This is a genomic window from Leclercia sp. GLN_9, from assembly GCF_043105735.1.
In the GTDB taxonomy this organism is placed as follows: Bacteria; Pseudomonadota; Gammaproteobacteria; order Enterobacterales; family Enterobacteriaceae; genus Enterobacter; species Enterobacter adecarboxylatus.
Genome location: NZ_JBICLV010000004.1, coordinates 1 through 228,986, shown reverse-complemented (window position 1 = coordinate 228,986; position 228,986 = coordinate 1). Strand labels below are relative to the sequence as shown.

Sequence of the window (228,986 nt, the reverse complement as noted above, 5' to 3'; positions counted from 1 at the left end):
TCACCGACGAGGCTGCGGCGCGAGGCCAGGCGCTGCTGACCGAGAAGAACGAGCGCGTCGCGGATATCAGTAACGTCAATCAGACGATCCAGACCACTACCGAGTCACTGGCGCAGCAGATTGGGCAGATTTCTGCTGGCACCGGCTCGCAGTTCGACCCGGCAAAAATCTGGTACTTCGATTCGACAGTGGAGGGCTGGACCGGGAACGGGACCCCGACCATCGTTGACGGCTGGATACGCCCGGCGAACCATGCCACCGATCCGTGGGTGCAGTCTCCCGGTTCACTGGGTGTTAACTCTTCGTCCTATCGCTTCGTTAAATTGCGTATCAGGAAGTTCGGGGCGCCGGGCTGGGCGGGGCAGCTGCGGTGGCGTGGTACCGGTGGCTTCAACGACACCAACATGCTCAATGTCGCCGAGCCTGCATACGACGCGAACGGGATCGCCACGCTGGAGTTCGACAATATCCCCTGGCTGACTGAAACCACGATGAATCAGTTCAGGCTGGATCTGTCCACTAAGCAGGATGCGACGAATTACTTTCTGATTGACTGGGTGGCGCTCGGACGGCCTACTCCCGGCGCGGGTATGGCTGCGCTGCAGCAGGAAACGACAGCACGTGTTGCTGGCGACCAGGCGGAAGCCACAGCGCGCGAGACGCTGGCGGCGCAGATCCGGGGCGGTTATACCGGTGATGACCCGTCGAAGCTGGCCTCGGGCTTGCTCTACACGGAACGCCAGGCGCGCATCACGGCGCAGGAAGCGGAGGTGACAGCCAGGACGGCGCTGGAAGCGACCGTTAACGCCAACAAAGCCAGCGTGACGCAGGAGCTGGCAACGCTGACGACTGAGCAGGAGGCGCAGGCCACCACGCTGTCGGGCCTGCAGACCACCGTCGGGAAAAATACCGGCGATATCACGCGCATCGATAAAGCCGTCGCTGATAACAACAAAGCGCAGACTACCGCGCTGGCTGCGGTCAAGGCTACCACCGACCAGAACACGGCTGACATCAGCACGGAAACCACGGCCCGCACGGATGCAGACAGTGCGCTGGGGCGTCGTATCGACAGCCTGAAAGTGGATGTGGACGGTAACACTGCCAGCCGCGACGCCGGCATTGTCGGTAGTGTCAGTAACGCGCTCGCCAACTTCATGGCGTTCTCTGATCAGCGCGTCACGTTTGCCGTTGGCGAAACGAAAACGATGGCCGAGATCACCGAGACCCGTAAGACCGCCGCGGATGCCACAAGCGCTGTAGCCGAACAGGTCACAAACCTTAAGGCCACGGTTGAGCAAAACGGCCAGACCAACGCCGCCGCCATCACGCGCATTGATAAAGCCGTTACGGATCTGGGGAGCGCTACCGCGACCAGCATTGAGCAGGTCACAGCGTCTATTGGGCAAACAAATGCCAATGTCCAGACGACCAGCCAGGCTGTTGCTGACATCAACGGCAAGCTCTCCGCGCAATGGGGCGTTAAAGTCCAGGTGGAAGCGAACGGTGTCAAACGCATCGCGGGTATTCAGCTGGGCATTGACGGTACAGGGGCCTCAAATTTCCTGATTTCTGCCGATACGTTCGCGGTTTATAACCCGACGACGAACGGGCAGGAGCTGGTGTTTGCTTCGACCGGCGGCCAGATGTTCATGCGTTCGGTGTTCATCCAGGACGGTTCTATCGACAACGGCAAGATCGGGAATTACATCCAGTCCAGCAACTGGGACGGGACCGGCAATGTCGGCTGGCATATCAATAAATCCGGGTATGCCACGTTTAACGGCGTGACCGTTCGCGGGACGATTTATGCCACCGACGGGAGTTTTAGAGGCAGAGTTGAGGCGACCAGCGGGAGCTTCAAGGGCACGGTTGAAGCGACATCTTTCATTGGAGATGTCGCCAACACAGGGGTGTACCCCGACTCCAGCAACCGGTCGAACAATGCTGTTTCTACCAGTGTAGCCATGACGTATACCGACTCCAGCAATAGCGTGCTGAATAAAAACGCCGTCGTAGAGTCATTGATATATGTGCGGGGGATTACAGGTGCGGTTACGTCCACCGTTCAGGTAACTATCGCGGGTAACGTCCGTACGTTCACTTATGACGTTCCTGTAGGTGGGCTATGGTTCACCGCACGGCACGCGGCGACCGGGATGGGCGGGCAACGTATTGACGCCAGCATTGTCGTTTCTTCCAGTAATGCAACCGTGGCAATTTATGCACCAACTATCACTGTGACCCGCGGTACCGGCTCCTTCTCCTGATCCCCATAACCTCAGACCATCCAACCCAGCTCCGGCTGGGTTTTTCATTTTAAGGACAACACGATGGCCACACTTGATGACGATTTGGCGAAAGCCGTATCTGAAGGATTTCGCCTGGCGCAAACCAGTATCATCAACCAGGATCTCATTTTATCGGGCACCGGTGATGTCACCGTAACTCTGGCAGACGAATCCAAAAAGACGGGGCCCAGCTGGACAAAGCTGATCGCCCAGGCGGGTGCGGCAGGTGCCAGCGCCGCTGCTGCCAAAACCTCAGAGACGAATGCAAAAACCTCTGAGACCAACGCGAACTCGTCTAAGACCGCTGCGGCAAGCAGCGCTTCAGCAGCCAAGACCAGCGAAACGAATGCCAAAACCTCTGAGACGAACGCAAAAACGTCTGAGACGAATGCCAAAACGTCGGAGACCAACGCAGCCGCCAGCGCCAGCAGTGCCGCAACATCACTTGCGGCCGCACAGCTGCTGACGTCTGTACCCTATGAGGAAGCCCCATTCCCTGACGTCTGGTTGCCGCTGAATGATGACCTCCGGCTGCTGGCTGGATTTGCGCCTTACGACCGGCTGAATATTTCCGGGCAGGTACTGGAGCTGACGACAAAATCAGCGACACTTACCCGCTCTACGACGGCAACGTATATCGACAAATCCGGCGTATTGCAGACCGCTGATATTAACGAGCCGCGTTTTGAACGCGACGGATTGTTAATGGAGGGGCAGAGCACTAACTATTTCCTGAACAGTGACGACCCGACCAAGTGGGCAGGCAAGGCCGCTTCGCTAACCGCCACGGCAATAAAAGACGGCACAACGCAGGCGGCAACCATGAAGGGCGTTTGCAATAATGCAGTAAACAACCTTTTAATTGTTCAGAGTAGCGCCGTGACACTGGCCGATGGGGATAATTTTACCGTATCCGCTCGATTCAAAGGTAATTACGGGCGGTTCAGGTTCCGCATTGTGAAAGACTCCACCTTCTTTGGGGAGGCTCGTTTTATCTTTAGCACAGGGGCGACAGCTGGATCGTCTGGTGGACTGACCGTAACAACGAAGACAGGGAGTGATGGCTACACCCTCGCCACTGCGACGCTCAAAGGCGCGGCAGCAGGAGCCTATATAGCCCAGATTTACGCTATGCCAGAAGATAGCGATGCAAATAATATCCCTGTAGGAACCGAGTTCTATATCCAAACCATTCAGTTTGAAAAAAATGCCGTACCTACAAGCTACATTCCGACCGGCTCGGCGGCTGTAACGAGGGGCGGGGATCAGCTCAATTTGCAGTCGCAAGGGAATTCCGGCTATGGCGTGGTAGGGGATATATTCGCACGTACCGTCGCGGTTGAGTTTACTGTAGATCAGTTCGTAGTACCTACGACCGGGCCAGGTTATGTGGACTTTTTGGCAAATGTGGGCGCGCGTAACGATATTATTATTAGAGGAATTGCGAATCAGTTAATTTCTTATAGGGGATCAGGTGGAATAGCTGTTCCAAATATAACTTACCCATTCAATAAGAAAACATATGTTCAAACAATTGATGTAGCCAATGACAATACAGTCTCCGGTTACTTCGACGGCGAAAGCGCAACGCGAACCGGGCAAGCTCCTACCGGCCCAACATATTCGGGAACATCCATCAGATTTAATAGCAACTCTTTCGCGGTCTACCACATCCGCAACTTCCGTATCTGGCATCGCCTGTTAACTCCCAACCAAATTAATGGACTCCGCTAATGAGAGACTTATATCTGCGTTTTAATGACGCCGACGAAATGCGCACGCAGTTAATCGCGGCGGGGTTTGTGGATGATGAGGGGCAGGGTGATTTATATCACCCCGATATCAACCTGGATATCGTTGGCGTTATCACTGTTCCTGCTGAAATTATCAATCCCGGTGAAGAAAACGAAATAATTAAGTACACCAACGAACCCGGCTATCACGTCAATTTGCGGGTCATGAATGACTCGCTCGATTTATTCGGGCTGAACAACTTTGTGGTTAAACCGAAAACACCGACTCGCGTCTGGGCGTAAGGAATTAAGTTATGGCAAACAGAATAGACACGGCTGAATTAAGCAGGGCCATTGCTGCCTGGACATCCACCATCAATGACGCGTCTCTGCCGGGGGTCGGGAGTACGGTTTATGGCGGATACATAAAGTCACAGTACACCGTAAATGGTGTTGAGAAGATATCCGCCCAACTCCAGATCGTGAAACGCATCGAATGGAACTACTCCATTGCCAGACTGGTGGTGTTGCAAAATGCAGGGGGTACTGACTCCGCGCAGAACAACTACTTCGACTTCATGTCCAACGGCAATGTGCAAATTCCGGGACGTTTGTATATGGGTGGTCCAGCCGTGAGTTCGTGGTGGAACTCAGCACAGGCACACTATGCCTCTTATTACGCGGAGACCGCCACGGATTCTCCGGGGAACGGGGCTATAGCTGGCCTTTCCTGGGGATATCAACATGGCGGTGGGTATAACCTCCGATCGATGTGGGGTAATGTTGGTAACGGGCTGAGTTCCTGGGCTAACACTGCACTAACACAGTTCGGAGATAGTGGGTCCAAGATACGGTACTGGTATTTCACCCCAGCCAACGGGGATTTAGTCACCTCGACAAGTGGCGATGGCGGCTTTGCTGGCAACTTCACCTATCAGAAGTCAGCTACCTCTGATGCCACTCTGAAGCACGATATCACCTATGACGACGGCCAGGCATCTTACGAGAACATCAGGAAGCTGAAACCCTGCACGTTCGTGTATAACGGGGATTACTTTGAACGGGCACGCCGGGGGATCATCGCTCAGGATGCTTTACGTGATATTGACCGTGAGTATGTGAAGTTAGTTCCTGCTGCGCCTGAGTTCGACGAGGACGGAAATCGTTGTGATAAAGATGACACCCTGGCGCTGGATAACAATGTCATCATGATGGATACGGCGCTGGCCCTGCACCATGCTATTGCCAAAATCGAAATGCTGACCACGCAGGTCACCCAGCTGCAGGCTGAGATTAACGCGCTGAAAGTGTAACGGCATCATAATGTTCAGCAGTAATTATCAATAGGCACAGCTGCCCATTTCTTCGCTGGTCGCTCACCTCTTACCTATCAACTAATACAGGTGTTGAAGTAAAAATTTCCTGACGCTGGTAACAGTTGAAAAATATGTTCTAAGATTCCTTAAGAGCAAACCTGAGAACATGGAGTTTCTTATGACGACAGCTATTCTGGCTGTTTTAACAGCGCTTATGATTCCTTCGGGGCTTATCCATATTTTGAGACAGTTAATCAATGCCTGGTGTGACCCGGAACGTCACTAGGGCAGTGCACCCTATCTCTGGAGCAGCTGAACAGCAAAAAAAAGCCCGCACGGGAGCGGGCATAACTCCCTTAGCTTTGTTATCAATCCCGCGTTCATGACGCAGGTAAGTAACATATCGGCAGCATTTGCCATTACTTTAAGAAATCAGCTTTTTAGAATGTCGACCGGCCAAATGGCACAGGCGGAAACGGGGCAGGGTCAAACTGCGTGTGAAGTATTGATACTGAGAAAAGTTGAATTGACGCTCTGTTAGCTATATAAAAAATTTATTAATTTGATACAGCTAACGGCCCGGGGGCGTCGTACCTGTTATGAAGTCTCATGCGGATGCTTTGCTCTTGCCTCGCTAGCAACTAAATTGCTTGCTCCGCAACTATGGTTGCTTATTAGAGTTTTCATCAAAAAACAAATTAAAATAAATAGATTTTATGAGTTCTCTGTCGGAGCCTATATGGTCAGCGCGATTTGCATGCTCTAATGTTTCAATTGCCAGAGTGTGCGCGGCATCAGCAAACATCTCAGGCCAACCCGTACTCAGCATAGATAGCCCTTTGAGCAGTCTTATCTGAATCTCCCTCATACTTGCACCATCGCGTGCGACAGGTGAGAAAAAGTCTTCCAGGAGATCTTTGTTCTGAATTGGCGCAACGTGTACTGAAGGATAGTTCACTTCAAGTTCATGAGACTTATTCTGCGCGTAAGCAGAAAGTATACGAACACCTCTTCCAATGACATCAATTGCGGTTCCAGGATCGTTCACTGCGGGTGAAAGTGCTCTGCAGGCTATTTCGGCCATGACGCTAATACAAAATCGGGGATCCTGAGCAAATGAACGCACATCCGAGACAATGATCGTCTCAAGTAAATCTGTACTGATTGATGCCCCCTGGCCAGTACTCATGTACAAAACTGGCATCGACGGGTGAATGAAACTGCCTGGTTGCGCTAAAAGGTATACATGACGAGGATCATTGGCCAAGAGCTTGCTGAGTTTCTCCATATCAATATATTCAACATAACCAATCTTTTTCGGATAAACTGCAACCGTTCCTTTCGGCTGTTCATTGCTCTCAAGCCATGGATATCCGCCGAGACAGGGATTTCTGGCTCTCGCAATAAATGTTTCGATGGCCGCCTGTTCTACTTTTGCCGTTGTCTCACCGACCCTCCCCAGAGAGGTCAAATGCTGTATCCAACGAAGTAATGTGATGAGGATGAGGGCAATGACAACCAGTGTGACAATGAATAAAATGACCCTCCCCCTTTCTCCGTAGGCTCCCATATTGAGGGCAATAATTCCTACCAGACTGAAGAGAAAGGAACCGATGAAGGTGGCCAGTACATTTTGTGTGGTTACGTCTTCAACAACTAAACGCGTTGCTCTGGGAGTCACATTAGTAGTGGCTGAACCGTAAGCTGTGACCATTATACTCAGTGAAAATGTGGTCACTGCCAGCATACTCGATGCCAGTATGTTCAGAATATTATCGACGGCTTCCGCACCAACCTTCACTGAAACCGATTCAGGGATCATTGATTTAAAAAGAATAGACAAAAGAGCCGTTATTATCGCGATAATTGCGAATAACGTTGCTCTGAACCATAGCTTTTTAAATGTTTGCTTCAGAATCCATTGCCAGCGTGAAATCATTCTGCATTCCCTCGTATTGATGCCGGGATAAATAAATGCCGCCCCCGGGACGGCATGTTGCTATTAACGAACCAGGTGCAGAAAGTGCAGGTGTTTCTCGTACTGGTCCAGTATGTCATTAATCAGCTGTTCCTGATTCCAGCCCATCACATCATAATTTTGCCCGCCTTCTTTGAGATAGACCTCCGCGCGATAATATCGATGTTGTTCAGCATGCTGCTCATCATTATCCATAGCAGCGAGCGCGAAGGTTGGTGAGTTATACCCGCGAAGCCTCACTTCATATATATAATTCAGCTCGTTGCCCAAATCGACTTCAAGGCGAATACGATCGTCGGCGGCGTCACTGATGTGGCATATCGTTCCCTGCTTGTTAAGTTCCTCCTGAACCAGCGTCATGGCAGGCTGGATAATGTCGTCCATAAAGCGTTTCACAAGAGAGCGCTTCGGCAGGTAAGCGATATTGCGTAACCTTCTCTGCCAGGGAATAGGATTACGCGCAGCCGTCGGCGCAATAGTCGCCATGCTCAGGCTTTCACGCTTGGTCAAATCCCGGCGCAAAGCTTTTAACAGTCCGTATATGGATATCAGTAAGATTACAGAGAAGGGTAATGCACTTGCTATTGTCACCGTTTGCAACGCGCTTAGCCCTCCTGCAAGCAGAAGCGCAATAGCTACAATTCCCATTAGCGATGCCCAGAAGATTCGCTGCCAGACGGGTGTGTTTGCCACCCCACCTGATGCCAGCGTATCCACAACCATTGCCCCCGAGTCAGCAGAAGTTACGAAGAAGACGATGACCATCGCCATTGCAATAAATGACAGCACGGAGGAGAACGGGAAATGCTCCAGGAAATTGAACAGGGCCAGCGCGACATCCTGTTGAACGGTATTGGCGAGATCGGTCGCCCCCTGGTTCATAATGAGATAGATTGCGCTGTTACCAAACACCGTCATCCACATGAGCGTAAAGCCGGCCGGAACAAACAGCACGCCGGTGACAAATTCGCGAATGGTTCGGCCGCGTGAAACCCGTGCTATAAACATCCCCACAAATGGTGACCATGAGAGCCACCATCCCCAGTACAGTAATGTCCATCCCCCCAGCCAGTTGCTCGACTTAGGTTCATATGCGTAAAGATTGAACGTTTTACTCACCAGTTCCGAAAGGTAACCGCCGGTATTTTCCACAAATGACTTCAGCAGAAGCACGGTTGGCCCCAGACACAGGACCAGCGCCAGAAGCAACAGCGCGAGGCCCAAATTGAGTTCAGACAGGATGCGTATTCCCTTGTCCAGGCCGGACACCACAGAGATAGTCGCTAACCCCGTGATGACCACGATCAGAATCACCTGAACTGTTTCATTGATAGGCACCCCGAATAGATGGTTCAAACCGGCATTCACCTGCAAAACACCGTAACCCAGCGATGTCGCAACGCCAAAGACCGTACCTATAACGGCAAAAATATCAACCGCATGGCCTATAGGCCCGTATATGCGATCGCCAATAATGGGATAGAGTGCAGAACGCAGCGTTAAAGGCAGACCGTGGCGGTAGCTGAAAAAGGCCAGAATCAGCGCTACAATGGCATAGATTGCCCATGCATGCAGACCCCAGTGGAAGAAGGTCAGCCTCATTGCTTCCTTCGCTGCCGCAACAGTCTCTGGGGTGCCAACGGGAGGGGAGAGATAATGCATCACCGGTTCAGCAACCCCAAAGAACATCAGGCCGATCCCCATCCCTGCCGAAAAAAGCATCGCAAACCAGGAGTGATAGCTGAAATCAGGTTGCGCATGGTCCGGACCCAGCTTGATATCACCGTAGCGTGAGAGTCCCAGAAACGTGACACTCAATAAAATCAGGGCCACAGCAAGGATGTAGAACCAGCTTGCATTCATGAAGATTTGTTGCTGAAGTAGTTTGAAATTTTTGTCGGCAGCATTCGGGAATACAGCGGCAAAAGCGACAAGAAGGAAAATTAACAAAGCAGATGTAAAGAATACAGCTTTGTTAATCTGACTGTGAGACTTCTTTGGGATTGTTTCATTTTCACTCATGATCATTTATTCCATTGATTTAAATCCGTATTGGACAATGCTTGCTACCTCTAACAGAGTAGCAAAATTAAACGGACTATGCGGCGTTAATCGGAACGCGTGGTTTAACGAATTTCAATACCAACCATCCCATATTTTTAAGGTTTTTAGTTAGTTGGCCCACCACTGTTAGTGGCATTTAATCTGCGTCAGATTTGGGATATAGATTAATCAATGTAATATCGTACATAAATTACCAACGTCTGCTCCTGGCACAAAGCGGGCTTTGATCTAAAAACTAGTGCGTAACTTTCAAAGCGACCAAAACGATGGAGGAGAGGTATTTTGCCCAGCAGGTGTTGGTCTGTAAGGCCGGTGGGGTTCTGAAAAGAGCATCGCAAAACCGGGATTCTCTGGGGGCATGCTGGGGGCATACGTATGTTAGGGACACAAATAGGGACAGATAAATGTCAGTTAATGCGAGATAATGCTAATAACATGCGCTGAGCAACCAATTGAAAAGATTGATGAACATTGATTTTCAACGACATTCTGCTCATTAACTGTAATGTGCGGGCTATTATAAAAACAAAACGAGAGAAAAAGCTATTTGCGCAAGGGATTATTCCGTTGCGCAAACGAATTACTTCAAAGTACGGATCCCGGCAATCAGGCGCTCGACACCCTGCTCAAGCTTACTGCGTGGGCAGCCAGCGTTAAGACGGACAAAACCTTTGCCTCCATCCCCGTAGGTATAACCCGGCATGATTGCCACTTTTTGCTGCTCAATCAGCACCTTCTGCAGTGCCTTGTCATCGATCCCGAGCGGACGAAGATCGATCCATGCCAGATAAGTCGCCTGCGGCGGCTGCCAGTTTAACGTCGGGAAAGCGGCATTCAGCGTGTCGGCGACGTACTGCAAATTCGCCTCCAGATAAGCGCGCAGCGCATCCAGCCATGCTTCGCCCTGCTGATACGCCGCAATATGCGCCACCAGCGCCAGCACCGACGGCGAGGACAGCCCATCACGGCCTTTCAGCGTCTGCAGATAGGCCATGCGACTGGCCTCATCGCCAATCAGGCCGTATGCGCCGGTAAGGGCGGGAATGTTGAAGCTCTTGGAGCCAGAGGTTAGCAGCGCCCATTTACCCTGAGCGACTTCGCACCAGGGGGTATGCCGATGCTCGCCCCACACCATATCCATGTGGATTTCATCACTGATCACCGCCACGCCATGTCGCGCGCAGAGGTCAGCCATAGTGGTTAACTCGTCGCGTGTCCAGACCTTGCCGGTCGGATTATGCGGGCTACAGAGCAACAGGATTTTGTTTTGCGGCTGGGCCAGCACCGCTTCCAGTTCGGCCATATCGCACTGCCAGCCCGCCACCGAGTGTTGCAGGCCGACAGAGACAACCTGTCGGTTATTACCCGCAATGGCGTTATAAAACGCGTCGTAAGCGGGGGTATGGATCACCACGCCGTCACCGGCGTCCGACCACTGGCGAATCAACTCTGACACCATATAGATCACCGAGGGGCCATAGACGATGGCACGGGTGTCGATGGTGCTGTGAAAACGCTGGTGGAACCAGTGGGCCACGGCGGCCAGGAATGCGTCGTTTTTCCAGCGGCTGTAACCAAACACCCCGTGGCCGATGCGCGTTTGCAGGGCGTCGATAATGCAAGGGGCAGTGGCAAAATCCATATCCGAGATGGTAAAAGGCAGCAGATCGGCGGCACCAAAACGGTCGGCAATATAGTCCCACTGGGTGCACCATGTACCGTGACGATCCACGACGGTAGTAAAATCAAACATGTCGTTGGTCCTTAAAATAAAACCCCCTCATGGCGAGGGGGTGAGGCATCAGGCTTCTACTGTTCGCATCAGGGTCGCCAGTTCGTCTTTGACTGACTGCACCTGCGGGCCGATAACCACCTGCAAATTATGCTGGTTTAACTGTACCACGCCGATAGCGCGGTTAGCCTTCAGGGCGTTGGTATCTACTTTAGACATATCTGCCACCGACAGACGCAGGCGGGTGATGCAGTTATCCAGCGAGGTAATGTTATCCGCACCGCCCAGCGCCGCCAGAATGGCAGGGGTGTTATAGCCGGATTTGCCAATCGTACCCGCAACCGCCTGTTCAACGCTGGTGGCCGCATCGGTATCACGACCCGGCGTTTTCAGGTTAAAGCGGGTGATGGCGAAGCGGAAGATACCGTAGTACACCGCGAACCAGATCGCTGCTACTACGGGTACCAGATACCATTTGGTCGACAGGCCATGCAGGATGCCGAACACCACAAAGTCGATCACGTTGCCGTCGGTGTTGCCGATAGTCACACCCAGCACCGCCATCACGGTAAAGCCCAGACCGGTCAGCACAGCGTGGATGAGGTACAGCACCGGGGCAACGAACAGGAACAGGAATTCAATCGGTTCGGTGGTTCCGCCCACCACGCAGGCGATCACACCGGAGATCAGCAGGCCTTTAATTTTGTGACGGTTTTCCGGGCGAGCACAGTGGTACATCGCCAGGGCTGCGCCCGGCAGGCCACCGAGGAAGGCTGGCATTTTACCCTGGGACAGGAAGCGAGTGGCGCTCTCCGAGAAACCGTGGGTGGTCGGGCAGCTTAGCTGCGCCTGGAAGATGGTCAGCGCGCCGCTCACATCGTGACCGCACACCTCCATCGTACCGCCCGCTTCCGTGAAACGGATCAGGGCGACAAGAATATGCTGAAGTCCAAACGGCAGCAGCAGACGTTCACCGGTACCGAAGATCATCGGTCCAAAATCACCGGCACCGTTAATGATGCGGCCAATGCCGGTAATGCCCATGGCAAAGACAGGCCAGATCAAGGGGATCACAAGGCCAAACAGACCCATCACCACAAGGGTGATAATGGGCACAAAGCGGGTGCCACCAAAGAATGCCAGCGCGTCCGGCAGGCGGATATTGTGGAAACGCTCGTGCAGCATCCAGATGATCACACCCGCGATCACTGCGCCGAGGATCCCGGTATCAATAGACTGAATACCAATCACGCTCTGTATGTTGTTGGCCTTGAGTACTGCCGCATCGGTGGTCGGCAGGATGCCTTTGGCAGTGAGCCAAAAGTTGACCGCCAGGTTCATCACCGCATAGCCAACGAAACCGGCAAATGCCGCTACACCTTTGTTTTCCCGCGCCAGTCCCAGCGGGATAGCGATACAGAACATCACAGGCAGGAAGCTAAAGGCAAAGGAGCCGACCTTGCTCATCCAGATGAAGACAGCCTGCAGCACAGGATTGCCAAGGAACGGGATCAGCGTAATCACATCGTGACTGCTTAGCGAGCTGCCGATCCCCAGCATGATCCCGCAGAACGAGAGGAGCGCCACGGGCAGCATAAAGGTTTTACCCAGTTGCTGGAAAAACTCCCACAGCGATATTTTTTGTGCTGCTTTCGCCGTCATAAAACGACTCCTGTGTTGTTAAAATCAGTTTATCTGCTTCAATGCTGCGAGAAGATAAAACGTTTTATCAAATTTTAGTGCGCGCTAAATCACATTCTTAGCCTTTAACTGGTAGTATAAAGATAACGTATTGATAAAACGTTTTACCGGTCTCATTGTCAGGGAGTCACGCCATCACATGGCTGTAGCGAAAAAGATCACCATTAATGACGTCGCGCAGGCGGCGGGCGTGTCCGTCAGCACGGTGTCACTGGTGCTGAGCGGAAAAGGGCGGATCTCCTCCGCGACGGGCCAGCGCGTTAACGATGCGGTTGAGCAATTGGGATTTGTTCGTAACCGGCAGGCTTCGGCGCTGCGCGGTGGACAAAGCGGGGTGATTGGCCTGATTGTCCGCGATCTGACCTCGCCGTTTTATGCCGAACTGACGGCAGGGCTGACGGAGGCGCTGGAATCGCAAGGCCGGATGGTCTTTTTACTCCACGGTGGCCGGGAAGCGGATCAGTTGCTCCAGCGCCTCGATATGCTGCTGACCCAGGGGGTCGATGGGGTGATCGTTGCCGGGGCATCCGGGTTAAGCAACGAACTGTGCGAACGGGCAGCCCAGAAGGGTGTTCCGCTGGTGTTTGCTTCCCGCGCCAGCTATCTGGATGAGGCCGATACCCTGCGCCCGGACAACATGCAGGCAGCACAAATGCTGACCGAACATCTTATTCGCCGCGGCCATCAGCGGATTGCCTGGCTGGGCGGAAAAAGCTCGTCGCTGACCCGCGCCGAACGGGTGGGCGGCTACTGTTCAACGCTGATTAAATACGGCCTGCCGTTCCACAGTGAGTGGGTGGTGGAGTGCGAGTCCAGCCAGAAGCAGGCGGCAGAGGCGATCGGGACGTTGCTCCGCGCCAGCCCCACCATCAGCGCCGTGATCTGCTACAACGATGTCATCGCCATGGGCGCCTGGTTTGGCCTGATACGGGCCGGACGCCAGAGCGGGGAAGGCGGGGTTGAAACCTTCTTTGGTCATCAGGTGGCGCTCGGTGCCTTTGCGGATGTGTCAGAAAACGCGCTGGACGATCTACCTATCGTCTGGGCAACCACCCCTGCACGGGAGATGGGCCACACGCTGGCGGACAGGATTATGCAGCGGATTGAAAAATCTGATGTGCAAGCCGGGCATCAGATTGTCTCCGCCCGGTTAGTCCCCGTGAAGTAGTTTCACGGTTAAAGGAAGAACGATAAGGCATTCTGGCTGGCGGCAATAAAAAAACCCCTCGAAGAGGGGTTTTTTAGCATTACTGCTGCGGAACCGTAGGCTGTGCCGGAGCCGGAGCCGGAGCCGGAGCCGGAGCCGGAGCCGCTGGCGCGGCAGGCTCGTCCGGTACCGCCAGGTTCAGCGCCGGAACGCCAAACATGCCGACAAACTCTTCCAGCGTCATCTTCTGACCGTTCAGCGTAACCTGCCCGTTGCTGTACTGCAGGCTGGTGCTGATGACGTTATCTTCCACGGTAGTGATGCGGAACATCTGGCCCATTGCCGCCAGGCCTTTCACCTGCTGGCCAGCCAGCTTACCAGCGTCATCTTCGTTATAGCCTTCCAGCTTCGCAATCTGGGTCATGAACTCGGTCGCCATGTCCATCGGGATAGTCAGCTTGCTCTCCAGCGATTTCACACTGCGATCCACTTCCTGGGCCAGGGTTTGCGCCTCGCCCGTGGCGGTGGCAGGGTCCTTCAGGAACAGCGACAGGTTGAAGTTGGTCTCGCCTTTGCTGTTTTTCCAGCTCAGCGGAGCCAGCGTCACCACCGGCTCGCCTTTAAGCAGGACGGGCAGGTTGCTGAAGAAAACTTCTGCCGCTTTTTGCTGATACAGGGCCGGATTTTCCATCAGCGCTTTATCTGCCAGCAGCGCCTGGCTCTGGGCGCGATATTGCTGGCTGAATTGATGCCACGCCTGGCCGTCAATATTGCCGATTTTCAGCGTCAGCTTGCCGGTACCCAGATCCTGATTCTGCACTTTCAGGCTCTTCAGGCTGTAATCCAGCTGGCTATTAACGCTCTTGCCATCTTTCGACAGCTCGGCTTTACCGCTCAGATCGGTTCCCTCAAGCACGGCCATCTCTTTGCCTTCAATGGCGATAGCCAGCTTATCGAGGGTGAGTTTTTGGTCGCCGATCCGCTCATCAAAGTCGGTCAGACGGCTATTGCCCTCGGTTTTGAGGTTGTTGAAGGTGAGCTGCACTTTCTGGCCGTACTCATTGACGGCATTTACCAGGCCGCTTGCTGCGTCACCTTTCAGCGAGACGTTTTTGCCATCACGATCGGCATCCAGCTGGAAATTGCCGCCGCTGAAGGCCACTTTTTCATCGCCATTTTCGTAATTCAGTGCTTTCAGCGCCAGATCGGTGCTCGTATCACCGGCATAGCTGATGCGGGTATTGGCCTCGAACGGAGACTCATTCTTCGCCAGATCGAACAGCGGTTTTGACGCTTCGTTGTTCACCAGTGTAGATTTTACCGAGGCCATGGAAGGGATAAGGTTGAAGGATTTCAGCTGGGCGAGCGGGAAGGGACCATGATCCACCACTTCGTTCAGCACCAAGCTTTGTCCTGGCTGCAGCCAGGGATTTTGCGTGCCAGCGACCGGTTTAAGCACCAGTTGCAGATGGCTTTTGAACAGGCCGCGCTGGTAATCCTGGTAACTGACCTCCAGCCCGGCTTCTGGCGCGGTGCGCTTAAGCTCACTGTTCGCCTGCGCGACCATTTCTGCCAGATGGCTCTCCAGCTGTTTCCCGGTATACCAGGCCGCACCCGTCCAGACCACACCTAATGCAACAATAACGCCTGCGGCTATAACCGATTTCTTCATCGTGATTATCCCTAAAATGAAACCGAGCGGTTAAAACCGCCCGGTGAGGTCATAAGATTACCAATAGCTTAGCAACAAATGTTAAAAAATTCAGTAGGTCACTATAGCTTGTTGTAAACACGGGCCAGACGACCGACGCCGCTGACGTTGACCGGCGAGTCACTGGCGGCAATAAATGCCGACTCGCCCGGCTTCAGCACCAGCCGCTCGTCACCCTTGCTCACGACGGCTTCGCCCTCAACGCAGAAGAGGATCGCCGCGCTCTGCTGAGCCAGCGCGCTTTCTGCACTGCTCAGTTCGTGAAGCGAAAACGCAAAGTCTTCAACCGGGATCGGGAAGTCCAGTTCTGCACCGTTTTTAACCGGCTGGGTGAGCAATTCTGCCGCCGGTTTGGCGACAAATTTAACATTCGCCACCAGTTCAGGAATATCGATGTATTTTGGCGTCAGGCCCGCGCGAAGCACGTTATCGGAGTTGGCCATCACCTCCAGCGCCACGCCTTTAAGGTAGGCGTGCGGTGTTTCGGCGAACAGGAACATCGCTTCACCCGGTTCGAGTTTGACCACGTTTAACAGCAGCGGCGAGAATAGCCCGCTGTCGTCGGGGTAGAACTCTGAAATCACGCGGATAGTCTGCCACGGCTCACCCTGTTGGCTGTTCAGAGCGGCTTTCAGCACCGCCAGCGCGCGGGATTTTTCTTCGCCCTGCATATTGAGCAGGCTGGCGAAGAGGTGACTCAGGCGCTCTGCATCGGGTTTTTCGAGGAAGTGGGCAATGGCGCTGTGCGCCCCGGCCACCGGCTGAAGCAGGGAGACAATTTCAGAGAATTCGCGGAAAGCATTCATCGCCAGGAACGGCGTTAAAGCGAACACCAGCTCCGGTTTGTGGTTCGGATCTTTATAGTTACGCTCGGCGGCATCCAGCGGAATACCGGCGGCGTTCTCTTTGGCAAAACCTGCTTCTGAGGCCTGCTTGTTCGGGTGAACCTGAATGGAGAGCGGTTGATCCGCGCACAGCACCTTAAAGAGAAACGGCAGTTCGCCAAAACGGTCTGCGACCTGCGTACCCAGCAGCGTGCTTTTATCCGCGTCGATGACCTCACGCAGGGAGCGAACCCCGTGGGCACCCTCAATTTTTGAGCTGCTCTTTGGGTGCGCCCCCATCCACAGCTCTGCCATCGGCAGGTTGTCGGGGTTGGCGATACCGTAGAGATCCGTTAACGCAGTTTTACTTCCCCAGGCGTAGTTCTGCACTGAGTTAATGAGTTTTTGCATTATCAAGCCCTGTTTCAAATGTGGAATTAACTGCCCGTATTAAAGCAATAAACCGGGCGGAAGTAACCTGCGCACGGAAAAAGTCGTACTAGTCTCAGTTTTTGTTAAAAAATTGTGTAGGATAAGCCAACTCGCTTTTAAGCAAGGCAAACGGAACATCTGCCTGAACCATAATCAGCAATGTCGTAAGTGAGAGAACAATGTCGAATAAACCCTTCCATTATCAGGATCCTTTCCCGCTGGCCAAGGATCAGACCGAATATTACCTGTTAACCCGCGATTACGTTTCTGTCTCTGAGTTTGAAGGTCAGGAGATCCTCAAAGTGGACCCGCAGGCGCTGACCTTACTGGCGCAACAGGCCTTCCACGATGCCTCCTTCATGCTGCGCCCGGCGCACCAGCAGCAGGTGGCCGATATCCTCAGCGACCCGCAGGCCAGTGAAAACGACAAATACGTTGCGTTGCAGTTCCTGCGTAACTCCGATATCGCGGCGAAAGGCATTCTGCCGACCTGTCAGGACACCGGCACCGCCATCATCACCGGTAAAAAAGGCCAGCGCGTCTGGACCGGCGGCGGTGACGAAGCGGCCCTGGCGCACGGCGTCTACAACACCTATATCGAAGATAACCTGCGCTATTCGCAAAACGCCGCGCTGGATATGTACAAAGAGGTGAATACCGGCACCAACCTGCCGGCGCAGATCGACCTCTACAGCGTCGATGGCGACGAATACAAATTCCTCTGCATCGCTAAAGGCGGCGGCTCAGCCAACAAAACTTATCTCTACCAGGAGACCAAAGCGCTGCTCTCGCCGGGCAAGCTGAAGAACTACCTGGTCGAGAAGATGCGTACCCTTGGCACCGCGGCCTGCCCGCCGTACCACATCGCCTTTGTCATCGGCGGCACTTCGGCAGAAAGCACCCTGAAAACCGTCAAACTGGCCTCCACCAAATATTATGACGGCCTGCCAACCGAAGGTAACGAGCACGGTCAGGCGTTCCGCGATGTGCAGCTGGAACAGGAGCTGCTGGTGGAAGCCCAGAACCTCGGATTGGGCGCACAGTTTGGCGGCAAATATTTTGCCCACGATATCCGCGTGATCCGCCTGCCGCGTCACGGCGCGTCCTGCCCGGTGGGTATGGGCGTGTCATGCTCCGCTGACCGTAACATCAAGGCCAAAATCAACCGCGACGGTATCTGGATCGAAAAACTGGAAAACAACCCAGGGAAATACATCCCGGAAGAGCTGCGTAAAGCGGGCGAGGGCGAGGCGGTGCGCGTTGACCTGAACCGTCCGATGAGCGAGATCCTGGCCCAGCTTTCGCAGTACCCGGTCTCCACCCGTCTGTCGCTGAACGGCACCATCATCGTGGGCCGTGATATCGCCCACGCGAAGCTGCAGGAGCGTCTGGATAACGGCGAAGGGCTGCCGCAGTACATCAAGGATCACCCGATCTATTACGCGGGTCCGGCCAAGACTCCTGATGGTTATGCTTCCGGTTCCCTGGGGCCAACCACGGCAGGGCGTATGGATTCTTATGTAGATCAGCTCCAGGCCAACGGCGGTAGCATGATCATGCTGGCGAAGGGCAACCGCAGCCAGCAGGTGACCGATGCCTGCCACAAGCACGGTGGTTTCTACCTCGGCAGTATCGGCGGCCCGGCAGCAGTCCTGGCGCAGGGCAGCATCAAGAGCCTCGAGTGCGTGGAATACCCGGAATTGGGGATGGAAGCCATCTGGAAAATTGAAGTGGAAGACTTCCCGGCGTTTATCCTCGTGGATGACAAAGGCAACGACTTCTTCAAACAGATCCAGTCTTCACAGTGTTCGGCCTGTGTGAAGTGATCTAAAACGCCTTATCCGGCCTGCCAGTAAGGTAGGCCGGATAAGCGCAGTGCCGCCGGACAACAAAAAGAGCGCACAAAGCGCCATACCGTTTCCCCGATCTCATCAATACTTATTTCTTTGAGCTGTGAGCAATCCACTTCAGTGTTATCAAGGAGAAAGTAATGACCTCACGCAGTGAGAAAGATTCGATGGGCGCCATCGACGTCCCGCAGGACAAACTCTGGGGCGCACAAACCCAGCGTTCGCTGGAACATTTCCGTATTTCCACTGAAAAAATGCCGGTCTCGCTGATCCAGGCCCTGGCGCTGACTAAACGTGCGGCAGCCAAAGTAAACCAGGATTTAGGCCTGCTGGCGGCAGAAAAAGCCACCGCCATTATCAACGCCGCCGATGAAGTGCTGGCGGGCAAACATCCCGATGAGTTCCCCCTCGCCATCTGGCAGACCGGCTCCGGTACCCAGAGCAACATGAACATGAACGAGGTGCTGGCAAACCGTGGCAGCGAGTTGCTCGGCGGCGTGCGCGGCATGGAGCGCAAAATCCACCCCAACGATGACGTTAACAAAAGCCAGAGTTCCAACGACGTCTTCCCGACGGCGATGCATGTGGCGGCGCTGATTGCCCTGCGGGAGCAGCTGATTCCACAGCTGAACGTGCTCAAGCAGACACTCGATGATAAAGCTCAGGCGTTCGCCGATATCGTCAAAATTGGCCGAACCCATCTGCAGGATGCCACGCCGCTGACTCTCGGCCAGGAGATCTCCGGCTGGGTGGCGATGCTCGACCACAATCTGCGCCATATCGACCACAGCCTGCCGCACCTGGCGGAGCTGGCGCTGGGGGGCACCGCGGTGGGCACCGGGCTTAATACCCATCCTGAATATGCGGTACGCGTGGCTGAGGAGCTGGCGACCATCACCGGGCAGCCGTTTGTCACCGCGCCGAACAAGTTTGAAGCGCTGGCCACCTGCGATGCGCTGGTGCATGCCCACGGGGCGCTGAAAGGGCTGGCGGCATCGCTGATGAAAATCGCCAACGACGTGCGCTGGCTGGCCTCCGGGCCGCGCTGCGGCATTGGTGAGATCAGTATTCCTGAGAACGAGCCGGGCAGCTCCATCATGCCGGGCAAGGTGAACCCAACCCAGTGTGAAGCCATGACCATGCTCTGCTGCCAGGTGATGGGCAACGATGTGGCGGTTAACATGGGTGGGGCGTCCGGCAACTTTGAACTGAACGTCTATCGTCCGATGGTGATCCATAACTTCCTGCAGTCGGTGCGTCTGCTGGCCGATGGCATGGAGAGCTTTAACGAACACTGCGCGGTAGGTATTGAGCCTAATCGCGAGCGTATCAGCCAGCTGCTCAATGAGTCGCTCATGCTGGTGACGGCGCTCAATACCCATATTGGCTACGACAAGGCGGCTGAGATCGCGAAAAAAGCCCATAAAGAGGGGCTGACGCTCAAAGCCGCCGCGCTGGCGCTGGGCTATCTCACTGAGGCCGAGTTCGACAGCTGGGTTCGCCCGGAAGAGATGGTCGGCAGCCTGAAATAGCTACTCTGCAACATACAGGTGCAGCCGCGGAATGATTAAGCGTAGCGGCTGCGCCTGGGGCTTATAACGATGCTGAACGTTGTCAGCATCGTAATTCAGCAACTCGCCGATATCCGGGATCACGGCGCCCTGGTCGGCGTCGTACAAGGCAATCAACGGCGTCGGGCAGGCGTACTGCACCTGCTTTTGCTGTCCGGCATACCAGACGCGGGCGATAGGCTGCACCTTTACTGGCCGTTTGATCTTCAGCCGCGCCTGCGCAGGCAGCGTATGGATGGCGGTATATTCCGCCTCCAGCCGCTCCACCCACTGATCTCTGGACCAGGGCGCCACGGCGCGCGGAGACTTCAGGCTTTTTTCCAGCATCTCCAGCACCTCATCGCGGGTGAAATTCTTGATGATGTGCTTATTGGCCCAGCCGAAGCGCAGCGTGGCGGGGTGATTGATCACCGTTAACGTGCGATAGGCGTTGAGCGTGATCAACCCCGGCAACTGGTGATGCACCCACTCAAAGCGTGCGGCGGGCGCCAGGCCAGACTCCTCGGTGACGATTTTTTCAAAGTCCGCTTTTAAGGCGTTAATGCTCGCGATCTGTTCCGTAAGCTGCATCCGGTGGGCGGCGTCGCTCTGCAGGCAGATCACCCCGGGCAGGCGCACGGCGGCCTTGCTGCTGCGGGTTTCCGACTGCTGCTGAATAAACAGGTGGCGGTAGTGTTGCAGCGCCATGGTCAGGGCTTCCTGGCCGATGTGCTGCTTTACCGCGATGGCGTTAAGCGGATCGTGTTCAGCCCCTTTGGCAACGTCCGGCAGGGAGAAGACGCGGCCCGCCAGCAAGCGGCAGGATTGCAGATCGTGGGTAAGTTGCGCCAGCTCGTGTTCCATCTGGCGAAAGGTTGAGTTTAAGCGTTCGAGCAGATCGTAAGTCGCCATAGCACACCATATTAGTTACAACATACTCATTATATAGCACAGCACGCCCGGTCAGGCCAGCGTGCGGTTTGGTTCAGTCAGGGATGGGAAGGGCGATATGATGCCAGACAGGCCAGTTGAAGCAGAACCTGGCGCCGCCGAGATCGCTCGCTTCGCAGCTGACATCGCCGCCCAGCGCCTGAGCGATCGAGTGGACGATAGCCAGCCCCAGGCCGCAGCCGCCGGTGGCGCGGTCGCGGCTCGGGTCGAGTCGGACAAAGGGTTCAAACACCCGCTGACGCGCCTCTGGCGCAATGCCCGGGCCGTCATCCTCCACCGACAGCGTGGCGCGGCTCCCGCTCAGGTGCAGTGAAATTCGCAGGGTGTTATCGCTGTAGCGCAGGGCGTTATTAACCAGATTATCCAGCACCCGCTCCATCAAACGCATATCCAGCGCGCCATAATCGCCGCCCATGCTGTCAATCAGCAGCCTGCGCTGGGGGTTAACGCTCTGCACGTCTTCAACATAGCTGCGCAACCAGGCGGGCAGATCCGGGGTGGTGAGTTTAAGTTCGTTCTGCGGACGATCGAGCCGGGCATAGGTCAGCAGCTCCTCAATCAGCGCCTCAAGTTGGCCGATATCGCGATTCAGCGCCTGTGATTCCGCCGCGGTCAGGTTCTCACTCATCTCCAGCCGGTAACGCAACCGCACCAGCGGGGTACGCAGCTCGTGGGCGATACCGTCGATCAGCTGCTTTTTGCTGGCGATCAGCGCATTGATGTTGTCGGCCATCTGGTTAAAGGCCACGCCCAGACGCTCAAAGCTGGAGGCGCTGTCGAAATGGATCCGTTCGGTCAGGTGGCCGTCGCCAAAGCGCTGGGCAGCGGCCTCAAGGCGGAGCATGTCCTGCCAGTGGGGACGCATCCAGATAAAGACCGGGAAGGCCAGCGAAATGGCGATAAAGGCCAGCAGGACGAGATCCAGCAGGCGCATCTGGTGCAGGAAATAGAGGTAGGGCACCGGGCCAACCGCCAGCACATAGTGGCTGCGCGGGATACGCTGGATAAAGGTGTATTGATCGTCCAGCGCCACGATGTCACCCCCACGAAGGCGCTGCATGGTCGGGGCATCCAGGTCGTACTTTTTCAACGGTTCGATGCGCAGTTTGAAGGACAAATTCAGATCCAGCTCCTTAATGGTGCGCGCCCAGTCGTGAGGAGGGATCTCACGCAGTTCGCTACGCATCAGATAGAGCGAGCTTTTCATCAGGTCATCCAGCGATTGCCTGCCCGCGCGCTCGGCGGTGAATTTGTAGACCAGCCCGACCAGCATGGCCATCACCAGGAAGCAGACAAACAGCAGGAGGTAAAACTGCACGAACAGCTTTTTCATTACGTATCACCCAAATACCACGCGTTAATGATGCGGCCCGACCAGACGGTTCACACTCTCTGGCGGGACATGGCACACTTTACGCAATGGGCTGCCTCATGGCATAGCGAATATTTAACGTCTCGCCTTGCTTTATCACGTTTGCTTTCACATGCCAGGCATTTTCGATCAGCGCAGGGGTCAGCACGGCATCCGGTGGTCCACTGGCAATCACTGACCCGGATTTCAGCAGCACCAGCCGCTGGCAGTAGTTGGCGGCGAGATTGAGATCATGCAACGCCACCACCACCGTAACCGGCAGTTTGGTGATTAACGTCATCAATTCCAGTTGGTACTCAATATCCAGGTGGTTGGTGGGTTCATCGAGGATCAGTAGGCCCGGCCGTTGGGCGAGGGCGCGGGCGATTTGAGCGCGCTGCCGTTCCCCGCCGGAAAGTTGTCGCCAGAGGCGTTGTCGCAGGCTGGAAAGTTTCATCAGACGGATGGCGTCCTCCACAGCGATGTCGTCGGTACTGTTCCAGCTAAAAAGCCCCCTGCGGTGCGGCGTGCGTCCCAGACGGACGATTTGCTCCACGCAAAGATCGCCGTCGACGTCGGCATGCTGGGGGACAAACGCCAGTTTTTTTGCCCGTTCCCGCAGGGAGATCGCGTTGAGCGGAGTTCCATCAAGGCGGATATGATGCGCCTGGTGCGGGAACAACCCGGCCAGGCAACGCAGCAGTGTTGATTTACCGGAACCATTCGGCCCCAGCAGGCCAATAACTTCCCCGGTAGCCAGCTCCAGATTGATGTCGTGCAGCACTTTTCGCGACTCCAGAGTCAGCTGCAATCCTTTCAAGGAAAGGGTCATTATTTTTTCTCCCGGCTGCGATACAGCAGAACCACAAATGCAGGCGCACCCACCAGTGCGGTGACCACGCCTATGGGAAGAACCTGATGAGTAATCAGGGTACGAGAAACCACATCGGCGAGGATCATAAAGTGACTGCCGATCAGAAAGGTCAGGGGAATGGCGCGGCGATGCCCGGGGCCACATAACAGGCGTGTAATGTGCGGGATCACCAGCCCAACAAACCCCACCGCACCGATGATACTGACCATCACCGCCGTCACCAGCGCACAGGTGAGCAGCAGCATCATACGTACCAGGGTGACCGGCACGCCCAGCGTAGTCGAGACTTCATCACCAAAGGTGAAGGTATCAAGCGAACGTGAAAATGCGAAAACCACCATCAACCCGGTCATTACCACCGCCAGGGCCAGGATGGCATCCGGCCAGCGAACGCCGCTCAAACTTCCCAGCAGCCAGAACATCACGCTGCGCGACTGCTCCGCATTCGCGGATGTGCTGACAATGTACGCCGTCATGGCGTTAAACAGTTGCGTCCCGGCGATGCCCGCTAACAATATGCGCGGCGGGCTGTCGGTCATCCCGTGCGTGATCAGCATGATAAGCCCAAACGCGCAGCATGCGCCCACAAAGGCACCACCGCTGATGCCCAGCGTGCTGCCACCCACCCCCAGCAGCATAACGCAGACCGCACCCAGTGAGGCCCCGGAGGAGATCCCCAGAAGATAGGGTTCAGCCAGCGGATTACGCAGAATGGACTGCATCACCAGGCCGCAAAGCGCCAGTCCCCCTCCGCTGCAGGCCGCCATCAGCGCCCGGCTCATGCGGTATTCCCAGATAATCCCTTCCTCAACCTGTGGGAGGGGCCAGGCACTCAGCCCAAGGCCGTTAAGGATCGCTTTTCCTGCCGTCGTATACGACACCGGCATATCACCGACGGTTGCGGCGAAAACCAGTGTTAACGGCAGGGTCAGCAATCCGAGGACCATCAGGCTTCGCGGTCTCCAGCGTGGCATTCTGAAGGGAACACGCAAAGTCAGTAGGCTCATTGTTCAGTCTGCCAGGTCGCAAGCTGGTCACTTATCATCTCAACGGCATCGACATTACGTAATGAGGGGTTCAGTGACATTGCAGGCACGACAATGATGTGGCCTTTTTTAACAGCAGGCATATTTCGGGTGACGGGGTCGTCGTGCAAAAAGGCTTTTTTAACCGCCACATCATCAGCGGGGTAAAGTCGCCGGGACATCTCTGCAATCACAATAATGTCAGGCTGCGCCTGAGCAATGTGTTCCCAGGTCACGGCCGGCCATTCATCATGGGAATCAATAATATTTTTCAGTCCCAGCGTGTTGCTGATCCAGCCCGGTGCGCCATAATCGCCCGCCACCCAGGGATCGCCTTTCAGACGGCTACTGGAGAACCAGAACACCACTTTCAAAGGGCGCGAGTGCTGCGACGCCGCGCGCGCCTGAGCCTTCTGAATACGTCGGGTCAGCACCTCGTTGAGCTGCTCCCCCTGCGGCTGAACATCGAATATGGCAGCCAGCGCATCGATTTCACGTTTGATTTCCTCAATGGTGAAAGGGGTGCTGCGCGCCCCGTCGCCATTTGAACTGTCGGTTACGCTTTTGCCGATGCAATCGGCGGGAGAGATCCAGGTCGGAATGCCAAGCGTTGCAAACTGCTCGCGGGTGCCGGTTTCTCCCTGCGGCCCGATATGCCAGTGATATTGCGCCAGCACCAGATCGGGATTCTGGGCGGTGACAGCCTCAAAGGAAGGGGCGTTATCTGCCAGTTTTTTTAATCCTTTACCGCGTTCCGCTACCGCATCCGGTAGTGGACCAAACCAGACCGACGTGGCACTGATTTTCTCCTCCAGCCCCAGCGCCAGCAGTAATTCCGTCTCGTGTTGTCCGACAGTCACCACCCGTTGCGGCGCGCGGGTAAATGTCTCTTTAATCCCACAGTTTTCTACCGTCAGCGGATAAACCTGTGCGGCAAAAACCGAATTTGCGAGGGTCGCAAGAACAGACGCCAGCACCAACTTTTTGATTAACACAATCCCATCCTCATAATTGTTATGTTATAACATAATACATATTATGCAGGCAGGCGCAAAAGTTTAATCAACAGGGGGGATTTCAACAGCAGGAAGCAGCCCGCATTGCCGGGAAAGGTATTCTGGCGATGCGGGCTGAGGGGGTCAGATATCCCAGGCGTGTGGCGCGAAGAGATAGCCTTTATTACGCACGGTTTTGATGCGGAAAGGTTCGGTGGCGTTATCCAGCAGTTTTTTGCGCAGGCGGGAGATTGCGACATCCACGCTGCGGTCCATCCCATCGTAGCTGACGCCGCGCAGGTTTTTCAGCAACGCATCCCGGTCCATAATCTGTCCGGCATGGGTCGCCAGCTCCCACAGCAGATCAAAATCTGCCGTGGAAAGCGCCACCTGCTCACCGGACAGCAGCACCTGACGATTCACCGGATCGATGGATAACGTGCCAAAACGCAGGGCTTTATGGGGCGTTAACTGCGGGGAGGAGGCATCGCTGAAGGCCGTGACGTGCTGGCGCAGATGCAGGCGCAGGCGCGCGAGCAGCACCGCCGGTGGGGTGGTTTTCAGGATGTAGTCGTTGGCACCCATTTCTAACGACAAGATGTGGTTCATGTCGCTGTCGAGGGAGGTCAGTAATACAATGGGGCCTTGCCAGCGGGCGCGCAGATCCCGGCACAGGGTCATCCCATCTTTGCCGGGTAACATGATATCCAGCAGCACCAGATCGGGTTTTTCCCGCGCCACTACCTCTTCAGCATGGTCGCCGCGCGGTTCGACGATGACGTCCATATCATGTTTACCCAGATAAGCGGCAATCAGTTGGCCGACTTCAGGTTCATCCTCAACGTATACGATCTTATTCATAACCAGTCTGAGTCTGCGAAAAAAACCAACATACACCGCAAAACCTTAACCTTGCATTAATCATTCGCAAAAAGTTGCCGTTCCGTTATGCTGCCCGTCATTGTTATTTAGTTGTTAAGGGAAAAGGGATGGGGTTGTTTATTAAAGCGGCGATAGGCGCACTGGTGGTTTTAATCATTGGGATACTGGCAAAAACGAAGAATTATTACATCGCCGGGTTACTGCCGTTGTTCCCGACCTTTGCCCTGATCGCCCATTATATCGTTGCCTCTGAGCGCGGCATTGAGGCGCTGCGCACCACCATCATTTTTGGCATGTGGGCGATTATTCCGTACTTCCTCTATCTGCTTTCGCTGTGGTACTTCATCGGCATGATGCGTCTGCCCCTGGCGCTGGGCGGGGCGGTGGTTTGCTGGTGCCTCAGCGCCTGGGTGTTAATCTTCAGCTGGAGCCGTTTTCACTAACGTAACGGCCGCCCGCCGTCAACGCCAAACGACCGGCCAGTGACGTAACAGCTGGTCAGGATGTAGTCGATTAAGTCGATCACCTCTTTTTCACCAGGCGCGATCTTCATGAGCGATTTATTCAGCGCCTGCTGACGATAGTCGGCATCATCATGCTCATTAAACATGATCAGCGACGGGGCGATGGCGTTGACTTTCACTTCCGGCGCCAGCTTGCGGGCAAACGAGCGGGTCATGTTATCCAGCGCGGCTTTGCTGGCGGCATAGGCAATGTGCTTATCGCTGCCACGCTCCACCACGTAATCGGTGAAATGGATAATGTCGCTGGAAGCATGGCCGTGCCCGCGCAGCAGATCCTGCAGAGCATGGTTCAGCAGGTAGGGGGCGTGAACGTGGATTTGCAGCATGCAGGAGAGGGTTTCGCTGAGCGAGGTCTCCGGCGACTCTGGCATCCATGCGCTGGCGTTATGAATGATAGCGCGTAACCCAGGGGTTTCGGCTTTCACACGCTCAGCAAAGGCCAGAATCCCGTCGTCGGTGGCAAAATCGGCCTGAATGCAGGTCGCGCCCGCCTCGCACAGGGTGGCGATAGCGGGATATTTTGTCCGGTAGCTTACAATCACCGGCTGGTGAAGATTCAGAAAGTGGTGCGCAAGCGAGAGGCCGATGCGACGGCCTCCGCCAGTAATCAGGATCGGGAGCGGCTTTGCGTGTCCCATCGTATTCTCCTTATCCAGTCGACGATGGGAAAAGTCGCTTATCCCATCAGCATCCACGTTGCCGGTAATGCGGCAACCAGTATCATTCCAATCAACACCATTTCACGGCGTTTAAGCGCGTGTTGCAGCTGGTGGGTACGACGGGCGTAAATAAACACCAGCAGCCCAGGCGCATAAAGTACCACGGAAAGCAGCAGATGCATCGGACCAGACGCATACAACAGCCATAAGCCATAAATGCAGGCTCCCATCCCCACAACGGTGTGCATCGGGCGGGTAGCTATTTTTAACAAATATGCACCCACCAGGAAATAGGGTACCAGAATCATTTCAGAGGCGATGGTTAACAGCGTGTTATAGTCCGAACCTGTGAGCCAGATCAGCACCAGACAAATCTGCACGCTGATGTTGGTCAACCACAGCGAGGCGGAAGGCGCACTGTTTTTGTTCTGACGGGCAAACAGACGGGGAAACGCTTGATGCGTTGCGGCCAGGAACGGCACCTCTGCCGCCATGATGGTCCAGCTCAGATAAGCTCCGCACACCGACACGATCAGCCCGGCGGCAATCACCACTTCGCCCCAGGAACCCATCATTTTGACCATCAGGCCCGCCATCGACGGGTTACGCATCTCCGCTAGCTCAGGACGGGCGACCACACCCAGTGAGAGCAACGTGACCAGCAGATAAACCCCCAGCGCGGCCAGCACCGCCAGCAGGGTGGCGCGACCAACATCCTGCTTATTACGTGCCCGGGCCGAGACCACAACCGCGCCTTCCACCCCGATGAACACCCACAGGGTGATAAGCATGGTGTTTTTCACCTGCTCCCAGACCGGGACGCCCAGCGCCACGCCGGAAAAATCCATGCTAAACACATCGAGACGAAACGCGATAATCGCCAGCACGACAAACAGCCCAAGCGGCACCAGCTTCGCCAGGGTGGCGACCAGGTTGATGCTCGCCGCAGTCTGCACGCCGCGCAGCACCAGGAAATGGACGAACCACAGCAGCACCGAGGAGCCAACGATCGATTGCCAGGTATTACCATCGCCAAACAGGCGCAGTTCAGGCGTGTCGGTAAAGAAACTCAGCGCAGAAAAGACGATCACCAGATAAGAGACGTTGGCGATCACCGCGCACAACCAGTATCCCCATGCGGAACAGAAACCCACCAGCTCACCAAAGCCTTCACGGGCATAGGTGAAAATGCCGCCGTCGAGGTCGGGACGGATGCGCGTCAGCAGCAGCATGGCGAAGGCCAGTAGCAGGATCCCGGCACCGGTGATCCCCCAGCCGATAAGCAATGCTGACGGGCTGGCTACGGCAGCCATATTCTGCGGCAGACTGAATACACCTGCGCCGAGCATGGAGCTTAAAACAAGCGCAGTTAAAGCGCTCAGGCCAAGTTTCTTTTCCATTGGCTTCCTTTTTAAAAAGGGTCAGATCCAGAATAATTATTTCGTCGAAGCGCATAAAAATGGTGGATCACACTAAGGCGCGGAATTCTACGGAGTGTCAGGGAGGCATGCAATCAGGAAGGGTGGAATTCTGCGTAAAAAGCAAAAAAAAAGGCGGCATTACGCCGCCTCTGGGGATAGGTTTACTTATTTGTACAGGTCGGCGCTGATGGTCATGTTATTACCGCGTTCCTGCCACTGGCGGGTGATGTGGTAATACTTCGCCCCTTTCTTCGCCGCACGCTTCGCCACCTGGTAGGAGACTTCGGTCATGCTGGCGTAGTTGCCGGTGAATTTGATGCTGTCGAAAGGCACCATCTGCGCGGCAGTGGCATTGTTCAGCTCTTCAATTTTGGTCCCGTCGTTCAGCGTTACGCTGTAACGGCCACCTTTGGTGGTCTGGGTTTCAAAGAAACGACCCACGCCGGCAGCGGAAGCGCCAGGTGTAGCGCTGGTTGCCACGCCAGGGATTTCGACTTTCTTCGCTTCTTCGCCGCCTTTGGCGATGGCCGCGCGGCCAGCCTCAGAGTTTGCCGGGATGGCATCCGGGCTTTGCAGAACACGTTTTTTGGCGTCTTTTTTGTAGATATATGCAGTGATGCGCTGGTTGCCGCCCTGGTTAGCATCAATCTGGCGAACGATGTAGAAGGAGTCTGCGTCTTTCGCTTTTGCGGCTTTGGCGATAGCGTCGTTCACTTCTGGCTGGCTGCGGTAGAAGCCCTGAATGGTGACGGTATCATAGGGTTCAAGCAGAACGGCCTGTTCTTTCGGCAACTCCATCACGCCGTTGATCACGCGGTTTTTTGGCTCATCTGCTTTTGGGGCGTTGTCTTTATACAGCGCCACAATCACGCGCTGGTTACCGCTGTCGCCGACATCGGAGTTATCCACGACGTAAAATGCGGCGGCGCCCTCTTTATCGGCGCGTTTAGAGGCGGCAGCCACTGCATCGCCAATTGCGTTAAAACGACCTACGATCATAACGCGATCGTAAGGTTTCGTTGCAGCCGCTTGCTCCGGCGTTAACTCTGTCGCGGCATTGGCAGACAGGGCGGTCGCAGCAAGGAGTGCGGACGCCAGGAGAGTGTTCTTAAGCTTCATAAAAATAATCCTTCGCCTTACGCAAACCAGATACTGGTGTTGTTGTTAATTTGAAAACGTTGACGATTATTGCATTTAACACCCATCGCTGTCTGCGCGATTTTTTACGACCGGTGCGGAGTAAGTCATCAAAAAAGATAACCTTTACTGATATGTTGAAAAAACACCCGTTTGACCAGTAAAACTAATAAAGCATATGACTTTCACAAGTTAATTTAATGTTAATAAGTTGTTTCTGGGTGGGGCTATATCGTGTTTTTGTCGCTTCGCCTGTGCTAAATATCGGCCCTGGCGGGGAAATAGCGGCAGATATGCCTGTCTGAGACGGCGATCGCTTATTTTTGACAGTTAAAGTCATAAATAGTGTTTTCTTGCTGTGGATCACAGGCGGTATTTTCAGTAGGTTATAGAAAGTTTGTTACTGTTTTATTTTCTGCGGGTAAGCGTAAGTGGCAAGTTAAGTCATGCCGCGGTTATCGTCTGCCCGTTATGAACGTTCGACAAACCATCATCAAAAACCGATGGAAGGGATTACTATGCGTATTGGGGTACCAAGAGAACGGTTTGCCAATGAAACCCGCGTAGCGGCGACACCAAAAACGGTGGAGCAGCTGCTCAAATTGGGTTTTACCGTCGCGGTTGAAAGCGGCGCAGGCAAACTGGCAAGTTTCGATGACGAGGCCTTCAATCAGGCTGGCGCGGAAATTGTAGACGGCGAGAACGTCTGGCATTCGGACATTATTCTGAAGGTAAATGCACCGGAAGAGGGTGAAATCGCGCTGCTCAATCCGGGCACGACGCTGGTGAGCTTTGTCTGGCCCGCACAAAACCCGGAGCTGATGGAGACACTGGCGGCGCGTGGCGTCACCGTAATGGCGATGGACTCCGTACCGCGTATCTCGCGTGCGCAGTCGCTGGATGCCCTGAGTTCGATGGCGAATATCGCGGGCTACCGTGCCATTGTCGAAGCCGCGCATGAGTTTGGTCGCTTCTTTACCGGGCAGATCACCGCAGCGGGTAAAGTCCCTCCGGCAAAGGTGATGGTGATTGGGGCAGGCGTCGCCGGTCTGGCTGCCATTGGCGCAGCGAACAGCCTGGGCGCTATCGTCCGTGCCTTTGATACCCGTCCTGAAGTTAAAGAACAGGTGCAGAGTATGGGCGCCGAGTTCCTTGAGCTGGACTTCAAAGAAGAGGCTGGTAGCGGCGACGGCTACGCCAAAGTGATGTCCGAGGCCTTTATCAAAGCCGAAATGGCACTCTTTGCCGCCCAGGCGAAAGAGGTGGACATTATTGTCACCACCGCGTTGATCCCGGGTAAACCGGCGCCGAAGCTGATCACCCGTGAAATGGTCGATTCCATGAAGGCCGGGAGCGTGATTGTCGATCTGGCGTCGCAAAACGGCGGCAACTGCGAATACACCGTTCCGGGCGTGGTGACCACCACCGCTAACGGCGTTAAAGTGATCGGCTATACCGATCTGCCGGGCCGTCTGCCGACCCAGTCCTCTCAGCTGTACGGTACTAACCTGGTCAACCTGCTGAAGCTGCTGTGCAAAGAAAAAGACGGCAATATCACCGTTGATTTTGACGACGTTGTCGTGCGCGGTGTGACCGTGGTGCGCGAAGGTGAAATCACCTGGCCTGCGCCACCGATTCAGGTCTCTGCCCAGCCGCAGGCGGCAGCCAAAGCCGCACCAGCACCAAAAGAGCCTGAAAAACCGGCCTCGCCGTGGCGCAAGTTTGCCTTTATGGCGCTGGCGATCGTGCTGTTTGGCTGGCTGGCAGACGTAGCACCGAAAGAGTTCCTCGGACACTTCACCGTCTTCGCGCTCTCCTGCGTAGTGGGTTACTACGTGGTTTGGAATGTCTCCCATGCGCTACATACGCCGTTGATGTCGGTCACCAACGCCATCTCCGGGATCATCGTGGTCGGCGCGTTATTGCAGATTGGTCACGGCGGCTGGATCAGTTTCTTCAGCTTTATCGCGGTACTGATCGCCAGTATCAATATTTTCGGTGGCTTCACCGTGACTCAGCGCATGCTGAAAATGTTTCGTAAGGGATAAGGGGTAACCTATGTCTGGAGGATTAGTTACAGCTGCATACATTGTTGCCGCGATCCTGTTTATTTTCAGCCTGGCGGGGCTTTCAAAACATGAAACGTCGCAGCAGGGTAACAACTTTGGTATTGCCGGGATGGCGATCGCGCTGATTGCCACGATTTTCGGGCCGGATACCGGCAACGTAGCGTGGATCCTGGTGGCGATGATCATCGGTGGCGCGATTGGTATCCGTCTTGCCAAACGTGTAGAGATGACTGAAATGCCGGAACTGGTAGCGATCCTGCACAGTTTCGTGGGTCTGGCGGCAGTGCTGGTAGGCTTTAACAGCTACCTGTATCACGAGCCGGGGATGGCGCCGATTCTGGTGAACATCCACCTGACCGAAGTGTTCCTCGGGATCTTCATCGGTGCGGTGACCTTTACCGGTTCTATCGTGGCGTTCGGCAAGCTGCGCGGCAAGATCTCCTCAAAACCGCTGATGCTGCCAAACCGTCACAAGATGAACCTGGCGGCGCTGGTTGTATCATTCTTACTGCTGGTGGTCTTCGTGCGCACCGACAGCGTGGGCATGCAGGTGCTGGCGCTGCTGGTGATGACGATCATCGCCCTGGCCTTCGGCTGGCACCTGGTGGCCTCCATCGGTGGCGCAGATATGCCGGTGGTGGTCTCGATGCTGAACTCCTACTCTGGTTGGGCGGCGGCAGCGGCAGGTTTTATGCTGAGCAACGACCTACTGATCGTGACCGGTGCGCTGGTGGGGTCGAGCGGTGCCATCCTCTCGTACATCATGTGTAAGGCGATGAACCGCTCGTTTATCAGCGTGATTGCCGGTGGCTTTGGCTCAGACGGGCAAACGTCCGACGGTGACGAAGAGGTGGGTGAACATCGCGAGATCACCGCTGAAGATACCGCTGAGATGCTGAAAAACTCCCATACGGTGATCATCACCCCGGGCTATGGCATGGCGGTCGCGCAGGCTCAGTATCCGGTTGCGGAAATCACCGAGCGCCTGCGTGCCCGTGGCATCAAGGTGCGCTTTGGTATTCACCCGGTTGCCGGGCGTCTGCCGGGCCACATGAACGTGCTGCTGGCGGAAGCGAAAGTCCCTTATGACATCGTGCTGGAGATGGATGAGATCAACGACGACTTCTCCGATACCGATACCGTGCTGGTAATTGGCGCTAACGATACCGTTAACCCGGCCGCGCAGGACGATCCGAAAAGCCCAATCGCCGGTATGCCAGTGCTGGAAGTGTGGAAGGCGCAGAACGTTATCGTCTTCAAACGCTCCATGAATACCGGTTACGCTGGCGTGCAGAACCCGCTGTTCTTCAAAGAGAACACCCACATGCTGTTTGGCGATGCCAAAGCCAGCGTGGATGCGATTCTGAAAGCGCTGTAATACGGCGTTACGCACGATAAAAAAACCGCCCATCTGGGCGGTTTTCTCATTTATGCAGGCTGCTCGCCCTCACTGTCTATACTTTCTTTTTTTGCGTAAAGGGAGGAGGGAGAATGCAGTACTTGTCACGTTTCGACTTTTTGACGTTAATGATGACCCCCAGATTCTGGATTGGCTTTGCTACTGTGACGGTGGTAACCCTACTAATCTACTGGCTACTGAAACGCCTCATCACCTTTGTCCATAAGGGCATCACTAACTGGGGTGACAAACATCCCGCCACCCACAAGATGCATTTTGTCCTCACGGAAATGCTGAACAGAACCAGCCGGATCCTGCTGTTTGTGGTCGCTTTTCTGTTCAGTCTGCGCTTTGTCGAACTGCCGGATCGGCTCTACGGCGCGCTGAGCCATGCCTGGTTCCTGGTGCTGGCGATTCAGGTGGCGCTGTGGATGGATCAGGGGGTGGTCTCCTGGCTACGGCACGTCATGCTTACGCCGGGAAGCCATAAGAATCCCGTTACCCTGGTGATCACCGGGCTGATCCTGCGGGCGATTGTCTGGTCTGTGATGCTGCTGTCGATTCTCGCCAACGCTGGCGTCAACATCACCGCGCTGGTGGCAAGCCTGGGGGTCGGGGGGATTGCCATCGCGCTGGCGGTACAGACCATTCTCAGCGACGTTTTCGCCTCGCTCTCGATTGGTTTCGACAAGCCCTTTGAAATCGGGGATTTTGTGGTCTTTAACGACGTGGCCGGGACGGTGGAGCATATCGGCCTTAAGACGACACGTATTCGCAGCCTGAGCGGGGAACAGATTGTGTGTGGTAATGCGATCCTGCTCCAGCAAACGCTGCATAACTACAAGCGAATGCAGACCCGTCGTATCGTCTTCACCTTTGGCGTGGCCAGCGATACGCCGCCTGAAAAGTTAAGGGTCATTGGCGACAACGTGAAAAAGATCATCACGGATATTGGTGAAACGCGCTTCGACCGCGCCCATTTGCTGGGTTTCGATAAGGACAGGCTCACCTTCGAAGTGGTGCATATCGTCAACACGGCGGATTACAACAAGTACATGGATATCCAGCAGGAGATCAACATCCGTATTCTGGAGAGCCTGAATGATGAGGGGGTAAAACTGGCCTTGCCGAGCATGGTTCTTCATGCGCCCTGGATGAAGGAGGGCGAGGGCGCGCAACAGTCACCTCAGCCCGTTACCGAGAGCTAAAAAAAAGCCCGCCGTTACGGCGGGCTTTTTTACTGTTAATCGTCTTCGTCGTCATCCAACTCAACCGGGGTTTGATACTGATCCGGCTTAATGACCAGCAGGTCACAGCGCAGGTGGTCGATGACCTGTTCCGCCGTGTTGCCGAGGAACGCAGCAGAGAGGCCGGTCCGGCCGATGGTGCCCAGCACCACAATCCCCGCCTGCAAATGCTCTGATAAATCGGGGATCACCTCTTCAGGCAGCCCTTTCTCGACATGGGTTAACTTCTCATCAATACCGAATTTTTGCCGCAGCGCTTTCATCGCCAGCAGATGCTGACCGCGAATGGCGTCGTTATACACGCTCGGATCAAACTCCGGCAGTTCGATAGCAATGTTGATGGGAGTAATCGGGTAGGCACCGACAAGGTGGACTTCGGTATGGTTGACCTGCTCGGCAAGATGGAGCGTCTCTTTCACCAGCTTTTCGTTCAGGGCGTTGTGGTAGTTCTCTTCGCTGGCGAGATTCACCGCCACTACCGCTTTACCACCTTCCGGCCACGGCTGGTCTTTTACCATCCAGACCGGACACGGACATTTACGCAGCAGGTGCCAGTCGGTCGGGGTGAAGATCACCGCTTCCAGCTTGTCGTGCTGGTGGGCCATCTTCAGCAACAGGTCGTGTTGGCCACTCACCACTTCCTGGATGATGGCTTCGAACGGACGGTTATGCCACACCACTTTGATCTCAATGGGGACACCGGCTTCAAGATAGAATTTTGCCTGTTCGCGGATCCAGGCGGTACGCTGGCTGATCACTCCCTGACGCATAGCGGTGCGTTCGTCAGGCGACAGAAGGGTGGTCATTTCGTAAGAGAAGTCATATATCGGCAGAAACGCTTTAATTCTGCCACCAATCCGTTGATGTAAATAGACAGCTCGTCTTAACGCCGGTTGATCGTCCTGATTAGGATCGATGGCCACCAGCATGTTTTGATACTTTGCCATACAGGTCTCCTTACTACTGTCACCACAGACTGTAATTAAAAGAGTAACCTATATATTTGAAATGAAACAGGGGGGAAGTTTTGCCAGATCAATAAATGCGTAAAATTATCGATCTGGCAGAGAAAGCAGAGGAGGTTATGCCACGTTACGGGAGTGGCCTGCCAGTACCGCCAGCGCTTCACCGTTTTCGATGGTGATATATTTGCCTTTTACCGCCAGCATACCGCTTTTCTGGAAACGACCCAGCAAACGGCTGATGGTTTCCACGGTCAGACCCAGATAGTTACCGATGTCGCCACGGGTCATGGTCAGACGGAACTCACGCGGTGAAAAACCACGCTCGGCGAAACGGCGGGACAGATTATAGATAAAGGCCGCCAGACGCTCTTCAGCATTCTTTTTGGACAGCAGCAGGATCATATCCTGGTCGCCTTTGATCTCACCGCTCATCAGACGCATCATCTGCTGACGCAGGTTAGGCATTTTGCCTGACAGATCGTCCAGGGTTTCGAACGGGATTTCGCAAACCATTGAGGTTTCCAGCGCCTGAGCAAAGCTCGGGTGGTTACCGGTGCCGATCGCATCAAAGCCCACCAGATCGCCCGCCAGGTGGAAGCCGGTAATCTGCTCGTCCCCCTGTTCGGTGATGGTATAGCTCTTGATAGTGCCAGAGCGGATAGCGTACAACGATTTCAGTTCGTCTCCCGCTTTAAACAGCGTCTGCCCTTTCTGAATCGGCTTTTTACGCTCGATAATATTATCAAGCTGATCAAGCTCATGCTCATTCAGGGTAAACGGAATACAGAGCTGGCTGATGCTGCAGTCCTGACAATGGATAGCACAACCGCCAGACTGAATGCGTCGAATAATTCGCTTTTCCGGGATCATAGGTTTGCTCAAGCCTTAATTGATATTGGTCAATTTTAACATCTTTTTGGACCCTGCGTAAGCCTGGTAAACCATCAATCAGGACAAGAAACGTGAAAGCGCCAGCATCTTCTTGAAATTCCACAAATTAGCTGCGGTTTTTATCACTAACTAAAGGAAAATTAAGCACTAAAAGCCTGGAACTACAGCAATAAATACCCTTCGTGACGCAGTAACCACTCCTTGCGCTGAACCCCGCCCGCGTACCCCGTCAGGGTGCCATTACGGCCAATTACGCGGTGGCAGGGCACCACAATACTGACCGGATTTGAGCCATTTGCCGCACCCACGGCGCGCGCTGCGCCTGGGCGACCCAGTTGAGCCGCCAGCTGGCCGTAATGCATCACCTGGCCGCAGGGAATGGAACGCAACGCTGCCCACACTTCACGCTGAAAAGGCGTGCCGGCCGTGGCGGTGGGCAGAGTATCAATAATGCTGAGATCGCCCTCGAACCAGGCGGTCAGCTTATCGCTAAGCCCACCCGGATTACTGGCGCTGATTCGCTCGTAGCCCTGCGCCCGGTAATGGATATTGAGCAGCTCCACCATCCGGTTGCTGTGCTCCTCCCACTCAACGGCACGCAGGTTAAATTGCTCATCGGCAATCACCCATAGCGGCCCCAGAGGGGTGGCAATTTTATCTTCGAGTAATCTCAGCATAGGCTCTTCCTTAGTTCAGTCGCGGGTAGACTCCCGGCCCAATAGGCAGGCCGACAAGATACCATGCCACCAGCATGAGCAACCATACTCCTAAAAAGATAAGCGGATACGGCAGCACCAGCGAATAGTAGGTACCCAGTTTCGCCTCGGGCTTATAGCGCTGGAGGAAGCCTAAGAACAGCGGTACGAACGGCGACACCGGAGCCAAGGGGATCACCGACGAATCCGCCACGCGGAACAGGATCTGCGCAAACGCCGGGTGGAAACCCAGCAGCATGAACATGGGCACAAAGATAGGCGCCAGAATCGACCAGATGGCTGACCCGCTGGCGATAAACATGCACAGCAGCGAGGAGAGCAGCGCCAGACCGACGAAAGCGGGCACGCCGCTTAGCCCGGCGGTTTCCAGCAGATCCGTCAGGCCCACCGCCATAAATTTACCCATGTTGCTCCAGTTGAACATGGCGACAAACTGCGCCAGCGGGAACACCATCACGATAAACCCGGCCATCTCTTTCATCGGTTCGATCATCAGCTGGGGTAGATCCCCCTGACGGCGCACTTTCCCGGTGGCAATGCCGTAGGCCAGCGATACAACGAAGAAGAAGAGAATGATCAGCGGCACGATGCCTTTGATAAACGGCGAGGGCAGTACGGTGTGCTTCACCGGATCGCGCAGGATGCCGTTATCCGGCACCACCATCAGGGCAATGACGGCGATAAAAAGCAACGACACGACCCCGGCCACGCGCAACCCACGGCGCTGCTCCGGCGATAAGGCATCCAGCTTCTCGTCGCTGCTGCCCTGCCACTTGCCCAGACGCGGCTCAACGATTCTGTCGGTGATCAGCCCCCCGACAATCGTCAGCACAATCACTGAGCTGGCCATAAAGTACCAGTTGTCGATCACGCTGACGTGCATCGCAGCATCGAGGGTTTTGGCCGCTTCGGTGCTAATCCCGGAGAGCAGCACGTCGGTGGTAACAATCAGCAGGTTGGCGGTAAAACCACAGCCAACCCCGGCGATAGCTGCCAGCAGCCCTGCTACCGGATGACGTCCAACGGCGAGGAAGATCAGCGCCCCCATCGGCGGCATGATCACCAGGGCGGCATCAGAAGAGATATGGCTGAAAAAGGCGATAAACAGCACCATATAGCTGGCGTAACGCGCGCTGACGTGGGACGCCATTTTCACCATCAGGGCAGGTAGCAGGCCGGAACGTTCGGCCAGACCGGCACCCAGGACCAGGGCCAGGATCGCCCCCAGCGGGGCAAAGCCGCTGAAGTTTTTGATCACATTCGGTAAAAACCAATGCAGACCTTCGATGCTAAGCAGGTTTTTGACCACGACCATGCTGCCATCGGCCGGATTACGTGCGCTGACGTTAAATGCCGACAATATAGCGGTGGCCGCGGCCAGGATCACAATCAAATAGACGAACAGCAGGAAAGGGTGCGGCACTTTATTGCCGATCCTTTCAACCCAACCATAGAGCTTGCCGGATGGGGAATGCGAAGGTATGGATGACATACTCATGGGCGTTCCTCGAGAGTGTTGTTGTGTTATGTTTTATTATTTTAAAGGTGACGGTGTCACGTTTTCTGGGATCGGGCAGACGTACGGTTTTTCATTTATCTGTTGAGTAAACTCCTCGCGGCAGGCGGTCAGCAGGGCCGGGTCCTGCAGCAGCGCCAGCGCAGTTGCACCCATCACCTTGCCAGCCAGCAGCATCCCTTTATGGGCGATGGAGGTGCGTCCTTGCGCCACCAGCTGCCAGGTATGCAGTGGCGTACCCACGGTAAAGCAGGGGCTGAAACACTGGGCGACCGGCATTTTCCAGCTAACGTCACCCACGTCGGTAGAGCCTGCCAGTACGTTGTCGGTGATGGCATACGGCGCCACCTCATCCACCAGCAGAGTATTCTGATGCCGACGGGCAAACTGCTTGCCAGCGTCACCCCCGGAGGCAGCGATATTTTTCAGGCTGTTTTGTAGATCGTTGTCGGTCAGCGTGGCGCGGATCTCCGCCGCAAACGCACGCTCCTCATCGCTCCACGCCGGGGTCCCGTAATGCTGAAGGGCGCTATACATGGCGGCCTCCAGGGTGCGGTTCGGCAGGTAGCTGGAACAGGCTTTTTCAAAGCGATGTTCGACGGTGGTTTCCGTCATCAGCGCTGCGCCCTGGGCAATCTTTTCGATGCGCTCGTAGATCTGCCGGGCATCGGCCATTTCCGGGGCGCGGATCAGATACAGCACTTCTGCCTGAGCCTGCACGACGTTCGGAGAGATGCCGCCGGTATCGGTGATGGCGTAGTGAACGCGGGCTTTTTCAATAATATGTTCATTCAGGAAGTTAGTGCCGGTGGTCATGAGGGTAACCGCGTCCAGCGCGCTGCGTCCCAGATGCGGGGAGTTGGCGGCATGGGCTGCGGTGCCGTGAAAACGCCACGCCGCCTGGATATTGGCTAAGGTGCTGACGTTAAACATCCCGGCGAAGGCTTCGGGGTGCCAGGTGACGGCGGCGTCCACGTCGTCGAACAGCCCTTCGCGGACCATAAAGGTTTTACCCGAGCCGCCCTCTTCACCGGGGCAGCCATAAAAGCGCACCGTGCCGCCGCCGCCGTGCTGCTCCAGCCAGCTCTTCACCGCCACGGCACCCGCCAGGGCGGCGGTGCCGAGCAGGTTATGACCGCAGCCGTGGCCGTTGGCACCCGGAGTATCGGTTTGCGGGGTGGCGCAATGTGCCTGCTGGCTTAAGCCTGCCAGAGCATCGTACTCCCCCAAAAGCGCAATCACCGGTTTCCCTTCGCCGTAGCTGGCAATAAAGGCGTTCGGCACACCACCGGCCTCGCGGGTCAGGGTAAATCCGGCCTCTTCCAGCGCGCCGGCCAGCCGCTCCGCGGACCAGAACTCTTCAAAGCGGGTCTCCGGGTGATCCCAGATCTCGTCGGCAATGGCGGTGAAGTGCTCACATCGGGTCTCGATGGCATCTTCAACAAAACGGTAAATGCGCTGCATTACACACCTCGCGTCCAGGGGAAGTTAAGCGCGGTACGCGCCAGGGTTTCGATAGCGATCAGCATCACCGTCTCGTCGAAATCGAATTTTTCGTTGTGGTGTCCGGCGCTGAGGGTGGTGCCAAACACCATATAGGAGGCGAGGCCGCCGTTCTGCTGGACCCGGGCCATCATCAGGGTGGCATCCTCCGAACCGGCAGGGGCTTTAACCTTGTCGATGGCTTTCTCTACGCCCGCTACCTGCGCCGCTTGCTCCCGCAGATAGTTCACCCACGCCGGTGACGGGACGCTGGAGGTCGCCGCGCCCATCAGACGCAGCTCGGTGCTGACGCCGTACATCGCCGCCGCGCCATCGATCACCGCTTTCGCCCGTTCAAATACGTACTGGTTAATGGCTTCGCTCTCACCGCGGGTCTCTACCTTCAGCAATGCGCTGGCGGGAACAACGTTACGGCCGCTGCCTGCCTGCATCACGCCGACGTTCACCCGCGACGCCCCTTCGCTGTGCGGGGCGATGCTGTGCAGGCCAATGGCGGCCTGAGCGGCGGCCAGCAGAGCGTTACGCCCCTCTTCGGGTTTGCCGCCCGCGTGTGCCGCCACGCCGGTGAAGCGCACGTCAAATTTGGTGGTGGCCATAAAGTTATCGCTGCCGCAGATCACGGTACCCGCAGGCACACCGGTGCCGATGTGGATAGCAGTGAAGTAGTCCACACCGTCGAGCGCGCCCGCGGCAACCATCGCCCTGGCACCGCGAGTGCCTTCTTCAGCAGGCTGGAAGATAAGTTTGATCGTGCCGTTTAGCTCTGCGCGGTGCTGCATCAGCAGGTGCGCCAGCCCGAGGCCGATGGTGGTGTGGCCGTCGTGAGCGCAGGCATGCATCATGCCGCTGTTGCAGGAGGCAAAGCCTTCCCGGGCAGGGAGATGGTCATCCTGAGAGGATTCATCCAGATCGAGCGCGTCCATATCGACCCGAAACGCAAGGGTCGGCCCCGGACGGCCGGTATTCAGCGTGGCGACAATGCCGGTAAACCCGCCCTCAAAGGCGCTGAGCCATTTTTCCGGCGCGCCTTGCTGTCGGGCGCGGGCAAAGGCCTGAGCCAGGGTCGCCTCGTCGGGCAGACCCATCCGGCTGTCAGCATCGACCACATCGCGGCCCATCGCCAGGTCGTAGCCCAACTGCTCCAGTATCTCTGCAACTTTTGCCGCGGTGCGGAACTCCACCCAACCTGATTCCGCATAGTGATGGAAATCGCGTCGCCAGGCGGTGAGTTGCGGGAAGAGGGTTTGCAGGTCCTGCGCCAGTGTATGCATATCGTTTCCTGTCATCATTAGAATATGTGAACTCCTTCACACTGTGATAGTTTTTACTTATCACTAACCGATTTTTCACAGATTTAACCGTTCGTGGCTTACCCTGGCACAATCAATTCCATTACAGTAGATGACAGTTTCTTTACTCTGATAAACAACGGTTATCGGTGCAGACATGACATTCCAGGTAAAAATTCATCAGCTGCGGGCCTTTGTGGAGGTCGCCCAACAGGGGAGCATTCGTGGGGCGGGTCGGGTGTTAAACCTGTCGCAACCGGCGTTAACCAAATCCATTAAAGAGCTGGAAGAGGGCATCGCGGCGCAGCTGTTTATTCGCCGCAGCAAAGGGGTGACCTTAACCGAGTGCGGGGAGAGTTTTTATCAGCATGCCCGGCTGATCCTTGAAGAGTTACGCAGCGCGCAGGACGATATTCGCCAGCGTCAGGGGCAGCTGGCCGGGCAAATTAATATCGGCATGGGGGCCAGCATTGCCCGCCTGTTAATGCCGGCGGTCATTTCCCGTTTCCATCAACAGCACCCGCAGGTCAAGGTGCGTATTATGGAAGGGCAATTAGTATCGATGATTAATGAATTACGCCAGGGGGAACTTGATTTTACGATCAATACCTATTATCAGGGGCCATATGATCATGAATTCACGTTCGAAAAATTGTTTGAGAAGCCTTTTGCGATATTTTGTCGGGCAGGCCATCCGGCAATAGAGGCTGATTCTATTAATGAATTGTTGAAATACAGTTGGACAATGCCTACGCCGCGCGGCAGTTATTATAAGCAGCTGGAAGAGATGTTTTCCCACCGGGATCAGATTCCCCGTATTGGTGTGGTATGTGAAACATTTTCGTCCTGTATTAGCCTGGTTGCGCAGAGCGATTTTCTCAGTATTCTGCCGCAGGAGCTGGGCTGTGACCCGTTGCTGGCTAACAGGCTTGTAATGTTGGCGGTGAAAGAGCCATTACCGAAAGCGACCTATTACCTTATACAAAGAAGGGATTCTCGTCAGACGCCGCTGACCACTTCATTAATCACACAATTCAGACGTCACGCCCGGCAGGTTATTTATTAGACAGTACAAGGATAAAAAAATGGAGCCGGTCGACATCCAACAGACTCCACAGTACACACAGCATTGCTCCACATGCATCTCTGCTTATTATTTCCGTTCTGCAGATAACTTCATATATAACATCTTTTCGGCATAAATAAAGGAACTAACGTAACAGGATCAAAAAAATTTAATGTAAGTCATAATGTTAACGTAAAATAAAATTTAATTTTAGAGCGAATGAATTATCAATTAAATTAACTGAATTGATTATACTTTTTTAAATAATCAACGGGAGTTGCAGCGCCGCATTGAGCCACATGACAGGGGCAGGTATAGTACTCTGTCAGTCAAGCAGGAGGATGTCATGAACCCAGAAGATAAATCGCTTTTTCTCGACGCGATGGAGGATGTTCAGCCGCTCAGACGCTGTGCCGACGTCCACTGGCAGCCCGCCTCAACCCCGCGCACCCGCCAGCCTGTGGACACCAGCCAGCTGGATAACTTTCTCACCACCGGCTTTCTGGATGTGATACCCCTGGCAGAGCCGCTGGCGTTCCGGCGGGAAGGGGTGCAGCTCGGGGTAATTGATAAGCTGCGCTTAGGTAAATATCCCCGCCAGGCGAGCCTGACCTTATTGCGTCAGCCCGTTGAGCAGTGCCGCCAGCAGCTGTATACCTTTATCCGCCAGGCTGAGCGCGACGGCTTACGTAATCTGATCATCATTCACGGCAAGGGACGAGACGATAAGTCCCATGCCAATATTGTGCGCAGCTATCTGGCGCGCTGGCTGACGGAGTTCGAGGCAGTGCAGGCCTTTTGTGTGGCCCAGCCGCACCACGGCGGCAGCGGTGCCTGTTATGTTGCGCTGCGCAAATCCAGCGAAGCGAAGCTCGAAACCCGTGAGCGACTGGCAAAACGCAGCCGCTAAATCATGGATAACACCGCCTTATGCTACCGCCAGTTTGGTGAGCCTGAATCTGTATTGCAGCAGGAGACTGCGGCTAAAGCACCGCTGCAGCCGGGAATGCTCCGGGTGCAGATGCTGCTTTCGCCGGTTAACGCCTCGGATCTGATCCCCATCACCGGGGCCTACCGGCATCGTATTACCTTGCCCGCCATCGCCGGATATGAAGGCGTGGGACGGGTGATTGCCGCCCCGGACGATGCCGCCTCTTTGCTGGGTCAGCGGGTATTGCCCTTGCGCGGCGAAGGTACCTGGCAGCAAATAGTCGATTGCCCGGCGGGGCTGGCGATCCCGGTCCCCGCTACCATTGAGACCCCCCTGGCGGCGCGGGCGTTCATCAACCCGCTGGCGGCCTGGCTGATGCTCAACCTGTATCCTGTGCAGGGTAAACGGGTGCTCCTGACGGCGGCCGGATCGGACTGTGCCATTCTGCTGGGGCAGTGGGCGCAGCGGCGAGGGGCCACGGAGGTGTATGGCATCCACCGTTCAGCGGTCCATGCAGACCGGCTGCGGGCGATGGGGATCGTCCCGATTGCGCAACAGGAGAGCGATACCGTGCGCGCCGTCGCTGCGGCCAGCGATATCGTCTTTGATGCCACGGGTGGAGAACTGGCGCTGACCCTCCTCAGCGCGATGCGCAACAGCGGGCAGTTTATCTGCTACGGTCTGCTTTCAGGCCAGCCCTTCGCGTTACAACGTCACTTTCCGCCGATGCACTGGTTCCATATCCGCAACACTTTCGATAGCTTTAGCCCGCAGGCATGGCAGGCGGCGTTTACCGAAATCTGGCCCCTGTTGGCAGAGAGCCAGTACAGCGACGCCCGGCTACTGCCGTTTAACAACTGGCAGTCGGCACTGGCCGACTACCGACAGGCGGGGCGAACCCATAAGCCGCTGCTGGATTTTACCGGGCTTAACCCTTAGCTTGCCTTGCTCATATCACTGAGCAGCAGCGCAATGGTTTTACCGCCGTGAGTCTGCTCCAGCGCAATTTTCACGATAATGGTCAGGGGCACCGACAGCAGCATCCCCACCGGCCCCAACAGCCAGCCCCAGAAGATCAGCGACAAAAACACCACCAGCGTAGAGAGGCCCAGCCCACGTCCCATCAAGCGAGGCTCCAGAATGTTGCCAAAGATCAGGTTGATGATCAGATACCCCGCCAGCAGTACCAGGGCCGGGTAAAAGCCGCTGAATACCAGCACCTGCGCGATCGGGGGGATAGCGGCCAGCACCGATCCGATGTTAGGGATATAGTTCAGGGCAAAGGCCAGCAGCGCCCAGACAAAGGCGAACCGAACCTCCAGTGCCGCCAGCATCCCCCAGACCACCAGCCCGGTCACCAGACTGATGGCGGTCTTCAGCACCAGATAGTGCGAAACGCTGTCGAGGGCGCGCTGGATCGCCGCCATCCCCTCCACCGGGCGGGACATCAGCGGCTGGAGCTTTGCTGGCAGTTGCGGCACCTCCAGCAGCATAAATACCACGGTAAGCAGCAGTAAAAAGATGGCGGTCATGGCGCTGGAGAGCTGCGCCAGCAGGGCTGTCACCAGCGTCATGGCCGCATTGGGGTCGATATACTTCAGCAGCTCCTCCATCGACACTTCTATCCCGGCCCGCTGTAGCCAGGGTTCAAGATGCAGCAAAGGCACGGCCAGAGAAGAACGGTAATGTGGCAGGGTGCGCGCCAGCTCATTCAGTGAAGTGCCCAGATAGGCCACCAGCAATGCCATGGCGACCCCGATAAGCAGGATCGGCAGGGTGATCGCCAGCACCCGAGGGAGACGCAGGCGCACCAGTCGCCGCACCAGCGGATGCAGCACCACGGCGATAAACAGTGCCAGAATAAAGGGCACAATAATATCCGCCGCAACGCGGATCCCCGTCAGCACAATCACCAGCATGCCGAGCATGATGACTATTTTTAATCCGTTGAGGGTAATAATGGGTTTGGCCATACTGGCTCCTGATCCTGTCCTTTTTATTTATTCTACCGATGCGGCGCGATGAGAAAATTAACCAAACACAAACAGTGAGGGTAAAGAAATGAAAAGGCTTTGAGTAAATTCCTGGCTTATGGTAAAAATCAGCTGTGTTTAACTACCGGAGACAATTTTCATCTGCACTGACGAGAAGCAACACCGCAGATAATTGTAATTTTATGGACAATCTGTTCAGGACGCATTTTTCAAACCTCTCTGCATTACTCTCCTCTTTTTGCCTGCCGTCTGGCGAGCAGCACTGGCGCAACGCGCTGTAGACCCTCTCTCTGCCTGAGCTGGCGCTTTGCGTCCGGCCAAAAATTCATTCGTTTTTACCCGGCTGCCATCTATGGCGAGCCGCGAAGGATTATATTCTCAAGCAGGAGAAAAACATGTTTTACTGGATCCTCTTAGCCCTGGCTATCGTTGCTGAAATAACCGGCACGCTGTCAATGAAATGGGCCAGCCTCAGCGGTGGTCACACCGGCTATATTTTAATGCTGTCAATGATTACGCTGTCCTATATTTTCTTGTCTTTTGCGGTTAAAAAAATCGCATTAGGCGTGGCGTATGCATTATGGGAAGGGGTAGGTATTTTCTTAATTACCCTTTTTAGCGTTTTATTGTTTGATGAGTCGCTGTCGCTGATGAAACTGGCCGGTCTGACGACGCTGGTGGCGGGCATAATATTTATTAAATCCGGCACCCGAAAACCGGTAAAACAGCGTAAGGAGGCGAACCATGCAACAGTTTGAGTGGGTTCATGGTGCCTGGCTGGCGCTGGCGATCGTACTGGAAATTGCCGCTAACGTTTTGCTGAAGTTCTCCGACGGTTTTCGCCGCAAAGTGTACGGCCTGCTGTCGATTGCAGCGGTTCTCGGCGCGTTCAGCGCCCTGTCGCAGGCGGTTAAAGGTATAGATCTGTCGGTGGCCTATGCGCTGTGGGGCGGGTTTGGCATCGCGGCAACCCTGGCGGCGGGATGGATCCTGTTTGGTCAACGGCTGAATAGAAAAGGATGGATTGGCCTGCTTCTGCTTCTCGCCGGGATGATTATGATAAAACTGGCCTGATAATCTTGCTGCCTGTCATTACAGGCAGCGAAATTCAACTCGTGTATTACGCTTAGACTGAGGGCTTTGAAAAGGACGAAGAATGAATGCATACCCCTTTAAGCTGGCGTAAGATCCCTTCTGCAAAAAACCTTTTTGTCATGATTTTTATGGCAGGGCTGGGCTTAATCTTCTCGATAATGACCCTGCTTTACCTCTCCCTGAACCTCATCAGCAGTAAAGCCAATGAAATCGACGAACAGCGCACGGCTCTCTCCGTACAGGGCGCCGTGCAGACCTCGATTAACCGGGTCTGGTCGCTGGTGATTGATAATGCCGTCTGGGATGACGCGGTGCGCGAAGCGTATCGCCCGGCGCTGGATGTGGACTGGCTCTACAACACCTGGGGAGCAGGCTATAAGGTGAATAACCTTTACGACGGCACCTTTGTACTCGACGAACGTTTCCGGGTGCTGTGGGGATCGTTCAGAAGCCAGCCCTTTACGGAAAAGAACCTCGATTTTTTTGGCGAAGGCCTGACGTCGCTGATCCAGATGCACGCCAACGCCCTGAAAACGGATAAAAACATCTTCACCGGCGTCACCCGCACCCGCGCGGGGATTGCCTTTGTGGGCATCGGCCTGATCCGGCCGACGGTTGGAAGCCTTCAGGTGGCGGATAATACCCGCCGCTTTTTGGTTATCACTCGCCACCTCAATCCACAAATTTTGCGTGAACTGGGGGACACTTTTCAGATCGACGATTTGAGTCTCACTTCAGAGCAGGTCAACGACATGAGCGTCCCGCTAAAAAGCGCTTCAGGCGAGGTGCTGGGGTATCTTTCCTGGAAGCCACGGCTACCGGGGGCGGCTGCGGCGAAAGCCGCCTCGCTGGACATCACCCGCATTGTACTGTTCATCCTGGCGCTGATTTTGCTGTTCATTCTTTTCAGCTGCGTGGGGCTGTATAAACTGGCGCGTGGGGAAAATCTTGCGCGAACGGTGGCCCGCACCGACTGGCTGAGTCATTTACCTAACCGCCGGGCGCTGATTGAAGAGCTGGAGCGGGTAGGCCTGCGCGGCGATACCGATCGTAAAAGCGTGGTCTTTATCGACCTCGACGGCTTTAAAGACGTGAATGATATCTACGGGCATGAGGTGGGCGATGAGCTGATCGTCATCATTGCTGGCGCGTTACGCGACAACGTACCGAAGGACGGCATGCTGGCCCGCATGGGCGGCGATGAGTTTGCGATGACCATTGGCGGTGACAACGCCGAAGCGCTGGCCTCGGCGTTTGCGGGCTTTGTTCTCGATTATCTGCATAATGCCATCCGCATCGGGGAGCGCACCATCCATATTGGCGCCAGCATCGGCATTGCCAGCGGCAGCCTTGTGGAGTGCACCAGCTCAGAGCTGTTCCGTCGCGCCGATATCGCCATGTACCACTCCAAAACCACCGGCAAAGGGCGGGTGACGCACTACGATACGGAGCTGAACAGCGCGCGTGAGCGTCAGGTGGCGATTGAGAGCCAGATCCGCAGCGGCCTTGAGCGCGAGGAGTTTGACGTCTGGTATCAACCGATCATCGATGCGCGTAGCCAGAAAATGGTCAGCGTGGAGGCGCTGGTTCGCTGGCCGCGTCGCCCGGAGGGGCCGCTGCCGCCAGATGCATTTATCAACATCGCAGAAACCAGCGGCCTGATTTACGGCCTGGGGCAGTTCGTATTGCGCCGGGCCTGTCAGGATCTGGAGCCTTTCGCGGATTTAAAACTGTCGGTCAATATCTCACCTGCGCAGTTTCGCGACCCGGAATTCGAAGCCAAAGTCGAAGGGGCGCTGGCAATCAGCCGTTTCCCGGCCACGCGCCTGCAGCTGGAAGTCACAGAAACCTACGTTCTGGAAAATCCCGAGCGCGCCCGTTCAGCCATCAGCAACCTTAAAGCCCAGGGGATCGCCGTGGCGCTGGATGATTTTGGCACCGGCTACTCAAGCATCGGCTATCTACGCCGCTTTAACTTCGACACCCTCAAAATCGACAAATCCCTGGCCGGGCTGGTGGATCATGACGAACAGGCTTCGGCCCTGGTCAGCGGCACCGTGCGCATTGCCAGCGCCCTCGGGATGACCGTGGTGGCCGAAGGGGTGGAGAACGAGAAGCAGATGAAAATGCTGCGGCTGGCGGGCTGCGATCAGTTGCAGGGCTTCTGGTACAGCCAGCCGATGCCGATAAAAGAGATTATGGCGTTACGCCAGAAGCGGCAGTGTTAGATCACTGCCGGGCCAGCTCTTCCAGCTTGTCACGAAAGCCGGTAATGGACAGGGCGCGGTTATCGGCCCGCCAGCGATCTTTCGCAGCCGGAGCCGAGCTTTGTACCCCGATAACCTGCCAGCCATCGGCGGTTTTTAACATCAGCGGCGAGCCGCTGTCGCCGGGCAGGGTATCGCACTGATGCGACAGCACGCCAGTTTGCGCCCAGCCGGTAACAATGCAGTCCTGATGGGTATAGAGCACGTCGAGATGATCTTCCGGGTAACCCGCCTGGTTCACCTTACGGTCAGCCGCTTTCAGCGCGGCGGTAAGGGCATCTTTGTCACCGGTAAACAGCGGCAGCGGCGTGATCCCCGATGGCGGATTGCGCAGCACCACCAGACCAAAATCCCACGAGGCAGCAGATGGCGGTACGATCCAGCCGTCGCCATCGGCTTTCAGCCGACGTCCCAGAGATGCGGGGACGCGTCCTTCAATGCCGTGGATCTCATAGCGCCAGCTGCCTTTTAACGAGACAAAGCGCAGGGCAACGGCGGTATCGGGTTTACCATTTGGTGGCACCAACAGACAGTGGCCGGCGGTCAGCGCCAGCTGGGGGGTAATGAGGGTCGCGGTACACAGATTCCCGCTGGCGGTTTCCAGCTGGCCAATGGCATCCCACGGAGAGTGGGTAGGATCGGTGACACGCGTACGGTCGTCATGACCAAAAAACAGCGTTTGTACCTCTTTTTTGAGGTTCGCAGCGTCGTTGCTGCCTTCGTCCGCATGACTCAGCCCAGAAAAGAGAAAAAACGTTCCCAGTACAACCACAACAGATTTACGCATATCACACTCTGAAGGGGGATAATTATGATTATTAAATATGAACCCTGCTTATTAACTATAGACGGGACCGCGCGAAAGTGGGAGTAAAATCAGCGTGCTACACTCAGGAAATATAAAACATACTCGCAATAAGAGCGCATAAAATAAGCGTGGTAAGAATCAACTCAAACCGATAGCGCTGAAACATAACGCCCTCCGCACAGAAAAACGGCGCTGGAACCTTGCCGGTTCAGCGCCGGGACCAACGTGCCCGTCAGGGCACGTTAAGGTAAGCAGGCTTACGCAGCGGGTTGCGCTGCAGGGGTCGCAGCCTGGTGTTTAACGGCTTTTTTGTGGTGTTTTTTGGCTGCCTGAGCTTTCTGGGCAACCGGTGCCGCTTCCGCTTTTTTCACTTCTTTTTTATGAACCTTTTTGGCTGCCTGCGCTTTCTGGGCAACCGGCGCTGCTTCTTCTTTTTTCACTGCTTTTTTATGGTGCTTTTTCGCAGCCTGCGCTTTCTGCACGGCCGCTTTTTTGTGTTTTTTGTGGTGCACAGTCTTCGCAGCCGGCGCTGCGGTGGTGGTAGTCGCGGTGGCTGCCGGTGCAGCGGTGTTGGCGACGGTGTCAGCAGCGAATGCAGCAGAAGAGAGACCCATTGCAGCGGCAACAACCAGAGCTAATACTTTATTCATCATCCTACCCTCGAATTGGTTTTTTCATTTAACCCCACTGCGGGGCCGTTGAAAGAACTATATCCCTGAAATTACGGGGCTTCCGTGAGTGATTGGTGACGACGTGTAACGGATTGTACAGCGCCGGGTACGATACCCGGCGCGGAGGGTTACAGATAACGCGAGGTGAGATGATCGCGGAAGTAACGGCTGTTGAGATCTTCTCCGGTGGCCTGCTCAATCAACTGGGCGGTGGTGAAACGGCTGCCGTGTTGCCAGATGTTCTGGCGCAGCCAGTCGAACAGGGCGCTGAAGTCCCCGACGGCGATGGCGGCATCCAGCCCAGGCAGGGCTTTTTTAGCAGCAGCGAACAGCTGAGCGGCATACATCGCTCCGAGTGTGTAGGACGGGAAGTAACCAAAGCCGCCATCTGTCCAGTGGATGTCCTGCATACAGCCGTTGCGGTAGTTATCTTTGGTGGATAAGCCCAGCCACGCCTGCATCTTTTCGTCCCACAGCGCGGGAATGTCGTCGACTTCAATGTCACCGTTGATCAGCGCCCGCTCAATCTCGTAGCGCAGCACCACGTGCGCCGGATAGCTGACTTCGTCCGCATCCACACGGATATAGCCGGGCTTGACGCGCTGGTTCCAGGCGACAAAGTTCTCCGGCGAGAAGGCCGCCTGGCTGCCGAAGCGCTCATGCACCGCGGGGAGAAGATGGTTGAGAAACGCCGTGCTACGCCCAAGTTGCATCTCAAAGAACAGGCTTTGTGACTCATGGATAGCGGTAGAGCGGGCCAGGGCGATAGGCTGTCCGAGCCAGTTGCGCGGCAGGTTCTGCTCATAGCGGGCGTGTCCGGTTTCATGGATCACCCCAAACAGGGCGCTGAGCAGCTCGTCTTCGTCGTAACGGGTGGTAATGCGCACGTCTTCCGGCACGCCGCCACAGAACGGGTGAGCGCTGACGTCCAGACGACCGGCGTTAAAGTCAAACCCGAGGGTCTTCATCGCCTCCAGTCCCAGCTCGCGCTGAATTGCCGTCGGGAATGGCCCCTGTGGCGGCACAAATGACTGCTGCGCCTGCTTCTCGACAACCTGATTCAGCAGGCCCGGCAGCCAGGATTTGAGATCGCCAAACAGGTCGTCCAGCCGGGCGCTGGTCATATCCGGCTCAAAAATATCCAGCAGCGCATCGTAAGGGGTGCAGCCTTTGGCGTCGGCACGCAGGCGGGCCTCTTCCCGGCTCAGCTTCACCACCTCTTTCAGGTTGACAGCAAAGCCCTGCCAGTCATTCGCTGGACGCTGGGTGCGCCAGGCATGCTCGCATTTACTGCCCGCCAGGGATTTGGCTTCCACCAGCGACTCCGGCAGCAGCGCGGCCTGCTGGTAGTGGCGGGTCATCTCCCGCAGGTTGGCCTGTTCGACGTCATTCAGATCTTCGCTTTCGGCATTACGCAGCCAGTCGGCCACCTTTGTATCGGTCAGGATTTGGTGTTGCAGGACGCTCAACTCTGCCAGCGCTTCGCCTCGCGCGGCACTGCCGCCTGCGGGCATCATGGTAAACATGTCCCAACTGGCAATGGCGGAGAGGTGAGAGAAGCGGGAGAGACGCTGGAAGGTACGGGTGAGTTGCTGATAATTATTCTTTTCCATTAAGACCTCGTGTCTGCATCAACTGATGGTTAAAAGTACCATCCAGTGAAGCGAAACACGAGGCCACGCAACATTAATGTAACCGTTTATGCAGGTTAACACCCACCAGCAGCGCCCCGCACAGCATCAACGCGATAAATCCTCCCACGCCGTTCCAGCCGTACTGATGCCAGAAGACGCCACCCAGCGTCCCGGCGATGCTGGAACCCAGGTAGTAGCTGAACAGATATAACGATGATGCCTGGCCTTTGGCGCGGCGGGCGCGCGGGCCGATCCAGCTGCTGGCGACCGAATGGGCGGCAAAAAAGCCCGCGGAGAAGAGCAGCATCCCGGCGAAAATCACCCCCAGGTTAGCGAACAGGGTCATCAGCACGCCTGCCAGCATGATACCCGTCGAGGCCAGCATCACCGGGCCACGGCCAAAGCGGGTGGTCATCGCCCCGGCTTTTGGCGAACTCCATGTACCGGTGAGATAAGCCACCGACAGCAGGCCAACCAGCGCCTGGCTTAAATGCCAGGGCGAAAGCATTAGCCGGTAGCCGATGTAGTTAAACAGGGTAACAAACGACCCCATCAACAGAAAACCGGTCAGGAACAGCAGGGGCAGGCCGCGATCGCGCCAGTGCAGGCGGAAGTTAATCAGCAGCGTTTTTGGCCGTAAAGCGGTAGGGCGAAAGTGGCGCGATTCCGGCAGAATTTTCCAGAACATCAGTGCTGAGGCCAGCGCAAAACAGCCGATCGCGGCCAGCGCAATCCGCCAGTTGAAAAAGTCGGTGAAGACCCCGCTCAGGAGTCGTCCGCTCATCCCGCCAATGGAGTTACCGCTGATATAAAGCCCCATTGAGAAGGCGACAAAGCTGGGGTGGATCTCCTCGCTGAGGTAGGTCATACCCACTGCCGCCACGCCGCTGAGAGAAAGGCCGATCAGCGCGCGCATGATCAAAATTCCGTGCCAGCTGGTCATCATCGTGGACAGCAACGTACAGACCGAGGCCAGCAGCAGAGCGGTGACCATCACCGGTTTACGCCCGATGGCGTCTGACAGCGGGCCGGTAAAGAGTAGGCCAATCGCCAGCATCCCGGTGGAAATCGAGAGCGAAATACTGCTGCTGGCAGGCGTCACCCCAAACTCCTGGGACAACACCGGCAGGATCGGCTGCACGCAGTAGAGCAGGGCGAAAGTCGCCAGTCCGGCGGAGAAGAGCGCCAGGGTGACGCGCATAAACTGCGGGGTACCGCGCTTGATGAACTGGACCGGCCGCGGTTGGGTGGGTAAGAGATCGATATCATCTGTCGGGGCGATATCAGCCGTTGTTGTACGACTCACGTAAGTTCCTTGCTTCAACATCCCCGTGATTTCTGGTGACGGGTATGACCACAAGGATCAGGGTAGGAAAATGTAAATATTCTGTCTAATATATTAATAATCTCAAATGATACGTTAAAAATATGAATATTGAACTGCGTCATCTGCGCTACTTTGTGGCCGTTGCTGAGGAGCTGCATTTTGGTCGCGCGGCGGCGCGGCTGAATATCTCCCAGCCGCCGCTGAGTCAGCAAATTCAGGCGCTGGAGCAGCAGGTGGGGGCGCGTCTGCTGGCACGTACCAACCGCAGCGTGGGGCTGACGGAGGCAGGACGTCAATTTCTGGCCGACAGCCGTCAGATCCTGGGCCTGGTGGACGAGGCGGCAGCCCGGGCGGAACGGCTGCACCATGGCGAAACCGGAGAGCTACGTCTTGGCTTTACCTCCTCTGCGCCCTTTATTCGCGCCATCTCGCATACGCTCTCGACGTTTCGCCGCCTCTCACCGGATGTCCATATCCAGACCCGGGAGATCAACACTCGGGAGCAGATCGTTCCGCTGAGCGAAGGCTCTCTCGATCTTGGTCTGATGCGTAATACCCAACTGCCGGATACCCTGGCATGGCAGCAGGTGCTGCGGGAGCCGCTGCTGGCGATGATTCATCGGGATCACCCCCTGGCGGCAAAGGCTGTGGTTTCTCTCACGGAGCTGGCCCAGGAGCCGTTTGTCTTTTTTGATCCGCGGGTAGGTACCGGATTGTATGACGACATTCTGGGATTGCTGCGTCGCTACGGGGTCACGCCGGTCATCACTCAGGAGGTGGGCGAGGCGATGACTATTATCGGGCTGGTGGCAGCGGGGCTGGGCGTGTCGATTCTGCCGGCCTCGTTTAAGCGACTCCAGCTGAACGAGATGCGTTGGGTGGCGATAGCCGAACCGGACGCGGTGTCAGAGATGTGGCTGGTGTGGTCGAAGCATCATGAGCTTAGCGCCGCGGCACAACGTTTCAAAAAACTGCTGATCGACGCCTCATCAGGCGGCTGAGCCGCAAAAAAAGCGGGTAAAAATGTGCTGTAAATCACAAGGCTAAGTAAAAATTTGACGATTACTGTAGAAGTGCTTCACCATAGCCCACAGTTTATTTCGAAGCTCGAAAATAAGGGAGTACGTGGTGGTTGCTGATAGTCAGCCTGGGCATATCGATCAGATTAAGCAGACCAATGCGGGTGCGGTATATCGCCTGATTGATCAGCTTGGGCCGGTCTCGCGCATCGATCTTTCCCGCCTTGCGCAACTGGCACCTGCCAGTATCACCAAGATCGTACGAGAAATGCTCGAAGCGCATCTGGTGCAGGAGACGGAAATTCAGGAGCCGGGCAGCCGCGGCCGTCCGGCGGTGGGGCTGGTGGTGGAAACCGAAGCCTGGCACTACCTCTCGTTGCGCATCAGCCGGGGTGAAATCTACCTTGCATTGCGCGATCTCAGCAGCAAGCTGGTGGTGGAAGAGCAACTGCCGCTGGAGCTGAAAGCCGAGCAGCCGCTTGAGGTGCGGATCACTGCGCTTATCGATCGGTTCTTTATTCATCACCAGCAGAAGTTGGAGCGTCTCACCGCCATCGCGATCACCATGCCGGGTATCATTGATACCGAAAATGGTATCGTCCACCGGATGCCGTTCTACGATGACGTGAAAGAGATGCCGCTGGGCGAGGTGCTGAAGAACCATACCGGCGTGCCGGTCTATATTCAGCATGATATTAGCGCATGGACGATGGCCGAGGCCCTGTTCGGCGCGTCGCGTGGTGCGCGGGACGTGATTCAGGTGGTCATCGACCACAACGTCGGTGCCGGAGTGATAACCGATGGTCGTCTGTTGCACGCCGGGAGCAGCAGCCTGGTGGAGATTGGCCACACCCAGGTCGATCCCTACGGCAAACGCTGTTACTGTGGTAACCACGGCTGTCTGGAGACCATTGCCAGCGTGGACAGTGTGCTGGAGCTGGCCCAGCTGCGGCTCGGCCAGTCGATGAGTTCAACCCTGCACGGTCAACCCTTGACGGTGGAGTCGCTTTGCGCGGCCGCCCAGCAGGGCGACCTGCTGGCGAAAGACATCATTACCGGCGTTGGCACGAACGTCGGGCGCATCATTGCCATTATGGTTAACCTCTTCAATCCGCAAAAAATCCTGATCGGTTCGCCATTGAGCCAGGCGGCAGGGGTCCTCTTCCCGGCGATCGCCGACTCAATTCGCCAGCAGTCCCTGCCAGCCTACAGTAAACATATCGTGGTGGAGAGCACCCAGTTTACCAATCAGGGGACGATGGCCGGTGCGGCGCTGGTGAAAGATGCGATGTATAACGGCTCCCTGCTGATCCGCCTGCTGCAGGGTTAACAATCCTTAAAGTCTTACTAAAAATTGCGCTATCTCAAACTGAGCGGATAGCGCATGCCTTAGACTTCCTCCACTGAATTATTTCCTTGATTTATATTTCCAAAGCATAACGGTGGAGTTAGTGATGCTTAAGCGTTTCTTTGTAACGGGTACTGATACTTCTGTCGGCAAGACGGTGGTGTCCCGCGCCTTGCTGCAAGCCTTGATGGCAAGCGGAAAGCGCGTCGCAGGGTACAAACCGGTAGCAAAAGGGAGTAAAGAGACGCCAGAGGGATTGCGCAATAAAGATGCGCTGGTTTTACAAAGCGTCTCCTCTCTCGAACTGCCTTACCATGCGGTAAACCCCATTGCCCTCAGTGAAGATGAGAGCAGCGTGGCGCACAGCGGGCTGGTGAATTACACCCTGTTGTCGAACAGGCTGGCCAGCCTGAGCGATCAGGTCGACCACGTGGTGGTTGAAGGAACTGGCGGCTGGCGCAGCCTGATGAATGATTTGCGTCCGTTATCAGAGTGGGTAGTGCAGGAGCAACTGCCGGTGCTGATGGTGGTGGGCATTCAGGAAGGCTGTATCAACCACGCCCTGCTGACGGCACAGGCTATCGCCAATGACGGCCTGCCGCTGGTGGGCTGGGTGGCAAACCGTATCAATCCGGGCCTGGCCCACTATGCTGAAATTATTGAGGTGTTGAGTAAAAAGCTGCCGGGTCCGCTGGTCGGCGAGTTGCCCTATCTGCCGCGCGCAGAGCAGCGCGATCTAGCGCACTACATCGACCTCTCGACTCTCGGCAGTGTGTTGTCCGTAGATCGAGTCGTGGCGTAACGTTCGCGACAGCACCGACGCCACCACGCAGGCAATCAGCAAGCCGGGCAGCAGCAGATACTGCCCGGTCATTTCACAGACCATCAGCGCCGACATGATCGGCGCGTGCGTCGTGGCGGCAAGCAGCGTTGCCATCCCCGCCAGCCCCAGCAAAATCGCGGTTTCAGAACCGGGCAACCACAGCATAAAGATCTGAGCAAACAGCATCCCGGTCGCCATGCCGACAAACAGCGTTGGCGTAAATACCCCGCCTGGCGCTCCCGAACCACTGCTGGCCAGTACCGCCAGCAGCTTACAGATAAATACCCCCGCAATTACCGACAGCAGCGGCGGCGCGAGCAGAAACGCCTGCACCACGCTGTAGCCATTGCCCCACACTTTAGGCGTTAGCAGTGACAACAGCCCGACGATCAGCCCGCCCAATGCCAGCTGCCACGGCGGGGAAAGCCGAAGGCGCAGGAACAGGGCGTGAGTGAAGGTCATCAGCCACATCAGCGCCGGGCCGCAGACCCCCGCCAGCAGACCCATGCCGACCATCAGGGAATAATCCACCCCGGTCAGCGTTTCGCTGAGATGCACCTCATACAGCGTGCTGGCACCGGGGCTGAGCAGGCGGGTAGTGAGGAGCGCAACCACCGCGGCAATCACCACCGGCCCAAGCGACGCCAGCATCAGGGTGCCGAACAAGATCTCGGCTATAAACAGGCTGCCGGCTAAGGGCGCATGGTACGCGCTCGCCATCCCGGCGGCGGCACCACAGGCGATCCACAGCTTCCACTCGGATTTCGGCGTAAAGCGTTGGGCAAAAAACGAGGCGGCGAGAGCGGCCATCAGGATCATCGCCCCTTCACGGCCAATGGCGCTGCCGCTGGCGACCACCAGTAACGATGCCAGGGATTTCACCAGACTGGCACCATAGTCAAACTGTCCGTCGCCCGTTTCCAGGGCCTCCATATAGTCGGTGGGAGCATGAGGGCGCTGCGCGTTGATCCGCTGCCAGACCCAGAGCAACAGTCCGGCCGCCAGCCCGCCAAGGGCGGGAGTCAGGGCACGTCGCCAGGGGGAGAGGCTGCTGGCGGCATTCACCAGGCTGCCGCTTTCATTACTCAGGAGCAGCCACTCCAGCCAATACATGGCGTGACGAAACAGCGCCACGGCCAGCGCTGCCAGCACGCCGGTAACGGTGGCAATCAGCAGTCGGCGAAACATCGCGCGGATGTCCGGGTAAGCATGGAGTCGATGCATGGGGTACACGTAAACAGGAAAGATACAATATTGTGGGGGGAAATCGTGGGGTTAGCAACGTAAAGAGCCGGGCAGTGCCCGGCTTAGAACATTAACTCTCGCTATGAATATTCAGCGCCCGGCGGGTGCGGCCGGAACTGAGATATTCCGCAATATAGTCCTGCGAAATCTCGCCGTTATAGCGTCCGTCTTCATCGACAATTGGCATCCAGCTGGTGTTGCTCTCGTACAGACGGGAGAGCACCACGCGCAGGTTGTCTTCGGCCTTGCCGGTCATACGGAACGGGTGGATCAGATCGGCGCAGGTGCCGCTGGCATGACGCGCCTCGCGACGTTTCACAAAGCCCAGCGGCTTACCGTTTTCGTCCACCACGGTGACCGCGCGAATGTCGTTATCATCCATCGTGGCGAAGGCCTCCGGCAGCGGGGTGGCCGGGCGAACGGTGATCGTCGGCTGTTGGTCAGTCACATCGCCCGCCGAGACCAGCAGCAGACGCTTAAGGGTGCGGTCCTGGCCGACGAACGAACCGACAAACTCATTCGCCGGTTTCGCCAGCAGTTCGTCCGGGCTGGCGCACTGGACGATTTTCCCCTGGCGGAAGACGGCGATGCGGTCGCCGAGCTTCAGCGCCTCGTCGATATCATGGCTCACCAGCATCACGGTCTTTTTCAGCTTGCGCTGCATCTCGAGGAACTGGTTCTGGATCACCTCGCGGTTAATTGGGTCGACTGCACCGAAGGGCTCATCCATCAGCAGTACCGGAGGATCCGCCGCCAGGGCGCGGATCACGCCGATACGCTGCTGCTGACCGCCGGACATTTCACGTGGGTAGCGGTTGAGGAACTTATGCGGGTCCATCGCCACCATATCCATCAGCTCTTCAGCGCGGGTTTTACAGCGCGCTTTGTCCCAGCCCAGCATCCGCGGCACCACGGTGATGTTCTCTTCGATAGTCATGTTCGGGAACAGACCAATCTGCTGGATCACGTAGCCGATGTTACGACGCAGGGTGACGGTATCCATGTCGCTGGTGTCCTGACCGTTAATCAGGATCTTCCCGCTGCTCGGAGTAATCAGACGGTTAATCATCTTCAGGGTAGTCGTCTTGCCGCAGCCGGACGGTCCGAGCAGGACGCACATTTCCCCTTCGGGTACGTTCAGGTTAACGTTGTCTACGGCCTTAAATGTCTGGCCCTGCTTCTGTGAAAATTGTTTGGTGAGGTTTTCCAGTTTTATCATTATCGAATCCCCTTTGGAGTCAGTACGATCTGCAGACGGTGCAGTAACCAGTCGAGCACAATCGCTAAAAGACAAATCATCAGCGCACCGGCAATCAACATACGAATATCACTTCCGCCGATGCCGTTAAGCAGCAACAGACCCAGACCGCCCGCGCCGATAACGGCGGCAATCGCCATCACGCCGATGTTCATCACCACGGCGGTACGGATCCCGCCGAAAATCACTGGCAGCGCCATGGGAATCTCTACCCAGCGCAGACGTTGCCAGAAGGTCATGCCGATGCCACGTCCCGCCTCACGCAGGCCGGGCGGCAGGCTGTCGAGTGCGGTGTGGGTGTTACGCACAATCGGCAGCAGCGAGTAGAGAAATACCGCGGTAATCGCGGGCAGGGCACCAATACCCTGACCGATCAGCGAAAAGAGCGGGATCATCAGACCAAACAGCGCAATGGATGGGATGGTCAGTACGATGGTGGCAATGCCCAGCACCGGGGTCGCCAGCCATTTGTGGCGTACAATCAGAATGCCCAGCGGCACGCCGATAATGATCGCCAGGCCTACAGCCAGCGCCACCAGCCACAGATGTTGCAGCGTCAGGGTGCAGAGATAACCCCAGTTATCAATCATGTAGTGAATCGTATCCATAGCGCCTCCTTACAGCAGCTGCTTGCTACGCAGGAAATCACGGGCGACCTGCTGCGGTGACTGATGATCGATATCCACCTTTTTATTCAGCTCGGTGATAACGTCGTTATTGAGCTGGGCAGAGAGGGTGTTCAGCGCCTCCTCCAGACCCGGATTGGCCTCCAGGGTGTCCTTACGCACCACCGGGGTCACCGCATAGCTCGGGAAAAAGCCTTTATCATCTTCCAGTACCTTCAGGTCAAAACCCTTCACGCGCCCGTCGGTGGTATAAATCAGCCCGGCGTCGACAAAGCCATCGCGCACCGCGTTATAGACCAGACCAGGGTCCATCTGGCGGATCTGCGGGCGATCAAGCTCCAGGTTGTAGGCGGCCTGCAGCGGCTTCATGCCGTCGCTGCGCCCGGAAAACTCCAGGTCCAGACCGAGCAGCCAGTTATTATCAGGGTCGGTTTTACGCACCTGTTCAACCTTTGCCACCAGTTCCGACATGGTGTTGATATGTTCTGCTTCGGCGCGCTTACGCTGCATAGCGAAGGCGTAGGTATTGTTCATGTCAGCAGGCTGGAGCCACACCAGGCCGTGTTTCGCATCCAGGCGTTTCACCGTCTCGTAAGACTCCTGCGGTGACATGCGTTTGTTGATGTGGTTAAAGATGATCAGCGAAGTACCGGTGTACTCCCAGGTCATATCGATCTGCTTGTTGATCATGGCATTGCGGGAGATGACCGTCGCAATGTTGGTCTGGGGCTGTACCTGAAACCCTTTCTTTTGCAGGTACTGCACGGTCATGGCCGAAAGAATATGCTGCTCGGTAAAGCTCTTGGTCGCCAGAATGAGCGGCGCGGCGAGCGCCTGGCTGGAGAAGAGCGCGGCGGCGCATAGCGCCGTCAGGCCGGTAAACAGTCTCATAAAAGCTCCTTATTATAATTATCGTGCGAGATGCGGGCTCATCAGACGACCCAGCGCCGCCAGCAACGTATCCAGAATCAGGGCGAACAGGGCGGTGGCCGCGGCACCCAAAATCAGCGTCGGGAAGTCATTCAGGTAAATACCCGGGAAGATCAGCTCACCGTAGCTGCTGGCACCAATCAGGAAGGCCAGCGGCGCAGTCCCGACGTTAATGGCGGTAGCGATGCGGATCCCGGAGAGCATCACCGGCCAGGCGTTAGGAATTTCCACCTGCCACAGCCGTTGCCATTTGGTCATGCCGATACCGTTTGCCGCTTCCAGTAACGAGCCAGGCACCGAGCACAGCCCGGCGTAGGTGTTACGCACAATCGGCAGCAGCGAGGCAAGGAACAGGGCAATAATGGCAGGGGTATCGCCAATACCAATCACCACCATCGCCAGCGCCAGAACGGCCAGTGGCGGCAGGGTATTCCCCACGTTAAAGATCTGCATGACGTATTCGGCGATACCGCGCGCGGCCGGACGGCTCAGCAAGATACCGCTGGGAATACCGACCAGCAGTGCGAAGAACATCGACGAGAAGACTAAAATCAGATGCTGTTGCCCGAGATAGACCAGGTCAACCTGACGCGCTTTGATGGTCTCCAGCCCAATTCCCCAGACGAGGAGGGCGACGACCACGATAATCGCGCCGACAAAAAGCAGCGAACGTTTGAATAGTGGATGCATTGCGGTGTGTCTCCCTGTGCGCATGCGTTATAGCAACCATCGGTTGCCTGTTGTTATGCCATGAATCGGCAGGGGTCATTGAGCTATAGCAAGCGAACGGGAAGGGTTCCAGCGAAGCGGCGAAATTTGTAACCCTATGAAAGTGAGGGAAACATGGGGTTATGCCTTATGGGATAAGGGTTGACAGGTGGCGGGCAGAATTGTCTTAAAGATAATTTCATTAAGTGACACCGTCACTTAATGAAAGGATGTGGTTTATGATTTGCTAAGCGCAGCGCGAACCTTGCGCACACGCAGTGAGGTACTGACAATGGAAAAGGCGGCCACGAGCACCAGTATGACTCCCAGCGCCAGCATCGCGTTAAAGCCAAACCACCTGAACAGTATCAGCCCCGCAATACCCCCGGTGATAAACGAGAAAAGGGTGGTGAGATGGGTTATCAGCTGATTTTTTTGTCCTGCGGTATCTTTGGAGTAGTCCCTGCGGAGCATCGCCACTACCACGGAGGCCAGCGAAATGCCTGCGTCGGTTAACGTACCGGTAATATGAGTCGATCTTACCCGGCCACCGGAAAGTTGAGTGGAGGTTGAATTATGGATCCCCATCAGGCCGCAGAGAAAAACAATAATTTCACGGTTGGTGGTGAAGGTATGAAAAAACATTTCATACAGGGACACACCGGCCAGTAATAACCCTTCAATAAACAAAACCTGACAAAAAATGAGCCGGACATTATGAACAATGCCCCATAAAACAATAATCCGCGCAACGATTGCCCCCGTGACAAAGGCTAAAATAATCGTGGCAAAGAAAATAATATCATTCAGATCCGTTGAGGAGACTTCACTGGAAAATTGTGAGGTGTTGCCGGTCATATGGGAAGGGAAAAAGCCGAATGCCCCCAGCGCAATGGCATTCAGCAATCCCGCGGAGGTGGCGAGCCACAGGGCAAGCCGACGATCCTCCTGATGCGTTCGTTCTTTCTTGAGTTTAATCAGCAAAGAATACCTCCGGTTTGAGCTTTGCCTGAATAATCAGGCTAGCAAAGCGTTTTAACGGGTTGTCCAGGATAGAGCTTAATTATTACGGCACCGGAGGCGGAGGGAGATTTAGTAATTAATTAAAATAACCTTGTTAAAAAAGCGATTATTTAAACCCGGACGCGAAACGTCTCCCGACTACTGTGTCGCAATCGCGAGACGGCGCGGGATGCTTACAGCATTCCATTATTCCCGTGGCGTAAAAATGCCGGACGCTGGTTTAAGCGTGCAAACCAGGCCTCAATGGCAAGGAACGACGGGCGGTCAAAGGGCGTCATTTTCCAGCGGTTCACCGACAGCCCCAGCACCACGTCGGCCAGGGTAAAGGTCTCGCCCGCCACCCATGCCCCGGTGCGTTGCAGCTGCTGATCAAGGATCGCGATATGGTGGTTCCACTCCTTAATCCCCGCCGCAATGCGTTCAGGATCGTTAAAGTCCGGGTTTTTACGCCCCAGCGCCGGGAAGACATAGCGCCAGGCGTTGTTAAATTCGCTTGCCTGCCAGTCCATCCAGCGCTCGACGTTAGCACACCCCTGCGGATCGCCGGGGAGCAGATCGTCACGCCCGGCTTTGCGCACCAGATAGCGGCAGATCGCGTTGGATTCCCACAGAACAAAATCGCCATCGATTAGCACCGGCACCATGGCGTTCGGGTTCAGTGCGCGAAAGGCATCGGTTTCCGTCGAGGCAAAGCCGCTGCCGTAATCTTCCTGGAGATAGTCCAGACCGATTTCTTCGCAGGTCCAGAGCACTTTACGCACGTTGATGGAGGTGGTTTTGCCGAGGATTTTTAGCATGGCGCAGGTGTCCTTTGTGGTTTGTGTTAATCACAATACATCAGGTATGCAGGGAGTTTAGGGCAAATATTGGTGGGGGAAGGGGGCGACCAGCAAGATATCCCGATCACCGGTTTCTTTGAGATGTCGAGGGTTGCGGACAATGTGATAAAAGCGCGGGGTATCTTTGAACATCCGCGCACAACGCTCAGGTCGGCAGGCTGATGGCTGTTCCACGACGTTTTCTGTGGGACGGGCAAGCGAAACGCACCCGTCGTGGCTGGAAGGCTCTCTCCCTAGACGAAGAATTCATCTTCTTAGTCGAGAGGAATAAGCCCTTCTGTACAGTCGCACTCCTCACCAAATACGTATGCCGGAATGCCTAAACCGTCAGACAAGGCCCAGACCTGTTTAACCCAGCCAATGGCTGCCTCAACAATAATATCGTTGACCGGAAACGAAACCTCTTCAGGGTCGAAGATGGGCACGTCTGGCTGGAGTTTACCGTCGATAAATTTTACGTCGAAAAGCTCCCGGTAAGGCGCTATAGCGCTGTTTAACACGTATAAATCTGGCCCCCGGAGATGGATCATGACTGAAAACATCCCGTCCTCATCCTGGACGGGATGGATACCCACCTCAGCGGCCTGCGTTTTTATGGGAAGAATGCCCTTAATGCCGCGGATCTTTTCGACCGCCTCCTGCGTGTGGATGTGAAGAATATCGTGCAGCGCACTTCTGTATTGTGTTTCTGTCATATCCCGATTCTCTTTAATTCTGAGGCTTACACTATAGCGCCTGTCCTCTGCTTCTGGCACACAGCGGATATGTCAGCCTCGTCCATGAAGCCGTCATGACCCCTCACATAAAAAAACGCCGCAAGCAGTTTTCTGCTTACGGCGTTCAGGATCGGTGATGATGTGTTCTGGCTATCAGGCCGCTTTTACCGCTCTGATTTTTTTACTGCCAGCCGCATCTGACTCGGTGTTATCTGTTGCAGGTGTGGCATTGCGATCGGGCACCTTACTGGTACGCAGAATATGCTGCACAGCCTCTTTCTGCTCGGCGAGATACAGCCCAAGATCTTCAGCCTGCGTTTCATCCATCTGCTTACCGCTTTGCAACAGCCAGTCGGTGAACGCTTCTGCCAGGTCGAGCAGTTTGTCGTGAGCGTCAGCCTCTTTCTTACTGGCAAATGTCATTTTCTCTTCACCTTTTCTTACGACAACAAATTTTGTTTCAACAGCCATTATGCGCCCTCCGTACTGTAATTATATACAGTATACCAGTTCCTGATGGGTGTTGCAGCCAAAATGTGCTGCCGCGCGTTGCGGCACAACCGCTAGATGTCGAGAGCAGCAAGAATAGAGGCTTCCAGTTTTTCCGGGGTGGTGAGCGGTGCAAAACGCTTGATGGGTTTGCCGTCGCGTCCGATCAGGAACTTAGTGAAATTCCACTTGATCCGCTTACCCAGCACGCCGGGTAATTCGTCTTGCAGGTAACGAAACACCGGGTGCGCCGTTGGGCCGTTAACGTCCACTTTCTCGAATATCGGAAAGCTCACCCCGTAGTTGATCTGACAGGTCTGCGTGATGTCGTCGGCATTGCCGGGTTCTTGCTTACCGAACTGGTTGCAGGGAAAACCCAACACCACCAGCCCCTGGTCGGCGTACTTTTTATAAAGCTTTTCCAGGCCGGCGTATTGCGGTGTAAAACCACAGTGGCTGGCGGTATTCACCACCAGAACCAGCTTACCTGCATAGTCGGCCATCGGGATAAGCTGGCCGCGCAGGCTGGTGGCAGAAAGTTGATGAAAGGTCGTCATAGCGGAAACCTCAAAGATGAACCCTTTTTTCAGGCGTTGTGGAGTATAGACGCTGGGGGCAAGATGCGGTTTCCGTCTCAGGGCGTGAGAGGCTTACTCAGCAACCAGCCACATATCAGCTTCGTCAAACATCTCCTCCAGCATACGATTGAGTTTTTCCCGATCGCTTTTACTGGCATCGCTGTTCAGACCGTTCGCCTGCATCGGCTTAACCTTCACCTCGGCGTCCGGAAAGATGCGGTGCACGCGTCTGGTCAATTCATCCAGGATGATTTCCCTGGCGCCCGCAAGCCCCGCAACATTTCGTTTGTCGTAAACCAGTTCCACGAACATGACAGATCTCCAAAAATACTGTTTTAATGTACAGCATTCTTACCGGAGCAGTGATATCTGTCAACTACCGCCCGTCTTGCAGGCGGTAGTTGTTACTATCAGAACAGGACCGAGTAGTTCAGGCCAAAGGTACGACCGCGGCCTTTATAGGTATAGAGGTTCTCCGCCCCGTAGGTTGGGCTGTACAGACCCGGTGCGCGCTGTCCCCATGCGGTGGTGTAGTCTTCATCCAGGACGTTTTCAACGCTAAAGCTCAGCTTGCCCACCGGCAGAAGATAGCTACCTAACAGATCCACGGTGTTATAGCCTTCAATGCGTTTACCCGCTTCATCAGACAAATCAAAGGTCTGCGTACTTTGCACACGCAGCGTCCAGTCGCCTGGCGCCCAGGTCACCCATGCGCTCATTTTGGACGGGCTGGCGCTGTCTACCGTTAGCTTTTCCCATTTCCCATCGACGCGGGTTTCCGATTTGATCACGTTAAAGTTTGTGCCGGTGCTCCACTCGCTGTCAGTGAAGAAGTAATCCACCTGGCCTTCAACCCCGTAGATGCGACGCTCATCATCTTCCACGTTGATGGTCATGTCACTTTTGTTGATGTTGATGGTTTTGTCGGAGAGCGAATAGTATCCCGCAATCTGGGTGCGCAGGTTATCCCCGGTAAAGCGCCAGCCCAGCTCGTAGGCATCTACCTTAATACCGTCAAGTTTCGAGTCGTTAACGTTAACGCTGTTGACCAGGCGGTAATGGCCATTCACCAGCTGATAAGTACCGGAGCCGTAGTATTTCGCCAAATCCGGGATCTCAAAGCCCTGCGAGAAGTTAAACCAGAGCTGCTGACGTTCGGTCAGATGACCCAGAATACCGGCGTTAAAGAGCAGGTTGTTGTAGTCGGTTTTCCCGCCCGGTACAGCGTCTGCCGAGGTGGCTCGGCCCGTGGCAATCCCCTGTTGTTGGGCGTAGCCAATAAAATCGTCGACCTTGTTTTCGGTGTACTGATAACGCACGCCGCCGCTCAGGGTGATGGCGGAGAAGTCATAGCTCGATTGCAGGAACGGGGCGAGGTTAGTGATGCTGTAGCCCGGATAGCGACCGACGTTATAGGCGTTATCCAGCTTCATGCCGCCGCTGGCCGCTGCTTTGTTAAGGTCGAAGAACTGCTGATTGGCATCGAAGGTTTCGTGCTCGGCATCCACACCCCATGTCAGCGTTAACGCATCCAGAGGTTTACTGTTGAGGGTGAGTTTGCCGCCATAAAAATCGGTTTTTTGCTGGGATGCGCCAATGCTGGTGACCCGGCCACCTGAAAGCGTAGGGAAGGGGTAGTACGTCAGGTTCTCATCGCGGTAGTAAATTTGTGCGAGCAGATCCTGACCCCAGAAATCGGTGTTGGAATATTGCAGGTTAATAAGATGGCGTTCGGTGCCAGGGATACGGTCGGAGTCGAGATTATTTTTATTGTACGCATTGCCGGAACCGGTCACGGCCGAGAAGTTTTCGCCAAGATACAGGCCGTGCTTACCGTCGGATTCACTCTTGTAATACTGCGTGGTGAGCTGCAACTGCTGATGATCGTCGATATTCAGGGTGCCGGTGCCCATCACGTCCAGACGGTCTGAATACTGCAAACCGGTCTGGGTGTTATCAATGTTGACCTCGTTACCCTTGCCGTCATACCAGCCGCCAAAGCGCTGATACGCCACTGACAGCCGCCCCGAGGCGTTGTCGTTGCCGCCGCTGACTGCCGCCGCAATGTTTTCGTCATTATCGTTATGGCTGTTGAAGCCCGACTTTACGCCGGTCTGGAACTCGACTTCCGTTTCTGGCTGGCCCTTTTTCGTGACGATATTGATTAAGCCGCCGGTACTGCCGCCGCCGTAGAGGGAGGTCGCGCCGGAGATCACTTCAATGCGGGAGATATTAAACGGATCGATAGAGTCCAGCTGGCGGCTGTCGCTGCGCGAGGAGTTTAAACGCACGCCATCAACCATCACCATCATGGAACGGCCGCGCATATTCATACCATAATTGGTACGCCCCTGGCTGCTGACATCCATACCGGGGATCAACTGCGCCAGTACCTCTTTAAGTTCTTTCCCGCCCTGAACCTGCTGCTCAATGTCAGCCTGTTCAATGACCCAGGTGGTCTGTGCCATGTCGGTAATGCTGTGATTTGTACGACTGGCGGAGACCACCAGCGACTCTTCTTTTTGTCCTTCAGCCGAGGCATTAGCGGCTAACATCATTAATAAACAAGGGTTTAAAGCCCAATAGCGACGCGCTTTCATTATTGTGATCATCCTGATTATTCAAGGTGTCAGAGGCGTTGATGCCCCGTACCGCACGTGAATCACCCTTTAAAGGTGATAGTGATTATCGGAATAATATGAATTCTCATTTCAATGTAAACAGTTAGTGTTAAAAAATGTTTCTATAAAGGCGTGATTTTAATGGGGTTTTTGTAGGCGAGGGGCGAGGCTGAGAAGATGCAGGCCGCTATTGCGCAGGCCGTACCCGCGCAGCGTTCCCGCTGACAGGTGCCTCGCACATCTCAAGCCAGCACTGTGTCCTTCTCGCCACTATTCATGGGGGAAATGACTTCCAGCGTGTCGGCATGCTTGCAGGGCACGGCAGTTCAGGTGAATCACACCCAGGCCATGACGACGGCTTGAATGTCAGTCAGGAGCGCAAAGCGGACATACGGGAATGATAAAGCGTTCATTTAACCGAATAGCCATCACTACCCGGCCGTCAGGAATGAATTAAAGCCCAAAAATAGCTTCAATTTCGATTGAGAGGTCTGGAGAGAAAAGGCGGCTGACTTCCACGAGCGAACTGGCAGGTAAGTGATGACCATAATTTCGGTACAGCACTTCACGAAGCGCAGCGATCTCTTCAAAAGAGGTAATGAAAATGGTCACTTTGATCAGGGCTGAGAAATCCGCGCCTTCTACGCTGACAATTTTCCTGAGTTGACTGAATATTTCTTCAGCCTGCTCAACAATGCCTTTATGTTGAGCAGGTGTGCCAAATGCGGTCAATCCTGAAACATAGAGCGTGCTGCCATGTTTTACAGAATGAACATAAGGTGCCTTTACTTCACCTAACTCAGGATAATTCTTCCGTATTATATTGTTCATAACGAAGGCCTTTCTGGAAGTGAGCAAACAACAACCTTACCATTCCCCTGTTAATGCTCAACGATTATTAATAATGACGCTCGCCATGTCTGCTTACTCCACAGTCCGTTGCCTGTTTCGCTATAAGCGAGGAGCGACCGATCGGCATGCGTTCTTCCTGAAGAACAATAATCCACCTAGTGGCGTCAGCACGTCGCCATTCATGCAGAAGCCAGATTGCCTGAGGATTATCGCTGAGGTTTGGCCCGGCAAATAATTGCGGCAGCATTCTTCAACCCGCTATTCCCGTCAATCCTGCTGTCTCAGGCCGTTCATCTATACTGACTGTTGCAGTGACATACCGTGCTCAGATGAAAAAGCGTAAATAACGTGACCGTGTAAATGCGTTAATCAGAAAGAGTGTTCCTGACTTCTACCGCAATAAAGCTTAAAGAATAAAAACTTTTATTTATCCGGGAGATAATGAATGAAATTAACCCAATTTGTTTATTCCGCCTTAATTGGCGTTGTTGCCAGCTGCCGTTCCATGACGCCGATGGCGGCCATCGCCGCAGCACGCATTGCCGGGCGCAACACAACGGGCCATCTTTTTCTGCTCGACCGTCCGTTATTTAAATTCGGCGCGTTCGCGATGGGGGTAGGTGAACTCTTTGGCGACAAGATGAAGTCAGCGCCAGACCGCACCGTGTTTTTGGGCTTGTCAGCCCGCGTGGCAAGTGCAGGAATTGCGGGTGCCGCGTTGGCACCCAGCGGAAAAGAAAAAGCCGGAGCAGCGATCGCTGTCTCTGCCGCCGTGCCACTGGCCTATGCCACGCTGGCGGCACGCAAAAAAGCCATCGAAGGGATAGGGCAGACCAAAAGTGGCCTGGTTGAAGATACGCTCATCGTTGCTCTTGGAGCCGCGGTGGTCTACTTCGCTACGCGCTCAAATCGCCATTAAAGGCACGCCTGCCTCTCAGGATGATTCCGACAGGGCATCATATAAGAGCCAATGGCCGCGTCTGGCACAAAGCGGACATTCAATCTCACAGCCTGTGGGCCTCCTCCGGCTTCCCGATATAGCCAGGTCGTCGGCCCCATCCGCTAACCAGCATGGCCGGCAAGCGTCACGGCTGGCTCCGCCCAGACATCGGGAATGATCTTTATCGCCTCGCTGACGGCGAAATCTATCGTCATGCCGGGCTTCCACAGCATCACGATCATCTGGCTCAGCGCCAGATTGCCCACCTCCACATCAATCGCTTTAACGTCACGCCAGCTGGCGGCGGCAAAATGCTTCGGCAGAAAGGCCCATCCCTGGCCGCTCTCCAGCATATGGCGCAGCAGCGCCCGGTCATTGGTGTAGAAGGTACGATCGGCGATGCGTCCTTGCTTCGCCGCCACGCCGTCGGGCGCCGGATGCATCACCAGTTGCGGCTGCGAGGCGAGTTCGAATAGCGATACCGGCTGCTCGTCCGCGAAGAGCGATGCGGCGGCGTAAAAATCGAGTTCGACCACCCCCACCGAGCGCCACGCCATCTCGCTGCCCAGACTGCGGTTACGCGCCTGGCAGAGCGCCAGCTGCACCGCGCCGCAGGCGAGCGCCGCTTCCGCCTCTTCGCGCGCCGCGCTCCAGGCGCTGACGCGGATGTTGCTCTCCGCCAGCGTCTCAATCAGACGGCAGAGAAAAGGGCGTGGCACAAAGGGATCGTAGACCAGGCTGATTTCGTCGGAGATATCATGACGGACATGGCGCGCCGCCGCGTCGAACGCCTGCGCCTGGCGCATCAGCAGCGCCGCCTGTCGCTTCAGCCGCTGACCCTCTGGCGTCAGCGCCAGCGTGCGGCCCTGTCGCGAAAAGAGCGCATAGCCCAGTGCCGCCTCCAGAAACTCAATTAGCTCGCTGACCGTGGCGCGATCCTTGCCAAGCTGTTTCGCCGCCTGCGAAACGGTGCCGAGCGCGGCGACGGTAGAAAACGCCTCTATTTGCGCAAAGGAAAAACTGAGACAGGCCATATCTGCTCCCTGATGTAACTGGTTGGGGGGATTTCCCCACATATGCTGATTTTTGCACAGCGCAGGCCAAATCTATACTACGGCTCGTCAATTTTAAGGCTTGCTAAGAAGGAAACAGAGTGATGAAAAGTAAAAAAAACCTGCTACTGGCAGCATCGCTGACGACGGCTGCGCTGCTGTCGTATGCAGCAACAGCCGCTGAGCCTGAGTCCTGCGGCGGCGTACCGCTGAGCGTCTGTCCGACGCCGTTCGATCGCGACCTGCCCGATCCCAAAACCATGCTCAACTGGGATCAACAGGATCGCGTGGTGGGCTTTCGCAACGACTACCGCAACTATCCCGCCGATGTTTTTCATCACGGTACCGCCCAGCCGCTGCCGCTGGCGAAGCATCAGCTCGGTGAGGTTAGCTACCGCGTCAACGGCCACCGCTACAGCATGGCGGACTACCTGCAGCGTCAGAACGTGGCGGGGATGTTGGTCCTGAAAAACGGCCAGATCGCCTACAAATATCTGGCGCACGGCAACAACGACAGCACGCTCTGGACCTCGCGCTCGGTGGGTAAATCAGTGGTGTCGACGCTGGTCGGCGTGGCGCTGAAACAGGGGAAAATCCACTCGCTGGATGACAAGGTCACCGATTACGAGCCGGAGCTGAAAGGCACCGCCTGGCAGGACGTGACGCTGCGACAGCTGCTTACCCACACCTCCGGCGTGGCGTGGAATGAAGATTACACAAGACCCGACTCCGATTTTGCCCAGTTGACCCAGTGCGAGGCGCGTGCTGGCACCTATGATTGCGTGCGCGGGCTGATTACCAGCCTGAAGAAGGCACATCCGGCGGGCCAGCACTGGTCCTACTCATCGGGCGGCGCCTGGCTGCTGGGTGACGTGCTGGAGCGCGCCACCGGCATGTCGCTCGCCGCGTATCTGCAGCAGAGCATCTGGCAGCCTTACGGCATGGCGAGTGACGGTGTCTGGCACGCCTATCAGCCCGGCAAACATGACGTTGGCGCGCACGGCTTCAACGCCACGCTGGAGGACTGGGGGCGCTTCGGCGAGTTTGTACGGCATGAGGGGCGCCTGCCGGACGGCGATAAAGCGTTGCCGGACGGCTGGCTGAAGCTCGCCTCTGGCTGGACGCAGGCACAGGGCTCGGTTTCCGTCGCGCATCCGCAGGGCATTTACGGCTTCCAGTGGTGGAACAACGAGGTGCCGGCGAACGCGAAAAACGTCGAGCCTACGCCGCAGCAGTCGCTGAAGGGGTCGCTCTGGGCGCTGGGCATCTATGGCCAGATTATTATGGTTAACCCCGCCGAGCAGCTGGTGATTGTGCAGTGGTCGACCTGGCCGCAGGCGGAACCCTCGTTTAGCGCCCAGCCGCTGGAGGCGTCGCTGATGTATAGCGCAATCGCGCAGCAGCTGCGCGACTAAGAAAAATCGGGATGAGGGCTGTCAGCTGGCGGAGCCGTAAGGATAGTGCAGCGTTTATTCAGCAGCGATTCAACGGAGGCGCGATTGCCCTTGTCCCAGCCGCGCCGCGTGGTCAGCAGGGTATGTCCCTTCTCGGCCGAGAAAGTAGCGCTGTACCAGCGCCACGTCAGTTGATGTGAGTCGCAACTTTTCACCATTGCTTAAGTTCCTGAACGAAGCTGGCGACAGACTCTAGTCTTGCTCACTGCATTGTTTGTCCGTACTCGCTGCGATGGCTACCAACTTCATACTCGTCCGCTTTGAGCGAAAAGCGGACGTTTTACAGAATGGCTTATGGCACCTGTCATTAAAGGCGTCGAGGCGTAAAGAGTCCGTTTCCGGGCGCACTATGACGCACAAGAACACCTGCGAGCCTGAAACGTCAAAACCGCCTTTCGGCGGCTTTTTTATTTATTTTCAGTCATTTCGTTAAGACGACGGACCTGGTCTGCCGAGAGCGACAAACTGGCTGCTGCAAGGTTCTCGCGCAGGTGCGCCACCGAGGAAGTGCCCGCTATAACCAGAATATTGGGCGATCGCTGAAGCAGCCAGGCAAGTGCTATCTGCTTTGGTGTCGCACTGGCTTCTTCTGCAATCTCGTTAAGCAGCGAGGACTGTAACGGCGTAAACCCCCCAAGCGGGAAAAAGGGTACGTAGGCCACCCCTTCATCTGCAAGCGCGTCGATAAATGCGTCATCGCTGCGACTGACGAGGTTGTACTGATTCTGTACACAAACAATGTCAGCGATAGCTTTAGCCTCGGTAAACTGCTTGTGAGTCACATTGCTCAGCCCGATATGGCGGATTAATCCTCTCTGCTGTAAACGGACAAGCGCCTCAAGTGAGTCAGCGAAAGGCGCATCCTGAGGGCCGTTGGCATTCCCCAGTCTCAGGTTGACGATATCAAGCGCACTGAGTCCCAGCGTATTAAGATTCTCATACACTGCGCGTTCAAGCTCTTCTGGACGTCGGGCAATTTGCCAGGAGGCATCGGCTCCCCGGACAAAACCTACTTTGGTGACCAGGGTCAGGCTGTCTGGATAGGGTGACAGTGCCTCGCGTATCAGCTGATTCGCAACGTCCGGGCCATAAAACTGGGCTGTATCGATATGATTTACCCCTCTCTCTACCGCCTCTCTGAGCACGGCAATTGCCGCCTCTTTATCGCGCGGCGGCCCCCATACGTGCGGCCCGGGCAGTTGCATGGTGCCATAACCCATCCTCCTGAGGCTAAGACGGGTTCCGGTGGGTGTGAAAATATCGTCAGCGAGGTGAGTTTTCATAGGATTATCCTGATCATGGAGGGAGTGAGTGGCGAATAAATTTTATGGCTTGTGAAGGCCAGCCTGACCGGGATAAAATTGCACCCGGTGCAATTCAATATATTGCACTGAGTGCATTATTTCAATAAGGACGGGAAAGTATCGTGTCAGAATCGTCATCACCGCATGAAGGCCTGCGTGAGAGGAAGCGCCGGGAAATGTACCAGCACCTGACTGAAACAGGGCTGAAACTGTTTTCCGAAAAAGGGTTTGAGGCGACCACCCTTGATGATATCGCCAGTCACGCGGGTATCGCGCGACGCACATTCTTTAACTATTTCAGCTCTAAAGAAGAGATCATTCTTGCCTGGCAGAATGGTCTGCCTGACGCCCTGTATGCCGAAATTCTCAGACGAGGTAAAACGGTAACGCCGTTCGGGCTAGTCAGCGAAGCCCTGATGACGATGACAATCAATATGTCTCCTGACGTGGCGATACTGATAGCGAGGATCACTCAGTCGACAGAACAGTTGCGTCTGGGAAACCAGATGAAGTTTCTCAAAATGGAGGAGGCCGCTCATGCTGCTCTCTGCGTACTCTGGCCAGAAACGGAGAGAGTGCAGGCGCTTAAGATCGCTGCTATGACAGGTGTGGGTGCTATGCGGATCGCAGTGGATACCTGGTTAAGCGAAGCGTGTAGTAAACCGCTCAGCCAGTATCTCGAAAGTAACATTCGCTCTTTGCAGTCTACAGTGACGACCTCCTGACTTTGTTCCTGGTATCACACGGGGTGCTGTATCGAAACGACCAGCATCCCCATTACCCACCAAATTTTGCCTGAAGCGTCCCTGCGTTTAAATCAGTTTGGATATCTCTTCTCCTGTTAATTCTCGCCCTGAGACGTAAACGCTGGAAATAAGGGTTCGCTAACATTGTTTTGAGGAGGTAAGTCAAAATCAAAAGCCGCAATTAACGCTGCTTTGCGCTCTTTGAGTCATTTGATCGGTTCTGCGTTATTCACTTGATGAGATATTTCAATCCTGTAGTCAACCCTAAATAGGGTGGTAGTGCACGCTGTCTTGATAGCGTAGTCTGCCTGCATTTGAAGACTTATTAACAAGAAGCGTTGCATGGAAATTATTTTAATGCGTCATGGAAGGCCTGCTTTTACTGGCTCTTCGAAAGTAACGAGCTATGAAATGGCCGATTGGATCACAGGATATGATCTCTCTGATACGGGCAACGATATTCCGTCAGAGTCCAGTTTAGCCATAGCGTCCAGCGCGCATCGGATTTTAAGCAGCAATCTTCCCAGAGCACTTTCTTCTTTGAACGCATTAGGCCGTGAACCTGAATGCGTAGATGAGGTATTCAGGGAAGCGGGATTGCCGATATTTCACATGCCCATTTTTAGATTATCTCCAACCCTCTGGGCTGCTTTTTTCCGTGTCATGTGGCTATTGGGCATATCCCGTAATGCGGAGCCTCTGGAAGTAGCGAAACACCGTGCCTTTCAGGCGGCGAGAATCCTTGTGGCGTATGCAAAAGAATCAAACGGCCCGGTGTTACTGATGGGGCATGGAGTGATGAACAGACTGATTGCAAAAGAACTCATATCGTTGGGCTGGAAAAAGTGCCAGCGACAGGGTAAGGGCTACTGGAACGCGGGTATCTACAGCTTACGGTAAAGTTGCTCCCGGAGCCGCGATGGTCTACTCCGCAACGCGCTCAAATCGCCATTAAAGGCACGCCTGTCTCATAGGATGACCCCGTCAGAGGATCATGAAGGAGCCCGCGACCGCTTCTGCACAAAGCGGACGTCAGGGGAGCGCTGTTGTCGCAGAGAATGAGATAAAAGTATTGCGCTTTATGAGCGGCATGTCTGTTGACCAGCGGCGCAAACCTGATGGTAATACATTAGCGTTTTTGTATGGACAACACGTTGGGCTTGAAGCAATCCAAAGACGAGAGGTCTTATAAATCACTGAATAATCTGATGCCGAAAGAGTACCTGCTGATGGTTAAAAATCCGGGAGTCTCACAAAATACGTTGAAATAAAAGGGAGGTACTTAAAGTCCACCTACCGATGTATGCGATTTGATTATGGCCCCCATGTTGATGCCTTGGCCTGACTGGAATCTGCAAGATATATCCCTCTTCATAATTTAAACCATGAATTGAATGACCTTTTTAGGGGGCGCACTGATCATGTAAACAGGAATATTCCTAATGCACGAAATATATCCTTGATGGGTTTGTTGGTAATTAAAATTTTAAAAACACAATAACCGCGGTCTGCTGGTGCGTTTATTAATAACTGATGAGAAATTATTGCATTCAGTTGCAAAGCAAATTTTGTGAATGTAAGTTATAGCCATAATTCATCGCATTAATCAGAGGGAAAATGAAAACTCGCCTGCAACACCCCTTATATTTAGTAGCTTTATCTTCTGCGCTTATTTCTGTATCAGCAAATGCAATTCCTCCTGTTCGTGCCGTAGATGTCAAATCATTTGACGTTGGTGGCGTTAAAATGGGAATGAGCATTGAAGAAGCGCAAGCCGCAATGCAGAAAAACTTTGGTATAAAGCCTGCTCAAATAAGAGCATCAAAGTCGATGGAAAGTCAGACGCCAAGCATCGTTACAGGAAGTCAGCAGATCATTCATCTGGTATATGAAGAGAATGGAACCCGCATGCAGGTGAGTTTCGAACCTCGAGTTCCTTATAACAAATCTAATCCGATGGCTGTTTCGCATGTCACCTATGAAATACCATGGACGAAAGAGAATGAAGTCAACATGGTCGAAGCAGCCTTGAAAAAGTACGGGCCGGTATCTACAGGCGGTGTATTTCCTGTCTGGTGTGAAAAACCAATGCCCACTTCAGGAATGGGCTGTGAGAGCGGTACGGCAAGCCTTACTATGGGGAATACGAAAATAAATCTGATTGATCCTGCGTGGCAGAATGCCGTCATCAGTTACATGAATCAACAAAAAAAGACCAAGCCTATGCTGTAAAAATGAATCCGGATTCATTCTGACTTCATTAAATTAGTCATTGAATCCGGATTAATTACACCACGCATTAAATACGCTTGAACGCTTTGTTTCAGGCGCTCTCCCGTACAGAAGACTTCACGGGTAAGCTAACCCCGCGTTTGCCGCTGCGAGGCTCGGGCAAAATAACCGACAACGGCGGAAGGGGCGTTTTGGTTGAACGCAGTCTGACATTATTCCTCTGATAAAGGGGTGTAAAATAAGTTCAGTGGTGCTCCGTTAAACAGTTAAATGTTGATAAAAATGCAAAGACCTGGCTGACATTATTTGTCAGAAGCAGGAGATAGGATGAATAAGGGCACAGAATAGACGGCACGTGAAAAAGGCGCTAATTAATCGCCTTAAGTCAAATTAACGCCGGTTAATAGAACCACAGGCGCAACGTTGTGTAAGTGGTTGTTAAGATTAATCTTAGAATTGACGAAAATATGGACGAATCATTAGAGATGCTAAATATTTTGGCGTAAATTCACTCAAAAAAATTATGTTACAAATCCTACGAATTTATTCACAACCAAGGACGTTTAGCGTATGGGGATCTTAAAACCTGGTTTATTACTGACTGCTTTTGTACTGACTGCATGTGGCGGTGGCGGTGGTGGTGGTGGCGGCGGTGGCAGTGACAGTACGCCCCCGGTAACCACTGCGCCTGTGCAAACGGATAACGGCAACACGGACACCACACCGGAAACCCCTGTCACGGCACCGGAAACCCCTGCTACGGCACCGGTCAGTCTGACCACCGGCGGTACCATTTCTGGTTGGACCTACACCACACCTGAGGGCCGTGAATATGTTATGCGCGGCACCGGGATCTCTGCGGGTCTGGTGCAAACCCAGCGACTCACCCGTGACGACCATTCCCCGGTCTCTTCAACGTCATGGTGCTGTGGCCGCATGAGTTACACCACCTTCGGTACCTGGACACAGTATGAAAAAGGTCAGCATGACGTCTTCTACACCGGGGATGCCACGCTCGCGGCTAACGTGCCAACCCAGGGAACGGCGACCTATGTGGGTCACGGTATGCGTGAAAATAATCTGAGTGATGCTCACTTTGACATTGATTTCGCTGCGAAAACCATCAACGGCACCATTACCGGAAATGATACTTTCGGTAGCGAAGTTGCGATGCAGGGCAACATTGCCAACGGTGGTTTCACCGGGAATGCGCAATCTGGCGGGCAGGAAGGGACGTTCACCGGACATTTCAACGGTCCCACAGCTGAAGAGCTAGGCGGTCTGGCGCAGTTTGCAGACTCGACTAAAAACGCTTCCTTTGGCGCGACACGTCAATAAATCGTTTTCCGGTCAGCCTGGCTGACCGGACCTTCAGATGGTAAGCCTTTCTATGAATATTTTGCGTACTGGCGCACTGAGTTTGCTGTGCCCGCTCAGCGTTGCGTTTGCTGCGCCGCCGGAAACCGACTCGATTCCTGCTGCTCCCCACCTTGAACGACTGACTACGCCGGACAAGCGCACCGAGCCTGGCGATAAAACGCTGCATGTGACCAATGCGCAACTGGCGGAACAGCCTGAGCTGGCGATGGCGCTACTCGATCAGGCCATTCGTGAAGAAAAGTGGCCGATGGTTCGTGCCATTTTACCTGTCTATGCGGCGTCACCGAATCCCGATGCTACCCTGATTCATTTTGCCAACGCTGGCCTGGCGCGCAGTAAGGGGAATTATGCAGAGGCGATTGAACACTATCGCGCCATTCTGAGTCGTCATCCTGACTTTGCTGCAGTGCGTCTGGATTTAGCGCGTGCCATGTTTGAAAATCGTCAGTTTGACGCGGCTGATTATCAGTTTCGTCGTGTATTACAAAGCAATCCGCCTGAGAATATTCAGCAGGTTATTGCACAGTATCTTGAGCGCATTCAGAATGGCAGCGCATTAACGGGTTCATTCAGCGTGAGTTATTTGAATGACAGTAATGTGAATAATGCTTCATCGGGTAAAACCATTCGGGTTGGCGATCGTCTGTTTATTCGTAATAAGGATAGTTTCCCACAGCGGGGAGAAGGTTTCTGGTTCAATGGCGCATTACAAAAAGATGTTCAGCTCTTTGATCAGCATGGCTTGCGATTTCTTGGTACGGTAAACGGTAAAAGTTACTGGAATAATCATGATTTTGATGATGTGACTACCCGGGCTTATGCCGGATATCAATGGCGTAATTTCCGGCAGCAATTTGCCCTGTTGCCGTTTTATGAAAAAAGATGGTATGGCACCGAGGCCTATTCTTCTGGCCCTGGCGTCCGCGCGGAATACAGTTATTTACTGACGCCCACCTGGCAGGTGAGTCAGGCGCTGGAATATCAGAAACTGGATTATGATGATGAAGATTATCGCTTCTTGCGCGGGCAAAATCGTTACTCTTCTACAACCCTGTCCCATGCCTTCAGTAACCGGGTGTCAGGCTTTGCCGGCGTCGATCTGCTTGAGCAGCAGACCTCCACTCGCAGTGAATCTAACCATCGGGTAGGTTTGCGCAGCGGGGTGCAGGTTGATATGCCCTGGCAACTCTCTTTTGCCGCCACCACGGCCATTGCCAAACGCAATTACCAGGCCGACAGTGATATCTTCTCCACGCGACGTAAAGATAACGAACAGATCTATAACCTCTCGCTCTGGCATCGCGACCTCTATTTCTTTGGGGTGATGCCGAAACTGAATTTCAGCTATAAGCGGGTCGATAGCAATATCAATTTCTATGATTATCAACAGAGGTATATCACGCTTTCTCTGGATAAGAATTTTTAACAGACGTATGCCAGGTCATTTTACTGAGTCTGCAGAAAAAGTCTGATACGAAAGAATGAAATTAACCTGAAAAACACGCTTCGGCGTGTTTTTTTATTTCATGCGTTGGTAAAAGGTAAGCGTGACTGCTAACGTTTTGAGCAGCGTCCAGGTGTTTATTTGAAAATAAGTAGTGCTTTATTGGGTAAGGGTAAATACGAAAAAAGTATGACATTCAACATTTTCCTGTGCTTTTTTGTTTCTTGTTTGGCAAATAAATTCTCGTCATCATTCAGTCATGAATAAATGAAAAGCTCACGTTAAAACAGAGATAAAGGGTTAACTATGTTCAGCGTTTCCTGCTCCTCTTGCGTTATTAAACCCTTGCGTTCAGGACGATACTTATTAATGGTGAGCATGTTATTCCCGACATGGGCATACGCCCAAACATCTGCTTACGACGAACTTATTATTCAGGCACGGGAGGGCGACCGCCAGCCTTTATTGCAATACCTTGCCGTTCGGGAAAAGCAGACACAATTAACGGCAGGGGAGATTGCTGACTGGCTTCAGGTTTCCTCATGGGCCAATAATGACGTCGAGACGCTGGCGGTATGGGATCGTTATCGCCACAGCATGGCCATCCCTGCCAGAGGGCAGGTCGCTGCCGCCCGCGCGCTGCGTAACCAAAAGCAGTGGAATGCCTCGCTGGCCGTCTGGGAAACCGTTCTGCAAGATGAACCCGGCAATAGCGACGCCCGCACCGGCTGGATAATGACGCTCGCCGATGCCCATCGCAACGAGCAGGCCATCACCGAAGCGCAGCGCTGGGCTGACGAGGAGCCGGGGCCAGAGAGAGAGGCACTGCTGGCTTATGTTTATCATGCTCAGGGGAAAAACTGGGATTCCGTACTGGCGGCCAGCCACCTCGATACCGATTCAGACCGCAACAAAAACGCGGTGCCCACCCTGTTGGCTGCCATGTCGGCCAACCGCATTGCCGGCCCCGCGCTGACCCTTTCAGAACGCTACCCACAGCCGGATGCCATTGTACGTCAACTTGAACTGGACGCGGCGGCGCAAACCGTCCGCGCGGCGTTCACGCCTACCCGCAATGAAGATGAACGCTTTCTGGTGGCAGACAAAGCACTGGCTCGCTATAACGCGCTGATCGCCGAGTGGAAAAACCATCCCGAAGCGCAAGCTGATGTGCGACGCGCCAGAATTGACCGGCTGGGGGCGCTGGTTGTCCGTAAACACACGGCTGAAGCGGTCGCTGAATTTGAATCCCTCGAAGCGGACGGAACCCCTGTTCCTGACTACGCCAGAAGATGGATCGCGTCTGCCTATCTTGCGCAGAAGCAGCCGGACAAAGCCGAGTCGCTGCTTGAAAGCATCTATTTTCCGCGTGGCTCGACCCTGGCCTCAAAGCCGCTGACCATGGACGATCAACAGGAGCTGCTGTATGCCCGTCTTGATAACAACCACTTCGACGAAGCGAAGCAGCAACTGGATGCATACAGTAACGAAACCCCTTACCTGCAAAAGGTTTATGGTTCTCCCACGCCGCAGCCCAATGACAACTGGCTGCTGGCCAAAACCTTACAAACCGACTATCTGGTGGCTATCAATGATTTGCCCGCAGCCGAGACGCATGCGGAGCGCCTGGCGCGTACCGGTTCGGGTAACCAGGCCCTGCGTATTGCCTATGCGTCAGTGCTGCTGGCGAGAGGATTACCTCGTGCCGCAGAGCGCGAACTGAAGCTTGCCGAAGTCATTGAACCCAGCAACCTGGCGCTGGAAAGGCAACAGGCATGGACGGCCATGGAGTTACAGGAGTGGCGGCAGGCTGACGAGCTGACGAAGGATGTTGTCGCCCGCAGCCCGGATGATGTCGCCTCGTTGCAGCTTGAACGACTGATGGCGTTGCACAATAAAGCTGAACTGCGGATAGCCGGATCTCAGGGCATCTCATCCGACAGTCCGGTCAGTGGCAAACACGATTTTACTCTCAACACTGCGCTTTATAGCCCGCCGATTAACCAAAACTGGCGCCTGTTTACCGGCTACAACTTTGCCCGTGGCGATTTTGAGGAGGGGAAGGGCATCAGCCGGGATCTTCTGGCGGGGGCGGAATGGACGTCTCGGGGCAGTTGGGCCGAAATGGAGATCTCCGGACGCAACGATGGTAGCGATCAGAAAATCGGCGGACGCCTCTCGGGCTGGTACGATTTCAACGACAACTGGCGGGCCGGTGGCTCGGCAGAGCGGTTATCCCGTAACACGCCGCTGCGTGCCCTGCGCAATGGGGTAAACGCCAACGGTGGCGATCTGTGGTTACGCTGGTATCAGAACGAACGACGCGAATATCAACTTTCAATTTTCGGCGCCCATTTCACCGACGGCAACGATCGGCTGGAATATGGCATCAGCGGCAAAGAACGCCTCTGGACGCTGCCACTTTTTACTCTTGATTTTATCCCTGGCATCAGCGGCAGCCATAACACCAAAGAAGATGTGCCTTATTACAACCCTAAACGTGATGTTTCGGCGGTTGCAGGGCTGCGCGCCGAACATGTGCTGTACCGCCATTACGACACGGTCTGGAGGCAGCAGTTTGAGGCGGGGGCGGGCGGTTACTGGCAAAAAGGGCACAGTGCCGGGGCCATCAATCAGTTAGGTTACGGGCAACGTATTCAATGGAATAACGTAGTGGATGCCGGGGTGAAACTGACCTGGGATAAACGTCCTTACGATGGGAAGCGGGAGCGCAATATTGCCCTCGCATTTGATCTGAATGTCAGGTTCTAAGGGCGCTTCATGATGAAACGATGGCTTCTCGCCGCGAGGGTAATCGTCGGGTGGATGATGATGAGCATGTGTGCATTGGCCGCGGCACCACGTTATCTTCCTCCTGCCGAACGGCCGCCGCTGTATGCGGACCAGCGCTGGCCCACAAACAGTTTTCTTGTGCTGGGTTGGCATGACGTGGAGGACGGTGCCGCCGATCAGCGCTATCTGTCCGTGCGTACCAGTGCCCTGAACGACCAGTTCGCCTGGTTGCATGATAACGGCTACCACCCGATTAGCGTGCAGCAGGTGCTGGATGCCCATGCCGGGAAAATCACCTTGCCTGAAAAAGCGGTGCTGCTGACCTTTGATGATGGGTACAGCAGCTTCTCAACCCGCGTTCTGCCGCTGCTTCGGTTGTTCAAATGGCCGGCTCTGTGGGCGCCTGTCGGCAGTTGGGTGGATGCACCGCAACATTCGCTGGTGGATTTTGGCGGGCTAAAGACGCCGCGGGGAAAATTTGCCACCTGGAAAATGGTACGCGAGGCCAGCGAGTCGGGGTTAGTGGAAGTGGGCGCGCACACCTGGGCATCCCATTACGGTATTCAGGCCAATCCGCAAGGCAGTCTGGAGCCTGCGGTCGCTAACCGTTTATACGATAAAACCCGCGGGCAGTACGAAACGGATGCACAGTTTGAACAGCGTATACGTGCCGACCTGCAGCGCATTTCAAACAAAATCAAAGAGGTCACCGGGAAAGCGCCGCGTGCCTGGGTCTGGCCCTACGGTGCGGCGAGCGGTACAACACTGAAGCTTGCGCATCAGGAGGGCTACCAGATGGCGTTCACCCTGAATCAGGGGCTGGCGAATGCCGCAAATCTGGAAGATATCCCCCGGGTGCTGATCTCCAACAACCCTTCGCTGCGAAGCTTCGCCAGCCAGATAGCTCAGGTCAGGGAACCTGAAACCATGCGGGTTATGCATATCGATCTCGACTATGTGTACGACAAAAACCAGGCTCAACAGCGTAAGAATATCGATCTGCTCATCCAGCGTGTTTTCGATATGAAGATTACCCATGTCTTTTTACAGGCCTATGCCGATCCGAAAGGGGACGGCAACGTCAATGCGCTCTATTTCCGCAGTCGCTGGCTGCCTATGCGGGCGGATCTGTTTAACTTCGTTTCCTGGCAGTTGCAGACCCGTGCCGGGGTGAAGGTTTACGCCTGGATGCCGGTACTGGCGTTTGGGTTAGACCCTTCAGTGCCTCGTGTGGCGGCGTGGTCGCCAGACAACGGACGCATTGCGCCAGATACCCGCCAATATTTGCGCTTATCGCCCTGGAGTGCGGTTGCCCGGCAGAGAATCAACGACATCTACGAAGACCTGGCGCGCCATGCCAACTTCAGCGGCATCCTGTTCCATGATGACGCGTTTTTGACCGACTTTGAGGATGCCTCCCCGGATGCGCTCAAAGCCTATCGGGCAGCGGGCTTCCCGGACAACCTCGCGCAGATCCGCGCCAACCCGCAACTGCTGGCGCGCTGGACGCGCTTTAAAAGTCGCGCCCTGATTGATTTTACCCGACAGCTCACGCAAACCGTGCGTGCCGTGCGCGGCCCCCAGGTCAAAACCGCCCGCAACATTTACGCCATGCCGATACTGGATCCGCAGAGCGAAACCTGGTTTGCGCAGAATCTGAATGATTTTCTCAGCACCTACGACTGGACAGCCCCGATGGCGATGCCGCTGATGGAAAATGTCCCGGTCAACGATGCCAATGCCTGGCTGGACAGACTCGTCGGGCAGGTAGCCCGTTACCCTGGCGCGCTGGATAAAACCGTTTTTGAACTTCAGGCACGCGACTGGCGTAAGGGGGCAGGGCAGGACGATATAAGCGGTGAAATGCTCAACGGGTGGATGCGGCAGCTCAAGCTAAGCGGTGCCAGAAACTATGGCTACTACCCGGACGATTTCATTAACGATCAACCCCGGATGGCAGAGATCCGTTCTGCTTTTTCCTCCTACTGGTATCCGCAAAAATGACCGATCGCCTCATCGCCTTTCTGATCCTTTGCCTGATGTTCAGTTTTCCGCTCGGCGTGGCGGTGGTTTTTACCGGTGAAGTGATCCTTGATTTCGTCTTTTTCTGGCCGCTGTTTATGTCGGCCCTCTGGATAAGCGGTGGGCTTTATTTCTGGTTCTACCGCGAGCGCCACTGGCCATGGGGGCCGGGCACACCGCCACCTGTACTCGAAGGCAATCCGCTGATTTCCATTCTTGTGCCGTGCTTTAACGAAGGGCTGAATGCACGTGAGACTATCGAAGCGGCGCTGGCGCAACGTTATGAAAATATCGAAGTCATTGCTATCAATGACGGTTCTTTCGATAACACCGCGGCGGTGCTGGATCAGTTAGCGCGTGAATATGCGCGGCTGCGGGTGATTCATCTGGCGGAAAATCAGGGCAAAGCGGTAGCCCTGCAGGCGGGTGCCGCGGCGGCGCGCAGTGATTTTCTGGTGTGTATTGATGGGGATGCGCTGCTGGATAAAGATGCGGCGGTGTATTTGGTCGCACCGCTGCTCAATTACCCTCGCGTGGGGGCGGTGACCGGTAATCCGCGTATCCGTACGCGTTCAACGCTGATTGGGCGAGTCCAGGTGGGGGAATTTTCATCGATCATCGGCCTCATCAAGCGTACCCAGCGCATCTATGGTCAGGTCTTTACCGTTTCCGGTGTCATTGCCGCTTTTCGCCGTCGCGCCCTGGCAGAGGTGGGGTACTGGAGCCCGGATATGATCACGGAAGATATTGATATCAGCTGGAAGTTACAACTGCGCCACTGGTCAATTTTCTTCGAACCTCGTGCGCTGTGTTGGATATTAATGCCCGAGACGCTGAAAGGGCTTTGGAAGCAGCGTCTGCGCTGGGCGCAGGGGGGCGCGGAAGTGTTCATTGTCAATATGCGTCGCTTGTGGAACTGGGAGTACCGGCGCATGTGGCCGCTATTTATTGAGTTTTGTATGTCAACCGCATGGGCGTTTGCTTATGCCGTCAGCATTCTGTTGTTTCTCATCGGGCTGCTTATTCCGATGCCCGATTCTTTATATGTTCAGCACCTTTTCCCGCCGGCTTTTACTGGCCTGATGCTGGGCGTGGTCTGTCTGTTGCAGTTCGCGGTCAGTTTGTTTATTGAAAGACGCTACGAGAAAGGTATTGCGGCGTCACTGTTCTGGGTTATCTGGTTTCCGGTGGTCTACTGGATGCTGAGCCTGTTCACTACGCTTGTGGCTTTCCCGAAAGTCATGCTGCGCCGCAAACGCAGCAGAGCTCGTTGGGTGAGTCCCGATCGCGGTATTGGGAGATTAAAACCATGATTCAACCTTTAATTTTTACTGAACAACGTCTGTTTCCACGCGCGCTGGATCTGCTGTTAACGATCGTTGCCTGGCTGGGGTTTTGCTGGCTGATCTACAGTGGTCTGATAAACGCGATTGAACATGATCCTTTTATGGGGACCAGGCCGTTCTACACCACGCTCAGTACGTTGAGTATCTACCTGCTGGTGGCCTGTCTTATCGATATGGCGCTGATCGGCTGGGCAAAATACAACCAGCTGCGCTTTCGAGTTGAACGGCGTAAGCGTCGGCCTGAACTTGAGCACCATGAAGTTGCGGCAAGTTTCAGTATCACCCCCGAACTGGCGCTCATGATGAGTCAGGCCCAGGTCTTTACCCTTTCCCATTATAATACGGGGGGAATCGACCGCGTGTGGATGGCGAAAAACCTCGTTGACGTGCAGAGCAAATAACCTAAAACCTGCCGGTCATTCTGGATGTTTGCCGGCACGTTTTTATGGACTGCCTGCGGCTCGCTTAATACAGCAGGGCATGAATAAGCGTGCGCCGTGCGATGCCTGTAATGGCGGGGATCACGTAGCGAAACAGTCTGACAATCCGGCTGGCAATGCCCGGGAAATACCGACACCGCGCACATCGACTGTCGCCGAACTTCATGAGCATAAAAAAACCACCTTTACAGATGGCTTAGTGATTGGATTTACCTGGCACAGAGTTAGTCAGCAAAACATTTGCGTGCATGTTCTTCCACAAAAGCCGTAACGGTTTCTGGTGCCTCCAGTGGCGGGAAGTGGTTGACCCCCTTCAATACTTTCAACTCTGCTCCACCGCCCAGAACCTGCTGCAGCGCAGTGGCAAACGTAAGCGGGTTAGGTGCATCGTTTTCGCCCTGCAGGATGAGTGCCGGTGCGGTAATGGCTGAATACTGATCCGCCATTTCATGGTTCAGAAACGCCGCCGCATTCGCCTGCAATGCATGCGTCGCCCATTTGGCAGCCTCTGCACCCACGCTTTCGGTTACGCCAAAGGGTTTATAAAATGCCACCGCACCCGAGGGTGTGGATACCGCTTCGCTGACACCTTCCACAGACATACCCGCGTCGCGCATCTGTTTGCCGTCAACATAGCAGGCGGTATAGACCAGCCCGGCCACCTGCTGCGGATATTTCACTGCAAAGGTGGAAATGATGTTACAGCCGATCGAATGGGAAACAAGAACAGCGGGGCCATTGATGCCCGCGGCGTCAATAACCGCTTTCAGGTCGTCTGCGTGACGGGGAATGCTGTATGCCTCTGCTGGCAGGGGTTTGGCTGAACGCCCGTATCCACGGCTGTCATAAGAGACCGTGCGGAATTTTTCAGATAACGCGTCGGTTTGCGCCTGCCAGATATCGCTGATCCCAAAATAGCCGGAGACAAAAATGACCGGCAGGCCCTGGCCCTTTGCTTCGTAGTAGATTTCGATGCCGTCGTCAGTGATTGCGTATGCCATAGTTTTACCTCGGTGTTTACAGTCCGGTAAGGATAAAGGGCAATCCGCAACCGCGTGAGAGGCAGAAAAGTCAAAATGCGATGATATCGGGTCAGAGGGCATTCCCCGAAAAACAGAACCCTGTCCGACCAAAAGGGTACACCGCCTGAGATAGTTGCTCAGGCGCCAGAGCGCGCGTTCGCTGTGGTGCATCAGCCTCCTCTGTAGCGGCGGCGATCTGGCCTGGCGCTTTGACCCTTTTTCATCGAATAATGACCTTCGTGCACCTCACAACCTCGTCTGCAACTTTTTTATACTGCACTTTCAATGCACAGACCGCGTCGCAGCGGTTTATCTGACGGAGTAAAAAATGCAGCTGACTCAAATACGTAACGCCACACTGAAGCTTGACTATGCCGGGGTTCGCTTCCTGATCGACCCGATGCTCGCTGATAAAGAGGCCTGGCCCGGTTTTGCCGGAACCGCACGCGCTCACCTGCGTAATCCTCTGGTAGCATTGCCGGTTGCAGTTGATGAGTTGCTGAACGTGGACGTGATTATTGTGACGCACACGCATCAGGACCACTGGGACGAAGCGGCACAGCAGCTGATCCCTAAAGACAAGGTGATCTACACCCAGAATGAAAGCGACGCGTCACTGATCCGTTCTCAGGGCTTTACCGCCGTCAAGGTGCTGGCTGACAGCAACGTCATCTCCGGTATTAAGATCGTGAAAACCGATGGACAGCATGGCAGTGATGAAGCCTATGCCATTCCAGAGGTGGCTGAGCGTCTGGGGGATGCGTGCGGACTGGTCTTTTCTGCAGAGGGTGAAAAAACGCTCTATATTGCAGGCGATACCATCTGGGTTCCCCCTTACGTGGACAGCCTGACAAAATACGCGCCGGACGTTGTGGTCCTGAATATCGGATGTGCCACGGTTGACGGGATTGGCGCCATTATAATGGGTAAAGAGGATGCCCTGCGCACGCTGGACATTCTGCCTGCTGCGACCATCGTGGCATCCCATATGGAAGCGGTGAACCATTGCCTGCTGAGCCGCGCGGAACTGCGCGACTACACCGCAGAGCAAGGTATCCAGCAAAATGTGCTGGTGCCTGAAGACGGCGAGACGCTGAGCCTCTGACGCCGACATGCCTGCAGGCGGCTAAGATCCGACTGTCGCCTGTACGGCATAACATCAGCCACACCCGGTTTAATCAGTAAAAGGTCACCATCATGTCCGCTCTGCACGTTGTTGTTATCGCCACGCCGGGCTTCAGCCCGTTTCACTTTTCCGTTCCGTCCATGGTCTTTGACAAGGCGATGCCGGAGCGGGGACTTTTCGAGGTGACGGTCTGCGCTGAACAGCCCGGTACAGTGGTGTCCGATATCGGGATTTCAATCAACGTGGAGCACGGGCCTGAGCAACTGGAAACGGCGGACATCATTATCGTACCGTTCTGGGAGCATCCTGAGACGCGCCCGGCACCCGCACTGCTTGACGCGCTGCGCAGAGCCTGGCAACGGGGAGCCGAAGTCGCAGGGCTGTGTCTTGGCGCTTATGTTCTCGCTTACGCCGGACTGCTGGATAACCGCAGAGCCTCCACGCACTGGGAATTTGAGCAGGATTTTGCCAGACGCTTTCCGCATGTCAGGCTGGACAGCAATGCGCTTTATACCAGCGATGAACGCCTCATCACATCCGCCGGTACGGCGGCCGGTATCGACTGCTGCCTCAATATCGTGAGGGAACACTACGGTACCGCGCTGGCGAACCGCGTAGCCCGAAGGATGGTCATTCCGCCTTACCGGGAGGGCGGGCAGGCGCAGTTTATTGAGCATGCGGTACCTGAAACGACGCGTGACGAGCAGATAAATGACCTTATCGATTACCTGCGCCGCAATCTGGACAAGCGACACGATATTGACTCTTTAGCCGGTTACGCTGGCATGAGCCGTCGCACGCTGACCCGCCATTTTATCAAGGCTACCGGTATGACTGTCGGAGACTGGCTCAGCGCCCAGCGTCTGCAGCGCAGCCAGGAGCTGCTTGAAACCACGGATCACAGCATTGAAGTCGTCTCATCCCTTGCCGGATACCAGTCTCCGGTCTCTTTCCGCCAGAGTTTCAAGGCGCGCTACAACGTCAGCCCAAGCGAATGGCGGCGCACCTTCAGGGGGCCGGGTCTGATGTAAACGGCACAGACGGCTCCCGTTCGCACCCGCCCTTGACTACTTTTTGCGGAACAAAATCGGTATATTAAGCTATGTATTTCAAAAAGATGGACTGATGCCTGCATGGCTTTATGTCATCCAGCCATTCTAAAAACGCGTCTCTCTACGACCTTATGCGTCCTCGCTTTATAAAATGTCCCGGCGACTCGCGATCTGGCGCGGCTCCCGCTACTTTCTGACCGCTTAGCTTAAACAGGGAAATCCAATGTATACCGCAACTATCCGTACCATGATCGGCGGGACGTTTTTTTTGATGTTAGCCTTAGTCTCGACGTCCACAGCTCAGTCTCTGCCTACACCTGCCGAACATCCGAACTCGCAGCGTATCTCTGTACAGACGCAAGGCTCAGGTACGGATGTCATACTGATTCCGGGGCTGGCGTCGTCCCGAGACGTCTGGACCGGTTTAGCCGCAGATTTACGTAAGAACCACCGCATTCATCTTGTCGAACTGGCGGGATTTGCGAGTACCCCTGCCATTTCCAATCCTGACGGGAAGGTTATCGCTCCGGCAGTTGACGCGATCGCGGAGTACATTCGCACCCGGCACCTGAAAGCCCCTGTGCTTATTGGTCACTCCCTTGGGGGTGAAATCGCATTGATGCTGGGTGCCCGCCATCCCGACCTGGTCAGTCGCTTGATGATTGTCGATGCGTTGCCATTCTATACGTTGATGATTGATCCCACTGCGACCTGCGAAACGGCGGCCCAACCTGCCACCCGGATGCGGGATTGGCTGCTGTCGCAGTCGCCGGAGCAGCGTGCAGATTTTCAGACTAGCTCCATCGCCCGTTTAGTTAAGACCGATGCGGTGAGACCCGCCCTGGTGGCGGCAGGGATCAATTCCGATCCCAAAACCGTGGCGGATGCCGTGTACGAACTGATGATGACCGATTTGCGCCCCGAACTTGGCCACATTAAAGCGCCGATTGAGGTTGTGTACGCCTATGACCCTTTATTCGGTATTCCGGCAGCCAGCGTGGATTCGATGTACCGTCAAGCCTATGCCTTTGCAAAAGAGATTCATTTCACCCGTATCGATGACAGTTTTCACTTTGTCATGCTTGATCAGCCCGAGCGTTTCTCCGACGCGGTGGCGACATTCTTAAAGGAATAAGATCCAGAGCGTCCATCAAGTCGATGCTTCTGGAGCATGTTAAGTCTGCCCGGCAGCTATCGGAGCAAGGGAATAGCTAAAAGCGTGTTTGATGAGGGCAGGGGACAGATCAGTTTGCCATTGTAAATGATATTCATTATCATAAACAGATGTGCAAAAGGAGAGACAGTGAAAATATACTGGACGAAAAAGAGTATTCCTGAGCTTAGGGATCTGCCTAAACCAATCAGAGATCGCAATTATAAAGAAGCGCGCAGCAAAGCCAGTGCACATTATGAACATTGGTTGGGTGCGCTTTTATTTTTTGCGCTGATTTTTATCTTTTTTTCCCTTTTTAATACATTATTTCCAGGCGAAAACGCATTATGGCGAGATATTGCACAATGTGTGCTTTGTATTCCTCCAGCAGTCATGGCCTGGGACCAGTGTACTATTTATGTCATGCGCAAGTATTACCGGCATATTTTGATTAATAAAGATCCCGGTTGAATTTGTAGTCTGCGCAAATATTGAAAATACTTACTTTCCGGTATGCAGCCTGCTACTGAACGCTATTCATAGCTATCTTTAGGCGAAATAGCAGGCAAGTCGGTCGAATCAGTCATGAGCAGATAATGAACACCTTCTGTTATCTGCGAGAAGCGGACATCGCGGTTAACGTCATCTCCAGACTCCCTCAAAAGTGTGCTTAAATCAAAAGGAACCCTCTAAAAAAACAGCCTGTTGGCCTGAGGGCCTGGGAGATAAAATTGCGAATTCAAACAAATCGGTTATACCTTCGCCCTGTAATCTCATCAGATGCAGACGATCTCTTCAAAATCTATGGTGATCCTGCGACGAACACGTTTAATCCGGCGGGCCCCTATCCGAACATTGACCATGCAAAAACGGTTCTGAACAGCTGGCTCGACCACTGGCAAACTCAGGGGTTTGGAAACTGGGCAATTTCGCTTCTTGCTGAGCCTGAAAAAATTATCGGTTTTGGCGGGTTGAGGATTCGGAGTTATGGGGATCTCGTTGTCAATAATCTTGGATACCGATTTTCCACAGAGGCCTGGGGCAAAGGCCTGGCCACAGAATTTGCTTCCCGCGCGATAAAATTTGGCTTTGAGGAGAGCAAACTCACGGAGATTTCAGCGGTTGTCCGTGAGAACCATCTGGCGTCACAGAAAGTGCTTCTGAAAACGGGGTTGAGATTTATCAAAAAGATCCATGACGTTAAAGATGCACCGCCAAGTCTTCTCTATTCGATAAAAATGCATGAGTGGTTAAGCGACTCGCGCTGAACGCGTCCGTTCACTCTCACTAAGGTCAATGTGAGGATGTAGCATACTGGCTGGGCTAGGTTCGCTTCAGGCACGAAACGGACCGTCCCTGAGACATCAAGTTCCGCTTTGAGCGAAAAGCGAACATCGTTGAGGCCAGAGAATTGTGCATGATGAGTTAAGGATGATTTATTCTCTGCATTAGAACCTGAAAAGCGTTTTAGCATCATGGGTAGTTAAGACAGCAATATCTAAACTGGCTTGCTGACATCGTCAGATTATATTATCTGTAACCGGCCGACAGTCATCTTGATTTGTTAACGGGTACAGTTAAAAATCTCGACTCCGCTAGCAGCAGGTCTCTTGGTTTATGCTTTGAGCATATAGATACATGATTGCACTGTCTGACCGGTAGATATGGTTACCTCTACTGGAACACGTTCATACTCATAACCTTCGAACTCGTCGAGTATGTGCCAGTGATTAAGTAAATTCTCTGACGTGAAAAGAAAGCCCTGCACACGATTTCCTGAATCATCCAGCACAATTCCCGGATAACCCATTTCTGCTCCCCAACCTTTGGCAAGAAGAGATCCTCCCACGTGACCCTCCTGCCATGTTCCCCCAATATTTTCAAGAATATGAGCATTAGGCCGGCCAAGACCGAGAGTCCCGTAAACAAACAAACTTTCCATTAATGCTCCGGTATCGCTATGAAAATAGTAATGTTCTTTATGTTGATTTTGATTTTCGAACTCTGACCTGACAAATTATTTGTTCTCACTACACGCGTGAATTATTATCACGCGTATGATATTCGATCGCCTTCCCCCATTGCAGACTCTGCGCGCTTTTGAAGCCACTGCCCGCCTCTCGAGCATGACGCTGGCGGCAGCGGAGTTGCACGTTACGCATGGCGCGATAAGCCGGCAAATCCGAAAGCTCGAAGAGCATCTGGGGTTTAAGCTATTTTTCAGGCTGACAAGGCAGATAATTCTGACGGAGCAAGGGGGTGAATTTCACCATGTGGTTACCCGTCTTTTAAGTGATTTAATGAAGGAGACTGAGCGTCTGCGTGGAAGAAACCTGATAAAGAGTTTACGTATAAGTACAACGGTTTCATTTGCCAGTAAGTGGTTAGCACCTCGTCTCAGCCGGTTCAGGCAGAGATATCCAGAATTTGATATTCAACTGGATGTTACTGACATTAATGTAGATCTTAACGATGGTCAGGTAGATGCTGCAATTCGTTACGGCCTTGGCAATTATCAATATGTTTCGTCTGAGCGTATGTTTGATGAAACAGTCACCCCTGTCTGTAGTCCAGGTTTTCTTGAGAAACATAATGGTCTGACAGAGATTAAGGAACTTTTAAACTGCGTTCTTCTTCATGAGTATAGAATGCAGGCGAACTGGCAGGCATGGTTTGAGATGGCCGGAGAAAAAAATTTCAGTTGCCATCAGGGGCCCTTATGGACTCTTGGCAGCATGGCGACTGAGGCTGCTATACGTGGCGAAGGTGTTGCTCTCGGACGCAGTCTTCTGATTGCAGATGATGTAGCTGCTGGAAGGCTTGTTGTTCCGTTTCCACAGCACAAGCTTAGGGCTGAACGGGGGTACGATTTAGTCTACCGTCCAGATAATCAGGATTCATTTAAAATAAGCATTCTAAGACAATGGCTCTCTGAAGAAATGAGCTTGCTAAAAGATTGAATGGCGCTTCAGGAAAAGTCCGCTTCTGGCACAAAGCGGACCGACTAACAGAGCTGAAGGTCTGCTATGAGCGAGAGACGGACATCCAGAATTACTTTCTTTACTGATGGATTAAGTATCTATTATTCAGGATCGTCGATTTTCATTTGCGATAGCCAAGTTTTAGCGTGCTGGTAATCGTCAGCCCAGCGAGACGAAAATATTTTTTCAGCGATATATCATGCACCTTTTAAACTGTAATTATTAAGCCCTTCACCGAGTCATGCCCTAAAATGTCGTATCCACAAAAAGGCTAAAATTGGCCATTCCAATACCATCATTGTTAGATAAACTTAAACTCAAATTAGAGTCATAGTATTCCGTTTTTTATCATGTCCTACGCGTTTTCTTCTTCTTTGTGTCTTTTTTATATGTCAATATTGATTATTATGATTTAACTCTGAAGTATCAGTTAGTAACCCTTCTGATAAAGGTGAGGTCTATTTTCGTAGATAAATCATGCACCTAACTCTCTATAAAGGAAAGAAAATGAATCGTCCAAATTGGTTTCAAGTATCTGCAGAAGGCTCAAAGGCACTGGGAGCGCTGCATCATTTCGCTACAAAAGGAACAAGTCTTGCGGAAGAGCTAATACATTTGGTTTTTTTAAGAGTATCGCAGATTAATGGCTGTGCGCATTGTATTGATATTCACACACGCGATCTTATAAAGTGTGGTATGTCAGTAGAGAAAATAGTACTGATTCCAGTATGGGATGAGGCTACTTATTTATTCTCGGACCTGGAGCAAGCGGCACTGGCATGGGCAGAAGAAGTTACCCGTGTAAGTGAGACACATGCTTCGGATGAAGCGTATTCTGCAGCGCTGTCAGTATTTGGTGAAAAAGATTTGGTCGACTTAACCATCGTTATTGCAACAATGAATGCTCTGAATCGTATGGGCATCAGCTTTCGAATGAAACCACTAGCCAAGGCGTAAATTACCATTCGTTTTCTTAACGAGACCGGTTATTAATTCTCCCTAATGGAAAAACCGCCTTTCGGCGGTTTTTCCATTTTTAACAGAAAGTCATTAAAATAATCGCTCTTAACGTTCTTTTAATGTACGTATAATATTCCCTTACGTGAAGGTTGAAAATACACTATGAATACTATTCGTGAGCGATTATAAAAAATATGCAAGCTTAGATTTAAAAAAATAAATCCGCCAACAAGAAGTGATGCTGGCGGACATTTATTAATGTAATTCAGCACGATCCAGACCGTAAGCGCTATCCATCGAGCCTGGTGCCATCTGTGATAAAATCTGTAGACGATTCCAGGCGTTGATTACAGCAATGGTAAATGTTAACTCTGATACTTCCACTTCAGAGAAATGTTCACGCAATTCGCTGTAAAGCGCTTCGCTTACACCATTATCACCAATGCGGGTCAAAGCTTCAGTCAGTGCCAGCGCAGCTTTCTCTTTGGCGTTGAATAATGGCGATTCCCGCCAAATTGCAACATGATAAAGACGCAGTTCACGCTCCCCATGCATTTTTGCTTCTTTAACATGCATATCCAGACAAAATGCACAATGATTCAGCTGTGAGGCACGTATATCTACTAAGTGCTTAAGTTTTTTATCCAGCGAGATTTTTCCTAATGCCATAGAAGCATCGGCAAGTGTTTTAGCCAGTGCAGGGATAGTTTTGAAATGATTCACACGTGACGACATATTGTAATCCTCTTTTTAAAATAAACGATCAATGGTTTGCAGTGCATAGGGTAATGCTGTTGTACGAGCGACGGGATCATGCGTTCCGTCTACCCGAATAAATTGCACGTCGGTAATGCCAATATATTCAAGCGCTACGCGAATGTATGGAGTGAACTGGTCATCTGCTACAAAAGGACCGTGGGCAAATACACTGCCGCTGGCGACAACGCAATACACCTTTTTGCCGCTGACGAGTCCTATTTTTTTGCCCTCTGGCGTAAAGACGAAAGTTCGTCCGGCGCGGGTTATATGATCGAACCAAGCCTTCAGTACGGAAGGCAGGCCGAGGTTCCACATCGGTGATGAGATAACCAGCGTGTCACAATCAAAAAGCTGATCTACCAGTTGTTCCGAAGTCTGAATAGCAGTGAGCTGAGCTTCACTGCGTAGGTCTGGTGGGGTAAAAAAACCAGCAATGGTAAATGCATCAAGATGCGGTAGCGGCCGTTGAGCCAGGTCCAGCACTAATTCTTCAAGCTCGGCATGATGCGCGCGTAATTTTTCTACCAAGCGTTCAGACACCGCGCGGGATGTCGATCCTGATAAATCCGGACTGACCTTAATGTGAAGCAGTTTCATCATTTTTTCCTCAGGTGAGATCGCGATAAAAGTGCAGGCCGAGGGCGGTGTATCCGACACGCTGATAAAATGCCTGGGCTCCTGAATTACTTATGGCGGTATCAAGGACCATCTGACCACAACCGTATTCACGTGCGATTACCGCTAAGTGATTCAACAGTGTTGCACCCATCCCCTGACCGCGAGCCTCGCTCACTGTTACCAGATCGTCGACGTAACAGAATTGCCCGTGAATAAAATTTTCGAGCAGCCGATAACCGGCTAGCGCCATTGGTTTGCCATCCTGCTCAAGTCCTGCAAGACGGTAGCCTTGCGCCTGCTGGCGCTGTACCTGGGCAATAAATTGTTTCTCATTCGTCAGTTTGCTGCGTAGTTCCCGCATCAGCGCAAAGCAATGGGCAAGGTCGGTGGCGGTGTCGTAATGTTCAATTTTCATGACGCCTCATATTGAGTGGCTTTGTTAATAGCCATATCTTAATCTTGTATGTCTGATTAAAAAGGGCCATTATTAGACTTAATTGGTAGGACATATAAGGGTGCATTTCATGGGGTACAAAGAGATTTATGCCCGCTATCGTCAGCAGATTCAGGACGGTGCTTTGAAACCGGGAGCGCGCGTTCCCTCGATTCGTTCGCTAGCGAGCGAGTTGCAGGTAGCGCGTAAAACGGTGGAAACCGCGTATGAAATTCTTATTGGAGAAGGCTATTTCGTGAGTCTGGGGGCGAAGGGGACCTATATAAACCCGGAGCTCAGGCTGACTTCAACGGTCAGCGCAGACAACGCTGTATCTTCTTGTTCACTTAACACACAGGTTACTGAAAGGAAGGGTGATCTGCGGCTCGGAATCCCTGCTCTGGATGAATTTCCCCATAAAAAATGGTTACTAATATCGGGAAAAGCGGCGCGAAGTCTTCGCCCAGAAGAAATGCTCATGCCCCCGGCAATGGGCTTCCAGCCGCTACGTGAGGCCATTTCAAGTTATCTCAATATTTCAAGAGGACTGAATTGCCGACCGGAGCAAATCTTTGTTACCAGCGGCTATCGGGCCAACTTACGGTTAATTCTGTCGGTACTTGCACAGCCTGAAGATAAAGTGCTGTTTGAAGATCCTGGCTACTTTTATGGTCAGCAATTATTGAAGCGAATGGCATCCAACCTGCACTATATACCTGTTGATCGGCAGGGCATGGATGTTGATTATCTTCAGCGCTATCACAACGATGGGCGTTTCGCTATCGTTACACCCACTCATCAAAGTCCGCTCGCAGTTAGCCTTTCATTACCGCGTAAGCACCAGTTGCTGGCCTGGGCACAGCAAAACAGTAGCTGGATCATCGAAGATGATTACGACGGAGAGTTTCATTACACACGAAAAGTAATCCCGGCGTTGAAAAGTCTCGATATGCATGACCGGGTTATTTATACCGGTACGTTTAGTAAAACCATAATGCCAGCTATGCGTATCGGCTATATGGTAATGCCACAAGAGACGGTAGCCCGTTTCAGCGAACTGGGCGAAATCCTTGAAACGGGTCTGCCATTACTGCCGCAAAAAATTCTTGCGCAATTCCTTAGCGAAGGGCACTTCTACCGGCATATAAAAAAAATGCGTTTACTCTACCAGCAACGGCGTCGCATGATGCTTGAGGCAATTGAAACGAGCTTTCCTGGGCTATTTGAATTTGAGCTTACAGATGGCGGGATGCATATTGTCGCCTACCTGCATCGCGGTATTGAAGACACTGCATTAGCTGCATTATGGACACAGCACGATCTTTATGTCCGGCCACTCTCAAGCTGGTATACGCAGACACAGAAACGTTATGGGTTAGTAATTGGATACACTAATATTCGTTCAACCGAAGAGGCGCAGAAAATTTTGCTGCGCGTTAGGGCAAAAACACTGGCGCTTATGCAGCATTAAGCTTTTGATAGCCGGGCGTGAATAATGATCCATTGTTTACCAGTATTGTCGCCTGAAAAAAATATTTAGTCGATCACTCTCTGTAAATGAGGATCGACTAAATATGGTCGTGATAGAACATGCGTTTTTCTTACAGGAAGCTAGCCTGGTGTCAGTGCCCTTTATTTTCTACAGGAAATTATGTATAGATAACGGGAACACCGTTTCTAAGCCAGACGTTCAAAAATAGATCGGGGTTTTGAGAATGTATGGAATATTAGCGGATCTCAATTTCAGGAACGGCTGACATCCCAACGCGCAATAATTTTGCATCGGGCTGATTACCATCCAGCACTATTTTTACCGGTAAACGCTGAACGACTTTAGTAAAGTTACCAGTTGCATTGTCTGGCTGGATGGCAGAAAACGTTGCGCCGGTTGCAGGAGCGATACTATCGACATGTCCAGTAAACTTTTTGCCAGGCATGGCATCAATTTTAATTAAGACTTTCTGCCCCTGCTGAACATTTGCCAGCTGTGTTTCAAGATAGTTGGCAATGATGTAAGTTTGATGTAGCGGAACCACAGCCAGCAGACGTGTCCCTGCGTTAACGTAGGCACCGAGGCGCACCGAACGCTGGCCTACCATCCCATCGACTGGTGCAACAATACGCGTATAAGAAAGATTAACCCTCGCCTGACTGACCTTTGCCTGCGCGACTGCAACATCGGCTTCCGCCTGACGTAATGCAGCCCTCAACACGCCTACCTGTTTTTCTGCTGAGGTCAGTGCAGCTTCGTTTTGACGAACGACTGCGGATGCAGAACGCTGTGTTGAATGGGCTTTTTGTTGATCGTCCGCAGCGACGGTACCTCTTTGATAAAGCTTGTTAAAACGTTCAGCGTTCTGACTGGCGTACTGCGCCGATGCCTGACTGGCTAAAAGGGTCGCTTTTGTCTGAGCAATAATGGATTGTTGCTGCTCCAGTTGTGCAAGGCTGCTCAGGTGTTTTGCTTCACTAAGCTGCAAATTCGCCTGCGCCATTTCAAGCGCTATTTTGTAGTCACGGTCATCCAGCGTGGCCAGTGTTTGCCCTGCTTTAACGCGTTGGTTATCTGCGACATAGATATTTTTGATATATCCCGATACTTTTGGTGCCACCAGTGTGTAATCCGCATTCACATAGGCATCATTAGTACGGGTATCATTATTCAGCATTGTCGACCAGACAAAAAATATCATCGTCATCATCAGGATTAATAATGCGCTGAGCAGAGTCGTTCTTCTGGATACAGGAAATTTCATTTGACCACCTCTATTTTGTCATGGCAGTTTAAAAACGTATCTGGGGCGGCCAGACACGTTTTGGCAGCCAGACGGTGAGTAATAGCAACAGGACGGCAAAGCCAGCCATGAGCAGATAGCTGTCGCCCAGACTCAGAACAATTGCCTGATGTTTTAATAAGGTGATAAATCCAGCGATGTTCTCGGTGTTGCTGATGCTGCCGTCGTGTAATAAAGGGAAGTTGCTGCTGGCCTGCTCACTTACCGGTGTCGATATCAACCATGGGCGGTTGGCTACGTTATTGACCAGAACATTAGAATGAAATTGTTCTCTGTGATTTATAAACCATTCAACTAAAACGCCAGCAGCGATGCTTGAAAAACCCCGTACGGTATTGAACATAGCAGAGGCATAATGTCCTTCCGGGGGCGCCACAACGCTGGTTGCGCTCATAAGTAAAGGTAAAATAATTGACGGTAATCCAATCGCCTGCAGAGCCTGCATGGCCCAGAAATTCTGGCGTGCCCAGTCGCTGGTTATCTGCATACCCATCAGGCTGGCGAAAATCATCAGGGCAATCCCGAAAGCTATCAGCCAGCGACAATCAACCCAGCGCAGACTAAGCAGTGCGGCAACAAGCGGGGTGATAATTAACTGCGGGAGCCCAATGGTCAAAGCTAGCGGCGCAAATTGCGCTGTTCTAAAACCCTCAACTTTGCCAAAGAAATTGGACGGCAAAGCCGAGCCAGCCAGCGCCAGTACCAACACCACAGCGAGCGCCATCAGGCCATATGAAAAGTTACTTCTCTCCAGCATCTGTAATTTGAACAAAGGAAGGGGATGAAACCATTCATTAATCAGAAAAACTGTCAGGCAGACGATGGCACTGGATAACAGACCATTAAATAATGGCGATTCAAACCAGTCCATACGTCCACCCTGAGTGATGGCGATTATTAAAAACGCCATACCAGAACAGCCGGTGAGCATGCCGAACAGGTCGATCTGCTTAAATCGGTCGAGATGAATCGGGTCCTGCGGCAAACCCCAGCCAATAAATAGCATCGAAATCAAAATGGCGGGGACCACTTGCCAGAACATGAACATCCAGCTCACATCATCCGTCCAGAATGCCGCCAGTGTAGGCGCCACATTTGGACCAAAAGTCGCAGTCAGAGCATAAGCTCCAAGACCATAAAGTTTTATCGATGGTGGCAGAAAACGTAGCGCCACAGTCATGAGTAAAGGCGGAAGTGCGCCGCTAAACAGACCCTGTATCGTTCGCAAGAGAAGAAACAACTGCGCATTCGGTACTAAGGGTAAAAGTATGCCGCAAACCATAAAACCGCCAGCGCAACCAAGAGCGAATTTACGCAGCGAAAAAGTCACAGCAAACCATGGTGCGATCATCATCGCCACTACTTCCGCGGCCTGGTAGGCAGATGTGAACCAACTGGCTTGATCATACGTCACGCCAATTCCGGCACGCACATCTGCAAGCGCTATATCTATAACCCGACCATTAAGCCCAGAGGTCAAGGCTGCAATCAGTACCCCCACAAACCCCAATGCAAGGCGCCAGGTAAAAGGGGGCGAGGGTGGGGTAGAACGCTGTGCATTCATACAAAATTCTCATGCATTTAATCAATACAGTGTACCGTATTGTGGTACAATTTGGCATCTTACATTGCGACAGCGTCCATTGCAATGTGATAATTAAGACAAGAACTGAGATAACAAGCTGTCCGTCACCGGACGATAAGGAGCTCTATATGGCCGTTAATGCTTCAAGCTTTGAGGATGAAAAACCCGGCGGGATTCAGGTTATCGCCCGTGCAGCTGCAATTTTGAATGTGCTGGGTAAACACCCTGGCGGCATGAGTCTGGGGGAAATTGCGCAGGAGGTTGCTCTCCCTCGTTCAACGGTGCAGCGTATTGTCGCGGCTTTAGATAGCGCTCAACTTGTGCGTAGCAGTGGGGCCGGTGGCCTGCGTCTGGGACCTGCACTACTCAAACTTATTTCCAGTGTGCACAGTGATGTAGTGGATCTTGTACGTCCCTTCCTGGAGCAACTTTCGGCCAATGTTAATGAAACAGTGACCCTTGCACGTGCCAGTGGTACCCAACTGGCCATCATCCACTACGTCGTCGCATCACGTGAATTACGTGTTGTACCTCGTATTGGACTTAATTTGCCGCTCTACAGCACTTCCGGCGGCCGTGTGTTACTGGCTATGGAAAGTGATGAAGATGTCCGCATACTGGTAGGCGACGCCTATGAAGATCTCACCGGAATGACAGTTAAAACTTTTCCACAGCTTCAGGAGCTGATCGCCGATGTTCGTGCCAATGGGCTAGCTATAGATCTGGGTGAAACTCTTGAAGGCGTCTGCACGATAGCTGTAGCGCTGGACACACTTTTGGGTCGCTTTTCTATCTCATTATTAGTTCCGGCGGCACGTTTCCATAAACATGAAGCCTTTTATCGGAAAGAACTCATGCAATGCAAGGAGGGGATAGTTAATGAAATTGGAAGAATAACCACGGTGGAAGAATAACTAAGAACAGGAATAAGTATTCTTAACGGAATCAGGTAGGACGCTGGTATGGCCTACCCCATTCTTCGTGATTATGTGTTACATAGTTCTGCCTTAATGAAAAAGCGGGGCCGATCTTATTCGACGCCTGTAATACGTGCGCTGAATGCCTCAGTGACCCTGAACGGTCAATCCGACGAGTCGGATAACAACAGGCCGGACAACAAGTATGCAAAAGAAAGCCGCTGGCATAGCAACCTGGTAAGCATTCATCACATTTGCCATGTAATGGGGGCCCATTCCGAATTCAGCAAAAGTAATAACCAGACTCATCAGGAACGCCATGATTGTCGCCATATAAAGAGCAAATATGTAGGGTGCCGAGCGCACAGGAAGGCGGGTTCGCAGGGTTTTTTTTGCAGTAGCATCAGTCATCGGGATATCCTGTTAAACAAAGGTTAACGAAACTGCGGCTAACTTAACAAGCTTATGAAGCCTGTTGTAGAGCACTTATGCTTTAATCATTGTTAAACAAAAGTGACGAATTCGGTATTAAGGATGCTATGGACGTTTTAGGCCTCATCAGTACGTTTATCCGCGTGGTGGAGAATGGCAGTATTGCAGCGGCGGCACGCGCTAAAGGGATGAGTCCGGCAGCCGTTAGCCAGAGCCTTTCTCGTCTTGAAGGGCATCTGGGCGTACGACTGCTGTCGCGCACCACCCGCAGCATGACGTTAACTGAAAATGGTAAACGGTATTTCGAGAAAGTTCGTCACATTCCCGATGATGTTGAACTCGCCTCGCAGGCTGCCGCACACGTAACCAAACCGAAGGGGCCACTTTGTATCGCGACGACGGCCGCGTTTGGCCGATACGTTCTGGCTCCACTCATGCCAGCCTTCAAAGCGTCTTTTCCCGATATAGATATTGAACTGATCAGTACCGATCGCAACGTCAGTCATCACCTGGAAGGGGTCGATGTCAGTATCCGCATCGAGGCACAACTGAATGATCAACTGATTGCCAGAAAAATTGCATCGTTACCCTTTATATTCTGCGCGGCGCCCGCTTACCTTGACCGTGCAGGCACGCCTCAGATACCTGAAGACCTCAGCCAGCACGACTGCGTGGTTTTCCGCTATCCAACCGACAGACGATTTCTGCCATGGTCTTTTATGGTCAACGGACAGCTCGTCAATGCGAAACTCAACCCCAGCTTTATCAGCGATGATATTGATATCATCGCCAAAATAGCCGTGAACGGGGGCGGCATTGCCCGTCTGGCAAGTTTTGTCGCACAGCCATTGATAGACGCCGGTCAGCTAAGGCCTGTGTACTGGTCAGGTCACAGTGAGAGCACCATTGAATCCCTGCCGATGGATTTTTTTGCGTGTGTTACTGAACGTTCAGCACTTAATTCAAAGGTCAGGGCGTTTATTGAATTTTTAGAAGAGGCGATGTAAGGCATAAACCTCTTTGACGAAAAATTGACTGCATTTTGCGAGGTATCACCCGCAGAGATAACCCACCGCAATCTGGCGGCTTATCGGGTCTGGACAGATCAAAACTTCCTGACAAAAATGCAGCTTTATTGCGGGGGCTTTCATTCCATCTCATGAAAAAGCTTACAAATTGTGCCCAAAACGATGTGGATCCCAACGGACGATAAAGTCCAGGTATCACTATAAAACGGGAGAAACGACGGCCTGTTAGAGGAAATCCAGTGGATGGTTATTACGCTTTAGCCAGACCATTGCCTGAAGCATCAATGTTCGCTTGCGGCATAACGCGGCCCTTTACTTTCGCGCATCAGGCTCTTCTCGAGACGTTCTTAAACAACGCGCTGTCGCCCCATTCCTCCAGCACCACCACAGTGCACTCTCCCCGCGCAGGTTCCCCAAAACAGTGAAACGCGTTGCACACAATTCAACAACATCCTGATAAGAAACGAAAAAAATTCCTGGCATACCCCTTGCAATAACGACAAGCGAAGGGCAGTGCATCACACAATATAAAAATAGCTGGCTAGGGTTCCGGTTCACGTTGGTGAATGGCTGGTCCAAGAGCTGGCGACCTCTGAGAGGTTACACGGCGGGACAAAAGCCCGGGAGACAGCAGCACCAGAAGGTGTCGCGCTGCCCCCTTATTTTGTGCCACTCAGAGGTCAAGCATGAAGAAAACGCCATTACTCCGCTCTCTTGTACTGTCGCTGGCGATGCTGGTCAGTCTCCCCACCTTTGCCGCCGTCAAAAAAGAGTTCAACGTCTGCTGGACCATCTACGCAGGCTGGATGCCCTGGGGCACCATCAGCACCAACAAGATCATTGATAAATGGGCCGACAAGTACGGCATCAAAATCAATGTTGTACAGCTCAACGATTACATCGAATCCATCAACCAGTACACCGCGGGCCAGTTTGATGGCTGCACCATGACCAACATGGATGCGCTGACCATTCCGGCGGCGGGTGGGGTGGATACCACGGCGCTGATCCTCGGCAGCTACTCAGAAGGCAACGACGGCGTCGTGATGAAAGGCGAGGGCAAAACCCTCACCGACCTGAAAGGGATGAAAATTTACCTGCCGGAGCTGTCCGTCTCGCACTATCTGCTGGTGCGCGGGCTGGAAAAAGCCGGGCTGGCGGAGAAAGACGTCACCGTGGTGAATACCTCGGATGCGGATATCGTCTCGGCCTTCGCCACCCAAAATGTGCAGGCCGCCGTGGCCTGGAACCCCCAGCTATCGGTGATCAAAGGCACGCCGAAAACCACCGAGGTGTTCAGCTCCTCGCAGGTGCCGGGCGAGCTGATCGACATGATGGTGGTTAACAGCGAAACCCTGAAGGACAACCCGGCGCTCGGCAAAGCACTGACCGGCGCATGGTACGAGATGATGGGGCTGATGAAAGCCCAGGATGCTAACGCTCTGAATGCCATGGCGGCGGCGTCCGGCACCGATCTCACCGGCTATCAGGCACAGCTGAAAACCACCCACCTGTTCTACACCCCGCAGGACAACATTGCCTTTGTCACCTCTGCGGATCTGGCGAAAACCATGCAGCGTGTAGCAGCCTTCTCTTTCGATAAAGGGCTGCTGGGTGAGGGCGCGCAGAGTGCCGATTTTATCGGTATGAGCTTCCCGGGCAACGTCACTCAGGGCGATGCCAACAACGTCAAACTGCGTTTTGACGACAGCTTCGTGAAAATGGCCGCCGCGGGCCAGCTGTGATGACTGACGGAGTCTCCATGCGACACATTAATCGCCATCCTGGTCCGGGCATGCGGCTGATGCTGGTGATACTGCCCTTTGTCCTGCTGCTGGCCGCCTACTTTTTTGGTTCGGCGGTACGCCTCGAGGCTAACCCCCAGGACAAGCTGCTGCCCGGCCTGCAACAGATGCTGGATGCGATCTCGCGGATGGCCTTTACCCCGGATAAACGCAGCGGGGAGTATCTGTTCTGGGTCGATACGCTGGTAAGCCTGGCCCGTCTGCTGGTGGGGCTTGGGATCGCGTCGCTCATTGGCCTGTGCATTGGCGTCACCGCCGGGGTGTTCCCCCTGTGGCGCGCGTCGCTCTCGCCGCTGATGACGGTGCTGTCGATGGTTCCGCCGCTGGCGATTTTACCGGTGCTGTTTATCGTCTTCGGGCTGGATGAGCTGTCCAAAATTATGCTGATTGTGATTGGCATCACCCCGATGCTGGCCCGGGATCTGGAGCATCGCGCCTGCGAAATCCCGCCGGAGATCCTGATCAAAGCCCAGACCCTGGGCGCCAACAGCTGGACGCTGGTGCTGCGGGTGGTACTGCCGCAGCTGCTGTCGCGTCTGCTGACTTCGCTGCGTCTGCTGCTTGGTTCGGCCTGGTTATTCCTCATCTCGGCGGAGGCCATCTCTTCCACCGCCGGGCTGGGCTACCGCATCTTCCTCGTCCGCCGCTATATGGCGATGGACGTCATCATCCCCTATGTCCTGTGGATCACGCTGCTGGCGTGGCTGATGGATCTGGCCTTGCGCCAGCTGCACAAATCCTGCTTCCCGTGGGCAGAAGGAGGGAAAGCATGAGTTTTATCACCATCAACAATATCTGGCAGGAGTACGGCGACCATGTGGTGCTGGAGCGCCTGAATCTGCAGATCAACGAGGGGGAGTTCTGCTCAATGGTCGGCGCCTCCGGCTGCGGGAAATCGACCTTTCTGCGCCTGCTGCTCGGCCAGGAAAAGCCGAGCAGGGGCACAATCACCCTGGACGGCAAACCGCTTACCGCCGAGCCGGACAGCCGCCGGGGCGTGGTGTTCCAGCGCTATTCCGTCTTTCCGCACCTCAGCGTGCTGGATAACGTTGCCATTGGCATCGAACTGCCGCAATCCCCGCTGTTCGGACGGCTGTTTGTCGCGAAAAAACGCGCCGCGCGTGAACGGGCGGCTGAAATGCTGGAGAAGGTGGGGCTGGGCCATGCCCTGCAAAAATATCCCGCCCAACTTTCCGGCGGGATGCAGCAACGTTTAGCCATCGCCCAGGCCTTCATCATGCAGCCGCGCGTCCTGCTGCTGGATGAGCCATTTGGGGCACTGGATCCCGGCATCCGCAAAGACATGCATGCGCTGCTGCTGCAGCTGTGGGGCGAAACCCGCATGACGGTCTTTATGGTCACCCACGATCTTTCCGAAGGCTTCAACCTCGGCACCCGTTTGCTGGTGTTCGATAAGGTGCGCCTCGATCCGCAGGCCCCGAATGCCTACGGCGCGCGCATCACCTACGACATTCCTCTCAACGAGACACGGCTTTCCAGCCTGAGCGGAACGGCTCCCGACAACGTGTATGCATTAAGAGGATAACCCTGTGAACACGACAACATTACGCGAAGAGACCCTGCCGGGCGGCGGCCACCTCTCCTTTGTGCTTAAGCGCGGGCAAATCCTGCGGATGACCGACATCGACGGCGGGGCGAACGTCAGCCTGATGATGCTTAACCCGCACGAGAAGAGCGAACGCCTGAACCTGCCGGACACCCTGAAAGGCCAGCACACTGCGCGCCTGACCGCCGGGCACTGTTTTTACTCGGATATGGGCCGCGTGCTGGCGGGCATTATCGCCGACACCTCTGGCTGGCACGATCCCTTTGGCGGCGTGCTTAATGCCGCTGAAGTCACGGAAAAATATGGTCAGGGACGTTATCAGGAACTGCGCAACGGCTTCTACCGGAACGGCACCGACAATTTGCTGGTAGAGATGGGTAAATGGGATCTCAACCTCGAAGATCTGCTGATGGTGGTGAACTTCTTCAGCAAAGTCACCGTAGATGATCAGGGGCAGTTCAGCTTCCACCGCGACCATTCCCGGCCGGGAAGCTACGTGGAGCTGTTTGCCCCGATGGACACCCTGATCGTGATGACCGCCTTGCAGCATCCGATGGACCCCTCCACCGAGTATGCCCCGCGCCCGGTACAGCTGAGCTGGCGGCAGGCCGGGGACGAAGAGGCGGCCATTAACGCACTCCTCACGCGCCCGGAAAACAGCCGCGCCATCACCAACACGCAACTTTTCGCCCTGTAAGGAACCGTACTATGACCATTGTCAGCGAAAAACAGCCCCAGGATGCGATCTTCCGCCATGTGATCCCGGCGGGCGAGCCTTACCTGTTCGAAGTGAAAAAAGGCCAGACCCTGCGCCTGCTCGATCTGGAGGGCAACCAGGCGGTGGATACCCTGTTTTATAACGCCGATAACCCGCGCGAACGCTACGATGCACAGCGCACGCTGCGCCGCCAGAATAATGCCTATCTCACCAGCGGGAGCGTGCTCTACTCCAACCTCGGCAATCCGCTGCTGACCCTGGTGGCCGACACCTGTGGACGTCACGATACCCTCGGCGGAGCCTGCGCTCAGGAGAGCAATACCGTCCGCTATGCCCTCGACAAACGTCATATGCACAGCTGCCGGGACAACTTCCTCTGCGCTTGTCTGCACGATGGTCGCCTCCACAAACGCGATATCGGCGCCAACATCAACTTCTTTATGAATGTGCCGGTGACCCCGCAGGGCGGGCTGACCTTTGCCGACGGCATCTCCGCGCCGGGGAAATATGTCGAGCTGCGCGCAGAGTGCAACGTCATCGTGCTGATCTCCAACTGCCCGCAGCTGAACAACCCCTGCAACGGCTGGAACCCGACGCCTGCGGAGGTACTGGTATGGAACTGACGCCCACCCGCTGGCAGCGCCTGCGTCAGGCGTTGTATCGCCTGTTTGAAGTCCGCGCCGGACGCATCCTGCCGTAACCGTTTTTCCCCGTGGACGACCATGCGGTGAGCCAATTTTCGGCGGGACGACCCGCCACGATTGAGTCTGAACTATGTTGACAAAACTCCTGATTGCCAACCGCGGGGCGATTGCCTGCCGCATTCTGCGCACGCTGCGCGCCATGAACATTGGCAGCGTGGCGGTCTATTCCGAGGCGGATATCAGCAGCCTGCATATTCGCGAGGCCGACGAGGCCCTGAGCCTGGGCGACGGCCCGGCGGCGAACACCTATCTGGTCAGCGACAACATTATCGCCGCCGCAAAAGCCAGCGGTGCCCAGGCCATCCATCCGGGCTACGGCTTTCTGTCGGAAAACGCCGCCTTTGCCGAGGCCTGCGAGCAAGCCGGTATTGCCTTCGTCGGACCTACGCCGGAGCAACTGCGCCTGTTTGGCCTGAAACATACCGCCCGGGCACTGGCCAAAGCCCACGGCGTGCCGATGCTGGAAGGCACTGAACTGCTGGCGGATGTGAACGAGGCGCAGCAGGCGGCAGAGCAGGTGGGTTACCCGGTGATGCTGAAAAGCACCGCGGGCGGTGGCGGGATCGGAATGCGCGTGTGTTATACCCCCGCGGAACTGGTGGATGCCTTCGATGCGGTGGTACGGCTGGGCAAAAATAACTTCAGCGATGCGGGCGTCTTTATTGAGAAGTACATCGAGCGGGCGCGGCATCTGGAAGTCCAGCTGTTTGGCGACGGCAAGGGGGAGGTGATCGCCCTCGGTGTGCGCGACTGCTCGGTACAGCGCCGTAACCAGAAAGTGCTGGAAGAGACGCCCGCGCCCAACCTGCCGGAGGGGATGGCCGATGCGCTCTGTGCGGCCGCGATCACCCTGGGCAAGGCGATTAACTACCGCAGCGCGGGCACGGTAGAGTTTGTCTATGACAGCGACGCCGCTCGCTTCTATTTCCTTGAGGTCAATACCCGTCTGCAGGTGGAGCATGGCGTTACCGAGCAGGTGTGGGGCGTGGACCTGGTGCGCTGGATGATAGAGCTGGCGGCCGGAACGCTGCCTCCGCTGGCCGCCCTGGCTGAAAGCCTCACCCCGTCGGGACATGCCATTCAGGCGCGGGTCTATGCCGAAGATCCGGGTCGTCAGTTCCAGCCTTCTCCGGGTCTGCTCACCGAGGTGGTGTTCCCGGCGGATGACCGCCGTACCCTGCGCATCGACACCTGGGTAGAGTCCGGCTGCGAAGTCCCGCCATTTTTTGACCCGATGCTGGCGAAAATCATCGCCTGGCGACCCACGCGCGACGCGGCCATCGATGCCCTGCACGCCGCGTTGGGTGATACCCGCCTGTACGGCGTGGAGACGAACCGCAGCTATCTGCAGCAGATTTTGACCTTTACGCCATTCGCCTGCGGCGAACCCTGGACCCGCTGTCTGGAAGGGCTGGAGTATCAGGCCTTCACCCTTGAGGTGCTGAGCGCCGGAACACAAACCACAGTGCAGGACTACCCGGGGCGCACGGGCTACTGGGCGGTGGGGGTGCCACCTTCCGGGCCGATGGACAGCCGGGCGCTGCGTCTCGGCAACCGTCTCTTGGGCAATGACGACCGCGCCGCGGCGCTGGAGATCACCCTTAGCGGCCCAACGCTTAAATTCAACTGCGATGCCCAATTGGTGGTGACCGGGGCCGAGATTGACCTTAGCCTGGACGGCGAGCCGCTGGAAAACAACCGGATTATTCATGTGCGTCGCGGCATGACGCTGAGGATGGGCGATATTGCTGACGCTGGCGTGCGCAGCTATCTGTGCCTGCGCGGCGGGTTTAACGTGCCGGATTATCTCGGCAGCAAAAGTACCTTTACCCTCGGGCAGTTTGGCGGTCACGCCGGACGCGCGTTGCGTACCGGCGACATCCTGCACATTTCGCCGTTAACCTCGCCGTGCCCGGAGCAGGCGCTGCCGCAGGCCTTGCGCACCCGCCTGGCGGCGGTGCGGGAGCTGCGGGTGATCTCTGGACCGCACGGTGCGCCGGAATATTTCACCCCTGACTACATGCAGACGTTCTTCGCTACCGACTGGGAAGTGCATTTCAACTCCAGCCGCACCGGCGTGCGCCTGATCGGCCCGAAACCTGAGTGGGTACGGGACAGCGGCGGCGAGGCGGGGCTGCATCCGTCGAACATCCACGATAATCCCTATGCCATAGGCGCGGTGGATTTTACCGGCGATATGCCAGTGATCCTCGGCCCGGATGGCCCAAGCCTGGGCGGGTTTGTCTGCCCGGTCACCATCATCGAGGCCGATTTGCACGCGGTCGGGCAGTTGAAAGCGGGTGACAAAGTGCGTTTTGTCCCGGTAGATATCGCCACGGCCCGACGTCTGGCCCAGGCGCAGGAGGCGGAGATCCGCAGCCTGCACCCGCAGCAGCTCGAATGGCAGTCAGCGAAAGAGGCCTCACCAGTGGTGCTGGAGCAAGGACAGGGCGATAAACGGCTGGTGGCGCGTCTCTCCGGCGATACCCATCTGCTGCTGGAGATTGGCGATCCTGAGCTGGATCTGGTCCTGCGTTTTCGCGCCCACGCCCTGATGCAGGCCCTGGAGGCGCGGGCGTTTGAGGGGGTTATCGATCTGACGCCGGGCATTCGCTCGCTGCAAATTCACTATCAGCCCGAGGCGCTAAGCCTGGCGAGCCTGCTGGATAGCGTGGCCGGGATTTGGCATGACGTCTGCGAGCAGGCGTCGCTGGATGTGCCGTCGCGCATCGTCTGGCTGCCGCTCTCCTGGGACGACCCGGCCTGCCAGAAAGCCATCGACAAATACATGACCACCGTGCGGCGGGATGCCCCCTGGTGCCCGAGTAACCTTGAATTTATTCGCCGCATTAACGATCTGGCGAATGTCGATGAAGTCTACAAAACGGTGTTTGACGCCAGCTATCTGGTGATGGGACTGGGGGATGTCTATCTCGGTGCGCCGGTGGCAACGCCGCTGGATCCGCGTCATCGTCTGGTCACTACTAAATACAACCCGGCGCGTACCTGGACGGCGGAAAACTCGGTGGGGATCGGCGGGGCCTATCTGTGCGTCTATGGCATGGAGGGGCCGGGTGGATATCAGTTTGTCGGCCGGACGTTACAGATGTGGAATCGCTATCACGCCGTCGATGATTTTGGTGGCAAGCCCTGGCTGCTGCGCTTCTTCGACCAGATCCGCTTCTATCCGGTCTCTGCTGAGGAGTTGATCACCATCCGTCGCGACTTCCCGCTGGGGCGCTATCCGCTGCGCATCGAGCACACCACCCTGAAACTGGCCGAGTATCAGCAGTTCCTGGCTGACGAAGCCCAGGGCATAGAGGCGTTTCGCGCCCATCAACAGGGGGCTTTTAACGCCGAGCGTGAGCGCTGGATTGCCAACGGCCAGGCGCATTTCGACAGCAGCGATGTGCTGGCGGAGGAGGGCGAAGATGCACCGCTCCAGCCAGGACAGGCAGGTATCGACAGCCCGATTTCCGGCAACCTGTGGCAAGTCAATGTCGAACCCGGTCAGCCGGTACGCGAGGGCGATGTGCTGGTGGTGCTGGAGTCAATGAAGATGGAGATCCCGCTGCTGGCCTCGCAGGACGGCGTGGTTAGCCAGGTGCGTGTCCAGCCGGGTTCGTCGGTGCGCGCGGGTCAGTGTGTAGTGGTTCTGGAGAAAACAGCATGATGCATCCCTTTGATTTACGGCTTGATGCCCTGACGCAGGCTTACCGTGATGGCCGTTTTACGCCGCGGGAAGTGATCGCTACACTGCGCGAGCGGGCGCTGGCGTTAAACCCGGAGTTCAACACCTTTATTTATCTCCTTACCTCCGAAGAACTGGAGCCGTACCTCGCTGCGCTGGACGGTGCGGCGCCGCAGACGTTGCCGCTTTATGGCGTGCCTTTTGCCATCAAAGACAATATCGATCTGGCGGGTATCGAGACCACCGCAGCCTGCCCGGCGTTTGCGTACCGGGCCGGGCAGGATGCGACCATCGTCGGCCAGTTGATTGCGCTGGGGGCAATTCCGCTGGGTAAAACCAATCTTGACCAGTTCGCCACCGGCTTAAACGGCACGCGCTCGCCTTACGGGCTTTGTCGTAACAGCGTTAATGCGGATTATCCCTCGGGTGGCTCCAGCGCCGGGTCGTCGCTGGCGGTAGCGCTGGGGCTGGCGAGCTTTGCCCTCGGCACGGATACCGCCGGGAGCGGTCGTGTTCCGGCTGCGCTGAATAACCTGGTCGGGCTGAAAGCCACCAAAGGGTTAATTTCCACCGCCGGCGTGGTGCCAGCCTGCCGGACGCTGGACTGCGTGACCTTCTTCACGGCCACCGCTGACGAGGCTAGTCAGCTGCTGGCCCTGACGGCGGTGAAAGACCCGCGCGACGACTACAGCCGCGCCAACCCGGCGTGGAACGGGGCGCAGGCCTTTGGGGTGCCTGAGGCAGGTTTCCGCTTTGGCGTGCCGGACCAACTGGAGTTCCTCGGCTGCGCGGAGAGCGAAGCGCTGTATCACCGCGCCCGTGAGCGACTCATGGCGCTGGGCGGCGTTCCGGTGACCATCGACTTTGCGCCGTTTTTAGCGGCGGCGACGCTGCTGTACGACGGCCCGTGGGTGGCGGAGCGCTATCACGTTGCCGGAAAACTGATTGAGCAGCAGCCGGAGGCAGTATTGCCGGTGATCCGCGATGTGCTGCGCAAAGCCCCCAGCACCGACGCGGTGGCGGCGTTTGACGCCCAGTACAAACTCCAGCATTTCAAAACCCTGTGTGACGAAATCATGGCGGAACTGGATTGTGTGCTCACCCCGACCTATCCGCGCCCGGTGACGCTGGCAGAGCTGGCGGAGGAGCCGGTTAAACGCAATTCCGAGCTTGGGGTTTACACCAACTTCATGAACCTGCTGGACTACGCCGCCGTGGCGGTGCCTGCGGGTGTAATGGCGAATGGCCTGCCATCGGGCGTGACGCTGTTTGGTCGGGCCTTCACCGACCAGTATCTGCTCAGCCTTGCCGGGGCGTTACAACGTCACCAGAACCTGGCCTTACCCGGCGATCGCCTGATCCAGACTGCTGCACCGGCTACCCCCGCCACGCACGATCGCCTGTCGGTCGTGGTCTGTGGGGCGCATCTGGACGGGCTGGCGCTCAACCACCAGCTACGCCAGCGGGGAGCCGTCCTGCGGGAAGCAACCCACAGCGCGCCGCACTATCGGCTTTACGCTCTGGCTGACGGAAAACGCCCCGGCATGGTGCGCGACCGGGAGCAGGGAGCGGCCATTGCCGTTGAGGTATGGGAAGTGCCCCATACTGAAGTGGGGTCGTTTCTGGCAGGCATCCCGGCCCCGCTGGGACTGGGCAAAGTGGAGCTGGAGGACGGGCGCTGGTTAACAGGGTTTATCTGCGAAGAGTATGGTTTGCAGGGGGCGCAGGAGATAACGGCGTTTGGTGGCTGGAGAGCCTGGCTTGCCCACCAGGGGTGAGCAGCCAGGCATCTCGTTAACGGTACAGCGGCTTTTCTGCTACCGGGATCAATAACGTGGATTGCCACTCTGCCAGCGTCAACTGCGCCAGCTGTCCCAGCGCACGGTAGAACGGGTGGCCCGCGTTTTCGACAAACAGGGTAAGAAAACGCGTGCTCCACGGCAGAAGATGCCAGGCCAGCAGCTGATCCCGCTCCGCATCCCGGCCCGTTTCGGCCAGCCATGCGGCCAGCAGCAGCAGGGTGCCAAAGTGATCTTCCGGCTCATTCTGCGCCATCTCAAAGGCGATACCGTTGTCGCGCATCCACTGGCGCAGTGCCAGAGTGGAGTCGCCAAACAGTACGCTCTCGCGATCCAGCCAGACCGATCCCCATGGCGGCGCGGGAAGCGCCCAGGGGCCAATAAACAGCCGCTGCCAGGCATCCGGGAGCGCTTCGTCAGACGGCTGGCGCAGGATCTCTGCGACAGGGGCTAACTGCCCGGACGGCAGCGGCCAGTCCTGCTGCCAGTCGCCCCCGGTCAATGCCGCCACCAGCGGTGCAGCCTGCTCGCTGTCAGGGGCGAAATAAAACAGTGCGCCCAGTACCCGGGCGGTAAACGCAAAACCTTCATTCATTACTGCATTCCTTGAACGGCGCGGGTTACCCCGCGCGCACAGATTATCCGGCAATCGCCATACCCACGGTCATATGCAGGCCGTAGAAGACGCCGCGGCCAATAAGCTCCCCGACCACCACCAGCAGTAGCCCCAGCGCCAGTCCTGCTGGCGTAGGCACTTTACGACGCACCAGCGCGCACAGCCAGCAGCCCAGACCGGCCGCAAGCAGCATGATACGCCAGACCTGTAGGGAACCATAATCCGGGACCAGGGCGTTGGCCTGCTGGACGGAGCTGTGGATCGAACCGAGATCGTGACTTTGCAGAACCACCGCCGCCGCGCTGACCAAGAGTGCGACAACGGCGATGCCTGCTGCTACATGCGCGTGAAACGGCACCTTCGCCATCCGCACCAGCAGGGCGGCGAACAGCGGACCGCCGAGCAGCATGGTCAGGAAGAAGTTCAGGGTGGTGTAGCCATTGTGCCAGGTAGGCACCGTGTCTATCTGATACACGCGGGTCATCGCCCAGACAAAGACCAGCCCCAGCACCATGCTCAGCACCAGCCAGATCCTGCCCAGCACCGCGGGCATTTTGCCGAGCACGGCCACTAACCACCAGAAGCCGCCGACGGCGAAGAACAGCGTCCCGCTGGCGATTTCGTTGCTCAGGCCGGATGCGCCGACGCGATTAAGGGAGTTAAAGGCGCGCAGCGGTGAGCCGAGGTGCAGGATCGAGGCGACAAAGCCCACGCCCATCACCAGCCATAAAAAGAACATGCTGCGCACCAGCCGGTTGCGCGCCATCGGGTCGCGCTCCCGCAGCCAGGCGACGCCCGCCACAATCAGTGCCCCGACAACACACTGGCCTAGTACGGTAAAAATGACCAGCGGCCATTCATGCCATCCGTTTCCCATCTCACACCTCCTGCGGATTAGCCAGATAGCCGGTGGTATCACCCGTGGGTCGGCTGTTGGCATTGGGTTTAATGACGATAGACGGCTTCGTGAAGTGCGCCGACGGCAGCGGGGCGACGGCGGCCAGTTTGCCGTGCTTCTTGCGCAGCTCCTCAACCGGGCCGAAGTCCAGCGCCCGCAGCGGGCAGGACTCGACACAAATCGGCTTCTGGCCCTCCGCCACCCGCTCATGGCAGCCGTCGCACTTGGTCATATGGCCTTTGGCGGCGTTGTACTGCGGGGCACCGTACGGGCAGGCCATGTGGCAGTAGCGGCAGCCGATGCAGACATCCTCATCCACCACCACAAAGCCGTCTTCGCGCTTGTGCATCGCCCCGCTCGGGCAGACCTTGGTGCAGGCCGGGTCCTCGCAGTGGTTGCAGGAGAGGGACAGATAGTAGGCGAAGACGTTCTGGTGCCAGACGCCGTTGTCCTCCTGCCAGTCGCCGCCCGCGTACTCATAGATACGGCGGAAGCTGACATCCGGGGTGAGGTCCTTGTAATCCTTGCACGCCAGCTCGCAGGTTTTGCACCCGGTGCAGCGGCTGGAATCAATAAAAAATCCATACTGAGTGGTCATCGGCTACTCCTTACGCCTTCTCGATTTGCACCAGATTGGTGTGTTGTGGATTGCCCTTCGCCAGCGGCGACGGACGGTGCGTGGTCAGGGTGTTCATGCAGGCACCGTGGTCAACGCGGTCACCCTGCATATCGGCCTGATGCCACGCCCCCTGGCCCATGGCGCTGACGCCCGGCATGATCCGCGGGGTCACTTTGGCGGGAATGCGCACTTCGCCGCGGGTGTTGAAGACCCGCACCATGTCGCCGTTTTTAATGCCGCGTTTCTGCGCATCAACCGGGTTGAGCCACACTTCCTGGCGGCAGGCGGTCTGCAGCACGTCCACATTGCCGTAGCTGGAGTGGGTGCGGGCTTTGTAGTGAAAGCCGAAAAGCTGCAGCGGAAACTGACCGCGATCGTCCGAATCCCAGCCTTCGAAGGTCGAGGCATACACCGGCAGCGGGCTGATCGTTTCGTCCTCCTTCAGCTCCCAGGTGCGGGCGATCTCAGCCAGCCGACTGGAGTAGATCTCGATTTTGCCTGACGGGGTTTTAAGCGGATGAGCCTCGGGATCCTCGCGGAATTTCTTATAGGCCACGAAGTGACCGTTAGGGTCCTTGCGCTTATAAATGCCCATCTCTTTTAGCGCTTCGTAAGAGGGGAGTTGTGGATCTTTGGCCACCATTTTGGCGTACAGATACTGCAACCACTCCGCCTGGGTGCGGCCTTCGGTGAAGCGTTGATGGATATCCGGCCCGAGGCGTTTCGCCACTTCGCTCATGATCCAGTAGATGGGTTTGCGTTCGAATTTCGGCGCAGTTACCGGCTGGAGGAAGATCAGATAGCCCATATTCCCCGCGTAATCGTTGGGAATGATGTCTTCCTGTTCGACGGTCATCAGATCGGGCAGCAGCAGGTCGGCATATTTCGCCGACGAGGTCATGAAGTTGTCGATCACCACAATCATTTCGCACTTGCGCTCATCCTGCAGAATGTCGTGGGTTTTATTGATGTCAGAGTGCTGGTTGATGATGGTGTTGCCAGCGTAGTTCCAGATGAACTTGATCGGCACGTCGAGCTTCTCTTTGCCGCGCACCCCGTCGCGGGTGGCGGTCATCTCCGGCCCGCGGGCGATGGCGTCGGTCCAGCTGAAGCAGGAGATCTGCGTTTTGACCGGATTCTCCGGCAGCGGCATTCGCTCGATGGTGATGGTGTATGTCGATTCACGCGCGCCGCTGTTGCCGCCGTTAATACCGACGTTGCCGGTGAGGATCGGCAGCATGGCGATGGCGCGAGAGGTCAATTCGCCGTTAGCCTGGCGCTGTGGACCCCAGCCCTGGCAGATATAGGCAGGTTTAGCCGTACCGATCTCCCGCGCCAGCTTGATAATACGGTCGGCGGGGATCCCGGTGATAGCTGCGGCCCATTCCGGGGTTTTGGCGGTGGCATCCTCGCCGTGGCCCAGAATATACGCCTTGTAATGGCCGTTGGCCGGGGCGCCTTCCGGCAGCGTCGTTTCGTCGTACCCGACACAGTATTTATCCAGGAAGGGTTGATCGACGAGATTTTCGTTGATCAATACCCAGGCGATACCGGCCACCAGCGCGGCGTCTGTGCCCGGACGGATGGGGATCCACTCGTCTTCGCGTCCGGCAGCCGTATCGGTGTAACGAGGATCGATGACGATCATGCGCGCATTCGAGCGTTCGCGCGCTTGCTCAAGGTAATAAGTGATCCCGCCGCCGCTCATGCGCGTTTCCGCCGGGTTATTACCGAACATCACCACCAGCTTGCTGTTTTCAATATCCGAGGTGCTGTTGCCGTCGTTGCTGCCGTAGGTATAGGGCATCGCACAGGCGATTTGCGCCGTACTGTAAGTACCGTAATGGCTGAGAAAACCGCCGTAACAGTTCATCAGACGCGCTACCAGAGAGGCATAGGGCGAAGAACGGGTAATGTTACCGCCAACAATACCGGAACTGTAATTAATGTAGACCGCTTCGTTGCCGTATTTAGTCACGACGTCGCGCGGGCTGTTGGCGAGCAGATCCAGCGCCTCATCCCAGCTGATGCGTTCGAACTTGCCTTCGCCGCGTTTACCGACGCGCTTCATAGGATAATTCAGCCGGTCAGGATGGTTAATTCGCCGCCGGATCGAGCGTCCGCGCAGGCAGGCGCGAACCTGATGGTTGCCGTAGATATCGTCGCCGGTATTGTCCGTTTCGACCCAGAATACCTCGTCGTCCCGCACGTGCAGACGTAGCGCGCAACGGCTGCCGCAGTTAACCGAACAAGCACCCCAGACCACTTTATCCTGGCCGGATTGTTGGGCCTGTTTGAGGGCGGCTGCGGCAGGGCGTAATCCAAAGGGTAATGACAAGCCGCCGGCGGCCAGCGCAAGGGATCCGAGGGCAGAAGATTTAACGAGGGTGCGGCGGCTGATCCCGCCGCTTTGCGCATTATCTGACATGGCTCACTCCATAATGTTCGTTATCTATGAACGTTTTAAGCCGTGATTAGGATCAGGCTAATGGAGTGGCAGTGTTACCTATTAAGGGGGAGATAATATTAATGTATATCAAAACAAAGGGGATTCCCCCGCCCGGGCGGGGGATAATCTCTACTGCGGTTCGCGCGGCGCCGGGGCCTGAGTGCCACCTCCGCTTACCGGGTAATTTCCGCTGCTGGTGCGGGTGTAAAGGATTTTAAGGGTATCGTTGGCGCAATGACCGACCACTTCGGCGTCGGGTTTATCGGCCTGATCGTTCGGCACGATGTTCAGCATAAAGCCGCTTTCCGGTACGCCATTGTTGATGATTCGCTGCTGAATATCGCTTTTGATCCGCTCGCAGTTATCAGGTGCCGCCAGCGCGGCCGGGGCAATCCCCGCCAGCAAAAGTGCAGTAATCCAGGGTAACCGTTTCATCTCTGCCTCCTTACGACTGGGTGTGACTATAATAGTAGCAGGGTTAATGTAAATGGTTGTATTTGCTAATATGACCGGGAATTATCTTCATCTATTGGTAGGTCATGTGAATAAACACGCGCTTATGCTTCTTCTGGCAGGTCTGTTGGCGGGGTGTGACAACGCCAGTGCGCCGCTGTCGTTTACGCCAGAGATGGCCAGCTTCTCTAATGAGTTCGATTTTGATCCGCTTCGCGGGCCGGTGAAGGACTTCAGCCAGACACTTTTCAATGACAAAGGGGAAGTGGCGAAGCGCGTCAGCGGCACGCTATCGGCAGAGGGCTGTTTTGATAGCCTGGAAATGCAGGATCTGGAGTCGAACTCCGGCATCGCCCTGGTGCTGGATGCTAACTACTATCTCGATGCCCAGACCCAGCAGAAAAAGCTGCGGTTGCAGGGTAAATGCCAGCTGGCAGAGATGCCTGCGTCGGGCATTTCATGGGATACCGATGACAACGGGTTTATCGTCAGCGCCCACGGCAAAAATATGGAAGTCCGTTATCGCTACGACACCGACGGTTATCCGCTGGGTAAAACCACCGTGGCCGGGGAGCAGCATCTGTCGATTACGGCAACACCGTCTGCCGACAAGCGTAAAAGAATGGACTATACCGCCGTGAGCCTGCTGAACGATAAACCGCTGGGCAATGTGAAGCAGACCTGCCAGTACGACCGGCATAACAACCCGGAGGAGTGCGAGTTGGTGATTGTGGATGCGACCGTAAAGCCTGCGGTTTCGCGCAAGTACACCATCAAAAACAGTATCGAATACTACTAAGCACCGCGCAGCAGGCTGCGCGGTACGGTCGGGCAGAGATCAGGGAGTCATTGTCCGGCCAGTGCGGCGATCCAGGCAGCGCAGGGTGTTCGGCTCCCAGTAGGCGTTGACGTTGGCGCTCTGCTGGCATTTATCCCGCGCATCAAAGGCCACATCCTCTTTATCCCACTCTTTCTCTGCGCGGGTATTCACCTTATGGCGCAGGCTACGGGTGTCGTTCCATTGCTCTTTATCCATGGCGGCATTCTGACGGCTCTGAGCGCTGTCGCCGGATTCAATAATCAGTTTGCTGGTGTTGGCGGATACTGGCGCGACGAAGACCGTAGCCAGCACGGCAACCAGACAGAGACGTGTGCTCAATTTACGCATAGCAATTTCCTTATGGATGGTGGAAATTTGAATCCCCACCGCAGATTCTATAACAGTCCATGTTAAGGGCAAACCCACATCAGGCATGTGGAAAGGATCCTTTCACATTCAGGTATGATAACGCATCACTCCTCAGACAACGCTAAATATGTTTAAAACAACGCTGCTCTTTTTTGCCACCGCGCTGTGCGAAATTATCGGCTGCTTCCTGCCCTGGCTGTGGCTAAAGAAAGGCGCATCAATCCTGCTGCTCATTCCTGCGGGCATCGCCCTGGCGCTCTTCGTCTGGTTGCTAACCTTGCATCCTGCAGCCAGCGGGCGCGTCTATGCTGCTTACGGCGGCGTATACGTCTGTACGGCGCTGCTGTGGTTACGGGTGGTGGATGGCGTGAAGTTAAGCCCGTACGACTGGGCCGGTGCAGTGATCGCCTTGTGCGGCATGTTGATTATCGTGGCAGGCTGGGGGCGCGCGTAAGCGCCTCATTGTGTGATCCAGCGAGGGTTTTTTGATCTTCATACTTGTATGGTAGTAGGGTTGTTGCGTAAATTTCCTTCATCACAACGAAAGATGTAAGGAACCGAAATATGAAGATTGTAGGGGCTGAAGTCTTTGTCACCTGCCCAGGGCGCAACTTTGTCACGCTGAAAATCACTACCGACGAAGGGATCGTTGGCCTGGGGGATGCCACTTTAAATGGCCGCGAACTGTCCGTGGCCTCATACCTGAAAGATCATCTCTGCCCGCAGTTGATTGGCCGTGATGCCCACCGCATCGAAGATATCTGGCAGTTCTTCTATAAAGGCGCGTACTGGCGTCGTGGCCCGGTCACCATGTCGGCGATCTCTGCTATCGATATGGCGCTGTGGGACATCAAAGCCAAAGCCGCCAATATGCCGCTGTACCAACTGCTGGGCGGTGCCTCCCGTGAAGGGGTAATGGTTTACTGCCATACCACCGGCCACACGATTGACGATGTGCTGGAAGATTACGCTCGCCATAAAGAGATGGGATTCAAAGCCATCCGCGTTCAGTGCGGTGTGCCGGGAATGAAAACCACTTACGGCATGTCTAAAGGGAAAGGGCTGGCGTATGAACCCGCCACCAAAGGCAACTGGCCGGAAGAACAGCTGTGGTCAACCGAAAAGTACCTCGATTTTACTCCGAAACTGTTTGACGCCGTGCGCAGCAAATATGGTTTCAATGAACACCTGCTGCACGACATGCACCACCGTCTGACGCCCATAGAAGCCGCGCGCTTCGGCAAGAGCATCGAGCAGTACCGCATGTTCTGGATGGAAGATCCGACCCCGGCAGAGAACCAGGAGTGCTTCCGCCTGATCCGCCAGCATACCGTTACGCCGATCGCGGTGGGCGAAGTGTTCAACAGCATCTGGGATTGTAAGCAGCTCATCGAAGAGCAGTTAATCGACTATATCCGCGCCACCATCACCCACGCGGGTGGCATCACCGGGATGCGCCGGATTGCCGATTTTGCCTCGCTCTATCAGGTACGCACCGGTTCGCACGGCCCATCGGATCTGTCGCCGATTTGCCACGCGGCGGCACTGCATTTTGACCTGTGGGTACCAAACTTTGGCGTGCAGGAGTACATGGGCTATTCCGAGCAGATGCTGGAAGTCTTCCACCATAACTGGACGTTTGAAGACGGCTATATGCACCCGGGCGAGAAGCCAGGGCTGGGTATCGACTTTGACGAAAAACTGGCAGCGAAATATCCCTACGATCCAGCCTACCTGCCGGTTGCACGTCTTGAAGATGGCACGCTGTGGAACTGGTAAAGGAGCCGAAAATGAAAAGTATCGTCATTCAACAACCCAATACGCTGGTGATCGAAGATCGCCCGTTACCGACCCCCGCGGCTGGCGAGGTGCGCGTCAAAGTGAAGCTGGCGGGGATTTGCGGTTCCGACAGTCATATCTATCGCGGCCATAACCCCTTCGCCAAATATCCGCGGGTGATCGGCCACGAGTTCTTCGGCGTGATTGATGCCGTCGGCGACGGCGTCGATACCGCTCGCCTGGGGCAGCGCGTCTCGGTGGATCCGGTGATCAGCTGTGGCCACTGCTACCCGTGCTCGGTCGGCAAACCGAACGTCTGTACCTCGCTGGTGGTGCTGGGCGTCCATCGCGACAGCGGCTTCAGTGAGTACGCCGTGGTACCGGCTAAAAATGCCTGGGTTATCCCGGATGCTATCAGTGATAAGCATGCGGTGATGGTGGAGCCATTCACCATTGCAGCTAACGTCACCGGCCACGCCAGCCCAACGGAACAGGACGTGGCGCTGATTTATGGCGCGGGTCCGATGGGGCTGGTCACCGTTCAGGCGCTGAAAGGCGTTTATAGGGTGAAACAGGTGATTGTGGTCGATCGCATCGACGAGCGCCTGGCAATGGCCGAGCGCAGCGGAGCCGACTGGGTCATCAACAACGGCAGCCAGTCCCTGCCAGCATTACTGGAAGAGAAGGGCATTAAGCCGACGCTGATTATCGACGCGGCCTGCCATCCGTCCATTCTGCAGGAAGCGGTCACGCTGGCTTCGCCTGCGGCGCGTATTGTGCTGATGGGCTTCTCCAGCGAGCCGAGCCAGATCGTGCAGCAGGGGATTACCGGCAAAGAAATTTCAATTTTCTCGTCCCGTCTTAACGCCAATAAGTTCCCGGTGGTAATCGACTGGCTGACGAAGGGGCTTATCGACCCCGACAAGCTGATTACTCACGCCTTTGAGTATCAACATGTTAAAGACGCCATCGAACTGTTTGAGAAAGACCAGCGGCAGTGCTGCAAGGTGTTGCTGACGTTCTAATTACTATGAATGCGGTTTAGCGGTACGCATCTTACCCTGTTGAGATAGCCATTATGACTCAAGTACAACATGAAAGATCCACATCTGACCTGATCAAAGCCGCGGTATCCGGGTGGCTGGGCACCGCGTTAGAATTCATGGACTTCCAGCTTTACTCGCTGGGCGCAGCCTTAGTCTTTCACGAGATCTTCTTCCCGGAACAGTCGGCGGCGATGGCGCTGATTCTGGCGATGGGGACCTACGGTGCGGGCTATATTGCCCGTATCGTCGGGGCATTTATCTTCGGCAAAATGGGCGATCGCGTGGGGCGTAAAAAGGTGCTGTTTATCACCATCACCATGATGGGGATCTGTACCACCCTGATCGGTGTACTGCCGACCTATGCGCAAATTGGAATCTTCGCGCCGGTGCTGCTGGTGACGCTGCGTATTATCCAGGGGCTGGGCGCGGGTGCCGAAATCTCCGGCGCGGGCACTATGCTGGCGGAATATGCCCCGAAAGGGAAACGCGGCATTATCTCTTCGCTTGTCGCCATGGGCACCAACTGCGGGACCCTCAGCGCCACGGCGATCTGGGCGGTGATGTTCTTTGCTCTCGACCGTGAAGAGCTGCTGGCCTGGGGATGGCGTGTGCCGTTCCTGGCCAGTGTGGTGGTGATGATCTTTGCCATCTGGCTGCGGATGAATCTTAAAGAGAGTCCGGTGTTTGAGCAGGTCAATGCCGAAGAAGCCCCTGCGCAGGCAGCCGCGCAGGAAAATACCCTGGGAGCGATGGTGAAGAGCAAATCGTTCTGGCTGGCGACAGGCTTGCGTTTTGGCCAGGCGGGTAACTCCGGTCTGATCCAGACGTTCCTTGCGGGCTATCTCGTACAGACGCTGCTGTTCAACAAAGCCATCCCGACGGATGCCCTGATGATCAGCTCCATCCTTGGCTTTATTACCATTCCGTTGCTGGGCTGGTTGTCTGATAAATATGGCCGTCGTCTGCCTTATATTTTGCTGAACATTTCCGCCATTATTCTGGCCTATCCGATGCTGTCGCTCATTGTCGATAAATCGAATACACCGGGGGTGATCATGACGTCCATTATCGTGATCCATAACTTTGCGGTACTGGGCTTGTTTGCGCTGGAAAATATCACCATGGCCGAAATATTCGGCTCCCGTAACCGCTTCACCCGCATGGCGATATCGAAAGAGGCGGGCGGTCTGGTGGCGGTTGGTTTTGGTCCGGTGCTGGCGGGGATCTTCTGCAACATGACCGGTTCCTGGTGGCCAATTGCGGTGATGGTGGTGGTCTACTCCGTTATCGGCCTGATCTCAGCCCTGCTGATGCCGGAAGTGCGTGACCGTGACCTGAGCATCCTGGGCGATGCCGCAGAAGACAAAGCTGCTGCGCTGGGTATGAACAATAAACATCGCGTTATCTCCTGATATCTGATGACTCTCCTGCCGATGCAGGGGAGTCTTTTTTTATCCCTCTCTGCGTGGTTTACCGCATTGTGATTTACATCGAAAGCTGTCACACAACTTTCAATTTATGTCACACCAGATGGTGAAAAGTTAACGTAAATCAATATCCCGCTGACAACAATCAGTATGGTTAACCACAGAGAATTTTTTATTCCATCTACCATTCTAGTTGGGTTAGTGCGTCGGGCCAGGGGTTAACACCCGCCCGCAACGCCTGCTTAATCACATTGACGAGTGCTAACATGAAAAATCCGTTATTACATGCGCAAGCCACGCTGCCTCACTACAATCGCGATAAACTCAAGTCGCGCATCGTGCATCTGGGTTTTGGTGCCTTTCATCGCGCCCATCAGGCGGTGTATGCCGATATGCTGGCAGCAGAGCACGACAGCGACTGGGGATACTGCGAGGTCAACCTGATTGGCGGTGAGCAGCAGATCGCGGATCTCAAGGCGCAGGATAATCTTTACACCGTGGCAGAAATGTCAGCCGATGCCTGGACGGCGCGAGTGGTGGGTGTGGTCAAAAAAGCGCTGCACGCCCAGGTGGATGGGCTGGAAGCGGTACTGGCTGCTATGTGTGAACCGCAGGTGGCGATCGTCTCGTTAACCATCACCGAGAAAGGCTACTGTCACTCGCCCGCCACCGGGGAGTTAATGCTTGATCACCCGTTAATCGCTGCCGATCTGCAACAACCGCATACCCCGGTTTCCGCCGTCGGCGTGGTCGTAGAAGCGCTGGCGCGACGCAAAGCGGCGGGTCTGCCTGCCTTTACGGTAATGTCCTGCGATAACATGCCAGAGAACGGCCATGTGATGCGCAATGTCACCTGTGCCTATGCCCGCGCGGTGGACAGCGAACTGGCTGACTGGATCGACGCGAACGTGACCTTCCCGTCCACCATGGTGGATCGCATTGTGCCTGCCGTCACGGCCGATACTCTGACGAAAATTGAACAAATTACCGGCGTACGCGACCCGGCAGGGGTGGCCTGTGAGCCGTTCCGTCAGTGGGTAATCGAAGATAATTTCGTGGCCGGGCGACCGCAGTGGGAAAAAGCCGGCGCGGAGCTGGTGGCCGATGTGGTGCCTTTCGAAGAGATGAAGCTGCGCATGCTTAATGGCAGCCACTCGTTCCTGGCCTATCTTGGGTATCTGGCGGGTTATCAGCACATCAATGACTGCATGGAAGACAGCCATTACCGTGCTGCTGCACATGCCCTGATGCTGAACGAGCAGGCACCGACGTTAAAAGTAAAAGGTGTCGATTTAGCACGTTATGCAGACCTGCTGATTGCGCGTTACAGCAACCCGGCATTGCGCCACCGTACCTGGCAGATTGCTATGGACGGCAGTCAGAAGTTACCGCAGCGTATGCTGGACTCTGTGCGCTGGCATCGTGCGCATCAGCGCAGCTTCCCGTTACTGGCGCTGGGTATTGCGGGTTGGATGCGCTATGTAGGGGGCGTCGATGAACAGGGAACAGCCATTGACGTCTGCGATCCGCTGCTGTCAGCGATTCAGGAAGCGGTAAAGAGCAGTGCCGAAGGTGAGAGCCGGGTCAACGCGCTGCTGGGCATTGAAGCGATCTTTGGTAATGAGTTACCGCTGGACGGGGTCTTTATCGACGCGGTGATGAGCGCGTATCTCACTCTGCTGGAGAAAGGGGCGAAAGCCACGGTCGCACAATACGCTGCGGCAATCTGACGCCATTCCATGCCGCCGTTCGCGGCGGCATGACGCTGCACGAATTAGTGCATCCCCAGACGGATCAGTTCAACTGGTTCGAAGCGGCCTTCATAGCCTTCTACTTCTACCGTTTTACTGCGACGTAATTGTGCGGCACTCAGCCCTTCGCCGTGAATGGCGCTGATTTTGCCTGTGTTGCCAGTGCTGCTAATCATTACGCGGCTGCCGGTGGTAATAGCATTACGGTTACGGTCGTAAGTCATCATAATAATTTCTCCTTTCTAACAAACCGAAGCGACATGTAATTTCCTGCCGCTCACGGGGGGCTATTAATACGCCTGTTGGCTGCTGCTGTTTTTGTTTTCGATCAATATCACACTTTTTTATCGGGACTGTGAATAAGCGCAGCCGGACAGTTCTTTACGTATATTGATAGTTACATACTGAAATCGTTTAAGGTTGGTTTGATATTGCCCTGTCATCCTTAAGTCCTCAGGAAAAGAATTTATCGTTATTAAGGAGAAGGGCGTATGTATAAGAAAATATTAATGCCAGTTGATGTCTTTGAAATGGAGTTAAGCGATAAAGCGGTACGGCATGCCAGTTTCCTTGCCCGTGCGGATAACGCCAGCATCACGCTGCTCAACGTTCTGCCCGTCAACAGTAGGGCCATGCTGCGCGGTTTTTCTGCTGATATTAAAAAGTTTGAAACCTATATGGCCGCGGAGTCAGAGAAAAAGCTCAGGGATTTAAAACGCTTATTTGATATTGACCCGGCACATATTCATACAGAAGTGCGCTTCGGTAGCGTTCGCGATGAAATAATAGCGATGAGTGCCGAAGGGGAATATGACGTCATCGTCATCGGCTCAAAAAAACCGGGGATTACGACCCATCTGCTGGGTTCAAATGCAGAATCGGTATTACGCTACGCCAAATTACCGGTTCTTGTCGTACGATAATAACGCGCTGCATCCCGACCCGGGTCGGGATGCGCAATCATTACTCTTCGCTGAACCAGTCGCTGTTTTCCTGACGAATTAACTGCACCGACTCGCCAATCTCCTGCAGATGCAGGGTCATCGCTTTTTCCACCCCATCAGCGTCGCGTTTTTCCAGCGCGCTGAAAATATCATGATGCTGACGCAGCAACATTTCAGGTGGCGAGACGTGGTTAAGGCTCATATAGCGCACCCGGTCTATGGTGGCCTTGATATTTTCGATGGTATCCCAGGCCAACTGGCAGTCGGCAATTTGCGCCAGCTTCTGGTGAAACTCGTCATCCAGCTGGAAAAAATCATTCAGCTGTTTACGTTCAATGGCGATGCGCTGCTGATGCAGGTTTTGCTCAATCAGGTAGCACTGATGATCGTCGATAAGACTCGCCGCCCGCCGCACCACTGCGCACTCAATAGCCTGACGCACAAAACAGCCATTACGCACCTGAGTAAGGGAGATTTTATTGACGTAACTGCCGCGCTGAGGGCGGATCTGAATCAGGCCGTTTTCAGCCAGCTTAATAAAGGCTTCGCGAACCGGCTGGCGGGAGACATCAAAGCGGACCGACACCTCTTTTTCAGAGAGCGGCGTTCCCGGCGGGATCAAACAATGCACAATGTCGCTGCGCAAAATTCGGTAAATCTGCTGATTAACAGGTTGGGTAGGATTAAGTTGCGATTCAGCGGCCATTGGTTGTGATTTCTCAGAAAATTAACCGATAAATACTACCATTCTTTTGTCGGGCATCCCAGACCTGGCCCGCAGACCAGGTCTGGAAAAATCATCCGCGATGGACGCTCAGACCGGCAAAGCTCTGGCTGACCGGCATCATTTCAACGGTGTTAATGTTGACGTGCTTCGGCAGGGTCGCCACCCACCAGACAGCTTCGGTGACATCATCCGGCGTCAGGGCAGTGGTGTTTTCGTAGGTTTTACCGGCTTTGTCATCATCGCCTTTGAAGCGCACGTTGGAGAACTCGGTCCCGCCAACCAGACCTGGCTCGATATCCGTTACGCGGATAGCGGTGCCGTGCAGATCGGTGCGCAGGTTCAGGCTGAACTGACGCACAAACGCTTTGGTCGCGCCATAGACATTGCCGCCTGCGTAAGGCCAGCTACCTGCAGTGGAGCCGATGTTGATCACATGGCCGCGGTTGCGCTCGACCATACCTGGCAGCACAGCGCGGGTCATATAGACCAAGCCTTTGTTGTTGGTGTCGATCATCGTTTCCCAGTCTTCAACGCTGGCTTTGTGCGCAGGCTCCAGCCCCAGCGCCAGCCCGGCATTGTTGACCAGCACGTCGATGTCGCGCCATTCCGCTGGCAGGTTAGCGATCATCTCTTCAATGGAGGCGCGGTTACGCACGTCCAGCTGCGCGGTCAGAATGCTGTCGCCAAGTTCCTCTTTCAGCTCCTGCAGACGCTCCTGACGGCGGCCGGTGGCAATCACCTTATGGCCGTTGGCGACGAAGCGACGCGTGATGCTTTCACCAAAACCTGCTGTCGCCCCGGTAACTAAAATTATCATGTCACTGTTCCTCAACGCTTTTTGTGTAGTACTACCATAGCATGTGATCTGGCGCAGAGTAAGGCCACTTTTTGCTCCGTCGGGTGACAACGATTGCAGCGACTGCCGGGCTGGCCTACTCTGGTGAGATTCATCATATTCAGGAGTCTGATATGTCTGGCACTAACCCCTTTTTCGCAAATAGCCTGCTACCGTACCAGGCGCCGCATTTTGATCTGATTGACGACAGTCACTATCGCCCGGCCTTTGACGAAGCCATTCGCCAGAAACGCGACGAGATCGCAGCCATCGCCGGGTCCGCAGCAGCACCTGACTTTAACAATACCGTGCTGGCGCTGGAGCACAGCGGCGGCCTGCTGGGCCGGGTGAGCAATGTTTTCTTTGCCATGACCTCGGCGCATACCAATGATTATTTGCAGCAGCTGGAAGAGGCGATCGCCACCGAGCTGGCGGCGCTGTCCAATGATATCTGGCTGAATGACGCCCTCTTTGCCCGGGTGGATGCAGTTTACCAGGCGCGGCAGACGATGGCGCCAGACGCGGAGTCTCTTCGCCTGATCGAGGAGCTGTACCAGCGCTTTATCCTCGCCGGAGCCCGGCTGGGAGAGGGGGAAAAACAGGCCCTGAAGGCGATCAATACCGAGTCGGCGACGCTCACCAGCCAGTTTAACCAGCGTCTGCTGGCCGCCGATAAAGCGGGTGGGCTGGTGGTGGACTATCCTCATCAGCTTGATGGCCTGAGCAAGGCCGAACTGGATGCGGCTGCCAGGGCGGCGGCGGATAAGGGGTTGAGCGATCGCTGGTTGATCCCGCTGCTCAACACTACTCAGCAACCGGCCCTGCAACAGCTGCGAGACCGCCAGACCCGGGAAAATCTGTTCAAAGCAGGCTGGCTGCGTACGCAAAAAAACGATGCCAACGACACGCGCGAGCTGGTTCGTCGTCTGGTTGCGCTGCGGGCGCGTCAGGCTGAGCTGTTGGGCTTCGACAGCTATGCCAGCTGGAAAATTGCCGATCAGATGGCAAAAACCCCTGATGCTGCGCTGGCGTTTATGCGCGGTATCGTCCCGGCCGCACGGGGTCGTGCACTGCTGGAACAGGCCGATATCCAGAAGGTGATTGATGACGAGCAGGGCCGCTTTGACGTGCAGGCCTGGGACTGGCTATTTTACGCTGAACGTGTGCGGCTGGCGAAGTACGCCCTGGATGAATCACAGGTTAAACCCTATTTTGCCCTTAACCGGGTGCTGACCGACGGCGTATTCTGGGCGGCGACCCAACTGTTCGGCATTACCTTTGCAGAGCGCAATGACATCCCGGTTTATCATCCTGACGTGCGGGTCTGGGAGATCTTTGACCAGAACGGCGAAGGGATGGCGCTGTTTTACGGTGACTTCTTCGCCCGCGACTCAAAAGGCGGCGGGGCGTGGATGGGTAACTTTGTCGAACAGTCCCATGAATTCGGGACGCGTCCGGTGATTTATAACGTCTGTAACTATCAAAAACCGGCGGAAGGTCAACCTGCTCTGATCTCCTGGGATGATGTGATCACTCTGTTCCACGAGTTTGGTCACACCCTGCACGGGCTGTTTGCCAGCCAGCGTTACGCTACGCTCTCTGGCACCAACACACCGCGCGATTTTGTGGAGTTCCCGTCGCAAATCAACGAGCACTGGGCCAGCCATCCGCAGGTCTTCGCTCACTATGCGCGCCACTATGAAACCGGGGAGCCGATGCCCGACGCGTTGCGCGAGAAAATGCTCAGTGCCACTCAGTTCAATAAAGGCTATGACATGACCGAACTGCTCAGCGCCGCGCTGCTGGATATGAACTGGCATGGGTTAAGTGCCAGCGAAGCGCCAGACGATGTGGAGGCATTTGAAGTCGCCGCGCTGGAGCGTGAGCAATTGCATCTCCCCGCCGTACCGCCGCGCTATCGCAGCTCCTACTTTGCTCATATCTTCGGCGGCGGCTATGCGGCAGGTTATTACGCCTATCTCTGGACGCAAATGCTGGCCGACGACGGCTATCAGTGGTTTGTGGAGCAGGGCGGTTTGAGCCGCGAAAACGGGCAGAAATTCCGCGAGGCGATTTTGTCCCGCGGGAATAGCTCTGATTTAGCTGAACTTTATCGGGCATGGCGCGGACACGATCCGCAGATCGAGCCGATGCTGGTGAATCGCGGGTTAACTGCGTAGGGCTTTTTCAGGCTGGAAGCAAAACCGGGCGCAATGCCCGGTTTTTTGTGCTCAAAATTCTTTATTGCGGTGAAATTGGTCATCACTGCGAAGCCGACCCCCTGGCTGGAACGCCCTTATCTCTCTTTTTAAGACTCCATCTCCGCAAAGAGGGTACCGACCATAAAGTCTATGAACACACGTATTTTAGGCGAAAGGTATTTACTGGATGGCCAGAGCAGCCTGAACGTGCCCTGATGATCAATATATTTATCCAGTACGCGTAACAGTTTGCCTGTAGCCACGGCCTGACGCACCATGAAGTCAGGCAGGCACGCAATACCCAGACCTGCCGTCGCGACATCCAACAAGGCTGCCGAGGTGTTACATACCATCGTTGTGGGGAGTTTCAGCTCCTCAGCGTCAGGTCCACACGTCAGAGGCCAGGGCTCCAGCCTGCCGGTGCTCGGAAATCGGTGATGCAGGCAGGCATGATGGGATAGCTCTGCAGGAAGCTCTGGCACTCCATGGCGTTTAAGATAGTCCGGGGAGGCGACCAGCTGCAGCCGGTAGCTGCCCAGCGGACGGGACATGAGGCGTGAATCCGTAGGTTCGCCGGTGCGCATCACCACATCAAAACCTTCTTCTATCACATCCACCATGCGATCTGAAAAATCAACATCCAGCTCAACCGCAGGATAACGAAGCATAAAGGCGGTTAGCGCTGGCATCACCAGCGGGCCAACGAGAGGCAGGCTGATGCGCAGACGCCCGCTGGGCATCTGTTGAGTTTCAGACAGCTCCAGCTCGGCGGCTTCAACTTCACTCAGGATCCGGCGGCAACGCTCAAGAAACAGCGTCCCTTCAGCGGTCAAGGTGATGCTGCGCGTGCTGCGATGAAAAAGGCGAACGCCCAGACGTTCTTCCAGCCGGGATATGCTTTTGCCTACTGCTGATGAAGATACACCAAGGCTGCGCCCGGCCCCGGAAAAACTGCGGGCTTCCGCTGCCTGCACGAAAAAGGCGATGCCGTTAAGGGATTCCATTGCTTACCATTTAAGAATATTTGTCCGATATGTCATGAACATTAGCATTATTGTCTTGCTCAGGTAACGCCTTCACCATGACCGGAACCAATAAATGCGTGCCGTTTTCAGGCACACGCATCTGCTTCTCACATCTGATAAGGCATATTTATGACGAATATTACCGCCGCACCCGGCCAAATTACGCAGAGCGCCCCTCTACCGGTCGCTTCACTTCTGGCGCTGGCGCTGGCGGGTTTTATTACCATTTTGACGGAGACTCTGCCGGCAGGATTGCTGCCGCAGATTAGCGCTGGCATGAATATTTCAGGCGCAATGGCGGGGCAGTTCGTCACGCTTTACGCTGTCGGATCGCTGGTTGCTGCCATTCCCCTGATCACAGCGACACAGGGCGTGCGCCGACGCCCGTTATTACTGTTGGCCCTGGCCGGGTTTGTTGTGACTAACACCGTCACTGCGTTCTCCCTTAACTATGTCATGACGATGATTGCGCGGTTTATGGCGGGGGTTTCAGCGGGGCTTGTGTGGGCGCTACTGGCGGGCTATGCAGCGCGCATGGTGCCGGTTGAGCAGAAAGGACGGGCTATTGCCATTGCGATGGTCGGTACGCCGCTAGCTCTGTCGCTTGGTGTACCCGCCGGAACGTTCCTCGGTGGCCTGGTCGGATGGCGCATGTGTTTCGGTATTATCAGTGTGATGGCTATAACGCTGATGGTATGGGTGCGCTTCCTGGTGCCTGACTTCCCGGGGCTGGCAGCGGGTAAGCGCCTGCCGCTGGGACAGGTGTTCACGCTTGCTGGTGTCCGCCCGGTGTTGTTTGTCGTGCTGACTTTTGTGATGGCGCATAACATCTTATACACCTATATCGCGCCATTTCTGGCATCCGCAGGGATGGCCGAACGAACAGACCTGATACTTCTGGTGTTTGGCGTTGCTTCGTTGCTGGGCATTTGGGTTATCAGCGTATTCGTTGACAGATGTTTGCGTACGTTGGCGCTCATCAGCACGGCACTGTTCGCTCTGTCAGCGCTGGTACTGTGGGTCATGGGTGATATCCCCGCTGCTGTCTACACGGCAGTCGCTGTCTGGGGGCTTTCCTTTGGTGGCGCAGCAACGTTATTCCAGACCGCCATTGCCAGGACCGCTGGCGACGCTGCTGACGTGGCACAGTCAATGCTGGTCACGGCATGGAATCTGGCGATTGCCGGTGGCGGATTTTTCGGTGGCTTACTGCTGGGATCGTTAAGCGTCAGCGCATTTTCACCTGCAATTGTCATGTTGCTCCTCCTGGCGCTGGCCGTTATCTGGGCGGCCAGGCAGAAAGGATTTCCGACGGAATCGGCTTAACAGGCAATAAAACGCCTTCTATGCATTAAACCTGAAGGCGTTATTTCGCAGCACTCACGTCCATTTGTGGCACTTATCAGATGATATTGCTTCGTCTGTAAAATACGTGTATCCCGCTTTTTGTGACAAATACGACATTTCTGCCATGCTTAAACATCTGAGATATCAATCTCATGAATAGCATCGAATGGAGGATTTTAATGATTCGCGGTATAGAACACATTGGCATTACGGTTACCGATCTTGGTCAAGCTGAAGCATTTTTCTGTCAGGCGCTGGGTGCCTCAGTCCTTTATCGTTTGGTGGCATCTGACAATCCGGATCAGACCATCACAGGCGATAAAATGTCCCCTCTGAATGGTTTCCCCGCGGAAATGAACCTCACAGGATTAGCCATGTTACGTCTGGCTAACGGCTGCAACGTTGAACTCTTTCAGACCTCTCCCGCTGTTCAGGACCAACCCGCCAGTCCTGGCCAGCCGGGAATTAATCATTTCTCGCTTTATACAGATGATATCCATAAGACCGCTGCCGACATGCGTTTACACGGAGCAAAGATGTTTGATGGGCCGTCAGATTGTTTCGCCCAGGAAGAGGGTGAAGGTAACCAGACGTGGTTTGGCATGACGCCGTTTGGCGTATTAATTGAATTAATATCCCTTCCAGCCGGTGTTCACTACGATGAAGGGGCTACAGAACGTCGTTGGATACCGAAGGGCTGATTTAACGGAGCCACACCTATTTATGTTTAGCGGTTTGAAAGCTGGATGCTGATGCTGCTTCAATATTGAAACCACAGATAAGATGAATCCTTATCGATAAGTAATTTGCTGGCAACGACATGATCAAAGGGAGAGGCTTTGACATCGTTGCCACTCCAGCAATCATAGACTTTTCACGTAACGGATGTTTTTCATTAATATCCTGTGCAATAACCTGAAGAGAATATTCATCTTCCAAATAATTACCCCATGTTAATTCAGATTTCCCCATATACGTAATGTGCGCGGGTTAGTTGCGATACCGTGGTTGCGGTATGGCGATCAGTAAGGTCTGACCGCTCAGCAGGGCGTGATCAGAACGAATGACGGCGGAATTTTATATTATTAATAAAAGGGTAAATTAAATGTATCTTTTAGAATCCGGCCCACGTAGAGTGCCTGGGTGGTGAATCCCCCTAAGCGGTGGGGCGGCCAGGCAAAAGCAGTCGGGTTTTTTGAACGCGGTTCTGTGGTCTGGCACAGAGTCACCGGGAGGCACCCGGCACTACAATGCCATCACAATAGTGTTCTTAGGCTGCCATTGGGTGGCCTTTTTACTCTGCGTCAGAGCTGAAAATGACGCGGCGTCAATTACACAATCCGCTTGGCTTCTTGAGTGGTCCGCATTCTCCGAAATCCAGCAGGACGTATCCTTTTGACTTCATACAGTCCTCTACTTTATTCGTTCTGGTAATGAGCTGGTCTATTGTCTCGCCAGGTTGCAGGGCGTTACGACGAAATTTTTCATCCCATGAATTAAGCGACAATTTTTTATTAACGCCACACTCGTAGAGATCGTTTCGGCGTTTCTGAACATTGGTGTGTCCCATGGTCTCTGGTTTCTGGAACGTCTGAATATAGGGGAAGGAGGTGTAATTTGTTGAGTCCATATCGGCGACTACACAACCGGTTAACCCCATACAACAGACCAGACTGAGGTTTCGTATCCCGCGCATTATTTAATTTCTCCATCGTAATGTATTCAACATCTCGTGGCCCGGTTTTACCGGGAGTCTCTCTTTATAGCACACCGCATGCTGGCCCTGGCGTCACAATGAGTCCGGAGGGTATCAATATTTGAAGGATAATTGCGCTTGTTCACAATCGGTGATTGAACCGATGCCGGTGATCGCGGGTTAGACGTAGGAGTTTTTTCAGGCTGGAAACAGAATCGGTCGAGATATCGATTTTCTCTTCCCAGACACCCAGGGAAAGTTCAGAAGGAGTGACGGTGATTATTTTGCCAGCATAAGGATAAGCGTAATGAAGAATATTCAGACAGGGTAAGAATGTCAGCAGGATTAAATCCTGCTGACTGCGTCTTTATTTGGCGCAATAAACGCGCGCTTCACGCGGCGTATAAATACCAAAAGTAAGAACGCCCAACAGGCCATTCACAAAAGTCTGCTGTACCTCAGTGCGAACGACTTTGTCTGCGCTACCGCACACCTGCGCTGCATCGATCTGTTTTGACTGACCAATTCCGCTAACAAAGAAATGGTGTGTCGTGACTTTCTGTGGCTCGAACGCAGTCCCTTTGTTTACCGAAAAGGATTGCTGCGCACAGCCGGAAACCGCACCCGCAATCAGCGCTACCATAATTAACTTTTTCATAAATGACCTTATTGTTTGTATGATTCATAAAAATGATGACACGATTGAAGAACGCGACATATTAGACCAGTAGCGGGGCGGTATAATAAGCAAACTATAACCAACAAAATACCCGGTAGTTGTTCGTCAAAATCCGGGCTTATCATTCTGTGATCATCTGACTCACCAAAAAAGCATATTGTAGATAGCATTCTAAAATGTTATTTAAAAGTTACCTTTTTGAATTTTTAGAGCGCCCCGGATGTCGGAAGATTTTACATTTATCGAAACCCCTCCTTCAGCTGAAGATTTTTGCCGTTTGCGTGCCATCGCCGGACTTTCACCCCGAAATCTGGACGCCGCAAGAAAAGGACTCCCCGCGAGCTGCTACGCGGTGCATATCCTTCACAAGGGGATACCCGTAGGAATGGGAAGAGTGGTTGGCGATGGCGCACTGAATTTTGAGGTTGTGGATATCGCGGTCGATCCGAATTTTCAGGGCAAGGGCTTAGGCAGAGCCATCATGGAACACATCATGGGCTGGCTGAGCAAAAATGCCTGGGACGGCACCTATATCTCTCTGGTGGCGGATGTTCCTGCACTCTATGAAAAGTTCGGCTTTCAATATGTTTCACCTGCCTGCGAAGGTATGGCGATCAGCTGGAATAAAACGAGCGCCAACGATCCCGCTCAGTCAGGGAATAAATGAAGATTGCTCTTTCAACATCCAGACCACTGCCGGACAAGAGACATTAATGGACAGGACACGATAATGGATTTTTCCCCTTTACTGCATGCGTTAGCTGCAATGACGATCCAGTGCCTCTGCGGCCTGCGATGGGGCAGATGGGGCATCGGCGGTGCGCTGGGTTCGCTGTGGTTTATCGCCCGGGAACAGACGCAGGCTGAATACCGCTGGATCGCGCTGTTCGGCCAGGGTAAGCGCGCCAACATGCCGTGGTGGGGCGGATTTGACTGGCAGGTGTGGAATATGGCGAGCCTGCTCGACTGGCTGGTGCCGGTTGTGGCCTGTACTGCCGTCTGGCTTGTTGCGCGCTATCGCTCATCTTCAAACAGCACAAACACCGTTTAACCTTCATTTATCTTGCGCATGCTAACCTGGTCAGGATCCGCAGCCCGGTATGGAATGCCGGGTCCGTAGATTTCAAAATACAAATCTATCCATGCAAGCATTTACCGCCAGTCTCTGGCGGTTTTTTTTTGCCATGCTGACCAACATGAATTTTTTTCAACACCCATGAATTTTTCTCGTTTGCCGGAAGGCGGTTGCTGTGACATCTTTTGGACATATAGCCATCCAGAAGTCTAAATGTTCAAATAATGAATTATCACTGTCGGCAATTACCTAGCGGCAGTTAAAGGAGATAAGCATGCAGCGACAACACGCCCCGAACCGTGCCGATGTGGTAGGCAGTTTCTTACGTCCCGACGCCATCAAAGAGGCGCGAGTAAAATTCGCCAGCGGTGAGATCGACGCGCAGCAGCTGCGAGCGGTAGAAGATGAAGCGATTCGCCATGTGGTAGAGCAGCAGTGCGCCTGCGGCCTGCAGGTGGTTACCGATGGCGAGTTCCGTCGTGCCTGGTGGCATTTTGATTTCTTCGACGGCCTGCAGGGCGTGGAGCGTTACGACTCGAACCAGGGCATTCAGTTCAACGGCGTGCAGACCAAAGCCCACGGTGTGCGCGTTACCGGCAAGCTGGGGTTCGGCAGCCATCCGATGCTGGAGGACTTCCGCTATCTGCAGAGCGTCAGTGGCAACGCCCAGCCAAAGATGACCATCCCCAGCCCGAGCGTGCTGCATTTCCGTGGCGGCCGCAAAGATATCGACGCCACCGTCTACCCGGATCTGGATGTCTATTTTGACGACCTGGCGCAAACATGGCGCGATGCCATTCACGCTTTCTATGCGGCGGGCTGTCGCAACCTGCAGCTGGACGACACCGTCTGGGCCTACCTCTGCTCCGACGATCAGCGTCGCCAGATCCGCGAGCGTGGCGATGACCCGGACCAGCTGGCGCGTACCTATGCCCGGGTGCTGAACAAGGCGCTGGAAGGCAAGCCGGAGGATCTGACCATCGGGCTGCATGTCTGTCGCGGTAACTTCCGTTCGACCTGGATCTCCGAAGGGGGATACGAACCGGTAGCTGAAATCCTGTTTGGCACCGTCAATGTCGATGCCTTCTTCCTGGAGTACGACAACGATCGCAGCGGCGACTTTGCCCCGTTACGCTTTGTGCGTCCGGGCAAACAACAGGTGGTGTTGGGGCTGATCACCACCAAAAGCGGCGAGCTGGAGAACCCGGAAGGGGTGAAAGCGCGTCTCGAAGAGGCGGCAAAATATGTGGCGAAAAGCCAGATCTGCCTCAGCCCGCAGTGCGGCTTTGCCTCTACTGAAGAGGGCAACGCCCTGACCGAAGCCCAGCAGTGGGACAAGGTTCGCCTGGTTACTCAAATCGCCAGCGAAGTCTGGTAATTGCTTATCCACAGCGTTGCATTAATAAAGTGCAACGCTGTGCCATTCTGATCCGTCCCTGCCTTTAAAACCCTCTCCAGCCCCCTGATCTCACTAATTTTGCGTTCTGGCATCCTTTTTGCTCTCTCTAATCCTGATTGCTTTTTCTGCGTCCACGCCGTAACGGACGATTTCGCACAGCTTTCTTTTCAGGAGTGAAAATCATGCATCGTCGTACCTTGTTAAAAGCGTTTGCTTTATCGGCCTCTGTGGTGGCCATGGGGATGAGTTTCAGCGTGCAGGCAGCCGACACCATCAAGATTGGCATCATGCATTCGCTCTCCGGCACGATGGCCATTTCTGAAACGCCGCTGAAAGACGTGGCGCTGATGACCATCGACGAGATCAACGCCAAAGGCGGCGTGCTGGGCAAAAAACTGGAGCCGGTGGTGGTGGATCCCGCCTCTAACTGGCCGCTGTTTGCCGAGAAGGCCCGTCAGCTGTTAAGCCAGGATAAGGTGGCGGCAGTCTTCGGCTGCTGGACCTCGGTCTCCCGCAAATCGGTCCTGCCGGTATTCGAGGAGCTGAACGGCCTGCTGTTCTACCCGGTGCAGTACGAGGGCGAAGAGATGTCGCCGAACGTCTTCTACACCGGCGCCGCACCTAACCAGCAGGCTATTCCGGCGGTGGAATACCTGATGAGTGAAGATGGCGGGGCGGCGAAGCGCTTCTTCCTGCTGGGCACAGACTACGTTTACCCGCGCACCACCAACAAAATTCTGCGCGCTTTCCTGCATTCCAAAGGCGTTCAGGATAAAGACATCGAAGAGGTCTACACCCCGTTCGGCCACAGCGATTACCAGACCATCGTCGCCAGCATCAAGAAATTCTCTGCCGGAGGCAAAACCGCGGTGGTCTCCACCATCAACGGCGACTCCAACGTTCCGTTCTATAAAGAACTGGCTAACCAGGGCGTAAAAGCCACCGACGTGCCGGTCGTTGCTTTCTCGGTCGGGGAGGAGGAGCTGCGCGGCATTGATACCAAACCGCTGGTGGGCAATCTGGCAGCGTGGAACTACTTCGAATCGGTGGATAACCCGGCCAACCAGGCCTTTGTCGCAGCCTATAAAAACTGGGCCAAAGAACAGAAGCTGCCGAACGCCGGAACGGTGGTGACCAACGATCCGATGGAAGCCACCTACGTGGGGATCCACATGTGGGCGCAGGCGGTGGAAAAAGCCGGCACGACCGACGTGGATAAAGTGCGCGCCGCGATGGCGGGTCAGTCCTTCAAAGCGCCATCGGGCTTTACCCTGACCATGGATGCCACCAACCACCACCTGCATAAGCCCGTGATGATTGGCGAAATCGAAGGCAACGGCCAGTTCAACGTGGTGTGGCAGACCGAAGCGCCAGTGCGCGCCCAGCCGTGGAGTCCGTTTATCGCCGGGAATGATAAAAAGCCCGACACTCCGATCAAAACGGCCAGCAACTGATCCTGATCCGAAAGAGGTAAAGCCATGAACGTCATGCGCATGATCTTCGCTCTCGTATGGCTTGCCGGACTGCTGCCAGGGATGGCGCAGGCAACGGACGCCGATAACTTTGTCGCTGCCAGCCGCAGCCAGCAGGCAGCCATGCTGGAGCAGTGGGCCGCCGCGCCCGAGCCAGCCCGGCTGGCGCTGCTGCGCGCATTGCAGCAGGAAAATGTCTTTGTCGATACCAATAAACACGCCTTTACCCGCGAAAGCGGCGAGTTAACTGCGCTCGGTGAGGCCGCGCAACCGCAAGGGGCCACCAAAGCCGTGCGGCTTACCAACCGCCTGCGGGTACTGGCCGCCACGGCGCTCGCCACTCATCAGCTGACAGGTGACAGTGTCACCGAAAGGCTGGCCGCTGCCCGGCAGCTCCAGCGCGACCCACAACCGCAGATGCTCCCTTTTTTGCAGCGTCAACTCGCAAGCGAACGCGACGAGGCGGTGCGTCAGGTACTGGCCCTCGCCGTTGCCAGCCTGCAACTGACCAGCACCCAGCCAGCGGTACGCCAGCAGGCGGTCACGCTGCTGGGCGAATCGAGCGACCCGGAAGTGCAGGCCCGGCTGCTGCCTTATACCCAGGCGCAGACCGAGCCGGATGCTGGGGTGCGTGAGGCCGCCGCCGCAAGCCTGCGTCAGATCCAGCACCGTCAGACCATCAGCGATCTGCTCGGTCAGGCATTTATGGGACTGTCCCTCGGCTCCATTCTGCTGCTGGCCGCCCTCGGGCTGGCGATCACCTACGGTTTGCTGGGGGTGATTAATATGGCGCACGGAGAAATGCTGATGCTCGGCGCCTACGCCACCTGGATGGTGCAGCAGGCGATGGCGCAGTTTACGCCGCAGTGGCTCGCCTTCTATCCGCTGGTGGCGCTGCCGGTGGCGTTCGGACTCACCGCTGCGGTGGGGATGGCGCTGGAGCGCACCGTGATCCGCCACCTGTACGGTCGTCCCCTGGAAACCCTGCTCGCCACCTGGGGGATCAGCCTGATGCTGATCCAGCTGGTACGCATGATTTTTGGCGCGCAAAACCTCGAAGTCGCGAACCCGGCGTGGCTCTCCGGCGGCGTGCAGGTCTACGCCAGCCTGATCCTGCCGTGGAACCGGCTGGTGGTGCTGGGCTTTGTGCTGCTGGTGCTGTTTTTCACCTGGCTTATCCTCAACAAAACCCGTCTGGGGCTGAACGTGCGGGCGGTAACGCAAAACCGCAGCATGGCGGCCTGCTGCGGTGTGCCCACCGGGCGCGTCGATATGCTGGCCTTTGGGCTGGGATCCGGCATTGCCGGGCTGGGCGGGGTGGCGCTGTCGCAGCTGGGCAACGTCGGGCCGGAGCTGGGCCAGGGCTATATCATCGACTCCTTCCTGGTGGTGGTGCTCGGCGGTGTCGGGCAACTGGCTGGCAGCGTGGCGGCCGCCTTCGGGCTGGGGATTTTCAATAAGATCCTCGAACCGCAGATGGGCGCCGTTCTCGGCAAAATCGTGATCCTGGTGGCGATTATTCTGTTTATTCAGAAGCGTCCGCAGGGGTTGTTTGCACTGAAAGGGAGGGTAATCGACTGATGAGCCAGCCACTGACCTTAACCCTGGCGCGGAAAGCGCCACGCAGCGTACCGATACTGCTCGGCCTGATCCTCGCCGCACTGCTGGTGCTGCCGTTTCTGGCGCTGCTGCCCGCGACGCATCCGTTGGCGGTCTCCACCTGGATGCTGACGCTGGTCGGCAAAATCCTCTGCTATGCCATCGTTGCCGTGGCGCTGGATCTGGTATGGGGCTACGCCGGCATGCTGTCGCTGGGCCACGGCCTGTTTTTCGCCCTCGGCGGCTACGCGATGGGGATGTACCTGATGCGCCAGGCTGCGGGCGACGGCCTCCCGGCCTTTATGTCCTTTCTCTCCTGGAGCGAATTGCCCTGGTTCTGGTGGGGCACCCAGCATTTTGCCTGGGCGCTGGTGCTGATTGTGCTGGTACCCGGCCTGCTGGCGCTGCTGTTCGGCTGGTTTGCCTTCCGCTCAAAAATTAAAGGGGTCTACTTTTCGATCATGACCCAGGCGCTGACCTTTGCCGGGATGCTGCTGTTCTTCCGCAATGAGACCGGCTTCGGCGGCAACAACGGCTTTACCGGCTTCACCACGCTGCTGGGCTTTTCGGTCACCGCCACCTCCACGCGCATAGCCCTGTTTCTGGCCACCGTGCTGTTGCTGGCGGCGTCGCTGGCAGTGGGATACGCCCTGGCAAAAAGTAAGTTTGGCCGCATCCTGACGGCAGTGCGCGACGCGGAAAACCGGCTCACCTTCTGCGGCTACGATCCACGCGGTTTTAAGCTGTTGGTCTGGACGCTCTCGGCGGTGTTGTGCGGGCTGGCGGGTGCGCTGTACGTCCCGCAGGTCGGGATCATCAACCCCGGCGAGATGTCGCCGACCAACTCCATCGAAGCAGCAATCTGGGTGGCGCTGGGTGGCCGCGGCACGCTGATCGGCCCGGTGATAGGCGCCGCCCTGGTCAACGGCGCAAAAAGCGTGTTCACCGTGGCGATGCCGGAGTACTGGCAGCTGTTTCTTGGGCTGATCTTTATTGCCGTCACGCTGTTTTTACCCCGCGGCGTAATGGGTCTGTTTCGCAAGGGAGATCAGTAATGAGCGATCAACTCTTTACCCGTCAGTTGCCCGGGGATCGCTATCGCGATCGGACCGACCCGGTGTTGCAGCTGGAGAACATCAACGTCAGCTTTGACGGTTTTAAAGCGCTTACCGATCTGTCGCTCGATATTGGCGTCGGCGAGCTGCGCTGCGTGATTGGCCCTAACGGCGCGGGCAAAACCACGCTGATGGATGTTATCACCGGGAAAACGCGTCCCCAGAGCGGGCGAGCGCTGTACGACCAGTCAACGGATCTCACCACCCTCGATCCGATCGCCATTGCCCGTCAGGGTATCGGTCGCAAGTTTCAGAAGCCGACGGTGTTTGAAGCGCTGACGGTGTGGGAAAACCTTGAGCTGGCGATGAAAGGGGATAAATCCGTGTGGGCCAGCCTGCGCGCCCGGCTGAACAGCGAGCAGGAAGACAGGATCCACGAGATGCTGAGCCTGCTCCGCCTCGGTGCCGAGCGTCATCGCCGGGCGGGCCTGCTCTCCCACGGACAGAAGCAGTTTCTTGAGATCGGCATGCTGCTGGTGCAGGAGCCGCATCTGTTGCTGCTGGATGAACCGGCCGCCGGAATGACCGACGCCGAAACCGAGTACACCGCCGAGCTGTTTCGCACCCTGGCGGGCAAACACTCGCTGATGGTGGTGGAGCATGATATGGGCTTTGTCGAAACCATCGCCGATCACGTCACCGTCCTGCATCAGGGCCGGGTGCTGGCAGAGGGCTCGCTGCGCGACGTGCAGGCCAACGAGCAGGTGATTGAAGTCTATCTCGGACGCTAAGGAGTGTGGATGCTACAGGTTAACGAACTGAATCAGTATTACGGCGGGAGCCACATCCTGCGCGGGGTCAGCTTTGAAGCGCTGACCGGGGAGGTCACCTGTCTGCTGGGGCGCAACGGGGTGGGCAAGACCACGCTGCTGAAATGCCTGATGGGGCTGATCCCGGCGCGTAACGGCGAGATCCTCTGGCAGGGTAAAGCCATCACCCACGCAAAACCGCATCAGCGGGTGCAGGCCGGGGTGGCCTATGTGCCGCAGGGGCGGGATATCTTTCCCCGCCTGACGGTAGAGGAGAATTTGCTGCTCGGCTTATCGCGCTTCCCGGCGCGCGAGGCGAAACAGGTACCGCAGGAGATCTGGCAGCTGTTTCCGGTTCTCCAGGAGATGAAGCAGCGCCGGGGCGGCGATCTCTCGGGCGGACAACAGCAGCAGCTGGCAATTGGCCGGGCGCTGGCCAGTCGTCCCCAGCTGTTGATTCTTGATGAACCGACGGAGGGGATCCAGCCGTCGGTGATTAAAGAGATTGGTCAGGTGATCCGCCAGCTCGCGAACCGGGGTGATATGGCGATCCTGCTGGTGGAGCAGTTTTACGATTTTGCCGCCGAGCTGGCGGACAGCTATCTGCTGATGTCCCGGGGCAGCATCATTCAGCGCGGGCGCGGCGAGAACATGGCACAGGAGGGCGTTCGCGGCCTGGTGGCGATTTAGGAGGCTTGTTTTGCAGTATGTTATATTATAACATCCATCACTCTTTAAAATGGAGTGAGGACGTTATCTTGGCAGGACATATTGGTAAAATTGCAATGACTCTGGGGGCGATGCTGGTGAGCGGCCAGCTGTACGCCCATTCCCACGGCCACCAGATGACCGAGGCGGAACAAAAAGCTGCTAACGGCGTATTTGACGATAAAGATGTAAAAGACCGGCCGCTGTCCAACTGGGACGGCGTCTGGCAGTCGGTCTATCCGTTCCTGCTGAGCGGCGATCTCGACCCGGTGTTTAAAAAGAAAGCCGAGAAAGACAACAGCAAAACCTTTGACGAGGTGAAGGCCTATTACCGCACCGGCTACGCCACCGACGTGGAGACCATCGGCATCGAGAACAACGTGATGGAGTTCCATACCGGGAAAAACGTCAGCCGCTGTGAATACGTCTCTAACGGCTACAAAATCCTGACCTATGCTTCCGGCAAGAAGGGCGTCCGTTACCTGTTCGAATGTAAAGACGCCAGCAGCAAAGCGCCGAAGTTCGTCCAGTTCAGCGACCACACCATCGGCCCACGCCAGTCTGCGCATTTCCATATCTTTATGGGCAACACCTCCCACGAGGCGTTATTAAAAGAGATGGATAACTGGCCGACCTATTATCCAAACGAAATGTATAACAAGCAGGTGGTGGAGGAGATGCTGCACCATTAATGTTGGCGCTGCCTGTAAGCCGGGTAGAGGCTATGCCTTACCCGGCTTCAATATCTTTAGGAATTCATTAATATTTTCTTCAATTCACGTGTGCTTATATCCCATCATCTAAATTTAAATAAAATGATTTACTGATGGAGGGAGTATGTATTTTAGTGATTCAATTATTACTTCATTACAGGCTGAGAAGATCCTCGCGCTTAAGTTGGATAAAGCGCTGGCAGGTGTAAAGAACAACGTCACTTCAACTCTTAAGCAGATTGGAAATGGTGTTACTCGTGCATCGTATTATACTTCATGTTTTACGGATAATTATCAAGATGTTTGTGCGAAACTTAAACATGATGATATAAGGTTTGTTTCTGGTCTTATTCAATTATATAAAGACCGTAATATCATTTTTGAAATGATTCGTCTGTATATTGAGGTTCATTTTAAAAACAAAACAGAAGGGCGTGTTCAGAATATCCTTCGCAAACTTGTAAGTGCCGGTGTTTATCTATCCACAACGGGGACCACTAACCGACTGCTTATCACTTCTGTGGCAATCGCCGTATGCCAAAGCTATAGTTTTCATGCCATTATACATGAGCGTTTAAGCCAGGCTCGAACGCTTATTTTAAAAAGAAGTGTGACTGCTTCAGCAATATCGCTCAGCGTTTATGGTTTAGTTCATGAAGCCTCAAACTGCGCTGAGAATCTTAAGAAGTTTAATGCTTATTATTATCAGGCGCTGTATGAACGTAATCTTGAAATGATGTATTTCTTGATTGAGCCTTTAATTTCCCGAAGTCCTTATTTAAACCCCATGCTTATATCTGATGATGAACTTGTTGATTTAATTATTAGACTGATGAGATAAATGATGGAGTTTTTAAAGAAATGGTTGAAAGAGGAGTTCCTCTTGCTTTTATGGGGGTGGGGGATTTGTTTGTCTATTATTGCATTTGCTATTTTCGCTGTCTCTTACTTCCCTGGATTCGCAATCAAGATGATAGGGTTATTTATTATGTTTCATGTTTGTTTCCACGTTTTTCTTTGGTTTAAATTTAAAAAATAATATAGAGGATAAAAGTATGTCTAACCCAGCGCATTTATGGTTAGTGGATGAGAATGGTTCACCCATTGTAGGCTCCTGTGTTATGCCCGCCCGGCTTGGCTCTATCGAGTTGCGTTCAGTTAGCCACCATGTTTGGTTACCTACGGATCCTAATACGGGCAAACTGACGGCAACCAGACTTCATACGCCTTTAAAGATTCAAAAAGAGTTCGATAGAACCACGCCATTGCTGTTTCGAGCACTTTGCGAAGGCCGAATATTAAAAAAGCAACGCTGAAGATGTATCAAACCAACGATGCAGGGATTGAAGTGGAGTATTTCAATATTGTCATGCAGAACGTTAAAATTACTGCCATTGCACCAAATTTGCACCCTGGCGGAGTGACCAGCACACATCTTGAAGATATTGAATTACGTTATGAAACAATAATATGGAAGTATACTGAAGGTAATATTTTGTATGAAGATAGCTGGAACAATTATGTAATTGCGTAAAAAGATGAACATTCATCTTCTTTGCTTATCGGCAGTGCCCGGCAAGCTTAGCGCTGCCGGGCACTGCTTTCAGGCGACACGAGGTAATTCAACCCACGCCTTCACCCGCATGCCACGCAAAATCATCATCCACGCCAGCACAATGGCGACCATCATAATCACAAACAGTGACCAGTGCGGGAGATGGGTCAGGATCAGCCCGGTGATCATCGGGTTAAACGCCGCACCCAGCCAGCCGAGCGCCTGGGCGGAGAAGTAGCTGGCTTTCATTCCCGGCGGGGCGATGTTATCGATCAGCATATACTCGCCTGGCGCATAGATAATCTCACCGATGGTAAAGACCGCCGCGGCAAGCCCCCAGTAGATCAGATTCTCCCCGGAGACCATGAACCCGGCCAGGCCGAGGACGAAAAACAGGGTGCCCAGCGTCATGAGCGGACGGATGTTACGCGCCGACAGCTTGCGGCCAATGATGTACTGCAATGAAACCACCATAGCGGCATTGACCGGCAGCACCACGGCCACCACGTTCTGGGCAAAATCGCTGTCATAATCTGCCGCCAGCACATACTGAGAAATGCAGCTGGCGAACGAGCCGCCCACGTAGGAGGCCAGCAGCCCGGAAAGGGTATACCAGAACAGCGCCCGGTCGCGCAGCAGCACCGACGGCTGCCAGGGCACAGGCACATGTTCGCTATCGGCCGCCACGCCTTTCTGCACATAGCGTTGGATCAGTACCAGCGGCAGCGCGGCGCAGAAGGCCGCCACCCAGAACGGCAGCTGCAGGCTGTACATTACCAGCAGGGTGCTCAACGGCGGCCCGATGGTCCAGCCAATGTTGAGGAAACTGTAGTTTAGCGAGAAGACCCGGGCTTTTTCGGCCGGGTTCAGCACATCGGCGAACCAGGCTTTCAGCACCGTAGAGAAGATCGAATAGGCGCAGTTGATTAACGAGAAGGCCAGTACGACCAGCACAACGTTATCCACCAGCGGGATCGCCAGGAAGCCCAGCGCAACCGCCGTAATGGCGATCAGCATGTAGCGGTTTTTATCGAATTTATCCGCCAGGATGCCAAAACCCAGGCTGAAAACCACCCCGATAGTCAGCGCTACCGTCAGGGCATAACCGATATTCTCGACGCTCATGTTGTAGACGCGAGTGAGATAAATAGTCATAAACGGCAACGTGGCGCCGCGCCCAATGGTGAGTAACAACGACGACGCCAGCAGCGCTGCGGTTGAGCGCCTGAGTGATGGTTTCATTTTCCTGCCCGACAATTGCATGTAAAGTTTTTGTTATGTCTTATCAGGATTATCACGGCATAAGAGGCTTGTATACCTCCAAATTTATCCCTAAGTGCTTCGCCTGACTGCCAGAATTAATGATCTGTTCCTCGACGTTTTTTTTCGTTACCTTGAAGAGTGTTTACAAAAATTTAATAAACAGGGGCAGGTTATGACGCGCAAAGACGGGCTGCTGGCATTGCTGGTGGTGGTGGTTTGGGGGCTGAATTTTGTGGTGATCAAAGTCGGGTTGCACAACATGCCTCCACTGATGCTGGCCGGTTTACGCTTTCTGCTGGTGGCTTTCCCAGCGCTGTTCTTTGTTGCCCGGCCGAAAATTCCGTTTCGCCTGCTACTGGGCTATGGCCTGACCATCAGCTTCGGTCAGTTTGCCTTCCTGTTTTGCGCCATTAACTTCGGCATGCCCGCCGGTCTGGCCTCGCTGGTGCTGCAGGCTCAGGCGTTCTTTACCATCATTCTCGGGGCACTGGTGTTTGGCGAGCGTTTGCAGGGCAAACAGCTGGTGGGGATCGCCCTTGCCGTAGTGGGCGTGTTGGTGCTGGCGGAAGCCAGCCTCAACGGTCAGCACGTGGCGCTGCTGGGCTTTTTACTGACCCTGGCGGCGGCGTTCTGCTGGGCCAGCGGCAATATCTTCAACAAAAAGATCATGCAGCTTGAGACTCGTCCGGCAGTGATGTCGCTGGTGGTGTGGAGCGCCCTGATCCCGATTGTGCCCTTTATGGTGGCGTCGTATCTGCTGGATGGCCCCACGGTGATGTTGCACAGCCTGGTTACTCTCGACCTGACCACCATTTTGTCGCTGATCTATCTTGCCTTTGTCGCCACCATCGTCGGCTACGGCATCTGGGGTGCGCTGCTTGGGCGCTACGAAACCTGGCGCGTGGCACCGCTGTCGCTGTTAGTACCCGTGGTGGGGATCGCCAGTGCGGCGCTCTTGCTGGATGAAAAACTAGGGGCATTACAACTGGTGGGTGCGCTGCTGGTGATGGCCGGGCTATATATCAACGTCTTCGGCTTGCGCTTGCGTCGGGCGACGCGGGTCAGAGGCTAAAAAAAAGCCCCGCACGGGCGGGGCAAAACGTATCAGGCGCCCTGATTGTAATAAGGGACGCCTAACTCGTCGGATTTGTCGCTGCCTGCGCCCATATGGTTAAAGTCATGGGGCGACTGGCCGTTAGCCGTTGGCAGGATCATCGTGTCGCGGTTGTTCTGCTGCGGAACACGTGGAGTTTGCTCCGCAAAACTCTGGCCGGAGACCAGCACCAGGGCGGTGAGGGCGGCGGAAGCGAATAATTTCATAATTTCCTCGATACGTCTTAAAGCCTGTCCCACCAGGGTGTTTTATTTGCCATTTTGAACATGGGCAGTGCACTCCGGTTGTTGCGCGCTGTCCATGTTCAAATTGTTGCCAGGTGGGCCAGGCTCTTAATACAGGCGATTAGCAGTTACAGTGATTGATCGGAAGCAGATACCGGGATTCCCCGCGCATATTGGTGATGCGATATTTATGCGGTGGAACATCAAAGTAGTTCTTGAACGTGCGGGTCAGGGTCTGCTGCGATTCAAACCCGTAACGCTCAGCCAGATACAGGATCGGCTCGTTACTTTCTTTCAGTTTCTGCGCGATTTCCGTTAATTTGCGGCTGCGGATGTACTGGCCTAATGAGTGGCCGGTCTCTTTTTTGAACATCCGTTGCAGGTGCCATTTTGAGTAACCTGAACGCTCAGACACTTTCTCAAGCGAGAGCGGTGACTCCAGGTTATCTTCGATCCAGCCCAAAATGCTATGAATAGTGATGGCGTCAGTATTGCGTCTGGACATCGTCATACCTCTTTCTGTTTACGGCAGGATTTTCTTAAGCAAATGCTCAAGAGTTGCCACTTCATCCGCCGTTAAGTTTTTTGTTAGTTCCTGGTGCAGTTTTTGTCCTACTAATTGATGACATTGTTCACACATTTCCGCGCCGTCGCTGGTGAGTTGCACCAGTACGCCGCGTTTGTCATTCGGATTTGGGCGGCGTTCAATCCACCCCTTGCAGACCAGTCGATCCATCATTCGCGTCAGCGCGCCGAGGTCGACAGATAAGATTTTCTTCAGCTCAACCGGCGTAATACACACTTCGCAGCGCACAGAACAGAGCACTTTAAACTGGGTTGCGGTGATATCCAGCGGTGACAGATAGTCATTGAGCAGGCGGTCTTTCTTCTGGTTAACCATATAGATAAGCCGACCCAGCGGAATGATTTCGTTGAAGAGGTCACTGGTGCTTTTCACAATGGTTGCCCTGGCAAGTAGTTTAATCACGGCAGATATTATTGCTCAGGCAACTATAAGTCAACTGAATGCATTTGCTTATGACACGATTTGCTAAAACGATTCATATCAAAGTTTCACCCAGGTTTGTTGCGTCGTATAACGGGCATGAATTGATTTCGGTGCGTAAATATTACTTACGCGGTGAGCATGGAGGTTAGGGTGGTTTTAACCCTATACTTGCCGGGTTACATTTTGCTAAGGACGAATCCATAACATGGTTGATTTACTTCGAGCAATTGGGCTTGGGCTGGTGGTGTTGCTGCCGCTGGCAAACCCGTTAACCACCGTTGCGCTTTTCCTGGGCCTTGCGGGCGACATGAATCGCGAACAGCGTAATCAACAGTCGCTTATGGCCTCCGTTTATGTCTTCGCGATCATGATGGTGGCCTATTACGCCGGACAGCTGGTGATGAACACCTTCGGGATTTCCATTCCTGGTCTGCGTATCGCCGGGGGACTGATCGTGGCGTTTATCGGTTTCAGAATGCTGTTCCCGGCACCGAAATCGCCAGATGCTGCTGATATGCAGGATGCACTGGACGATAAACACAGCAAACCGGCCCCGAACATCGCCTTCGTACCGCTTGCGATGCCCAGTACCGCTGGGCCGGGTACGATTGCGATGATCATCAGCTCCGCCTCGACGGTGCGCAGTGGCACTGACTTCCCGGACTGGGTGGTGATGATTGCGCCGCCGCTGATTTTCGCCCTCATCGGCGTGATCCTGTGGGGCTGTCTGCGTAGCTCGGGCGCGATTATGCGCTGGGTGGGCACGGACGGTATCGAAGCGATCTCCCGTCTGATGGGCTTCCTGCTGGTCTGCATGGGCGTGCAGTTTATTATCAACGGCGTGCTGGAAATTATTCAAAACTACCACTGATTCCCGGGCCGGGTGGCGCTCTGCCACCCGGTCACCGCATTAGCCGTGCTGCGGCTGCTCTTCCAGGGCGACGGGCCACTTCCTGAAGATCAATACTGACCAGATCAACGCCGCCAGCGCCGGGATGGCCCCCAGATAGCCGATCGACGCCATCGACAGATGCAGGATCACCTGATTGCCCACCAGCGCACCTGCGCCAATCCCCAGATTGAAAATCCCGGAGAAGAGGGCCATCGCCACGTCCGTGGCATCCGGTGCCAGCGCCAGCACTTTCACCTGCATCCCAAGGCCGATAATCATGATCGCCACACCCCAGACGATACTCAGTAGCGCGAGATGGGTTTCGCTACCGGCGGCGGGCAACAGCAGGAGCAGGCATCCCAGCAGCAGGCCAATGGCACTGCTCACCAGCAGCGAGGCGTGACGGTTGCCGAGCTTGCCAAACAGCAGGCTGCCGATAATGCCCGCGCCGCCCAGCAGCAACAGCAATACCGTGGCAAAGCTCGCGCTGAATCCGGCTACGGTCTGCACAAACGGCTCGATGTAGCTGTAGGCGGTGTAGTGGGCAGTGACCACCACAACCGTCAGCAGGTAAAGGCTCATCAGCGCCGGACGGCGCATCAGCAGCGGCAGGCTTTTCAGCGAGCCAGAGTGTTCGCTCGGCAGTTTCGGTAACAGCTTAATCAGGCACAGCAGGGTGAACAGCGCCCCAAGGCCAATAATGAAAAAGGTGGTACGCCAGCCGAAAAGCTGCCCGACGATACGGCCCAGCGGCAGCCCGAGCACCATCGCCAGCGCCGTACCGGTGGCCAGCAGACTCAACGCCTGGGCGCGCTTGCCGGCCGGAGCCAGGCGGATCGCCAGCGAGGCTGTAATCGACCAGAAAATGGCGTGCGCAAAGGCAATGCCGATCCGGCTAATCACCAGCACCGTAAAGTTCCATGCCAGGAACGACAGGACATGGCTGGCGATAAAGAGCACGAACAGCCCGATCAACAGTTTGCGTCGCTCCACCTGGCTGGTGAGCAACATAAACGGCAAGGAGAGCGACGCCACCACCCAGGCATAGATGGTGAGCATGATCCCCACCTGCGCGGTTTCCATGCCGAAGCTGCTGGCGATATCTGAGAGCAGGCCAACGGGGACAAATTCAGTGGTATTGAAGATAAACGCGGCAATCGCGAGCGTAACCACCCGTAGCCACGCGACCCTGCGGGAAACTGTGTTGGTTGTCATTGAGATGTCCGGGAGGGATTGAGGTAAATAAAGAGCGGACGATCATAAATCCATCGCTGGCGGAATTACAAACGTTTTGTGACGCAGATCTCAATATGGCCGATGGATTAATACTGGTGAAATGCCTGTTTTTCCATGAATATAGAACGCAACATTATGTTAACAGTGGACAAAAGGATGCAGGAGATTGCGTTTTATCTGGTTGATGCCTTCAGCGACGCCGCGTTTAGCGGTAACCCGGCCGCGGTTTGCCCTTTGCCTGCGTGGCTACCGGACGAAACGCTGCTCAGGATGACTCAGCAACACAACCAGTCGGAAACGGCCTTTTTCGTGCGCGATAAAGCGGGCATTGAACTGCGCTGGTTTACAACCCAGGGTGAGGTCAACCTCTGTGGCCACGCAACGCTTGCGACCGCCTGGGTCCTGTTTAACGAGATGGGATACCCCGATCCCCATATTCATTTTGAGACGGCCTCCGGCAGGCTTACCGTTACCCGTGACGGCGACTGGTTAACCCTCGATTTTCCGGCATGTCCCACCGAGCCGCAAACGCCCCCGCCAGAGATGCTGAGGGCGCTGGGGATCCAGACCTATGTCGAGGCTCGCAAGGGGCGTGCCTGGCTGCTGGTGCTGGAAAATCGCCAGCAGGTTGAGGCGGTAAAACCGGATATCAACGCCATGACGCCCGGCGAGCACAAAGTGTCGATTACCGCCCGCGGCGAGGGGGAGTACGACTTCGTCAGCCGCTTTTTCTCCCCGGGCGTAGCGTTATGGGAGGATCCGGTCACCGGCTCGGCGCACACGATGCTTATTCCTTACTGGAGCGAAAAGCTGGCTAAAACTTCGCTCTTCGCCCGGCAGGTCTCGGCGCGTGGCGGGGAGCTACGTTGTGAACTGAAAGGCGACCGGGTACGCATGAGCGGCAGGGCATCGCTGTATATGAAAGGTCATCTGTTTTTACGCTAACAATAAGGGTTAACCCAATGAAAGAAATTGCATTTTATCTGGTCGATGCCTTTAGCGACCGCGCGTTTGGTGGGAATCCTGCTGCCGTCTGTCCTCTCGAAGAATGGTTGCCGGATGACGTACTGTTAAAGATGGCGCAGCAGCACAATCAGTCCGAAACGGCGTTTTTCGTGCGCACCGACACCGGGTTCGAACTGCGCTGGTTTACCACCCAGTACGAAATTAACCTGTGCGGGCACGCCACGCTTGCCAGCGCACATGTGATTTTTGAGTATCTGGACTATCCACATACCGAGATTGTTTTCTCCACCCGGTTCGTGGGCGATCTGAAGGTGACCCGCAGCGGCGACTGGCTGACGCTTAACTTCCCGGCATGGGGCTGCGAGGCAGTGGAAAACCCTCCTGCATTGCTGTTCAGCACCCTCGGGATTAGCGGGGCGCAGGAGGTGCGGGCAGGGCGGGACTATATGGTGGTGCTGGAAAACCAGCAGCAGGTCGAGGCATTAACCCCCAACATCGACGCGATGATGCCGCTGGGGAAAATGGTCTGCGTGACCGCGCCAGGGGATGAGCATGATTTTGTCAGCCGCTTTTTCTGCCCGGGTGAAGGGGTTGCGGAAGATCCGGTTACCGGTTCGGCGCACAGTATGTTGATCCCCTACTGGAGCGAAAAGCTGGGCAAAACGGCGTTGCAGGCGCGGCAGGTCTCTCCCCGCGGCGGCGAGCTGCGCTGTGAGCTGAAAGGCGACCGGGTATTGATTGGCGGCCAGGCGGCGCTCTATCTGAAGGGGACTGTCTACCTGCGCAGTCATTAAAAGCCTTTGTTGTGCTTCAGCCACTCCACCTCGTCGGGGGTGGAGTCTCTCCCCAGCAGGCTGTTACGGTGCGGGTAGCGGCCAAAGCGTTCGATTATCGCCCGGTGTTTAATTTCCGCATTCAGAAAGCCCGGCTCGTTCAGGGCGGTGAACAGCCGCTCTGCCTCCTGATGAATCACCCGCGACTCCGCATGCATCATCGGCATCAGCGAGACCCCTTTTTCGTTGCTGTTAAGGTCATTCCACATCGGTTGATACACTAACTCCTGGGAGAGGATCAGCGCCATGCCATCCTGCTGCCAGGCGCGTGCGTCGTTGCGGTTCAGGTTGCGCGAGAGTTGATCGAGCAACACGATCTCCGCCAGCCGTCCTTGCGGCCTGTCCCGCCAGTGAAACAGCTCCCCCTGGCAGGCGGCCTGCCACAAGGGATAGAAACGATGTTTGCACTGGGCGTCGAAATCATCATTGCGGGAAAACCAGAGGGGGCGATGCTGGTCGTGAAACCAGAATTCAAGCAGAGGCATGTATTCCATGGCGGGTTCCGGCGTTAGGTTAGGGTGATTAAACCCTGGCAAGGTAAAGGCAAAACGGCAACCCGAATAGTCGGCCGGGTAAGGCGTGACCACCCCCCGGCAAACAGACCGCACTCGTTACCCCAGCGACGCCCCTCCGCACAGCACCAGCTCCTGCCCGGTGATGGGCGCGGCCTCGGCGCTGAGCAGATAGCTCACCATCGCCGCCACCTCTTCCGGGGCGATGAGCCTCCCCATTGGCGGCACTTTTGGTGGTGAGGTTTCCCGCCCCGGCGCATTCAGCATCGGGGTCTGCGTCGCCCCAGGGGCCACCACATTGGCGGTGATCCCACGCGGCGCCAGTTCGGCGGCCCAGCTTCGCACCATGCCCACCAGCGCGGCTTTAGTGGCGACATACTGCGAACGACCGGCGGCACCCCGTGAAGTACGGCTGCCGATAGCAACCAACCGGCCACCTGCAACCATGTGCGGGGCAAAGTGGTTAAACAGGATTTCGGCCGCGTGAATATGCAGCCCCCAAAGACGGCCACTGACCGCCGGATCCAGCTCGCCGAGCGGGGCGGCGGCCATCATTCCGGCGGCATGGACGATGGCCTGCGGCACCGGCAGGGTATCAAGTGCTGCGCTAAACGTGACGCTGTCACTTAAATCGACCCGCAGGCTGGTGAAGCTTGGATGCCCGCAGTCCATTCCACGTCGGCTTAAGCCCGTCACCTGCCAGCCCTCAGCCAGCAGACGGGTGACGATGGCTTCGCCAATGCCTGAACTGGCTCCGGTGACTATCGCATGACGCATATCACACCTCCAGCAGGGCGTGCGGCACCTTGAACACCGCCTTGCGCACGGTCATGGGTGCCTCCACCGCACAGAGCGCCTGATGCGGCTCGCCGGGCAGAAACACCGCGAAATCGCCGCTGCGCAAGGTCATGCTGACCGGATGCACAACCCCTGGCGCGATCCACAGATCCGGCTTGCGCTCTTCATCACCCGTCCGGGCGACAGACTGCATTCCCGCCCGGATTGTCTCCTCGCCGGTCAGTACCACCTGAATATCAGCATAGAAGGCGTGATATTCCGTATGACGCTCGGCCTGGGGCTGAGTCTGTGCCGGGCCAATATGGCAGAACCACGGGCAGCCTTGCGGCTGCCAGCGTCCATCATCCCGGGCGGCGAGTGCCGCCAGAGAGCAGTCGGCCCGTTCGAGGATCTGCCGCAGTGCCGGGGGAAGCCCGGCCAGCGGCAGGGCATTAAGATGGCCGATAATCACTGTTGCGACTCCTTCACCCATTCCGGCGACACGCGCACATATTTGATTGCCTGGCGGAAGTAGGTATAGGCAATATGCAGCGCCCCGTCGGCACCCTGTTTGATGCTCGGATAGGAAAACTCACGGTTGAGTTTCTCCAGCGAGTTGTTGGTCATGCAATAGCCGTCACCCTCATCGAGGTTGCGCTGCCAGGCCCAGCTTTTGCCGCCGTCGGCAGAGATCGCCACCGTCATTGGCGCGCGCGGTGCCCCCCAGAACGCGGCGCGACCGTGGGTCACTTCCGGCTCTTTACCCCCGTCACCGTCGTCAATCTCGTCATACAGCGAGGCGCGGCGCTCCAGGGCACCCGCCGCACTCATGTGGTTGAACACCAGCGCCAGCTCGCCGCTGGCAAGGGTCGTGACCTGAATCGACGAGTTATTGTTCGGCAAATCCGTTGGCTCCGGCACTGACCAGCTTTCGCCGTGGTCCAGCGACTGGCTGATATAGATATTGTCAGCCCAGCGGCTGCGGAAGAGCGCCACCAGATGGCCGTTCTTCAGGGCGGTGATGTTCATGTGCACGCAGCCCAGGCTCTCGGGTACCTCGACGTCGCGCCAGCTTTTACCCTGATCCTGCGAAATTTTCACCGCGCTGATGTCGTCGTTGCCCACCCATTTTTCGCCTGGCTGGGTGCGGCAATAGAAGACCGGCAGCAGCCAGTTGCCGTTCTCCAGCACCACGATGGGCTGGCGAATAAAGGTGCCGGGTTTATCCAGCAGGGTGGTAATTTCGCCCCAGCTTTGACCCAGATCCTGCGACTGACGGCAGCGCACGATGGCGGTATCCTGGTTGCCGGAAAGCTGGGCCGTCCACAGCAGCCACAGCACGTTGTTCGGGGCGAGGAACAGCACCGGGTTCTGCTCCGAGCGGCTGGCGTCGTCCGACAGCTTCACCGCCTCGCTCCACTGGTGACTGCCAGGGGCCAGACGTGACCCCCAGACCGAAATATCAGCGATCCCTTCCTGGGTGCCGCCAAACCAGACGCACATCAGGGTGCCATCCGGCAGCGGCAGCAGGTTCGCGGCGTGATTCTGCGGGCAGGAAGAGGGCAACATTGCCGTTTCCACGCGGGCATCCTGCGGCTGCGGGCGAACAATCCCGTCACGGGTTACGGTTACAGACATATCAGACTCCATTATGTTGAACAGGGGCAGGCACTTTGCGATCCGCTTTATTCGGGATCAGACGGTCGAGGACCATAATCACCGCCGGGGTGATCAGCGCGATATACATATTGTTGATACCAAACGGGTCGCCCAGCAGATACCAGAGCGATGTTACTACGCAGGCTCCAATCAGACCGGCATTTGCCCCGCGGGTGCTCTTAAAGAACGGCGCATAGAAGGCAATCACAGCCACCACGGTAATCGACAGACGAATGGCGCGGGTGAAGAAGGAGAGCTTCAGCACCTCCGGCACCAGCAGGACGAAAATCAGCGGCAGGAAGCCAATCAGCAGCGACATCCAGCGGGTGGCTTTAAACTCCTGCTCCGGGGTGGGGTTGCGGTAGGGCACGTAGAAATCTTTCACCACCAGCGAGGCGATAGCCAGCGCCACGGTACTTACGCTCACAAAAATCGATGCTACAAGTGACGTTGTCACTAAACCGGCCAGCCAGGGGTTCATGTCCTGCAGGAAGATCGGCATGGCGTACAGGCTGTCGATCTCCGGGTGCAGATACTTCGCCGCCACGCCAATCACCGCGATGGCCAGCGCAATGGGCAGGCAGAAGAAGAAGGCGACCCAGGTGGAGCGTTTGGCGGACTTCACATCTTTGGTGGACGAAATCGCCTGAATCACGAACTGGGTACAGAAGATGGAGCCGATGGTGCCAATCAGCCAGGCAAAGATAGTACTGGCACCGATGTTGCCATCCCAGGTCCAGTAGTAAGCGGGCATCTGCTCAATCATCGGCGCAAAGCCGCCTGTTTTCGAGAGCGCGAAGCCCATGATAATCAGAATACCGAAGTACTTCAGGGCGCTGTGCAGCAGGGTCACCCAGGCCACGCCTTTCATACCGCCAAAGGCGAAGTAGAAGGTACTGACAATCGCGGTAATAAAGGCGGCCACCGGCAGATTGACTTTCAACACGGTGGAGATGGCCGCCGCGCCTGACACATAGTTCCCGACGTTCACCAGCAGCAGGGCGTAAATCATGATGATCGAGATAATGTTTTTGGTGCTGGTGCCGTACTTCTCGGCAATCGCCCCGGAGATGGTGATTTTGCCGGTACTGTAGATGCGTTTCACCAGCAGCAGGCCAAACAGGGGAAAGCCAATGGCCGCGCCAATGACCGACCAGGAGGCGGCAAAGCCGTCCTCAAACGCCGCCTGGGCGGTACCAATGGTGGATTTTGCGCCGATGTATTCAGACATCAGCAGGATCCCGACGATAAACGCCGGCATCGCCCGGGAGCCTTCCATGAAGTCGCCGGAGTTTTTACTGCGCAACCGGAAGGTCAGCCAGGTGGTAAACAGGATGTAGACAATCACAATGCCTACGATGATCAGGGTATCTTCAGCGGTAAAATTGTTCATCTTTGCCTCTCATCAGGGCGTAGGAACCCTGGGCACCCAGCGGTACCCGGTATTCTTATGGACGAAATCAAACGCCGGTTACTGCAGTGACTTCGTCACTATCTGGCGGATCTGTTCAGTCTGTTGCGCATCGAAAGCCACCGCGTAGCGGCTTTCACCCACCTCTTCGCCCATCACCTGCAGCGCTTTTTTCACCGCCGCCGGGGAGAAGGCAATTTTATATAAACTGGTGCGCAGGTCAGTGACGCTCTCCTGCGCCTGTCGCGAACCCTCAACATCACCCGCGCGAAAACGGGTCCAGATAGCGTTGATTGCCTCCGGGGCCACGTTCGCCAGCCCGGAGATACAGGCGGAGCAGCCCTCGACAAAGCCCTGATGGATCAGGGAGTCCGGGCCGTTTAACACGTCGAACCCGTCAATGCCCTGCGCGGCCTGCAGGAAACCGCTCAGGCTGTCATAGCTGCCTGCGCTGTCTTTAATACCGATGATGTTCGGATGCGAAGCCAGCACGCGGGCGGTGTGCGGTTCGATGGTGTTGCCAGTACGCGCCGGAATGTTGTAAAGGAAAACCGGCACCGTCAGGGCATCGGCAATGGCGGTATAGTGGCTAATCAGCTCCGCCTGGGTGAGGGGCACAAACCACGGGGTGATCACCGAAACCGCATCGACCCCCAGCGTCTCGACCTGCTTACCGAGCCGGATGGTGGCGCGGGTAGAGATCTCCCCGATATGCGCCACCACGGGCGCACGGCCTGCGACCTCTTCCACACAGGTGCGGGCGACGGCCACTTTTTCCTCTTCGGTCAGCACAAAGAATTCACCGTTGGTCCCGCCGCAGAAAATACCGTTCCCCGCCGCCAGCTGGCGCTGGATCTGGCGTTTCAGTCCCGGCAGATGCAGGGCACCCTCCTCAGTAAAAGGGGTGACGATCGCCGTCAGCACGCCTTCAATCTTGTTACGCATGTCTCACTCCTTCGATGTTAAATTTCGGGGAACAGGGTCTGGTAAATGCCCTGCACCTCGGCGTGGCTGACCTGACGCGGGGCGTTGTTCATCAGGCGTTTTACGTTCAGCGCGGCATCGCTCAACGACGCGATGTCACTGCGCGGAACGCCCAGCGTTTCGAGGTTGTCCGGTAAGTTCAGGCGGCGCACCAGGGCGGCAAACCAGTCCACCAGCGCGTGGGATTTTTCTTCCGCCGACAGGGTGGTATCGGCACCTGGCACCAGATCCCACACCTGCGCAAATTTTTCCACAGCATCCGGGCGCACCACGCGCATGCAGGGCGCTAACAGAATGGCGTTCGCCACCCCGTGCGGCAGGTGGTATTTGCCCCCCAGCGGATAGGACAGGGCATGCACCAGATGCGTCCCCGCGTGGGCAATCGCCACGCCGCCGTAGTACGAGGCCCACAGCATCTCCAGCTTCGCCGCCAGGTTATGCGGCTCGGCGCAGGCGGTTTCGATATTGTTCAGCAGCTTGCGCAGGCCAATCAGCGCCGCGTTATCGCTCACCGGATTCGCCACGGTGGCGGTAAAGCACTCGATCAGGTGGCACAGGGCGTCGATCCCGGTGGAGGAGGCGATGTGCGGCGGCATGCTGGTGGTGAGTTCCGGTAACAGCGCCACGTAATCCGGCAGCAGTACCGGGGAGATAATGCCGATTTTGGTGTTCTGCTCAGGAATGGCGAGGATCGCATTTGGCGTGGCTTCGGAGCCGGTGCCTGCGCTGGCCGGGATCAGCAGCGAGGCGAGGCGCTCGTTCGGTTTTTCTCCTGCCAGCAGGGCGTCCAGCCCCGGAGACGCGGGATGGCACAGCACCGAGAGCAGCTTCGCCACATCCAGTACGCTGCCGCCGCCGACGCCCACCACCAGGTCAAAGGCGGTGTCATTAATTTCTGCGAGCAGGGCATGAACATCATGATGGGTCGGCTCCGGCGGCACGTTGTCAATCACGCTGACGCTGCGGTTGTCGTTTTCCAGCAGGGCGCGGATGGCGCGGGCGGCGTCCAGACGGGCGATATTGCCGTCGGTGACCAGTAGAAGGCGCGTTTTGCCTGTCAGCAGGGGCGCGATGGCCGGGATCGCACCTGCACCGCTGATAATCGTACTGTTAATGGTTAACACTTTGCTCTCCTGTTGCTGTGTCTGTGATTGATTTCGCTCAACTCAGGCAATCACAGTTATCGTGTGTCTAAATTTATAATTTATTCGCAAACTGAATAACTTGATCTTGCTCACATATAATCAATCATGATTGAATATAATCATTAACAGGAAAGGCTAACCCGGAGCGGGGATGAAAGAGAACAACCTGAACAGAGAAGTGGTGGTGATCGCCGATGACTTTACCGGCGCTAACGATGCGGGCGTCAGCCTGGCGTTAAGCGGCAAAAAAGTCAGCGTGGCGTTTCAGACCCCCTTCACCGGCGACACCGATGCGCTGGTTATTAATAGCGACAGTCGGGCACTTCGGGCATCAGAGGCCGCTGAAAAGCTGACGCGCTACGCTGCCGAGATTGACGCCGCAACATGGCTGGTGAAGAAAATCGACTCCACCCTGCGGGGGAATCCAGGAGCAGAAATTGAGGCGCTGCTGCGCATCAGCGGTCAGCGCCAGGCGATCATCGCCCCGGCATTTCCGGCGGCAGGGCGCACCACGCAAAACGGCGTCTGCCTGGTAAAGGGCGTGCCGGTCACTGAAACCGAATTCGCCAGCGATCCGAAAACCCCGGTGCGTCATGCCTACATCGCGGCGGTACTGGCGGAGCAAACCCGCCTTAACAGCCTGGTGGTCAGCCCGGCGCAGCTGGCGGCGGCCCTTCAGAGTGATGCGCAACTGGTGATTGTCGATGCGCAGAGTGACGACGAGCTGGATCAGATTATCAATGCGGCATTTGCCTGCAACGAACGCCCCCTGCTGGTGGGGTCGGCAGGGCTGTGCGATGCCCTGGCGCGGCGACTGGCCAGGCCGCGCCAGCTGCTGGCGGTGATCGGTTCGATGAGTGAAATTGCTCAGCAGCAGATCCAGCAGGTGCGCAGCCAACACAACGTCAGCACGGTAGTGATTGATATTAATGATGTGTTCAGCGACGCGCGGGCGGGTTATCAGCAGCAGATCGTTACGGCCCTGGCGGCGGGGCAGCACTGCGTGGTGCATACCTGCGCTGATACCCAGGCCCGGCATCAAATTGACACCCTCTGTCAGCAGCGTGGCTTAAGCCGCGCTGCGCTGGGGGAGACCATCAGCGCGTTTCTCGGGGAGTTAACACGGCAGGTGCTGGAGAACACATCCCCGGCGGCACTGTATGTCTCCGGTGGCGACGTGGCAATGGCAGTCGCCAGCGCCCTCAACGCGCAAGGTTTTGCCATTCGCGGACAAGTGGCGCAGTGCGTGCCGTTTGGTCGGTTTTTGGGTTGTCGCTGGCAGGGGCCAGTCATGACCAAAGCAGGCGGTTTTGGTACTGAATCCACGCTGCTTGAGGTTTTGCATTTTATCGAGGAGAAGATGAGTGACTAATATCATTGCTGTAACCATGGGCGACCCGGCGGGCATTGGCCCGGAGATCATTATCAAATCCCTGACCGAAGGCGAGCTGTCTGGCGCGCCTCTGGTCGTGGTCGGCTGTGCCAGAACCCTGCAACGGGTGCTGGAGAAAGGCATTACCGCCCCGGCGGAGTTACGCGTGATTAGCCGCGTCAGCGAGGCCCGGTTCAGCCCGGCCATCATCAACGTGCTGGATGAGCCGCTGGCGGACCCGGAGGCGTTACAGCCTGGCGTGGTGCAGGCCCAGGCCGGGGATCTGGCCTACCGCTGTGTGCGTCGTGCTACCGAGCTGGCAATGGCAGGCGAGGTGAAAGCCATTGCCACCGCTCCGCTCAATAAAGAGGCGCTGCATCTGGCGGGCCATCACTATCCGGGCCATACCGAACTGCTGGCGCACCTCACCGACAGCCAAGATTACGCGATGGTGCTTTATACCGACCAGCTGAAGGTAATTCACATCACCACTCACATCGCGTTGCGCAAATTCCTTGATACTCTCAGCCAGGATCGGGTAAAAACCGTGATTGGCATTGCAGACACCTTCCTTAAGCGCGTGGGATATAAGAACCCGCGTATCGCCGTGGCCGGGGTGAACCCGCACGCCGGGGAGAACGGTCTGTTTGGCGACGAAGAGATCAAGATTGTCGGTCCGGCGGTAGAGGCGATGAAGGCGAAGGGACTGAATGTATCAGGGCCGTGCCCACCGGACACGGTGTTTATGCAGTGCCACGAAGGGATGTACGACATGGTGGTGGCGATGTACCACGATCAGGGTCATATCCCGTTAAAACTCCTGGGTTTTTACGACGGTGTGAACATCACCGCCGGGCTGCCGTTTATCCGTACTTCTGCCGACCATGGCACCGCATTCGACATTGCGTGGACAGGTAAAGCGAAGTCTGAGAGCATGACGGTTTCTATCCAGTTAGCGATGCAAATCACACGGGAATAATATGAAGGGATATAGCCGGTTAGAACAGATAATGAACTACCTGAAAGGGCACAACCTGGTGACGGTGGATCAGCTGGTGGCGGCAACGGATGCCTCGCCCGCGACCATTCGCCGGGATCTGATTAAGCTCGATCAGGAAGGGGTCATCAGCCGCACCCACGGTGGCGTGACCCTGAACCGGTTCATCCCTTCGCAGCCCACCACCAGCGAAAAAATGCAGCGCAGCCTGGCGGAGAAACACGCCATCGCCTGCGCGGCAGCCGCGTTTGTTAAAGCGGGTGACGCCGTGGTGCTCGATGCGGGCACCACCATGATTGAGCTTGCGCGCCAGCTTACCCATCTGCCGCTGCGCGTGATCACCAGCGATCTGCATATTGCCCTGTTTTTGTCAGAGTTTAAGCAGATCGAGGTGACGATCATTGGCGGGCGTATCGACGACTCCAGCCAGTCCTGCATTGGCGAGCATGGTCGCCGCCTGTTGCAGAACGTCTGGCCGGATATCGCCTTTGTCAGCTGTAACGGCTGGGATCTGGAACGCGGCATTACGTCGCCGACCGAAGAGAAAGCCGCCCTGAAGCGGGATTTGATTGCCAACGCCCGACGCCGGGTCCTGCTGGCCGACAGCTCGAAATATGGCGCCTGGTCGCTGTTTAACGTCACCCACCTCAACACCCTGACCGATATCGTGACCGACAAACGTCTGGACGAGGGGGTGCAACAGACCCTGAGCCAGCTTGATGCCACGCTGACCTTAGCGCCATAAGGCTCAGGGCAGGCGAGCGATATTGGCTTTGATCACATCCGCCGAATGGCGGAATTTTTGCAGTTCGTCATCTGCCAGCTTTAGCTCGGTAATCTGCTGGACGCCGCTCTGGGCCAGCACCGCAGGCACCCCGATCGCCACGCCGTCCACCCCGTACTCGCCCTCCAGCACGCAGGAGATCGCCAGCGCCCGGTGGCTGCCGGTGAAGATGTTGCGGCAGATTTCAGCGATGGTCGCGGCGATACCGTATTCCGTACAGCCCTTGCGGGCGTAGATCTCAAAGCCCTGCTTACGCACCCGCTCCGCCAGTTCATCAAAATCCAGCGTTTGGCCGGTGTGGCGTTGATAAACGTCGGCAATCGGCGAGCCGTATACCGCCGAATGCGACCAGACCGGAAACTGGGTGTCTCCATGTTCGCCCAGAATAAAGGCGTCGATGCTTTGCGCGCCGATATCCAGCGCCTGCGCCAGGGTGCGCCGCAGCCGGGTGGTATCCAGCCAGACGCCGGTGCCAATCACCTGATGACGCGGCAGGCCGGAAAGCTGCCACACCTGCCAGGTAATGATGTCGCACGGGTTAGTCGCAATCAGGAAAATGCCGTTGAAACCGCCCGCCATCATTTCCGGCACAATGCTTTTCACAATGCTGGCAGTGGCGGTCAACTCATCCAGCCGCGTCTGCCCCGGTTTGAGGGCGCCGCCGGAGACGGTGATCACCGCGATATCCACATCAGCACAGTCGCTTGCCTCGCGGGTGGAGATGGTCATCATGCCGGGCATATAGGCCGCGGCATCCGACAGATCCCAGGCGTGGCCTTCACTGCGCGGCTGGTTGATATCCACCAGCAGCAGCTCTTCGCAGATATTCTGGTTCAGCAGGGCATAGGCGGCCGAGGTGCCGACGTTTCCGGCCCCGATAATCATCACTTTGCGGGCTTTGGTATTCATTGTATTTCCTGAGATTTCACCGTGACTGCGCTCAAACTTACGCCGCAGCCGCAGGGGGTGCAATGGCTGGCGGCAGCTATAAGTTAAAAATATGCCTGTTCGCCCGCCGCCTGGCGCTATGGTGGAGAAAAACGACAAAAGGAGCCTGCTATGTATTCGATTACCTCAGAATCGCCCGCCCATCCCGATATCATCGCCCTGATTGCTGAACTCGACCGTTATCAGAGCGCGCTCTATCCGGCGGAAAGCAATCACCTGCTGGATCTGACTGGGCTCCCCGCGCACACCCTGATCATGATGGTGATCCGCGATCGCCAGCTTAACGCCGTCGGCTGCGGGGCCGTGGTGCTGAACGCTGACGGCAGCGGGGAGATGAAACGTGTCTATATTGACCCGGCTCATCGCGGGCAGCGGCTCGGCGAAAAACTGCTGGCGGCGCTGGAAGATGAAGCCTTCAGCCGCAGCTGTCATACCCTGCGCCTGGAGACCGGCATCAGCCAGCCTGCGGCGGTGCGGCTATATGAACGCTGCGGATATCAGACCTGCGCGGCATTTTCTCCCTACGTGGAAGATCCCCTGAGCCTGTTTATGGAGAAACCGCTGGTGGCTGATCTTCGTTTAGCAGCGCTATAAAGGCCTCCAGCTGGCGGGTCATCGCCCCCCGACGCCACACCAGCCAGGTGGTGAGCCAGCGCCAGTTTTCGGCCAGCGGCCAGGCTTCCACCTGTTGATGGCCGGGCATACTTTCCAGCATCGAGCGCGGCATCAGCGCAATTCCGGCCCCGGCGATCACGCAGGCCAGCATGCCGTGATAAGACTCCATCTCATGAATGCGCCCCGGCGTGGCGCGATCCGCATGAAACCAGCTCTCGAAGTGGCGGCGATAGGAGCAGTTGGCGCGAAAGGCATAGATATCGCGTCCGCTGACGTCCGTTGCCCGCTCTACCTTCGGATGCCCGGCCGGAACGACCAATATCATCTCTTCCCGATAAACCGGCATCCCTTCAAGCTCCGGGTGGTTTAACGGCCCGTCAACGAAGGCGGCACTTAAGGTGCCTTCCTGTACGCCGTCGATCATCGTCCCTGAAGGGCCGGTTGCCAGCGCAAACTGGATCCGCGGATAGCGCTGGTTAAAGCGCGCCAGCGAGGCCGGGATGCGTACTGCCGCGGTGCTCTCCAGCGACCCGAGGGTGAACAGCCCCTGGGGTTCATCGCCCGCCACTACCATGCGGGCTTCATCCACAAGGGCGAGGATTTGCCGGCTATAGCGCAAAAAATTGTGCCCTGCGGGGGAGAGGCGCAGCCGCTGGTTCTCGCGGATAAACAGCTCCACGCCGAGGTCGGCCTCCAGCTGTTTGATGCGGGTAGTGAGGTTGGAGGGCACGCGATGCACCTTCTGCGCGGCCTGGGTGATGCTGCCGGTCTGGGCGACGGCGTTAAACATTTCCAGCTGGGTCAGATCCATATCGTTCTCATATCGTGAATAAGGTGGTCACTATTATTCAGTTTTAAGAAATAGCAGAGTGGGCCACACTGAAGCAACTGTTATTACACGGAGCCGATCATGACTACACCTTCAGCCACCCCTGCCTTGTCCATCAACCCGGCTAACGGTGAAACCCTGGCCGTCTGGCCGTGGGCGACCGACAGCGAGATTGAACTTGCCCTCACACAGACCGACGCCGCGTTTCGCCAGTGGCGCAACGTGCCGGTGGCAGCGCGGGCGCAAAAACTGCGTGATCTCGGTGCTGCGCTGCGCAACCGTGGCGAAGAGATGGCGCAGATGATCGCCCGGGAGATGGGTAAACCCATCGCCCAGGCGCGCGGGGAGGTGGCGAAATCTGCCGGTCTCTGCGACTGGTATGCCGAACATGGCCCGGCAATGTTGAATACCGAGGCGACGCAGGTAACGGACGCGGTGATTGAGTATCGTCCTCTGGGGCCGGTGCTGGCGGTGATGCCGTGGAACTTCCCGCTGTGGCAGGTGCTGCGTGGCGCGGTACCCATCATCCTGGCAGGCAACAGCTATCTGCTGAAACACGCCCCGAACGTGCTGGGGGCTGCCAACCTGATTGAGGCAATTTTTAACGACGCGCAATTCCCGCAGGGCGTATTTAGCCAACTGAATGCCACCAACGACGGGGTGAGCCAGATGATTGCCGATCCGCGTATTGCGGCGGTGACCGTCACGGGCAGCCTGCGCGCCGGGGCGGCGATTGGCGCTCAGGCCGGCGCTGCGCTGAAAAAATGCGTGCTCGAACTGGGCGGTTCCGATCCCTTTATCGTGCTTAACGACGCCGATCTGGATCTGGCGGTGAAAGCGGCGGTAACCGGGCGCTATCAGAACACCGGGCAGGTCTGCGCGGCGGCAAAACGCTTTATCGTCGAAGCGGGAATCGCTGACGAATTCACCCGTCGTTTTGTTGACGCCACCGCGGCGCTGAAAATGGGTGCGCCCGACAATGAGGAAAATTATCTTGGCCCGATGGCGCGTTTCGATCTGCGTGATGAGCTGCATCAGCAGGTGCAGGCCACGCTTGCAGAAGGTGCCACTCTGCTGCTGGGCGGGGAGAAGATCGCCGGGGCAGGTAACTACTATGCCGCCACGGTGCTGGGTAACGTCACCCCGACGATGACGGCGTTTCGTCAGGAGCTGTTTGGCCCGGTTGCCGCCATCACCGTGGCAACCGATGCCGATCATGCCCTGCAGCTTGCCAACGACAGCGACTTTGGGCTGTCAGCCACCGTCTTTACCGCGAATACCGCGATGGCGGAACGCTTTGCCCGCCAGCTTGAGTGCGGCGGGGTGTTTATCAACGGCTACAGCGCCAGCGATGCCCGCGTGGCCTTTGGCGGGGTGAAAAAGAGCGGCTTTGGCCGGGAGCTGTCCCACTTTGGCCTGCATGAGTTTTGTAATGTGCAGACGGTATGGAAAGACCGGGTGTGATTGATTACCCGCGGGTTCGCCGGGTGACGCTGCGCCTGGACTGACCCACAGGCTCATGCGCAGCGCCGCCGGGCGTTCCGCCCCGCTGTCATTATTCTGAAATAGTTCTGTCATTTTCACTGCGTAGACTCGCCCACGTCTAAGGCATTGTTAATGAATGACATTATGAACTTAACTAAAATTATTCGCCGCTTTACTCCCCGTCAGTTTGGTTTGCTGGCGGGGATTTTCTGCATCATCGGGCTATTTTCCGCCCTGCAAATTTCCTCTTCTGTTTTACTTTCCGTCTCGCTGCGCGATGCCCAGCACAATGAACAGCGCAATCAGATGGCGTACATGCAGCAGGCGAAGGTCGATCAAGCGCGGATCTCGCTGCTGGCGGCGAGCGATCTGCTTAACCGCGCAGGTGTTTACTTTATGCAGGATAAAGAGACCGGTTCGGACGGAAGCTGGCACAGCCTGATGGATGAGGCGCAGCAGGCGTTACGTGACTCTCAACAGGCCTGGCAGGCGTGGCAGGCGATGCAGCCGCCGCGGGATGAGGCGCTGCTCAACAGCTATCAACTGTTCTTTGATGCCATCCGCGAACAGGCTGACGGGCTGGTTAACAGCCAGTCGATTGACGCCTTCTTCGCCGTACCCGCCCAGGCTTTTCAGGCAGATTTTAATGACAACTATGCCCGCTACCAGCAGGCAAGCGCCCAGCGTGTCGCCGAAGGGCGTCAATCGCTGACGGCCAGCCTCTCCAGCCTGCAATTCCTGTTCTTACTGGCGCCGGTGGTTCTGCTGGCGATCGCGGTGGCGGTGTGGTTTGCCATGTCTCGCTGGGTGATTGTGCCGCTGCGCCGCCTTATCGCCCATATTAATCTGCTGGCGGCGGGGGATCTCTCCTCGCCGCCGCCGGGCGTTAAGCGGTTTAACCGCGAAATGGCGCAGCTTGGTGACAGTGTTGATACCCTGCAACAGGGCCTGCAGCAGCTGGTGACCCAGGTGAGCGAGGCGACTACCTCAATGGTGAGCAATATCGGCTCGCTGGCGCAGGGGAATCAGAAGCTGTATCACCAGTCTGCACGGCAGGCGCATGAGCTGAAAGAAGTCACCGCGCACATTGCCGACCTTGAAACCCACGTTGAGGGCAACAGCGGCTATGCCAGACTGGCCAGTTCGCGGGCAGATGAGGCGCGGGCGATGGCGGCAGGCGGCGATCGGATGATGGAGACGGTAAACGCCTCGATGGCGGCGATTGTGGAGCGTTCTGCCGAAATGCGCGGCATTGTGGCGATCATTGATAACGTGGCGTTTCAGACCAATATTCTGGCGCTGAACGCCGCCATCGAAGCGGCACATGCCGGGAATCAGGGACGCGGCTTTGCCGTGGTGGCGCGGGAAGTGGGCCTGCTGGCGCGCAAAAGCAGCCACTCGACGCAAACCATCCAGCAGCTGATTAATCACTCGTTGCAGGGCATCGAAGATGGCTCGAAAGCGGTGACCCGGCTGGAGGATAACCTGCAGCAGGTCATCGGCCTGGTGGGCAATCTGTGCAGTTTACTCAATGAGATCTCCGTCGCCACGCTCAGCCAGGGCGATAGCATTCATCGTATGACCGGCCAGCTACAGGCCCTGAACCAGGTGGCGCACCAGACCGATGAACTGGTAAACACAGCATCCGTGGCCTCCCAACGGCTGCATGATGAGTCCGGCCTTCTGCTACAGGCGGTATCGCGGTTCCGACTTCCTGCCTGACGTCATCCATAAGCCTCTGATATACTCGCAGGCCATTTTTGGCCTGTGAGCAAGGAGCAACCGATGGCTGCCAATATTAATAATCAGATCCTGGACGCCATTCTGGCGCAAGTCCGTCCTTTACTGGGCCAGGGGAAGGTGGCCGATTACATCCCGGCGCTGGCCTCTGTCAATGGCAATAAGCTCGGGATCGCCATCCGTACCGTCGATGGCCAGCGCTTCCAGGCCGGAGATGCCACCGAGCGTTTTTCCATTCAGTCGATCTCAAAGGTGCTCAGCCTGGTGGCAGCCATGCGTCAGTATGACGAGGATGAGATCTGGCAGCGGGTCGGCAAAGATCCCTCGGGTCAGCCGTTTAACTCCCTGCTACAGCTGGAGATCGAACAGGGCAAACCGCGCAATCCGTTTATCAACGCCGGGGCGCTGGTGGTGTGCGATATGCTGCAAAGTCGTCTTAGCGCTCCCCGTCAGCGGATGCTGGAGATTGTGCGCCAGCTCTCCGGGGTGAGTGATATTGCCTATGACGCCGCCGTCGCCCGGTCTGAGTTCGAACACTCGGCGCGTAATGCGGCGATAGCCTGGCTGATGAAGTCGTTCGGCAATTTCCATAACGATGTGCCGACCGTCCTGCAAAACTATTTCCACTACTGCGCGCTGAAGATGAACTGCGTGGAGCTGGCTGACACCTTTCTGTTTCTGGCGGCCCAGGGCTATGCGCCGCATCTGTCTGAGCCTGTCGTCACCTCGATGCATGCCCGGCAGGTGAATGCCCTGATGGCGACCAGCGGTATGTACCAGAACGCCGGTGAGTTTGCCTGGCGGGTGGGACTGCCTGCCAAATCCGGCGTCGGCGGCGGGGTGGTGGCGATTGTGCCGCACGAGATGGCGATTGCGGTCTGGAGCCCGGAGCTTGACGAGACGGGTAACTCCCTGGCGGGCGTCGCGGTGCTGGAGCGCCTGACGCAAAAGCTCGGCCGTTCCGTCTATTGACCGGATCCTGAGCCGGGGGGCTGACCGGCGAACTGATTAGCCCCCCTTAACGGAGTGGTGATCGCCATACCCCTGATGTGATATAAATTAATCCCAAACTTTTAACAATCCCCCGCGCGGGTGATAAAACCTTGTTAAAAGCAACCCTATGGATTGATATTGCATGTCATCTTCTTCCAGCGGCACTTTTGCGTTATTTCATTCGCAAAGCCCCCTGCGTAATGCTGCGGGAATATTTGCCCTGACCACGCTGTTCTATTTTATTGGCGCGCAGCTACGTCTGGTGGAATCCCTGTCGATGTTCTGGCCGCTGAATGGCGTAATGGCAGGGGTATTTGCCCGTTATGCTTACCTCAACCGGCTGCACTATTATGCGATTTCGTATATTGCCATGCTGCTGTACGACCTCATGACGACGCAATGGGGCGTTAGTTCGCTGGGCATTAACCTGTCGAATATGGTGTTTATTGTCACCGTTGCCCTGCTGGTGCAGCGTGACAGGCGGCTGAAAAACCGCACCCCGGATCCGGTCAATGCCCTGCGGCTGTTTAACTATTGTCTGCTGGCCGCACTGCTGTGTGCCATCGTCGGGGCGGTGGCGTCAGGCGCGGTATCTAATCGCACCTTCTGGCCGCTGATCGCCGACTGGTTTAGCGAACAGTTCTCTACCGGGGTGTTGATTGTTCCCTGTCTGCTGACGATTACCTGGCCCACCTTTAACTGGGCTGTCCGTGCCGAGCAGCTGATGCCGGTGGTGGCGCTGGTGATCTCTGTCGTGGCCTCAGTGGTGATTGGTGGGGCCGGTGCCCTGGCGTTTCCGATGCCAGCGCTCATCTGGTGCGCGGTGCGCTATTCGCTGCCTGCTACCTGCCTGCTGACGTTTGTCACCGGCGCGGTGGAGATCACCCTCGTCGCCAACTCCATCATTACCATCGTGGCGACCACGCCGCTCACCACCCCCATGATGTTCTCCGCCCGTCTGGGAATCGCCACCATGGCAATTTGCCCGGTAATGGTGTCGGTCAGCATGGCGGCAATCAACTCGCTGATGCGCCAGATCTCCCTGCGTGCCGATTACGATTTTTTAACCCAGGTTTACTCCCGTTCCGGGCTGTATGAGGCGCTGAAGAGTGATGAGGGAACGCGTAAAAGCCCGCAGCTGACCGTGATGCTGCTGGATATCGACTATTTCAAAAGCATCAATGATAACTTCGGTCATGAGTGCGGTGATACCGTGCTGGCGGCCTTTGCCCGCAAAGTGCAGGAGACGGTAGGGAGCGCGGGGCGGGTGGCGCGAATGGGCGGCGAAGAGTTTGCCGTTGTGGTGAATAACGCGTCGGCGCAGCAGGGCTACGCCCTGGCGGAACGGATCCGTACCACTATTGAACAGCATCCGTTCAACTGGCGTGGCCAGTCGCTGTTTTTGACCGTCAGTATTGGTCTGGGCAGTGGAAAATCAGAGTCGTGGAAGCTCACGGACGATTTTAATCGCCTGATGAGCGAAGCGGATGATTATCTGTATCGTTCGAAAAAAGCAGGCCGAAATCGCACCAGCGCCCGAATGACAGAGATAACCACTGCCAGACAAAAAACAGAGGCGACACAAGAGCTGTAATCGTTTGCCCGTGCGGGGCGAGAGCCCCTACCATATATTCACGAAACTGATAAATGCCTTGATACGCATTTTCATCGTCAATAATATAAAGGGGTGATTATATCGGAAAAATCGTGTGATGAACGGAACTGACAGACTCAGTAAATCCCCTCGCGTGCCTGGCAGTCGGTTTATCAAACGCATGTTTCTGATGCGGGTGCTTGGAACATTTCTCTGCTTTTTCCCCATTCTTTCCGTCCTGGTGGAACAACAACGTTCCCCCTGGCTTATGGGGCTGCTGGCGGCCAATGCCTTTATCTGGCCGACCATCGCCTTCTGGCGCGCGCGTCGATCTGCCGCGCCCTTACGTGCAGAACATCAAAACCTGGTGCTGGACGCCGGGGCAGGCGGTTTCTGGATCGCCATGATGGCGGCCAACCCGCTGCCTTCTGTCGCGATTGCCACTATCTTACTGGCTGACCGGCTGGCGGCGGGGGGATTCCCGCTGATGAGAAAAGCCGGTGCGGTGATGCTGGCGGTCTTTATGGCCACCTGGCTGACCCAGGGGATGGCACTGTTCCCGCAGGTGTCACAGCGTACAATGTACGCCACGCTGCCGCTGATTGGCATTTATACCGTGGCGCTGAGCGTTCTCACCAACAGTATCGCCATGCGGCTGCGCTTTAAATCACGCGAGCTGGAACGCATCGCGATGATGGACCCGCTCCTCGACATCGCCAACCGACGTCTGCTGGAGAAGCGTATCGATCATGAGCTGCATAAGCTGCGACAAACCTGCAGCGATTCGGCGTTGATGTTTATCGATATCGACAACTTTAAAGAGGTGAACGATCGCTACGGCCATAAAGTGGGGGATATGCTTCTGGTGACAGTGTCACAAATTCTGCATATCGCTACGCGTCAGAGCGATACCCCGGCCCGGTTGGGCGGAGATGAATTTGTAATTCTGCTTCCCAATACTACGCTTGACGAAGCGCACGTTGTCGCCACCCGCATTATGGATGCCGCTGCGGTGATCGATGACGTCGCGGAAGAAAAGATCCCATGTACGATGAGTATTGGCATTGCCAGTGCCACCCGCGAGATGGGAAACGTAACGGACTGGTTACAGGCGGCTGACAATGCCCTGTATCAAGCGAAACGCGAAGGTAAAAACCGCATCTTTGCCCACTAAGCGGCGTCAGGATGCACTAAGCTTTTAAAAAGCCTGACGTGCGGAGCATCTCATGAAATCACCCTCACGACCCAACAATGAAGTGGAGCGTCTCAGCGCCTTGCGCGAATCCGGGCTGCTGGAGATCGAGAACCACCCGAATTATGACCGACTGACCCGTCTGGCAAAACGCCTGTTTGCGGTGCCGGTGGCGATGATCAATCTGGTGGACGAGCATGTGGTGGTGGTTAAATCCGCAGAGGGTGCCGATGCCACCAATCTGCCGCGAAATCTCTCTTTTTGCGGCCATACCGTGCTCAACAATATGCCGCTGGTGGTGCCCGATACCCTGGACGATACCCGTTTTGCGGATAATCCGCTGGCGACCGATGACAATCCGATCCGTTTTTATGCCGGTCACCCTTTGCATCTGCCTGGCGGCGCCGCGGTAGGGTCCCTGTGCATTATCGATCATCAGCCACGGCAGTTTACCCCTTCCGACGTTGAGGCCCTGGCCGATCTGGCGGCGCTGGTGGAAGCTGAGTTCGCAGCGATCTGTTCCAGCATCGTCGATAACCTGACCGGGCTGTATAACCGCCGGGGTTTTCATCACCTGGCCACCTATGCCATCAGTGCCGCGCGCCGCAGAGCGGAGCCGCTGACCCTCGCCTGGCTGGATCTGGATCGCTTCAAGCAGATTAACGCCCGATACGGTCGGGCCGATGGCAATATCGCCCTGAAGGCGATGGCCGGTCTGTTGAGTTCCACCTTCCGCGAAGCCGACGTGCTGGCGCGCTACGGCGGGGATGAGTTTGCGATCCTCTTTGCCAACAGTGACGAGAAGGGCGCATGGATCGCCATGCAATATCTCACCGAGCAGGCCGCGGTATGGAATGAGCATGCCGAACATCCGTGGGCACTCTCTTTCTCATGGGGGGTGAGCGAGTTCAACCACCACCGCGACGATCTGGGCAGCTGGTTGAGAACCGCCGATGAGATGATGTACTCCATGAAGCAGCAGCGCGGTACTGGCGGCGGAGATAAGAAAATCCTCTGAACAACGCCCTTGTGTTAAAAAAATGTAAAGTGCATGGTGATGCCATTGATAAAAAGGAGAATAATCATGGCATCACCCGCTATACAGATTTTTTCGCGTGACGATATCCTTGCACACCTTCCTCAGTTAGCTGACATCCTGCATAGCTGCGTGACCGGCGGCGCGTCGGTGAGCTTTATGTTGCCCTACAACCATGAGCAGGCCAGCGCGTTCTGGCGCGGCGTGGCCGATAGCGTCGGGCGCGAGGAACGTACCGTGCTGGTCTCGACCAATGCGCAGGGCGAACTCACCGGCACCGTGCAACTCATCACCGATCAACCCGATAACCAGCCGCACCGGGCGGATGTCGCCAAACTGCTGGTTCACCAGAATGCGCGGCGCTGCGGTGACGCCGGGCGATTAATGCAGGCCCTGGAAAATGTGGCCCGCGATAAAGGCAAGACGGTGCTGGTGCTGGACACGGCAACCGGAAGCGGTGCGGAAACCTTCTATCAGCGGGCGGGCTGGCAGAAAGTGGGGGAGATCCCGCGCTATGCCCTGATGCCGGACGGTGAGCTGACGGCCACCTCGGTGTTCTACAAATTCTTATAAATCCTGTCACAATTCACACCGGATTTGATCAAAACAGGGGTTCGTGGTCGTAAAGTTTTGATAAGTTATCGTACCAATCTTATCAGGCTGTATGACTAATCATTACAAGGACCCCATTGTGAACACACTGAACGGTCGTGATTTTCCCGGTGCTCTCTACCCTGAACGTATCATCCAGTTTGGTGAGGGCAACTTCCTGCGCGCATTTATCGACTGGCAGATCGACCTGCTCAATGAGCACACCGACCTGAACGCCGGTATTGCGATTGTCCGCCCAATCAAAAGCGATTTCCCCCCTTCACTCAGTACCCAGGACGGCCTCTATACCACCATCATCCGTGGCCTGAATGAGCAGGGCGAAGCAGTCAGCGACGCGCGCCTGATCCGCTCGGTGAACCGCGAAATCAGCGTTTACGACCAGTACGACGAATTCCTGAAACTGGCCCACAACCCGGACATGCGCTTTGTCTTCTCCAACACCACGGAAGCGGGGATCAGCTATCACGCCGGGGATAAGTTTGAGGATGCGCCAGCGGTGAGCTATCCGGCGAAACTGACCCGTCTGCTGTTCGAGCGTTTCAGCCATTTCAACGGCGCCGCCGATAAAGGCTGGGTGATCGTACCTTGTGAATTGATTGACTATAACGGCGATGCCCTGCGTGAACTGGTGCTGCGCTATGCCCAGGAGTGGGCGCTGCCAGCGGCCTTTACCCAGTGGCTGAACGATGCCAATACCTTCTGCTCTACGCTGGTTGACCGTATCGTGACCGGTTATCCACGTGACGAAGTCGCCCAGCTCGAAGCCTCTCTCGGCTATCACGATGCCTTCCTCGATACCGCTGAACACTTCTATCTGTTTGTGATCCAGGGGCCAAAATCGCTGGCGCAAGAGCTGCGTCTCGACAAGCTGTCGCTGAACGTGCTGATTGTGGATGACATCAAGCCGTACAAAGAGCGCAAGGTGGCGATCCTCAACGGCGCACATACTGCGCTGGTGCCGGTGGCGTTTCAGGCCGGGCTGGATACCGTAGGCGAGGCGATGAACGACACGGAAATCTGCGCCTTTGTTGAAAAAGCCATTCATGAAGAGATTATCCCGGTGCTGGACCTGCCGCGTGATGAGCTGGCCTCCTTCGCCAGTGCGGTAACGGGCCGTTTCCGCAACCCGTATATCAAACATCAGCTGCTGTCGATTGCGCTCAACGGCATGACCAAGTACCGCACCCGTATTCTGCCGCAGCTTCTGGCAGGGCAGCAGGCCAGCGGCCAGCTCCCGGCGCGTCTGACGTTTGCCCTGGCGGCGCTGATTGCCTTCTATCGTGGGGAACGTCACGGTGAAAGCTATCCGGTGCAGGACGATGCGCACTGGCTGACCCGCTTCCAGCAGCTGTGGACCCAGCATCATGACCAGCAGATCACCACCCGTGAACTGGTGACGGCGGTACTGAGCGTCAGCGAGCACTGGGAGCAGGATCTGACGCAGGTAAATGGTCTGGTGGAGCAGGTGGCGCAGGACCTGGATGCGATCCTGCAGAAAGGGATGCGTGAAGCCGTAAAACCGCTCTGCTAATCCGTTAGGTTATCCCTGTTTGTGCCGGGTGGCGCTGCGTTTACCCGGCCAAACGACTTTCGTTATTCCTCACCATAATAGTTACAACATACTATACATTGATCCTGTAATAGCCTGCCTTACCTCCGTGCGGTCTGTCCTCGGCCTCGCAAAAACGTCTGCATTATTTAACATACTTGCAACTGTGATAGCGATCACGTTTAATAGTCACCGCTCTTTTTTCCCGATGAAGCTGACTATGATTGTTCGACCTCAACAGCACTGGTTGCGCCTGATTTTTGTCTGGCACGGCTCCGTGTTGACCAAAATCTTTTCCCGCCTGTTTCTCAACTTTTTGCTCTCGATTGTCGTGATCCTGATGTTGCCCTGGTACTCCTCGCTGGGCATCCATCTTACGGTGGCGCCGTTCAGTATTCTCGGCGTTGCCATCGCTATCTTCCTCGGTTTTCGCAATAACGCCTGCTACGCACGTTATGTCGAGGCGCGACAGCTGTGGGGGCAACTAATGATTGCATCACGATCTCTGTTCCGCGAAGTCAAAAACACGCTGCCGGACGATCCCGCGCTGGGTGAGTTTGTTCGTCTGCAAATTGCGTTTGCCCACTGTCTGCGTATGACCCTGCGCCGACAGCCACAGGCTGACCAGCTTTCGGCCTATCTTTCAGCGGAAAACCTGCGCGTGGCAATGGATTCCAGTTCGCCTGCCAACCGCATTCTGCTGATCATGGGCGAATGGCTGGCGGTAAGACGCCGGAAAGGGGAGCTGTCAGACATCCTGTTCCACAGCCTGAATATTCGTCTGAATGACATGTCAATCGTATTGGCTGGCTGCGAACGCATCGCCAACACCCCGGTGCCATTTGCCTACACCCTGATCCTGCACCGCACGGTTTACCTGTTCTGCATCATGCTGCCGTTCGCGCTGGTCAGCGATCTGCACTACATGACCCCGTTCGTATCAGTCTTAATCTCCTACACCTTTATTTCGCTGGATACCCTGGCGGAAGAGCTGGAAGAGCCGTTCGGCGTCGAGAATAACGACTTGCCGCTGGATGCCATCTGCAATGCGATGGAGATTGATTTGCTGCAAATGAACGATGAGCAGGAGATCCCGACGCGTAAATTGCCGGACAAGTATTACCAGCTGACCTAAGCGTGGCATGCATCAGGCGCATTTCGCCTGATGCTCATTTTCTTGTTTTCTGGCCATTCCATTCTGCGGGGTTGCCAGTATCTCTCCCGTTCTATTTCCCCTCTCTGAACAGCATTATCCCTCTGGATTGATCGGCTTGTTGACCGGCTTCTGGGGAATTGTATCTCAGTGTATCTGAACCGGAACAGGATACAGCGGCTTGCAAAACGGGCCACTTTGCACATATTCGCCATACATCAGGGTGGTGAGATAAGCAGGTGAAATTCATAACCCGGAGATATCACCATGATGAACAAACTGGCTTACTCAACCCTCGCGCTGACCCTCTCTTTCGCCACCGTTTCTGCCTGTCAGGCCGAAGCAGCGGGCACAGACTATGCTGCTGCCTTCAAACAGATCCGGCAGATTGATGCCGGTGATTTGAATATTGGCTATGTCGATATCGGGCCGAAAAATGGCGAACCGGTGATCCTGCTTCACGGCTGGCCGTACGACATTCAAAGCTATGCGCAGGTTGCCCCGGCGCTGGCGGCAAAAGGCTACCGGGTGATTGTGCCGTACAACCGTGGGTTCGGTACCACGCATTTTCGGTCGGCATCCACGCCACGCAATGGCCAGCCAGCAGCCATGGCGAAAGACGTCGTTAACCTGATGGATGCGCTTAACATCAAACGTGCGGTCTTCGCCGGTTATGACTGGGGAGCCAGAACGGCGGACATCGTGGCGGCCCTGTGGCCTGAGCGCGTGAAATCGCTGGTTTCGGTGAGCGGGTATCTGATTGGTAATCAGAAGGCAGGGGAAAAACCGTTGCCACCTCAGGCCGAGTTGCAGTGGTGGTATCAGTTCTATTTCGCGACCGAGCGCGGAGAGAAGGGCTATGCCGCCAATACCCATGATTTTGCAAAATTAATCTGGACCCTGGCGTCACCCGGCTGGAAATTCAGCGATGCGACCTTTAACGTCAGCGCCAAAGCCCTGGATAACCCGGATCATGTGGCGGTCACTATCAGTAACTACCGCTGGCGTCTGGGGCTGGAGAAAGGGGAACGCCGCTACGACAGCGATGAGCAATGGCTGGCGACGTCTCCTACCATCAGCGTGCCAACCATCACCATTGAAGGCGACAATAACGGCGCGCCGCATCCGGCTCCTGAGGCCTATGCCGCTAAATTCACGGGCAAATATCAGCATCGTACCTTTACCGGCAACATCGGTCACAATCCGGCGCAGGAAGATCCGCAGGATTTCGTCAAGGCGGTGGTGGATGCGGATAAGTTGTAAGCAATCTATGCTATTTTTGGCGCATTGCTGATAAACAGGAGCTTGGGGTGGAGACAACCGATCACATTCTTGTTGTTGATGACGACCGGGATATTCGCGAGCTGATCGTCGATTATCTGCTGAAGTCGGGCTATCGCGCTACCGGCGCCGCTAATGGCAAAGAGATGCGCGCCGTGCTCGATAAACAGGCGGTAGACCTGGTGGTGCTGGATATCATGATGCCCGGCGACGACGGGCTGACCATGTGCCGCCAGTTGCGCAGCGGGCAACATAAAGATCTGCCGATTTTGATGTTGACCGCGCGCCACGACGACATGGACCGCATTCTGGGCCTTGAGATGGGGGCAGACGATTATGTGGTTAAACCCTTTGTGGCGCGTGAACTGCTGGCGCGGATCAAAGCGATTATGCGCCGCTTTCGCACGCTGCCGCCGAATTTGCAGGTCACCGAAGCCGGGCGGATCATCGCCTTTGGCGACTGGCAGCTTGATACCAGCGCCCGTCATCTGCTGGATCCCACCGGCACCATCGTGGCGCTGAGTGGCGCGGAGTACCGTCTGTTGCGGGTCTTTGTCGATCATCCTCAACGGGTGTTAACCCGCGATCAGCTGCTTAACTTCACCCAGGGCCGGGATGCGGAGCTGTTTGAACGCTCAATTGATCTGCTGGTCAGCCGCGTGCGGCAGCGTCTGAATGAGGATGCACGCACACCACTGTATATAAAAACAGTACGTAGTGAAGGTTATGTCTTTTCGATGCCGGTGAGCATTCTGGAGGCGAAAGAGTGAGGCTCTGGCCGCGTTCGCTGCATTATCGTTTGCTGCTGATCGTCCTGTTGGGATTGCTGCTTGCCAATGGTCTGAGTCTGACCCTGGTGATGGCCGAGCGGATGAGCAGCGTACGTAACGTGATGCTGGGAAATCTCCAGGACGATGTTTCCACCAGCGTGGCGATTCTGGACCGCCTGCCTGCCAGTGAGCGGGCGCAGTGGCTTCCGCGCCTTGACCGGGATAACTATCACTATGTACTCGGACCGGGGGAGCCAGGCGCTCCGCCCGCGGATGCCCGCTCCCGGAATGCGGTAAGAACGTTAACGGATACGCTGGCGACCCAGTATCCGCTGCGTTTTACCGCCGTGCCGGGGCCAGTGTCGCATATTCAGGCGCACCTGACGCTGCACGACGGCTCGCCGCTGACGCTGGATCTCACTCCCCGGATGCCGCCAGTGGCCCGCTGGCTGCCGGTGGTGTTTATCATCCAGCTGCTGCTGATGGTGCTCTGCGCCTGGCTGGCGGTGCGTCAGGTGGTGCGTCCTTTCACCCGCTTTACCCGGGCGGTCGATACTCTCGAACCCACCAGCCCGAATCCGCTGACCCTCACCGAGCAAGGCCCGCTGGAGGTGCGTCACGCTGCGCGGGCGTTTAACGCCATGCAGGCGCGGATCCAGACCTCGTTAAAGGAGAGGGCGCAGATCCTGGCCGCTATCTCCCATGATTTACAGACGCCTATTACCCGGATGCGGTTGCGGGTGGAGATGGCTGACCAGCCTGAGCTGCGCGACAAGCTGACCCAGGATCTGGGCAGCATGACCCGGCTGGTGCGCGAGGGGATCGATTATGCGCGCTCGTCCGGGGTATCGCCTGAGCCGGTGCGCAACGTCAATCTCTATAACTTCATTGATACGCTGGTCTGCGATTATGCCGATACCGGTAAAAACGTGCAGTTTGCTGCAACCCGCACCGCCGTTCCTTTTGCTACCCGGCCTCAGGCGCTGCATCGCATCCTGACCAATCTGCTGGATAACGCCCTGAAATTTGGTGATACCGCAGAGGTGACGCTGACGGAGCGCGATGAACGGGTGCTCATCACCGTGGAAGATAACGGTCCGGGTATACCGGAGGATGAACTGGCCGCAGTATTGCAGCCGTTTTACCGGGTGGAATCCTCCCGCAACCGGGAAACCGGCGGCACGGGGCTGGGGCTGGCCATTGCTGCCCAGCTCACCGCCCAGCTTGACGGCCAATTGCAGCTGACGAACCGGCCTGATGGCGGGCTTTGCGCCCGGATTACGCTACCGGTGGTCTGACTTTTCTCCCTCTTTCGTAAGGGAGAGGGGCATTGCGCGCGGCAGCCAGACCGCACCCTTTGTACCGTACTGTATCCGCCCGCAAGGCAAATACACCATCTGACAAAACGGCCAATCCTCCACACATGCTAAACACATCTCTGCCTTGTAATAGCGTCACTGCAATCGTCGCAGCCAACCGCTTTAATGAGGTGTGTTATGTTTCTCGTGATCGCATTTTTAGGGGGCATGGTCAGCCTGCTCAGCCCCTGTACGCTTCCCGTTATTCCGCTGTTGTTTGCTGGCTTTCGCGGCCAGAAGCATCAGCTAATCGCCATGCTGTTCGGGATGGTGATGATGTTTACCCTGGTCGCCAGCCTGATCACCGTCGCCAGCGACTGGGTAGTCAGCGCGACCCTTGTCGGACGCTGGCTTGCGCTGGCGTTGTTGAGCCTGGCCGCGCTGGGGCTGATCTTCCCGTCTTTTGCTCAGCGTGTTGCGGGTCCTGCGTTACGCCTTGGCAATGCCATCAATACTCGCAGCACCCGCACCCGTGGAACCGCCTCGGCGCTGCTCGCCGGGCTGGCGGTTGGGCTGCTGTGGTCGCCCTGCGCCGGACCTGTGCTAGGGGCCATTCTCAGTCTGAGTATCGCCGGGCATAACCCTGTTGCCACCGGGAGTTTGCTGGCGGCGTACGGCAGCGGGTGTGCGGTGATGCTCGCGCTGCTCGGCTTCAGCGGTCAGGCGCTGATGGCGCGGTTGAAAGCAAAATCGGCGATGATGGATGGGTTGCGAAAAGCGGCGGGGGTTGTGATGCTGATGTCGGTAGCCTTTACCGCGTTCGGTCTGAACAGCGTCTTTCAGGGGGCAAACGGCGTCGCCGATCGTCTGGAGAAAACCTTGCTGCAGCTGGCCCCGGACAGTCATCCTCAGCCGACTCTCCAGCCGGTCGCCCAACCGGTGACCACCAGTGCCATGCCCTCGCTGGAGGGCGGCACCGGATGGCTGAACGGTGACCCGGTCACCCCGGCGTCGTTAAAAGGCAAAGTGGTGCTGATCGACTTCTGGACCTGGGATTGCATTAACTGTCAGCACACTCTGCCGCATGTTCGGGAATGGGCCAACAAATATCAGGCCCAGGGGCTGGTGGTGATCGGCGTGCATACCCCGGAGTATCCGTGGGAAAAACCCCTGGCATCGGTACAGAAGGCCATCAACAAATGGCAACTGTCGTATCGGGTGGTCACCGACAACAATTACAAGATCTGGACGGCCTTCGGCAATCGTTACTGGCCTGCGCACTACTTCTTTGATGCCAAGGGGCAGCTACGTTACGCCTCTTTCGGGGAAGGGAATAATGACAAGCAGGAGCAGGTGATCCAGCAGCTGTTGAAAGAGGCGAAGGCGTAATCAGGGTTCGCGTCTGGCGACGATAAACAGTCGCGGAAACGCCAGCAGTATCTGCCCGTTCTCCTGCAGCGGATACTGCTCCTCCAGAAGCTGATGATAGCGATGTAAATAACGTTGTTGCTCGCTCTCGTTCAGATCCTGCAGCCAGGGCCGCAGGCCGGTGGCGCTCACCCAGTCAATAATGGCCTGATGCGAATCCATCTGGTGGTAATAGGTTGTACGCCAGATGTCCACCTCGCATCCTGCCTCGGTCAGGATATCGTAATAGGCATGGACACCTGCCAGGGCGGCGCGCCCGCGATCGGGATAACCCTGTTCAAAGGCCACCTCCCGCATCAGCACGTGCGTTGGCTCCAGATCATTATCCGGCATCTGGATGGCGAGCACGCCGTGCAGCTTCAGCAGCGAAACCAAATGGGGCAGCAGTTCGTAGTGGTTCTCGACCCACTGCAACGAGGCGTTGGCGTAAATCACGTTCAGGGCCTGCTCAGGGCGAAAGTGGCGAATATCGGCCTCTATAAACTGGCAGCCAGGCAGTGCAGCCCTGGCTTCTGCCAGCATTGCAGGTGAAGTATCGACGCCGGTAATACGTGCGGAAGGCCATCGCTGCTGTAACAGCGCCGTGCTGTTACCCGGCCCGCAGCCCAGGTCGACTACATCAGTAACCTCATTCAGCGCAACGCGGGAGAGTAGCTCGACGGCCGGGCGTGTACGTTCGTCGTTATAGTGCAAATAGAGGGCGGGGTTCCAGTCGGTCATGCAGAGTTCTCCGGTTTGTTCTTTCCAGAAGTGTAGATGATGAGGTTTGCCGGGTGACAGAAATCCTTTTCTGTCGGCGCGACTCCGCTAGAGGATCTTCTTCAGGGCAACGTGGTACAGCAGCATAATAGTTTTGCCATCGACAATGAGGCCGTCATCGATCGCCTGCAACGCCTGTTCAATGGGCCACTCCAACACTTCGATATCTTCACCTTCGGCCTCAATACCACCGCCTTCACCGGTGCGATCGTCTGGAAGATACTCCGCGATGTAAAAGTAGAGTTTCTCAGTGACCGAGCCAGGGCTCATAAAGGCTTCGAAGACCTTCTCCACGTGGTCGATCTGATATCCGGTCTCTTCTTCCGCTTCGGCCTTGATGCGCTTTTCAGGCGCCATGTTATCAAGCAGACCGGCGGCGGTTTCAATCAGATAGCCGTCGTGACCATTGATATAGACCGGAAAGCGGAACTGGCGGGTGAGGATCACCGTCCGTTTCTCGCGGTTATAGAGCAAAATGGTCGCGCCATTGCCCCGGTCGTAGGCTTCGCGATTCTGGCGCTGCCACTCTCCGTTACGACGGCGCACATCGAAGGTGTATTTTTTGAGCGTATACCAGTCATCTGACAACGTTATGCTGTCATGAATGCGTACTTCTGCACGTTCTGATTGCATGGTGCCTCCTGTTTACGTAGAGTGGGCATCATAAACCGCACATTCGTGCAATATCAAGATCAAACATGCAACTTCAGGAACCGACCTATGCTCACTCGTCAACGCAAACAGCTGATCCTCGAAAAACTGAGTTCTGAAGGCCAGGTGCTGTCGAAAACCCTGAGCCTGGAGTTTGGGGTGTCGGAAGATACCATTCGCCGGGATTTACGCGAACTGGCGGCCGACGGGCGTTTACAGCGGGTACACGGCGGCGCATTGCCGGCATCACAGGCGGTATCCAGCTTTGCCGAACGCAGCAGCCTGGGCATTGAGGCGAAAAAGCGGGTGGCGAAGAGGGGGGCGGAATTGATCTCGCCCGGCCAGGTGGTGATTATCGACGGCGGGACGACCACAACCGAGCTGGTGCGCTGCCTTCCTGGCGATCTGGCGTTTACGGCGGTCACTCATAGCCCTGGTATTGCCCTGGCGCTGGTGGATTATCCTCAGGTAGACGTGATCCTGATCGGCGGGCGCTTATTCCGTCACTCGGTGGTTACGGTGGGTGCCGCAGCCATTGAAGGCATTGCGCAAATCCATGCCGATCTGTTTTTTATGGGGGTGACTGGCATTCACCCGGACGCCGGGTTAACCACCGGCGATTATGAAGAAGCGTGCATCAAACGTGCATTTTCCGGCAGAGCCGCAGATACGGTCGTGCTGGCGTCTCCCGAGAAAATCAACACCGCATCGTCTTTTATGATCGGTGAGCTTTCGCTGATTAATACTGTGGTGGTTGAACTGGATACGGACAGCCGCTGGGTGGAGGCGGTGAGTCGGAAGGGCATTTCGGTAGTGACAGCATAAACGACGTTGATTGAGCCACCCGCAGGAAGAGCACCGCCGCATAAGCTACGCTTCAATGAATGCGTGTTTAACAAAAGGACTGCGTGATGCTGCAAAAAATCAGCCTGTTATCTCTCGCCTGTTTGCTGTTTACCGGGTGTATGTCCAACGAAGGCACATCCCCTGAAGAGAAGAAGTTTCGTAAAGTCGAGGCCGCGGCGAGCGAGTGCGCCGAAATCGTGAAAAACCAGACCATCGAGCTCACCGCCGAGGGGCAGGATACTGATACCCGCTGGACAACGGTGGAGTATGTGGTGCCCGATCAACACACCCGCACGGTGGAGTATCGCACCTCCTCGGTACTGGATAATGGCCAGCCGGGCAAGGCATGGCAAACCTGTATGTCGGATAAAAAAGCTCTGGTACCTGAGCTAAAACTGTAGCCCATCCAGCTGCGTACCGGTGCCAACGCCATGCTGACGGGTGAAACCGTCCTTAAGAACGTCGAGTTGTATCCGTGGGTCGATGCCCGTTACCAGACTGAATTTAGCGATAATACCGACATCAAAGCGGCGGATGAGCACAATACCGACGGTCATAACATCTCAACGGGTATCTTCACACGGCCATCGGTAATAATTTCTCCCTGAATACGGGGCTGTACTGCGTTACAGGCGATGTGGAAAACGATGCCAGCGTCCAGGCCGGTATCAGCTATCCGTTCTCATTCACACTGAACCAACCAACCGGCAGGGGGCTTAGTATCCTTGCCGGTTTTTTTTTGCATCTCGCACGGCAAACAATATACTATATTATATTATATAAAATCATATATTGATGGGTGTATAACAATGACCGTGAGGGTGGATACCGATATTCAGGATGCAATGAAGCAGGCAGCGCTGGGTGCCTCGGAGATTTTGCGCGGTCTGTCCAATGCTGACAGGCTGTTGTTGATGTGTCAGTTAAGTCAGGGGGAGGCGAACGTCGCGCAACTTGAAGCGGCGGTGGGCATCCATCAGCCTACGCTGTCTCAGCAACTGGGCGTATTGCGGCGCTTAAAGCTGGTGGAGACCCGGCGCACGGGCAAACAGATTTTCTACCGCATTGAGGATCCTCGGATCTTCACGCTGCTCAATACCTTATATGACCTCTATTGTCCTCAGACAGGAGTGGACCATGACGATTGATCTCTCTCACTTTACGCCGCTGACCAGTCTCGGGGGCGGGTTGTTAATTGGACTTGCCGCCATACTGCTGATCCACTTTTGTGGGCGCATTGCCGGTATCAGCGGCATTGTGGCGGGGATGCTAACGAAAAAGACCCGAACAGAAGGGTGGCGAATGGCTTTTTTAGCGGGCCTGATCGGTTCGCCGCTGCTGTTCTCCCTGTTTTACCCCTTGCCGGAGATAACCGTTCAGACCTCCTGGCCGGTCATTATCCTTGCCGGTTTGCTGGTGGGTGCAGGAACACGTCTGGGGTCCGGGTGTACCAGCGGGCATGGCGTCTGTGGGCTGTCGCGCTTTTCTAAGCGATCGCTCGTCGCCACACTCACCTTTATGGCGGTGGGCATTGTTACCGCCACGCTAATCGGTTTCTGGCTGGGTTAAGGAGGAAGGATGTTAGTCATTTTTGCATTTCTTTGCGGCCTGATTTTTGGTGTGGGGTTGTTGATTAGCGGTATGGCAAACCCTGAAAAGGTGCTGGGTTTTCTGGATCTCTCCCAGCCCTGGGATCCCTCGCTTGCCTTCGTCATGATCGGGGCGATTGCGGTGGGGATAGTCGGTTTTGCGTTGGTCAAAGGCAAAAAAAGGGCGTTTTGTGGCGTGCCCATCCTGTTACCGGCGAACAACACCATAGACCGCACGCTGGTGGTGGGTGCCATTCTGTTTGGTCTGGGCTGGGGGCTGGCGGGCATTTGCCCTGGGCCGGCACTGGTATTGTTGGGCGCAGGCGTCGGGAAAGGGCTGCTCTTTATTTTGGCTATGCTGGTGGGGATGTGGCTGGTCAACAGGGTTCGGCCATCATAAACCTTGCGGCTGACTTCAACCTACCAAATTTAGTCTGGAAACCTTGACCCCATTTGCCAGATGCTGTGTAGAGTCATCCCCTTATTTTGAAAAGAGAGCGCTATGAAATTATATGTGTATGAGCATTGCCCGTTCTGTATCCGCGCGAGAATGATCTTTGGCCTGAAAAAAGTGCCTTTCGAGCTGGGCGTGATTATGGAGGGCGATGTCGAAACGCCAACCCGTATGGTGGGTAAAAAGGTCGTGCCGATCCTGCAAAAAGAAGAGGGCGTTTATATGCCGGAAAGCATGGATATCGTTCACTATGTTGACCAGCTTGACGGCTCGCCAGTAATAACAGGTGAGTGCGATCCGGCGATTGACGCCTGGTGCAAAGAGAATACGCGCGCCGTATTCAACCTGGCGATCCCGCGTTTTACCCGCGCCGATTTTAAAGAACTCTCCACGCCAGCCGCGCGCGACGCTTACACCCAGCGCGAGATTAACGCGTTTGGCGATCTGGATACGTTAATGGCCAATAGCCAGACCTATATCGATACGCTGTCGGATGCATTGGGTAAAATTGAGACCTATTTACGCGCCAAAAATCCTGTCAGCATCACGGATTTTTATCTCTTCCCGATCCTGAATTCGCTGACGATTGTGAAAGATTTCCCGTACTCACCAGCATTACGCGGCTATCTGGAGCATGTCTCCATGTCATGTGATGTACCGCTGTTTACCGATAAAGCACTGTAATGCTCAGGGGGCCTGGCCCCCTTAATCGTTCGAAATGGTTGTCCGATTTTCGGTTGTGCGGCATTCGTCGTATACCCTGGATTCACCCTGTACCCGGCGTTCACTTTTTGGTTCTGTGGGGTGAAAAATACGGTAATGTGTTTGTTAAATAATCAAATTTAGAATCCTGACCATGACACCTTTGTTATTCCATAAATATCACGGACTCGGTAATGATTATCTGGTGTGCGAGCGTTCTGTCGCAGAGCAGCTGAGCATCGAGCAAATTCGCATCATATGCCATCGCCACTATGGGTTCGGATCTGACGGTCTGCTAATTGATAGTGGAGATCAACATCATCCCACATTACGAATCATCAATCCGGACGGTTCAGAAGCCGAGAAAAGCGGTAACGGTCTGCGTATCTATGCACGTTATCTTTATGATATCGGCCGAGTCGGACACGAGCCGTTTCTGGTGCGCACCGCGGGCGGGGACGTACATTGTAGGGTCCATGAAGATCCTCATCAAATCACGGTGGAGATGGGGAGGGCGAATTTTAGTCCGGCGGCATTGCCTGCATTGATTGAACAGCCCGAAGTACTGAATTATCCACTTAAGCTGGCTGATGAAACACGGCGGGTATCGTTGGTCTCAATGGGCAATCCACACTGTGTTGTGCTGGTGGATAAGCTCGATCTGGCGCTGGTGCACCGTTTGGGGCCGCAAATTGAAAATCATCCTGTGTTCCCCAAACGCACCAATGTCCAGCTGGTGGAGGTCGTGGATCGCAATACGCTGCGGATTGGTATCTGGGAACGGGGAGCCGGTTTTACTATGGCATCCGGTAGCAGTAGCTGTGCCGCGGCCAGCGTAATGCGCAAATTAGACCGGGTCGATAACCGTGTCAGCGTAAATATGCCGGGTGGGCAGTTGCAAATAACCTTCGGTGAGGATTTTCAGGTCAGCATGAGCGGCCCGGTGCAAAAAATTGGCCGTCTGACGCTGGACGAAGACTGCTTTACTGGTGGGGATGATTCCTGCGGATTTTAAATCTATGCAGACTGGCAGTCTGCTACGGATTGCCGGTCGTTTTAGTATTAACTGCCATTACGCCAGCAAGAGCAGCATGCTGACATAATGGCAGGAAAACTCAATGTGCGTGCGGAGGTTGTAATGGCCGTTATGAGGTGCAGAAGTCGATGCTGACCAATGTATAAATCCTGCACTGAAATCCCTGAACTTTCCGAGGAACTGTCAGAGAGCAGCGGCTAGTCGGCGAATGCCTTCTCGCAGAACCTCTGGCGGATGATTAGCAAAACCAAGCAGGATACCTTCCCGGGGAAGAGGGCGCTGGCAATAACGTACAAATGATTGTATCCCCATTCCGAGCTGGGCGGCTTTTGCTTCCACCTCTTTACCCTGAAGACCGTTATGCAACCAGCAAACCAGATGAATGCCAGAGTCAGACGGATGAACAGTCATCTTTTCCCCTAAGTACTCCTGAATCGCTGCCGTGAGCGAGGCTTTTCGCTCAAAACAGGCTTTGCGGATACGTCTGACATGGCTGGCATAGTGCCCCTCTTCAATGAAATGCGCTAAAACCGCCTGCTCCAGATAGCCGTTGCAGAGATCGGAAAAATATCGGGTAACCATAAATTGTTCGCATAAGACAGGTGGTACCACCAGAAAGCCCATACGAAATTCCGGATACATCATCTTAGAAAAGCTACCTGTATAGATGACCCGCTGGTGCTTATCGAGTCCCTGTAACGCCTGTAGTGAGCGGGTGGCATAGCGAAACTCACTGTTATAATCATCTTCGAAAATCCACGCCTGATTTGCCTGAGCCCATTCCAGTAGTGCCAACCTGCGTGACAGGCAAAGCGTCCCCCCCAGAGGAAACTGATGGGACGGGGCCGTGTAGACCAGTTTAGCATCGGGATATTGCAGTATACCGTCGTGTATATCCATCCCGTTGTCGTCCACCCGCACCGGTCTGACAATCGCGCCAACTGAGCTGAAAGCACCTCTGGCACCGTTATAACCAGGATCATCCAGCCACACCTCGTTCCCTGGCGAGAGCAACGCTTGCGCGGTGATATTAAGCGCCTGCTGGATACCATTAACAATTATCACCTGGCCTTCATCACAGTTAACCCCACGGGTTGCCTGAATATACTTACTAACGGCGCGCCGGAGTGGCGCATAGCCGGCGACGTGGGTATGCAGCCCAAGTTCACGTCTGGATTGTCTCCAGATACGGGCAAGCAGCCGCCCCCAAAGTTCATGGGGAAAGAGGTCGATACATCCAACGCCTACAGTAAAGAGGCGGTGAGTAGTAGCCTCTTTATGGCTTTCACTCCACAGCGGACGTAACGCCGCAATGTCAGGATTAATTTGGCCGTCGATAGACTGAGGCTGAGTTACATGTGTCAGAGGCCTGGTTCCATTCAGCGGCCCTTCAGGAGCGTTTGTTGATACGAAAGTTCCGGCACCTTTACGCGTTTCCAGATAACCCTCAGCCATCAGGCGATCAAAAGCAGCGATAACAGAATTGCGGGAAATTGACATCATCTCAGCCAGCGCCCGGCTTGAGGGGACCCGTGAATTCGCGGCAAGGCGACCTTCCAGAATGGCATTACGGAGCACACTGTACAGTGCATCCTTTATCACGCCTTTAGGGAGTAACAAATCGTGGAACAGCGGCGCAATAACTCTCTTCATGCACAATCCAGAAGCTCAGCAATAAAAGTGGATCCTATAAATATACAAAAAGTGTCACTTACATGGAACCATTACGGTAGATAGAATTATGTTAACCAAGAGAATGTGGTTTATATAATTAAGGATAGAAAACCGATGAACAATGAATATCTAAATGAAGAATCAGCAAAAATAAACATTCAGCCCGCTACAGAGAGCGACTACATGCAATGGTTACCACTCTGGAAGCGTTATCAGGAATTTTATCGTGTAGATATTTCAGACAACGCTACACAGAACACCTGGACACGCTTTCTCACACCGCATGAGCCGATTTATTGCGCGGTGGCTAAATATGAGGGAAACATTATTGGTCTGGTTCATTACCTGTTTCATCGCTCAACCTGGGAGGAGAGGGATTACTGTTATCTTGAAGACCTCTATGTTAACCCGGATGTCCGTGGCAAACAGTTTGGCAGACAACTTATTGAGTATGTACAACAACAGGCTCGAAAACGACATGCTTCGCGTCTTTACTGGCATACCCATGAAACCAATCTGCGTGGCCAGCGTCTCTATGACTGGGTGGCAAAGAGAAGCGGCATGATTGAATATCAGATGCCGTTGCGTTAACGAGTTTAGCCCATTGCATCAAAAGCATGTAACGGGTTGATGTCTGTCTTTACGCTCTAAATCACGATAGCGCTCCAGTAACCGTTAACAGTGTCTGTCAGATATCTTAAGCCGGGTTGGGTTGCAGCAAGACGTATGATAAGACGGTGGTCGATAACGTCCTGAAGGATCCTGAGCCGGTTTACATCGCTCATTGAGAAAAATTCCGCTGCGAGAGCTGTCATGAATACGGCCTTCAAACCAGTCATGGTGGGAGCCGTCGATCTGGATAAGTTCACCCAAGCAATCACGCCGATGTCGGGGTTGATAAACCCGTGATTTGCGACGAGCATGCGGAACCCAGAGTCCGTCAGACGTCATCCAGTTGCGGACAGTCTCGATTGAAAGCCGGATATCATGGCGCTCTCTGAGTTTTTCAGCGGCTAGCGTGGGTCCAAAATCGCTGTAGTTTTCACGTATCAGTTTGAGCACGCGTAGTTTGAGAGATTCGGTCAACCGGCGGTTGCTGGGCTGGCCAAGTTTGCGGCTGATAAGTCCTTCAGCACCTTGGTGCGCATAATGTATATTATGTTAAATGCGATCTGTGAGTTGATTGCGTCCTGTCCTTTATCCATACCGCATCACTAACTTCCCTCTTCTTTTCATAAGTCGAAGCATTTCAGTCAAGCTTCTACCATTGAGCGCATCACTGGCAATACGGTCGTTTTTCGTCATGGGTCTGGGTCCCGGATTTCTCTCACCACTCGCCGCGCCCCATGTTGTTGGTCAGGCAAGTTTAAGCAAGTGCGTGGCAATTCCCCAACTGACAGCGCTGCACTGCCCATTGATCAGATCGAACACAGAGTAACTCGCGTTGGGTTGCGCGTACCGTGGGAAATTAACGATAGCCCCTTCGTTAAGCCTCGCAAGAACGCCCTGACTGACATGCCCGTGAGACACAATGCAAACTGTTTGATGACGCGAAGTTGCTTCCAGGCGAAATAAAAAATCCATAACCCGCTGTGACGCATGTGCGAGAGACTCACCACCTGGTGGGCAGTAATCTGCATCTCGCTCAAATAATGCATGGGCTTCGTTTTGATGATTTTGTCCGAACAGGTCTGTGGACATGCCTTCAAATTCACCAAATGCCTGTTCTTTAAGAGCGGGTTCAGCCGTCAACGAGCAGCGAAAGTGCTCAGCCAGGCGCTGACCCATTTGCCAGGCACGTCCAAGCGGAGAGGCATAAACATATTCTATCTGGTGATCACTTGCAGCAAGCGCCGCCAGTAAGGCAGATGTTTCGCGCAAACCCCGATGAGTTAACGGGCTGTCACTGTGCCCCTGAATAATGCCTCGCACATTCCACTCTGTTTCCGCGTGCCGCACCAATATCACCTTCATCGCTTCACTCTCCCGCCGTCCGACACACTGCCCTGACCTTCTCTCTTAGCCAGCGATGTCCGGGATCATTTTCCATGCGGGGATGCCACATCTGCGAGACCGTTATCGTCCGGGTTTTGAATGGCAATTCAAAAACATGCAGTTGCTCTGTCATCTGCTGGTTCCGCAAATAGAGTGCGGGCACCATGGCAATCAGATCGGACGCCAGGGCCACGGATAACGCAGTCGGGAAACCAGGCACCACGCTGGCAATCTTACGTGTCATCCCTGATTCTGCCAGCGCATCATCCGCAAAGCCGTGCAAGGATCCGTCAGGTGCCGCGACCACATGGCCCCATGCGACATAATCCTTTAGACCGATTGTCGGTAACGATGCCAGCGGATGCGTCTTACGAACCGCACCCACAAACCTGTCCTGGAAAAGCCTCTGAACGCGAATTTCAGGCCCCATATTGCTCTGCACACCAATTTCCAGGTCAACCAGCCCCTCACGCAGATAGCGTGACGTTTTTTCAGGCTTCGGCGCAAAGCGGATGCAGACATCAGGCGCGGCCTCAGCCACGGCGGCAATCAGTGCCGGGCCAAACGCAACGACAAATCCATCATTCGCGCGGAGGGTGAAAAACCGCGCCAGATTTTCCACCTTGAGCGTCTCCATGGACGGCTGCAGCACCGCCCTCGCCTCATGTACCGCGTTTCTGGCGCGATCCCGGGAGGCTTCAGCCCAGGGAGTCAGCACCATGTTACGACCTGCCCGCACCAGGATCGGATCGCCCGTCACTTCCCGTAGCCTGCTAAGGGTACGGCTCATGGCGGATGTACTCAGGTTTAAGCGGCGCGCGGCACCTGCAACGCTCGCTTCTGCCAACAGGATATCGAGCGCGACGAGCAGGTTAAAATCAGGATCGGACATAGTGAACCTCTAAGCGATATCAGATAAGGCGTTTGGTGCAATGATTAAGTGTAAATACTGCATCTTCCGCACTGTATACCCCATGATTATAGTTTCTTCATCAAAACACCATCCCCAGGAGTCAAGATGAATACGCTATTTTCAAACCAACCCGGCGATGAGGGGTTGCCAGGGCAGGCGCGTGCCCGGGTTATGATCGCCGTCATGATTACCACGCTGATGGGCGTGTTTGATGGCACGATGATCAATATTGCCCTGCCCTCTATGGCGAAAGCCATGCAGGTGCCTGCAAATATCGCCGTCTGGTTCGCCAACGGTTACCTGCTTTCCGCTGCGATGACGTTGCTTATTTTTGCCTCGCTGGCGGCCCGCTACGGATTTCGGACGGTTTTTATGGCTGGCCTCGGCACGTTTGTCCTGACATCACTGGGCTGTGCGCTGGCAACAACCCCTGAGATGCTCATTGGTATGCGTATTATCCAGGGGATCGGCGGCGCGGCCACACTGAGTATCGCCCCAGCCATCCTGGGATCGGTCTTTCCGGGACGGCTGCTTGGACGCGTCCTCGGGCTGCATGCCCTGCTTATTGCCTCCAGTACTGCAGTTGCGCCCGTATTGGGCGGCACGATCCTCGATACGCTGAGCTGGCAATGGCTGTTCGCCATTAATCTGATCCCGGGCACTCTGGCCCTGGTGCTGGCGGGTAAAGCGTTACCCGCAAAACGCATGGCCGGCAACACGGCGTTCGACACCCCCGGGGCGGTGTTATCGTCGACGCTGCTGGGGGCGACGATCATGGCGGCGAACAGCTTTTCCAGCCCTCAGCCCGTGGCTCAACACACCCATCTCGAGGCAACCTGTTGGGGTCTGCTCGCGATGGTCAGCACCGTTGCGTTTATCTGGCATATCCGCCGCGCCCGGGAGCCGTTGCTGCCCCCTGCTATTTTCAACAATGGCCGTTTTTCCCTCGCTGCATTAACCTCGCTGGCCTCTTTTATCAGCCAGGGGATCACTTTTATTGCGCTGCCTTTTCTGTTTCAGAGCGTATATGGCTATAGCCCTGTCGTGTCGGCGCTGCTGTTTGTCCCGTGGCCGGTGGGAATTGTGCTGATTGCGCCCCATGCGGGACGTTGGGCCGATACGTTCTCAGCGCCGCTGATCTCCACCGTTGGGCTGGTTATTTTTGCCGTGGGGTTGATCCTGTTGGCGACGCTGCCCGCTACGCCTGCCATGTGGGATATCTGCCTGCGAAGCCTGGTGTGCGGCATTGGGTTTGGCTGTTTTCAAAGCCCAAATAACAGGGAGATGCTGTCTAACGTTTCGCGTGAATATGCCAGCTATGCCTCCGGGATCTTGTCCATCGCGCGGACCTTTGGACAATGCCTTGGCGCCGCCGTTGTGGGTATTCTGCTCACCGTCATATCGAACGATACCGGCCAGACATTACATGAGCAGGCTGTGCATGTTGCCCTGTGGATCGCCGTCGCCGCCTCTGTCGCGTCGGTGTTATTCAGCCTGAGCCGGCTGCGCAAAACGGTGACGTTCTCGCTGGGAGGCGGACGCTAATGATCTCAACTAGACTTCTAAGCGGCTGTAAATCGCCACGTGTAGATTCATCCATTTCACCCAGGTGTTGTTACTCCCCGAGAGGTCTACCATGTCATTTGTCACCACAAAAGATAATGTCCGTATCTTCTATAAAGATTGGGGTCCCAAAGATGCACAACCTATCTTCTTCCACCACGGCTGGCCACTAAGTGCGGATGACTGGGATAACCAGTTACTGTTCTTTTTAGCGGAAGGCTTCCGGGTCATCGCCTCGGATCGTCGTGGACATGGCCGCTCCGATCAGGTCAGCGACGGGCATGATATGGACCATTACGCCGCCGATGTCTCTGCCGTGGTTGAGCATCTGGATCTGCACAATGTGGTGCATGTCGGCCACTCCACCGGCGGTGGCCAGGTGGCGCGATACGTGGCGAAGTATGGCCAACCTCAGGGCCGCGTGGCGAAAGCTGTTTTAATCAGCGCCGTACCGCCATTGATGGTGAAAACACCGGATAACCCGGGCGGTACGCCGATTGAGGTGTTTAATGGATTCCGTAAAGCCCTGGCCGCAAACCGGGCGCAATTTTATCTGGATGTGGCGACAGGTCCTTTCTACGGCTTTAACCGTGACGGAGCTGAAATTTCACAGGGCACGATCCAGAACTGGTGGCGACAAGGGATGATTGGCAGCGCGAAGGCGCACTATGAAGGCATTAAGGCGTTTTCAGAAACTGACCAGACCGACGATCTGAAAGCGATCACCCTGCCGGTCCTTATCTTGCAGGGCGATGACGATCAGGTTGTGCCTTATAAGAATGCCAGCCTGCTGCAGGATGAACTGCTCAGCAACAGCACGTTGAAAGTGTATCCGGGCTATCCTCATGGGATGCACACGACGCATGCCGATGCGATTAACCAGGATCTACTGGAATTTATCCGTCGCTGACGGCAACAAAACGGGTGGCCTTTGCCACCCGTTTGCTTTACCGGGAACTTACAACGACGCTTTTAAACGCGCCACCGCTTCTTTCAGGTTTTCATCCGTCACGCTGACGTAAGACATGCGCAGCGTGGCATGATCTGGCTCGTTGCAGTAGAAGAACTCCCCGGGCACGTAAACCACGCCGTTGTTCAGCGTCTTTTTCAGCCATTCCGTGGTGTTCATCTCGTATTTGAATTTCGCCCACAGGAACATACCGCCCATTGGTTTATGGAATGTCAGATGCTCGCCCAGCTCGCTTTCAATGTGCTGGCACAGGATCTGGCATTTGTGTTTATAGGCCTCCCGAATCAGATCGATCTGCCCGGCCAGACGGCCGCTCTCCAGGTAGTGGTACGTCAGCGATTGCGACAGCGAGCTGGTGTGCAGATCGGTCGCCTGCTTCAGGATCACCACCTGACGCTTCACCCAGTCCGGCAGCACTAACCAGCCTACCCTTGCGCCTGGCGCGAGGATTTTTGAAAAGGTGGAGGTATAAATGACGTTATCGCCGCAGCCCATCTCTGCCGCCCAGGCTTTAAGTGGCGTGAAGGTTTTGTCGGTGAAGTTGATTTCGCCATAGGGATCGTCCTCGATGATGACGAAATCGTAGCGCTGGGATAATTCCACCAGTTGCTTACGGCGCTGCTCTGCCAGAGTAACGCCGCCCGGGTTGCCGAACGTCGGAACAATATAGACGGCTTTCACCGGCGTGGTCTTAACCAGCGCTTCCAGCTCATCAATGATCATCCCTTCGCCGTCTGTACCCACTGACATCAAGTTAGCTTCTGCTAACTGTAGAACCTGCAGCGCAGCCAGATAGGTGGGGCGTTCGACAACCACAATGTCGCCCGGATTGATCAGCGCACGCGCCAGAATATCCAACGATTGCTGGGAGCCGGAGGTGACGACCACGTCATCCACGCCGCAGTGAATTCCCCTGCCGCTCAGCAGCTGGCAGATTGCGCCGCGTAGCTCCGGGCTGCCCTCGCTCAGACCGTACTGAAAAGCCTCTTTCCATGTGCTGGAGAGCACCTTCTCCATAGCCAGCTCCAGCCCTTCACGATCGAAAAGATCCGGGTTAGGAATGCCCCCGCCGAGTGAAATCACCCCTTCCATCTTGCTGTGTTTTAATAGTTCTCTGATCGCCGATGACTGGAGGTTCTGTACTTTGTGGGCAATTTTGTTCTGCGACATCTTTTATTATCCTGGTTTGTTGTATCCCAGTTTAAGTATCACATGTCGGCCGCTTTGATAATCACTTTCTGTAGAAGAAAAGCGAGGAATAACAAGAGAAGAGACCGGAGCCAGCAGGCTCCGGCAGTGGGATCAGAACTCGATACGGGCGCCGAAGTTATACCGGCGTCCTTCCAGCATCGACGACTGGTTGTACGAGGTGCGGTAGATCGGGTTCGCATCGAACAGGTTATAGATGCCGGTCATCAGCGTGACGTTCTTGTTCAGATGATAACGCGCCCCCAGGTCAACCAGCGCGTAGGCTTCCGTTTCGCTGGATTTCCCGATGTCCGGCGAATTACTGCGCCAGCTGGCCTTGGTCCATAGCTCGAGGTCATTTACCGCGTTCCAGGTCAGAGAGACGTTCGCCATACTTTCCGGGAAATCGCTCAGGGCATACCCTTTATAGTCCCCGCTTTTCTGCTCGCTGTGGGTATAGGTATAGTTGGCGTTGGCTCTTAAGGATGACGTTACCTGCCAGTCGCCGTTCAGCTCCAGACCATAGATCTCCGCATCGCTGACGTTGGCGTACTGGAAGACGGTATCGGCGACATAACCGTTGTAGGTACACTTCTGCGTGTCCGACGCGGTACAAATGAGATGGTCGCTGATTTTGTCCTTGAATTTGGTGTAGAAGATCGTCGCATCCAGCGCCAGCGCGTCCTGCTGCCAGTACAGGCCCAGCTCGGTGTTGACGCTCTCCTCCGGCTTCAGATCGTCATTACCAATGCCGATTTCCGAGTAAGGATAAGCGCCATACACGCTGGTAAAGCCTTCGTTATTCTGCCGCAGATCCGGTTTCTTATAGCCCGCAGAGACGCCACCCTTCAGCGCCCAGCGTTCATCAATGGTCCAGTTGCCGTAGAGCTTAGGCGTGACGTGGTAACCAAAGTAGCTGTCATGATCCAGACGCGCTGAGGTGGTCAGCGTAAAGTCCGGAACAATCATCCAGGCATCTTCAGCAAACACCGCCCAGCCGTCACGGGTAATTTCGCTGACCGGCGTTACGCCCGGCGCTTCCTTATCTTTAATGCCGAACTCATCATCCAGTTCGTTACGCGTAAAGTTCACGCCCAACGTCAGTTTGTGATCGCCCAGCGTAAAGGTGTTGGCGCTGTTGGCTTCGTAGTTTTTCTGAGTAATAAACTGCGAAGACATCCCCGGAACGCGGTATTCGGTTTTGGCTTTTTCGTAGCTGATGAAGTTTTTCACTTCCAGCAGATCGTCGCCATACCAGGCGTGTTGCGACAGTGATGCCGCATCGCGGTCAAAGCCCCAGTACCATTGCTTATCGTTATGGGTCTTCTCCTGGTTGCCTTTGGTGGCATTCAGATCCCAGAGCTGGGTATCGGTCGGCGACATGGAGATGGTCGCATCCAGATTCCCGGACTGATGCTTCACAAAACGCTCATCGTTGATGCTGTCATCGTCACGATGATCGAGATAATCCGCGGCCACGCTCACCCCGAGCTTGCCTGGGATCACCGGCCCCATCACAAAGGCATTGGTCTGGTTGGTATTGCCGTATTCGCTCTTCTCCTGCAGGAAGTAGTTATCCTCCAGAACCCCGGTCCATTTCTCCAGGTTATAGGCCTTTTTGGTAATAACGTTGACCACGCCACCGATGGAGTCAGAACCATAGAGCGAAGACATCGGCCCGCGGATCACTTCGATCCGCTCGATGGCGGCCAGCGGCGGCATGAAGGCCGCTTCGGTGCCGATATGGTGTCCATAAGGGCGAGATTCACGGGTCGCCTGTTTGATGCCGTTCACCATGTACGAGGTATAGGTGGAATCCATCCCGCGCATCTGGACATCGCCCGTTGCCAGGCTGCCGTGACCGTTACCCACCAGGACACCTGGCATCTCGCGCAGCGCTTCGGTGACGTTCTGATTCGAGCGGGTGTTCAGCTCCTTTTCATTCACCACCGAAATTGTCGCCGGTGCTTCGCGGCGTTCCTGGCTAAAACCGGTCGCGGTCACCACCAGTTCATCTTCGTTTGCGGTGGTCGTTTCTGCGGCGACAACGGCCAGCGGCAGGTTAGCCAGAGCGAGCGAGACCGCCACGGCCATACGTGTTTGCTTTATCACAACGGGATCCTTAGAACTGGGTTAAATCAATCTTGAGCACGTAGTCCGCTTTATTGGCTTTTTCATCCTGCTTCACGCTGGCATAGAGCGTGTTGGCATCGGCAGAAAGCGCCAGACTGTTTGGCATCGCCGCGGTTTTAACGGTGTGTTTCAGGCGGTTGCTGGTCGCGTCGATCACGCTAATCTGGCGATCGTTGCGATGCGTGACATAGACTTCTTCCCGTGCAGGGTTATAGAGCACGCCAACGGAGTTAGGCGTCGGGACACGGTGCAGGAGCTTGCCGGAATCCAGCTGCACAACCAGCACATCGCGGGTGTTTGTGTCAGCGATATAACCCACCCCTTTCGCGGTGTTCAGGGCGATGTTGAGGAAGTAATGTTCCGGGTCGGCAGGATCGACCTTCACGCGGCTCAGCGGCTGCGACGTTTTGCCATCAAGGGTGATCAGCTCCCCGGTACCGGAGACGACGTAAACTTTATCGCCCGCTTCATCCACCGCAAAACCTACAGGCTCCAGCTTCTGGAGGGTGTGTACAAGCTCTTGCTTCTGCGTATCCACTACCCAGAGCAAGCCTTTATCTTTACGACCAATCCCCGACACATACAGACGCTGGTGCTTCTTATCCAGCACCACTTCACGAACGTGGGCTTTCTTATCCGGATCGGCATCGTCGCTCAGTTGGATGGTTTTGATGACGTCGTTGTTGCGCGTATTAAGCAGCGTGACCGACCCTTCCAGAGCGTTGCCCAGATAAAGAATGTGCTGCTCCTGATCCAGCGCGACGGCAAAAGTGCGGCGTTCTGTCGGGATTTGGTGTTCAATTTTTAGCGTGGGTGCCGACAGCAGGAAGACCAGCCCGGCCGTTTTGTCTTTATCAAAAGAGGGCGCGGATGCCGCATAGAGGGCTTTCTGGGCGTTATCATAGGCCAGCTCATAAACACCATGTCCAAGCGGCTGTACAACGAAATCCTTTTCGGTAAATTCTTTCGCGAATAGCGAACCAGATTGCACCGCCAGGCAAACGGCAAGCGCACACAGGGTTTTGTTCTTTCCGGCAGAGGTAGTTTTCATGTCATTATTCTTTACAGTTGCTTACGTAAAGAAAATGATAATGAAAATAAATATCATTTACAATTGTAAAGAATTCTCAACCACCTACCATTTTTAGTATTGAAGTCCGGTTATATTGCGCAATTAACAACCCCTTAACTCACGAACCGCCCTATTCTTGCCGCCTGGCTGGCTAAACCCTTAAAAATGGCCTCACTGACCTGCGCGGGGAAATCCGGTGGCAATTCTGCCCTGACGGAGGCAATAACGTCGTCTGTTCGCTCCGCCATCTCGGCCAGCAAACGGCGAGCGGCCTCCTGGGAATAACCTGCAAAAGCAGCGGTGCTGATGAAGTGACGCGGTTGGATCATCGCAAAATGGTACTGCCGGTTCTTGCCCTGTAACGCCATCGCCATCTTCGCTTTTTTGACCGGGATCCCCCCTGCGTCGAACAGCGGAAACGCGGAAATCACGTCGTACAGCGGGGCCATGCGAAAGGCGGAATCCGCCTCGATAAACAGGCTGAAATTCTTCCCGTGACCATCAATGGCGGCCAGCATCCAGAACAGGATCTGCGCCTTAAAGAACAGCTCGCGATCCTGCCCCGCCAGGCGGGAACCGAGCAGCAGCTTCATGGCATCGGCAATCCCGGGACCACCGTGAGATTCATATTTTAGCGCTGGCGACACGCCCAGGGCCTGGCAAAAATCTTCCTGCGGCAGGCGCATCAGCCACCCGCTGCTGGACCAGCGACGGTCGAAACGCTCGATAATCAGCACTTTCTTGCGGCCAAAGGTTGCCATCTCAGCCTGTGCCACTGGGAAACCAAAGGCTTTGGCAATGCGCAAACACAGCCATTCGTTTTCACAACTTTCGCTCAGGTCGATATTGTTTTGTTCTATTCTGCCGATCGGCAGCTTAAAGATATGACTGGTTGGGGTGCTACCCTGGGGCCGCTGCCATCGCGCCTGGTACCACAGCAGCGCCGTCTTTTCCTGCGCGCCGGCCAGCGAAATGCGAAAGTCGGCATCCTCCTCGGTCATCCCCAGCGGTGCCATCTGATACCCGTCGAGCAACGCGGCAATCTGATCGTCATCCAGCGGTTCGGCCACGATATCCGTTACCGGGGGGATCTCCTGTCCCGGCGGATAGAGCTGAATGGCGCCCACACAGTCACGCCCGACACTGGCCAGCAGATCAAAGGGATGAGCGGTTTCAACCTGGAATCGGGCCTGCATGCGGGCAATAATCGCCTCAGAGTCAGGCAGCAGATTACTGAAGAAATTAAAGACCTGCGCGCCTCTGATCCTGCCGTGCTGTAGCGGCAAAGAGAGCGAAATCGCGCGCGAACCCGGCTCGGCCAGCCATTCCGGGGCATACTGGAAGGACATTGCCCCGCTGCCGTCACGATGCAGCGTCCCCACTACGTCGCCATTCATCGCGACAGTCAGTCGTTGTGCGCGCATTGCTTACCACTCCTTCTTCCAGGCATTGTTATCCGGCAACGTGCCGCCTCGTTTCACCACGTGCAGCTCCAGATCCAGCGCCGAGAGGATTTTGAACAAGGTTTCCAGTTTGGTAGAGCCTGGTTTGTTCTCAAATTCCGATACCGTGGTTTGTTTAATCCCCACCTGTTCAGCCGTTGCCGTTTGGGTTAACTTATTGACCTTACGCTGATCCCGGACAGCCTGAGCCAGTGCGTCTGCCGATGTAACTTTCATGTTTATCCCCCATAGCGGATGTTTTATAAAAATCCCCTATAGGGGATAAAATGAGAATACCCCCTATAGGGGATAAGTGCAAATTATCCCCTTTAACGGATAATCGCCCCCGCCATCTTGTTTTGCCAGACCGTGTGAATGTGCACGATGCTGAGGTAATAGATAAAAGAGTAGCATTGTATGTTGTAACTACAGAATAAATTTTTTTAGCGACCTCTATTTAATACATTTTAAAGGTGCGCAGTTTAATATTCCCGCGTTAATGAAAAACTTCCCAAATATAATCCAAAATATAAAACAAGCTCCCGTTTCGTTAATTACAGTCTGTAAACCTGTTTTGCGACTAACTAACGTAGCGGCTTCGGGTAATTTATGCGTCCAATATAAAATAATTCCGCTTAAACGAAGCGTATTGCGTAAAAAAAACACCCTTACCTCCCGATGATTTTAATCATTTTTTAGCAAAGCGAAGCAGGTGCTCCATGAAAAGAACCCTCTGCTCATCAGGGTTCCCGTCTATCATTTAAAGATAAGAGAACAGTAGATCTGGTTCGCCTTTATTTTTGCAAGGGATGTTAAAACAAACCTGGTACTTCCGGGTGGTTTTTTTTTGACTCTGTTTAGCCTTTAATGAAATACGGCGAGGGGGTAGGCATGCCTGAATACGATCTAAATATGAGTGAAAGCCAGGTTATTTTACCAGGATTTGACCCATAGAAGTGCTTATTTATTTCTCCTTTTTAAAACCATGCTGGTTTGCTTTTTTATTGAGAAATACTATCCATACGGGAGCAGTGAGATGCCGATTTTCAACTCATTCTGGCAGGCGGGGTTTGAGGGTGCAGATTTTGTTACACGGCAGGGTCATGCCCTTTCAATGGATGATATTACGGGCCACGGCAGCAGACATCTCGAGGATTACAGGGCGCTTAGCCTCTTTAACATTGCCACGGTAAGAGAGAGTGTTGGCTGGAGACTCGCTGATAAATCAGGTGGTTACGACTTTAGCGCCGTGGCCGCAAAAATGGTGTCAGCAAAGGAGAATAGCGTCCAGATTTGCTGGACAATTTGCCATTACGGCTGGCCGGACGATACCGATTTTTTCTCAGATGAATTTGTAACGCGTTTCGCCCGTCTGTGCGGCGCGCTGGCGGCTTTTTTACGCCCCTGGTATCAGGAGCCGCCGGTCTATTCCCCGATCAATGAAATCTCCTTCACCGCCTGGGGGATCGCGGTAGGTCTGTTTCCCGCCTCCCTTGGGCAAGACATGGACGGCATGCAAATCAAACGGCAGCTGGTTCGTGCCGCGATAGCGGCCTGCGACGCTATATGGGCTGCCGATCCCCGCGCCAGAATGTTGCACTGCGATCCCATTATCCATCTGATTTCTCCCGATAACGACCCAACGGTCGAACAGGAAACTGAGGCGTTGCGCACTGCGCAGTTTCAGGCGTGGGACATGTTAGCAGGACGGCTGGAGCCGGAACTGGGGGGCCATCCACGCTATCTGGATCTGATTGGGGCCAATTATTACCACGACAACCAATGGATGACGGGAAACAACCAGCGCCTCGCCTGGCATCTTGGTGATGGCCGCCGACGACGATTACATACGATGTTACAGGAGCTTTATGAACGCTATCACCGCCCTATTCTGCTTGCCGAAACAAGCCATGTTGGCAGTGGACGTGGCGCCTGGATTAACGACGTCGCCTCTGAAGTCGCTCAGGCTCAGTTGGCAGGCGTTGAGCTGACCGGGATATGCCTTTATCCCATTATTGATCGCCCCGACTGGGAAAATAACGCTGTCTGGCATCACTGCGGTTTATGGGACATCGCGCCCGATAAAGCACGACATCTGAATACCGTTTATGCACATGCCCTTAAGCAAACCCAGGCGCGGCTGGAACATTTTCAACGGCCATCCGGCGCTTTGACCTTCACCGGCACAGAGGAATCAGATATGAATAAAATATATGTATTTAGTCACCTGCGCTGGGACTTTGTCTTTCAGCGTCCACAGCATCTGATGACACGTCTTGCCCAGCACTATCACATCGTCTTTATCGAAGAGCCGCTCTATTCAGCGGATAAACCGGAGCTGAAACTCTCCCGGCCTGCCCCGAACGTCACTGTGGTTCAGCCCCACACGCCATCAAAAGCGCCCGGATTCCATGACGAGCAGATAGCTTTTCTGGAAACGCTCCTGACAGAGCTACGGGAGCCGGACGAAACCCCGGTGGTCTGGTTCTACACGCCGATGGCGCTGCCGCTGTTGAAAGTCTTTACCCCTGCGATCGTCATCTATGACTGCATGGATGAACTTGCCGCCTTTGAGAAAGCGCCTCGCCAGCTGTTGCAGCGCGAATCTGCCCTGCTGACACGGGCAGATATTGTCTTTACCGGCGGCCCCAGCCTGTATGAGGCCAGAAAAGGCCGTCACCCGAATATTCACTGTTTTGCCAGTAGCGTCGATGCGGTTCATTTTGAACAGGCGCTGGATCGGGGAAATCATCACCCGCTGCAGGACGACATTCCTCATCCACGGCTGGGGTACTACGGCGTCATTGATGAACGCATGGATTTATCGCTGATTGCCGCCCTGGCGGACTCGCATCCGGAGTGGCAAATCGTGATGGTCGGCCCGGTAGTGAAGATCGATCCCGCAACCCTGCCCCAACGCAGCAACATTCATTATTGCGGCATGCAGCCTTATCAGGCCCTGCCACAGTTTCTTGCCGGCTGGGATGTGTGCCTGATGCCTTTCGCGCTGAATGAATCCACACGTTTCATTAGCCCGACAAAGGTGCTGGAGTACATGGCCGCGCAGCTGCCGGTGGTCAGCACCGCCATTGCCGATGTCGAAAAACCTTATAGCCACGTTGTTGCCGTCGCTCAGGATCACGCCGCCTTTATCGCCGCCTGTGAACAGGCCCTGGCGCTGCCGGAAGAGACCCGAAAAGCGCAGCAGCAGACAATGCAGAGCATTGTGGCCAGCACCTCGTGGGATAAGACCGTGCAGAGCATGCATGCGCTGATTGAGAGCGCGTTTTCACGCTATCTGGATGCCTCAGCAGGGTCGGTCGCGCCCGGGGATAGCCCCTCTGACGAGGCCAGTTCCGAGCCGGTTTTACGGCTGGTTCCACCAAAACTGGCCCATAGCGAAGTTGAGGAGTGTTTAATCCTCGGCGCCGGGCCAACCGGGCTGAGCGCAGCCTATCACTATGGCGAAGGCGCAACGTTACTTGAGCGCAATGCCACGGTCGGCGGGCTTTGTCGCTCCATTCAGGACAAAGGGTTTACCTTCGATTATGCGGGCCACATTATGTTTTCCGCAGACGAAGACGTGCTGGCGCTGTACAAGACGTTGCTGGGCGACAATATTCACTGGCAGATCCGCGAAGCCTGGGTTTATACCGACGGTGTTTATACACGCTATCCGTTCCAGGGATCGCTTTACGGACTGCCTGCCACGATCGTCAAAGAGTGCATTCTGGGTGCCATCGAGGCGCGCTACGGGACAGGGTCTGATGTGCAAAGCATGACGACCTGCACAGAGAAAACCGCTCAGGGTAAACATCACCACGACTGCTGTGCCGATGGCGCGGTGCCGGACTACATCAGCGCAGACGCGGCAGAAAAAGCGCCGCGAAAAGACAGCTTTGAAGCCTTTATCTACGAGACCTGGGGCAAGGGGATCGCCCGGCACTTTGCCATCCCCTACAATAAAAAATTGTGGACTGTGCCGCTGTCGGAGATGGAGACGTCCTGGCTGGGAGGCCGCGTTCCCCTGCCCGACCTGGAGCAAATTATCGACGGCGCCCTGAATGAGACCGCAAAACCGATGGGGCCTAACGCCCGCTTCGGGTATCCGTTACAGGGCGGTTTCCAGGCGCTGATGAACGGGTTCCTGCCGCATATCAAAGGCCGGATCGAGACCGGGGCTGAAGTAAGTAAAATATATGCCAATCAGCGCATAGTTGCCCTCGCAGATGGACGGCAATACCGCTATGAAAGGATGATCAGCACCCTGGTGCTGCCGGAACTGATTCGTCTTATGGGCGATGAAGTGCCGCCTGAGGTCCGTAAAGCGGCGAAAGGCCTGCGCCACGTCTCTGTTCGCTGCGTGAATCTGGGGATTGGTCGCGACAATCTGACTGACAAACACTGGATCTACTACGCCGGGAAAACGATCTTCCACCGCATATTCGTCCAGGGTAATGCCAGCCCCTTCTGCAGCCCGCCGGGCGGTTGCGGCCTGACCTGCGAAATCAGTTATTCACCGGATAAGCCGCTGCCGGTTGACGGCCAGGCGTTAATCGACCGATGCATTAAGGAGTGCATCGAATGCGGGATCATTTCGGCAGACGATGAGATTATCACCGCCAATCAGATAGATATCCCGTATGCCTACGTGATTTACGATCAGAACAGGAAAGAGAACGTGGAAACGATCCGCAAATGGCTGCTGCTGCATGGCATCACGCTGGCCGGACGTTACAGCGAATGGGAATACTACAATTCAGACCATGCGTTTATCGCCGGGAAAGTGGCGGTCGAGAAAGTCCGCGGATCGGCCTACCGGCATTCTGTTTCCTGACGGCTAAATCATTAACTGTCCAGCTGTCGCCGTTTGCGCTAACGTATTGTTCGCAAACGGCGACGATCGGTCCTCCAATCGCTGTAGAACCAAGGCAAACCGGGCACGATGTTGAGGTGTCTTATTCGTATAAGTTTATTGTATGTTGTAACTACAGACAATTCTGCCGCTGCGCCTGGTCTGTTCTACACTCACTTACACAACACCATCGGGAGAAGATCAGATATGGAGACTCCATTAACACCCCACGAGCTTCATCTCTTCTCGCACATTCTGTGGCAACTCGGCTCGGGTCAGGGCAGCCGCACCCTGCGTCAGGAGACGCTGGAAAATGTCTGCGCCCTGTTACAGGCCGATTTTGCGGCATCCTGCATCTGGTCTTCTCTCTCTAACACCTCACGCCATGGCGTCAGCTGGAACATTGACGACAAAGCGATGCGCGAGCATGCCAGCACCTGGCAATATATCGATCCCATCACCCCACTTCTGCGCGCAAAACAGCGCCCGACGCTGGTTGATGAGGTGATGCCAGCCCGCGAATTATACAAAACGCCCTTTTACCAGCACTTCCTGAAACCCTGCGGGATGCATCACGGGGTGAATGTCTACTTTATACGTGAAGGTGAAGACGTGGGCGATCTGCGCATCTGGCGGGCCAAAGGTGCCCCGCCGTTCGGGCAACGCGAGATCGCGCTGCTGCAGTTGCTGGAGCCCTGGTTTGCCAGAGCCTTACCCAAAGATGACGCGTCACCGGCTTTAACCGCCCGCGAGCAGGAGGTTGTCAATCTGGTCAGTAAAGGCCTGGGGGATAAAGAGGTCGCCCGACTGCTGAACATCAGCTTCACCACCGTTCGCACTCATCTCAATCACGCGCTCAAAAAGCTGGATTGCGCCAACCGCACGGAGTTGGCCTCACGGTTCCGGCATTAATGCCTCCTCAATCCTGAGGATGGCGGGCGCGTTTGGGATTTGCCTAAATGTTGCGGATACCTACAGCCAGGAAACAGCCCATGAAAATAATAACACCCGCAACCCCTGCACCTCTGGATACCCTCTCCGCCGCCGATGCGGCGCAGCTCATCAACGACCGAAAGATAACGAGCGAAGCCCTGGTTCGCGCCTGCTTAGCTCGCATCGATGCGCATGAGAACCTCAACGCCTTTATTACTGTCAATGCGGAACAGGCGCTGGCCCAGGCCAGAGCCTGGGATAAACACCTCTCGGACGGCGGTGCCCCCTTGCCGCTGGGTGGCGTTCCCGTCGCGGTGAAAGACAATATTCACGTCGCCGGTTTGCCCAATACGGCGGGTACGCCTGCGCTGAAAAATTTCGTGCCCAACACCACCGCCCCGGTGATCCAACGTCTTATCGATGCGGGCGCGATCATTATTGGCAAATGCAACATGCATGAGCTGGCCTTCGGCGTCACCGGTTATAACGCGGCGTATCACACGCCTCTGATTAAGGGCGTGCGCAACGCCCACGATGTCAGCCGCATTGCGGGCGGCTCCTCGTCGGGCAGCGCGGTGGCCGTAGCCGCCGGGATGGCTCCGGTGGCTATTGGCACAGATACCGGGGCATCGGTGCGCCAGCCTTGTGCCCTGAATGGCTGCGTCGGTTTTCGCCCCACTACCGGGCGCTATTCGCAGATAGGGATCACCCCCATCTCCCACACCCGGGATACCGCAGGCCCGATGGCCCGCAACGTGGCAGACATTGCCCTGCTCGACAGCCTGATAGCCGGTGGCGACGTGTTAGCCCCTAAACCCGCCGGGACCCTTCGCCTCGGAATTGCGCACTATTTCTGGCAAGCGCTGGATGAAGAGGTCAGCCAACTGGCCCACGCCGCGCTCGACAGGCTGCGCGCTGCCGGGGTCACGCTGGTTAGTGTGGATATGCCCGGGCTTGAAGAGGCCAATGCCGCTGTCTCCTTCCCGGTGGTGATGCACGAGGGCAAACACGATTTGATTGATTATCTGCAGGCGCACGAAACCGGGCTGACGCTGGAGGATATCGTGGCGCACATCGCCAGCCCGGATGTCCGCGCCATCTTTGAGCACGGGATTGTGCCGGCGCTGATCCCGGACAGACACGGGGATCTTATCCCGCTGCCGCCGCTGTATCAGGAGGCGATTTCGCAGGGGCTCGGGCGGTTACTCGCCCTATATGAACAGACCTTTAGCGACCATCATCTCGACGCGCTGATTTTCCCCACCTCGCCGGTCGTCGCCCCGCTGGCGAATGATGAGGTGAGTTCAACAGAAAACTTTGCCCGTTTGATCCGCAATGTGGATCCTGGCAGCAATGCACGACTGCCGGGACTGACCCTGCCGGTCGGGTTTGGTGCCACCAGCGGGCTACCTGTGGGGCTGAAGATAGACGGCTTGCCAGGCTGCGATGCGCAGATTCTGGCGACAGGTGCCACGCTGGAGCGGATTTTGGGGCAGTAGCAAGTCGCGAATTCTCCTGCTAAACAGCCGGGAACCATGAGGGTTATACAGCAGCGTCACCGGAGCCAGAAGCGCAACGCTTATCAGCTGAGCGCGTGGTGTCTCCGGTGATGCTGTCGCCTGATACATCCCGATCGTAGACAGGACGATCCACACATACAACGTAACACCGCGCACCAGAACGAGAACTCACCAGCCTCCCCGCCTACGACAGAAAGTGATACTCGCGCTTAAGCTGCCCCACCAGCACAGCCCCGGTAATGGACAGCAAGAATCGGGGATGTTGCAGATGCAGAGGCCACGTCTCTTGTGTATGCGCGGACCAGAATAATATTCGGCCACCAGCGACAGTATGCAAAAGAGCGGAAACAGGCTGAGCCACTCCCGGCCGGAGCCAAGTCATTGGGATCGTCTGGATCAAACGCCCGTCAATCAGGCAGAACCAGAGCTCGCTTAGCCGCAGACGTAACAGCAGTACGCCGCTGAGAAAAAAGCCGCTCCCAAACAGGATATAGACCGCGTGCCCGCCAACAAATATCAGCCAGCCGCCGGGAATACTGTATGCCAGAACAACCAGTGAGCCGCTCAACACGGCCCGCAGACGAGCTCTTGTCTGTAGCATTGCCCTCCTCTTTTCTTAACTCAGGCAATAAAGCAATCGACGGGCAGGCAAACGAATAAACAGGCGTGCCGTGTTTTAATGAAGAAATTGCTAACATCACTACACTTAACTGGCGACAGGCCACCTGAATACGGAGCAGCGGATGGTTAGCACACATGTTTTTATCGCGGTCAGTCTTGATGGTTACATTGCCCGCCAGGATGGCGATATCGACTGGCTGTTGCAGCGCGATGATCCGACAGAAGATCATGGCTATACAGCGTTCATTGCGGACAAAGAGTGGATCGTTATGGGTCGGGGGAGCTATGAGAAGGTGCTGACCTTTAAGGAATGGCCTTATGACCGCCCAGTGCTGGTACTCTCCCGACAGCTGGCCGATACCCCGGTGCCCGAGGCGCTGAAGGGCAAAGTGCAGTTCTCACGCCACACGCCAAAGGAAGTGCTTAATGACCTGGCAGCGCAGAATGTACAGCGCGTCTATCTCGATGGCGGGCAAGTGATTCAGTCGTTTCTGCGTGAAGGATTAGTCGCCGATATCGTTATCACTACCGTTCCGGTCCTGCTGGGTTCGGGAAAACCGCTGTTCGGTTCCCTGTCCCGGGATATCAATCTGACATTGTTATCCAGCCGCAGCTTCCCTTCAGGTCTGGTGCAGTCGCACTATCGGCTGATGTCATAGCTGACAGGGATAGCGACGACCAACACTCACACGAGTAGCACTCACCGTTAAAAATTGACTTGCCTCCGAATAGAACGAAAATAAACGTTCCCGGCGACACACTATAGAAATGGAGTCTATCATCGCCTGCTCACGTCATTTTCAGCTTACGACCCGGCTTAAACGTTCAGGTGCCCTGATCGCGGGGGCATTATTGCTGGTCAGTTGCAGCTCTACGCCGCCAAAATCGCTGGTTACTCCGCTGCCGCCGGTGGCTAAACATCCCCTGCCGGATAAAACAGGCCGACATGAGCCGGTGCGTGGCGTCTGGCTGGCTACCGTCTCCCGCCTCGACTGGCCGCCCCTGGAGTCGGTGAACGGTCGCCCTGCCGCATCGCGGATCGCTATGCAGCAAAAGGCGCTGACCGATAAGCTGGATAACCTGAAAAGTCTCGGGATTAATACCGTATTCTTCCAGGTCAAACCGGACGGTACAGCCCTGTGGCCGTCAAAGATTTTGCCGTGGTCCGATATGCTTACCGGCAAAATCGGTGAAGATCCCGGCTATGACCCGTTGCAGTTTATGCTCGATGAAGCGCACAAGCGCGGGATGAAGGTCCACGCCTGGTTTAACCCTTATCGCGTCTCCACCAATACCCGCCCCGGCACGGTCGCGGAGCTGAACCGTACCCTGTCGCTAAATCCGCCGAGCGTGTTTGTTCTGCATCGGGAGTGGATCCGCACCGCAGGGGATCGCTATGTTCTCGACCCGGGTATTCCTGAAGCGCGGGACTGGATCACCAGTATCGTGGCCGAAGTGGTGTCGCGTTACCCGGTGGACGGCGTGCAGTTTGATGACTACTTCTATACCGAAACTCCCGGCTCGATGCTGAATGACAGCCAGACGTACCGCCAGTATGGACAGGGTTTTGACTCGAAAGCCGACTGGCGCCGTGATAATACCCAGAAGTTGATTGCTCAGGTCTCGCGTACCATTAAACAGCTCAACCCTAACGTCGAGTTCGGCGTCAGCCCGGCAGGAGTATGGCGTAACCGCTCCCACGATCCGGCCGGGTCCGACACACGGGGTGCCGCGGCGTATGACGAGTCCTTTGCCGATACCCGCCGCTGGGTGCAGCAGGGTTTTCTGGACTATATCGCCCCGCAGATCTACTGGCCGTTTTCCCGGGATGCAGCGCGGTATGACGTGCTGGCGAAATGGTGGGCCGGGGTGGTGAAACCAACCCATACCCGCCTCTACATTGGCGTTGCGCTGTATAAGGTGGGCGAGCCGTCAAGCAAAGAGCCAGACTGGACGGTGAAAGGCGGCGTGCCGGAGCTGAAAAAGCAGCTTGACCTGAACGAATCCGAGCCGCACATCGACGGCACGATTTTGTTCCGCGAGAACAACCTTAATCAGCCTCAGGCGCAGGAGGCGGTTCGGTATCTGAGAACCCGCTGGGGGTCCTAGCGCCTGATGCCGGGTATCTGTGTTATTCGTGCCGGTGTTAATGTCCCTTTGCAGGCAAAACGGTGCATTCCGTAACGGGACCGTAATCATATCCCTGAACGGTGAAGTTCGGGAAATCAGTCACTGTGACCATGCTGTCAGACTGATAACTCGGGGGAGCATTATTGCGGAGCTGGGCTTCATTTTCCCGGGCCAACTCCGCTGAAAAGGGGCTGGTCACACTGATGCTGTTCGGATCAACGGTATGTAGCTGCCCCGTTTCGTCTGTGGTGATACTGAGCCGATAGCGTTGTGTGATGTAAGAGGTGGTTTTGCCTTTGGCTATAAAGGTTGTGATGACCTGAAATACCCGGGTGTCACCCTGATTAGCGATCACGGTCATGCTGTTTTTGTAATCCAGGATGACGGGCTTATTATCCGCAACGATCGTTATCGGAACATGACAAATAACCTGAGCACCCGGCTGTTGTACGGCATTTAAGCGCAATACCTCTTCATGCGAGGCTGCATGGACAATCGTTGGGGCCAACAGGAAGATAAAAACCGCGAAGGCTCTGCACATGAGTATATTTCCCTTATTTATAATTTTCTTCCAATGTACCTGTCGCGTTTATTCATTGAAAGGCTCCCTTTACGCCCCTACCCAAACGGGGAGCAAAGAGGCTTCTCCACCTTATAGGCTGCGTTCCCCTGGCAGAGTATGCGCTTCAGGCTGAGAACCACTCTCCAGCTGCCGGATTGCCGGTACCAGACTGGCCCCTGCCGTGGCGATCACCACCGCCAGGGCTGAAACCAGCAGCACGTTGCTGGTGCCGTACTGAATCGCCAGCGGGCCAGCGATAAGTTCACCAAAGGGAATGGCCACAAACGACCCTACCGCGTCATAGGCATAGACCCGCGCCAGTTTTTCCGGGGGAATGTGGGTTTGCAGAGACTGCGCCCAGGCGACGCCAAACAGCCCAAAGGTGACGCCAGCCATAAAGAACGCGGCGATAAGCCAGGGCGTGGTAGCCAGCTGGCTCAGCATGAAAATGGGTAAGGCGCAAAACGACATCAGCATCACCCCAATGAAGAGGTCGCGGCGAGGACGCCAGCGCAGCGCGAGGGATGATCCGACGATCAGACCGATACTTTGGGCGGCAATGATAAATCCCCAGTGTGCCCGCCCAAATGAAGCATCCGCAATCACTGGCCCCAGCACCATCATCACGCCGCTGAAGGCCGCATTAATAATGGTGAACTGGACGACGATAGCCCAGACCCAGGCCCGGCTGGCGAACTCCTGCCATCCCTCTTTCAGGTCATGCAGGATATTGCTTTGCGATGAACCGGTTTCGACGGGCTGCACGCGAATGAAATGATAGAGCGGTGCCGCGGCGGCGAAGCCCAGCGCATCAATGGCCAGCCCCCAGCCGGGACCGACTGCGCTGATTAAAATACCGCCCAGCGACGCGCCAATTACCGTCCCACCGTAAATACCGGCCTGCAGAAAGGCGTTGGCCTGACGCAGATTGTGGGCGGGAACCGTCTGGGGGATGAGCGCAGATGAGGCCGGTAAAGCAATGCCGGCAGCAGCGCCATTGATGGCGCCAAGCAAGGCCAGTCCGATGACCGTCGCAGACCCGTCCAGTACCGACCAGGCCACAATAGCCTGTGAAAGGGCCGCCACCACGGAAGAGGCAACTAACACCCGGCTACGGGAATAGCGGTCTGCTAACACCCCGCCCAGCAGCAGGAAAAGTACGTTGAAGATCGACCGGGACGCGACAACGATACCCAGATCGGAGACCGACCCCCCGATATCCAGCACCGCAAAAGCTAAGGCGATGGGGGCGATACCATTCCCCAGCACGGTGAGGAAGCGAGCAGAAAACAGATAGCGAAAGGCAGAGGAATGAAAGGCACGGACGTTTTTATGAGGCGTTTTCATGGAGTCAATGGCATCGGGTTCGGGAGAGGCATTATAACGGAACAGCGTTTCAAAAACATCCGTTCGCGGTTAAACCCTCACATGATGGCTGGTTAGTGCGCCATTGACGTAGCGATGGATCATCAGCCCCGGCGCGTCCTCGGCGGGAGGAACCCGCTCGCTACCAAACCAGACCGGATTGGCCGGGCACACGGAGGCACAAATATGTGCTGGTATGCCGGCAAACATCCCGGCCACCGGTCTGTGTACGTGTCCTGAAGCCACCGCAAGCGGTCTGGTCGCCGCGCGGTGAATCAGGGCCTCCAGCCGATCCAGCCCCCTGCACAGGGTCTGATCCAGTGTCGGTATGCCGCAGGCAAAAACATGATGATGCAGGAACAGAATGGATGGCAGCGCGTCGGCCCGGTTAAGCTGCTTCTCCAGCCAGCCCAGATGCTCTGTCACGGAGCCGTGATCGTGCCCCTCCACCGTTGTATCAAGACCCATCAGACGCAGACCACCAACCTCCAGAACGGCATGCAGCGCGCCATAACAGGCATCCTTTACCTCTGTCTCATCGCGCCATACCGCGCGCATAAGGCGACGATTGTCTGAGTTACCCGGCAGTATTAAAGAAGGATAATGCTCCTCAGCCAGACGGGCGGCGATCTGTTGATACCCCTCAAGCCAATCGTTGTCGGTTAAATCCCCGGAAAGCACCAGCGCGTCAGGCTGGAGTTGTCTCAGCCACCTGAGTACCCGGTCAAAGCGGGCCAGATGATCGTTATCGGGAGCGGCATGAATATCTGAAATCTGGGCTATCAACATCGCGTTTTCCTTAAGCCTGGGAACCCGTCAAGGCGCTTGCTGGCCCCCTGCTTTTCTTGTACCCTCCCCGCTTTTAACCCCTTGCCAGAATATAAAAGGATGCCTGTGACAGCACACCCTTCTAAAGATCCTTTGCATGGCGTCACGCTGGAGATGCAGATCAATGCCCTGGTGGCGCGCTACGGTTGGGCGCAGCTGGGTAAGCTGATTAAAATCAACTGCTTTAACAGCGATCCCAGCGTCAAATCCAGCCTCAAATTTTTGCGCCGCACCCCGTGGGCACGCGCCGAAGTCGAAGCCCTCTATCTTGACTCCCTGGACGATCCCGCGCCGACCGACGTCGACGACGAGACCACCAGCCCGTGGGAAAGAGCACGGGCTGGCAAGTAACCCCGCGCGTTATGGCCGCCGTAACAGCACGATGCTGCGGCCTGGCAGCGGGAAATCAGTATCCGGAAGCACTGCCTGCCCCATCTGCTCATCCCCTGCCGTACTCAGCTCCAGCACCCAGCCATCCTGACCGCATTCCGGGATTCGGAAGGGCACCGACCCCTCGTAGGGGTTGATTAACAGCAGCACCTCCTGCCAAATTCCCGGCTGATCGTGCAGATCGGGCCGGGTGAGATACAGCCCAAGGGTCGTCCCCTCGTCCCAGTGCTCCGGCAACTGTGGCCCGCCACCCGCGTTAAACCACTGGATCTCCATTCCGTCACGCCAGCTTTCGCGGCGTAACAGCGGCTGGCTGGTGCGCAGCTCAATCAGATGTCGGGTGAACTTGCGCAGCGCCTCGGCGCTTTCCGGGAGGTTTTCCCAGTGTACCCAGCTGATCTCACTGTCCTGACAGTAGCCGTTGTTGTTACCCAACTGGCTACGGCCAAACTCATCCCCCGCCAGCAGCATCGGCGTGCCGTGAGAGAACAGCAGCGTGGTCAGGAAGTTACGTTTCTGCTGTTCACGCAGGGCGTTGATCTGCTCATCGTCGGTTGGTCCTTCAACGCCATAATTCGATGACCGGTTATCATTGTGGCCGTCGTTATTGTCCTCGCCGTTGGCTTCGTTGTGCTTCTCGTTGAAGGAGACCAGGTCGTTCAGGGTAAACCCGTCGTGAGCGGTAATGAAGTTGATGCTGGCCCACGGGCGACGCCCGCGCTGGTCATACAGATCTCCGGAGCCGAGCAGGCGTGCGGCAAAATCGGACGAGACGTTATCGCCGCGCCAGTACTCGCGCACGGTGTCGCGGTATTTATCATTCCACTCGCCCCAGCCCGGCGGGAAGCCCCCGACCTGATAGCCACCGGGGCCGATGTCCCACGGCTCGCCAATCAGTTTGAGCCGCGAGAGGAGCGGATCCTGCATCATGGCATCGAAGAAGCCGCCGCGCTGATCGAACCCTTCCGGCTCGCGGCCAAGAATGGTGCCGAGGTCAAAACGGAAGCCGTCAATGTGCATCGACTCTGCCCAGTAACGCAGGGAATCCATCACCATCTGCAGCACCCGTGGGTGCGAGGTATTCACCGTGTTACCTGTACCGGTGTCGTTCACATAGTAACGGTGCTGACCGGCAATCGTGCGGTAGTAAGAGAAGTTGTCGATCCCCTTGAATGACAGCGTCGGGCCAAGCTCGTTACCCTCGGCGGTGTGGTTATACACCACGTCGAGGATCACCTCGATACCGGCATCGTGGAAGGCGCGCACCATGTCGCGGAAGCCCTTGATGCCGTTCGGGCCGCCGTAGCGTGACGCCGGGGCGAAGAAGTTAAGGGTGTTATAGCCCCAGAAGTTTTTCAGCCCGCGATCCAGCAGATGCTGATCGTCCGGGAAAGCATGCACCGGCAACAGTTCAACCGACGTAATGCCAAGACTCTTGATGTAATCCACCGTCGCTTTGTGCCCCATCCCTTCGAAGGTGCCGCGCAATTCAGGCGGGATCGCCGGGTTAAGCTGGGTAAAGCCTTTCACATGGGTTTCGTACAAAATGGTGCTGGACCAGGGCACCGCCGGGCGGTGCGGGTCCTGACCGTCGAACACCCGCGGGTCAACAACCCGGCATTTTGGGGTATAAGGCGCGCTGTCGCGGGTATCAAAGCTAAGATCAAGCTCGTCATGCCCCAGCTCATAACCAAAATGGGCGGGGTTCCAGATAAGCTCCCCGGTCAACGCCCGGGCATAAGGGTCAATCAGTAACTTATGCGGGTTAAAGCGGTGGCCATTTTCAGGATCGTAAGGGCCATAGACGCGGTAGCCGTACAACGCACCCGGTTTCAGATCCGGGACATAGCCGTGCCAGACTTCATCGGTGTATTCCGGTAACTCGAGACGGGCTATTTCAGATTTACCACTCGGGTCAAACAGACACAGCTCAACACGTTCGGCGCAGGCGGAAAAGAGGGCAAAATTCACCCCTTTGTCATCGTAATTCGCCCCAAGGGGATAACTTTGCCCCGCCTGAATTTCATAAATTTTGTCATATGCCATAGAGTCTCTCCCTCGAACAGTAATAATCATCAGCCGCAGGCCAGTAACACCCGCCAGCAATCCTGTGCTTCATTCAAATGCAGGCTTTCGCCTAAGGTCAGGGTTTCACCACTGAAACAATCCCGGTAGCGGCGCCCGGCTAGTTCGGGAGGAAGAACCACCTCTGTCGCGCCCCACAGGGCCGCCCCGGTAACAGGAAACGTCTGTGCGGCGTTCGCCAGCGCCAGCCGCGGTGCTACCACAATCAGCACGTCATCGTCATCGACGCGGGCGTAGGCAATCGCCTTATCCGCCCGTTCGCCACGGGTCAGCAGCGCAACATAGCTGCCCAGGCGGAACAGCGCCGGTTTGCGCTGGCGCAGATGCAGTAGCGTGCGGGTGACCGACAGCTTCAACTGCCCGTCCAGCCAGCTCGCCTCCTGGGCGGCAATATGAGGGTCTACCGTATCCAGCTGCTGACGAAGCTGGTCGAAATCTGGCTCGCGGCGGTTATCAGGATCGACAAGGCTAAAATTAAGCCCCTCGCTGCCCTGATAAACATCCGGCACCCCCGGTGCGGTAAGTTTGATCACCGTCTGGCTCAGGCTGTTCACCAGCCCGGCGCGAATAAACGGACGTAACGAGGAACTGAAGTCCTGCAGGAAGTCCTGATTGTCCGGGGACAACAGATGGCGGGCATACTCCAGTACCACCGTTTCATAAGCTTCGTTGCTGTCCACCCAGTCGGTGCGCAGCTTGGCCTCGCGCAGCGCCTTCTCGACAAAAGCCAGGAAGCGCTCTTCCAGGGCATTCAGCCCCGCCGCATCCTGCGGGTCCAGCTCCGGCGGCCAGACACCCGCCAGCGCCTGATAGAGCATCCAGGTATCGGCACCGCGCGGCGCCGTGCCATCATTCAGAAAGCGAACGTGGGTCTGGTTTAGCTGCTGCCAGCGGGCCACGCATTCCGCCCATACCTCCGGCGCTTCGGTCAGGGAATAGAGCCGGGCGCGGGCATCTTCTCCACGTTTGGTGTCGTGGGTCGAGGTGCCGGAAAGCGCATCCGGCTGACGGTCACGTCGCGCGGTCATCTCGGTGTGGAAGCGCGTCAGCGAGAAAGCCTGCGGCACCGGCTCGGCTCCCACCTCGTTGAGCGCCAGATCCATGTGCTGACGGAAAAACAGCGTATCTTCCACCGACTTCGCCATCAGCGGCCCGGTCAGCTGCTGGAAACGGGTGCGGAAATGCGTGGCAGTATCGCGGGCCTCCTCAGAGACTTCGCCGGTCAAAATACGCATCAGCAGCGCGATGGCGTCAGGATCGGCGCTGATCGTGGCGACCACGCTGTTCAGCAGGCGCACATCCGCGGCTGACATCCCCTGCGCCGTGCCGTAGGTGCGGTACACCGGGAAGGCCACCAGCAGCTCGCGCAATGCCAGCCGCAGAGGCTCCTCTTCCACCTGGACGCCTTCCGTTTCGGAAAGGGTTTTCGCCAGCTTCAGCAGAGTGGAAAATTCCCCGGCGAAGTTTCTGTCCACCATCAGCAGCCGCGCGTCGCGCAGTTCGTCGTGCATATCGACCGGGCGGCCCATCACCTTGTCATAGGCCTGGCGCAGGCTGTCGATTTTGTCGTCATCTATCAGCACCTCTGACAGCGAGGCGATAAATTCGTAGCCGGTGGTCCCGGAGATCGGCCAGTCGGTGGGCAGGTTCTCGCCCTTACTGAGGATCTTCTCTACCGTGATATAGCAGTCGGCACCTGCCTCCTGACGCAGACGTTGCAGGTAGGCTCGCGGGTCGGCCAGCCCGTCCACGTGGTCAATACGCAGCCCGTCCACCGCTCCCGAACGCACCAGGGCGAGGATCAGGGCATGGCTGTCATCAAACACCGCGTCGTCTTCAACCCGCACGCCCACGAGGCCAGTGATTTCGAAGAAGCGACGCCAGGAGAGTTCGTTCGGCGCATCTCGCCAGCTGGTAAGCCGCCACGGCTGCTGGTCGTGCAACCGGCTGATAGCCGCGGGATCGCTGAGGCTCAACACCTCCTCTTCGCGCCCTTGCCAGCTGTCGGGCGTCAGCGGGTAGAAGTTTTCGAAATAGGCCAGCGCGGGTTTGCCGGTGTTGGGATCGCGCTGCACGCTGATCTCACCGTTCGCCAGCACCACTTCAAAATCATCCCCCAGAAACGGCAGCGTCAGACGGCGCGACCAGTCGATATCAAAATGACGGGCGTAGCGACTCTTTTCCCCATGCTCAATCACATCACGCCACCAGGCGTTTTCCAGCGAGGTGGACATGTGGTTCGGCACAATATCAAGGATCAAACCCAGCCCGGCCGCCTTCAGGGCGCTGACCAGCCGCTCAAAACCGGCCCGGCCTCCGATAGAGGGGTCAATCTCGTTAGCATCGGTGACGTCATAACCGTGCGTCGAATCCCGGGCGGCAGTAAATATTGGCGAAGCATACAGATGGCTGATGCCGAGCTGTTGCAGATACGGCACCAGACTGGCGGCACGATCGAAGGTCATGCCGTTACGAAACTGAATACGCCAGGTCGCTGTGGGGATCATCAGGTCGGTTCTCCTTGTGCAAAACGTACAATAACGGTGTTCGCGAGCAGTTCCGTGCGGCCTTCAGGCCAGGCAAACAATGTTTCACCCGCTATCTCGGGCATCGTCTGCGGCTGATCACCCGTATTAAGTGCCAGCGACAGCGTACCCTGTATAAATATCCAGCTCACCACCACGCAACCCGGGGCCGTTTTTATCACCCTGCCATTCCCGCCCTGTGCGCCGGCCAGCAACGGCACAATAGCCCACTGGCGCAGCTGCAACAGCTGCTGGGTAAAGCGCAACCAGTTCTGGCCGTCAGGCTGGTTGAGTTTGTCCCAGTCGAGTTTCGAACGGGCAAAGGTCTCAGGGGCATTGGGATCCGGTACGGTCTCATCGTGATCGCTGAACTCTTTCGCGCGCCCTTCCCGCACCGCCCGCGCCAGGTCTCCGTGAAAATCGGTAAAGAACAGGAACGGCTGGGTTTCACCGAACTCCTCCCCCATAAACATCAGCGGGATATGCGGCGACAGCAGCAGCGCAGCCATCAGTACCCGGGTACGCTCTTCCCCGATGAGACTCAACAGGCGATCGCCCTGAGCACGATTACCAACCTGATCGTGATTCTGGATGAAATCGACGAAGGCCGCTGGCGGTTGAGCGGTACTTTTCACACCCCGGATTTCACCGGTTTGCGGGGAACGTTCCCCCTGATAAGCAAAGCCTTCCGCCAGCGCCCGCGCCACCCATTGTTCGGGTTTTTCAGCAAAATCCTGGTACCAGGCATGGGTTTCACCGCTGGCCATGACGTGGACGGCATTGTGCAGATCGTCATTCCACTCCCCGGTGAACAACGGCACGCTGCCGTCCTCCTCACGCGGATGAAGAAACACCACGTTGCGGCTGTCTTCGGTGGTCAGATGCACCGGCCGGTCGGTAATGGCAGCGCGAATGCGGGTGGCGATCTCAATTAACACGTGCGGCTCGGAGGTGTCTTCGATCTGGTCGATGGCGTCAAAGCGCAGGCCGTCGAAGCGGAACTCCGTCAGCCAGTACAGCGGCGCATCGACAATAAACTGACGCACCGGGGCCACGTCATAGGCGATGCCGTTCCCCCACGGGGTCATGCGTTCCGGGTGGAAGAAGTCCGGGGCCAGCTTCGGCAGGTAGTTACCCTCCGGTCCGAAATGGTTAAGGACAATATCCAGCACCACCGACAGCCCCAGACCATGGGCGGTATCGACAAAGGCTTTCAGCTCATCCGGCGTACCGTAGGCACTGTGCGGGGCATACAGCAGTACGCCGTCGTAACCCCAGCCACGGTTACCTCCGGCCTGGGAGACCGGCATCAGCTCAATCATGGTAATGCCGAGCGAGGCCAGGTACGGCAGTTTGTCGGCGGCCGCGCGGAAGGTGCCCTCAGGGGTAAAGGTCCCGATATGAAGCTCATAGACCACGCTCTCTTCCCAGGGGCGGCCTTGCCAGTGGGTATTGCGCCAGACATAGCTGTGAGGATCGCACACCAGCGAAGGGCCGTTGACATCCCCTTGCTGCGCGCGGGAGGCCGGATCGGGTACTGCGGAGCCGTCAGGCAGGATAAAACTGTACGCAGAACCTGGGGCAACGTTGTTGACCGTCAGTTCAAATCCGCCGTCGCCGGTCGGGTTCATCGGCAGCGTTTCGTCATTCAGGCGCAGGGTTACGTGCTGCTGACCGCTGGCCCACAGATGAAAGCGAACGTTGTTCGCATCGCTATATTCACAACCCCAATACCTAATAGATTTAGCAGTCATTCCATCACCTCGTTTGACCCGTGATCCTCGGGTTACCTGCGTTTATCACTAAGCAGAGGGAAAAAGAGAAAATGCGCAGGCATGACGCCGCGCATGAACTTCAAGCATAGACCAGGAAAGTAATGTGAGATGAGTCACTTCGACAGGAACAGAAGGAGGGAGATAAATCCCCTCTCCCCGTTGAGGAGAGGGTCAGGGCGAGGGAGAACCGGCCGCACCCGCAAGCCGGAAGCAGTGCTCTTATGTTATGCCGGTTCCGGCAGTCTGAAGCTGGCGATGCTCTGGGTAAGATGCTTCGCCTGCTCTTCCAGCGAGGCGGCAGCGGCCGCAGACTCCTGCACCAGGGCGGCGTTTTGCTGGGTCACGCCATCCATCTCGGTCACCGCCTGGCCGACCTGGCCGATCCCGCGGCTCTGCTCTTCCGAGGCCACCGAGATCTGCTCCATCAGCGCGTTCACTTTATTGACCGAGTTAATGATGGCATGAATCACTTCTCCTGAGCGATTCACGAGCTGAGAACCGTTTTTCACGCTGGAGACCGACTGGGCGATCAGGTTTTCAATGTCCTTCGCCGCCACGGCGCTCTTCTGCGCCAGGGTACGGACTTCGGTCGCGACCACCGCAAAACCGCGCCCTTGTGTGCCGGCACGGGCGGCTTCCACCGCGGCATTCAGCGCCAGGATATTGGTCTGGAAGGCGATGCTGTTGATCACGCTGGTGATGTCTTCGATACGCTGGGAGTTGGCCGCGATGGTGTTCATGGTCTCGATCACCTCGCGGGTTACCGCCTCCCCGGTGCGGGCGTTGTTCACCGCATCCTGCACCAGCTTACCGGCCTGATACACATTGTCGGTGTTATTGGCAACGGTGGCGCTCAATTGCTCCATGCTGGCGGCGGTTTCCGTCAGGGCTGAAGCTTGTTGCTCGGTACGTGAGGCCAGGTCGATGTTGCCCGAGGCGATCTCCTGCGAGGCGTAGTTAACGGTACGGCAGGCTTCGCGCACCTGAGAGATGGTCTCCAGCAGGGCCAGACGCATCTGCTCCATCGACCCCATCAGCAGATCGATTTCGTTATTCGAACCCGCCTTCTGCGGCACGGCTTCCGTCAGTTGTCCGGCGGCAATCTGGCTGCAGTGTTCCCGGGCGAGGTTGATTGGAGCAAACACATACCGCTTCATCAGGACGCTCACCCCGATAATCACCACCACAAAGAGCGCGGCAAAGGCGGCAATAATGGTTAAGCCGGAAGCAAAATGGGTGCGCGCATCGTCATTCAGCTGCTTCGCATATTTCTGATGCACAGACAGTACCTGATCGAGAACGATTTCATACTGGCGGTCGAGCCGGGAAATCTGCGGGATCAGGGCATTGAATTTTGCCGCATCGTGCGCCGAGGCCGCGTCGATCAGCGGGGACAGGCCTTCATTGCGATAGGCGAGCCAGGCGTCGTCATAGTCCTTCACTAACGGGGCCTCATCTACCAGGCGCGGCGCGTCGTTAAAGGCGGCGAAAGCGCCATCCGCTTTGGTGAGGGCAAGTTTTACCGAGTCCAGCTTCTCCGCAAGACCCGCAGTATCGCCACTCTCGACCTGCTTCATGTACTCCATGACCCGCACGCGCAGGGTACGGCTGTGGTTAATAGGATCGATGATGGATAACACCACCTGAATCTCTTTATTCACGTTATCCAGAGAATCATTGCTTTTAATGGCCAGCCAGACGTTGGTTGCGGCGCTGGCAACAAAGAAAAACAGTAAGGCAAGAAGAATGGCAAGGGACGACTTTTTTAACGACATAACTACCTCAGAAATAAAACGGTCTGAAGTGTTATCGGCATTTACCCCTTAATATTGAATTAAAGTTATTTATTTATGCGAACATCAATAATGTCGTTAATACTTATTTAAATCATTATATTGCGCAACAGGGCCGGATATTTCGGCCCTGTTAAACATTGAGATTTTTTATCTGTTTAGCGCTTGATTATCTGTTGCAGCGTTAATCGCTCAAATATTCATCACGGGTAAATTGCGGCCAGTGAATTTCTCCCACACCATTTAATTTAGGCCGGGCGAATAAAAAGCCCTGAAAACGCTTGATGCCTGCCGACTCCAGCCAGCACCACTCTTCGATTTTCTCGATGCCCTCTGCCACCAGCGCAATCTCCATATCGGTACAGCAGCTGATGATCGACTTCACAATCGCCTGCTTCGGGCCGCTTAAATGAATGTTGCTGACAATCTCGCGATCGATTTTTAGCTTATCCGGCTGGAAACGGGTCAGCAGCGACAGCCCGGCATAGCCTGACCCAAAATCGTCAATGGCCAGGCCGATCCCCGCCGCCCTTAATTGTTTGATGGCGCTATTAAACTGGTTAAACCCGGAGATCATTTCGTTTTCGGTCACTTCAATCACCACCTGCTCCGGCTGCAAACCGTGGGCGAGGATCTGATCCATCAGAAAATCGACGGCGTGGGGCACATTCACCAGCGACATCGGCAGCAGGTTAATGGCAATTTTATGATCGCCAATGTCGATCTTCTCTGCCAGCGCAAAGGCATAGGCTTTGGTCAGCAGATCGACCTCGTACACTTTGTCCTGATCGAGAGCGTTAAAGAACCGCTCCGGGCTACCGCCGTCGTTACCGCGAATAAGCGCCTCAAGCGAGGAGATTTTTCCCTCGGTGGGTTCCACGATCGGCTGCAGGGCAAACTGGCAAATTTGATTCTCAATCAGCCCGTTAATGGTTTTGCCGAAAGGCATATGCTCCGGGACCATCGTCCATTTTTCAGGCCGGAAGTTTAACTCACCCGCCGTCTTTTTGGGCTGGATAATAAAAGTCTGAATGAATTTAAATACCCGGTCTTGCGCCGCCAGATAATTGTCCAGCTTGCTGTAGCGCAATACCGAAGACAGGACCGATTTTGGCGTGTCAACCCGCAGATCGAACAGCAGCATACCGACGTTTTCGAAGCGTCGGCGCGGGCCGTAATCACGCATCAGTTCCACCACGCTGTCGTGACGCTTGTCCTTGCTGATGCGTGCGAATAACGTCTCAATGACCTCTTCAGACCCTTCGAGGATCTGCAGGAAATCGCTCCCGTTAAACAGCAGAATGCCCGTGACATCCAACAGGGTATTGCTCTGTTTGGCCTTTTCAACAAGTGCGAGGAGGGATAAGGATTTACAGGACGGATTTAACTGGCTTTTGTAGATGAGAGTGGTCAGCACAGCTATTGTTCCCGAAAGATGGTTAGGCTTTTTAAACACTTGTTTAGCATACATTACATTCATGGACTAATAGTATTAAAAAGATATATCAGCAAAGAAACGATTCGGCTCAAAAATAATCAAAGTGCCGGTTAAATGTCGGCGGAGGTGTTGATGAAACGAACGTTGTGGCTGCTGCTCTGTTTGCCGGGGTATGCGCTGGCCGCTCCGCTGGTGCCTCCCGTTGGTTTTACCCAGCCGTTACCGCACACGGCATCGGGCGGCTGCGTGACCCTGCCCGCGCCCTACACCGCCCCCCTGACGTTGCGCAGTAAATATGAAGGATCCGACAGCGCCCGCGCCACGCTCAATCCGCAGGCCGAACAGGCATTTCGTGCCGCGACTAAGCCCATCGTCGGGTTTGAACGTGGGATCTCGAACATGGTCTGGCGCTATAAACAGAGCGGGGATCCGCGAACCTTACATTGTATTCTGGAGGGCTACGCGACATGGGCCAACGCCGGGGCGTTACTCTCCGGGCAAACCAGCCACACCGGCCGCGCAATGCGCAAATGGGCGCTGGCGACGCTGGCCAGCAGCTGGCTGGAGCTAAAGTTTACCCCCGGAACTTCCCTTGCCGGGCAGCAGACCACTGAACGCTGGCTGGGCCAGCTGGCGGATCGGGTGGTACAGGAGTGGGATGGCCTGCCGCTGAAAAGCACTAATAACCACAGCTACTGGGCGGCATGGGCGGTCATGGCCAGCGCCGTGGCGCTCGACCGTCGGGATCTGTTCGCCTGGTCGTTGAAAGAGTACCGCATCGCCGCCGGACAGATTGCCGCCGACGGCACGCTGGCAAACGAACAACGCCGTCGCGAGCGGGCGCTGGCCTATCATAATTATGCCCTGCAACCGCTGGTGATGATCGCCAGTTTTGCCGCGGCGAATAAGGTGGATGTAACGCAGGAGAACCATGGCGCGCTGGCGCGGCTGGTGAACTATGTGTTGCAGCAGAAGGATGCCGATCTCGAATGGCTGGAACCCTGGTGTGCCCTGTCTCACTGCAGTTCAGTGACACTGTCACGCCTGGATGCCAGCCGTCCGTTACAGGATCGCCGCCTCGGCGGCAATCTTACCCTACTCTATCAGCGTTAAATCTGCGCCATCCCGCCATCCACAAACAGCTCGGCGGCGTTGATAAAGCTGGCGGCATCGGAGGCGAGGAACGCCACCACTTTTGATACCTCTTCCGCTTCGCCAATGCGTCCCAGTGGGACAGTCGCGGCTAACGCATCAAACAACCCCTGGCGCTGATCTTCCGGCACCAGATCTCCCAGACCTGGGGTTTTAATCGGGCCAGGGCTGACCACGTTGACCCGGATCCCGCGCCCCTGTAAATCCAGCGCCCAGGAGCGGGCAAAATTCCTCACTGCCGCCTTGCTGGCACTGTAGACGCTGAAGTTAGCAGTGCCTTTGATGGAGACAGTCGAGCCGGTAAGGATCACCGACGACCCGGAGACCAGCAGCGGCAGTGCTTTCTGCACGGTAAAGAGCACACCGCGTACGTTAGTGGCAAAGATACGGTCAAAATGTTCTTCTGTGATGGCACCCAGCGGCAGCATATCGCCACCCCCCGCGTTGGCATACAACACATCCAGCCGCCCGGCCTGTTCCGCGATCTGCGCATAAACGGTATCGAGATCCTCAAGGCGTGAGGCGTCGGCGCGGATGCCGGTGACCTGCCCGCCCAGGCTGGCGACGGCGTTATCCAGCTCTGCCTGACGACGTCCGGTGATGTATACCTTCGCGCCCTGAGCGGCCAGCTCTTTGGCGGTTGCCAGACCGATTCCGCTGGTACCACCGGTGACGAGAGCGACTTTACCTGCTAATACTGTGTTCATCTGATTTACCTTGTCTGTTGTTGGTGTGGATGCACTGTACCGCTTGCGGGATTAGGGAAAAATCAGCAAAAATGGAAATCACTTTTTCCCTGTGGCAATAATCCACCCGTTCGTGAGCGCCTCCCGATGGATCAGTTAATGGCAATGCGCGCCTTTACGCGCGTCGTGGAAACCGGCAGTTTTACCCGGGCAGCAGACTCGCTGAACATGCCCATCGCCACGCTCAGTAAACTGGTCAAGGCGCTGGAGGCGCATCTGGGCGTGCGGTTGTTACAGCGCACCACCCGACGGGTGACGCCCACCCCGGAAGGACAGGACTATTACGAAAAAGCCCGGCGGGTGTTAATTGACATCGAAGATATCGACACCTCGTTCAGCGCGATCAAACAACAGCCGCAGGGTCATTTGCGTATTGATGTGGGTGGTTCGACGGCGCGGGACGTACTTATCCCGCTGCTGCCAGACTTCATGCGCCGTTATCCCGACATCCGCATCGACCTGGGGGTGGCCGACCGTCCGGTGGATTTAATCAGTGGCAATGTAGACTGCGTGATCCGCGGCGGCGCGCTGGGGGACTCCACGCTTATTGCCCGGCATATCGGCAATGCAGAGATGGTCACCTGCGCCACCCCGGACTATCTGAAGCAGCACGGGATCCCCGCCTACCCGGAGGAGCTGCGCAATGGTCATAAGCTGGTGAGTTATCTCTCCCCGGCGACCGGCCGCGCGTTCCCTTTCCGCTTTACGTACAACGATGAAACCCACGAAATCACCCTGCGCCACCATATCGGGGTAAATGAGAGCAACGCGCATCTGGCGGCAGCGGTTGCCGGAATGGGCATTATCCAGACCTTTCGCTACGCCGCGGGGGCCATGCTGGAGGCAGGAACGCTGGTGGAGATACTGGCGAAGTGGCGGCCACCGCACTATCCGTTTTATGTCGTGTATCCACAAAACCGGCACGTGACGCAGCGTTTAAGAGTCTTTATTGAGTGGCTGGTGGAGGTGTTTCCAGAGGCGGTGAAGGGATAGCCGGGCATAATGCCCGGCGGAAGGATCAGTTCAGGGTGTAGTCGAGCGTAATCTCGGCATTCAGCACCTGAGAAACCGGACAGCCGGCTTTGGCCTTCTGGATAACGCCGTCAAACTGCTGGGGATCAATGCCCGGGACGGTCACTTTACTCTTCAGGGCAATTTTGCTGATCGCAAAGCCACTGTCAGTTTTATCCAGCGACACATCGGCGGTGGTATCAATGCTGTCGGCCGTGTAACCCGCCTCGCCCAGCATCAGGGACAGGGCCATTGAGAAACAGGCTGCATGCGCTGCGCCGATCAACTCTTCCGGGTTAGTGCCTTTCTCCCCTTCAAAGCGGGTATTGAAACCATAAGGTTGCTGATTCAGGACGCCGCTTTCGGTAGAAACCGTACCCTTGCCGCGTTTAATATCGCCAGACCAATGTGCCGAACCGTGTTTGTGAATTGTCATAAGTGTTCTCCTTTTGGCTTACAAGGGGTTAAGTATAGAAGAGAGATTCAGTATTGCCTCAAAGACAGAAGAGTCTCATGACATTGTGCAGTTATTCACCCGCCGCAAAAATATAACGTCCTCTGTCAGCCTGCTATATTTTGTTTTTCTAAAGAGGAGACGCGCATGAATTCACCCGCCCGAGGTATCGACCACATTGGTATTACCGTACCGGATATTAATCAGGCCACGCTATTTTTTGAGCAGGCCTTTCACGCCAAAGAAATATATCGATCCGTAGAGCCTGGCGACGGAAATATTGATCCCGATGCCCAGCAGAAGACATTACGCCTGGTACCCGGCACAGAAGTTCGCGCAATACGTATGCTGGCCATGCCACATGGACCGGGGATTGAGCTTTTCGAAATGCATGGTCCGGAACAGCAACCACCCGCGCGAGCCAGCGACCTTGGTCTTCAACACTTTGCCGTCTATGTTGATGATTTCGCACAGGCGATAGCACGCTTTACGGCGGCAGGTGGCGAGATGTTTACCGAGCCTAAGGCGCTCTCCTTTCCGGCCGAGCAGGGAGAAGGCAATGCTTTTTGCTACGGGAAAACGCCCTGGGGTAGCGTCATTGAACTGATATCCTGGCCCTCACCCATGCCTTATGAGAAATATACAGACCGGCGTCGCTGGAAGCCGTGATATATCCTTAAAAAGACCAGGATAATGATATTTTTATTTCCAGGACGAGTCTTACACACAGCGCAATAAAATTTTGCCATTCTGAATGTGCGTTAAGTCATTGCGAACCGGAACATTAAACAGAAAACGACACGGAGGCACTATGTTTACTTATACATCAGCAACTACCCCATCCGCACAGCCAGAGCTGGTTAATGCTATTGCACAGGGTTTACGCGCAGAGTTGGGCGCTGTCACCGAAGATGACATTTTGATGGAACTCACCAAGTGGGTTGAAGCCTCTGACAATGACATCCTCAGTGACATCTACCAGCAGACCATTAATTACGTCGTCAGCGGTCAGCACGCCAGTTTGTAAATACCTGCTATGCTGGATCTGCAACCTTAGGGGTTACATTTCGTTCGCCTTATCACTATTAACAGGATTGAGGAGCTACTATGAAATCGAACCGTCAGGCACGCCATATTCTGGGACTGAGCTACAAACTCTCTAACCAGCGTAAAGTGGTGATTGAGGGCGACAGTGAAACGCAGGTCACCCACGCTACTGGCAGAAAACGCCACGAACCTAAGTAAGTTCGCTACAGGATCCCCGACACCATCGGCATTGCCGGTGGTGTTTTTATTTGTACGTTGCGGTTTTTAACATTCACCTCCTTTATACTATGCCCCTGACATCCCCTGCGGGCACAATAGCGACAATGATCAATACCAGTGCCAGGGACGGATTTCCCAAAATTAAGTGAGTGACATGGACAACAATTCAACCCGACATCGTTCCCTTTATATCCCTTATGCCGGACCGGTTCTGCTGGAATTCCCCCTGCTGAACAAGGGCAGCGCTTTCAGCATGGAAGAGCGCAGCAACTTCAACCTGCTGGGCCTGCTGCCAGAAGTGGTCGAAACCATCGAAGAACAGGCCGAGCGGGCGTGGATCCAGTATCAGGGTTTCAAAACCGAAATTGATAAGCACATCTACCTGCGCAATATTCAGGACACCAACGAAACCCTCTTCTACCGACTGGTGCAAAACCATCTCGACGAGATGATGCCGGTGATTTACACCCCGACGGTCGGTGCTGCCTGCGAACGCTTCTCTGAAATTTACCGTCGCTCGCGCGGCGTGTTTATCTCGTATCAGAACCGTCACAACATGGATGACATTCTGCAGAACGTGTCAAACCACAACATCAAGGTGATCGTGGTGACCGACGGCGAGCGTATTCTTGGTCTTGGCGACCAGGGTATCGGCGGGATGGGCATTCCAATCGGTAAGCTGTCGCTGTACACCGCCTGCGGCGGCATCAGCCCGGCCTACACCCTGCCGGTTGTGCTGGATGTCGGTACGAATAACCAGCAGCTGCTTAACGATCCGCTGTATATGGGCTGGCGTCACCCGCGCATCACGGACGACGAGTATTACCAGTTCGTGGACGACTTCATCCAGGCGGTGAAACATCGCTGGCCGGACGTGCTGTTGCAGTTTGAAGATTTCGCCCAGAAAAACGCCATGCCGCTGTTGAACCGCTATCGCGACGAAATCTGCTCCTTTAACGATGATATTCAGGGCACCGCTGCGGTCACCGTCGGCACCCTGATTGCCGCCAGCCGCGCGGCAGGCAACCAGTTAAGCTATCAGAAGATTGTCTTCCTGGGTGCCGGTTCTGCCGGATGCGGCATCGCAGAGCAGATCATCGCCCAGACCCAGCGGGAAGGGTTAAGCGAAGAGCTGGCCCGCTCGCGCGTCTTTATGGTGGATCGCTTCGGCCTGCTGACTGATGCCATGCCGAACCTGCTGCCGTTCCAGACCAAACTGGTGCAAAAGCGCGAGAATCTGAAAAACTGGGATACCGACAACGAAGTGCTGTCCCTGCTGGATGTGGTGCGCAACGTGAAGCCGGACATTCTGATCGGCGTCTCCGGGCAGACCGGCTTGTTCACCGAAGAGATCATCCGCGAGATGCATAAATACTGCGCGCGTCCTATCGTGATGCCGCTGTCGAACCCGACCTCCCGCGTGGAAGCCACCCCGCAGGACATCATCGCCTGGACCGAGGGCAATGCGCTGGTCGCTACCGGCAGCCCGTTCGCCCCGGTCGTGTGGAAGGATAAAACCTACCCCATCGCCCAGTGTAACAACTCCTACATCTTCCCGGGGATTGGTCTGGGGGTGATCGCCTCGGGCGCCTCGCGCATTACCGATGAGATGCTGATGTCTGCCAGCGAAACCCTGGCTAAACACTCGCCGCTGGTGAATAACGGTGAAGGCCTGGTTCTGCCGGAGCTGAAAGATATTCACGTGGTGTCAAAGGCGATTGCCTTTGCCGTGGGTAAAATGGCGCAGCAGCAAGGGGTGGCGGTGAAAACCTCTGCCGATGCGTTGCAGCAGGCGATTGATGAGAACTTCTGGCAGCCGGAATACCGCAGCTACCGCAGGACTTCAATCTAAAAGCAAAAAGGCAACGTAAGTT

General features: G+C 55.5%; 211 protein-coding genes, 2 pseudogenes and 1 riboswitch (1 of these 214 running past the window's edge). Of the genes and pseudogenes, 113 read left to right on the top strand and 100 right to left on the bottom strand.

Going from position 1 to position 228,986, the window contains the following annotated elements; all coding sequences use genetic code 11:
• The 4 genes from ACF8PE_RS01090 to ACF8PE_RS01075 all read left to right on the top strand — a co-directional run.
• Positions 1–2,270, top strand: partial view of a DUF1983 domain-containing protein gene (locus tag ACF8PE_RS01090; protein ID WP_392494310.1) — the end only. The gene continues 2,659 nt to the left of window position 1, outside the view; only the last 2,270 of its 4,929 coding nucleotides appear in the window; the start codon falls outside the window, past its left edge; it ends in the stop codon at positions 2,268–2,270.
• A gap of 63 nt (positions 2,271–2,333) precedes the next feature.
• Entirely contained in the window at positions 2,334–4,025 is a 1,692-nt protein-coding gene (locus ACF8PE_RS01085) for a hypothetical protein (RefSeq protein WP_392494309.1), read from the top strand.
• The gene (locus tag ACF8PE_RS01080; RefSeq protein ID WP_392494307.1) at positions 4,025–4,327 is read left to right on the top strand and encodes a hypothetical protein; all 303 of its coding nucleotides are present in this window, start codon (positions 4,025–4,027) and stop codon (positions 4,325–4,327) included. Before ACF8PE_RS01085 ends, ACF8PE_RS01080 begins: the two co-directional genes overlap by 1 nt.
• Before the next feature lie 11 nt (positions 4,328–4,338).
• Positions 4,339–5,337, top strand: a complete 999-nt coding sequence (locus tag ACF8PE_RS01075) for a tail fiber domain-containing protein (protein ID WP_279869605.1) — start codon at positions 4,339–4,341, stop codon at positions 5,335–5,337.
• A gap of 664 nt (positions 5,338–6,001) precedes the next feature.
• Here the strand turns inward: ACF8PE_RS01075 and ACF8PE_RS01070 are convergent.
• From ACF8PE_RS01070 to malX, 4 genes are all read right to left on the bottom strand, one after another.
• Positions 6,002–7,279 carry a DUF2254 domain-containing protein gene (locus tag ACF8PE_RS01070; protein WP_279869606.1) on the bottom strand — a complete coding sequence of 426 codons (1,278 nt, stop codon included), beginning with the start codon at positions 7,277–7,279 and terminating at the stop codon, positions 6,002–6,004.
• Positions 7,280–7,342: 63 nt separating this feature from the next.
• The gene (locus tag ACF8PE_RS01065; protein ID WP_164540264.1) at positions 7,343–9,340 is read right to left on the bottom strand and encodes a choline BCCT transporter BetT; all 1,998 of its coding nucleotides are present in this window, start codon (positions 9,338–9,340) and stop codon (positions 7,343–7,345) included.
• 622 nt (positions 9,341–9,962) lie between these two features.
• Positions 9,963–11,135 carry a MalY/PatB family protein gene (locus tag ACF8PE_RS01060; protein WP_392494304.1) on the bottom strand — a complete coding sequence of 391 codons (1,173 nt, stop codon included), beginning with the start codon at positions 11,133–11,135 and terminating at the stop codon, positions 9,963–9,965.
• Between the two features lie 48 nt (positions 11,136–11,183).
• Complete coding sequence (gene malX, locus ACF8PE_RS01055; RefSeq protein ID WP_032617859.1) at positions 11,184–12,776, bottom strand: maltose/glucose-specific PTS transporter subunit IIBC; 1,593 nt, start codon at positions 12,774–12,776, stop codon at positions 11,184–11,186.
• Between the two features lie 178 nt (positions 12,777–12,954).
• Here malX and ACF8PE_RS01050 point away from each other — a divergent pair, with 178 nt between their 5' ends.
• Positions 12,955–13,983, top strand: a complete 1,029-nt coding sequence (locus ACF8PE_RS01050) for a Mal regulon transcriptional regulator MalI (RefSeq protein ID WP_032617860.1) — start codon at positions 12,955–12,957, stop codon at positions 13,981–13,983.
• A gap of 79 nt (positions 13,984–14,062) precedes the next feature.
• Here ACF8PE_RS01050 and ACF8PE_RS01045 read toward each other — a convergent pair whose 3' ends face one another.
• The gene (locus ACF8PE_RS01045) at positions 14,063–15,634 is read right to left on the bottom strand and encodes a YdgA family protein (RefSeq protein ID WP_317519120.1); all 1,572 of its coding nucleotides are present in this window, start codon (positions 15,632–15,634) and stop codon (positions 14,063–14,065) included.
• Between the two features lie 101 nt (positions 15,635–15,735).
• Positions 15,736–16,908, bottom strand: coding sequence for a mannose-6-phosphate isomerase (gene manA / locus ACF8PE_RS01040; protein WP_117386183.1), 1,173 nt, complete (start codon positions 16,906–16,908; stop codon positions 15,736–15,738).
• A 200-nt stretch (positions 16,909–17,108) separates the two neighbouring features.
• Between manA and fumA the strand changes: the two genes are divergently transcribed.
• Positions 17,109–18,755, top strand: coding sequence for a class I fumarate hydratase FumA (fumA, locus tag ACF8PE_RS01035; protein WP_150870759.1), 1,647 nt, complete (start codon positions 17,109–17,111; stop codon positions 18,753–18,755).
• A 164-nt stretch (positions 18,756–18,919) separates the two neighbouring features.
• Positions 18,920–20,311, top strand: coding sequence for a class II fumarate hydratase (gene fumC, locus ACF8PE_RS01030; RefSeq protein ID WP_032617864.1), 1,392 nt, complete (start codon positions 18,920–18,922; stop codon positions 20,309–20,311).
• On the opposite strand, the gene tus is transcribed toward fumC, so the two are convergent.
• The 6 genes from tus to rstA form a co-directional block, all read right to left on the bottom strand.
• Positions 20,312–21,241, bottom strand: coding sequence for a DNA replication terminus site-binding protein (gene tus / locus ACF8PE_RS01025; protein WP_032617865.1), 930 nt, complete (start codon positions 21,239–21,241; stop codon positions 20,312–20,314).
• Between the two features lie 73 nt (positions 21,242–21,314).
• Positions 21,315–22,613 carry a two-component system sensor histidine kinase RstB gene (gene rstB, locus ACF8PE_RS01020; protein WP_392494301.1) on the bottom strand — a complete coding sequence of 433 codons (1,299 nt, stop codon included), beginning with the start codon at positions 22,611–22,613 and terminating at the stop codon, positions 21,315–21,317.
• Positions 22,614–22,692: 79 nt separating this feature from the next.
• Entirely contained in the window at positions 22,693–23,463 is a 771-nt protein-coding gene (locus ACF8PE_RS01015) for an ABC transporter ATP-binding protein (protein WP_155166656.1), read from the bottom strand.
• Positions 23,463–24,452 carry a FecCD family ABC transporter permease gene (locus ACF8PE_RS01010; RefSeq protein ID WP_392494299.1) on the bottom strand — a complete coding sequence of 330 codons (990 nt, stop codon included), beginning with the start codon at positions 24,450–24,452 and terminating at the stop codon, positions 23,463–23,465. The genes ACF8PE_RS01015 and ACF8PE_RS01010 overlap by 1 nt, the downstream gene beginning before the upstream one ends.
• A gap of 56 nt (positions 24,453–24,508) precedes the next feature.
• A complete protein-coding gene (locus ACF8PE_RS01005; protein WP_392494297.1) occupies positions 24,509–25,525 on the bottom strand; it encodes an ABC transporter substrate-binding protein in 1,017 nt (338 codons plus the stop codon).
• 144 nt (positions 25,526–25,669) lie between these two features.
• Positions 25,670–26,386: a two-component system response regulator RstA gene (rstA, locus tag ACF8PE_RS01000; RefSeq protein WP_032617870.1), complete on the bottom strand. Its 717-nt coding sequence runs from the start codon at positions 26,384–26,386 to the stop codon at positions 25,670–25,672.
• A gap of 128 nt (positions 26,387–26,514) precedes the next feature.
• Between rstA and ACF8PE_RS00995 the strand changes: the two genes are divergently transcribed.
• Positions 26,515–26,850 (top strand): GlpM family protein, encoded by a 336-nt coding sequence (locus tag ACF8PE_RS00995; protein ID WP_191152817.1) that lies wholly within the window; start codon positions 26,515–26,517, stop codon positions 26,848–26,850.
• Here the strand turns inward: ACF8PE_RS00995 and folM are convergent.
• The 3 genes from folM to ydgH all read right to left on the bottom strand — a co-directional run bounded on the left by folM (position 26,847) and on the right by ydgH (position 30,130).
• The gene (gene folM / locus ACF8PE_RS00990; protein ID WP_059308044.1) at positions 26,847–27,569 is read right to left on the bottom strand and encodes a dihydromonapterin reductase; all 723 of its coding nucleotides are present in this window, start codon (positions 27,567–27,569) and stop codon (positions 26,847–26,849) included. The genes ACF8PE_RS00995 and folM overlap by 4 nt on opposite strands.
• Positions 27,570–27,607: 38 nt before the next feature.
• Entirely contained in the window at positions 27,608–28,990 is a 1,383-nt protein-coding gene (locus ACF8PE_RS00985) for an amino acid permease (protein WP_103793207.1), read from the bottom strand.
• Between the two features lie 186 nt (positions 28,991–29,176).
• On the bottom strand, positions 29,177–30,130 hold the full coding sequence (gene ydgH, locus ACF8PE_RS00980) for a DUF1471 family protein YdgH (protein ID WP_032617874.1): 954 nt from the start codon (positions 30,128–30,130) through the stop codon (positions 29,177–29,179).
• 536 nt (positions 30,131–30,666) lie between these two features.
• On the opposite strand from ydgH, the gene pntA reads away from it, so the two are divergent.
• The 3 genes from pntA to ACF8PE_RS00965 all read left to right on the top strand — a co-directional run bounded on the left by pntA (position 30,667) and on the right by ACF8PE_RS00965 (position 34,824).
• Positions 30,667–32,196, top strand: a complete 1,530-nt coding sequence (gene pntA, locus ACF8PE_RS00975) for a Re/Si-specific NAD(P)(+) transhydrogenase subunit alpha (protein ID WP_032617875.1) — start codon at positions 30,667–30,669, stop codon at positions 32,194–32,196.
• A gap of 10 nt (positions 32,197–32,206) precedes the next feature.
• Positions 32,207–33,595, top strand: coding sequence for a Re/Si-specific NAD(P)(+) transhydrogenase subunit beta (pntB, locus tag ACF8PE_RS00970; RefSeq protein ID WP_032617876.1), 1,389 nt, complete (start codon positions 32,207–32,209; stop codon positions 33,593–33,595).
• A 113-nt stretch (positions 33,596–33,708) separates the two neighbouring features.
• Entirely contained in the window at positions 33,709–34,824 is a 1,116-nt protein-coding gene (locus tag ACF8PE_RS00965) for a mechanosensitive ion channel family protein (RefSeq protein ID WP_032617877.1), read from the top strand.
• 35 nt (positions 34,825–34,859) lie between these two features.
• On the opposite strand, the gene uspE is transcribed toward ACF8PE_RS00965, so the two are convergent.
• From uspE to ACF8PE_RS00935, 6 genes are all read right to left on the bottom strand, one after another.
• Positions 34,860–35,810, bottom strand: a complete 951-nt coding sequence (gene uspE, locus ACF8PE_RS00960) for a universal stress protein UspE (RefSeq protein WP_032617878.1) — start codon at positions 35,808–35,810, stop codon at positions 34,860–34,862.
• A 135-nt stretch (positions 35,811–35,945) separates the two neighbouring features.
• Entirely contained in the window at positions 35,946–36,698 is a 753-nt protein-coding gene (fnr, locus tag ACF8PE_RS00955; RefSeq protein ID WP_032617879.1) for a fumarate/nitrate reduction transcriptional regulator Fnr, read from the bottom strand.
• Positions 36,699–36,880: 182 nt separating this feature from the next.
• Positions 36,881–37,396, bottom strand: a complete 516-nt coding sequence (ogt, locus tag ACF8PE_RS00950) for a methylated-DNA--[protein]-cysteine S-methyltransferase (RefSeq protein WP_032617880.1) — start codon at positions 37,394–37,396, stop codon at positions 36,881–36,883.
• 10 nt (positions 37,397–37,406) lie between these two features.
• On the bottom strand, positions 37,407–38,933 hold the full coding sequence (abgT, locus tag ACF8PE_RS00945; protein WP_032617881.1) for a p-aminobenzoyl-glutamate transporter: 1,527 nt from the start codon (positions 38,931–38,933) through the stop codon (positions 37,407–37,409).
• Between the two features lie 36 nt (positions 38,934–38,969).
• Positions 38,970–40,415, bottom strand: a complete 1,446-nt coding sequence (locus ACF8PE_RS00940) for a M20 family metallopeptidase (RefSeq protein WP_059308041.1) — start codon at positions 40,413–40,415, stop codon at positions 38,970–38,972.
• The gene (locus ACF8PE_RS00935; RefSeq protein WP_234549045.1) at positions 40,415–41,725 is read right to left on the bottom strand and encodes a M20 family metallo-hydrolase; all 1,311 of its coding nucleotides are present in this window, start codon (positions 41,723–41,725) and stop codon (positions 40,415–40,417) included. Before ACF8PE_RS00935 ends, ACF8PE_RS00940 begins: the two co-directional genes overlap by 1 nt.
• Positions 41,726–41,900: 175 nt before the next feature.
• Between ACF8PE_RS00935 and ACF8PE_RS00930 the strand changes: the two genes are divergently transcribed.
• From ACF8PE_RS00930 to ACF8PE_RS00920, 3 genes are all read left to right on the top strand, one after another.
• A complete protein-coding gene (locus tag ACF8PE_RS00930; RefSeq protein WP_059308039.1) occupies positions 41,901–42,809 on the top strand; it encodes a LysR family transcriptional regulator in 909 nt (302 codons plus the stop codon).
• Between the two features lie 346 nt (positions 42,810–43,155).
• Positions 43,156–43,719: a DNA endonuclease SmrA gene (gene smrA, locus ACF8PE_RS00925; protein ID WP_032617885.1), complete on the top strand. Its 564-nt coding sequence runs from the start codon at positions 43,156–43,158 to the stop codon at positions 43,717–43,719.
• A 3-nt stretch (positions 43,720–43,722) separates the two neighbouring features.
• A complete protein-coding gene (locus ACF8PE_RS00920) occupies positions 43,723–44,679 on the top strand; it encodes a zinc-dependent alcohol dehydrogenase family protein (RefSeq protein ID WP_392494291.1) in 957 nt (318 codons plus the stop codon).
• Here the strand turns inward: ACF8PE_RS00920 and ACF8PE_RS00915 are convergent.
• Positions 44,676–45,713 carry an AI-2E family transporter gene (locus tag ACF8PE_RS00915; RefSeq protein ID WP_392494290.1) on the bottom strand — a complete coding sequence of 346 codons (1,038 nt, stop codon included), beginning with the start codon at positions 45,711–45,713 and terminating at the stop codon, positions 44,676–44,678. The genes ACF8PE_RS00920 and ACF8PE_RS00915 overlap by 4 nt on opposite strands.
• Before the next feature lie 416 nt (positions 45,714–46,129).
• Here ACF8PE_RS00915 and mdtJ point away from each other — a divergent pair, with 416 nt between their 5' ends.
• The 3 genes from mdtJ (at position 46,130) to ACF8PE_RS00900 (ending at position 49,057) form a co-directional block, all read left to right on the top strand.
• Positions 46,130–46,492, top strand: coding sequence for a multidrug/spermidine efflux SMR transporter subunit MdtJ (gene mdtJ / locus ACF8PE_RS00910; protein ID WP_059308037.1), 363 nt, complete (start codon positions 46,130–46,132; stop codon positions 46,490–46,492).
• Positions 46,479–46,808, top strand: coding sequence for a multidrug/spermidine efflux SMR transporter subunit MdtI (mdtI, locus tag ACF8PE_RS00905; RefSeq protein ID WP_032617889.1), 330 nt, complete (start codon positions 46,479–46,481; stop codon positions 46,806–46,808). Before mdtJ ends, mdtI begins: the two co-directional genes overlap by 14 nt.
• A gap of 86 nt (positions 46,809–46,894) precedes the next feature.
• On the top strand, positions 46,895–49,057 hold the full coding sequence (locus tag ACF8PE_RS00900) for a bifunctional diguanylate cyclase/phosphodiesterase (RefSeq protein WP_117386194.1): 2,163 nt from the start codon (positions 46,895–46,897) through the stop codon (positions 49,055–49,057).
• Position 49,058: 1 nt separating this feature from the next.
• Here ACF8PE_RS00900 and ACF8PE_RS00895 read toward each other — a convergent pair whose 3' ends face one another.
• The 4 genes from ACF8PE_RS00895 to ACF8PE_RS00880 form a co-directional block, all read right to left on the bottom strand.
• Complete coding sequence (locus ACF8PE_RS00895) at positions 49,059–49,883, bottom strand: serine protease (RefSeq protein ID WP_032617890.1); 825 nt, start codon at positions 49,881–49,883, stop codon at positions 49,059–49,061.
• Positions 49,884–50,161: 278 nt separating this feature from the next.
• Positions 50,162–50,554, bottom strand: a complete 393-nt coding sequence (asr, locus tag ACF8PE_RS00890; RefSeq protein ID WP_032617891.1) for an acid resistance repetitive basic protein Asr — start codon at positions 50,552–50,554, stop codon at positions 50,162–50,164.
• 149 nt (positions 50,555–50,703) lie between these two features.
• Entirely contained in the window at positions 50,704–52,188 is a 1,485-nt protein-coding gene (locus ACF8PE_RS00885) for a carboxypeptidase M32 (RefSeq protein ID WP_077226684.1), read from the bottom strand.
• A 73-nt stretch (positions 52,189–52,261) separates the two neighbouring features.
• Positions 52,262–53,515: an MFS transporter gene (locus ACF8PE_RS00880; protein ID WP_032617893.1), complete on the bottom strand. Its 1,254-nt coding sequence runs from the start codon at positions 53,513–53,515 to the stop codon at positions 52,262–52,264.
• 122 nt (positions 53,516–53,637) lie between these two features.
• Here ACF8PE_RS00880 and ACF8PE_RS00875 point away from each other — a divergent pair, with 122 nt between their 5' ends.
• The 3 genes from ACF8PE_RS00875 (at position 53,638) to bioD (ending at position 56,705) form a co-directional block, all read left to right on the top strand.
• On the top strand, positions 53,638–54,537 hold the full coding sequence (locus ACF8PE_RS00875) for a LysR family transcriptional regulator (RefSeq protein ID WP_117386196.1): 900 nt from the start codon (positions 53,638–53,640) through the stop codon (positions 54,535–54,537).
• Positions 54,538–54,664: 127 nt separating this feature from the next.
• Positions 54,665–55,885, top strand: a complete 1,221-nt coding sequence (mlc, locus tag ACF8PE_RS00870) for a sugar metabolism global transcriptional regulator Mlc (protein ID WP_103793215.1) — start codon at positions 54,665–54,667, stop codon at positions 55,883–55,885.
• 124 nt (positions 55,886–56,009) lie between these two features.
• A complete protein-coding gene (gene bioD, locus ACF8PE_RS00865; protein ID WP_392494285.1) occupies positions 56,010–56,705 on the top strand; it encodes a dethiobiotin synthase in 696 nt (231 codons plus the stop codon).
• On the opposite strand, the gene clcB is transcribed toward bioD, so the two are convergent.
• From clcB to ACF8PE_RS00800, 13 genes are all read right to left on the bottom strand, one after another.
• Positions 56,640–57,950: a voltage-gated ClC-type chloride channel ClcB gene (clcB, locus tag ACF8PE_RS00860; RefSeq protein WP_392494284.1), complete on the bottom strand. Its 1,311-nt coding sequence runs from the start codon at positions 57,948–57,950 to the stop codon at positions 56,640–56,642. The two genes, bioD and clcB, sit on opposite strands and share 66 nt — an antisense overlap.
• A 91-nt stretch (positions 57,951–58,041) precedes the next feature.
• Positions 58,042–59,190: an osmoprotectant ABC transporter ATP-binding protein OsmV gene (gene osmV / locus ACF8PE_RS00855; protein ID WP_059308032.1), complete on the bottom strand. Its 1,149-nt coding sequence runs from the start codon at positions 59,188–59,190 to the stop codon at positions 58,042–58,044.
• Positions 59,190–59,837 (bottom strand): osmoprotectant ABC transporter permease OsmW, encoded by a 648-nt coding sequence (gene osmW / locus ACF8PE_RS00850; RefSeq protein WP_032617899.1) that lies wholly within the window; start codon positions 59,835–59,837, stop codon positions 59,190–59,192. Before osmW ends, osmV begins: the two co-directional genes overlap by 1 nt.
• 9 nt (positions 59,838–59,846) lie before the next feature.
• Positions 59,847–60,746, bottom strand: coding sequence for an osmoprotectant ABC transporter substrate-binding protein OsmX (osmX, locus tag ACF8PE_RS00845; RefSeq protein ID WP_032617900.1), 900 nt, complete (start codon positions 60,744–60,746; stop codon positions 59,847–59,849).
• Positions 60,747–60,764: 18 nt separating this feature from the next.
• Positions 60,765–61,475: an osmoprotectant ABC transporter permease OsmY gene (gene osmY, locus ACF8PE_RS00840; RefSeq protein WP_032617901.1), complete on the bottom strand. Its 711-nt coding sequence runs from the start codon at positions 61,473–61,475 to the stop codon at positions 60,765–60,767.
• A gap of 255 nt (positions 61,476–61,730) precedes the next feature.
• Positions 61,731–62,477, bottom strand: coding sequence for a YoaK family protein (locus tag ACF8PE_RS00835; RefSeq protein ID WP_032617902.1), 747 nt, complete (start codon positions 62,475–62,477; stop codon positions 61,731–61,733).
• A 212-nt stretch (positions 62,478–62,689) separates the two neighbouring features.
• Positions 62,690–63,313 (bottom strand): glutathione S-transferase family protein, encoded by a 624-nt coding sequence (locus ACF8PE_RS00830; RefSeq protein ID WP_392494280.1) that lies wholly within the window; start codon positions 63,311–63,313, stop codon positions 62,690–62,692.
• Between the two features lie 296 nt (positions 63,314–63,609).
• Positions 63,610–64,050 (bottom strand): DUF6389 family protein, encoded by a 441-nt coding sequence (locus tag ACF8PE_RS00825; RefSeq protein ID WP_392494278.1) that lies wholly within the window; start codon positions 64,048–64,050, stop codon positions 63,610–63,612.
• A 174-nt stretch (positions 64,051–64,224) separates the two neighbouring features.
• Positions 64,225–64,542: a YebG family protein gene (locus ACF8PE_RS00820; RefSeq protein WP_032617905.1), complete on the bottom strand. Its 318-nt coding sequence runs from the start codon at positions 64,540–64,542 to the stop codon at positions 64,225–64,227.
• A gap of 92 nt (positions 64,543–64,634) precedes the next feature.
• A complete protein-coding gene (locus tag ACF8PE_RS00815) occupies positions 64,635–65,117 on the bottom strand; it encodes a glutathione peroxidase (protein WP_032617906.1) in 483 nt (160 codons plus the stop codon).
• A 93-nt stretch (positions 65,118–65,210) separates the two neighbouring features.
• Entirely contained in the window at positions 65,211–65,450 is a 240-nt protein-coding gene (locus tag ACF8PE_RS00810; RefSeq protein WP_032617907.1) for a DinI family protein, read from the bottom strand.
• A gap of 98 nt (positions 65,451–65,548) precedes the next feature.
• A complete protein-coding gene (locus ACF8PE_RS00805; RefSeq protein ID WP_077226688.1) occupies positions 65,549–67,738 on the bottom strand; it encodes a TonB-dependent siderophore receptor in 2,190 nt (729 codons plus the stop codon).
• Between the two features lie 474 nt (positions 67,739–68,212).
• Positions 68,213–68,590, bottom strand: a complete 378-nt coding sequence (locus ACF8PE_RS00800; RefSeq protein ID WP_130588924.1) for a RidA family protein — start codon at positions 68,588–68,590, stop codon at positions 68,213–68,215.
• 466 nt (positions 68,591–69,056) lie between these two features.
• Between ACF8PE_RS00800 and ACF8PE_RS00795 the strand changes: the two genes are divergently transcribed.
• Entirely contained in the window at positions 69,057–69,530 is a 474-nt protein-coding gene (locus ACF8PE_RS00795) for a hypothetical protein (RefSeq protein WP_392494275.1), read from the top strand.
• Positions 69,531–69,673: 143 nt separating this feature from the next.
• Here the strand turns inward: ACF8PE_RS00795 and ACF8PE_RS00790 are convergent, their stop codons facing one another.
• Complete coding sequence (locus ACF8PE_RS00790) at positions 69,674–70,585, bottom strand: LysR family transcriptional regulator (RefSeq protein ID WP_392494274.1); 912 nt, start codon at positions 70,583–70,585, stop codon at positions 69,674–69,676.
• 122 nt (positions 70,586–70,707) lie between these two features.
• Here ACF8PE_RS00790 and ACF8PE_RS00785 point away from each other — a divergent pair, with 122 nt between their 5' ends.
• Positions 70,708–72,018, top strand: coding sequence for a serine hydrolase (locus ACF8PE_RS00785; protein WP_164540278.1), 1,311 nt, complete (start codon positions 70,708–70,710; stop codon positions 72,016–72,018).
• On the opposite strand, the gene ACF8PE_RS00780 is transcribed toward ACF8PE_RS00785, so the two are convergent.
• The gene (locus ACF8PE_RS00780) at positions 72,015–72,215 is read right to left on the bottom strand and encodes a hypothetical protein (RefSeq protein WP_186371763.1); all 201 of its coding nucleotides are present in this window, start codon (positions 72,213–72,215) and stop codon (positions 72,015–72,017) included. The two genes, ACF8PE_RS00785 and ACF8PE_RS00780, sit on opposite strands and share 4 nt — an antisense overlap.
• Before the next feature lie 249 nt (positions 72,216–72,464).
• Complete coding sequence (locus tag ACF8PE_RS00775; protein ID WP_144883214.1) at positions 72,465–73,340, bottom strand: oxidoreductase; 876 nt, start codon at positions 73,338–73,340, stop codon at positions 72,465–72,467.
• A gap of 143 nt (positions 73,341–73,483) precedes the next feature.
• Between ACF8PE_RS00775 and ACF8PE_RS00770 the strand changes: the two genes are divergently transcribed.
• The 9 genes from ACF8PE_RS00770 to pgaD all read left to right on the top strand — a co-directional run bounded on the left by ACF8PE_RS00770 (position 73,484) and on the right by pgaD (position 85,725).
• Positions 73,484–74,086 (top strand): TetR/AcrR family transcriptional regulator, encoded by a 603-nt coding sequence (locus ACF8PE_RS00770; RefSeq protein ID WP_032617913.1) that lies wholly within the window; start codon positions 73,484–73,486, stop codon positions 74,084–74,086.
• A gap of 363 nt (positions 74,087–74,449) precedes the next feature.
• Positions 74,450–75,007 carry a histidine phosphatase family protein gene (locus ACF8PE_RS00765; RefSeq protein WP_392494272.1) on the top strand — a complete coding sequence of 186 codons (558 nt, stop codon included), beginning with the start codon at positions 74,450–74,452 and terminating at the stop codon, positions 75,005–75,007.
• 717 nt (positions 75,008–75,724) lie between these two features.
• Positions 75,725–76,339, top strand: a complete 615-nt coding sequence (locus ACF8PE_RS00760) for a hypothetical protein (RefSeq protein ID WP_059308020.1) — start codon at positions 75,725–75,727, stop codon at positions 76,337–76,339.
• Between the two features lie 570 nt (positions 76,340–76,909).
• Entirely contained in the window at positions 76,910–77,677 is a 768-nt protein-coding gene (locus ACF8PE_RS00755; protein ID WP_392494270.1) for a Slam-dependent surface lipoprotein, read from the top strand.
• Between the two features lie 37 nt (positions 77,678–77,714).
• A complete protein-coding gene (locus ACF8PE_RS00750; protein WP_392494268.1) occupies positions 77,715–79,145 on the top strand; it encodes a surface lipoprotein assembly modifier in 1,431 nt (476 codons plus the stop codon).
• Positions 79,146–79,469: 324 nt separating this feature from the next.
• A complete protein-coding gene (gene pgaA / locus ACF8PE_RS00745; RefSeq protein WP_103793224.1) occupies positions 79,470–81,935 on the top strand; it encodes a poly-beta-1,6 N-acetyl-D-glucosamine export porin PgaA in 2,466 nt (821 codons plus the stop codon).
• Between the two features lie 9 nt (positions 81,936–81,944).
• Positions 81,945–83,960 (top strand): poly-beta-1,6-N-acetyl-D-glucosamine N-deacetylase PgaB, encoded by a 2,016-nt coding sequence (pgaB, locus tag ACF8PE_RS00740; protein ID WP_144837796.1) that lies wholly within the window; start codon positions 81,945–81,947, stop codon positions 83,958–83,960.
• Positions 83,957–85,291 (top strand): poly-beta-1,6-N-acetyl-D-glucosamine synthase, encoded by a 1,335-nt coding sequence (pgaC, locus tag ACF8PE_RS00735; protein WP_392494266.1) that lies wholly within the window; start codon positions 83,957–83,959, stop codon positions 85,289–85,291. Before pgaB ends, pgaC begins: the two co-directional genes overlap by 4 nt.
• On the top strand, positions 85,288–85,725 hold the full coding sequence (gene pgaD, locus ACF8PE_RS00730) for a poly-beta-1,6-N-acetyl-D-glucosamine biosynthesis protein PgaD (protein ID WP_392494264.1): 438 nt from the start codon (positions 85,288–85,290) through the stop codon (positions 85,723–85,725). The genes pgaC and pgaD overlap by 4 nt, the downstream gene beginning before the upstream one ends.
• A gap of 64 nt (positions 85,726–85,789) precedes the next feature.
• On the opposite strand, the gene ACF8PE_RS00725 is transcribed toward pgaD, so the two are convergent.
• Positions 85,790–85,936: a hypothetical protein gene (locus ACF8PE_RS00725; protein WP_156424700.1), complete on the bottom strand. Its 147-nt coding sequence runs from the start codon at positions 85,934–85,936 to the stop codon at positions 85,790–85,792.
• Between the two features lie 52 nt (positions 85,937–85,988).
• Positions 85,989–86,765, bottom strand: a complete 777-nt coding sequence (locus ACF8PE_RS00720) for an alpha/beta fold hydrolase (protein ID WP_392494263.1) — start codon at positions 86,763–86,765, stop codon at positions 85,989–85,991.
• 349 nt (positions 86,766–87,114) lie between these two features.
• On the opposite strand from ACF8PE_RS00720, the gene ACF8PE_RS00715 reads away from it, so the two are divergent.
• From ACF8PE_RS00715 to ACF8PE_RS00695, 5 genes are all read left to right on the top strand, one after another.
• Positions 87,115–87,891 (top strand): MBL fold metallo-hydrolase, encoded by a 777-nt coding sequence (locus ACF8PE_RS00715; RefSeq protein WP_392494261.1) that lies wholly within the window; start codon positions 87,115–87,117, stop codon positions 87,889–87,891.
• A gap of 92 nt (positions 87,892–87,983) precedes the next feature.
• Positions 87,984–88,943, top strand: coding sequence for a GlxA family transcriptional regulator (locus ACF8PE_RS00710; RefSeq protein ID WP_392494259.1), 960 nt, complete (start codon positions 87,984–87,986; stop codon positions 88,941–88,943).
• Between the two features lie 244 nt (positions 88,944–89,187).
• On the top strand, positions 89,188–90,099 hold the full coding sequence (locus ACF8PE_RS00705; RefSeq protein WP_392494257.1) for an alpha/beta fold hydrolase: 912 nt from the start codon (positions 89,188–89,190) through the stop codon (positions 90,097–90,099).
• A 168-nt stretch (positions 90,100–90,267) separates the two neighbouring features.
• Positions 90,268–90,588, top strand: coding sequence for a hypothetical protein (locus tag ACF8PE_RS00700; RefSeq protein ID WP_130588914.1), 321 nt, complete (start codon positions 90,268–90,270; stop codon positions 90,586–90,588).
• Between the two features lie 260 nt (positions 90,589–90,848).
• Entirely contained in the window at positions 90,849–91,385 is a 537-nt protein-coding gene (locus ACF8PE_RS00695; RefSeq protein ID WP_392494255.1) for a GNAT family N-acetyltransferase, read from the top strand.
• A gap of 347 nt (positions 91,386–91,732) precedes the next feature.
• Here ACF8PE_RS00695 and ACF8PE_RS00690 read toward each other — a convergent pair whose 3' ends face one another.
• Positions 91,733–92,059 (bottom strand): gamma-glutamylcyclotransferase family protein, encoded by a 327-nt coding sequence (locus tag ACF8PE_RS00690; protein WP_032617926.1) that lies wholly within the window; start codon positions 92,057–92,059, stop codon positions 91,733–91,735.
• Between the two features lie 115 nt (positions 92,060–92,174).
• Between ACF8PE_RS00690 and gcvA the strand changes: the two genes are divergently transcribed.
• A complete protein-coding gene (gcvA, locus tag ACF8PE_RS00685) occupies positions 92,175–93,077 on the top strand; it encodes a transcriptional regulator GcvA (protein WP_200142150.1) in 903 nt (300 codons plus the stop codon).
• Positions 93,078–93,605: 528 nt separating this feature from the next.
• Entirely contained in the window at positions 93,606–94,055 is a 450-nt protein-coding gene (locus ACF8PE_RS00680) for a carboxymuconolactone decarboxylase family protein (RefSeq protein ID WP_392494252.1), read from the top strand.
• A 258-nt stretch (positions 94,056–94,313) separates the two neighbouring features.
• Here ACF8PE_RS00680 and ACF8PE_RS00675 read toward each other — a convergent pair whose 3' ends face one another.
• The 3 genes from ACF8PE_RS00675 to ACF8PE_RS00665 are packed head-to-tail and all read right to left on the bottom strand — an operon-like array spanning position 94,314 to position 95,850.
• On the bottom strand, positions 94,314–94,793 hold the full coding sequence (locus ACF8PE_RS00675; protein ID WP_032617928.1) for a carboxymuconolactone decarboxylase family protein: 480 nt from the start codon (positions 94,791–94,793) through the stop codon (positions 94,314–94,316).
• A gap of 15 nt (positions 94,794–94,808) precedes the next feature.
• Entirely contained in the window at positions 94,809–95,414 is a 606-nt protein-coding gene (locus ACF8PE_RS00670; protein ID WP_032617929.1) for an FMN-dependent NADH-azoreductase, read from the bottom strand.
• A 10-nt stretch (positions 95,415–95,424) separates the two neighbouring features.
• Positions 95,425–95,850: a GNAT family N-acetyltransferase gene (locus tag ACF8PE_RS00665; RefSeq protein WP_032617930.1), complete on the bottom strand. Its 426-nt coding sequence runs from the start codon at positions 95,848–95,850 to the stop codon at positions 95,425–95,427.
• 109 nt (positions 95,851–95,959) lie between these two features.
• On the opposite strand from ACF8PE_RS00665, the gene ACF8PE_RS00660 reads away from it, so the two are divergent.
• Positions 95,960–97,339, top strand: coding sequence for a PLP-dependent aminotransferase family protein (locus ACF8PE_RS00660; RefSeq protein WP_032617931.1), 1,380 nt, complete (start codon positions 95,960–95,962; stop codon positions 97,337–97,339).
• Between the two features lie 256 nt (positions 97,340–97,595).
• Here the strand turns inward: ACF8PE_RS00660 and ACF8PE_RS00655 are convergent, their stop codons facing one another.
• Together ACF8PE_RS00655 and ACF8PE_RS00650 are read right to left on the bottom strand one after the other, a co-directional pair.
• Positions 97,596–98,624, bottom strand: coding sequence for an HlyD family secretion protein (locus ACF8PE_RS00655; protein ID WP_032617932.1), 1,029 nt, complete (start codon positions 98,622–98,624; stop codon positions 97,596–97,598).
• Positions 98,625–98,652: 28 nt separating this feature from the next.
• Complete coding sequence (locus ACF8PE_RS00650; protein WP_032617933.1) at positions 98,653–100,227, bottom strand: MFS transporter; 1,575 nt, start codon at positions 100,225–100,227, stop codon at positions 98,653–98,655.
• 149 nt (positions 100,228–100,376) lie between these two features.
• Between ACF8PE_RS00650 and ACF8PE_RS00645 the strand changes: the two genes are divergently transcribed.
• A complete protein-coding gene (locus tag ACF8PE_RS00645) occupies positions 100,377–101,162 on the top strand; it encodes an IclR family transcriptional regulator (RefSeq protein ID WP_032617934.1) in 786 nt (261 codons plus the stop codon).
• Between the two features lie 150 nt (positions 101,163–101,312).
• Here ACF8PE_RS00645 and ACF8PE_RS00640 read toward each other — a convergent pair whose 3' ends face one another.
• Positions 101,313–101,576, bottom strand: coding sequence for a DUF2798 domain-containing protein (locus tag ACF8PE_RS00640; protein WP_130588911.1), 264 nt, complete (start codon positions 101,574–101,576; stop codon positions 101,313–101,315).
• 128 nt (positions 101,577–101,704) lie between these two features.
• Between ACF8PE_RS00640 and ACF8PE_RS00635 the strand changes: the two genes are divergently transcribed.
• The 8 genes from ACF8PE_RS00635 (at position 101,705) to atzF (ending at position 112,888) form a co-directional block, all read left to right on the top strand.
• The gene (locus tag ACF8PE_RS00635; protein WP_392494248.1) at positions 101,705–102,604 is read left to right on the top strand and encodes a LysR family transcriptional regulator; all 900 of its coding nucleotides are present in this window, start codon (positions 101,705–101,707) and stop codon (positions 102,602–102,604) included.
• Between the two features lie 551 nt (positions 102,605–103,155).
• Positions 103,156–103,254: riboswitch (guanidine-I (ykkC/yxkD leader) on the top strand.
• Between the two features lie 57 nt (positions 103,255–103,311).
• Complete coding sequence (locus tag ACF8PE_RS00630; protein ID WP_077227409.1) at positions 103,312–104,370, top strand: putative urea ABC transporter substrate-binding protein; 1,059 nt, start codon at positions 103,312–103,314, stop codon at positions 104,368–104,370.
• 17 nt (positions 104,371–104,387) lie between these two features.
• Positions 104,388–105,203, top strand: a complete 816-nt coding sequence (locus ACF8PE_RS00625; RefSeq protein ID WP_032617938.1) for an ABC transporter permease — start codon at positions 104,388–104,390, stop codon at positions 105,201–105,203.
• Positions 105,200–105,976, top strand: a complete 777-nt coding sequence (locus ACF8PE_RS00620) for an ABC transporter ATP-binding protein (RefSeq protein ID WP_392494246.1) — start codon at positions 105,200–105,202, stop codon at positions 105,974–105,976. The genes ACF8PE_RS00625 and ACF8PE_RS00620 overlap by 4 nt, the downstream gene beginning before the upstream one ends.
• A gap of 4 nt (positions 105,977–105,980) precedes the next feature.
• Positions 105,981–106,694: an urea amidolyase associated protein UAAP1 gene (locus ACF8PE_RS00615; RefSeq protein ID WP_032617940.1), complete on the top strand. Its 714-nt coding sequence runs from the start codon at positions 105,981–105,983 to the stop codon at positions 106,692–106,694.
• An 11-nt stretch (positions 106,695–106,705) separates the two neighbouring features.
• The gene (locus ACF8PE_RS00610) at positions 106,706–107,338 is read left to right on the top strand and encodes an urea amidolyase associated protein UAAP2 (protein ID WP_117386573.1); all 633 of its coding nucleotides are present in this window, start codon (positions 106,706–106,708) and stop codon (positions 107,336–107,338) included.
• A 151-nt stretch (positions 107,339–107,489) separates the two neighbouring features.
• Complete coding sequence (uca, locus tag ACF8PE_RS00605; protein ID WP_392494244.1) at positions 107,490–111,092, top strand: urea carboxylase; 3,603 nt, start codon at positions 107,490–107,492, stop codon at positions 111,090–111,092.
• On the top strand, positions 111,089–112,888 hold the full coding sequence (atzF, locus tag ACF8PE_RS00600) for an allophanate hydrolase (RefSeq protein WP_392494242.1): 1,800 nt from the start codon (positions 111,089–111,091) through the stop codon (positions 112,886–112,888). Before uca ends, atzF begins: the two co-directional genes overlap by 4 nt.
• 16 nt (positions 112,889–112,904) lie before the next feature.
• On the opposite strand, the gene dmsD is transcribed toward atzF, so the two are convergent.
• From dmsD to ACF8PE_RS00575, 5 genes are all read right to left on the bottom strand, one after another.
• Positions 112,905–113,504, bottom strand: coding sequence for a Tat proofreading chaperone DmsD (gene dmsD / locus ACF8PE_RS00595; RefSeq protein WP_032617944.1), 600 nt, complete (start codon positions 113,502–113,504; stop codon positions 112,905–112,907).
• Positions 113,505–113,547: 43 nt separating this feature from the next.
• Positions 113,548–114,402, bottom strand: a complete 855-nt coding sequence (locus tag ACF8PE_RS00590) for a dimethyl sulfoxide reductase anchor subunit family protein (RefSeq protein WP_336994633.1) — start codon at positions 114,400–114,402, stop codon at positions 113,548–113,550.
• Position 114,403: 1 nt separating this feature from the next.
• The gene (locus tag ACF8PE_RS00585; protein WP_392494240.1) at positions 114,404–115,021 is read right to left on the bottom strand and encodes a DMSO/selenate family reductase complex B subunit; all 618 of its coding nucleotides are present in this window, start codon (positions 115,019–115,021) and stop codon (positions 114,404–114,406) included.
• Between the two features lie 10 nt (positions 115,022–115,031).
• Positions 115,032–117,470 carry a selenate/tellurate reductase subunit YnfE gene (ynfE, locus tag ACF8PE_RS00580; protein ID WP_392494238.1) on the bottom strand — a complete coding sequence of 813 codons (2,439 nt, stop codon included), beginning with the start codon at positions 117,468–117,470 and terminating at the stop codon, positions 115,032–115,034.
• A 150-nt stretch (positions 117,471–117,620) separates the two neighbouring features.
• A complete protein-coding gene (locus tag ACF8PE_RS00575) occupies positions 117,621–117,926 on the bottom strand; it encodes a DUF1161 domain-containing protein (RefSeq protein WP_032617956.1) in 306 nt (101 codons plus the stop codon).
• Between the two features lie 106 nt (positions 117,927–118,032).
• Here ACF8PE_RS00575 and ACF8PE_RS00570 point away from each other — a divergent pair, with 106 nt between their 5' ends.
• Positions 118,033–118,743 (top strand): YnfC family lipoprotein, encoded by a 711-nt coding sequence (locus ACF8PE_RS00570; protein ID WP_081921635.1) that lies wholly within the window; start codon positions 118,033–118,035, stop codon positions 118,741–118,743.
• A gap of 39 nt (positions 118,744–118,782) precedes the next feature.
• Here the strand turns inward: ACF8PE_RS00570 and ACF8PE_RS00565 are convergent, their stop codons facing one another.
• Complete coding sequence (locus ACF8PE_RS00565; RefSeq protein WP_032617957.1) at positions 118,783–119,112, bottom strand: DUF1283 family protein; 330 nt, start codon at positions 119,110–119,112, stop codon at positions 118,783–118,785.
• A gap of 148 nt (positions 119,113–119,260) precedes the next feature.
• On the opposite strand from ACF8PE_RS00565, the gene ACF8PE_RS00560 reads away from it, so the two are divergent.
• From ACF8PE_RS00560 to ACF8PE_RS00540, 5 genes are all read left to right on the top strand, one after another.
• The gene (locus ACF8PE_RS00560; RefSeq protein WP_144884486.1) at positions 119,261–119,587 is read left to right on the top strand and encodes a YnfA family protein; all 327 of its coding nucleotides are present in this window, start codon (positions 119,261–119,263) and stop codon (positions 119,585–119,587) included.
• A 110-nt stretch (positions 119,588–119,697) separates the two neighbouring features.
• Complete coding sequence (manD, locus tag ACF8PE_RS00555; protein WP_032617959.1) at positions 119,698–120,912, top strand: D-mannonate dehydratase ManD; 1,215 nt, start codon at positions 119,698–119,700, stop codon at positions 120,910–120,912.
• Positions 120,913–120,923: 11 nt separating this feature from the next.
• Positions 120,924–121,937, top strand: coding sequence for a Zn-dependent oxidoreductase (locus ACF8PE_RS00550; protein WP_392494236.1), 1,014 nt, complete (start codon positions 120,924–120,926; stop codon positions 121,935–121,937).
• 53 nt (positions 121,938–121,990) lie between these two features.
• Positions 121,991–123,370: an MFS transporter gene (locus tag ACF8PE_RS00545; RefSeq protein ID WP_059307995.1), complete on the top strand. Its 1,380-nt coding sequence runs from the start codon at positions 121,991–121,993 to the stop codon at positions 123,368–123,370.
• A 281-nt stretch (positions 123,371–123,651) separates the two neighbouring features.
• The gene (locus tag ACF8PE_RS00540) at positions 123,652–125,115 is read left to right on the top strand and encodes a mannitol dehydrogenase family protein (RefSeq protein ID WP_280713208.1); all 1,464 of its coding nucleotides are present in this window, start codon (positions 123,652–123,654) and stop codon (positions 125,113–125,115) included.
• 44 nt (positions 125,116–125,159) lie between these two features.
• Here the strand turns inward: ACF8PE_RS00540 and ydfZ are convergent, their stop codons facing one another.
• Positions 125,160–125,363 (bottom strand): putative selenium delivery protein YdfZ, encoded by a 204-nt coding sequence (ydfZ, locus tag ACF8PE_RS00535; protein ID WP_032618022.1) that lies wholly within the window; start codon positions 125,361–125,363, stop codon positions 125,160–125,162.
• Between the two features lie 264 nt (positions 125,364–125,627).
• On the opposite strand from ydfZ, the gene ACF8PE_RS00530 reads away from it, so the two are divergent.
• Positions 125,628–126,059, top strand: coding sequence for a universal stress protein (locus ACF8PE_RS00530; RefSeq protein WP_032618023.1), 432 nt, complete (start codon positions 125,628–125,630; stop codon positions 126,057–126,059).
• Between the two features lie 40 nt (positions 126,060–126,099).
• Here ACF8PE_RS00530 and ACF8PE_RS00525 read toward each other — a convergent pair whose 3' ends face one another.
• Positions 126,100–126,786, bottom strand: a complete 687-nt coding sequence (locus tag ACF8PE_RS00525) for a GntR family transcriptional regulator (protein ID WP_032618024.1) — start codon at positions 126,784–126,786, stop codon at positions 126,100–126,102.
• A gap of 91 nt (positions 126,787–126,877) precedes the next feature.
• Entirely contained in the window at positions 126,878–127,624 is a 747-nt protein-coding gene (ydfG, locus tag ACF8PE_RS00520; protein ID WP_032618025.1) for a bifunctional NADP-dependent 3-hydroxy acid dehydrogenase/3-hydroxypropionate dehydrogenase YdfG, read from the bottom strand.
• Positions 127,625–127,776: 152 nt separating this feature from the next.
• On the opposite strand from ydfG, the gene dcp reads away from it, so the two are divergent.
• A complete protein-coding gene (gene dcp, locus ACF8PE_RS00515; RefSeq protein ID WP_392494232.1) occupies positions 127,777–129,822 on the top strand; it encodes a peptidyl-dipeptidase Dcp in 2,046 nt (681 codons plus the stop codon).
• A gap of 128 nt (positions 129,823–129,950) precedes the next feature.
• On the opposite strand, the gene ACF8PE_RS00510 is transcribed toward dcp, so the two are convergent.
• Entirely contained in the window at positions 129,951–130,847 is an 897-nt protein-coding gene (locus ACF8PE_RS00510) for a LysR family transcriptional regulator (protein WP_103792423.1), read from the bottom strand.
• A 150-nt stretch (positions 130,848–130,997) separates the two neighbouring features.
• Between ACF8PE_RS00510 and ACF8PE_RS00505 the strand changes: the two genes are divergently transcribed.
• Positions 130,998–132,194 (top strand): MFS transporter, encoded by a 1,197-nt coding sequence (locus tag ACF8PE_RS00505; protein WP_392494231.1) that lies wholly within the window; start codon positions 130,998–131,000, stop codon positions 132,192–132,194.
• Between the two features lie 173 nt (positions 132,195–132,367).
• The gene (locus ACF8PE_RS00500) at positions 132,368–132,916 is read left to right on the top strand and encodes a VOC family protein (protein ID WP_224750719.1); all 549 of its coding nucleotides are present in this window, start codon (positions 132,368–132,370) and stop codon (positions 132,914–132,916) included.
• Between the two features lie 16 nt (positions 132,917–132,932).
• Here ACF8PE_RS00500 and ACF8PE_RS00495 read toward each other — a convergent pair whose 3' ends face one another.
• Positions 132,933–133,154 (bottom strand): hypothetical protein, encoded by a 222-nt coding sequence (locus ACF8PE_RS00495; protein WP_150870814.1) that lies wholly within the window; start codon positions 133,152–133,154, stop codon positions 132,933–132,935.
• A gap of 1,124 nt (positions 133,155–134,278) precedes the next feature.
• The gene (locus tag ACF8PE_RS00490; RefSeq protein ID WP_032618031.1) at positions 134,279–134,569 is read right to left on the bottom strand and encodes a Bor family protein; all 291 of its coding nucleotides are present in this window, start codon (positions 134,567–134,569) and stop codon (positions 134,279–134,281) included.
• Between the two features lie 241 nt (positions 134,570–134,810).
• On the opposite strand from ACF8PE_RS00490, the gene ACF8PE_RS00485 reads away from it, so the two are divergent.
• The 12 genes and pseudogenes from ACF8PE_RS00485 (at position 134,811) to ACF8PE_RS00430 (ending at position 144,954) form a co-directional block, all read left to right on the top strand.
• Complete coding sequence (locus ACF8PE_RS00485; protein ID WP_117386562.1) at positions 134,811–135,257, top strand: GNAT family N-acetyltransferase; 447 nt, start codon at positions 134,811–134,813, stop codon at positions 135,255–135,257.
• A 63-nt stretch (positions 135,258–135,320) separates the two neighbouring features.
• Positions 135,321–135,641, top strand: a complete 321-nt coding sequence (locus ACF8PE_RS00480) for a hypothetical protein (RefSeq protein ID WP_059307988.1) — start codon at positions 135,321–135,323, stop codon at positions 135,639–135,641.
• A gap of 298 nt (positions 135,642–135,939) precedes the next feature.
• Complete coding sequence (locus ACF8PE_RS00475) at positions 135,940–137,043, top strand: cobalamin-independent methionine synthase II family protein (RefSeq protein ID WP_032618033.1); 1,104 nt, start codon at positions 135,940–135,942, stop codon at positions 137,041–137,043.
• 203 nt (positions 137,044–137,246) lie between these two features.
• The gene (urtA, locus tag ACF8PE_RS00470; protein WP_059307987.1) at positions 137,247–138,518 is read left to right on the top strand and encodes an urea ABC transporter substrate-binding protein; all 1,272 of its coding nucleotides are present in this window, start codon (positions 137,247–137,249) and stop codon (positions 138,516–138,518) included.
• Positions 138,519–138,542: 24 nt separating this feature from the next.
• Positions 138,543–140,117: an urea ABC transporter permease subunit UrtB gene (gene urtB / locus ACF8PE_RS00465; RefSeq protein WP_059307986.1), complete on the top strand. Its 1,575-nt coding sequence runs from the start codon at positions 138,543–138,545 to the stop codon at positions 140,115–140,117.
• The gene (gene urtC / locus ACF8PE_RS00460) at positions 140,117–141,190 is read left to right on the top strand and encodes an urea ABC transporter permease subunit UrtC (RefSeq protein ID WP_077227521.1); all 1,074 of its coding nucleotides are present in this window, start codon (positions 140,117–140,119) and stop codon (positions 141,188–141,190) included. The genes urtB and urtC overlap by 1 nt, the downstream gene beginning before the upstream one ends.
• The gene (urtD, locus tag ACF8PE_RS00455; protein ID WP_130588894.1) at positions 141,190–141,981 is read left to right on the top strand and encodes an urea ABC transporter ATP-binding protein UrtD; all 792 of its coding nucleotides are present in this window, start codon (positions 141,190–141,192) and stop codon (positions 141,979–141,981) included. The genes urtC and urtD overlap by 1 nt, the downstream gene beginning before the upstream one ends.
• A gap of 9 nt (positions 141,982–141,990) precedes the next feature.
• Entirely contained in the window at positions 141,991–142,689 is a 699-nt protein-coding gene (urtE, locus tag ACF8PE_RS00450) for an urea ABC transporter ATP-binding subunit UrtE (RefSeq protein WP_130588893.1), read from the top strand.
• Between the two features lie 68 nt (positions 142,690–142,757).
• The gene (gene zinT / locus ACF8PE_RS00445) at positions 142,758–143,399 is read left to right on the top strand and encodes a metal-binding protein ZinT (RefSeq protein WP_032618128.1); all 642 of its coding nucleotides are present in this window, start codon (positions 142,758–142,760) and stop codon (positions 143,397–143,399) included.
• Positions 143,400–143,544: 145 nt separating this feature from the next.
• Positions 143,545–144,261 (top strand): hypothetical protein, encoded by a 717-nt coding sequence (locus tag ACF8PE_RS00440; RefSeq protein ID WP_392494225.1) that lies wholly within the window; start codon positions 143,545–143,547, stop codon positions 144,259–144,261.
• Positions 144,262–144,264: 3 nt separating this feature from the next.
• Positions 144,265–144,459, top strand: coding sequence for a hypothetical protein (locus ACF8PE_RS00435; protein ID WP_077227555.1), 195 nt, complete (start codon positions 144,265–144,267; stop codon positions 144,457–144,459).
• 16 nt (positions 144,460–144,475) lie between these two features.
• A pseudogene (locus ACF8PE_RS00430) lies at positions 144,476–144,954 on the top strand (Hcp family type VI secretion system effector).
• 69 nt (positions 144,955–145,023) lie between these two features.
• On the opposite strand, the gene ydeE reads toward ACF8PE_RS00430, so the two are convergent.
• Positions 145,024–146,217: an efflux MFS transporter YdeE gene (ydeE, locus tag ACF8PE_RS00425; RefSeq protein WP_032618040.1), complete on the bottom strand. Its 1,194-nt coding sequence runs from the start codon at positions 146,215–146,217 to the stop codon at positions 145,024–145,026.
• Between the two features lie 193 nt (positions 146,218–146,410).
• On the opposite strand from ydeE, the gene eamA reads away from it, so the two are divergent.
• Positions 146,411–147,310, top strand: coding sequence for an O-acetylserine/cysteine exporter (gene eamA / locus ACF8PE_RS00420; RefSeq protein ID WP_059307981.1), 900 nt, complete (start codon positions 146,411–146,413; stop codon positions 147,308–147,310).
• A gap of 32 nt (positions 147,311–147,342) precedes the next feature.
• Here the strand turns inward: eamA and marB are convergent, their stop codons facing one another.
• The 3 genes from marB to marR all read right to left on the bottom strand — a co-directional run bounded on the left by marB (position 147,343) and on the right by marR (position 148,534).
• A complete protein-coding gene (marB, locus tag ACF8PE_RS00415; protein ID WP_059307980.1) occupies positions 147,343–147,558 on the bottom strand; it encodes a multiple antibiotic resistance protein MarB in 216 nt (71 codons plus the stop codon).
• A gap of 139 nt (positions 147,559–147,697) precedes the next feature.
• A complete protein-coding gene (marA, locus tag ACF8PE_RS00410; RefSeq protein WP_072250842.1) occupies positions 147,698–148,081 on the bottom strand; it encodes an MDR efflux pump AcrAB transcriptional activator MarA in 384 nt (127 codons plus the stop codon).
• 18 nt (positions 148,082–148,099) lie between these two features.
• Complete coding sequence (marR, locus tag ACF8PE_RS00405; RefSeq protein WP_032618045.1) at positions 148,100–148,534, bottom strand: multiple antibiotic resistance transcriptional regulator MarR; 435 nt, start codon at positions 148,532–148,534, stop codon at positions 148,100–148,102.
• 256 nt (positions 148,535–148,790) lie between these two features.
• On the opposite strand from marR, the gene ACF8PE_RS00400 reads away from it, so the two are divergent.
• On the top strand, positions 148,791–149,456 hold the full coding sequence (locus tag ACF8PE_RS00400) for a MarC family NAAT transporter (protein WP_059307979.1): 666 nt from the start codon (positions 148,791–148,793) through the stop codon (positions 149,454–149,456).
• Between the two features lie 39 nt (positions 149,457–149,495).
• Here ACF8PE_RS00400 and ACF8PE_RS00395 read toward each other — a convergent pair whose 3' ends face one another.
• Positions 149,496–150,692 (bottom strand): sugar transporter, encoded by a 1,197-nt coding sequence (locus ACF8PE_RS00395; RefSeq protein WP_103792414.1) that lies wholly within the window; start codon positions 150,690–150,692, stop codon positions 149,496–149,498.
• A 177-nt stretch (positions 150,693–150,869) separates the two neighbouring features.
• On the opposite strand from ACF8PE_RS00395, the gene ACF8PE_RS00390 reads away from it, so the two are divergent.
• On the top strand, positions 150,870–151,658 hold the full coding sequence (locus ACF8PE_RS00390) for a PhzF family phenazine biosynthesis protein (protein WP_077227526.1): 789 nt from the start codon (positions 150,870–150,872) through the stop codon (positions 151,656–151,658).
• Positions 151,659–151,675: 17 nt separating this feature from the next.
• A complete protein-coding gene (locus tag ACF8PE_RS00385; RefSeq protein ID WP_392494221.1) occupies positions 151,676–152,473 on the top strand; it encodes a PhzF family phenazine biosynthesis protein in 798 nt (265 codons plus the stop codon).
• On the opposite strand, the gene ACF8PE_RS00380 is transcribed toward ACF8PE_RS00385, so the two are convergent.
• From ACF8PE_RS00380 to ACF8PE_RS00350, 7 genes are all read right to left on the bottom strand, one after another.
• Positions 152,470–153,006, bottom strand: a complete 537-nt coding sequence (locus tag ACF8PE_RS00380) for a DUF924 family protein (protein WP_130588888.1) — start codon at positions 153,004–153,006, stop codon at positions 152,470–152,472. The genes ACF8PE_RS00385 and ACF8PE_RS00380 overlap by 4 nt on opposite strands.
• Positions 153,007–153,123: 117 nt before the next feature.
• A complete protein-coding gene (locus ACF8PE_RS00375) occupies positions 153,124–153,801 on the bottom strand; it encodes an SDR family NAD(P)-dependent oxidoreductase (RefSeq protein WP_165717797.1) in 678 nt (225 codons plus the stop codon).
• A gap of 1 nt (position 153,802) precedes the next feature.
• Positions 153,803–154,273, bottom strand: coding sequence for a YhcH/YjgK/YiaL family protein (locus ACF8PE_RS00370; protein ID WP_336994623.1), 471 nt, complete (start codon positions 154,271–154,273; stop codon positions 153,803–153,805).
• Positions 154,270–155,439, bottom strand: a complete 1,170-nt coding sequence (locus tag ACF8PE_RS00365) for an exo-alpha-sialidase (protein WP_392494218.1) — start codon at positions 155,437–155,439, stop codon at positions 154,270–154,272. The genes ACF8PE_RS00370 and ACF8PE_RS00365 overlap by 4 nt, the downstream gene beginning before the upstream one ends.
• A 1-nt stretch (position 155,440) precedes the next feature.
• The gene (locus ACF8PE_RS00360) at positions 155,441–156,853 is read right to left on the bottom strand and encodes a sodium:solute symporter family protein (protein WP_392494216.1); all 1,413 of its coding nucleotides are present in this window, start codon (positions 156,851–156,853) and stop codon (positions 155,441–155,443) included.
• A 78-nt stretch (positions 156,854–156,931) separates the two neighbouring features.
• The gene (locus tag ACF8PE_RS00355) at positions 156,932–157,816 is read right to left on the bottom strand and encodes a dihydrodipicolinate synthase family protein (protein ID WP_165717800.1); all 885 of its coding nucleotides are present in this window, start codon (positions 157,814–157,816) and stop codon (positions 156,932–156,934) included.
• A 17-nt stretch (positions 157,817–157,833) separates the two neighbouring features.
• The gene (locus ACF8PE_RS00350) at positions 157,834–158,979 is read right to left on the bottom strand and encodes an iron-containing alcohol dehydrogenase (RefSeq protein ID WP_279869511.1); all 1,146 of its coding nucleotides are present in this window, start codon (positions 158,977–158,979) and stop codon (positions 157,834–157,836) included.
• A 172-nt stretch (positions 158,980–159,151) separates the two neighbouring features.
• Here ACF8PE_RS00350 and ACF8PE_RS00345 point away from each other — a divergent pair, with 172 nt between their 5' ends.
• From ACF8PE_RS00345 to ACF8PE_RS00335, 3 genes are read left to right on the top strand one after another with little or no spacing between them, the layout of a single operon-like run.
• Positions 159,152–160,372 carry a four-carbon acid sugar kinase family protein gene (locus ACF8PE_RS00345; protein ID WP_392494214.1) on the top strand — a complete coding sequence of 407 codons (1,221 nt, stop codon included), beginning with the start codon at positions 159,152–159,154 and terminating at the stop codon, positions 160,370–160,372.
• The gene (locus ACF8PE_RS00340; RefSeq protein WP_336654121.1) at positions 160,365–161,351 is read left to right on the top strand and encodes a D-threonate 4-phosphate dehydrogenase; all 987 of its coding nucleotides are present in this window, start codon (positions 160,365–160,367) and stop codon (positions 161,349–161,351) included. Before ACF8PE_RS00345 ends, ACF8PE_RS00340 begins: the two co-directional genes overlap by 8 nt.
• A gap of 1 nt (position 161,352) precedes the next feature.
• Positions 161,353–162,114 carry a DeoR/GlpR family DNA-binding transcription regulator gene (locus tag ACF8PE_RS00335; protein WP_077227534.1) on the top strand — a complete coding sequence of 254 codons (762 nt, stop codon included), beginning with the start codon at positions 161,353–161,355 and terminating at the stop codon, positions 162,112–162,114.
• A gap of 3 nt (positions 162,115–162,117) precedes the next feature.
• Here the strand turns inward: ACF8PE_RS00335 and ACF8PE_RS00330 are convergent, their stop codons facing one another.
• Positions 162,118–163,062, bottom strand: a complete 945-nt coding sequence (locus ACF8PE_RS00330) for an L-lactate dehydrogenase (RefSeq protein WP_392494212.1) — start codon at positions 163,060–163,062, stop codon at positions 162,118–162,120.
• A gap of 150 nt (positions 163,063–163,212) precedes the next feature.
• On the opposite strand from ACF8PE_RS00330, the gene ACF8PE_RS00325 reads away from it, so the two are divergent.
• A complete protein-coding gene (locus tag ACF8PE_RS00325; RefSeq protein ID WP_144837862.1) occupies positions 163,213–163,695 on the top strand; it encodes a GNAT family N-acetyltransferase in 483 nt (160 codons plus the stop codon).
• Here the strand turns inward: ACF8PE_RS00325 and ACF8PE_RS00320 are convergent.
• Positions 163,649–164,527, bottom strand: coding sequence for a LysR family transcriptional regulator (locus tag ACF8PE_RS00320; RefSeq protein WP_144837864.1), 879 nt, complete (start codon positions 164,525–164,527; stop codon positions 163,649–163,651). The genes ACF8PE_RS00325 and ACF8PE_RS00320 overlap by 47 nt on opposite strands.
• Positions 164,528–164,626: 99 nt before the next feature.
• On the opposite strand from ACF8PE_RS00320, the gene sad reads away from it, so the two are divergent.
• The 13 genes from sad to ACF8PE_RS00255 all read left to right on the top strand — a co-directional run bounded on the left by sad (position 164,627) and on the right by ACF8PE_RS00255 (position 180,637).
• Positions 164,627–166,009 carry a succinate-semialdehyde dehydrogenase gene (sad, locus tag ACF8PE_RS00315; RefSeq protein ID WP_392494209.1) on the top strand — a complete coding sequence of 461 codons (1,383 nt, stop codon included), beginning with the start codon at positions 164,627–164,629 and terminating at the stop codon, positions 166,007–166,009.
• A gap of 165 nt (positions 166,010–166,174) precedes the next feature.
• A complete protein-coding gene (locus ACF8PE_RS00310) occupies positions 166,175–167,752 on the top strand; it encodes a methyl-accepting chemotaxis protein (RefSeq protein WP_392494208.1) in 1,578 nt (525 codons plus the stop codon).
• 63 nt (positions 167,753–167,815) lie between these two features.
• The gene (gene glsB / locus ACF8PE_RS00305) at positions 167,816–168,742 is read left to right on the top strand and encodes a glutaminase B (protein ID WP_392494206.1); all 927 of its coding nucleotides are present in this window, start codon (positions 167,816–167,818) and stop codon (positions 168,740–168,742) included.
• Between the two features lie 163 nt (positions 168,743–168,905).
• Positions 168,906–170,357: a GGDEF domain-containing protein gene (locus tag ACF8PE_RS00300; RefSeq protein ID WP_204231006.1), complete on the top strand. Its 1,452-nt coding sequence runs from the start codon at positions 168,906–168,908 to the stop codon at positions 170,355–170,357.
• Between the two features lie 181 nt (positions 170,358–170,538).
• Entirely contained in the window at positions 170,539–171,531 is a 993-nt protein-coding gene (locus tag ACF8PE_RS00295; RefSeq protein WP_151586819.1) for a sensor domain-containing diguanylate cyclase, read from the top strand.
• 52 nt (positions 171,532–171,583) lie between these two features.
• Complete coding sequence (locus ACF8PE_RS00290) at positions 171,584–172,567, top strand: sensor domain-containing diguanylate cyclase (RefSeq protein WP_077227542.1); 984 nt, start codon at positions 171,584–171,586, stop codon at positions 172,565–172,567.
• A 66-nt stretch (positions 172,568–172,633) separates the two neighbouring features.
• A complete protein-coding gene (locus tag ACF8PE_RS00285; RefSeq protein ID WP_059307961.1) occupies positions 172,634–173,158 on the top strand; it encodes a GNAT family N-acetyltransferase in 525 nt (174 codons plus the stop codon).
• A 118-nt stretch (positions 173,159–173,276) separates the two neighbouring features.
• Positions 173,277–174,728, top strand: a complete 1,452-nt coding sequence (locus tag ACF8PE_RS00280; RefSeq protein WP_392494203.1) for a tagaturonate reductase — start codon at positions 173,277–173,279, stop codon at positions 174,726–174,728.
• Between the two features lie 238 nt (positions 174,729–174,966).
• On the top strand, positions 174,967–175,881 hold the full coding sequence (locus tag ACF8PE_RS00275; RefSeq protein WP_032618073.1) for a bestrophin family protein: 915 nt from the start codon (positions 174,967–174,969) through the stop codon (positions 175,879–175,881).
• A 285-nt stretch (positions 175,882–176,166) separates the two neighbouring features.
• Positions 176,167–177,162, top strand: coding sequence for an alpha/beta fold hydrolase (locus ACF8PE_RS00270; protein ID WP_392494201.1), 996 nt, complete (start codon positions 176,167–176,169; stop codon positions 177,160–177,162).
• A gap of 47 nt (positions 177,163–177,209) precedes the next feature.
• Positions 177,210–177,950, top strand: a complete 741-nt coding sequence (locus ACF8PE_RS00265) for a response regulator (protein WP_392494199.1) — start codon at positions 177,210–177,212, stop codon at positions 177,948–177,950.
• On the top strand, positions 177,947–179,248 hold the full coding sequence (locus tag ACF8PE_RS00260; protein ID WP_392494198.1) for an ATP-binding protein: 1,302 nt from the start codon (positions 177,947–177,949) through the stop codon (positions 179,246–179,248). The genes ACF8PE_RS00265 and ACF8PE_RS00260 overlap by 4 nt, the downstream gene beginning before the upstream one ends.
• 198 nt (positions 179,249–179,446) lie before the next feature.
• A complete protein-coding gene (locus tag ACF8PE_RS00255) occupies positions 179,447–180,637 on the top strand; it encodes a cytochrome c biogenesis protein/redoxin (protein ID WP_280713218.1) in 1,191 nt (396 codons plus the stop codon).
• On the opposite strand, the gene tam is transcribed toward ACF8PE_RS00255, so the two are convergent.
• The gene (tam, locus tag ACF8PE_RS00250) at positions 180,638–181,396 is read right to left on the bottom strand and encodes a trans-aconitate 2-methyltransferase (protein ID WP_392494195.1); all 759 of its coding nucleotides are present in this window, start codon (positions 181,394–181,396) and stop codon (positions 180,638–180,640) included. It lies immediately after the preceding gene.
• A gap of 87 nt (positions 181,397–181,483) precedes the next feature.
• Positions 181,484–182,068, bottom strand: a complete 585-nt coding sequence (locus tag ACF8PE_RS00245) for an NUDIX domain-containing protein (RefSeq protein ID WP_032618079.1) — start codon at positions 182,066–182,068, stop codon at positions 181,484–181,486.
• Positions 182,069–182,155: 87 nt separating this feature from the next.
• Here ACF8PE_RS00245 and ACF8PE_RS00240 point away from each other — a divergent pair, with 87 nt between their 5' ends.
• Positions 182,156–182,911 carry a DeoR/GlpR family DNA-binding transcription regulator gene (locus ACF8PE_RS00240; RefSeq protein WP_165717814.1) on the top strand — a complete coding sequence of 252 codons (756 nt, stop codon included), beginning with the start codon at positions 182,156–182,158 and terminating at the stop codon, positions 182,909–182,911.
• 86 nt (positions 182,912–182,997) lie between these two features.
• Positions 182,998–183,333, top strand: a complete 336-nt coding sequence (locus ACF8PE_RS00235; RefSeq protein WP_032618081.1) for a hypothetical protein — start codon at positions 182,998–183,000, stop codon at positions 183,331–183,333.
• Here ACF8PE_RS00235 and ACF8PE_RS00230 read toward each other — a convergent pair.
• Positions 183,322–183,489, bottom strand: coding sequence for a hypothetical protein (locus ACF8PE_RS00230; RefSeq protein ID WP_392494193.1), 168 nt, complete (start codon positions 183,487–183,489; stop codon positions 183,322–183,324). The genes ACF8PE_RS00235 and ACF8PE_RS00230 overlap by 12 nt on opposite strands.
• 252 nt (positions 183,490–183,741) lie before the next feature.
• Between ACF8PE_RS00230 and ACF8PE_RS00225 the strand changes: the two genes are divergently transcribed.
• The 5 genes from ACF8PE_RS00225 to dapF all read left to right on the top strand — a co-directional run bounded on the left by ACF8PE_RS00225 (position 183,742) and on the right by dapF (position 186,692).
• The gene (locus ACF8PE_RS00225) at positions 183,742–184,080 is read left to right on the top strand and encodes a metalloregulator ArsR/SmtB family transcription factor (RefSeq protein WP_032618083.1); all 339 of its coding nucleotides are present in this window, start codon (positions 183,742–183,744) and stop codon (positions 184,078–184,080) included.
• Positions 184,070–184,501: a YeeE/YedE family protein gene (locus tag ACF8PE_RS00220; RefSeq protein WP_032618084.1), complete on the top strand. Its 432-nt coding sequence runs from the start codon at positions 184,070–184,072 to the stop codon at positions 184,499–184,501. The genes ACF8PE_RS00225 and ACF8PE_RS00220 overlap by 11 nt, the downstream gene beginning before the upstream one ends.
• Positions 184,502–184,510: 9 nt before the next feature.
• Positions 184,511–184,921 (top strand): DUF6691 family protein, encoded by a 411-nt coding sequence (locus ACF8PE_RS00215; protein WP_059307950.1) that lies wholly within the window; start codon positions 184,511–184,513, stop codon positions 184,919–184,921.
• A 102-nt stretch (positions 184,922–185,023) separates the two neighbouring features.
• On the top strand, positions 185,024–185,659 hold the full coding sequence (gene grxB, locus ACF8PE_RS00210) for a glutaredoxin 2 (RefSeq protein ID WP_077227551.1): 636 nt from the start codon (positions 185,024–185,026) through the stop codon (positions 185,657–185,659).
• 172 nt (positions 185,660–185,831) lie between these two features.
• The gene (dapF, locus tag ACF8PE_RS00205) at positions 185,832–186,692 is read left to right on the top strand and encodes a diaminopimelate epimerase (protein ID WP_392494190.1); all 861 of its coding nucleotides are present in this window, start codon (positions 185,832–185,834) and stop codon (positions 186,690–186,692) included.
• Positions 186,693–186,896: 204 nt separating this feature from the next.
• Here dapF and ACF8PE_RS00200 read toward each other — a convergent pair whose 3' ends face one another.
• Entirely contained in the window at positions 186,897–188,366 is a 1,470-nt protein-coding gene (locus ACF8PE_RS00200; protein ID WP_392494188.1) for a PLP-dependent aminotransferase family protein, read from the bottom strand.
• Positions 188,367–188,501: 135 nt separating this feature from the next.
• Between ACF8PE_RS00200 and ACF8PE_RS00195 the strand changes: the two genes are divergently transcribed.
• A complete protein-coding gene (locus ACF8PE_RS00195) occupies positions 188,502–188,978 on the top strand; it encodes a GNAT family N-acetyltransferase (protein ID WP_151584521.1) in 477 nt (158 codons plus the stop codon).
• A gap of 228 nt (positions 188,979–189,206) precedes the next feature.
• On the opposite strand, the pseudogene ACF8PE_RS00190 reads toward ACF8PE_RS00195, so the two are convergent.
• From ACF8PE_RS00190 to ACF8PE_RS00180, 3 genes and pseudogenes are all read right to left on the bottom strand, one after another.
• Positions 189,207–189,536, bottom strand: a pseudogene (locus ACF8PE_RS00190) (helix-turn-helix domain-containing protein); the annotation flags it as partial.
• A 207-nt stretch (positions 189,537–189,743) separates the two neighbouring features.
• Positions 189,744–190,361, bottom strand: a complete 618-nt coding sequence (locus ACF8PE_RS00185) for a histidine phosphatase family protein (protein ID WP_392494186.1) — start codon at positions 190,359–190,361, stop codon at positions 189,744–189,746.
• 4 nt (positions 190,362–190,365) lie between these two features.
• Positions 190,366–191,274 (bottom strand): LysR family transcriptional regulator, encoded by a 909-nt coding sequence (locus tag ACF8PE_RS00180; protein WP_338534617.1) that lies wholly within the window; start codon positions 191,272–191,274, stop codon positions 190,366–190,368.
• Positions 191,275–191,400: 126 nt separating this feature from the next.
• On the opposite strand from ACF8PE_RS00180, the gene ACF8PE_RS00175 reads away from it, so the two are divergent.
• Together ACF8PE_RS00175 and ACF8PE_RS00170 are read left to right on the top strand one after the other, a co-directional pair.
• A complete protein-coding gene (locus ACF8PE_RS00175; protein ID WP_392494184.1) occupies positions 191,401–192,840 on the top strand; it encodes an MFS transporter in 1,440 nt (479 codons plus the stop codon).
• A gap of 91 nt (positions 192,841–192,931) precedes the next feature.
• Complete coding sequence (locus tag ACF8PE_RS00170) at positions 192,932–193,768, top strand: alpha/beta fold hydrolase (protein WP_077227570.1); 837 nt, start codon at positions 192,932–192,934, stop codon at positions 193,766–193,768.
• 48 nt (positions 193,769–193,816) lie between these two features.
• On the opposite strand, the gene ACF8PE_RS00165 is transcribed toward ACF8PE_RS00170, so the two are convergent.
• The 5 genes from ACF8PE_RS00165 to ACF8PE_RS00145 form a co-directional block, all read right to left on the bottom strand.
• A complete protein-coding gene (locus ACF8PE_RS00165) occupies positions 193,817–194,998 on the bottom strand; it encodes a PLP-dependent aminotransferase family protein (protein ID WP_032618094.1) in 1,182 nt (393 codons plus the stop codon).
• Positions 194,999–195,130: 132 nt separating this feature from the next.
• Positions 195,131–197,128, bottom strand: coding sequence for a TonB-dependent receptor domain-containing protein (locus tag ACF8PE_RS00160; protein ID WP_392494182.1), 1,998 nt, complete (start codon positions 197,126–197,128; stop codon positions 195,131–195,133).
• A gap of 10 nt (positions 197,129–197,138) precedes the next feature.
• A complete protein-coding gene (locus tag ACF8PE_RS00155) occupies positions 197,139–198,200 on the bottom strand; it encodes a YncE family protein (protein ID WP_392494180.1) in 1,062 nt (353 codons plus the stop codon).
• Positions 198,201–198,334: 134 nt separating this feature from the next.
• Complete coding sequence (locus ACF8PE_RS00150) at positions 198,335–199,645, bottom strand: type II toxin-antitoxin system HipA family toxin (RefSeq protein WP_117386531.1); 1,311 nt, start codon at positions 199,643–199,645, stop codon at positions 198,335–198,337.
• Positions 199,646–199,648: 3 nt separating this feature from the next.
• Entirely contained in the window at positions 199,649–199,900 is a 252-nt protein-coding gene (locus ACF8PE_RS00145; RefSeq protein WP_032618098.1) for a helix-turn-helix domain-containing protein, read from the bottom strand.
• Between the two features lie 799 nt (positions 199,901–200,699).
• Between ACF8PE_RS00145 and ACF8PE_RS00140 the strand changes: the two genes are divergently transcribed.
• The 3 genes from ACF8PE_RS00140 (at position 200,700) to iaaH (ending at position 206,950) form a co-directional block, all read left to right on the top strand.
• Positions 200,700–204,500, top strand: coding sequence for an NAD(P)-binding protein (locus ACF8PE_RS00140; protein ID WP_392494178.1), 3,801 nt, complete (start codon positions 200,700–200,702; stop codon positions 204,498–204,500).
• A 225-nt stretch (positions 204,501–204,725) separates the two neighbouring features.
• The gene (locus ACF8PE_RS00135) at positions 204,726–205,430 is read left to right on the top strand and encodes a response regulator transcription factor (RefSeq protein ID WP_032618100.1); all 705 of its coding nucleotides are present in this window, start codon (positions 204,726–204,728) and stop codon (positions 205,428–205,430) included.
• A gap of 80 nt (positions 205,431–205,510) precedes the next feature.
• Positions 205,511–206,950, top strand: a complete 1,440-nt coding sequence (gene iaaH, locus ACF8PE_RS00130; RefSeq protein ID WP_392494176.1) for an indoleacetamide hydrolase — start codon at positions 205,511–205,513, stop codon at positions 206,948–206,950.
• Between the two features lie 205 nt (positions 206,951–207,155).
• Here the strand turns inward: iaaH and ACF8PE_RS00125 are convergent, their stop codons facing one another.
• On the bottom strand, positions 207,156–207,572 hold the full coding sequence (locus tag ACF8PE_RS00125; protein ID WP_164540346.1) for a hypothetical protein: 417 nt from the start codon (positions 207,570–207,572) through the stop codon (positions 207,156–207,158).
• Positions 207,573–207,714: 142 nt separating this feature from the next.
• Here ACF8PE_RS00125 and ACF8PE_RS00120 point away from each other — a divergent pair, with 142 nt between their 5' ends.
• Together ACF8PE_RS00120 and ACF8PE_RS00115 are read left to right on the top strand one after the other, a co-directional pair.
• On the top strand, positions 207,715–208,251 hold the full coding sequence (locus ACF8PE_RS00120; protein ID WP_151584541.1) for a dihydrofolate reductase family protein: 537 nt from the start codon (positions 207,715–207,717) through the stop codon (positions 208,249–208,251).
• Between the two features lie 109 nt (positions 208,252–208,360).
• Positions 208,361–209,701: a glycoside hydrolase family 10 protein gene (locus ACF8PE_RS00115; RefSeq protein WP_059307936.1), complete on the top strand. Its 1,341-nt coding sequence runs from the start codon at positions 208,361–208,363 to the stop codon at positions 209,699–209,701.
• A 37-nt stretch (positions 209,702–209,738) separates the two neighbouring features.
• On the opposite strand, the gene ACF8PE_RS00110 is transcribed toward ACF8PE_RS00115, so the two are convergent.
• The 3 genes from ACF8PE_RS00110 to ACF8PE_RS00100 form a co-directional block, all read right to left on the bottom strand.
• Positions 209,739–210,263 carry a hypothetical protein gene (locus ACF8PE_RS00110; protein ID WP_059307935.1) on the bottom strand — a complete coding sequence of 175 codons (525 nt, stop codon included), beginning with the start codon at positions 210,261–210,263 and terminating at the stop codon, positions 209,739–209,741.
• Positions 210,264–210,374: 111 nt separating this feature from the next.
• A complete protein-coding gene (locus tag ACF8PE_RS00105; protein WP_392494173.1) occupies positions 210,375–211,631 on the bottom strand; it encodes an MFS transporter in 1,257 nt (418 codons plus the stop codon).
• Positions 211,632–211,700: 69 nt separating this feature from the next.
• Positions 211,701–212,438: a metallophosphoesterase gene (locus ACF8PE_RS00100; RefSeq protein ID WP_392494171.1), complete on the bottom strand. Its 738-nt coding sequence runs from the start codon at positions 212,436–212,438 to the stop codon at positions 211,701–211,703.
• A 105-nt stretch (positions 212,439–212,543) separates the two neighbouring features.
• Between ACF8PE_RS00100 and ACF8PE_RS00095 the strand changes: the two genes are divergently transcribed.
• On the top strand, positions 212,544–212,828 hold the full coding sequence (locus tag ACF8PE_RS00095; protein ID WP_032618132.1) for a VF530 family DNA-binding protein: 285 nt from the start codon (positions 212,544–212,546) through the stop codon (positions 212,826–212,828).
• 9 nt (positions 212,829–212,837) lie between these two features.
• Here ACF8PE_RS00095 and glgX read toward each other — a convergent pair whose 3' ends face one another.
• The 5 genes from glgX to ACF8PE_RS00070 form a co-directional block, all read right to left on the bottom strand.
• Entirely contained in the window at positions 212,838–214,913 is a 2,076-nt protein-coding gene (gene glgX / locus ACF8PE_RS00090; RefSeq protein WP_032618113.1) for a glycogen debranching protein GlgX, read from the bottom strand.
• 29 nt (positions 214,914–214,942) lie between these two features.
• Positions 214,943–217,459: a malto-oligosyltrehalose synthase gene (treY, locus tag ACF8PE_RS00085; protein ID WP_392494169.1), complete on the bottom strand. Its 2,517-nt coding sequence runs from the start codon at positions 217,457–217,459 to the stop codon at positions 214,943–214,945.
• On the bottom strand, positions 217,459–219,231 hold the full coding sequence (gene treZ / locus ACF8PE_RS00080) for a malto-oligosyltrehalose trehalohydrolase (RefSeq protein ID WP_392494167.1): 1,773 nt from the start codon (positions 219,229–219,231) through the stop codon (positions 217,459–217,461). The genes treY and treZ overlap by 1 nt, the downstream gene beginning before the upstream one ends.
• Before the next feature lie 245 nt (positions 219,232–219,476).
• Entirely contained in the window at positions 219,477–221,027 is a 1,551-nt protein-coding gene (locus ACF8PE_RS00075) for a methyl-accepting chemotaxis protein (RefSeq protein ID WP_155166780.1), read from the bottom strand.
• A 202-nt stretch (positions 221,028–221,229) separates the two neighbouring features.
• Positions 221,230–222,462 carry a diguanylate phosphodiesterase gene (locus ACF8PE_RS00070; protein WP_032618117.1) on the bottom strand — a complete coding sequence of 411 codons (1,233 nt, stop codon included), beginning with the start codon at positions 222,460–222,462 and terminating at the stop codon, positions 221,230–221,232.
• A gap of 153 nt (positions 222,463–222,615) precedes the next feature.
• Between ACF8PE_RS00070 and ACF8PE_RS00065 the strand changes: the two genes are divergently transcribed.
• Positions 222,616–223,596 (top strand): mannuronate-specific alginate lyase, encoded by a 981-nt coding sequence (locus ACF8PE_RS00065; protein WP_392494165.1) that lies wholly within the window; start codon positions 222,616–222,618, stop codon positions 223,594–223,596.
• On the opposite strand, the gene ACF8PE_RS00060 is transcribed toward ACF8PE_RS00065, so the two are convergent.
• Positions 223,593–224,342, bottom strand: coding sequence for an SDR family oxidoreductase (locus ACF8PE_RS00060; protein WP_392494163.1), 750 nt, complete (start codon positions 224,340–224,342; stop codon positions 223,593–223,595). The genes ACF8PE_RS00065 and ACF8PE_RS00060 overlap by 4 nt on opposite strands.
• Positions 224,343–224,468: 126 nt before the next feature.
• Here ACF8PE_RS00060 and ACF8PE_RS00055 point away from each other — a divergent pair, with 126 nt between their 5' ends.
• On the top strand, positions 224,469–225,374 hold the full coding sequence (locus ACF8PE_RS00055) for a LysR family transcriptional regulator (protein WP_164540355.1): 906 nt from the start codon (positions 224,469–224,471) through the stop codon (positions 225,372–225,374).
• Positions 225,375–225,399: 25 nt separating this feature from the next.
• On the opposite strand, the gene ACF8PE_RS00050 is transcribed toward ACF8PE_RS00055, so the two are convergent.
• Positions 225,400–225,828, bottom strand: a complete 429-nt coding sequence (locus ACF8PE_RS00050) for an OsmC family protein (RefSeq protein WP_032618121.1) — start codon at positions 225,826–225,828, stop codon at positions 225,400–225,402.
• 165 nt (positions 225,829–225,993) lie between these two features.
• On the opposite strand from ACF8PE_RS00050, the gene ACF8PE_RS00045 reads away from it, so the two are divergent.
• The 4 genes from ACF8PE_RS00045 (at position 225,994) to ACF8PE_RS00030 (ending at position 228,964) form a co-directional block, all read left to right on the top strand.
• Positions 225,994–226,515, top strand: a complete 522-nt coding sequence (locus ACF8PE_RS00045) for a VOC family protein (protein WP_279869541.1) — start codon at positions 225,994–225,996, stop codon at positions 226,513–226,515.
• Between the two features lie 142 nt (positions 226,516–226,657).
• Complete coding sequence (gene bdm / locus ACF8PE_RS00040; RefSeq protein ID WP_032618123.1) at positions 226,658–226,873, top strand: biofilm-dependent modulation protein; 216 nt, start codon at positions 226,658–226,660, stop codon at positions 226,871–226,873.
• A gap of 80 nt (positions 226,874–226,953) precedes the next feature.
• Entirely contained in the window at positions 226,954–227,091 is a 138-nt protein-coding gene (sra, locus tag ACF8PE_RS00035; RefSeq protein ID WP_347116325.1) for a stationary-phase-induced ribosome-associated protein, read from the top strand.
• A 175-nt stretch (positions 227,092–227,266) separates the two neighbouring features.
• Entirely contained in the window at positions 227,267–228,964 is a 1,698-nt protein-coding gene (locus ACF8PE_RS00030; protein ID WP_392494160.1) for an NAD-dependent malic enzyme, read from the top strand.
• Positions 228,965–228,986: the final 22 nt, after the last annotated feature.

What these genes read in the sequence shown, in the direction of transcription:
- ACF8PE_RS00365 (WP_392494218.1), bottom strand. Translation starts at nt 155,439, where the DNA reads ATGTCTGTAACCGTAACCCGTGACGGGATTGTTCGCCCGCAGCCGCAG.
- ACF8PE_RS00650 (WP_032617933.1), bottom strand. Translation starts at nt 100,227, where the DNA reads ATGAATGCACAGCGTTCTACCCCACCCTCGCCCCCTTTTACCTGGCGC.
- dmsD (WP_032617944.1), bottom strand. Translation starts at nt 113,504, where the DNA reads ATGAATGAAGGTTTTGCGTTTACCGCCCGGGTACTGGGCGCACTGTTT.
- ACF8PE_RS00645 (WP_032617934.1), top strand. Translation starts at nt 100,377, where the DNA reads ATGGCCGTTAATGCTTCAAGCTTTGAGGATGAAAAACCCGGCGGGATT.
- ACF8PE_RS00660 (WP_032617931.1), top strand. Translation starts at nt 95,960, where the DNA reads ATGGGGTACAAAGAGATTTATGCCCGCTATCGTCAGCAGATTCAGGAC.
- ACF8PE_RS00985 (WP_103793207.1), bottom strand. Translation starts at nt 28,990, where the DNA reads ATGGAAAAGAAACTTGGCCTGAGCGCTTTAACTGCGCTTGTTTTAAGC.
- pntA (WP_032617875.1), top strand. Translation starts at nt 30,667, where the DNA reads ATGCGTATTGGGGTACCAAGAGAACGGTTTGCCAATGAAACCCGCGTA.
- ACF8PE_RS00215 (WP_059307950.1), top strand. Translation starts at nt 184,511, where the DNA reads ATGTTAGTCATTTTTGCATTTCTTTGCGGCCTGATTTTTGGTGTGGGG.
- ACF8PE_RS00145 (WP_032618098.1), bottom strand. Translation starts at nt 199,900, where the DNA reads ATGAAAGTTACATCGGCAGACGCACTGGCTCAGGCTGTCCGGGATCAG.
- ACF8PE_RS00135 (WP_032618100.1), top strand. Translation starts at nt 204,726, where the DNA reads ATGGAGACTCCATTAACACCCCACGAGCTTCATCTCTTCTCGCACATT.
- abgT (WP_032617881.1), bottom strand. Translation starts at nt 38,933, where the DNA reads ATGAGTATGTCATCCATACCTTCGCATTCCCCATCCGGCAAGCTCTAT.
- ACF8PE_RS00180 (WP_338534617.1), bottom strand. Translation starts at nt 191,274, where the DNA reads ATGTCCGATCCTGATTTTAACCTGCTCGTCGCGCTCGATATCCTGTTG.
- ACF8PE_RS00965 (WP_032617877.1), top strand. Translation starts at nt 33,709, where the DNA reads ATGCAGTACTTGTCACGTTTCGACTTTTTGACGTTAATGATGACCCCC.
- ACF8PE_RS00590 (WP_336994633.1), bottom strand. Translation starts at nt 114,402, where the DNA reads ATGGGAAACGGATGGCATGAATGGCCGCTGGTCATTTTTACCGTACTA.
- ACF8PE_RS00500 (WP_224750719.1), top strand. Translation starts at nt 132,368, where the DNA reads ATGAATAGCATCGAATGGAGGATTTTAATGATTCGCGGTATAGAACAC.
- atzF (WP_392494242.1), top strand. Translation starts at nt 111,089, where the DNA reads ATGATGCATCCCTTTGATTTACGGCTTGATGCCCTGACGCAGGCTTAC.
- ACF8PE_RS00540 (WP_280713208.1), top strand. Translation starts at nt 123,652, where the DNA reads ATGAAAAATCCGTTATTACATGCGCAAGCCACGCTGCCTCACTACAAT.
- ACF8PE_RS00760 (WP_059308020.1), top strand. Translation starts at nt 75,725, where the DNA reads ATGAAAACTCGCCTGCAACACCCCTTATATTTAGTAGCTTTATCTTCT.
- pgaD (WP_392494264.1), top strand. Translation starts at nt 85,288, where the DNA reads ATGATTCAACCTTTAATTTTTACTGAACAACGTCTGTTTCCACGCGCG.
- grxB (WP_077227551.1), top strand. Translation starts at nt 185,024, where the DNA reads ATGAAATTATATGTGTATGAGCATTGCCCGTTCTGTATCCGCGCGAGA.
- ACF8PE_RS00200 (WP_392494188.1), bottom strand. Translation starts at nt 188,366, where the DNA reads ATGAAGAGAGTTATTGCGCCGCTGTTCCACGATTTGTTACTCCCTAAA.
- ACF8PE_RS00490 (WP_032618031.1), bottom strand. Translation starts at nt 134,569, where the DNA reads ATGAAAAAGTTAATTATGGTAGCGCTGATTGCGGGTGCGGTTTCCGGC.
- ACF8PE_RS00345 (WP_392494214.1), top strand. Translation starts at nt 159,152, where the DNA reads ATGAAAGAGAACAACCTGAACAGAGAAGTGGTGGTGATCGCCGATGAC.
- ACF8PE_RS00810 (WP_032617907.1), bottom strand. Translation starts at nt 65,450, where the DNA reads ATGTTCGTGGAACTGGTTTACGACAAACGAAATGTTGCGGGGCTTGCG.
- ACF8PE_RS00480 (WP_059307988.1), top strand. Translation starts at nt 135,321, where the DNA reads ATGGATTTTTCCCCTTTACTGCATGCGTTAGCTGCAATGACGATCCAG.
- mdtI (WP_032617889.1), top strand. Translation starts at nt 46,479, where the DNA reads ATGCAACAGTTTGAGTGGGTTCATGGTGCCTGGCTGGCGCTGGCGATC.
- ACF8PE_RS00275 (WP_032618073.1), top strand. Translation starts at nt 174,967, where the DNA reads ATGATTGTTCGACCTCAACAGCACTGGTTGCGCCTGATTTTTGTCTGG.
- ACF8PE_RS00390 (WP_077227526.1), top strand. Translation starts at nt 150,870, where the DNA reads ATGCAGGAGATTGCGTTTTATCTGGTTGATGCCTTCAGCGACGCCGCG.
- ACF8PE_RS01065 (WP_164540264.1), bottom strand. Translation starts at nt 9,340, where the DNA reads ATGAGTGAAAATGAAACAATCCCAAAGAAGTCTCACAGTCAGATTAAC.
- marA (WP_072250842.1), bottom strand. Translation starts at nt 148,081, where the DNA reads ATGTCCAGACGCAATACTGACGCCATCACTATTCATAGCATTTTGGGC.
- ACF8PE_RS01050 (WP_032617860.1), top strand. Translation starts at nt 12,955, where the DNA reads ATGGCTGTAGCGAAAAAGATCACCATTAATGACGTCGCGCAGGCGGCG.
- ogt (WP_032617880.1), bottom strand. Translation starts at nt 37,396, where the DNA reads ATGCTGAGATTACTCGAAGATAAAATTGCCACCCCTCTGGGGCCGCTA.
- uspE (WP_032617878.1), bottom strand. Translation starts at nt 35,810, where the DNA reads ATGGCAAAGTATCAAAACATGCTGGTGGCCATCGATCCTAATCAGGAC.
- ACF8PE_RS00915 (WP_392494290.1), bottom strand. Translation starts at nt 45,713, where the DNA reads ATGGCCAAACCCATTATTACCCTCAACGGATTAAAAATAGTCATCATG.
- ACF8PE_RS00285 (WP_059307961.1), top strand. Translation starts at nt 172,634, where the DNA reads ATGGCATCACCCGCTATACAGATTTTTTCGCGTGACGATATCCTTGCA.
- ydgH (WP_032617874.1), bottom strand. Translation starts at nt 30,130, where the DNA reads ATGAAGCTTAAGAACACTCTCCTGGCGTCCGCACTCCTTGCTGCGACC.
- ACF8PE_RS00575 (WP_032617956.1), bottom strand. Translation starts at nt 117,926, where the DNA reads ATGAAACGGTTACCCTGGATTACTGCACTTTTGCTGGCGGGGATTGCC.
- manD (WP_032617959.1), top strand. Translation starts at nt 119,698, where the DNA reads ATGAAGATTGTAGGGGCTGAAGTCTTTGTCACCTGCCCAGGGCGCAAC.
- clcB (WP_392494284.1), bottom strand. Translation starts at nt 57,950, where the DNA reads ATGCATCGACTCCATGCTTACCCGGACATCCGCGCGATGTTTCGCCGA.
- urtD (WP_130588894.1), top strand. Translation starts at nt 141,190, where the DNA reads ATGAGCGATCAACTCTTTACCCGTCAGTTGCCCGGGGATCGCTATCGC.
- ACF8PE_RS00800 (WP_130588924.1), bottom strand. Translation starts at nt 68,590, where the DNA reads ATGAACAATATAATACGGAAGAATTATCCTGAGTTAGGTGAAGTAAAG.
- ACF8PE_RS00240 (WP_165717814.1), top strand. Translation starts at nt 182,156, where the DNA reads ATGCTCACTCGTCAACGCAAACAGCTGATCCTCGAAAAACTGAGTTCT.
- rstB (WP_392494301.1), bottom strand. Translation starts at nt 22,613, where the DNA reads ATGAAAAAGCTGTTCGTGCAGTTTTACCTCCTGCTGTTTGTCTGCTTC.
- ACF8PE_RS00755 (WP_392494270.1), top strand. Translation starts at nt 76,910, where the DNA reads ATGGGGATCTTAAAACCTGGTTTATTACTGACTGCTTTTGTACTGACT.
- fumA (WP_150870759.1), top strand. Translation starts at nt 17,109, where the DNA reads ATGTCGAATAAACCCTTCCATTATCAGGATCCTTTCCCGCTGGCCAAG.
- ACF8PE_RS00185 (WP_392494186.1), bottom strand. Translation starts at nt 190,361, where the DNA reads ATGAAGGTGATATTGGTGCGGCACGCGGAAACAGAGTGGAATGTGCGA.
- ACF8PE_RS00710 (WP_392494259.1), top strand. Translation starts at nt 87,984, where the DNA reads ATGTCCGCTCTGCACGTTGTTGTTATCGCCACGCCGGGCTTCAGCCCG.
- dapF (WP_392494190.1), top strand. Translation starts at nt 185,832, where the DNA reads ATGACACCTTTGTTATTCCATAAATATCACGGACTCGGTAATGATTAT.
- ACF8PE_RS00930 (WP_059308039.1), top strand. Translation starts at nt 41,901, where the DNA reads ATGACATTCCAGGTAAAAATTCATCAGCTGCGGGCCTTTGTGGAGGTC.
- ACF8PE_RS00435 (WP_077227555.1), top strand. Translation starts at nt 144,265, where the DNA reads ATGGAGTTTTTAAAGAAATGGTTGAAAGAGGAGTTCCTCTTGCTTTTA.
- fumC (WP_032617864.1), top strand. Translation starts at nt 18,920, where the DNA reads ATGACCTCACGCAGTGAGAAAGATTCGATGGGCGCCATCGACGTCCCG.
- ACF8PE_RS00690 (WP_032617926.1), bottom strand. Translation starts at nt 92,059, where the DNA reads ATGGAAAGTTTGTTTGTTTACGGGACTCTCGGTCTTGGCCGGCCTAAT.
- pgaA (WP_103793224.1), top strand. Translation starts at nt 79,470, where the DNA reads ATGTTCAGCGTTTCCTGCTCCTCTTGCGTTATTAAACCCTTGCGTTCA.
- ACF8PE_RS00780 (WP_186371763.1), bottom strand. Translation starts at nt 72,215, where the DNA reads ATGGTGAAAAGTTGCGACTCACATCAACTGACGTGGCGCTGGTACAGC.
- ACF8PE_RS00565 (WP_032617957.1), bottom strand. Translation starts at nt 119,112, where the DNA reads ATGCGTAAATTGAGCACACGTCTCTGTCTGGTTGCCGTGCTGGCTACG.
- ACF8PE_RS00175 (WP_392494184.1), top strand. Translation starts at nt 191,401, where the DNA reads ATGAATACGCTATTTTCAAACCAACCCGGCGATGAGGGGTTGCCAGGG.
- ydeE (WP_032618040.1), bottom strand. Translation starts at nt 146,217, where the DNA reads ATGAAACCATCACTCAGGCGCTCAACCGCAGCGCTGCTGGCGTCGTCG.
- ACF8PE_RS00195 (WP_151584521.1), top strand. Translation starts at nt 188,502, where the DNA reads ATGAACAATGAATATCTAAATGAAGAATCAGCAAAAATAAACATTCAG.
- ACF8PE_RS00610 (WP_117386573.1), top strand. Translation starts at nt 106,706, where the DNA reads ATGACCATTGTCAGCGAAAAACAGCCCCAGGATGCGATCTTCCGCCAT.
- urtC (WP_077227521.1), top strand. Translation starts at nt 140,117, where the DNA reads ATGAGCCAGCCACTGACCTTAACCCTGGCGCGGAAAGCGCCACGCAGC.
- ACF8PE_RS00885 (WP_077226684.1), bottom strand. Translation starts at nt 52,188, where the DNA reads ATGGAAAAGAATAATTATCAGCAACTCACCCGTACCTTCCAGCGTCTC.
- ACF8PE_RS01080 (WP_392494307.1), top strand. Translation starts at nt 4,025, where the DNA reads ATGAGAGACTTATATCTGCGTTTTAATGACGCCGACGAAATGCGCACG.
- ACF8PE_RS01070 (WP_279869606.1), bottom strand. Translation starts at nt 7,279, where the DNA reads ATGATTTCACGCTGGCAATGGATTCTGAAGCAAACATTTAAAAAGCTA.
- sad (WP_392494209.1), top strand. Translation starts at nt 164,627, where the DNA reads ATGACTACACCTTCAGCCACCCCTGCCTTGTCCATCAACCCGGCTAAC.
- ACF8PE_RS00385 (WP_392494221.1), top strand. Translation starts at nt 151,676, where the DNA reads ATGAAAGAAATTGCATTTTATCTGGTCGATGCCTTTAGCGACCGCGCG.
- ACF8PE_RS00120 (WP_151584541.1), top strand. Translation starts at nt 207,715, where the DNA reads ATGGTTAGCACACATGTTTTTATCGCGGTCAGTCTTGATGGTTACATT.
- ACF8PE_RS00820 (WP_032617905.1), bottom strand. Translation starts at nt 64,542, where the DNA reads ATGGCTGTTGAAACAAAATTTGTTGTCGTAAGAAAAGGTGAAGAGAAA.
- ACF8PE_RS00670 (WP_032617929.1), bottom strand. Translation starts at nt 95,414, where the DNA reads ATGAAACTGCTTCACATTAAGGTCAGTCCGGATTTATCAGGATCGACA.
- folM (WP_059308044.1), bottom strand. Translation starts at nt 27,569, where the DNA reads ATGGGACACGCAAAGCCGCTCCCGATCCTGATTACTGGCGGAGGCCGT.
- ACF8PE_RS00225 (WP_032618083.1), top strand. Translation starts at nt 183,742, where the DNA reads ATGACCGTGAGGGTGGATACCGATATTCAGGATGCAATGAAGCAGGCA.
- ACF8PE_RS00325 (WP_144837862.1), top strand. Translation starts at nt 163,213, where the DNA reads ATGTATTCGATTACCTCAGAATCGCCCGCCCATCCCGATATCATCGCC.
- ACF8PE_RS00715 (WP_392494261.1), top strand. Translation starts at nt 87,115, where the DNA reads ATGCAGCTGACTCAAATACGTAACGCCACACTGAAGCTTGACTATGCC.
- ACF8PE_RS00750 (WP_392494268.1), top strand. Translation starts at nt 77,715, where the DNA reads ATGGTAAGCCTTTCTATGAATATTTTGCGTACTGGCGCACTGAGTTTG.
- ACF8PE_RS00510 (WP_103792423.1), bottom strand. Translation starts at nt 130,847, where the DNA reads ATGGAATCCCTTAACGGCATCGCCTTTTTCGTGCAGGCAGCGGAAGCC.
- manA (WP_117386183.1), bottom strand. Translation starts at nt 16,908, where the DNA reads ATGCAAAAACTCATTAACTCAGTGCAGAACTACGCCTGGGGAAGTAAA.
- ACF8PE_RS00375 (WP_165717797.1), bottom strand. Translation starts at nt 153,801, where the DNA reads ATGCGTCATGCGATAGTCACCGGAGCCAGTTCAGGCATTGGCGAAGCC.
- ACF8PE_RS00785 (WP_164540278.1), top strand. Translation starts at nt 70,708, where the DNA reads ATGAAAAGTAAAAAAAACCTGCTACTGGCAGCATCGCTGACGACGGCT.
- ACF8PE_RS00045 (WP_279869541.1), top strand. Translation starts at nt 225,994, where the DNA reads ATGAATTCACCCGCCCGAGGTATCGACCACATTGGTATTACCGTACCG.
- ACF8PE_RS00545 (WP_059307995.1), top strand. Translation starts at nt 121,991, where the DNA reads ATGACTCAAGTACAACATGAAAGATCCACATCTGACCTGATCAAAGCC.
- ACF8PE_RS00150 (WP_117386531.1), bottom strand. Translation starts at nt 199,645, where the DNA reads ATGCGCGCACAACGACTGACTGTCGCGATGAATGGCGACGTAGTGGGG.
- ACF8PE_RS01010 (WP_392494299.1), bottom strand. Translation starts at nt 24,452, where the DNA reads ATGGTCCTCGGATTGCTGACCCTGCCGTTAACACTGGTTTTCGCCGCA.
- uca (WP_392494244.1), top strand. Translation starts at nt 107,490, where the DNA reads ATGTTGACAAAACTCCTGATTGCCAACCGCGGGGCGATTGCCTGCCGC.
- ACF8PE_RS00400 (WP_059307979.1), top strand. Translation starts at nt 148,791, where the DNA reads ATGGTTGATTTACTTCGAGCAATTGGGCTTGGGCTGGTGGTGTTGCTG.
- osmX (WP_032617900.1), bottom strand. Translation starts at nt 60,746, where the DNA reads ATGAGACTGTTTACCGGCCTGACGGCGCTATGCGCCGCCGCGCTCTTC.
- ACF8PE_RS00935 (WP_234549045.1), bottom strand. Translation starts at nt 41,725, where the DNA reads ATGCATACACTGGCGCAGGACCTGCAAACCCTCTTCCCGCAACTCACC.
- ACF8PE_RS01085 (WP_392494309.1), top strand. Translation starts at nt 2,334, where the DNA reads ATGGCCACACTTGATGACGATTTGGCGAAAGCCGTATCTGAAGGATTT.
- ACF8PE_RS00155 (WP_392494180.1), bottom strand. Translation starts at nt 198,200, where the DNA reads ATGAAAACTACCTCTGCCGGAAAGAACAAAACCCTGTGTGCGCTTGCC.
- marB (WP_059307980.1), bottom strand. Translation starts at nt 147,558, where the DNA reads ATGAAATTATTCGCTTCCGCCGCCCTCACCGCCCTGGTGCTGGTCTCC.
- ACF8PE_RS00220 (WP_032618084.1), top strand. Translation starts at nt 184,070, where the DNA reads ATGACGATTGATCTCTCTCACTTTACGCCGCTGACCAGTCTCGGGGGC.
- ACF8PE_RS00295 (WP_151586819.1), top strand. Translation starts at nt 170,539, where the DNA reads ATGTTTCTGATGCGGGTGCTTGGAACATTTCTCTGCTTTTTCCCCATT.
- smrA (WP_032617885.1), top strand. Translation starts at nt 43,156, where the DNA reads ATGAACCCAGAAGATAAATCGCTTTTTCTCGACGCGATGGAGGATGTT.
- ACF8PE_RS00720 (WP_392494263.1), bottom strand. Translation starts at nt 86,765, where the DNA reads ATGGCATACGCAATCACTGACGACGGCATCGAAATCTACTACGAAGCA.
- ydfZ (WP_032618022.1), bottom strand. Translation starts at nt 125,363, where the DNA reads ATGATGACTTACGACCGTAACCGTAATGCTATTACCACCGGCAGCCGC.
- bdm (WP_032618123.1), top strand. Translation starts at nt 226,658, where the DNA reads ATGTTTACTTATACATCAGCAACTACCCCATCCGCACAGCCAGAGCTG.
- ACF8PE_RS00725 (WP_156424700.1), bottom strand. Translation starts at nt 85,936, where the DNA reads ATGCTCATGAAGTTCGGCGACAGTCGATGTGCGCGGTGTCGGTATTTC.
- urtB (WP_059307986.1), top strand. Translation starts at nt 138,543, where the DNA reads ATGAACGTCATGCGCATGATCTTCGCTCTCGTATGGCTTGCCGGACTG.
- pgaB (WP_144837796.1), top strand. Translation starts at nt 81,945, where the DNA reads ATGATGAAACGATGGCTTCTCGCCGCGAGGGTAATCGTCGGGTGGATG.
- ACF8PE_RS00235 (WP_032618081.1), top strand. Translation starts at nt 182,998, where the DNA reads ATGCTGCAAAAAATCAGCCTGTTATCTCTCGCCTGTTTGCTGTTTACC.
- ACF8PE_RS00655 (WP_032617932.1), bottom strand. Translation starts at nt 98,624, where the DNA reads ATGAAATTTCCTGTATCCAGAAGAACGACTCTGCTCAGCGCATTATTA.
- ACF8PE_RS00625 (WP_032617938.1), top strand. Translation starts at nt 104,388, where the DNA reads ATGCGACACATTAATCGCCATCCTGGTCCGGGCATGCGGCTGATGCTG.
- ACF8PE_RS00110 (WP_059307935.1), bottom strand. Translation starts at nt 210,263, where the DNA reads ATGTGCAGAGCCTTCGCGGTTTTTATCTTCCTGTTGGCCCCAACGATT.
- tam (WP_392494195.1), bottom strand. Translation starts at nt 181,396, where the DNA reads ATGACCGACTGGAACCCCGCCCTCTATTTGCACTATAACGACGAACGT.
- sra (WP_347116325.1), top strand. Translation starts at nt 226,954, where the DNA reads ATGAAATCGAACCGTCAGGCACGCCATATTCTGGGACTGAGCTACAAA.
- treZ (WP_392494167.1), bottom strand. Translation starts at nt 219,231, where the DNA reads ATGACTGCTAAATCTATTAGGTATTGGGGTTGTGAATATAGCGATGCG.
- ACF8PE_RS01045 (WP_317519120.1), bottom strand. Translation starts at nt 15,634, where the DNA reads ATGAAGAAATCGGTTATAGCCGCAGGCGTTATTGTTGCATTAGGTGTG.
- ACF8PE_RS00475 (WP_032618033.1), top strand. Translation starts at nt 135,940, where the DNA reads ATGCAGCGACAACACGCCCCGAACCGTGCCGATGTGGTAGGCAGTTTC.
- ACF8PE_RS00380 (WP_130588888.1), bottom strand. Translation starts at nt 153,006, where the DNA reads ATGGAATACATGCCTCTGCTTGAATTCTGGTTTCACGACCAGCATCGC.
- ACF8PE_RS00485 (WP_117386562.1), top strand. Translation starts at nt 134,811, where the DNA reads ATGTCGGAAGATTTTACATTTATCGAAACCCCTCCTTCAGCTGAAGAT.
- ACF8PE_RS00115 (WP_059307936.1), top strand. Translation starts at nt 208,361, where the DNA reads ATGGAGTCTATCATCGCCTGCTCACGTCATTTTCAGCTTACGACCCGG.
- gcvA (WP_200142150.1), top strand. Translation starts at nt 92,175, where the DNA reads ATGATATTCGATCGCCTTCCCCCATTGCAGACTCTGCGCGCTTTTGAA.
- osmW (WP_032617899.1), bottom strand. Translation starts at nt 59,837, where the DNA reads ATGGATACGATTCACTACATGATTGATAACTGGGGTTATCTCTGCACC.
- bioD (WP_392494285.1), top strand. Translation starts at nt 56,010, where the DNA reads ATGCTTAAGCGTTTCTTTGTAACGGGTACTGATACTTCTGTCGGCAAG.
- ACF8PE_RS00330 (WP_392494212.1), bottom strand. Translation starts at nt 163,062, where the DNA reads ATGAATACCAAAGCCCGCAAAGTGATGATTATCGGGGCCGGAAACGTC.
- ACF8PE_RS00585 (WP_392494240.1), bottom strand. Translation starts at nt 115,021, where the DNA reads ATGACCACTCAGTATGGATTTTTTATTGATTCCAGCCGCTGCACCGGG.
- mdtJ (WP_059308037.1), top strand. Translation starts at nt 46,130, where the DNA reads ATGTTTTACTGGATCCTCTTAGCCCTGGCTATCGTTGCTGAAATAACC.
- ACF8PE_RS00665 (WP_032617930.1), bottom strand. Translation starts at nt 95,850, where the DNA reads ATGAAAATTGAACATTACGACACCGCCACCGACCTTGCCCATTGCTTT.
- glsB (WP_392494206.1), top strand. Translation starts at nt 167,816, where the DNA reads ATGGCTGCCAATATTAATAATCAGATCCTGGACGCCATTCTGGCGCAA.
- ACF8PE_RS00075 (WP_155166780.1), bottom strand. Translation starts at nt 221,027, where the DNA reads ATGTCGTTAAAAAAGTCGTCCCTTGCCATTCTTCTTGCCTTACTGTTT.
- ACF8PE_RS00790 (WP_392494274.1), bottom strand. Translation starts at nt 70,585, where the DNA reads ATGGCCTGTCTCAGTTTTTCCTTTGCGCAAATAGAGGCGTTTTCTACC.
- ACF8PE_RS00830 (WP_392494280.1), bottom strand. Translation starts at nt 63,313, where the DNA reads ATGCTAAAAATCCTCGGCAAAACCACCTCCATCAACGTGCGTAAAGTG.
- ACF8PE_RS00320 (WP_144837864.1), bottom strand. Translation starts at nt 164,527, where the DNA reads ATGGATCTGACCCAGCTGGAAATGTTTAACGCCGTCGCCCAGACCGGC.
- ACF8PE_RS00505 (WP_392494231.1), top strand. Translation starts at nt 130,998, where the DNA reads ATGACGAATATTACCGCCGCACCCGGCCAAATTACGCAGAGCGCCCCT.
- treY (WP_392494169.1), bottom strand. Translation starts at nt 217,459, where the DNA reads ATGATCCCCACAGCGACCTGGCGTATTCAGTTTCGTAACGGCATGACC.
- eamA (WP_059307981.1), top strand. Translation starts at nt 146,411, where the DNA reads ATGACGCGCAAAGACGGGCTGCTGGCATTGCTGGTGGTGGTGGTTTGG.
- ACF8PE_RS00355 (WP_165717800.1), bottom strand. Translation starts at nt 157,816, where the DNA reads ATGCGTAACAAGATTGAAGGCGTGCTGACGGCGATCGTCACCCCTTTT.
- ACF8PE_RS00900 (WP_117386194.1), top strand. Translation starts at nt 46,895, where the DNA reads ATGCATACCCCTTTAAGCTGGCGTAAGATCCCTTCTGCAAAAAACCTT.
- ACF8PE_RS00030 (WP_392494160.1), top strand. Translation starts at nt 227,267, where the DNA reads ATGGACAACAATTCAACCCGACATCGTTCCCTTTATATCCCTTATGCC.
- ACF8PE_RS00630 (WP_077227409.1), top strand. Translation starts at nt 103,312, where the DNA reads ATGAAGAAAACGCCATTACTCCGCTCTCTTGTACTGTCGCTGGCGATG.
- ACF8PE_RS00765 (WP_392494272.1), top strand. Translation starts at nt 74,450, where the DNA reads ATGGAAATTATTTTAATGCGTCATGGAAGGCCTGCTTTTACTGGCTCT.
- ACF8PE_RS00335 (WP_077227534.1), top strand. Translation starts at nt 161,353, where the DNA reads ATGAAGGGATATAGCCGGTTAGAACAGATAATGAACTACCTGAAAGGG.
- ACF8PE_RS00895 (WP_032617890.1), bottom strand. Translation starts at nt 49,883, where the DNA reads ATGCGTAAATCTGTTGTGGTTGTACTGGGAACGTTTTTTCTCTTTTCT.
- ACF8PE_RS00300 (WP_204231006.1), top strand. Translation starts at nt 168,906, where the DNA reads ATGTCATCTTCTTCCAGCGGCACTTTTGCGTTATTTCATTCGCAAAGC.
- ACF8PE_RS00440 (WP_392494225.1), top strand. Translation starts at nt 143,545, where the DNA reads ATGTATTTTAGTGATTCAATTATTACTTCATTACAGGCTGAGAAGATC.
- ACF8PE_RS00060 (WP_392494163.1), bottom strand. Translation starts at nt 224,342, where the DNA reads ATGAACACAGTATTAGCAGGTAAAGTCGCTCTCGTCACCGGTGGTACC.
- ACF8PE_RS00705 (WP_392494257.1), top strand. Translation starts at nt 89,188, where the DNA reads ATGTATACCGCAACTATCCGTACCATGATCGGCGGGACGTTTTTTTTG.
- urtA (WP_059307987.1), top strand. Translation starts at nt 137,247, where the DNA reads ATGCATCGTCGTACCTTGTTAAAAGCGTTTGCTTTATCGGCCTCTGTG.
- ACF8PE_RS00875 (WP_117386196.1), top strand. Translation starts at nt 53,638, where the DNA reads ATGAATATTGAACTGCGTCATCTGCGCTACTTTGTGGCCGTTGCTGAG.
- asr (WP_032617891.1), bottom strand. Translation starts at nt 50,554, where the DNA reads ATGAATAAAGTATTAGCTCTGGTTGTTGCCGCTGCAATGGGTCTCTCT.
- ACF8PE_RS00825 (WP_392494278.1), bottom strand. Translation starts at nt 64,050, where the DNA reads ATGACAGAAACACAATACAGAAGTGCGCTGCACGATATTCTTCACATC.
- ACF8PE_RS00550 (WP_392494236.1), top strand. Translation starts at nt 120,924, where the DNA reads ATGAAAAGTATCGTCATTCAACAACCCAATACGCTGGTGATCGAAGAT.
- malX (WP_032617859.1), bottom strand. Translation starts at nt 12,776, where the DNA reads ATGACGGCGAAAGCAGCACAAAAAATATCGCTGTGGGAGTTTTTCCAG.
- ACF8PE_RS00635 (WP_392494248.1), top strand. Translation starts at nt 101,705, where the DNA reads ATGGACGTTTTAGGCCTCATCAGTACGTTTATCCGCGTGGTGGAGAAT.
- dcp (WP_392494232.1), top strand. Translation starts at nt 127,777, where the DNA reads ATGTCTGGCACTAACCCCTTTTTCGCAAATAGCCTGCTACCGTACCAG.
- ACF8PE_RS00525 (WP_032618024.1), bottom strand. Translation starts at nt 126,786, where the DNA reads ATGGCCGCTGAATCGCAACTTAATCCTACCCAACCTGTTAATCAGCAG.
- ACF8PE_RS00560 (WP_144884486.1), top strand. Translation starts at nt 119,261, where the DNA reads ATGTTTAAAACAACGCTGCTCTTTTTTGCCACCGCGCTGTGCGAAATT.
- ACF8PE_RS00530 (WP_032618023.1), top strand. Translation starts at nt 125,628, where the DNA reads ATGTATAAGAAAATATTAATGCCAGTTGATGTCTTTGAAATGGAGTTA.
- ACF8PE_RS00675 (WP_032617928.1), bottom strand. Translation starts at nt 94,793, where the DNA reads ATGTCGTCACGTGTGAATCATTTCAAAACTATCCCTGCACTGGCTAAA.
- ACF8PE_RS00290 (WP_077227542.1), top strand. Translation starts at nt 171,584, where the DNA reads ATGAAATCACCCTCACGACCCAACAATGAAGTGGAGCGTCTCAGCGCC.
- osmV (WP_059308032.1), bottom strand. Translation starts at nt 59,190, where the DNA reads ATGATAAAACTGGAAAACCTCACCAAACAATTTTCACAGAAGCAGGGC.
- ACF8PE_RS00065 (WP_392494165.1), top strand. Translation starts at nt 222,616, where the DNA reads ATGAAACGAACGTTGTGGCTGCTGCTCTGTTTGCCGGGGTATGCGCTG.
- ACF8PE_RS01075 (WP_279869605.1), top strand. Translation starts at nt 4,339, where the DNA reads ATGGCAAACAGAATAGACACGGCTGAATTAAGCAGGGCCATTGCTGCC.
- ACF8PE_RS00255 (WP_280713218.1), top strand. Translation starts at nt 179,447, where the DNA reads ATGTTTCTCGTGATCGCATTTTTAGGGGGCATGGTCAGCCTGCTCAGC.
- fnr (WP_032617879.1), bottom strand. Translation starts at nt 36,698, where the DNA reads ATGATCCCGGAAAAGCGAATTATTCGACGCATTCAGTCTGGCGGTTGT.
- ACF8PE_RS00940 (WP_059308041.1), bottom strand. Translation starts at nt 40,415, where the DNA reads ATGCAGCGCATTTACCGTTTTGTTGAAGATGCCATCGAGACCCGATGT.
- ACF8PE_RS00050 (WP_032618121.1), bottom strand. Translation starts at nt 225,828, where the DNA reads ATGACAATTCACAAACACGGTTCGGCACATTGGTCTGGCGATATTAAA.
- ACF8PE_RS00310 (WP_392494208.1), top strand. Translation starts at nt 166,175, where the DNA reads ATGAACTTAACTAAAATTATTCGCCGCTTTACTCCCCGTCAGTTTGGT.
- ydfG (WP_032618025.1), bottom strand. Translation starts at nt 127,624, where the DNA reads ATGATAATTTTAGTTACCGGGGCGACAGCAGGTTTTGGTGAAAGCATC.
- ynfE (WP_392494238.1), bottom strand. Translation starts at nt 117,470, where the DNA reads ATGTCAGATAATGCGCAAAGCGGCGGGATCAGCCGCCGCACCCTCGTT.
- ACF8PE_RS01015 (WP_155166656.1), bottom strand. Translation starts at nt 23,463, where the DNA reads ATGACCCTTTCCTTGAAAGGATTGCAGCTGACTCTGGAGTCGCGAAAA.
- ACF8PE_RS00920 (WP_392494291.1), top strand. Translation starts at nt 43,723, where the DNA reads ATGGATAACACCGCCTTATGCTACCGCCAGTTTGGTGAGCCTGAATCT.
- ACF8PE_RS00640 (WP_130588911.1), bottom strand. Translation starts at nt 101,576, where the DNA reads ATGACTGATGCTACTGCAAAAAAAACCCTGCGAACCCGCCTTCCTGTG.
- pgaC (WP_392494266.1), top strand. Translation starts at nt 83,957, where the DNA reads ATGACCGATCGCCTCATCGCCTTTCTGATCCTTTGCCTGATGTTCAGT.
- rstA (WP_032617870.1), bottom strand. Translation starts at nt 26,386, where the DNA reads ATGAATAAGATCGTATACGTTGAGGATGAACCTGAAGTCGGCCAACTG.
- ACF8PE_RS00105 (WP_392494173.1), bottom strand. Translation starts at nt 211,631, where the DNA reads ATGAAAACGCCTCATAAAAACGTCCGTGCCTTTCATTCCTCTGCCTTT.
- ACF8PE_RS00055 (WP_164540355.1), top strand. Translation starts at nt 224,469, where the DNA reads ATGGATCAGTTAATGGCAATGCGCGCCTTTACGCGCGTCGTGGAAACC.
- ACF8PE_RS00775 (WP_144883214.1), bottom strand. Translation starts at nt 73,340, where the DNA reads ATGAAAACTCACCTCGCTGACGATATTTTCACACCCACCGGAACCCGT.
- ACF8PE_RS00270 (WP_392494201.1), top strand. Translation starts at nt 176,167, where the DNA reads ATGATGAACAAACTGGCTTACTCAACCCTCGCGCTGACCCTCTCTTTC.
- urtE (WP_130588893.1), top strand. Translation starts at nt 141,991, where the DNA reads ATGCTACAGGTTAACGAACTGAATCAGTATTACGGCGGGAGCCACATC.
- glgX (WP_032618113.1), bottom strand. Translation starts at nt 214,913, where the DNA reads ATGGCATATGACAAAATTTATGAAATTCAGGCGGGGCAAAGTTATCCC.
- ACF8PE_RS00140 (WP_392494178.1), top strand. Translation starts at nt 200,700, where the DNA reads ATGCCGATTTTCAACTCATTCTGGCAGGCGGGGTTTGAGGGTGCAGAT.
- ACF8PE_RS00995 (WP_191152817.1), top strand. Translation starts at nt 26,515, where the DNA reads ATGGGGTTGTTTATTAAAGCGGCGATAGGCGCACTGGTGGTTTTAATC.
- ACF8PE_RS00795 (WP_392494275.1), top strand. Translation starts at nt 69,057, where the DNA reads ATGAAATTAACCCAATTTGTTTATTCCGCCTTAATTGGCGTTGTTGCC.
- ACF8PE_RS00245 (WP_032618079.1), bottom strand. Translation starts at nt 182,068, where the DNA reads ATGCAATCAGAACGTGCAGAAGTACGCATTCATGACAGCATAACGTTG.
- osmY (WP_032617901.1), bottom strand. Translation starts at nt 61,475, where the DNA reads ATGCATCCACTATTCAAACGTTCGCTGCTTTTTGTCGGCGCGATTATC.
- ACF8PE_RS00815 (WP_032617906.1), bottom strand. Translation starts at nt 65,117, where the DNA reads ATGACGACCTTTCATCAACTTTCTGCCACCAGCCTGCGCGGCCAGCTT.
- ACF8PE_RS01060 (WP_392494304.1), bottom strand. Translation starts at nt 11,135, where the DNA reads ATGTTTGATTTTACTACCGTCGTGGATCGTCACGGTACATGGTGCACC.
- ACF8PE_RS00100 (WP_392494171.1), bottom strand. Translation starts at nt 212,438, where the DNA reads ATGTTGATAGCCCAGATTTCAGATATTCATGCCGCTCCCGATAACGAT.
- pntB (WP_032617876.1), top strand. Translation starts at nt 32,207, where the DNA reads ATGTCTGGAGGATTAGTTACAGCTGCATACATTGTTGCCGCGATCCTG.
- ACF8PE_RS00165 (WP_032618094.1), bottom strand. Translation starts at nt 194,998, where the DNA reads ATGTCGCAGAACAAAATTGCCCACAAAGTACAGAACCTCCAGTCATCG.
- ACF8PE_RS00125 (WP_164540346.1), bottom strand. Translation starts at nt 207,572, where the DNA reads ATGCTACAGACAAGAGCTCGTCTGCGGGCCGTGTTGAGCGGCTCACTG.
- ACF8PE_RS00805 (WP_077226688.1), bottom strand. Translation starts at nt 67,738, where the DNA reads ATGAAAGCGCGTCGCTATTGGGCTTTAAACCCTTGTTTATTAATGATG.
- ACF8PE_RS00170 (WP_077227570.1), top strand. Translation starts at nt 192,932, where the DNA reads ATGTCATTTGTCACCACAAAAGATAATGTCCGTATCTTCTATAAAGAT.
- ACF8PE_RS00395 (WP_103792414.1), bottom strand. Translation starts at nt 150,692, where the DNA reads ATGACAACCAACACAGTTTCCCGCAGGGTCGCGTGGCTACGGGTGGTT.
- ACF8PE_RS00620 (WP_392494246.1), top strand. Translation starts at nt 105,200, where the DNA reads ATGAGTTTTATCACCATCAACAATATCTGGCAGGAGTACGGCGACCAT.
- ACF8PE_RS00230 (WP_392494193.1), bottom strand. Translation starts at nt 183,489, where the DNA reads ATGACCGTCGGTATTGTGCTCATCCGCCGCTTTGATGTCGGTATTATC.
- tus (WP_032617865.1), bottom strand. Translation starts at nt 21,241, where the DNA reads ATGGCGACTTACGATCTGCTCGAACGCTTAAACTCAACCTTTCGCCAG.
- ACF8PE_RS00360 (WP_392494216.1), bottom strand. Translation starts at nt 156,853, where the DNA reads ATGAACAATTTTACCGCTGAAGATACCCTGATCATCGTAGGCATTGTG.
- ACF8PE_RS00680 (WP_392494252.1), top strand. Translation starts at nt 93,606, where the DNA reads ATGAATCGTCCAAATTGGTTTCAAGTATCTGCAGAAGGCTCAAAGGCA.
- iaaH (WP_392494176.1), top strand. Translation starts at nt 205,511, where the DNA reads ATGAAAATAATAACACCCGCAACCCCTGCACCTCTGGATACCCTCTCC.